The organism is Pseudomonas sp. TWRC1-2, assembly GCF_049896685.1.
In the GTDB taxonomy this organism is placed as follows: domain Bacteria; phylum Pseudomonadota; class Gammaproteobacteria; order Pseudomonadales; family Pseudomonadaceae; genus Aquipseudomonas.
Genome location: NZ_JAFCUU010000001.1, coordinates 627843 through 853267, shown reverse-complemented (window position 1 = coordinate 853267; position 225425 = coordinate 627843). Strand labels below are relative to the sequence as shown.

Annotated in this window: 206 protein-coding genes, 1 tRNA gene and 8 pseudogenes (2 of these 215 cut by a window edge); 96 read left to right on the top strand and 119 right to left on the bottom strand. The window is 60.9% G+C overall.

The window, feature by feature from the left end; genetic code table 11:
• A protein-coding gene (locus tag ACP7B3_RS03830) for a phosphoethanolamine transferase CptA (RefSeq protein ID WP_426177961.1) crosses the window boundary here: on the bottom strand, positions 1 to 1694 show its 5' portion. It extends 49 nt beyond the left edge of the window; only the first 1694 of its 1743 coding nucleotides appear in the window; the start codon lies at positions 1692 to 1694; its stop codon lies off the left edge, out of view.
• Between the two features lie 151 nt (positions 1695 to 1845).
• A complete protein-coding gene (locus tag ACP7B3_RS03825; RefSeq protein WP_404483104.1) occupies positions 1846 to 2022 on the bottom strand; it encodes a DUF6026 family protein in 177 nt (58 codons plus the stop codon).
• Between the two features lie 268 nt (positions 2023 to 2290).
• Between ACP7B3_RS03825 and gnd the strand changes: the two genes are divergently transcribed.
• Genes gnd through ACP7B3_RS03810 form a run of 3 tightly spaced genes read left to right on the top strand, consistent with a single transcriptional unit; the run spans position 2291 to position 5615 of the window.
• Positions 2291 to 3274, top strand: coding sequence for a phosphogluconate dehydrogenase (NAD(+)-dependent, decarboxylating) (gene gnd, locus ACP7B3_RS03820; protein WP_065906492.1), 984 nt, complete (start codon positions 2291 to 2293; stop codon positions 3272 to 3274).
• Entirely contained in the window at positions 3271 to 4794 is a 1524-nt protein-coding gene (zwf, locus tag ACP7B3_RS03815) for a glucose-6-phosphate dehydrogenase (RefSeq protein WP_369303290.1), read from the top strand. The genes gnd and zwf overlap by 4 nt, the downstream gene beginning before the upstream one ends.
• Entirely contained in the window at positions 4791 to 5615 is an 825-nt protein-coding gene (locus ACP7B3_RS03810; RefSeq protein ID WP_426177958.1) for an HAD family hydrolase, read from the top strand. The genes zwf and ACP7B3_RS03810 overlap by 4 nt, the downstream gene beginning before the upstream one ends.
• Before the next feature lie 85 nt (positions 5616 to 5700).
• Here ACP7B3_RS03810 and ACP7B3_RS03805 read toward each other — a convergent pair whose 3' ends face one another.
• Positions 5701 to 5961, bottom strand: coding sequence for a hypothetical protein (locus ACP7B3_RS03805; protein ID WP_106579746.1), 261 nt, complete (start codon positions 5959 to 5961; stop codon positions 5701 to 5703).
• 343 nt (positions 5962 to 6304) lie between these two features.
• Here ACP7B3_RS03805 and ACP7B3_RS03800 point away from each other — a divergent pair, with 343 nt between their 5' ends.
• Positions 6305 to 7630 (top strand): sigma 54-interacting transcriptional regulator, encoded by a 1326-nt coding sequence (locus tag ACP7B3_RS03800; protein ID WP_426177956.1) that lies wholly within the window; start codon positions 6305 to 6307, stop codon positions 7628 to 7630.
• 61 nt (positions 7631 to 7691) lie between these two features.
• Here ACP7B3_RS03800 and ACP7B3_RS03795 read toward each other — a convergent pair whose 3' ends face one another.
• The 7 genes from ACP7B3_RS03795 to ACP7B3_RS03765 all read right to left on the bottom strand — a co-directional run bounded on the left by ACP7B3_RS03795 (position 7692) and on the right by ACP7B3_RS03765 (position 13664).
• Entirely contained in the window at positions 7692 to 9002 is a 1311-nt protein-coding gene (locus tag ACP7B3_RS03795) for a transporter (protein ID WP_145165703.1), read from the bottom strand.
• 49 nt (positions 9003 to 9051) lie between these two features.
• Positions 9052 to 9801 carry a hypothetical protein gene (locus ACP7B3_RS03790; RefSeq protein WP_426177954.1) on the bottom strand — a complete coding sequence of 250 codons (750 nt, stop codon included), beginning with the start codon at positions 9799 to 9801 and terminating at the stop codon, positions 9052 to 9054.
• 37 nt (positions 9802 to 9838) lie between these two features.
• Positions 9839 to 10516, bottom strand: a complete 678-nt coding sequence (locus tag ACP7B3_RS03785; protein ID WP_426177952.1) for a C39 family peptidase — start codon at positions 10514 to 10516, stop codon at positions 9839 to 9841.
• Between the two features lie 62 nt (positions 10517 to 10578).
• Positions 10579 to 11274: a heme utilization protein gene (locus tag ACP7B3_RS03780; RefSeq protein WP_145165700.1), complete on the bottom strand. Its 696-nt coding sequence runs from the start codon at positions 11272 to 11274 to the stop codon at positions 10579 to 10581.
• Positions 11275 to 11340: 66 nt separating this feature from the next.
• On the bottom strand, positions 11341 to 11904 hold the full coding sequence (locus ACP7B3_RS03775; RefSeq protein ID WP_426177950.1) for an adhesin: 564 nt from the start codon (positions 11902 to 11904) through the stop codon (positions 11341 to 11343).
• Positions 11901 to 12353: a hypothetical protein gene (locus ACP7B3_RS03770; protein WP_145165698.1), complete on the bottom strand. Its 453-nt coding sequence runs from the start codon at positions 12351 to 12353 to the stop codon at positions 11901 to 11903. The genes ACP7B3_RS03775 and ACP7B3_RS03770 overlap by 4 nt, the downstream gene beginning before the upstream one ends.
• 315 nt (positions 12354 to 12668) lie before the next feature.
• A complete protein-coding gene (locus tag ACP7B3_RS03765) occupies positions 12669 to 13664 on the bottom strand; it encodes a FecR family protein (protein ID WP_426177948.1) in 996 nt (331 codons plus the stop codon).
• Positions 13665 to 13818: 154 nt separating this feature from the next.
• Between ACP7B3_RS03765 and ACP7B3_RS03760 the strand changes: the two genes are divergently transcribed.
• Entirely contained in the window at positions 13819 to 14088 is a 270-nt protein-coding gene (locus ACP7B3_RS03760) for a PepSY domain-containing protein (RefSeq protein WP_106579755.1), read from the top strand.
• A 19-nt stretch (positions 14089 to 14107) separates the two neighbouring features.
• Here ACP7B3_RS03760 and ACP7B3_RS03755 read toward each other — a convergent pair whose 3' ends face one another.
• Positions 14108 to 19264 (bottom strand): dermonecrotic toxin domain-containing protein, encoded by a 5157-nt coding sequence (locus ACP7B3_RS03755; RefSeq protein WP_426177946.1) that lies wholly within the window; start codon positions 19262 to 19264, stop codon positions 14108 to 14110.
• A 169-nt stretch (positions 19265 to 19433) separates the two neighbouring features.
• On the opposite strand from ACP7B3_RS03755, the gene ACP7B3_RS03750 reads away from it, so the two are divergent.
• Entirely contained in the window at positions 19434 to 20471 is a 1038-nt protein-coding gene (locus ACP7B3_RS03750; protein ID WP_426177944.1) for an Ldh family oxidoreductase, read from the top strand.
• Between the two features lie 50 nt (positions 20472 to 20521).
• On the opposite strand, the gene ACP7B3_RS03745 is transcribed toward ACP7B3_RS03750, so the two are convergent.
• Positions 20522 to 20842 carry a DUF883 family protein gene (locus ACP7B3_RS03745; RefSeq protein WP_106579758.1) on the bottom strand — a complete coding sequence of 107 codons (321 nt, stop codon included), beginning with the start codon at positions 20840 to 20842 and terminating at the stop codon, positions 20522 to 20524.
• 163 nt (positions 20843 to 21005) lie between these two features.
• Between ACP7B3_RS03745 and ACP7B3_RS03740 the strand changes: the two genes are divergently transcribed.
• Entirely contained in the window at positions 21006 to 21260 is a 255-nt protein-coding gene (locus ACP7B3_RS03740) for a hypothetical protein (RefSeq protein WP_003190904.1), read from the top strand.
• Here the strand turns inward: ACP7B3_RS03740 and ACP7B3_RS03735 are convergent.
• The gene (locus tag ACP7B3_RS03735) at positions 21232 to 22152 is read right to left on the bottom strand and encodes a LysR substrate-binding domain-containing protein (protein WP_426177941.1); all 921 of its coding nucleotides are present in this window, start codon (positions 22150 to 22152) and stop codon (positions 21232 to 21234) included. The two genes, ACP7B3_RS03740 and ACP7B3_RS03735, sit on opposite strands and share 29 nt — an antisense overlap.
• A 91-nt stretch (positions 22153 to 22243) precedes the next feature.
• Between ACP7B3_RS03735 and ACP7B3_RS03730 the strand changes: the two genes are divergently transcribed.
• Complete coding sequence (locus tag ACP7B3_RS03730; protein WP_262206099.1) at positions 22244 to 23170, top strand: carbon-nitrogen hydrolase family protein; 927 nt, start codon at positions 22244 to 22246, stop codon at positions 23168 to 23170.
• 36 nt (positions 23171 to 23206) lie between these two features.
• Here the strand turns inward: ACP7B3_RS03730 and ACP7B3_RS03725 are convergent, their stop codons facing one another.
• Genes ACP7B3_RS03725 through ACP7B3_RS03715 form a run of 3 tightly spaced genes read right to left on the bottom strand, consistent with a single transcriptional unit; the run spans position 23207 to position 25664 of the window.
• A complete protein-coding gene (locus tag ACP7B3_RS03725; protein WP_426177939.1) occupies positions 23207 to 23764 on the bottom strand; it encodes a GNAT family N-acetyltransferase in 558 nt (185 codons plus the stop codon).
• Positions 23764 to 24225: an LEA type 2 family protein gene (locus tag ACP7B3_RS03720; RefSeq protein ID WP_426177937.1), complete on the bottom strand. Its 462-nt coding sequence runs from the start codon at positions 24223 to 24225 to the stop codon at positions 23764 to 23766. Before ACP7B3_RS03720 ends, ACP7B3_RS03725 begins: the two co-directional genes overlap by 1 nt.
• A gap of 11 nt (positions 24226 to 24236) precedes the next feature.
• Positions 24237 to 25664, bottom strand: a complete 1428-nt coding sequence (locus tag ACP7B3_RS03715; protein WP_426177935.1) for a nucleobase:cation symporter-2 family protein — start codon at positions 25662 to 25664, stop codon at positions 24237 to 24239.
• Between the two features lie 232 nt (positions 25665 to 25896).
• Here ACP7B3_RS03715 and ACP7B3_RS03710 point away from each other — a divergent pair, with 232 nt between their 5' ends.
• A complete protein-coding gene (locus ACP7B3_RS03710; RefSeq protein WP_426177933.1) occupies positions 25897 to 27522 on the top strand; it encodes a methyl-accepting chemotaxis protein in 1626 nt (541 codons plus the stop codon).
• A 786-nt stretch (positions 27523 to 28308) separates the two neighbouring features.
• Here the strand turns inward: ACP7B3_RS03710 and ACP7B3_RS03705 are convergent.
• Complete coding sequence (locus ACP7B3_RS03705; RefSeq protein ID WP_426177931.1) at positions 28309 to 29424, bottom strand: Gfo/Idh/MocA family protein; 1116 nt, start codon at positions 29422 to 29424, stop codon at positions 28309 to 28311.
• 300 nt (positions 29425 to 29724) lie between these two features.
• On the opposite strand from ACP7B3_RS03705, the gene ACP7B3_RS03700 reads away from it, so the two are divergent.
• Together ACP7B3_RS03700 and ACP7B3_RS03695 are read left to right on the top strand one after the other, a co-directional pair.
• Complete coding sequence (locus tag ACP7B3_RS03700) at positions 29725 to 30756, top strand: WD40/YVTN/BNR-like repeat-containing protein (RefSeq protein WP_404488430.1); 1032 nt, start codon at positions 29725 to 29727, stop codon at positions 30754 to 30756.
• A gap of 18 nt (positions 30757 to 30774) precedes the next feature.
• The gene (locus tag ACP7B3_RS03695) at positions 30775 to 33150 is read left to right on the top strand and encodes an efflux RND transporter permease subunit (protein ID WP_426177929.1); all 2376 of its coding nucleotides are present in this window, start codon (positions 30775 to 30777) and stop codon (positions 33148 to 33150) included.
• A 102-nt stretch (positions 33151 to 33252) separates the two neighbouring features.
• Here ACP7B3_RS03695 and ACP7B3_RS03690 read toward each other — a convergent pair whose 3' ends face one another.
• The gene (locus ACP7B3_RS03690) at positions 33253 to 38163 is read right to left on the bottom strand and encodes a hypothetical protein (RefSeq protein WP_426177927.1); all 4911 of its coding nucleotides are present in this window, start codon (positions 38161 to 38163) and stop codon (positions 33253 to 33255) included.
• A gap of 141 nt (positions 38164 to 38304) precedes the next feature.
• Here ACP7B3_RS03690 and ACP7B3_RS03685 point away from each other — a divergent pair, with 141 nt between their 5' ends.
• The 3 genes from ACP7B3_RS03685 to ACP7B3_RS03675 all read left to right on the top strand — a co-directional run bounded on the left by ACP7B3_RS03685 (position 38305) and on the right by ACP7B3_RS03675 (position 40090).
• Positions 38305 to 38592: a DUF5629 family protein gene (locus tag ACP7B3_RS03685; RefSeq protein WP_119735885.1), complete on the top strand. Its 288-nt coding sequence runs from the start codon at positions 38305 to 38307 to the stop codon at positions 38590 to 38592.
• Positions 38579 to 39754, top strand: a complete 1176-nt coding sequence (locus ACP7B3_RS03680) for a lactonase family protein (protein WP_145166201.1) — start codon at positions 38579 to 38581, stop codon at positions 39752 to 39754. The genes ACP7B3_RS03685 and ACP7B3_RS03680 overlap by 14 nt, the downstream gene beginning before the upstream one ends.
• Positions 39755 to 39910: 156 nt before the next feature.
• A complete protein-coding gene (locus ACP7B3_RS03675; protein WP_145166200.1) occupies positions 39911 to 40090 on the top strand; it encodes a hypothetical protein in 180 nt (59 codons plus the stop codon).
• Positions 40091 to 40216: 126 nt separating this feature from the next.
• Here ACP7B3_RS03675 and ACP7B3_RS03670 read toward each other — a convergent pair whose 3' ends face one another.
• The 11 genes from ACP7B3_RS03670 to ACP7B3_RS03620 form a co-directional block, all read right to left on the bottom strand.
• Entirely contained in the window at positions 40217 to 40810 is a 594-nt protein-coding gene (locus ACP7B3_RS03670; protein ID WP_426177924.1) for a glutathione S-transferase, read from the bottom strand.
• Positions 40807 to 44445, bottom strand: a complete 3639-nt coding sequence (locus ACP7B3_RS03665) for an AAA family ATPase (RefSeq protein ID WP_426177922.1) — start codon at positions 44443 to 44445, stop codon at positions 40807 to 40809. Before ACP7B3_RS03665 ends, ACP7B3_RS03670 begins: the two co-directional genes overlap by 4 nt.
• A complete protein-coding gene (locus tag ACP7B3_RS03660) occupies positions 44442 to 45683 on the bottom strand; it encodes an exonuclease SbcCD subunit D C-terminal domain-containing protein (protein WP_426177920.1) in 1242 nt (413 codons plus the stop codon). The genes ACP7B3_RS03665 and ACP7B3_RS03660 overlap by 4 nt, the downstream gene beginning before the upstream one ends.
• Before the next feature lie 172 nt (positions 45684 to 45855).
• Positions 45856 to 46140: a DUF6124 family protein gene (locus ACP7B3_RS03655; RefSeq protein ID WP_178119768.1), complete on the bottom strand. Its 285-nt coding sequence runs from the start codon at positions 46138 to 46140 to the stop codon at positions 45856 to 45858.
• Between the two features lie 1413 nt (positions 46141 to 47553).
• Positions 47554 to 49194, bottom strand: coding sequence for a BatD family protein (locus tag ACP7B3_RS03650; RefSeq protein ID WP_426177918.1), 1641 nt, complete (start codon positions 49192 to 49194; stop codon positions 47554 to 47556).
• Positions 49191 to 50930, bottom strand: coding sequence for a tetratricopeptide repeat protein (locus ACP7B3_RS03645; protein ID WP_426177916.1), 1740 nt, complete (start codon positions 50928 to 50930; stop codon positions 49191 to 49193). The genes ACP7B3_RS03650 and ACP7B3_RS03645 overlap by 4 nt, the downstream gene beginning before the upstream one ends.
• Positions 50927 to 52015, bottom strand: coding sequence for a vWA domain-containing protein (locus ACP7B3_RS03640; RefSeq protein WP_242198297.1), 1089 nt, complete (start codon positions 52013 to 52015; stop codon positions 50927 to 50929). Before ACP7B3_RS03640 ends, ACP7B3_RS03645 begins: the two co-directional genes overlap by 4 nt.
• Positions 52008 to 52502, bottom strand: a complete 495-nt coding sequence (locus tag ACP7B3_RS03635; RefSeq protein ID WP_145166030.1) for a DUF4381 domain-containing protein — start codon at positions 52500 to 52502, stop codon at positions 52008 to 52010. Before ACP7B3_RS03635 ends, ACP7B3_RS03640 begins: the two co-directional genes overlap by 8 nt.
• On the bottom strand, positions 52499 to 53431 hold the full coding sequence (locus ACP7B3_RS03630; protein ID WP_094952755.1) for a DUF58 domain-containing protein: 933 nt from the start codon (positions 53429 to 53431) through the stop codon (positions 52499 to 52501). Before ACP7B3_RS03630 ends, ACP7B3_RS03635 begins: the two co-directional genes overlap by 4 nt.
• Positions 53432 to 53436: 5 nt before the next feature.
• Entirely contained in the window at positions 53437 to 54396 is a 960-nt protein-coding gene (locus ACP7B3_RS03625; protein WP_034106117.1) for an AAA family ATPase, read from the bottom strand.
• 258 nt (positions 54397 to 54654) lie between these two features.
• Positions 54655 to 55008 (bottom strand): hypothetical protein, encoded by a 354-nt coding sequence (locus tag ACP7B3_RS03620; protein WP_262207708.1) that lies wholly within the window; start codon positions 55006 to 55008, stop codon positions 54655 to 54657.
• Positions 55009 to 55488: 480 nt separating this feature from the next.
• On the opposite strand from ACP7B3_RS03620, the gene ACP7B3_RS03615 reads away from it, so the two are divergent.
• A complete protein-coding gene (locus ACP7B3_RS03615; protein WP_145166032.1) occupies positions 55489 to 60357 on the top strand; it encodes an NAD-glutamate dehydrogenase in 4869 nt (1622 codons plus the stop codon).
• 300 nt (positions 60358 to 60657) lie between these two features.
• Positions 60658 to 61236 carry a TIGR00730 family Rossman fold protein gene (locus ACP7B3_RS03610; protein WP_145166033.1) on the top strand — a complete coding sequence of 193 codons (579 nt, stop codon included), beginning with the start codon at positions 60658 to 60660 and terminating at the stop codon, positions 61234 to 61236.
• A 30-nt stretch (positions 61237 to 61266) separates the two neighbouring features.
• Here the strand turns inward: ACP7B3_RS03610 and ACP7B3_RS03605 are convergent, their stop codons facing one another.
• The 3 genes from ACP7B3_RS03605 to ACP7B3_RS03595 all read right to left on the bottom strand — a co-directional run bounded on the left by ACP7B3_RS03605 (position 61267) and on the right by ACP7B3_RS03595 (position 64141).
• A complete protein-coding gene (locus ACP7B3_RS03605; protein ID WP_145166034.1) occupies positions 61267 to 61953 on the bottom strand; it encodes a GntR family transcriptional regulator in 687 nt (228 codons plus the stop codon).
• 17 nt (positions 61954 to 61970) lie between these two features.
• Positions 61971 to 62672 carry a FadR/GntR family transcriptional regulator gene (locus tag ACP7B3_RS03600; protein WP_369303146.1) on the bottom strand — a complete coding sequence of 234 codons (702 nt, stop codon included), beginning with the start codon at positions 62670 to 62672 and terminating at the stop codon, positions 61971 to 61973.
• A gap of 143 nt (positions 62673 to 62815) precedes the next feature.
• Positions 62816 to 64141 (bottom strand): C4-dicarboxylate transporter DctA, encoded by a 1326-nt coding sequence (locus ACP7B3_RS03595; RefSeq protein WP_426178107.1) that lies wholly within the window; start codon positions 64139 to 64141, stop codon positions 62816 to 62818.
• A gap of 216 nt (positions 64142 to 64357) precedes the next feature.
• Between ACP7B3_RS03595 and ACP7B3_RS03590 the strand changes: the two genes are divergently transcribed.
• Positions 64358 to 64987, top strand: coding sequence for a DNA-3-methyladenine glycosylase I (locus tag ACP7B3_RS03590; RefSeq protein ID WP_426177911.1), 630 nt, complete (start codon positions 64358 to 64360; stop codon positions 64985 to 64987).
• Positions 64988 to 65125: 138 nt separating this feature from the next.
• Here the strand turns inward: ACP7B3_RS03590 and ACP7B3_RS03585 are convergent, their stop codons facing one another.
• Both ACP7B3_RS03585 and ACP7B3_RS03580 read right to left on the bottom strand, forming a co-directional pair.
• A complete protein-coding gene (locus ACP7B3_RS03585; protein WP_106580481.1) occupies positions 65126 to 65527 on the bottom strand; it encodes a cupin domain-containing protein in 402 nt (133 codons plus the stop codon).
• An 84-nt stretch (positions 65528 to 65611) separates the two neighbouring features.
• Positions 65612 to 67045 (bottom strand): PLP-dependent aminotransferase family protein, encoded by a 1434-nt coding sequence (locus tag ACP7B3_RS03580; protein ID WP_242198289.1) that lies wholly within the window; start codon positions 67043 to 67045, stop codon positions 65612 to 65614.
• Between the two features lie 153 nt (positions 67046 to 67198).
• Between ACP7B3_RS03580 and ACP7B3_RS03575 the strand changes: the two genes are divergently transcribed.
• A complete protein-coding gene (locus ACP7B3_RS03575) occupies positions 67199 to 67642 on the top strand; it encodes a carboxymuconolactone decarboxylase family protein (RefSeq protein WP_145166040.1) in 444 nt (147 codons plus the stop codon).
• Here ACP7B3_RS03575 and ACP7B3_RS03570 read toward each other — a convergent pair whose 3' ends face one another.
• From ACP7B3_RS03570 to ACP7B3_RS03545, 6 genes are all read right to left on the bottom strand, one after another.
• Positions 67643 to 68410, bottom strand: coding sequence for an SDR family oxidoreductase (locus ACP7B3_RS03570; protein ID WP_426177908.1), 768 nt, complete (start codon positions 68408 to 68410; stop codon positions 67643 to 67645).
• A gap of 22 nt (positions 68411 to 68432) precedes the next feature.
• On the bottom strand, positions 68433 to 69500 hold the full coding sequence (locus ACP7B3_RS03565; protein ID WP_426177906.1) for a phosphotransferase family protein: 1068 nt from the start codon (positions 69498 to 69500) through the stop codon (positions 68433 to 68435).
• 130 nt (positions 69501 to 69630) lie between these two features.
• Positions 69631 to 71523 carry a pilus assembly protein TadG-related protein gene (locus tag ACP7B3_RS03560; protein WP_426177904.1) on the bottom strand — a complete coding sequence of 631 codons (1893 nt, stop codon included), beginning with the start codon at positions 71521 to 71523 and terminating at the stop codon, positions 69631 to 69633.
• Positions 71524 to 71614: 91 nt separating this feature from the next.
• Positions 71615 to 72565, bottom strand: a complete 951-nt coding sequence (locus tag ACP7B3_RS03555; protein ID WP_242198283.1) for a 2-hydroxyacid dehydrogenase — start codon at positions 72563 to 72565, stop codon at positions 71615 to 71617.
• Between the two features lie 94 nt (positions 72566 to 72659).
• Positions 72660 to 73184, bottom strand: a complete 525-nt coding sequence (locus ACP7B3_RS03550; protein WP_426177902.1) for a cysteine hydrolase family protein — start codon at positions 73182 to 73184, stop codon at positions 72660 to 72662.
• A 182-nt stretch (positions 73185 to 73366) separates the two neighbouring features.
• The gene (locus ACP7B3_RS03545) at positions 73367 to 73981 is read right to left on the bottom strand and encodes a TetR/AcrR family transcriptional regulator (RefSeq protein ID WP_426177900.1); all 615 of its coding nucleotides are present in this window, start codon (positions 73979 to 73981) and stop codon (positions 73367 to 73369) included.
• 283 nt (positions 73982 to 74264) lie between these two features.
• Between ACP7B3_RS03545 and ACP7B3_RS03540 the strand changes: the two genes are divergently transcribed.
• Positions 74265 to 75542 (top strand): serine/threonine transporter, encoded by a 1278-nt coding sequence (locus tag ACP7B3_RS03540; protein ID WP_426177898.1) that lies wholly within the window; start codon positions 74265 to 74267, stop codon positions 75540 to 75542.
• A 157-nt stretch (positions 75543 to 75699) separates the two neighbouring features.
• Positions 75700 to 77323: pseudogene (locus ACP7B3_RS03535) on the top strand (SulP family inorganic anion transporter).
• 196 nt (positions 77324 to 77519) lie between these two features.
• Here ACP7B3_RS03535 and acnB read toward each other — a convergent pair.
• On the bottom strand, positions 77520 to 80129 hold the full coding sequence (gene acnB, locus ACP7B3_RS03530; protein ID WP_106580470.1) for a bifunctional aconitate hydratase 2/2-methylisocitrate dehydratase: 2610 nt from the start codon (positions 80127 to 80129) through the stop codon (positions 77520 to 77522).
• Positions 80130 to 80525: 396 nt separating this feature from the next.
• Here acnB and ACP7B3_RS03525 point away from each other — a divergent pair, with 396 nt between their 5' ends.
• Positions 80526 to 80996: a DUF1289 domain-containing protein gene (locus tag ACP7B3_RS03525; protein WP_262211026.1), complete on the top strand. Its 471-nt coding sequence runs from the start codon at positions 80526 to 80528 to the stop codon at positions 80994 to 80996.
• Between the two features lie 130 nt (positions 80997 to 81126).
• Here ACP7B3_RS03525 and ACP7B3_RS03520 read toward each other — a convergent pair whose 3' ends face one another.
• The gene (locus tag ACP7B3_RS03520) at positions 81127 to 81990 is read right to left on the bottom strand and encodes a universal stress protein (protein WP_426177896.1); all 864 of its coding nucleotides are present in this window, start codon (positions 81988 to 81990) and stop codon (positions 81127 to 81129) included.
• Between the two features lie 156 nt (positions 81991 to 82146).
• On the opposite strand from ACP7B3_RS03520, the gene ACP7B3_RS03515 reads away from it, so the two are divergent.
• Positions 82147 to 82749 (top strand): tRNA-(ms[2]io[6]A)-hydroxylase, encoded by a 603-nt coding sequence (locus tag ACP7B3_RS03515; RefSeq protein ID WP_106580467.1) that lies wholly within the window; start codon positions 82147 to 82149, stop codon positions 82747 to 82749.
• Here the strand turns inward: ACP7B3_RS03515 and ACP7B3_RS03510 are convergent.
• The gene (locus ACP7B3_RS03510) at positions 82705 to 83904 is read right to left on the bottom strand and encodes an MFS transporter (RefSeq protein ID WP_242198264.1); all 1200 of its coding nucleotides are present in this window, start codon (positions 83902 to 83904) and stop codon (positions 82705 to 82707) included. The genes ACP7B3_RS03515 and ACP7B3_RS03510 overlap by 45 nt on opposite strands.
• A 157-nt stretch (positions 83905 to 84061) precedes the next feature.
• On the opposite strand from ACP7B3_RS03510, the gene ACP7B3_RS03505 reads away from it, so the two are divergent.
• Together ACP7B3_RS03505 and ACP7B3_RS03500 are read left to right on the top strand one after the other, a co-directional pair.
• Entirely contained in the window at positions 84062 to 84769 is a 708-nt protein-coding gene (locus ACP7B3_RS03505; protein WP_145166052.1) for a winged helix-turn-helix domain-containing protein, read from the top strand.
• On the top strand, positions 84770 to 86047 hold the full coding sequence (locus ACP7B3_RS03500; RefSeq protein ID WP_426177892.1) for an ATP-binding protein: 1278 nt from the start codon (positions 84770 to 84772) through the stop codon (positions 86045 to 86047). It begins immediately after the preceding gene.
• Between the two features lie 419 nt (positions 86048 to 86466).
• Here ACP7B3_RS03500 and ACP7B3_RS03495 read toward each other — a convergent pair whose 3' ends face one another.
• Positions 86467 to 86955 (bottom strand): GFA family protein, encoded by a 489-nt coding sequence (locus ACP7B3_RS03495; RefSeq protein ID WP_145161198.1) that lies wholly within the window; start codon positions 86953 to 86955, stop codon positions 86467 to 86469.
• A gap of 32 nt (positions 86956 to 86987) precedes the next feature.
• Entirely contained in the window at positions 86988 to 87878 is an 891-nt protein-coding gene (locus ACP7B3_RS03490) for a LysR family transcriptional regulator (protein WP_145161196.1), read from the bottom strand.
• A gap of 195 nt (positions 87879 to 88073) precedes the next feature.
• Here ACP7B3_RS03490 and ACP7B3_RS03485 point away from each other — a divergent pair, with 195 nt between their 5' ends.
• The 8 genes from ACP7B3_RS03485 (at position 88074) to dctM (ending at position 96793) form a co-directional block, all read left to right on the top strand.
• Positions 88074 to 88892, top strand: coding sequence for an FAS1-like dehydratase domain-containing protein (locus tag ACP7B3_RS03485; RefSeq protein ID WP_426177890.1), 819 nt, complete (start codon positions 88074 to 88076; stop codon positions 88890 to 88892).
• Between the two features lie 28 nt (positions 88893 to 88920).
• Positions 88921 to 90084: an acyl-CoA dehydrogenase family protein gene (locus ACP7B3_RS03480; RefSeq protein WP_242198258.1), complete on the top strand. Its 1164-nt coding sequence runs from the start codon at positions 88921 to 88923 to the stop codon at positions 90082 to 90084.
• Between the two features lie 10 nt (positions 90085 to 90094).
• Positions 90095 to 91444: an MmgE/PrpD family protein gene (locus ACP7B3_RS03475; protein WP_426177887.1), complete on the top strand. Its 1350-nt coding sequence runs from the start codon at positions 90095 to 90097 to the stop codon at positions 91442 to 91444.
• A gap of 9 nt (positions 91445 to 91453) precedes the next feature.
• Positions 91454 to 92647, top strand: coding sequence for a CaiB/BaiF CoA transferase family protein (locus ACP7B3_RS03470; RefSeq protein WP_426177885.1), 1194 nt, complete (start codon positions 91454 to 91456; stop codon positions 92645 to 92647).
• Between the two features lie 15 nt (positions 92648 to 92662).
• On the top strand, positions 92663 to 93478 hold the full coding sequence (locus ACP7B3_RS03465) for an HpcH/HpaI aldolase/citrate lyase family protein (protein WP_426177883.1): 816 nt from the start codon (positions 92663 to 92665) through the stop codon (positions 93476 to 93478).
• Between the two features lie 241 nt (positions 93479 to 93719).
• Positions 93720 to 94703, top strand: coding sequence for a TRAP transporter substrate-binding protein (locus tag ACP7B3_RS03460; RefSeq protein WP_145161183.1), 984 nt, complete (start codon positions 93720 to 93722; stop codon positions 94701 to 94703).
• Between the two features lie 177 nt (positions 94704 to 94880).
• Positions 94881 to 95513: a TRAP transporter small permease gene (locus ACP7B3_RS03455; protein WP_242198250.1), complete on the top strand. Its 633-nt coding sequence runs from the start codon at positions 94881 to 94883 to the stop codon at positions 95511 to 95513.
• A complete protein-coding gene (gene dctM, locus ACP7B3_RS03450) occupies positions 95513 to 96793 on the top strand; it encodes a C4-dicarboxylate TRAP transporter large permease protein DctM (RefSeq protein WP_071487261.1) in 1281 nt (426 codons plus the stop codon). Before ACP7B3_RS03455 ends, dctM begins: the two co-directional genes overlap by 1 nt.
• Before the next feature lie 132 nt (positions 96794 to 96925).
• On the opposite strand, the gene ampC is transcribed toward dctM, so the two are convergent.
• A complete protein-coding gene (ampC, locus tag ACP7B3_RS03445) occupies positions 96926 to 98080 on the bottom strand; it encodes a class C beta-lactamase (RefSeq protein WP_426177880.1) in 1155 nt (384 codons plus the stop codon).
• Positions 98081 to 98207: 127 nt separating this feature from the next.
• Here ampC and ACP7B3_RS03440 point away from each other — a divergent pair, with 127 nt between their 5' ends.
• Positions 98208 to 99098, top strand: coding sequence for a LysR family transcriptional regulator (locus tag ACP7B3_RS03440; RefSeq protein WP_426177878.1), 891 nt, complete (start codon positions 98208 to 98210; stop codon positions 99096 to 99098).
• A 75-nt stretch (positions 99099 to 99173) separates the two neighbouring features.
• A complete protein-coding gene (locus ACP7B3_RS03435; protein WP_145161167.1) occupies positions 99174 to 100358 on the top strand; it encodes a DUF2252 domain-containing protein in 1185 nt (394 codons plus the stop codon).
• Between the two features lie 369 nt (positions 100359 to 100727).
• Here ACP7B3_RS03435 and yghX read toward each other — a convergent pair whose 3' ends face one another.
• Together yghX and ACP7B3_RS03425 are read right to left on the bottom strand one after the other, a co-directional pair.
• Positions 100728 to 101615, bottom strand: coding sequence for a YghX family hydrolase (gene yghX, locus ACP7B3_RS03430; RefSeq protein WP_426177875.1), 888 nt, complete (start codon positions 101613 to 101615; stop codon positions 100728 to 100730).
• 44 nt (positions 101616 to 101659) lie between these two features.
• The gene (locus ACP7B3_RS03425; RefSeq protein ID WP_426177873.1) at positions 101660 to 102154 is read right to left on the bottom strand and encodes a PaaI family thioesterase; all 495 of its coding nucleotides are present in this window, start codon (positions 102152 to 102154) and stop codon (positions 101660 to 101662) included.
• A 121-nt stretch (positions 102155 to 102275) separates the two neighbouring features.
• Here ACP7B3_RS03425 and ACP7B3_RS03420 point away from each other — a divergent pair, with 121 nt between their 5' ends.
• Positions 102276 to 102842, top strand: coding sequence for a YceI family protein (locus tag ACP7B3_RS03420; RefSeq protein ID WP_426177871.1), 567 nt, complete (start codon positions 102276 to 102278; stop codon positions 102840 to 102842).
• On the opposite strand, the gene ACP7B3_RS03415 is transcribed toward ACP7B3_RS03420, so the two are convergent.
• Positions 102839 to 103729, bottom strand: coding sequence for a DMT family transporter (locus ACP7B3_RS03415; RefSeq protein ID WP_426177869.1), 891 nt, complete (start codon positions 103727 to 103729; stop codon positions 102839 to 102841). The two genes, ACP7B3_RS03420 and ACP7B3_RS03415, sit on opposite strands and share 4 nt — an antisense overlap.
• Before the next feature lie 89 nt (positions 103730 to 103818).
• On the opposite strand from ACP7B3_RS03415, the gene ACP7B3_RS03410 reads away from it, so the two are divergent.
• Positions 103819 to 105144, top strand: a complete 1326-nt coding sequence (locus tag ACP7B3_RS03410; RefSeq protein WP_426177867.1) for a PLP-dependent aminotransferase family protein — start codon at positions 103819 to 103821, stop codon at positions 105142 to 105144.
• Positions 105145 to 105173: 29 nt separating this feature from the next.
• Here the strand turns inward: ACP7B3_RS03410 and ACP7B3_RS03405 are convergent, their stop codons facing one another.
• A complete protein-coding gene (locus ACP7B3_RS03405; RefSeq protein WP_426177865.1) occupies positions 105174 to 105605 on the bottom strand; it encodes a nuclear transport factor 2 family protein in 432 nt (143 codons plus the stop codon).
• A gap of 258 nt (positions 105606 to 105863) precedes the next feature.
• Between ACP7B3_RS03405 and ACP7B3_RS03400 the strand changes: the two genes are divergently transcribed.
• From ACP7B3_RS03400 to ACP7B3_RS03390, 3 genes are read left to right on the top strand one after another with little or no spacing between them, the layout of a single operon-like run.
• Positions 105864 to 106073 carry a DUF6434 domain-containing protein gene (locus tag ACP7B3_RS03400; RefSeq protein WP_145161156.1) on the top strand — a complete coding sequence of 70 codons (210 nt, stop codon included), beginning with the start codon at positions 105864 to 105866 and terminating at the stop codon, positions 106071 to 106073.
• A gap of 5 nt (positions 106074 to 106078) precedes the next feature.
• Positions 106079 to 106549 carry a RidA family protein gene (locus ACP7B3_RS03395; protein ID WP_426177863.1) on the top strand — a complete coding sequence of 157 codons (471 nt, stop codon included), beginning with the start codon at positions 106079 to 106081 and terminating at the stop codon, positions 106547 to 106549.
• A 7-nt stretch (positions 106550 to 106556) separates the two neighbouring features.
• Positions 106557 to 107294 carry a CPBP family glutamic-type intramembrane protease gene (locus ACP7B3_RS03390; RefSeq protein WP_426177862.1) on the top strand — a complete coding sequence of 246 codons (738 nt, stop codon included), beginning with the start codon at positions 106557 to 106559 and terminating at the stop codon, positions 107292 to 107294.
• A gap of 554 nt (positions 107295 to 107848) precedes the next feature.
• Here ACP7B3_RS03390 and ACP7B3_RS03385 read toward each other — a convergent pair.
• Positions 107849 to 109558: an amidase gene (locus ACP7B3_RS03385; protein WP_426178104.1), complete on the bottom strand. Its 1710-nt coding sequence runs from the start codon at positions 109556 to 109558 to the stop codon at positions 107849 to 107851.
• A gap of 55 nt (positions 109559 to 109613) precedes the next feature.
• Positions 109614 to 110402, bottom strand: a complete 789-nt coding sequence (locus ACP7B3_RS03380; protein ID WP_426177860.1) for a helix-turn-helix domain-containing protein — start codon at positions 110400 to 110402, stop codon at positions 109614 to 109616.
• 83 nt (positions 110403 to 110485) lie between these two features.
• Here ACP7B3_RS03380 and ACP7B3_RS03375 point away from each other — a divergent pair, with 83 nt between their 5' ends.
• The gene (locus ACP7B3_RS03375) at positions 110486 to 110803 is read left to right on the top strand and encodes a DUF2834 domain-containing protein (protein ID WP_242198232.1); all 318 of its coding nucleotides are present in this window, start codon (positions 110486 to 110488) and stop codon (positions 110801 to 110803) included.
• Between the two features lie 158 nt (positions 110804 to 110961).
• Here ACP7B3_RS03375 and ACP7B3_RS03370 read toward each other — a convergent pair whose 3' ends face one another.
• On the bottom strand, positions 110962 to 112128 hold the full coding sequence (locus ACP7B3_RS03370; RefSeq protein ID WP_145161146.1) for a GGDEF domain-containing protein: 1167 nt from the start codon (positions 112126 to 112128) through the stop codon (positions 110962 to 110964).
• Positions 112129 to 112239: 111 nt separating this feature from the next.
• Positions 112240 to 113451: an MFS transporter gene (locus tag ACP7B3_RS03365; protein WP_262210989.1), complete on the bottom strand. Its 1212-nt coding sequence runs from the start codon at positions 113449 to 113451 to the stop codon at positions 112240 to 112242.
• Positions 113452 to 113548: 97 nt separating this feature from the next.
• Between ACP7B3_RS03365 and ACP7B3_RS03360 the strand changes: the two genes are divergently transcribed.
• Positions 113549 to 114370, top strand: coding sequence for an AraC family transcriptional regulator (locus ACP7B3_RS03360; protein WP_426177857.1), 822 nt, complete (start codon positions 113549 to 113551; stop codon positions 114368 to 114370).
• Between the two features lie 117 nt (positions 114371 to 114487).
• A pseudogene (locus tag ACP7B3_RS03355) lies at positions 114488 to 114610 on the top strand (AraC family transcriptional regulator); the annotation flags it as partial.
• On the opposite strand, the gene ACP7B3_RS03350 reads toward ACP7B3_RS03355, so the two are convergent.
• The gene (locus ACP7B3_RS03350; RefSeq protein ID WP_145161140.1) at positions 114585 to 115091 is read right to left on the bottom strand and encodes a GAF domain-containing protein; all 507 of its coding nucleotides are present in this window, start codon (positions 115089 to 115091) and stop codon (positions 114585 to 114587) included. The pseudogene ACP7B3_RS03355 and the gene ACP7B3_RS03350 sit on opposite strands and share 26 nt — an antisense overlap.
• Before the next feature lie 52 nt (positions 115092 to 115143).
• The gene (gene proP / locus ACP7B3_RS03345) at positions 115144 to 116646 is read right to left on the bottom strand and encodes a glycine betaine/L-proline transporter ProP (RefSeq protein WP_242198223.1); all 1503 of its coding nucleotides are present in this window, start codon (positions 116644 to 116646) and stop codon (positions 115144 to 115146) included.
• A 153-nt stretch (positions 116647 to 116799) separates the two neighbouring features.
• Between proP and ACP7B3_RS03340 the strand changes: the two genes are divergently transcribed.
• Together ACP7B3_RS03340 and ACP7B3_RS03335 are read left to right on the top strand one after the other, a co-directional pair.
• Positions 116800 to 117330, top strand: coding sequence for a GNAT family N-acetyltransferase (locus tag ACP7B3_RS03340; protein WP_426177854.1), 531 nt, complete (start codon positions 116800 to 116802; stop codon positions 117328 to 117330).
• A 143-nt stretch (positions 117331 to 117473) separates the two neighbouring features.
• Positions 117474 to 118877, top strand: a complete 1404-nt coding sequence (locus ACP7B3_RS03335) for an MFS transporter (protein ID WP_426177852.1) — start codon at positions 117474 to 117476, stop codon at positions 118875 to 118877.
• 39 nt (positions 118878 to 118916) lie between these two features.
• On the opposite strand, the gene ACP7B3_RS03330 is transcribed toward ACP7B3_RS03335, so the two are convergent.
• A complete protein-coding gene (locus tag ACP7B3_RS03330; protein ID WP_426177850.1) occupies positions 118917 to 119834 on the bottom strand; it encodes a bifunctional helix-turn-helix transcriptional regulator/GNAT family N-acetyltransferase in 918 nt (305 codons plus the stop codon).
• Between the two features lie 119 nt (positions 119835 to 119953).
• The gene (locus ACP7B3_RS03325) at positions 119954 to 120976 is read right to left on the bottom strand and encodes a DMT family transporter (RefSeq protein ID WP_426177848.1); all 1023 of its coding nucleotides are present in this window, start codon (positions 120974 to 120976) and stop codon (positions 119954 to 119956) included.
• A gap of 92 nt (positions 120977 to 121068) precedes the next feature.
• Between ACP7B3_RS03325 and ACP7B3_RS03320 the strand changes: the two genes are divergently transcribed.
• Entirely contained in the window at positions 121069 to 121977 is a 909-nt protein-coding gene (locus ACP7B3_RS03320) for a LysR substrate-binding domain-containing protein (protein ID WP_426177846.1), read from the top strand.
• Between the two features lie 30 nt (positions 121978 to 122007).
• Here ACP7B3_RS03320 and ACP7B3_RS03315 read toward each other — a convergent pair whose 3' ends face one another.
• From ACP7B3_RS03315 to ACP7B3_RS03305, 3 genes are all read right to left on the bottom strand, one after another.
• Complete coding sequence (locus ACP7B3_RS03315) at positions 122008 to 123300, bottom strand: PQQ-dependent sugar dehydrogenase (protein ID WP_426177844.1); 1293 nt, start codon at positions 123298 to 123300, stop codon at positions 122008 to 122010.
• Positions 123297 to 123722, bottom strand: a complete 426-nt coding sequence (locus tag ACP7B3_RS03310; RefSeq protein WP_106579007.1) for a DUF2231 domain-containing protein — start codon at positions 123720 to 123722, stop codon at positions 123297 to 123299. Before ACP7B3_RS03310 ends, ACP7B3_RS03315 begins: the two co-directional genes overlap by 4 nt.
• 88 nt (positions 123723 to 123810) lie before the next feature.
• A complete protein-coding gene (locus tag ACP7B3_RS03305) occupies positions 123811 to 124134 on the bottom strand; it encodes a hypothetical protein (protein WP_262210982.1) in 324 nt (107 codons plus the stop codon).
• Between the two features lie 253 nt (positions 124135 to 124387).
• On the opposite strand from ACP7B3_RS03305, the gene uvsE reads away from it, so the two are divergent.
• From uvsE to ACP7B3_RS03285, 4 genes and pseudogenes are all read left to right on the top strand, one after another.
• Positions 124388 to 125416 carry a UV DNA damage repair endonuclease UvsE gene (gene uvsE / locus ACP7B3_RS03300; protein ID WP_426177841.1) on the top strand — a complete coding sequence of 343 codons (1029 nt, stop codon included), beginning with the start codon at positions 124388 to 124390 and terminating at the stop codon, positions 125414 to 125416.
• Positions 125417 to 125456: 40 nt separating this feature from the next.
• Positions 125457 to 125936 carry an AAA family ATPase gene (locus tag ACP7B3_RS03295; protein WP_426177839.1) on the top strand — a complete coding sequence of 160 codons (480 nt, stop codon included), beginning with the start codon at positions 125457 to 125459 and terminating at the stop codon, positions 125934 to 125936.
• On the top strand, positions 125933 to 126661 hold the full coding sequence (locus tag ACP7B3_RS03290) for a nucleotidyltransferase domain-containing protein (RefSeq protein WP_426177837.1): 729 nt from the start codon (positions 125933 to 125935) through the stop codon (positions 126659 to 126661). The genes ACP7B3_RS03295 and ACP7B3_RS03290 overlap by 4 nt, the downstream gene beginning before the upstream one ends.
• Before the next feature lie 125 nt (positions 126662 to 126786).
• Positions 126787 to 126897: pseudogene (locus ACP7B3_RS03285) on the top strand (alpha/beta fold hydrolase); the annotation flags it as partial.
• On the opposite strand, the gene ACP7B3_RS03280 reads toward ACP7B3_RS03285, so the two are convergent.
• Positions 126894 to 127661 carry a methyl-accepting chemotaxis protein gene (locus tag ACP7B3_RS03280; protein WP_426178102.1) on the bottom strand — a complete coding sequence of 256 codons (768 nt, stop codon included), beginning with the start codon at positions 127659 to 127661 and terminating at the stop codon, positions 126894 to 126896. The pseudogene ACP7B3_RS03285 and the gene ACP7B3_RS03280 sit on opposite strands and share 4 nt — an antisense overlap.
• A gap of 87 nt (positions 127662 to 127748) precedes the next feature.
• A pseudogene (locus tag ACP7B3_RS03275) lies at positions 127749 to 128753 on the bottom strand (cache domain-containing protein); the annotation flags it as partial.
• A gap of 304 nt (positions 128754 to 129057) precedes the next feature.
• On the opposite strand from ACP7B3_RS03275, the gene ACP7B3_RS03270 reads away from it, so the two are divergent.
• The gene (locus ACP7B3_RS03270; RefSeq protein ID WP_426177835.1) at positions 129058 to 129210 is read left to right on the top strand and encodes a hypothetical protein; all 153 of its coding nucleotides are present in this window, start codon (positions 129058 to 129060) and stop codon (positions 129208 to 129210) included.
• On the opposite strand, the gene ACP7B3_RS03265 is transcribed toward ACP7B3_RS03270, so the two are convergent.
• Positions 129202 to 129669 (bottom strand): MarR family winged helix-turn-helix transcriptional regulator, encoded by a 468-nt coding sequence (locus ACP7B3_RS03265; RefSeq protein ID WP_426177834.1) that lies wholly within the window; start codon positions 129667 to 129669, stop codon positions 129202 to 129204. The two genes, ACP7B3_RS03270 and ACP7B3_RS03265, sit on opposite strands and share 9 nt — an antisense overlap.
• A 79-nt stretch (positions 129670 to 129748) precedes the next feature.
• Between ACP7B3_RS03265 and ACP7B3_RS03260 the strand changes: the two genes are divergently transcribed.
• The 3 genes from ACP7B3_RS03260 (at position 129749) to ACP7B3_RS03250 (ending at position 132412) form a co-directional block, all read left to right on the top strand.
• Positions 129749 to 131251: an FAD-dependent oxidoreductase gene (locus ACP7B3_RS03260; protein WP_426177832.1), complete on the top strand. Its 1503-nt coding sequence runs from the start codon at positions 129749 to 129751 to the stop codon at positions 131249 to 131251.
• Between the two features lie 268 nt (positions 131252 to 131519).
• Complete coding sequence (locus ACP7B3_RS03255; protein WP_426177830.1) at positions 131520 to 131966, top strand: HIT family protein; 447 nt, start codon at positions 131520 to 131522, stop codon at positions 131964 to 131966.
• Positions 131966 to 132412, top strand: a complete 447-nt coding sequence (locus tag ACP7B3_RS03250) for a bleomycin resistance protein (RefSeq protein WP_426178100.1) — start codon at positions 131966 to 131968, stop codon at positions 132410 to 132412. Before ACP7B3_RS03255 ends, ACP7B3_RS03250 begins: the two co-directional genes overlap by 1 nt.
• Positions 132413 to 132420: 8 nt before the next feature.
• Here the strand turns inward: ACP7B3_RS03250 and ACP7B3_RS03245 are convergent, their stop codons facing one another.
• Positions 132421 to 133287 (bottom strand): aldo/keto reductase family oxidoreductase, encoded by an 867-nt coding sequence (locus ACP7B3_RS03245; RefSeq protein WP_426177828.1) that lies wholly within the window; start codon positions 133285 to 133287, stop codon positions 132421 to 132423.
• Between the two features lie 72 nt (positions 133288 to 133359).
• Here ACP7B3_RS03245 and ACP7B3_RS03240 point away from each other — a divergent pair, with 72 nt between their 5' ends.
• Both ACP7B3_RS03240 and ACP7B3_RS03235 read left to right on the top strand, forming a co-directional pair.
• The gene (locus tag ACP7B3_RS03240) at positions 133360 to 134004 is read left to right on the top strand and encodes a TetR/AcrR family transcriptional regulator (RefSeq protein WP_426177826.1); all 645 of its coding nucleotides are present in this window, start codon (positions 133360 to 133362) and stop codon (positions 134002 to 134004) included.
• Between the two features lie 5 nt (positions 134005 to 134009).
• On the top strand, positions 134010 to 134465 hold the full coding sequence (locus tag ACP7B3_RS03235) for an NUDIX hydrolase (protein WP_426177824.1): 456 nt from the start codon (positions 134010 to 134012) through the stop codon (positions 134463 to 134465).
• Here the strand turns inward: ACP7B3_RS03235 and ACP7B3_RS03230 are convergent.
• A complete protein-coding gene (locus ACP7B3_RS03230) occupies positions 134462 to 135022 on the bottom strand; it encodes a cysteine hydrolase family protein (protein WP_426177822.1) in 561 nt (186 codons plus the stop codon). The genes ACP7B3_RS03235 and ACP7B3_RS03230 overlap by 4 nt on opposite strands.
• Positions 135023 to 135148: 126 nt before the next feature.
• On the opposite strand from ACP7B3_RS03230, the gene ACP7B3_RS03225 reads away from it, so the two are divergent.
• Positions 135149 to 135394 carry a hypothetical protein gene (locus tag ACP7B3_RS03225; protein ID WP_426177820.1) on the top strand — a complete coding sequence of 82 codons (246 nt, stop codon included), beginning with the start codon at positions 135149 to 135151 and terminating at the stop codon, positions 135392 to 135394.
• 28 nt (positions 135395 to 135422) lie between these two features.
• Positions 135423 to 135944: a GNAT family N-acetyltransferase gene (locus ACP7B3_RS03220; RefSeq protein ID WP_426177818.1), complete on the top strand. Its 522-nt coding sequence runs from the start codon at positions 135423 to 135425 to the stop codon at positions 135942 to 135944.
• 106 nt (positions 135945 to 136050) lie between these two features.
• On the opposite strand, the gene ACP7B3_RS03215 is transcribed toward ACP7B3_RS03220, so the two are convergent.
• From ACP7B3_RS03215 to ACP7B3_RS03200, 4 genes are all read right to left on the bottom strand, one after another.
• Positions 136051 to 137364, bottom strand: a complete 1314-nt coding sequence (locus tag ACP7B3_RS03215) for an NAD(P)/FAD-dependent oxidoreductase (protein ID WP_426177816.1) — start codon at positions 137362 to 137364, stop codon at positions 136051 to 136053.
• A 48-nt stretch (positions 137365 to 137412) separates the two neighbouring features.
• Positions 137413 to 137568: a hypothetical protein gene (locus ACP7B3_RS03210; protein ID WP_178119684.1), complete on the bottom strand. Its 156-nt coding sequence runs from the start codon at positions 137566 to 137568 to the stop codon at positions 137413 to 137415.
• Between the two features lie 101 nt (positions 137569 to 137669).
• Complete coding sequence (locus tag ACP7B3_RS03205) at positions 137670 to 138485, bottom strand: suppressor of fused domain protein (RefSeq protein WP_426177814.1); 816 nt, start codon at positions 138483 to 138485, stop codon at positions 137670 to 137672.
• Positions 138486 to 138513: 28 nt separating this feature from the next.
• Positions 138514 to 139146 carry a TetR family transcriptional regulator gene (locus tag ACP7B3_RS03200; RefSeq protein WP_262210964.1) on the bottom strand — a complete coding sequence of 211 codons (633 nt, stop codon included), beginning with the start codon at positions 139144 to 139146 and terminating at the stop codon, positions 138514 to 138516.
• Positions 139147 to 139257: 111 nt separating this feature from the next.
• Between ACP7B3_RS03200 and ACP7B3_RS03195 the strand changes: the two genes are divergently transcribed.
• The 3 genes from ACP7B3_RS03195 to ACP7B3_RS03185 are packed head-to-tail and all read left to right on the top strand — an operon-like array spanning position 139258 to position 141979.
• A complete protein-coding gene (locus ACP7B3_RS03195) occupies positions 139258 to 139914 on the top strand; it encodes an O-methyltransferase (RefSeq protein ID WP_426177811.1) in 657 nt (218 codons plus the stop codon).
• A gap of 13 nt (positions 139915 to 139927) precedes the next feature.
• Positions 139928 to 140794 carry an SDR family oxidoreductase gene (locus ACP7B3_RS03190; protein ID WP_426177809.1) on the top strand — a complete coding sequence of 289 codons (867 nt, stop codon included), beginning with the start codon at positions 139928 to 139930 and terminating at the stop codon, positions 140792 to 140794.
• A gap of 12 nt (positions 140795 to 140806) precedes the next feature.
• Positions 140807 to 141979: an arabinose transporter gene (locus ACP7B3_RS03185; RefSeq protein ID WP_145161093.1), complete on the top strand. Its 1173-nt coding sequence runs from the start codon at positions 140807 to 140809 to the stop codon at positions 141977 to 141979.
• Here the strand turns inward: ACP7B3_RS03185 and ACP7B3_RS03180 are convergent.
• The gene (locus tag ACP7B3_RS03180) at positions 141966 to 142586 is read right to left on the bottom strand and encodes a LysE family translocator (protein ID WP_426177807.1); all 621 of its coding nucleotides are present in this window, start codon (positions 142584 to 142586) and stop codon (positions 141966 to 141968) included. The two genes, ACP7B3_RS03185 and ACP7B3_RS03180, sit on opposite strands and share 14 nt — an antisense overlap.
• 479 nt (positions 142587 to 143065) lie before the next feature.
• Between ACP7B3_RS03180 and ACP7B3_RS03175 the strand changes: the two genes are divergently transcribed.
• Positions 143066 to 146569 carry an AAA domain-containing protein gene (locus tag ACP7B3_RS03175; protein WP_426177805.1) on the top strand — a complete coding sequence of 1168 codons (3504 nt, stop codon included), beginning with the start codon at positions 143066 to 143068 and terminating at the stop codon, positions 146567 to 146569.
• Between the two features lie 155 nt (positions 146570 to 146724).
• Entirely contained in the window at positions 146725 to 148923 is a 2199-nt protein-coding gene (locus ACP7B3_RS03170) for an OsmC domain/YcaO domain-containing protein (protein WP_145161088.1), read from the top strand.
• 127 nt (positions 148924 to 149050) lie between these two features.
• On the opposite strand, the gene ACP7B3_RS03165 is transcribed toward ACP7B3_RS03170, so the two are convergent.
• From ACP7B3_RS03165 to ACP7B3_RS03110, 12 genes and pseudogenes are all read right to left on the bottom strand, one after another.
• Positions 149051 to 150217 (bottom strand): cystathionine gamma-synthase, encoded by a 1167-nt coding sequence (locus ACP7B3_RS03165; RefSeq protein ID WP_145161086.1) that lies wholly within the window; start codon positions 150215 to 150217, stop codon positions 149051 to 149053.
• Positions 150214 to 151590: a pyridoxal-phosphate dependent enzyme gene (locus ACP7B3_RS03160; protein ID WP_119740089.1), complete on the bottom strand. Its 1377-nt coding sequence runs from the start codon at positions 151588 to 151590 to the stop codon at positions 150214 to 150216. Before ACP7B3_RS03160 ends, ACP7B3_RS03165 begins: the two co-directional genes overlap by 4 nt.
• Positions 151591 to 151732: 142 nt before the next feature.
• Positions 151733 to 152596: a 4-hydroxy-tetrahydrodipicolinate synthase gene (gene dapA / locus ACP7B3_RS03155; RefSeq protein ID WP_426177802.1), complete on the bottom strand. Its 864-nt coding sequence runs from the start codon at positions 152594 to 152596 to the stop codon at positions 151733 to 151735.
• 282 nt (positions 152597 to 152878) lie between these two features.
• Complete coding sequence (locus ACP7B3_RS03150; protein WP_426177800.1) at positions 152879 to 153856, bottom strand: alpha/beta hydrolase; 978 nt, start codon at positions 153854 to 153856, stop codon at positions 152879 to 152881.
• Between the two features lie 224 nt (positions 153857 to 154080).
• Positions 154081 to 154542, bottom strand: coding sequence for a hypothetical protein (locus ACP7B3_RS03145; protein WP_426177798.1), 462 nt, complete (start codon positions 154540 to 154542; stop codon positions 154081 to 154083).
• A 110-nt stretch (positions 154543 to 154652) separates the two neighbouring features.
• Positions 154653 to 155690: a helix-turn-helix domain-containing protein gene (locus ACP7B3_RS03140; protein WP_426177796.1), complete on the bottom strand. Its 1038-nt coding sequence runs from the start codon at positions 155688 to 155690 to the stop codon at positions 154653 to 154655.
• A gap of 15 nt (positions 155691 to 155705) precedes the next feature.
• Positions 155706 to 156092, bottom strand: a complete 387-nt coding sequence (locus ACP7B3_RS03135) for an ester cyclase (protein ID WP_145161078.1) — start codon at positions 156090 to 156092, stop codon at positions 155706 to 155708.
• A 51-nt stretch (positions 156093 to 156143) separates the two neighbouring features.
• Complete coding sequence (locus ACP7B3_RS03130) at positions 156144 to 157265, bottom strand: SEL1-like repeat protein (protein WP_426177794.1); 1122 nt, start codon at positions 157263 to 157265, stop codon at positions 156144 to 156146.
• Between the two features lie 70 nt (positions 157266 to 157335).
• Positions 157336 to 157596, bottom strand: a pseudogene (locus tag ACP7B3_RS03125) (LysE family translocator); the annotation flags it as partial.
• Positions 157597 to 157703: 107 nt separating this feature from the next.
• Complete coding sequence (locus ACP7B3_RS03120; RefSeq protein ID WP_426177792.1) at positions 157704 to 158480, bottom strand: hypothetical protein; 777 nt, start codon at positions 158478 to 158480, stop codon at positions 157704 to 157706.
• Between the two features lie 197 nt (positions 158481 to 158677).
• Positions 158678 to 160114 carry an SEFIR domain-containing protein gene (locus tag ACP7B3_RS03115; RefSeq protein ID WP_426177790.1) on the bottom strand — a complete coding sequence of 479 codons (1437 nt, stop codon included), beginning with the start codon at positions 160112 to 160114 and terminating at the stop codon, positions 158678 to 158680.
• Positions 160115 to 160528: 414 nt separating this feature from the next.
• A pseudogene (locus ACP7B3_RS03110) lies at positions 160529 to 160897 on the bottom strand (LysE family translocator); the annotation flags it as partial.
• A 162-nt stretch (positions 160898 to 161059) separates the two neighbouring features.
• Between ACP7B3_RS03110 and ACP7B3_RS03105 the strand changes: the two are divergent.
• Positions 161060 to 161524, top strand: coding sequence for a hypothetical protein (locus ACP7B3_RS03105; RefSeq protein WP_426177788.1), 465 nt, complete (start codon positions 161060 to 161062; stop codon positions 161522 to 161524).
• Between the two features lie 189 nt (positions 161525 to 161713).
• Entirely contained in the window at positions 161714 to 162040 is a 327-nt protein-coding gene (locus ACP7B3_RS03100) for a helix-turn-helix domain-containing protein (RefSeq protein ID WP_242198143.1), read from the top strand.
• A 2-nt stretch (positions 162041 to 162042) separates the two neighbouring features.
• On the opposite strand, the gene ACP7B3_RS03095 is transcribed toward ACP7B3_RS03100, so the two are convergent.
• Entirely contained in the window at positions 162043 to 163536 is a 1494-nt protein-coding gene (locus tag ACP7B3_RS03095) for a methyl-accepting chemotaxis protein (RefSeq protein ID WP_426177785.1), read from the bottom strand.
• A gap of 184 nt (positions 163537 to 163720) precedes the next feature.
• Complete coding sequence (locus tag ACP7B3_RS03090; RefSeq protein WP_426177783.1) at positions 163721 to 165880, bottom strand: TonB-dependent siderophore receptor; 2160 nt, start codon at positions 165878 to 165880, stop codon at positions 163721 to 163723.
• 208 nt (positions 165881 to 166088) lie between these two features.
• Between ACP7B3_RS03090 and ACP7B3_RS03085 the strand changes: the two are divergent.
• Positions 166089 to 166340, top strand: a pseudogene (locus ACP7B3_RS03085) (TOBE domain-containing protein); the annotation flags it as partial.
• Between the two features lie 153 nt (positions 166341 to 166493).
• Here ACP7B3_RS03085 and ACP7B3_RS03080 read toward each other — a convergent pair.
• The 20 genes from ACP7B3_RS03080 to ACP7B3_RS02985 all read right to left on the bottom strand — a co-directional run bounded on the left by ACP7B3_RS03080 (position 166494) and on the right by ACP7B3_RS02985 (position 190866).
• The gene (locus ACP7B3_RS03080) at positions 166494 to 167525 is read right to left on the bottom strand and encodes an alpha/beta fold hydrolase (protein WP_426177781.1); all 1032 of its coding nucleotides are present in this window, start codon (positions 167523 to 167525) and stop codon (positions 166494 to 166496) included.
• A 140-nt stretch (positions 167526 to 167665) separates the two neighbouring features.
• Positions 167666 to 168427, bottom strand: coding sequence for a PIG-L deacetylase family protein (locus ACP7B3_RS03075; protein ID WP_426177779.1), 762 nt, complete (start codon positions 168425 to 168427; stop codon positions 167666 to 167668).
• Between the two features lie 178 nt (positions 168428 to 168605).
• Positions 168606 to 169265: a glycosyltransferase gene (locus ACP7B3_RS03070; protein WP_426177777.1), complete on the bottom strand. Its 660-nt coding sequence runs from the start codon at positions 169263 to 169265 to the stop codon at positions 168606 to 168608.
• Positions 169262 to 169861, bottom strand: a complete 600-nt coding sequence (locus ACP7B3_RS03065) for an SAM-dependent methyltransferase (RefSeq protein ID WP_426177776.1) — start codon at positions 169859 to 169861, stop codon at positions 169262 to 169264. Before ACP7B3_RS03065 ends, ACP7B3_RS03070 begins: the two co-directional genes overlap by 4 nt.
• Positions 169858 to 170616: a PIG-L deacetylase family protein gene (locus tag ACP7B3_RS03060; protein ID WP_426177774.1), complete on the bottom strand. Its 759-nt coding sequence runs from the start codon at positions 170614 to 170616 to the stop codon at positions 169858 to 169860. The genes ACP7B3_RS03065 and ACP7B3_RS03060 overlap by 4 nt, the downstream gene beginning before the upstream one ends.
• Complete coding sequence (locus ACP7B3_RS03055) at positions 170613 to 171611, bottom strand: acyl-CoA dehydrogenase family protein (RefSeq protein WP_145161050.1); 999 nt, start codon at positions 171609 to 171611, stop codon at positions 170613 to 170615. Before ACP7B3_RS03055 ends, ACP7B3_RS03060 begins: the two co-directional genes overlap by 4 nt.
• 1 nt (position 171612) lies before the next feature.
• A complete protein-coding gene (gene glgX / locus ACP7B3_RS03050; protein ID WP_145161049.1) occupies positions 171613 to 173769 on the bottom strand; it encodes a glycogen debranching protein GlgX in 2157 nt (718 codons plus the stop codon).
• 133 nt (positions 173770 to 173902) lie between these two features.
• Complete coding sequence (locus tag ACP7B3_RS03045) at positions 173903 to 174172, bottom strand: DUF2934 domain-containing protein (protein WP_106579064.1); 270 nt, start codon at positions 174170 to 174172, stop codon at positions 173903 to 173905.
• Positions 174173 to 174196: 24 nt separating this feature from the next.
• Positions 174197 to 176953, bottom strand: coding sequence for a malto-oligosyltrehalose synthase (locus ACP7B3_RS03040; RefSeq protein WP_426177771.1), 2757 nt, complete (start codon positions 176951 to 176953; stop codon positions 174197 to 174199).
• Positions 176950 to 179034, bottom strand: a complete 2085-nt coding sequence (gene malQ / locus ACP7B3_RS03035) for a 4-alpha-glucanotransferase (protein ID WP_426177769.1) — start codon at positions 179032 to 179034, stop codon at positions 176950 to 176952. Before malQ ends, ACP7B3_RS03040 begins: the two co-directional genes overlap by 4 nt.
• Entirely contained in the window at positions 179031 to 180776 is a 1746-nt protein-coding gene (gene treZ, locus ACP7B3_RS03030) for a malto-oligosyltrehalose trehalohydrolase (RefSeq protein ID WP_426177767.1), read from the bottom strand. Before treZ ends, malQ begins: the two co-directional genes overlap by 4 nt.
• 19 nt (positions 180777 to 180795) lie before the next feature.
• The gene (gene glgA / locus ACP7B3_RS03025; RefSeq protein ID WP_145161041.1) at positions 180796 to 182352 is read right to left on the bottom strand and encodes a glycogen synthase GlgA; all 1557 of its coding nucleotides are present in this window, start codon (positions 182350 to 182352) and stop codon (positions 180796 to 180798) included.
• Between the two features lie 508 nt (positions 182353 to 182860).
• Positions 182861 to 183814, bottom strand: a complete 954-nt coding sequence (locus ACP7B3_RS03020) for a D-2-hydroxyacid dehydrogenase family protein (RefSeq protein WP_369303074.1) — start codon at positions 183812 to 183814, stop codon at positions 182861 to 182863.
• Positions 183815 to 183840: 26 nt separating this feature from the next.
• Entirely contained in the window at positions 183841 to 184854 is a 1014-nt protein-coding gene (locus ACP7B3_RS03015) for an alpha/beta fold hydrolase (protein ID WP_426177764.1), read from the bottom strand.
• Positions 184855 to 184956: 102 nt separating this feature from the next.
• The gene (locus ACP7B3_RS03010) at positions 184957 to 185970 is read right to left on the bottom strand and encodes an alpha/beta fold hydrolase (RefSeq protein ID WP_426177762.1); all 1014 of its coding nucleotides are present in this window, start codon (positions 185968 to 185970) and stop codon (positions 184957 to 184959) included.
• A 214-nt stretch (positions 185971 to 186184) separates the two neighbouring features.
• On the bottom strand, positions 186185 to 186625 hold the full coding sequence (locus ACP7B3_RS03005) for a YqaA family protein (protein ID WP_404483016.1): 441 nt from the start codon (positions 186623 to 186625) through the stop codon (positions 186185 to 186187).
• Between the two features lie 3 nt (positions 186626 to 186628).
• On the bottom strand, positions 186629 to 187075 hold the full coding sequence (locus ACP7B3_RS03000; RefSeq protein ID WP_426177760.1) for a DUF411 domain-containing protein: 447 nt from the start codon (positions 187073 to 187075) through the stop codon (positions 186629 to 186631).
• 111 nt (positions 187076 to 187186) lie between these two features.
• Complete coding sequence (locus tag ACP7B3_RS02995; RefSeq protein WP_426177758.1) at positions 187187 to 187645, bottom strand: SRPBCC family protein; 459 nt, start codon at positions 187643 to 187645, stop codon at positions 187187 to 187189.
• Between the two features lie 90 nt (positions 187646 to 187735).
• Positions 187736 to 189727 carry a methyl-accepting chemotaxis protein gene (locus ACP7B3_RS02990; RefSeq protein WP_242198102.1) on the bottom strand — a complete coding sequence of 664 codons (1992 nt, stop codon included), beginning with the start codon at positions 189725 to 189727 and terminating at the stop codon, positions 187736 to 187738.
• Between the two features lie 143 nt (positions 189728 to 189870).
• Positions 189871 to 190866, bottom strand: coding sequence for an aldo/keto reductase (locus ACP7B3_RS02985; protein ID WP_426177756.1), 996 nt, complete (start codon positions 190864 to 190866; stop codon positions 189871 to 189873).
• A gap of 120 nt (positions 190867 to 190986) precedes the next feature.
• Here ACP7B3_RS02985 and ACP7B3_RS02980 point away from each other — a divergent pair.
• Positions 190987 to 191899, top strand: a pseudogene (locus ACP7B3_RS02980) (LysR family transcriptional regulator).
• On the opposite strand, the gene ACP7B3_RS02975 reads toward ACP7B3_RS02980, so the two are convergent.
• Positions 191890 to 192795, bottom strand: coding sequence for an AraC family transcriptional regulator (locus ACP7B3_RS02975; RefSeq protein WP_426177754.1), 906 nt, complete (start codon positions 192793 to 192795; stop codon positions 191890 to 191892). The pseudogene ACP7B3_RS02980 and the gene ACP7B3_RS02975 sit on opposite strands and share 10 nt — an antisense overlap.
• A gap of 102 nt (positions 192796 to 192897) precedes the next feature.
• Here ACP7B3_RS02975 and ACP7B3_RS02970 point away from each other — a divergent pair, with 102 nt between their 5' ends.
• Genes ACP7B3_RS02970 through ACP7B3_RS02950 form a run of 5 tightly spaced genes read left to right on the top strand, consistent with a single transcriptional unit; the run spans position 192898 to position 197315 of the window.
• Positions 192898 to 193458, top strand: coding sequence for a carboxymuconolactone decarboxylase family protein (locus tag ACP7B3_RS02970; RefSeq protein ID WP_242198095.1), 561 nt, complete (start codon positions 192898 to 192900; stop codon positions 193456 to 193458).
• Between the two features lie 51 nt (positions 193459 to 193509).
• A complete protein-coding gene (locus ACP7B3_RS02965; RefSeq protein ID WP_369303067.1) occupies positions 193510 to 194571 on the top strand; it encodes an acyl-CoA dehydrogenase family protein in 1062 nt (353 codons plus the stop codon).
• Positions 194568 to 195371, top strand: coding sequence for an ABC transporter ATP-binding protein (locus ACP7B3_RS02960; RefSeq protein WP_426177751.1), 804 nt, complete (start codon positions 194568 to 194570; stop codon positions 195369 to 195371). Before ACP7B3_RS02965 ends, ACP7B3_RS02960 begins: the two co-directional genes overlap by 4 nt.
• Positions 195358 to 196557: an ABC transporter substrate-binding protein gene (locus tag ACP7B3_RS02955; RefSeq protein WP_426177749.1), complete on the top strand. Its 1200-nt coding sequence runs from the start codon at positions 195358 to 195360 to the stop codon at positions 196555 to 196557. The genes ACP7B3_RS02960 and ACP7B3_RS02955 overlap by 14 nt, the downstream gene beginning before the upstream one ends.
• Before the next feature lie 11 nt (positions 196558 to 196568).
• Positions 196569 to 197315, top strand: coding sequence for an ABC transporter permease (locus tag ACP7B3_RS02950; RefSeq protein ID WP_426178098.1), 747 nt, complete (start codon positions 196569 to 196571; stop codon positions 197313 to 197315).
• 41 nt (positions 197316 to 197356) lie between these two features.
• Here ACP7B3_RS02950 and ACP7B3_RS02945 read toward each other — a convergent pair whose 3' ends face one another.
• Entirely contained in the window at positions 197357 to 197494 is a 138-nt protein-coding gene (locus tag ACP7B3_RS02945) for a hypothetical protein (RefSeq protein ID WP_164487942.1), read from the bottom strand.
• Positions 197495 to 197667: 173 nt separating this feature from the next.
• Between ACP7B3_RS02945 and ACP7B3_RS02940 the strand changes: the two genes are divergently transcribed.
• Positions 197668 to 197862 carry a hypothetical protein gene (locus tag ACP7B3_RS02940; RefSeq protein ID WP_053255884.1) on the top strand — a complete coding sequence of 65 codons (195 nt, stop codon included), beginning with the start codon at positions 197668 to 197670 and terminating at the stop codon, positions 197860 to 197862.
• Positions 197863 to 197871: 9 nt separating this feature from the next.
• Here the strand turns inward: ACP7B3_RS02940 and ACP7B3_RS02935 are convergent, their stop codons facing one another.
• Positions 197872 to 198255 (bottom strand): fe2+ zn2+ uptake regulation protein, encoded by a 384-nt coding sequence (locus ACP7B3_RS02935; RefSeq protein ID WP_119740169.1) that lies wholly within the window; start codon positions 198253 to 198255, stop codon positions 197872 to 197874.
• Between the two features lie 238 nt (positions 198256 to 198493).
• On the opposite strand from ACP7B3_RS02935, the gene ACP7B3_RS02930 reads away from it, so the two are divergent.
• The 3 genes from ACP7B3_RS02930 to ACP7B3_RS02920 all read left to right on the top strand — a co-directional run bounded on the left by ACP7B3_RS02930 (position 198494) and on the right by ACP7B3_RS02920 (position 203725).
• Positions 198494 to 200773, top strand: coding sequence for an acylase (locus tag ACP7B3_RS02930; RefSeq protein ID WP_426177746.1), 2280 nt, complete (start codon positions 198494 to 198496; stop codon positions 200771 to 200773).
• Positions 200774 to 200985: 212 nt separating this feature from the next.
• Positions 200986 to 201059 (top strand) — tRNA-Cys (locus ACP7B3_RS02925).
• 497 nt (positions 201060 to 201556) lie between these two features.
• Positions 201557 to 203725 (top strand): PAS domain-containing protein, encoded by a 2169-nt coding sequence (locus ACP7B3_RS02920; protein WP_426177744.1) that lies wholly within the window; start codon positions 201557 to 201559, stop codon positions 203723 to 203725.
• A 158-nt stretch (positions 203726 to 203883) separates the two neighbouring features.
• Here the strand turns inward: ACP7B3_RS02920 and ACP7B3_RS02915 are convergent, their stop codons facing one another.
• The 11 genes from ACP7B3_RS02915 to ACP7B3_RS02865 form a co-directional block, all read right to left on the bottom strand.
• Positions 203884 to 204948: a tyrosine-type recombinase/integrase gene (locus tag ACP7B3_RS02915; protein ID WP_426177742.1), complete on the bottom strand. Its 1065-nt coding sequence runs from the start codon at positions 204946 to 204948 to the stop codon at positions 203884 to 203886.
• A gap of 3 nt (positions 204949 to 204951) precedes the next feature.
• On the bottom strand, positions 204952 to 205188 hold the full coding sequence (locus ACP7B3_RS02910) for a DUF4224 domain-containing protein (RefSeq protein WP_124418880.1): 237 nt from the start codon (positions 205186 to 205188) through the stop codon (positions 204952 to 204954).
• A 2-nt stretch (positions 205189 to 205190) separates the two neighbouring features.
• Positions 205191 to 205535 carry a hypothetical protein gene (locus ACP7B3_RS02905; protein WP_426177740.1) on the bottom strand — a complete coding sequence of 115 codons (345 nt, stop codon included), beginning with the start codon at positions 205533 to 205535 and terminating at the stop codon, positions 205191 to 205193.
• A gap of 76 nt (positions 205536 to 205611) precedes the next feature.
• Positions 205612 to 206433, bottom strand: a complete 822-nt coding sequence (locus ACP7B3_RS02900) for a YfdQ family protein (RefSeq protein ID WP_426177738.1) — start codon at positions 206431 to 206433, stop codon at positions 205612 to 205614.
• 51 nt (positions 206434 to 206484) lie between these two features.
• Complete coding sequence (locus ACP7B3_RS02895) at positions 206485 to 206832, bottom strand: hypothetical protein (protein ID WP_426177736.1); 348 nt, start codon at positions 206830 to 206832, stop codon at positions 206485 to 206487.
• A gap of 54 nt (positions 206833 to 206886) precedes the next feature.
• Positions 206887 to 207129, bottom strand: coding sequence for a pyocin activator PrtN family protein (locus ACP7B3_RS02890; RefSeq protein WP_025856656.1), 243 nt, complete (start codon positions 207127 to 207129; stop codon positions 206887 to 206889).
• On the bottom strand, positions 207126 to 207503 hold the full coding sequence (locus tag ACP7B3_RS02885) for a hypothetical protein (RefSeq protein ID WP_124417594.1): 378 nt from the start codon (positions 207501 to 207503) through the stop codon (positions 207126 to 207128). The genes ACP7B3_RS02890 and ACP7B3_RS02885 overlap by 4 nt, the downstream gene beginning before the upstream one ends.
• Positions 207500 to 207775, bottom strand: coding sequence for a hypothetical protein (locus ACP7B3_RS02880; protein ID WP_426177733.1), 276 nt, complete (start codon positions 207773 to 207775; stop codon positions 207500 to 207502). Before ACP7B3_RS02880 ends, ACP7B3_RS02885 begins: the two co-directional genes overlap by 4 nt.
• Positions 207776 to 207785: 10 nt before the next feature.
• The gene (locus tag ACP7B3_RS02875) at positions 207786 to 208367 is read right to left on the bottom strand and encodes a deoxynucleotide monophosphate kinase (RefSeq protein ID WP_426177731.1); all 582 of its coding nucleotides are present in this window, start codon (positions 208365 to 208367) and stop codon (positions 207786 to 207788) included.
• A complete protein-coding gene (locus ACP7B3_RS02870) occupies positions 208364 to 208564 on the bottom strand; it encodes a hypothetical protein (RefSeq protein WP_426177729.1) in 201 nt (66 codons plus the stop codon). The genes ACP7B3_RS02875 and ACP7B3_RS02870 overlap by 4 nt, the downstream gene beginning before the upstream one ends.
• A 136-nt stretch (positions 208565 to 208700) precedes the next feature.
• On the bottom strand, positions 208701 to 209345 hold the full coding sequence (locus ACP7B3_RS02865) for a helix-turn-helix domain-containing protein (protein ID WP_426177727.1): 645 nt from the start codon (positions 209343 to 209345) through the stop codon (positions 208701 to 208703).
• A gap of 3 nt (positions 209346 to 209348) precedes the next feature.
• On the opposite strand from ACP7B3_RS02865, the gene ACP7B3_RS02860 reads away from it, so the two are divergent.
• The 21 genes from ACP7B3_RS02860 to ACP7B3_RS02760 all read left to right on the top strand — a co-directional run.
• Complete coding sequence (locus ACP7B3_RS02860) at positions 209349 to 209681, top strand: hypothetical protein (RefSeq protein ID WP_426177725.1); 333 nt, start codon at positions 209349 to 209351, stop codon at positions 209679 to 209681.
• A 139-nt stretch (positions 209682 to 209820) separates the two neighbouring features.
• Positions 209821 to 210309 carry a phage regulatory CII family protein gene (locus tag ACP7B3_RS02855; protein WP_069023708.1) on the top strand — a complete coding sequence of 163 codons (489 nt, stop codon included), beginning with the start codon at positions 209821 to 209823 and terminating at the stop codon, positions 210307 to 210309.
• Complete coding sequence (locus tag ACP7B3_RS02850) at positions 210239 to 210505, top strand: TraR/DksA C4-type zinc finger protein (protein WP_426177723.1); 267 nt, start codon at positions 210239 to 210241, stop codon at positions 210503 to 210505. Before ACP7B3_RS02855 ends, ACP7B3_RS02850 begins: the two co-directional genes overlap by 71 nt.
• Positions 210502 to 213192, top strand: coding sequence for a bifunctional DNA primase/polymerase (locus tag ACP7B3_RS02845; protein WP_426177721.1), 2691 nt, complete (start codon positions 210502 to 210504; stop codon positions 213190 to 213192). Before ACP7B3_RS02850 ends, ACP7B3_RS02845 begins: the two co-directional genes overlap by 4 nt.
• 328 nt (positions 213193 to 213520) lie before the next feature.
• The gene (locus tag ACP7B3_RS02840) at positions 213521 to 214009 is read left to right on the top strand and encodes a hypothetical protein (protein ID WP_426177719.1); all 489 of its coding nucleotides are present in this window, start codon (positions 213521 to 213523) and stop codon (positions 214007 to 214009) included.
• 259 nt (positions 214010 to 214268) lie between these two features.
• Complete coding sequence (locus ACP7B3_RS02835; RefSeq protein ID WP_047541828.1) at positions 214269 to 214613, top strand: phage holin family protein; 345 nt, start codon at positions 214269 to 214271, stop codon at positions 214611 to 214613.
• A 37-nt stretch (positions 214614 to 214650) separates the two neighbouring features.
• On the top strand, positions 214651 to 215151 hold the full coding sequence (locus ACP7B3_RS02830) for a hypothetical protein (protein WP_069023711.1): 501 nt from the start codon (positions 214651 to 214653) through the stop codon (positions 215149 to 215151).
• 245 nt (positions 215152 to 215396) lie between these two features.
• Positions 215397 to 216002: a terminase small subunit gene (locus ACP7B3_RS02825; RefSeq protein WP_426177717.1), complete on the top strand. Its 606-nt coding sequence runs from the start codon at positions 215397 to 215399 to the stop codon at positions 216000 to 216002.
• Positions 216003 to 216005: 3 nt separating this feature from the next.
• A complete protein-coding gene (locus ACP7B3_RS02820; protein ID WP_426177715.1) occupies positions 216006 to 218006 on the top strand; it encodes a phage terminase large subunit family protein in 2001 nt (666 codons plus the stop codon).
• A 1-nt stretch (position 218007) separates the two neighbouring features.
• Positions 218008 to 218214 carry a phage head-tail joining protein gene (locus ACP7B3_RS02815; protein WP_056783432.1) on the top strand — a complete coding sequence of 69 codons (207 nt, stop codon included), beginning with the start codon at positions 218008 to 218010 and terminating at the stop codon, positions 218212 to 218214.
• Positions 218214 to 219695 (top strand): phage portal protein, encoded by a 1482-nt coding sequence (locus ACP7B3_RS02810; RefSeq protein WP_426177712.1) that lies wholly within the window; start codon positions 218214 to 218216, stop codon positions 219693 to 219695. Before ACP7B3_RS02815 ends, ACP7B3_RS02810 begins: the two co-directional genes overlap by 1 nt.
• The gene (locus ACP7B3_RS02805; protein ID WP_426177710.1) at positions 219692 to 220834 is read left to right on the top strand and encodes a head maturation protease, ClpP-related; all 1143 of its coding nucleotides are present in this window, start codon (positions 219692 to 219694) and stop codon (positions 220832 to 220834) included. Before ACP7B3_RS02810 ends, ACP7B3_RS02805 begins: the two co-directional genes overlap by 4 nt.
• 11 nt (positions 220835 to 220845) lie before the next feature.
• A complete protein-coding gene (locus ACP7B3_RS02800; RefSeq protein WP_426178095.1) occupies positions 220846 to 221169 on the top strand; it encodes a head decoration protein in 324 nt (107 codons plus the stop codon).
• A 62-nt stretch (positions 221170 to 221231) separates the two neighbouring features.
• Positions 221232 to 222227, top strand: a complete 996-nt coding sequence (locus tag ACP7B3_RS02795; protein WP_426178093.1) for a major capsid protein — start codon at positions 221232 to 221234, stop codon at positions 222225 to 222227.
• A gap of 2 nt (positions 222228 to 222229) precedes the next feature.
• Positions 222230 to 222550: a head-tail joining protein gene (locus ACP7B3_RS02790; protein WP_124369982.1), complete on the top strand. Its 321-nt coding sequence runs from the start codon at positions 222230 to 222232 to the stop codon at positions 222548 to 222550.
• Positions 222547 to 223206 (top strand): hypothetical protein, encoded by a 660-nt coding sequence (locus tag ACP7B3_RS02785; RefSeq protein ID WP_426177708.1) that lies wholly within the window; start codon positions 222547 to 222549, stop codon positions 223204 to 223206. The genes ACP7B3_RS02790 and ACP7B3_RS02785 overlap by 4 nt, the downstream gene beginning before the upstream one ends.
• Positions 223206 to 223721 carry a hypothetical protein gene (locus ACP7B3_RS02780; protein ID WP_426177706.1) on the top strand — a complete coding sequence of 172 codons (516 nt, stop codon included), beginning with the start codon at positions 223206 to 223208 and terminating at the stop codon, positions 223719 to 223721. Before ACP7B3_RS02785 ends, ACP7B3_RS02780 begins: the two co-directional genes overlap by 1 nt.
• Positions 223718 to 224284: a phage baseplate assembly protein V gene (locus tag ACP7B3_RS02775; protein ID WP_426177704.1), complete on the top strand. Its 567-nt coding sequence runs from the start codon at positions 223718 to 223720 to the stop codon at positions 224282 to 224284. The genes ACP7B3_RS02780 and ACP7B3_RS02775 overlap by 4 nt, the downstream gene beginning before the upstream one ends.
• Positions 224285 to 224340: 56 nt before the next feature.
• Complete coding sequence (locus ACP7B3_RS02770; protein WP_426177702.1) at positions 224341 to 224619, top strand: hypothetical protein; 279 nt, start codon at positions 224341 to 224343, stop codon at positions 224617 to 224619.
• A 4-nt stretch (positions 224620 to 224623) separates the two neighbouring features.
• Complete coding sequence (locus ACP7B3_RS02765; RefSeq protein ID WP_426177700.1) at positions 224624 to 224950, top strand: GPW/gp25 family protein; 327 nt, start codon at positions 224624 to 224626, stop codon at positions 224948 to 224950.
• Positions 224947 to 225425 carry the 5' portion of a baseplate assembly protein gene (locus tag ACP7B3_RS02760; RefSeq protein ID WP_426177698.1) on the top strand. It continues 403 nt past the right edge of the window, so the window shows 479 of its 882 coding nt (coding positions 1-479); it begins with the start codon at positions 224947 to 224949; the stop codon falls past the right edge of the window. The genes ACP7B3_RS02765 and ACP7B3_RS02760 overlap by 4 nt, the downstream gene beginning before the upstream one ends.

Sequence of the window (225425 nt, the reverse complement as noted above, 5' to 3'; positions counted from 1 at the left end):
CTGAAATCGATAAGGCCTTTTTTCTGTCCTATATACGGGTCGCCAATCATCCGCGGGCGCGCCTTGAAGCTGTCATTGACCAGGCTTTTGCTGCGGTCCCATTCATCAAAGCTCAGCCCGGCCATGTCCGCCCAGGTGTGAATCAGTTGCGAGCTGCTGTAAGGGCGTTGCAGGTCGCTGGCGAAACTCCAGTCGTGGGTTTCGCGCCACTTCGGCGAGGCGTACGCCATGAACGGAATGGTGTACATCGGTGCCGTCGGCTTGCCTTCGTTGCGCCCCAGCGTGCCATGGCCGGCCGAGTCGAATACGTCTTCGCCGTGGTCCGACAGGTACAGCAGGAAGCCGTTGGGGTCGGTCTTGGCGTAGTCCTTGATCAGGCTCGACACCACGAAGTCGTTGTAAAGCACCGCGTTGTCGTAGCTGTTGTAAGTGGGCAACTGTTGGTCGCTGATGCCTAGCGGTACGCCCTGACGATCGGTGAATTTGTCAAAGGTCGGCGGATAACGGTACTGGTAGCTCATGTGGGTGCCCAGCAGGTGGACCACGATGAACTTACGCTCGGTGGGGTCGGCCAGGGCCTTGGCGAACGGTGCCAGCACGTCGCCGTCGTACTGGCGGGCGTTCTGGTTGCGGTTGTTATTGAGGTACACCTGCTCGTCGGCCTGTTCGGAAAAGGTCGTGAGCATGGTGTTGCGCTTGGTCATCGTCTGCTGGTTGGTGATCCAGTAGGTTTTGTAGCCAGCCTGTTTCATCACGCTGACAATCGACGGTGTCTTGAGGTACAGGTCAGGGTTTTCTTCGTCGGCAAAGGTTAGCACCTGTTGCAGCGCTTCAATCGTATAGGGGCGCGGCGTGATGACGTTATCGAAGACCGCCAGTTGGTCGCGCAGCTTGTCCAGTTCCGGCGTGGTATTGCGCGGGTAGCCGTAAAGGCTCATGCGCTGGCGGTTGGTGGACTCACCGATTACCAGGACCAGGGTCGACGGCTGGCCGGCCATGCTGTCCTTGAGGTTCTTCAAGGGCGGGATCTGACTGGCGCTCGTGAGCATGCCTTGCATGCTGTTCAGCTGCTCGGTGTAGCGTCGATAGGCGACGATCATCTGCCACGGCACAGCGGGCTCGACCCGCGACTCGAAGCCATCGATGGCCAGTTCCATGGTGGGGTTGGTTGCAATCTGTTTCACCAACGGATAACCGACCACCGCCAGGACAATCGCGGTGGCCGCGAGAATCGACTGACCGCGCGGCAGGTAAACCGGGCGCAGGCGGGTCCACAGGAAAATCGCCAGGGCAGTGTGGGCAATGAACGCCAGCACGATCCACCAGGCAAAGTATTGAGTGGCGTATTCGCCAGCTTCAGAGATGTTCGACTCGAACATGATGAAGATGACGCTTTGGGAAAATTCCTGCTGGTAAATGAAGAAATAACCCAGGCTGGCCATGGAGCAAGCCCACAGCACAACGCCGATCAAGGCGGCGAGCAGGCGCGTACGGCGCGGGAACAGCAGCATGGGCGCGAGCCAGAACGCACTCAGGAAGAAGGCTTGGCGAAAACCGCTGAAGCCGGAAGTGCCGGTCAGCTGGATCAGCAGTTGGGTAATACCCGAGAAATACCAGAAAAACAGAAACAACCAGCCAAGGCCGGCCCAATCAAAGCCTTTCGCAGACTTCGTGCTGCGTTTGAACATCGCCATCCAGCGCTCCAACCCGATAATTGCCAGTTGCCGCGCAGGAATACGCGCAGCAGAGGGCTACCGCATGTGGGTGGCCCTATTCGGCGGGAGTATCGGGAGGAGGATGTGAAAACTTCGTGAGTTATTCCTGAACGCTTCGTTCAGCCCACGTTCAGCAAAGTGCGGGCTGAGGCCCGGACGTTTGATTGATTTGCGCCTGAAGGTGTGAGCGCAGGCGCAGGACTTCCTGCTGCAGCTGATCGCGCTCGTCTTTCAACTGGCGCAGTTCGTCGCGACGGACGGTGACATAGAGGGTCTGTGGCGGGCGCATCGTCTGTGCTGTGCTCATTGCTTACCTCGCAAATAGCCGGTAGATCGCGGTGCCGGAACGCTTAATCGAGGTCCTCGGCAACAGTCGCAGCGATTCTGAATTCTTTTTTGAATCAATGGAACTTTTTTATTTTTGATGGTCGCTGTGACTTTTGCGGCCGTGATGCTGAAACGATGGCCTTTTTTTGTCATGAAACTACAAGGATCCGCTCTGGACTAACCCTCATTAGCCTCATTGCGCTATAAACTATGTCACACATTTATTTAGCAGTTAGGAGCATCAGCACATGCAACTGGGGATTATCGGACTAGGCCGCATGGGCGGTAACATTGCGCGGCGCCTGATGCTCAATGGGCATACCACCGTTGTATACGACCGTAACGAAGCATTCGTCAAAGGCTTGAGCGAGGAGGGCGCCACAGGCGTTGCCGACTTGAAGGCCTTGGTAGCCGGGCTGCAAAAGCCTCGCGCCATCTGGGTCATGCTGCCTGCAGGCGACCCGACCGAAAACACCATCAATGAACTCAGTGAGCTGCTTGAAGACGGTGACGTGATCATCGACGGCGGCAACACCAACTATAAAGACGACGTACGTCGCGCTAAAGCCCTGTCGGAAAAAGGCCTGCACTATGTCGACGTCGGCACCTCCGGCGGCGTCTGGGGCCTGGAGCGTGGCTACTGCATGATGATCGGTGGCGACGCCGAGACTGTACAGCGCCTCGACCCGATCTTCGCCAGCCTGGCCCCGGGCCTGGGCAATATCCCTCGCACCAAGGACCGTTCCGCCTCGGCTGACAGCCGTGCCGAGCATGGCTATATCCATGCGGGTCCAGCGGGCTCCGGGCACTTTGTGAAGATGATTCACAACGGCATCGAGTACGGAATGATGCAGGCCTTCGCCGAAGGCTTCGACATCCTCAAGACCAAAAACTCGGAAAACCTGCCGGAAGATCAGCGCTTTGATCTCAACGTTGCTGACATCGCCGAAGTCTGGCGCCGTGGCAGCGTGGTCTCGTCCTGGTTGCTGGACCTGACCGCCGACGCCCTGGCCACCGATCCAAAGCTGGACGGCTACTCAGGTTCCGTGGCCGACAGTGGCGAAGGCCGCTGGACCATCGAAGCGGCCATGGAGCAAGCGGTGCCGGTACCGGTGCTGTCCACCTCGCTGTTCGCTCGCTTCCGTTCCCGTCAGCAGAGCACCTACGGTGACAAAATGCTGTCTGCCATGCGCTTCGGCTTTGGCGGCCATGTGGAGACTTCCAAAAAATGACCGCCAACGGCAAGAAACCCAAGGCCGAACCTGCTCCGCCCACCACGCTCTTTCTGTTTGGCGCCCATGGCGACCTGGTCAAGCGCCTGCTCATGCCGGCGCTGTACAACCTGAGTCGTGACGGGCTGCTGGGCGAAGGCCTGCGCATTGTGGGCGTTGATCACAACGCCATCAGTGATGCCGACTTCGCCAAGAAACTCGAGGACTTCATCCGCACCGAGGCCGCAAGCAAGGTCAAGGGCAATGCCGAAAACGCCCTCGACCCAGAGTTGTGGGCTCAGTTGGCCAAGGGCATCAGCTACGTCGAGGGCGATTTCCTCGACGACAGCACCTACGCCGACATCGGCAAGAAGATCGCCGACAGCGGCACCGGTAATGCGGTGTTCTACCTGGCGACTGCGCCGCGCTTCTTCAGTGAAGTGGTGCAGCGCCTGGGCAGCGCCGGCTTGCTTAATGAAACCGACGACGGCTTCCGTCGTGTCGTGATCGAAAAACCCTTCGGTTCCGACCTCGCCACCGCCGAAGCGCTGAACGCGTGCCTGCTCAAGGTAATGAGCGAGAAGCAGATCTACCGCATCGACCATTACCTGGGCAAGGAAACGGTGCAGAACATTCTGATCAGCCGTTTCTCCAACGTGCTGTTTGAAGCGTTCTGGAACAACCATTACATCGACCACGTGCAAATCACCGCGGCCGAGACCGTCGGCGTAGAAACCCGCGGAAATTTCTTCGAAAAAACCGGCACCCTGCGCGACATGGTGCCCAACCACCTGTTCCAGTTGCTCGCAATGGTAGCCATGGAGCCGCCGGCGGCGTTTGGTGCCGATGCGGTGCGTGGTGAAAAAGCCAAGGTCGTCGGCGCCATCCGGCCCTGGTCGTTGGAAGACGCGCGGGCCAACTCGGTACGCGGTCAGTACACCGCTGGCGAGATCGCCGGCAAGGCGCTTCCCGGCTACCGCGAAGAAGCCAACGTCGCGCCCGACAGCAGCACCGAGACGTTCGTTGCCCTCAAGGTGATGATCGACAACTGGCGCTGGGTCGGCGTGCCGTTCTACTTGCGCACCGGCAAGCGCATGAGCATTCGCGACACCGAAATCGTGATCTGCTTCAAGCACGCGCCGTATGCGCAGTTCCGCGATACCGAAGTGGATGAGCTCAAGCCCACCTACCTTAAAATCCAGATCCAGCCCAATGAAGGCATGTGGTTCGACCTGCTGGCCAAAAAGCCTGGGCCAACCCTGGAGATGGCCAATATCGAATTGGGTTTTGACTACAAAGACTTTTTCGAGATGCAGCCGTCGACGGGTTACGAAACCCTGATCTACGACTGCATGACCGGTGACCAGACCCTGTTCCAGCGCGCTGACAACATCGAAAACGGCTGGCGTGCGGTGCAGCCGTTCCTTGACGCCTGGAAAGAGGACGATGGCATCCAGGCTTATAAGGCCGGTGAAGATGGTCCGGCAGCGGCCGATGCCTTGCTGGCCCGCGATGGCCGTACCTGGCATAGCCTGGGATGAATGATGCCGCGATCCATCCCATCCGATTTGTCCTGAGCGATATGGACGGGACGCTGTTGCGTCCCGACCACACGCCCAGTCAGCGCACCATTGATACAGTGCGCGCCATGCGCGACGCCGGCGTGTTCTTCAGCCTGGCCAGCGGGCGGCCGCCCAAGGCCATGATGCAGATGATCGAAACGTTCGGCATCGATGTGCCGGTGGCAGGCTTTAACGGCGGCACGTTGATCAACCCCGATGGCAGCGTGCTGCTGGCCCACCATCTGCCGGCGGAGGCGGCGCTGGTCACGTTGGCGCTGTTCTCCGGGCAGCCGGACGTCGAAGTCTGGCTGTTTGCCGATGGCGAATGGCTGCGGCGTGATCCGCCCGGGCCGATGGTAGCGGTTGAAGCCGCTGGCCTGGGGTATGGGCCACTGGTCGTGGAGAGTTTTGAGCCGTACCTGGATCGGGTCGACAAGATTGTCGCGGCCAGTCGCAATGCTGAGTTGCTGATAGAGCTGGAAGCGCAGTTGCAGCCCAAGGTTCAGGGGCTGGCCCATGTGTCGCGTTCGCAACCGATTTACCTGGACGTAACAGCGATGCAGGCCAACAAGGGTGATGCCTTGAAAGCCCTGGCTGCACACCTGGGTGTACCGCTTGAGCAGACAGCCGCCATTGGCGACGGCGGCAACGACCCGGCGATGTTTCACGTCGCCGGTTTGTCGATTGCCATGGGCCAGGCAGAAGAGGCCGTCAAACGTCAGGCCAGCGTCGTCACCGGCAGCAATGTCGAGGATGGTGCTGCACAAGCGTTAGAGCGGTTTATTCTGGCGGCGCGATAAGCGCCGTCACTGGCCAACGCAGATGCACTGAACTTCCGATCATTGTTTTTACATGAGGGCAATGATCGGAAGTTGCTGTGTTGTCTTACTTGGGCATTGCCCAGGACTGCAACTTATAACCATCTTTGTCGAGTTCGGCGCGAGCCTGTAACAACAAATCTTCCAACTGAGCCGGGTCGGTATAGGCGCTCGAGGACAGCTGTTTGCTGCCAATACGCGTGTTGGTGCGGTCGATGACGCTCAGGCTGAGGGCGCCATTGCCATCGTGCCAGGCCACGCACTGAAAGGGCTGAAAAGCACGGTCTGCGATCAAAAGAGCTTCGTTGATGCGGAGCGGGGCGTTCATGTGAGTCTTCTCTCTAATGCCCATTCAAGTGAGTGCCGTCGGTTGGGCGAGCCAGACGGCGAGTTACTTGTACTGATGCTCGACGGCGGGGTACGGGTCACATGCTAGAGCAAGAAATTTTAACTTTCCGTGATCAACGTCAGATAAGCGGCTGTTTTGAAAGCTGAATGAACGTCTCTGTGCGCGGCGATTTTTTACTTGGAAACCTTCAGCAGTGGCTTTCTGCCAACACTTATAGCGAAATGGTACAAGGCGCGCGTCAATACCTTGCTAGTGTTAGCGCCAGGCCTCACAAACCTTTGTTTCTAAATAACTTTAAGAATATTGGCGCCAAGGAATAGTCATGGTTGTTACACCTGTCCAGCGTCGTCTGCTTGTGGTCGATCCGTGTGATGACTGCCACGGACTGCTGCCCGGTCTGCGCACCGCCGGATGGGAAGTGGACAGCTGCGCCCTTGGAACCGTCGGCGATCGGTCTTGCGATGTTGGCCTGCTGCGCTTGCAGCCCTATCACCTTGAGCGCCCGGAAGCGGTCAAGGAGTTGATCAGCCGCAGCGGCACCGAGTGGATCGCGGTGCTTAGCCAGGACGTTTTGCGCCTGCAAAACGTCGGAGATTTCGTCTGCGAGTGGTTTTTCGACTTCCACACCTTGCCGTTTGACGTGGCGCGCGTGCAGGTCACGCTGGGGCGTGCGTTCGGCATGGCCCGCCTGCGTGGCAAGGGCCACACGCTGATAGATGAGCCCGGGCATGAATTGCTGGGTGACAGCCGGCCGATTCGTGAACTGCGCAAGCTTTTGGCCAAGCTGGCACCGACGGAATCGCCGGTGTTGATTCGCGGTGACAGCGGCACCGGTAAAGAGCTGGTGGCCAAGACCTTGCACCGCAAATCCCAGCGCCACGCCAAGCCGTTTGTGGCCATCAACTGCGGTGCAATTCCCGAACACCTGATTCAGTCCGAACTCTTCGGCCATGAAAAAGGTGCGTTTACCGGCGCGCATCAGCGCAAGGTCGGACGCATCGAGGCGGCTCACGGTGGCACGCTGTTTCTGGATGAAATCGGTGATTTGCCGATGGAACTGCAAGCCAACCTCTTGCGCTTTTTGCAAGAGAAGCAAATCGAACGTGTCGGCGGCAGCCAACCCATCCCCGTGGATGTAAGGGTATTGGCGGCAACCCACGTCGACCTGGAAACCGCGGTTGAGAAGGGCACCTTTCGTGAAGACCTGTATTACCGCCTGAATGTGCTGCAGGTGGTCACCGCGCCCTTGCGTGAGCGCCACGGCGATGTAGCGATGCTGGCCAACCACTTTTCACGCTTCTACAGTCAGGAAACCGGGCGCCGCCCGCGCAGCTTCAGCGAGGATGCACTGGTAGCCATGGGGCAACACCCATGGCCTGGCAACGTGCGCGAGTTGGCCAATCGCGTGCGCCGCGGCCTGGTGCTGGCCGAAGGGCGACAGATCGAAGCGGCGGACCTGGGTTTGCTGGGCGAGCAGGCAATTGCGCCACCGATGGCTACACTGGAAGATTACAAGCACCGCGCCGAACGCCAAGCGCTGTGCGATGTGCTCAATCGGCACAGCGACAACCTGAGTGTCGCAGCCCGTGTGCTGGGGATTTCCCGGCCGACGTTCTACCGATTGCTGCACAAGCACCAGATCCGCTAGGGCGGGTAAAACGAAAGCCCCGCAACGACCCTTATCGTTGCGGGGCTTTTCCTTGCGCGGCTTAAAAGTAGTACGGGAATTTCAAGCTGAACGTAAAGTCCGGCGCATCGTCCGTCATACCGATCGACAGGTTCGGCACGATGGTCAGGTTTTCTGAGGCGGCAATGGTCATGCCCACGTTGAAGTAACCGGCGTTGGCATCGCTGGACACCACCGACTGCCAGTCCTGGCCGTTTTGTTTGATCTTGCTCTTGCGCTGCACCAGGTCCGACACGGAAAATGACATGCTCATTTTCTCGTTGAGGGCGAAGGCGACCCCCAGGCCAAGTTGGAAGCTGTCGCCCAGGCTGATTTTGCCGGGGACTTTCTGGTTGACGTTAGGGCTGATATCGCCGAATGACTCTTCGAAGTTATGCGTATACGACAGCGAGCCGAACAGCACCGCCGGATCGAAGGTTTTCACCAGGGAAATGCCTGGCGTTACCGACCACACACCGTTGCCCGTCGGCAGGCTTTCCGGCACGGCAAGGTTATTGTTATTGGCTTGCTCGATCAGCTTGATGCCGTAGGGCTCCTGGCCGGTCGGGGCCTTGACGCGCACTGACACCACTGCATCCGGCAGGTTGGCGCTTTCATCCAGGAACTTGTAAGCAATGCCGAAGTTGACATCGCCGATGGTCGGGTCTCGGGTCACCGACGCTTCGGACGTGGCGTTGGAGTCGCCGTTGGCACCGCCCGACTGATAAGTCGACTCGCGGTACACCACCGGCACGTTCAAGTCGAACTGCCAGCGATTGTCCAGGTTGTAGCGCCCGGTCAGGTCCAGGGTCCAACTGTCGGATTTGATTCGGTCCAGGTTAATGTTGCCCAGGAAGATGGAGTCCAGGGCCAAAAAGCCGTTGAGGGAAAGCTGGCGAGCATCGTAGCGGGCATAGGTAAGGCCGGTTTCGAAGCTGAACTTGCCGTTACCGAAAAAGCCGCTGGCTTCGTTGTACAGGTTGCTCACGCTTTGTGCCGGGGCCGAGTCGTCCTTGAGGCTTTGCCCGTAGGAACTGCCGCCGCCGGCGCCACCCGAAGCTGCCGCCGCACCTGTGCCAGGCGTATGACCGGCCACGGTGGTGCCGCCTTTCTGGAAGTCGGCGGGGGATTTGGCCAAGCGTTTGGGGGCGGGAGTTGCGGGTTGGTCTTCTACCTGTCGTACGCGTTGTTCCAGTACGGCCAGTGCTTTTTGCTGCACTTCATAGCGTTGTTTGAGTTCCAGCAGTTCCTGCTTCAAGGTCTCAATGTCGGCATCCGGCGCGGCGTATAGCATTGATGCAGGCAAGAGCGTACTCAAGCAAACCACGGCACGTAACGATAACGATCGATGCATGAAATAAGCCGTCCCTTTCTAATGCGTAAGTGTCGTGGCTCAGCGTAGTTCAATATCCGGAGGGGCGTAGGCCTTTGAGTTGATCAAGATTAAGGTTTTGCGTGAGGTTGTTCAGACCGTTGTTGCCCAGCACCACATTGAGTTGGGTCATGTTGTTCACAAAGTTGCTGTTGCCTTGAATGACCGTGCCTTGCAGGACGTTGCCGCCGCCGATTTGCTGCACCGCATTGCCCTGGTTGTTACTGGCCTGAAGCGCCATTTGCAGCCCGCCGTTATTGGCCGTGACCGTCACCTGGCCGGCAGCGGTGCCGCCGGTGATCGGCTGGCCAGCCATCAGCGCTTGCCCTGATTGTACGTAGTTGGCAGGCGCCAGGCCGTTTTGGGTGACGTTGATGTCCACGCCGTTGCTGGCGGTGTTGCCGTCGCCCGCCGCGCGCACGCTTTGCGTCACGCCCTGGCCCGTGCCCAGGCCTGCGCCGCCGATGACCGTGCCAGTGCCTTGTGGTTGCTTGGTGACGCCGGTGCCATCATTGCCGGTCACCTGCACGTAAAACTGAGGGGTCACGGTGGCTGAGCTGACCTGCATATTGGCCGTGCCGGTAACGGTTGCACCGGCGGCATTGGTCCAGGTGCTGCTCATGACGATCCCGAAGCTGATAATCCGCCCCGGCATGACATAACGCCCACGCAGCTCGGCCATTTCCGAGTCCTTGAGTTCGATCGGCTTGAACGCCGAGGAAGCATAGGCAGGTACTGAGGCTGCCAGGCACATGACCGTCAGCCAGCTTCGAGTGTTCATCGTGTGCTCCTGGAGCATCCTGCTCCTTATTGCGCTTCTACAAGAAGTCGCTCTGGATAAAACCGAAGTCCATCAATTCACTGTCGCGTACGGGGCTGAATTCGTTCAGTTGGCTCTTGGCGGTCAGTGGGTTGGGCGGCGTGAGCAGGGCGTTGGCCTTGTCGTAGCCCTCGCCGATAACCGCGAACACAATGCCGTTCCAGCCTTTGACGAAATCGTCTTTGGCATAGCGCTTGTTACCCAGCACGGGGTCGCCGATGTACACCCAGTCGTTGTCCGCCCGTTGCAACACCACGAAATGCTTGTAGCCACGAATATCCAGCAACACCACCACCGGCACTTTCACGGTGATCAGTACTTGCGGGGTGATCCGGTAGCCCTTGGCGCGCATGTGGATGCTTTCCAGGTAGCGCTTCATGTCCAGCATCGAAAAGCCCTGGGTGCGCACCAGGTTCTGGTCGGCGTTGACCAGCATGCCCTTGATGACGTGGTCTTCATCCACGTCCATCCAATAGGCTTGGCGCAGGATGGTCGCCAGTGCGGCCGCGCCGCAGCTGAAGTCGGTTTTCTGTTCCACCAGGTTGGCGAACTTGCGCTCACGGATGCTCTCGACCTTCTTGTAGACCACCGCGCCGTTAGGCATGACCACGGCCATTTGCGCCGCCCAGGTCGGGCCGGTGAGTGCCAGCAGCAGAAGGAGGGCTCCAAAGCGCATGATCGTAGGACCTGTTGGACACTGGAAATAAAAAGGGCCTTGTTGCCAAGGCCCTGTCTGCATCAGAAGCGAGTGATTGCGACGTTGTTCTGACCTTGGTTGTTGCTGCCCGACAGAACGTTGGAGTTCGACACGCCGGAGCTGAAGTTCATCGAGTTGTTCACGCTGGCGTTGTTGACCACCGGTTTGCTGCTCCAGCCGTGGCCGCTGCTCAGGTTCTGGGTCAGGTTACCCGACACGTCCTGCACGCCGGCGACGGTTGCGGCGCCGCTGTCGCCATTACCCGAGGCGATTGCAACACTGCTGCTGCCCTGGTTGGAGGTGCCCGATGCGGCGTTCAGTTGAATCACGCCCGAAGCGTGGTTACCGCTGTCGTTGAGGGATGCGTTGTTTTTGGTGCCGCTGTTGATCACCAGGTTGCCGGTGTTCGACTGTGCGGTGCCGGTGCTGGCGAATACGAAGTCGGCGTCGCCGGATACGATGGCGACATCGTTTTTGCCTTGGTTGTTGTCGCCGCTCAGCACGTTGCCGTTGGCCACGCCGCTGATGTTGTTGTAGGAGTCATTTGCCGAAGCGTTGTTCTTGGTTTTGTCATTGAGCACCACGTTGCCGTGGTTGCTTTGACCGTCTTGGGTGGTCGCCGCTGCGGTCGTTGGCGCAGACTGTGGATGATGGTTGGGTTGACCCGCTTGAGCAGCAACAGCCATGAGCGCAGCGAGAGCGAAAGCCAGTGGTTTGAGGGCCATTGTAGTTTTCATGGTGTATCTCCTTGCTTCTATTAGTTGGTTAAGTGTTGGTACGTTCCAGCTAGCGACTCAGCTCCATCAGTTGAGTCGTAAATTCAGGGTGTTAGCCACTCGGTTCCCCACCCCGGCGCTCTGGTTGACCTGAACCACTCCACGGCTGCCGGTGAAGGCCTGGTCGCTGGTCACGACCTGGCGGCTGCCAGTGGTAGAGGTCAATCCTGAGTCGGTTGCAAGCGCAACGTTCTGTTGCGACATGACGCTGTCGTCGATGCTCTGCGGGCCAGCGCTGACGCTGATTCGCACGGCATTGATCATCTGGTTCTGGGCCCCGGCCGACTGATTGACGCTCAGTGCACCGTTGCCATTGCTGAAAGCGTTGCCCTGGATCGTCGTCCTGGCGTTCAGCGCGCGGTCGGCCGCAGCGCCGCTGATTTTTTGCGTGACGGTCACCGTTGACTGGGCGTTGTGGCCCACAGCGATCGCAACGTTGTTGCTCAACTGTTGTTGATCGCCCGCAGCCTGGTTGATCGAGACCACGCCGTTGTACTGCGTGCCCGAGCTATCGATGTTGGCGTTGTTGTTGCTGTCGGCCATCGCCGCTGTGCAACCGAGCGCCGCCAGTAGCATCCAGGTGCGATTCATTTCATCGCCCCCCCGACCATGCCGCTGATGTTGTTCAGCGGGGCGAGGCCGCTGGATATCGCACCGTTGACCGTGCCCGAAATGCCGCCGCCACTGTGGCCGGCCGCGCTGCTGGCGCCCAGGCCTGGACCGCTGCCAATCGTGTTCAAACCAGTGATGTCGCCGTTGGGCATGATGCTGCGAGTAATGCTTGAGCCGCTGCTGATGCGCCCAATGTCGTTGTCGCTGAGTTCATTGGTGGAGGCGCGCAGCACTTGCGCTGACGGGTTGGCATTGACGGTGTTGGGGTAGGGGTCGACGCCGCGTGAGCGGCCGATGACATACGGTTGAACCTGGCGCTCAATCACGATCACGCCATCACCTGCCGCGAGCACTGGAAGGCTTGCGCCGGCACTCAATACGCAGCTGATCAGCAGGAGGCTCAGTGAGCCTGAAGTGTGTGTGTCCACGGCAGTGTTCCTTATTCTTAGCGCTGACCCTAAACAGCGCTGTAAGGGAGAGAGCAGAACGCGTGCCGCTTTTGATTTGTTTTTGAAATTCAGAGGGTTGGGATCAAAGCAAGGCGAAGTGATGGCCGTGCTGTATCAGCGTTGAGACAGTGCCCCTGTGGCCGCGCATAGGCGGCCCCGCCTCAAGGCTGTCTCATGGCTGAAACAGTCGGTGTGACAGAACGATGAATCCGCTCAGCACGGGCGGTTCAGGGCACACATGTGTTTCAAAAATGGACACTCAGGGCGCAAGCGGTCCCGTTGATGCAAAGGGCATCAGCCTTTGGGGGCTTTACGTGGAATCGAATTGAGCACGGGGTTGCCGTCCTGGTTCTGGGTCAGGTAGACCGGCAAAACCTTGGGCAGGGAGGGGACGAGGTTATTGACCTCGTTGATGTTGTAGATGCCGCCGATGCGAATGGTCCCGGTGGTGGTGTCTGCCAGCATCACGGGTTTATTCAGGTAGCGGTTGATCAGTGGCAATGCATCGGCCAGCGCCAGGTTGTCGAGCACCAGTTTGCCCTGGCGCCAGGCAAGCGCGGCGTCATTGGGGCTGATCGCGGCGATTTGCGGCGTAGCATCGCCCGTGTGGTAGCTCGCCTGCATGCCCGGAGTCAGCGGCACGCTGCCATGCACGGCGTCGCTGGAAATCTGTACCGAGCCCTCAAGCAGCACTACCCGCACCTGGTCCTCGTATTTCCAGACGTTGAATTGCGTGCCCGTGACGCGCACCTGGCCGTCGCCAGCCCGCACGATGAAGGGGTGATGGCTGTCGTGAGCGACCTTGAAAAACGCTTCTCCCTTTTTCAAGGTCGCCCGACGCTCGTCCTTGTAATGGCTGTAGACCAACTCGGTGCCCAGGTTCAGCTCCACCTGGCTGCCATCGCCGAGGGTGATCTTGCGCAGGCCCTGGGTGGCTTCGAAGTGTTCATACGAGCTGGGCAACCAGCCCGCTTCCCAGCCCGTGAGGGCGGCAAGCGGCAAGGCCGCCAGGCACACGGCTGCGGCAACGGCGTAGGCGCGCAGCCGCCTGCGCGGCTTGAACGCCAGCACCGCCGGCGCCGGCTCGCTGCGTGGCAGGTGATCGGCCACGTCCCAGATTTCCAGCATGGCCGCGTATTCGAAGGCGTGCAGGGGATGGGCGTCGTGCCAATCTGCAAAAGCCTGACGTTCGCCCGCCGTGCAGTCATCGGCATGCAGGCGCATGCACCAATGCGCGGCGGCGTCGGTGATGGCGTCATATTCGGCTTCTGAAAGGGACTTTTCGCTCATTAACTCATCCTGATTTCGCACATTCTAACCTCCCGAGGCGGATGGCGAGAACAGCCATCATGGCGATTGCACATCAATTGGAACTTATTCTCGTTTGAAAACATCAGAAAACCAGAGGACATGAGTCCGTCATTCCCCCCAATGGAGTACGAAAATGCTGAAGAAAACCTTAGTCGCCCTGTGTGCAACCACCGCGCTGCTCAGCGCTGGCGCAGCCCTGGCGGATAAACCAGGCGCGGGCTGGATCACCATCGAGAAGGCCATTGAAACCGCCAAGGCCAAGGCCGGGTATGTCGAAGTCTACAGCGCCGAAGCCGATGACAAAGGCTACTGGGAAGTCAAAGGGCGCAAGTCCGATGGCGTCGTCTATGAAGCGCGTATTGATGGCGCTTCGGGCAATATCCTGCGTGACCAGAAAGACTGACGTCCTGCCGGGAGCCTGCTCAGGCTCCCGCATCCAGCGCTCGGCCCAGTTGGCAGATCAAGTAAGTCACCGAGTCGGCATTCGCCAGAATGGTGTCGATGCGTTTGTCCGGGTCGCTCATGAAGATCGCCCGGGCGTCGTTGAGCGTCCGCGCACCGGTGGTGTTCAACACTTTATTCTTCAAGGCTCGGGTCCAGGGACGGTCACCAAAATCCTCCCATTGCTCGCTGAACACATCCCAGGTCTTGAACAGCATCGTCGCCGGCGTCAAGGTTGACAGCGCCGTGTCGCGCAGGTGAGCAAGGTCCATCAACATCAACGGCGCGCCGCTGACGTGTACATTGATCAGGTCTGTAAACGGTCGCATGGTGTCCAGGTAGGCCAGGTCTTCGGTCGCGGAAATCAAGTGCGTTATCTCGTGAATCAACGTCGTCGCGCGTGCGTGCGCCGAAATGTCGAACGGGACGATCAAGCGGTTCTGATAGATGTCCATGCGTGGGTCGAAGAACCGGTCCAGCAGGTAGATCTTCTTTTCGGCGTCGTTGGGCAAGACGAAGGCGAAGGTGTCGTGTGGGCTGTACCGGTGGATACCGCTGACAAAACGCATCGAGTCGGGGGCGGTCAGGGTGGGATTGACCAGTTCATCGAGCACTTCGTCGACTCGCCGTTCAACCCTGTGCATTTGTTCAGCGGTCATCGTGATGACGCCGAACAACTCACTTAAAAAACGTCCGACCCGACTGTTCGGGGCTCTCAGCACGGCAAAATTGACGATGTTGCGCTTGCAGGTGACCGCATAGTAGGTCGCAACGTTGAGCGCTTCGTCGATACAGTGCGCCTTCCAGCTGGACAGCGCGGCGATTTCCCGCAAACCCACGGCCTCGATATTGATGGCTTCCCGCTCGGCTGCCCGGGTGGAAAGCTTGCCTGCGTAGCGGCTCAAGGTTTTTCCAAAGCGCGGGTGATGCCGGTCAAGGTCCAGCACCCACTCGCCCAGGGCGTTGCGCTGCAAATAAGGGCCTTGCTGTGCACCGTTGCTGATGCGCCAGTGCTCACCGGCTTTTTTCACGGGGTAGACTTTGCCCGCCAGCGGCACCAGGCTGAGGGCGCCGATGTCATCGTGGTACACGTGGCTGTAGGCGCTTTTTGTCAGGTCGGCCAGGGCAGTGTCGTGGTGTTCAAAGGTTTGCAGGTGCGTACGCAGCGGCGCTGTCAGGTCCTGCTCGGCCAGGCTGGTCGCGGTGGGGGCAGGGGCCTTGAGCCATTGCTCCAGCGTCGGTTGCTCCGCGGGGGTTGGCGCATCGGGCAAAACCCTCTCCAGGCTTTTGCGCAAGGTGGCCATTTCGGCCACGCCTAGCGCGAAAGTTTTCAAGGCGTGCGCCCAGCGGTGTTGCTGCAAGTCTTCGGCAGACAGTTTGAACAGTTTGTAGCTGCGCCACACCACCAGCGGGTACGTGAGTTTGCCCGCCATCAACTGCAGGGTCTTGGGGATTTTGCTGGTCAGCAGGCGGGTGATCGCCTCCCACTGTGTTTTGCCCGCAAGCGTGAACTGGCAGCTCAGCATCCGCTTCAGCATCTCGCTGTTGTCGGCAAACAGACGGTTGAGCAGGTTACCGCTGATGGGTGATGAGCCCAGACGAATCTCCGCGTTCTGCTGACGCCCATGCGGCTGCAGCAGATGGCGGTAAGTCGCCTGATGGGCCGTTTCCAGCTGACCCACGATCCACTCCTGCAAGGCCCCGGGCGTAGTGAATTCATCGAGCAGGGCGGCTTCATTCGCGTATTCCCTCAACACATGTTGGGGGCTGTAGGGCGCGTACAAAACCACAGGGCCGGAGGCGTCGGCGTGCGGGCCGATCAGGTAGCAACCCAAGGCCTTGACCAGGGCTGCACCCTCGGTGGCCATCAGTTCCAGCGGGCGAATGGTTGCCGTCACGCCGCGCACGGCGGCGCGAGCCACGGCGTCGGGCATATCCAACACCTGCCGGATAAAACTCCAGGCCGAGCCGGACAGCCGCCCATCCAGTTTTTGTTCATGGGCGTATTGCAGCAGTTGCCAGGGCAACTGCCGACAGAACAGGTGACGGCGCTGGCGTGTGTCTTCGGTTTGACCGCCCAAGTGACTGGTCAGCAATGCTTGGTAGAGGCTTTTCAAGTCCAGCTGTCGAACCAGTTGCACCACGGCATTACCGTCCAGCGTGGACGGCAGCGGCGTGGCAGTACGTGAGGTCGGGCGGATCTGCTCGGCGCGCAACGCGGGCAGGTGCCGCAGGGCGAAGTCCGTCAGCGTTTGAATGGTGCCTTCGCGTTCGATACGCGCAGGAATCAGTATGTTGTCCGGGTTGACCACCTGCCCGGGAAAGCGCGCATTGAGCAGGGTTGAAAGCGTGCTCATGACCTGTTCGCGCAAGGGCGTGATGCTGTGCAGATAGTCACGCTCGTCCGGCGCACTGAGGCGATATTGTTCAAGCAGTTCGGCATGCAGGATCTGCTCTGACGGCTGCGCCATGCCCAGCCATACCGGCAGCGCCTGCTGGTTGACCAGGGCGCGGGTAAGCGTGACAGCTCTTTGCAGGTTGGACGGCGGCGCCCGCCGGATCAGCGCGTCCATGCAGTCCTGAAAGCGTTGTACGCTCACTGGCATCGACAGCAGGTGATCAACCTCGCCCGACAGGAACTGGTTGTAGGACTGTTGACGGTTGTTGAGCAAATGATCGTCGATGCGTTGCATCGGGCCCAATTGAAGGCGTTGATGAGGCACACGCCTCGACGCCGGCAGGTTTTCGACAAGGGGCAGGCGCGCCTGCTCATCTTGCAAGCGTTGCCCCAATTCATCGCGCAAGGCCTGGATCGAATCAAACGCCTCATAGCCGCGACTCACCGTCCATAGCAGCGCCGCACCGGAATGAAGAACGTCCAGGCCGCCGCGTTCCGACAGCACAAAACAATTGGCCAGGGGCTGCAGCGCGGTCTGCGTACCGACCTTCAAGGTCAGGCCATAGGCATCCGGTATAAAGCCGTTCAGGCCGTGGCGCGTCAGCCTGTCCATGCTGTCGGCATTGAGCACGCTGCCCAGCAGCCCGAGATGAGCCGGCGGCAAAGTCTTGGACAAGCGCCTCAGCTCAGCTTCGCCACTGAGGCCCTGAAACATCGCCTGGCCAAGATGCACAGGGTGAGTGTCCACCAGCAGATGCGGCAGCGCGCGCAAGCCTTGCGTAAACGAGCTCAAGACCCGCTCGATGACCGCGTTGAACGTGGCCACGGTCAAACTCGGCACCTGGTAGGCGACGCCTTTGCGCCGCTGGTAAAACCCGCTCCGGCTGGAGCCGGTCAAGGCGTTGGCCTGCCGGGCGAGCCGCGCGATGAAGTGTTCAACCATGTTCAACGAGGTCTGCGGTGGGCGCTCTTCGCGCTCCAGTGCTGTGGTGGCGTAGGTGTTGATCTCAATAGCGTCGGCACTCAGGGCCAGGTGCCTGCTGGCCAACTCTGCCTCCAGGGCGTGGGCTGCCAGCGCGCGAAGGGGCCTGTGTTTGCTGCGTTCGAGCACCAGTGCCGCATCGACTGCGTGCAGCCGCTGCAAGTGCGCCTTGGCCTTTTCCGCGATGACCGTGCCGGGCTGGCCACTGCCCGTGGTGATGGGGTGGACGCTCCAGCGCCCTTCGGTTTCCTGCTCCATCAAACGGCTGTCGAGCAGGGTGCGCACGTCCAGCGCACTGTCGAGCAGAGCGGCCAGGTCGATACTGCCCGCGCCGCGCCGATACACGCCCAACGCATGTTCCAGGTTGTTGAACTGTTTGGCCGCGATGTCTTCGATCATCTCCTCGAAGACATTGCCGACCACAGGATGGCCCGTGACGTGCAACGGGTCCGTGCCGACAAACAGACTGCGCTCATCCAGCGAGACGAAGTTAAGCAGCTCATCTTCATGCCCGGCGGTCCTGAGCATGACCCGCAGCGTGTCGTTAAGGGCATTCATGTCCTTGAGTACCTGCAGACCGCGCGACTGAGTGTAGAGATAAGCGTGGGTGTAGCTGATCAGCAAGGTGCTGGCCAGTTCCACCGTCTGATGATAGGGCGCGTGAACGCGCACTTTTTCCACGCTCAGGCTACTGGCGTAGGTGGCGCGGGCAGCCTGGTCCGAGAGAAACAGGGCGCGCAGCGCCTGGCTTTCTTCAGTGCTCAGGATCGTATTCTGGTGTTTGAACAACAGGTCGGCGCGAAACTTGTCACTCATCACCCGGGCAAAAAACCGCAGGCGTGATTGCCCGCCGTCGAAGTCTTCGTTCCAGTAGGTCTGGAGCAGGCTGTGCAACAGGCTCGAAAGGAGGCTGCCGGTTTGTTCGACGAGGCTGTCCCAGCGTTGCTGGTCCTCGGCCAGTTGCGCCTCGGTAAACGCGCGGGTGTCATGGCCGATGTTGAAGAACGTGTGGGTCTGCCCCGAGGGCCAGGCCTGCTTGACGTAAAACTGCAGCAGCGCATCGCGCAGTGGCATCGAGGCGACCCAGCGACGGTCTGCTGCCGTCGAGGCCTGGCTGAAAAAATTAACCCGCGTATCGCTCTGGTTGAGGCCGGGAAAGCAGGTCCGCGCCATGATGGTGAGCAATGTGTCGAGCATCCAGTGCAGGCTGGGGAGCTTGCGCAACTGCTCGAGCATCGCGGCCACATTTTTTTGTTGGCCGGCCAGGATGGCCTGCTCCTGGTCTTCCATGACCGCGCCCGGGATGACGGCGGTGCTCAGCGTCAGGTGCAGATTGACCGGCAGTGCATCACGCTCGCCGATGGCCACAAACTGCAGCCACTCTTCGCGCTTGGCCGGATGTGCCAGGCGCTCCTGCACGTCAATGAGCAGGTCGGCGCGGCTGTCGAACAGCTCCAGGCCGCCATAGGGGCTGTAGAGCACGGCCTTACTGGCATCGGGTGTGGGGCTCATCATAAACGCCCCGGCCAGCACGATGGCGGGCTTGCCCTCAGCGGTGGCCAGCAGTCTTTCCACCTTCATCGGGTAGCCGTGCAGCGCCTCATTCTGGCGCGCTGCATCAGTGGCGTAGTAGAGCGTGTGCAGCCAATCGAGGTCCTTGACCGAAAACCCCAGCGCGCGCTCTCGCGCAGTCGGGGCTTTGCGTTTGACGGTCTGTAGGAACTCATCGAAAAAGTACGGCGGTGTCACGTGCGTCATGGTGTGCTCTCCTTCCACGCGGCGGTCATCAAGCGCCAAAGTAGGAGGTCGCACAGCACGCTTGGCGGTAGATAACGCAAGCGCCCGTTGACAGCAGGCACAGGAGGCGTTGTTTAATCGGCGGTCTGGATTCTTGTTGTCTCTTCCAATTATAAAATCGGAGCTACAGATGTCTGCCCAGTCCCCGCTCGTTGACAGTCCTGCAGCATTCATCGGTTTCAATGACCTGGTGGGATTGCTGCAGGCGATATTCGTCAAGCACGGCACCTCACCGCAGGTCGCCTCGATCCTGGCGCGCAATTGCGCCAGCGCCGAGCGCGACGGTGCGCACAGCCACGGCATTTTCCGCATTCCCGGTTACCTCAGCACGCTGGCCAGCGGGTGGGTCGACGGCAAGGCCACGCCCGTGGTCACGGATGTGGCGTCCGGCTTCGTGCGCGTGGATGCCGGCAACGGGTTCGCCCAGCCGGCCCTTGAAGCGGCGCGCGCGCTGTTGGTAGACAAAGCTCGCAGCGCCGGCATCGCACTGCTGGCGATTCACAACTCACATCACTTTGCCGCGCTGTGGCCGGATGTCGAGCCCTTTGCCGAAGAAGGGCTGGTGGCGTTGAGCGTGGTCAACAGCATGACCTGCGTGGTGCCCCACGGCGCCGACCGGCCGCTGTTCGGCACCAACCCCATCGCCTTCGCCGCACCGCGCGCCGACGGCTCGCCCATCGTCTTCGACCTGGCCACCAGCGCCATCGCCCACGGCGACGTGCAGATTGCCGCGCGCAAGGGCGAGCGCTTGCCGCCGGGCATGGGCGTCGACAGCCTCGGCCAGCCGACCCAGGACCCCAAAGCCGTGCTCGAAGGCGGCGCGCTGTTGCCCTTTGGCGGGCACAAGGGCTCGGCCTTGTCGATGATGGTCGAGTTGCTGGCGGCGGCGTTGACGGGAGGCAATTTCTCGTTTGAATTCAACTGGGCCGATCATCCGGGCGCGCGGACACCCTGGACCGGGCAATTGCTGATCGTCATCGACCCGAGCAAGACGGCCGGGCAAAACTTCGCCGAACGCAGCCAGGAACTGGTGCGGCAGATGCATGCGGCGGGGTTGCGGCGCTTACCGGGGGATCGACGTCACCGCACACGGGCGAAATCGCAGCAACAAGGTATTGAGCTGGAAGCCCAAGAGCTGGCGCGCTTGCAGACCTTGCTGGAGACGTAAAAAAGGGGCTGCGCCAACGGCGCAGCCCCCCATGCATCAGGTACGGTGTATCAGTTACGGCGACCCAGCAACAACCCCACCACCAGGCCGAAACCTGCGGAGATGGCCACGGTCTGCCATGGATGGCCACCGATGTAGGTTTCGGTCGCGTCGACCACCGGCTTGCTGCGCTCGCGCACGTTGGAGACCGACTCCAGCGCTTGCTTGAGTTTGATGGCGACCTGTTCGCGCAGGGTTTCGCCTTCTTCGCCTACCAGGGAGGCGCTGCTCTTGAGCAGTTTGTCCGACTCTTCGATCAACGCCGTCAGTTCACTGAAAGCTTGATCCTTGATTTGATCTTCGACAGCTTGGGCGGCAGATTTGCGGGCCATTGTGTGACTCCTTGCAGGTGAATGTGACAGTGAACAATGGAGTGTCGGGCGGCAGCAAAAGTTGCAGTTTTTTTGCCGGGGCCTGTTTTTGGGCAAAATCCGAATCAGGAAATTTCGACCTACAGTGTAAGATGTCGCCTATTTATGCAGCAGGTAATTCCACATGAGCTTCAATCTCGCCAATAAAACCCTCGCCGAACGCGCCGAGCTGGAAGATGAAAAGTCACGCCTCTATGACCTGTGGCAGACCAACCTGGGCAAGGCCAAGGGCGAAGCGGCGCGTTTGTTCGGCGAGCGCGCCAAGCGCAAGGGCAAGTGGGCTGAATGGGTGCGGGCAGAACTCGACGGCATGTCGCCGCCGGAGTTTTCCAACATGGTGCGCAGCGAAGTCAACAAGCTGATGGCCGCGGCGAAATAAAGCACGCCACAATCGCCTCGCGGACCTTGAGCAACAGCGGATCAAGCTGCGCCTGGGTGCGCCAGCCCAGTTCTACCGGGTAAAACGGCAGCGCCAACGGGCAGGGCAGTACCCGCAAGCCGGTCATGTGCGCAATGGCCTGGGCCGCATGCCCGGGTATCGTCGCCACCGCCGTGCTGCCCTTGAGCAGAAATGGCAGCGCGGCAAAGTGGCTGGTGGACGCGCACACCTGGCGGCTCAACCCTTGCGCCGCCAACCCTTCATCGGTGATCCCGATAAACCCGCCCGACGACACCAGCACATGTTCGCGCGCGACGAACTCATCCAGGCTGATAGTGTGCTGGCTGGGCGCCAGGCTGTCCGGGTCGACCAGGCAGCGATAATCCCCTTCGCCCACGACCTGTCGACTCAGCCTGCGCTCGGCAAACCCGCCCGCGGTGATCGCCAGGTCCAGGCTGCGGTCGAGCAGCGCCGCGGCGACGATCTGGCTGTGGGTCTGGCGGAAGATCACCCGCAGCTTGGGCGCACAGCCGGCGATGGCCTCCATCAGCCGGCGGGCGTAGGCAATCTCGAAGTCATCGGATAACCCTAGGACCACTGAACGCCCGTGATAGTCGTGATTGTCCGGGTGGACCATGGCCAGGCTTTGTCGGCAGCGGTCCAGCGCTTCGCTGATCACCGGTTTGAGCTGATTGGCGCGCAACGTCGGCGCCAGGCCGCGGCCGGTGCGCACAAACAATTGGTCGCCATACACGTCGCGCAAACGCCGCAGGCCTGCGCTGATCGCCGACTGGGTAACGCCCAGGCGCAAGGCGGCGCGGCTGGCACTGGACTCGTCGTGCAGGGCTTCGAAGGTTTTCAGCAGGTTCAAGTCAACCTGGGCGATATTCATTTGGCTCATATCATTCAGCACTGAAGTGGGCTTTATTCATGATCGCGGCTGCCCGGAGAATGGGCAACCCCCCTTATCTGGAGTGATCGTGATGCCCGTTTCTACCGTGGCTGCCTTGCAAATCGGTGCCTTGCCGGAAGGCAAAGCGCAAACCCTGGCGCAAATCCTGAGCTATGAACACGAGATTAAGCGCAGCGGTGCGCAATTGGTGGTGATGCCTGAAGCCTTGCTGGGCGGCTATCCCAAGGGCGAGAGCTTCGGCACGCAGCTGGGTTATCGCCTGCCGGAGGGGCGCGAAGCCTTTGCACGCTATTTTGCCAATGCGATCGACGTGCCGGGCGTCGAGACGCAAGCGCTGGCCGGGTTGTCTGCCCGCACCGGTGCCAGCCTGGTACTCGGCGTGATCGAGCGTAGTGGCAGCACGTTGTATTGCACGGTGCTGTATTTCGAGCCCAACGGCGGGCTGGTTGCCAAACACCGCAAGCTGATGCCCACCGGGACCGAGCGGTTGATCTGGGGCACAGGCGATGGTTCGACCTTGCCGGTGATCGACACCGCCGTAGGCCGCATCGGGGGTGCGGTGTGCTGGGAAAACATGATGCCGCTGCTGCGCACCGCGATGTATGCCAAGGGCGTGGAGGTATGGTGCGCGCCGACCGTGGATGAGCGCGAAATGTGGCAGGTGAGCATGCGCCATGTTGCCCATGAAGGGCGTTGCTTTGTGGTCAGCGCCTGCCAGGTGCAGGCCTCGCCTGCGGCGCTTGGCGTGCAGGTGGCCAATTGGCCGTCAGACCGTGCGTTGATCGCGGGCGGCAGTGTGATTATCGGGCCGATGGGCGATGTTCTGGCCGGGCCGTTGGTGGGAGAGGCCGGGTTATTGACCGCGCAGATCAATACCGATGACCTCGTCCGGGCACGTTATGACTATGACGTGGTGGGGCATTACGCACGCCCGGATGTGTTTGAGCTGGTCGTGGATGAGCGCGCCAAACCGGGCGTGCGCACCCTCACCGAGTGAAGCCGGCCAAGGCGAAGGTGTCGGCAAGACCGGCGCCTACCGCGTGGCAGGTAGCGTGTTGAGCCACTCTTCGCGGGTCATTTCCCAAATATCCCGCGCGAAAGTGCCTTCCACAAACCGACCTTCCTGCGACCTGATCAAGCGCATGCCGGTGCGCTCGGATATCCGCCGCGAGCCTATATTGGGCGCGGCCTTGGGCACACGCAGCACCGGGCGCTTGAGTACCTCGAACCAATACTCGGTCACCGCCGCGCTGGCTTCGGTCATCAAGCCCTGGCCTTGCCATTGCGGGCCCAGCCAGAAACCGCGGTTATCGTCCTCTTCGTCCATCAGGCTGATAGTGCCGATCAACTGGTCCGGCGCACTTTTGAGGCGGATTGACCAATGCCACTGTTCGCCCCGTGCCATCGCCGGCAAGGCGACCTGTTCCAGGTAGCAACGCGCGCCATCGGCCGGGTAGGGCCAAGGCACGTCGGCGTTGAGGTAGCGCACCACGTCCCAATGCGCGAACTGCTGCTGGATAGCCTCGGCATCCGCGAGCACCAGCGGGCGCAGGATCAGTCGTTGGGTAAACAGTACCGGTTGGCGGGTCATCACCAGGTCGCCGTGTTCGGCAGGTCCAGCGTGCCGCGCTCGACAAAACGCAGGGTGCCAAACAGGCCACCCGCCAGTTTGCCGCGCAGCACATAAGGCAGGTTGTTCAAGCTCTGGGTCTGGCTCAGGCCCAGGGTCTGGCGCAACACGGAAAACGCCGAAACGCTCACCGGCACCATCAGCACGGTTTCAGAAAACCGTGGGATCGAGCCCGACTGGTCACTGACCCCCGACGCCAACGGCCGGCCATTGACGTCCAGGTCCAGGGCTATGCCGCTGTAGTCGATCGCCGCGTCATTGGGGTTTTGCACGCGCAGTTTCACGGCGAATCGTACTTCCAGGTCCTGGCTTTGCAGCGGCTCGATGCCGACCACGCTGATGTTGACCGGGTCGCGATTGGGGAACAGCGCGCAGGCGCTCAAGGTCAGCAGCAGTAACGATAGAACCATGAGCTTGCGCATAAAAGGTGCTCCTATTTCGTGACGTCCGGGTCCTGCATGACCTTGAGGGTAGAGGACTCCGGATCAAATTCATCTTCTTCCAGCTCTATGAACTCTTCGGGCAGGAAAATGTTCAGCAGGATTGCACAGAACGCGCCCACCGTGATCGGCGACTCGAAGATGTTGTGCAGCGCCTTGGGCAGGTCGCGCAGCACTTCCGGTACGGCGGCCACGCCCAGGCCCATGCCCAGGGAAATCGCCACGATCAGCACATTGCGTCGGTGCAGCCCGGCTTCGGCCAGAATCTTGATCCCGGCCACGGCCACCGTGCCGAACATGATCAGCGTGGCGCCGCCGAGCACCGGCTTGGGCATCAATTGCAGCACTGCGCCGATCATCGGGAACAACCCCAGCAGCACCAGCAGGCCGGCGATGAAGTACGCCACATAGCGGCTGGCCACGCCGGTCAACTGGATCACCCCGTTATTCTGCGCGAAGGTCACCATCGGCAGGCTGTTGAACGTGGCGGCCATGGCCGAGTTGAGGCCGTCGGCCAGCAGGCCCGACTTGATGCGTTTGATATACAGCGGGCCTTTGACCGGTTGTTGCGAAATCATCGAGTTGGCAGTCAAGTCGCCAGCGGCTTCCAAAGGCGAAATCAGGAAGATCACCGCCACCGGGATAAACGCCACCCAATCAAACGAGAACCCATACTTGAACGGCACCGGCACGCTGATCAGCGGCACGTGAGGCAGTGCTGACAGATCGACACGGCCCATGCACCAGGCCACTACAAAACCCAGCGTCAGGCCGATCACGATTGAACCCAGGCGCAGGAACGGGTTGCTGAAGCGGTTGAGGACCACAATGGTCAGCAGCACCAGCGCCGCCAGGCCCATGTTGCCGGCCGCGCCCAAATCGCTGGCGCCATAACCGCCGGCCATATCGGTGACCGCCACTTTGATCAGCGACAAGCCCATCAAGGTAATGATGGTGCCGGTCACCACCGGTGTGATCAGCTTGCGCAGCTTGCCGATGAACTGGCTCAGCACCACTTCGATAAAGGCTGCGAAAAAGCAGATACCAAAGAGCGTCGAGAGAATTTCATCGGTGCCGCCGCCCCGGGCCTTGACCATAAAACCGGCGCTGAGAATCACGCTGATAAACGAAAAGCTGGTGCCCTGCAGGCACAACAGACCCGAACCGACCGGGCCGAATGTGCGCGCCTGCACAAACGTGCCGAGCCCGGACACGAACAGCGCCATGCTCACCAGGTACGGCACTTCGCTTTCAAGGCCCAGCACGCCGCCGACGATCAAGGTGGGGGTGATGATGCCGACGAAACTGGCGAGCACATGCTGCAGTGCGGCAAAAATTGCCGCGGTTAAGTGCGGGCGATCTTCCAGGCCGTAGATCAGGTCGGATTTATAGCGGGGGCGAGGGGGTTGAGCGTCAGACACAATACAGGCCCGGTAGGGAAAGGGGGGCGCAGGATGCCAGAAAGTGCCGGCCGTCAGAAGTGTGTAAAAATTTTTCGAAACACCCTGCATTAGATCCCGGCACCTGCCGATACCGTATTCAAGCCCACACAACTCTTACAACAGTGGTGCCCAAAGATCAGAGCGGTGCGTTGACGCCCACTGATCGTGTCGCGGCAGGGACGCTCGCCCACTCTTTCTCGAGAGCAGCCCTATGTCCCTACGTAATCTGAATATTGCCCCGCGCGCGTTCCTCGGTTTTGCGTTCATTGCGTTGCTGGTCGTGATCCTCGGCGTATTTGCCGTTAACCGCATGACACAGATTCGCCAGTCTTCCCTGGACATGGGGACCATCCAATTACCCAGCATGAAATTTCTCGGCAACATGACGGAAAACGTCCTGCGCTTGCGCATCCTGTCGTTCCGGATATTGATCAACCGTGAGCCTGCGGCCCTTGAGGAGGCCAAGACCCGCGTAGCGGTGTTGGTCGACAAGGTCAAGCAGGCCCAGCGTGCTTACGCGGTCATGCCGGCAGGCCCGGAAGAGGCAGCCCTTTACAAAGCCTTCGCCGCGACCCTCGACAATTACTTCGCGGCGCAGGCCGAGATGATGTCGCTGTCGCAGCAGAACAAAGTCGAGGAAATGCGTAGCCTCATCAATACGCGGATCAAGGACGGTACGGATCTGATGGGCGAGCAGTTGAACAAACTGATCGCCATCAACAGCGCCGATGCCGACCAGGCCGGCCGGGACGCTGAAGGCAGCTACCAACAGGCCGTCAGCGGCATCATCATCGTTTCGGTGGTGGCGGCGTTGATGACGGTGTTACTCGCCTGGCTGCTGACCCGCAGCATCGTTGCGCCGCTGCGCAAAGCGGTGCAAGTGGCCGAAACCATCGCCAGCGGTAACCTGACCACGCTCGTCGAAGATGCTGGCAAGGATGAACCGGCCCGCCTGCTTGGCGCTTTGTCCGCGATGCAGACCAACCTGCGCCAGACCATCCAGCACATTGCCGGTTCGGCTACGCAACTGGCCTCTGCTGCCGAAGAATTGAGCGCCGTTACCGAGGAAGCCTCCAGAGGCCTGCAACAACAAAATAACGAAATCGACCAGGCCGCTACCGCCGTCAACGAAATGACCGCCGCCGTGGAGGAGGTGGCGCGCAATGCGGTGTCCACCTCTGAAGCGTCCAGCCAGTCCAACCAGGCGGCGCGCGAAGGCCGTGACCGTGTGGTGGAGACGGTCGGCGCGATTCAGACCATGACCCAGGACGTACAAACCACCTCGGTGATGATCGAAGGCCTGGCGACGCAGGGCCGTGACATCGGCAAGGTGCTGGACGTGATCCGCGCGATTGCCGAACAGACCAACCTGCTGGCGCTCAACGCAGCGATTGAGGCGGCACGCGCCGGTGAAGCCGGGCGTGGCTTTGCGGTGGTGGCCGATGAAGTGCGGGCGCTGGCGCATCGCACCGCGCAGTCGACTCAGGAAATCGAGAAAATGGTCGCCGGCATTCAGACGGGTACCGGCGAAGCGGTGCAGTCGATGCAACAAAGCAATCAGCGCACCCAAAGCACCCTGGAAATGGCCCGAGCCGCCGGTGTGGCGCTGGAGCAGATTACGCAGTCGATCAGTTTGATCAACGAGCGCAACCTGGTCATCGCCAGTGCTTCTGAAGAGCAGGCCCAAGTGTCCCGCGAGGTGGACCGCAACCTGATCAACATCCGCGACCTGGCGACTCAGTCGGCAGCCGGCGCCAACCAGACCAGCGCCGCCAGCCACGAACTATCGCGCCTGGCAGTGGATTTGAACGCGATGGTGGCGCGGTTCGTGATCTGATGATCGAGGCATGTTGGGTGTGCGTTGCTCCCTGTTTTCGCTCAGTTTTTGCCAATGCCCAGTAGCCGACTTGAGGGGGGCAAGCACAAGCAGAGCGGCTTTACAGTGGGAGCTGGCTTGCCTGCGATGCAGGCACCTAGGTCTATCAGGTACACCGGGTTGATGCTATCGCAGGCAAGCCAGCTCCCACCTTTGACCGAGTACACACGCCACCCCTCTACCTGATGCACAGAGATCCAACTGTGGGAGCGGGCTTGCCCGCGAAGGCGGTGGTTCAGTCAGCTCATGTATCACTGGCCCACCGCTTTCGCGAGCAAGCCCGCTCCCACAAGTTGACCGAGTGCAACTGCCAGCACCGCAGTGCTTTGCTTTTCTGTGGGAGCTGGCCGGGTACACACACCACCCCTCTACCTGACGCACAGAGATCCAACTGTGGGAGCGGGCTTGCCCGCGAAGGCGGTAGGTCAGTCAGCTCATGTATCACTGGCCGACCGCCTTCGCGAGCAAGCCCGCTCCCACAAGTTGACCGAGTGCAACTGCCAGCACCGCAGTGCTTTGCTTTTCTGTGGGAGCTGGCTTGCCTGCGATGCAGGCACCTCGGTGTATCAGGCACAACCAGTTGATGCCATCGCAGGCAAGCCAGCTCCCACCTTTGATTGAGTTCAGCCTTCAAGGTCAGGCCGCCTCGGCTTTGCTTTTGCTTCTACCACTCAGGTCGGCTACTAGGCCGCCGTGCTCTGCTTTTGATCTTGATATACACCCCCCGGCCAAACCAAGCCCCCGCGCTCACACCTCACCCACCACAACCCAACGCTCTTCACGGGCCGCCACACGAATCGCCGTTGCCAACTGCTCAACCGCCCATGCCGCTTCAAAGTCAGTGCCCGCCGCGCCTTGCCCCGCCAGCGCCATGATCAATTCGTGCACTTCCAGCGTCTTCAACTCGTTGTACCCCAGTTGATGCCCGGCCGCCGGGCTGAACGCGGCATAGCCGGGCAGGGCAGGGCCGGCCAGCAACCGTTGGAATCCGTCCTGGCCGAGCCGACACACCCGCAGTTCATTCAAGCGCTCCTGATCGAACGCCAGCGTGCCTCGCGTACCGCTGATTTCAAAACTCAGGTGGTTCTTGTAGCCGTGCTTGAGCCAGCTGCTGCTCACCGTGCCGCGCGCGCCATTGGCAAAGCGCAAGAGTGCGTGTACCTGGTCGTCCACCGCGATGGGTTTACAGTCGCTGCTGCCGTGGACGACCGGGCGTTGGGCATGGACGGTCTGGGTGTCGGCGCACACGCTGTGCACCTCACCCACCAGATAGCGCGCCATCGACAGCAAATGACTGCCCAAATCCGCCAGGGCGCCGCCGGCATGGGCCACGTCACAGCGCCACGACCACGGTGAGGCCGGGTCGGCCATGAAATCTTCGCTGAACTCGCCCTGGAAACTGATGATTTTGCCCAGTTCGCCATCGGCAATCATCTGCCGCGCCAGGCTGATCATCGGGTTGTGCTGGTAGTTGTAGCCCACCCGCGTGACCACGCCGGCCGCACTCGCGGCGCGGCGCATGGCCTCGGCCTGCGGCAGGCTGACGGCCAGCGGTTTTTCGCAATACACCGCCTTGCCCGCTGCAATCGCCGCCATGGCCATGGGGTAATGCAAGTGATTGGGCGTGGTGATGGCCACGACATCGACCTTGGGGTCATTGATCAGCGCCTGCCAGTCGCCGTGGGCCTGGGCAAACCCCCAGGCGGTCGCGCAACGCTGTGCGCGTTCGGTGTCGGCATCGGCCAGGGCGGCCAGGTTGAGGTGTACCGGCAGCTCGAATACCGCGCGGGCATTGTTGAACGCCAAGGCATGGGCGCGCCCCATGAAGCCCGTGCCGATCAGGCCGATTCCGAGTTCACGCATAGCGGTGGTCCTTTGGATTATTGTTTTCAGGACGTGTATTAATGGAATAAACATTCTCTAAATTCAATAGATGGAATAAATATTCATTAATCAGCCTGGCTAATGCACTCATATTCAGCCCATCGTCATCGCCCGCCAGTTAACAAAAGATAACGTAGCACCGATTGTCAGACGATTCGAAAGCCCGATAGGATGGCCCCTGCTTCCTTCAGGCGCTCTAGATTGCAGGTTTCAGAGGCCGGCAAGGCGAGACGACCTAACAATAATAAATCGGGAGAAAGGTCTATGAGTGAGCCTGTCATGGGTTGGGTTGTTTGCCGCCCGCGCGTCGCCCGCAAGGTTGCGATGCTGGCTACAGCGCTCTCGCTGCTGGGGGTGTTGTCGACACCCGTGCTGGCAGCCGATGAAACCGGCGCACCGCCGGCATTTGCGATTCAATCCCCCAAGGCCGCCAAAGGCCTGATGATCGACGTCGTGCACGCCGGCTCCCGCCTGGTGGCGGTCGGTGATCGCGGGCACATCCTCTATTCCGATGACCAGGGCAGCACCTGGACCCAAGCCCAAGTGCCGACTCGGCAACTGCTCACGGCGGTGTTTTTCATCGATGAAAAACACGGCTGGGCTGTCGGCCACGACGCACAGATTCTTGCAAGCGCCGATGGCGGCGCCACCTGGACCCAGCAATACCAAGACCTCAAACGCGAAGCCCCCTTGCTCGACATCTGGTTCAAGGATGCCGAGCACGGCCTGGCCGTGGGCGCCTACGGTGCGTTGATCGAAACCACCGACGGCGGCAAAACCTGGGAAGACGTCAGCGACCGCCTCGACAACGAAGACCAGTTCCACCTCAACGCCATCGCCTCTATCAAGGACGCCGGGCTGTTTATCGTCGGCGAGCAGGGCAGCATGTTCCGCTCCAGTGACGACGGCCAGACCTGGGAAAAGCTCGAAGGCCCGTATCAGGGCTCGCTGTTTGGCGTGATCAGTACCGCTCAACCCCACACCCTGTTGGCCTATGGCCTGCGCGGCAATCTCTACCGTTCCACGGATTTTGGCAGCACCTGGGAACAGGTTGAGCTGAACGCGGCACGGGGTGCCCTGGAATTCGGCTTGTCCGGCGCCACGTTGCTCGACGACGGTTCGCTGGTGGTGGTCGGCAACGGTGGCAGCGTGGTGATCAGCCATGACGACGGGCAGACCTTCAGCGTGTTCAACCGCCCGGACCGCATTTCACTCTCGGCGGTCACCGCGGCGGGCAACGGCAACTTGATTCTGGTCGGGCAGGGTGGCGTGCGTGTGGCCTCCGCCGCCGGTGCAGAGCTCTCAAAATAATAAGAAGGCGGGGTTTCAATGAGCAGTCATCACAACGATAAAGCGACCTTTCTTGAGCGCCTGATCTTCAACAATCGCCCGGCAGTGATCGTCATCTGCCTGCTGGTGAGCATTTTTCTGTTCTGGCAGGCGACGTTGATTCGCCCGTCCACCAGTTTTGAAAAGATGATCCCGCTCAAACACCCCTTCATCGAAAAGATGATGGAGCACCGCAACGACCTGGCCAACCTGGGCAACACGGTGCGCATCTCCGTGGAGGCCAAGGACGGTGACATCTTCACCAAGGAGTACATGGAGACCCTGCGCCAGATCAATGACGAGGTGTTCTACATCTCCGGCGTTGACCGCTCGGGCCTCAAGTCGCTGTGGAGCCCCAGCGTGCGCTGGACCGAGGTCACCGAGGAAGGTTTTGCCGGCGGCGAAGTCATCCCGCAGAGCTACAACGGCTCGCCGGAAAGCCTCGACCAGTTGCGCAACAACGTGCTCAAGTCCGGCCAGGTGGGGCGCCTGGTGGCCAACGACTTCAAGTCGAGCATTGTCGACATTCCGCTGCTGGAGTCCTACCCGGACCCGCAGGACCAGGGCAAGTTGCTGGCCCTGGACTACCGCAAGTTTTCCCACGAACTTGAAGACAAGATCCGCGACAAGTTCGAAGCACAAAACCCCAACGTCAAGATTCACATCGTCGGGTTTGCCAAGAAGGTCGGCGACCTGATCGACGGCCTGGTCATGGTGGTGATGTTCTTCGGCATCGCATTCGTCATCACCCTGATTCTGCTGCTGTGGTTCACCAACTGCCTGCGCAGCACCGTCGCGGTGTTGAGCACCACGCTGGTGGCGGTGGTGTGGCAGCTCGGCCTGATGCACTTCTTCGGTTTCGGCCTCGACCCGTATTCGATGCTGGTGCCGTTCCTGATCTTCGCCATCGGTATTTCCCACGGCGTGCAGAAGATCAACGGCATTGCCTTGCAATCCAGTGAGGCGGACAACGCGCTGACCGCCGCCCGACGCACGTTCCGGCAATTGTTTTTGCCGGGCATGATCGCGATTCTCGCCGACGCGGTGGGCTTTATCACCTTGCTGATCATCGACATCGGCGTGATCCGCGAGCTGGCCATCGGCGCCTCCATCGGCGTGGCGGTGATCGTGTTCACCAACCTGATCCTGCTGCCGGTGGCGATCTCCTACGTTGGCATCAGCAAACGCGCCATCGCCAAGAGCAAAAAGGACGCGCACCGCGAACACCCGTTCTGGCGCCTGCTGTCCAAATTCGCCAGCGCCAAAGTCGCGCCAGTGTCCATCGTGCTGGCGCTGATCGCCTTCGGTGGCGGCCTCTGGTACAGCCAGAACCTGAAAATCGGCGACCTCGACCAGGGCGCACCGGAACTGCGCCCGGACTCGCGCTACAACAAGGACAACAACTTCATCATCAACAACTACTCCACCAGCTCCGACGTGCTGGTGGTAATGGTCAAGACCCGTGCCGAAGGCTGCTCGCGCTATGAAGCCATGGCGCCCATCGACCAATTGATGTGGAAGATGCAGAACACCGAAGGCGTGCAATCAGCGATCTCGTTGGTGACCGTGTCCAAGCAGATGATCAAGGGCATGAACGAGGGCAACCTGAAATGGGAAACCCTGTCGCGCAACCCCGACGTGCTGAACAACTCCATCGCCCGCGCCGACGGCCTGTACAACAACAATTGCTCGCTCGCGCCGGTGCTGGTGTTCCTTAACGACCACAAGGCCGAAACCCTCGACCGCGCGGTGCATGCGGTGCAGGACTTCGCCAAGGAAAACAACAAGGACGGCCTGGAATTCATCCTCGCCGCCGGCAACGCCGGGATCGAAGCGGCGACCAACGAGGTGATCAAAGAGTCGGAACTGACCATCCTCATCCTGGTGTACCTGTGCGTGGCGACCATGTGCATGATCACCTTCCGCTCGTGGGCCGCCACCCTGTGCATCGTGCTGCCGCTGGTGCTGACCTCGGTGCTGGGCAACGCGTTGATGGCGTTCATGGGTATCGGCGTCAAGGTCGCGACCCTGCCGGTGGTGGCGCTGGGCGTGGGCATCGGCGTGGACTACGGCATTTACATCTACAGCCGTCTGGAAAGCTTCCTGCGCGCCGGCCTGCCACTGCAAGAGGCCTACTACCAAACCCTCAAGTCGACCGGCAAAGCCGTGCTGTTCACCGGCTTGTGCCTGGCTATCGGGGTGTGCACCTGGATTTTCTCGGCCATCAAGTTCCAGGCCGACATGGGCCTGATGCTGACCTTCATGCTGCTGTGGAACATGTTCGGTGCGTTGTGGCTGCTGCCGGCGCTGGCACGGTTCCTGATCAAGCCTGAAAAACTCGCGGGGCAGAAGGGCAACTCGCTGTTTGCACACTGAGCCCGACACCGTCGTGCAGTGCCGTATGGCAAGGGTGCAATGCCCTTGCCACACGGCATCTCAGGTTGTGAAGTCGCCCAGCGCAATGCTCAGGGCACGGCGTCAGCGAAGGGCCCGTGGCATTGGCGCGATTGCCAGGAACAACTGATCCACGGGCGGCGTAATCAGCACATACAGAATGTGGGTCAGCGGTTCGCCGCCGGGTTCCGTGCGGGTATGAAGGTCGGCCTGGACATGTTGCTTGAGCAGGTCCTTCTGTGTGTACTTGCGCTGTTCCGGCAGCTTCAGGTGGGCCCGCGTGTAGTCGGCGGGCAGGGCGTCGGCATTGGCGTAATGAAAGTGCGCATACCACAGCACCACCGGCGGTTTTTTGGCCTTGTCGTACACCGCGTACTCAGTGAAGAAGTCGCCGCTGAGGGTCGGGCACTGCGGGTCGGCCAAGCTGGTCAGGTTGATGTCGATCTGTTTATGTTCCCACAGGTAATTGAGGCCCTCCTGGGTCGGCCATTGCCGTTTGTACGCCTCACTGCACACGCGCTGCGCCAGCCGGCCGATGTCCCGGGCGTGTGCCCGGTATTCATCGATCAGGCGTTGCACCGCGGTCTTTTGCGCCAAATGGTCGCGTGCCAACTCATCGGCCAAGGCCGTGAGCTTTCCGGCGTGGCCCATCAGCAATTCATTCCAGCCACTCGGGTCGACATGTTGACGGGTCAGCGGCGCGTCGAGTTTTTGCTGCTCGGCCGTGATCAGCTGTTCAATGCCTTTGCGTTGTTCGATCAGCGCTTGGGCCAGGCCTTTGAGGGTTGCCAGTGAGCGACCTTGGGCTGTGCCTGCCGGGGCAGCCGCCGGGTCCTTGGCGGTGTTGGCCCACCCGTCTTCGTGCCGGCTGAACGAGGCAATGGTTTCGCCGGTCAAGGCGTCGGTGAGGGTGAGTTGCTCCTGGCTGTTCTGGGCATCGGCAGGCTTGAGCTCACCGATGAAGTACGCCTTTTTGCGGGTTTTGAACACGCGCTTGGCCGGGTTTTTGGGACGCAGGGTTTTCGATAAGGGCAGCTCGACGTCCAGCTCTTCCTGTTTGCGTACCACCGCTTCAAGTTCGCTTTGCGCAAGCGCCTGGGCAAATTCAAGGCCAGTCAGCAGGCGTTCGGCCTCCGGGCGCAGGCGCCCAGGGTTGAGGGCTTTGAGGGCGCGAATCGCATCCTCATGACGGCGGTACCGGTAAAGGACCGTCTCATACACATTACGTTGCTCGGCCAGCGGGTACTCGGCACCGCTGCGCACTTCCACATGAGACTGCAGGGCTTGGGCCAGGTCGCTCTGTTCGAGGCGGTTGAGGTAAAACTCCTCCAGGGGTGGCAGTCGTCGGTCGGCCGTCGCCAGGGTGGCGGCGGCGAGGTAATTGAGCGCACTGAGCCTCAGGTTGTTGGCGAAAAAATTCTGCGGGTATTGGATCAGCGTCAGGCATTCCTGGCGGATCACACGGCCCGCCACCGAGTCATCTTCCAGTTGTTCGAGCGTATGCTCCATGGCCGCCGCGACCTCGGCCATGTGCTCGCGAATATTGGCCGATTCAACCGTGTTGCGGATGTATTCGTCGTAGACGGCGGTGTTTCCCAGCAGGTTGTCGACAAACATCCTGCGCGCCATCTGCCCCATGGGCTCGCCCGCGCTGGAAAAACGCATGGCGTTCAACCGGTCCACCAACAACGTCTGGATGGCCGACTGCTGGTTCCAAATGGTCCCCAGGATTTTTGCCCGATCAAGCACGTGCACGCCGGCGCCGCCGACCTTTTCCAGTTCCTGGCCCACCTTGACCATTTCCAGGCGTGGGGGCAGGGACTGGGCAAATTGGTCTTCGAGGTTCTGCAGCAGAATCTGAAACTCGGTGCGTCGTTGCTGGTGGTTCAGGGTCTCCTGCTGATGCCGCACCGCCAGGGCGGGCCGCTGCTCGGGCGTCGCTTTTTGCAGAAGATTCCAGACCAATTGCACGGTTTTGCGTTGGTTTTTCAAGGCGGTGGCGGCGGACCACATGCGCTCCATCGATGCCAGGAAGGGCGCCATCAAGGGGGTTATTTGCGTATCGAGTGCCTGCGCGCGTGCGAGCAGCTCGTTTTTTCTACGCTGGTTTTCCTCGCGCAAGGCCGCCATCCGCTTGGGGCCACCGCCCACCAGCTTAAGGCCGCGGTCCAGTGTCCAATGGCCCTTTCCATCGGTGCGAAGCTTGATGCCGGGGTGGTCGGTTTTTTCGGGATGCACGATATACACGTCGCCAAAACCGGGAACGATGCTGGCCCTGAACAGCAAACCACCGACCGAGGCATGCCAGACCCCGTTGAGGTTGTACAAACCCAGGTGACGCCCGAGGCGGACCTGTGCAGGTGCGGGCTGTGGCCAGGGCACGCTGAATGCCCGCAGTTTTTCCAGCAGCGCTGCCGATGCAGCGTCGCTGGCCAGCGAATGATCGAAATCCAGCAGCGTGCGGCCACCGCCGGGCGGTTCGGAAGGCAGGCCGACCGTGCCACGTTCAATGATCGCCGGCGGGCTGCTTGCCGGGCCGAAAACTGCTCGCCGCAACGCCGGCTGCGTGGGCAAGGCTTCCTCACGTGCAGCGTGCACCGGCGCTGCCGTGGGCGAGCCCTGATGCACCAGCAGCAGGGCGATGTTTTGCAGCAAATCAACCCACGCCAGCGCCCGCGTCTGAGGGTCGTCACTTTCCAGCGCTGGCACATCGTGCGTGAGGCCCTGCACCAGTTGCATCAGCCAGCCGATTGCCGCCAGTGGTCCGCGCACGGCCATGAGCAGGGTGTTGAAGCCCAGCTGCATACCTTCCAGGATCAACGCCCAGCGGCTCTCGCTATTGGACGTGGACTCGCGCTCAGCCTGCGCCAGCAGTTGCTGAGTTTCGCAGCCAAACAGGTACTCCATGAGGCTGCCATTGTTCAGGGCCTGGAGGATTTCGTCGCTGCTCTGGTCGCCCGCGGCGGCCAACTGCGCCGGTTCAGGCACGCGTGGCAGCGGGTCGAATTCCGAGCCCAGGCCGACCCGCACGTAGTGGGGCTGGGTAAACCCACCGTTGCTGTAGATGGCCCTGGCCGAGTCCGGCAACCAGGTCAAGACGCTGTCCTGCAACGCGCCGGGCCGTACGAGGGCGGCCAGCAGGCTGTCGCGACTGGCAAACTCCAGCAGCGAGTCGCGATAGGCGGGCCGATACAGCAGATGCGGGCCTCGTTGCGTATCAAGGGGCTCGATGATGAACATGTTTTGCACCACGTCCGCCGTGGCGCCGGGCTTGCGCACCAAGGCCAGCACCCGCATGACGAGGCTTTCGCCGCCAACCTGGCGCCCCGTGGGGGCTGGGTTCAGCACGGCCTCCACCCACTGAACGCCGCGCGATGTCAGGCCTGCTTCGCCTTTTAGCTTGTGCTCCAGCGCTTGGGTTTTCAGCTGCACCGGCCGTTGCTGTTCGAACAGTCGTGTGCGTTTTTGTGCGGCCTCGGTATCGCTGAGCAGCGCCTGGCGCAGGTAATGAGGGTAATTGTTGCCGATGTCGACACGCTGGACCAGTTGGCGAAGGCCGTCGGCTGTCAGCCAGGGTTCAATTACCCGGCCGGTGCGGTGGCTGAGTGTCATGCGGCCTTTGGGCGCGCCCGAGAGGTTTTTAAGGGCCAGATCGACCAGGCTCAGGGTCACCGGTTCGACATAACCGCCGGCCAGAGTGCCCACCGCCACGTGAAAGGTCAGTTGCAAATCGTCGGCGTGGTAGCCGCTCGACCGAGCGGCATCGTCGCAGGCGCGTTGGCCACCCAGGGCGACGCTGCGATCCAGGCACAGTTGCTGATTCAAATGTTCGGTTGCATAGCTGCGCAGGGTTTCCAGGCTGTCGACGTCTGAATCGCCAAGGGTCAAGCGGCGGATTGCGGCCTGTTCAAGCAGGCACTGACGGTAGGCAAGGCGCTCGGCCGCGCCGGCGTGCTGCAGCCAGGCGGGCAGGGCTGCGCGGATCGAATTCAGGGTCGCCAGCGGTGTGGTAGTCGAGGAGCTGAAGACCTGCGCCGGGTTTGTAGCGCCAGCAAACCGCAGCTCCAGGGCCTGCACGCTGGACCCGGCCGGGAGCTCAATGGCCGCGAGAGTGTCCAGTTGCCCCTCGAGTATGAGCGCGGCTTGTACCTCGAAAATATTGCCGTCGGGCTCGTACTGCTTCCAGGTCATCCGCTGCGCGCGAAAACGCTGCTGCAGGTGCATTCCCCAGGCCTGGCCGAAGGCATCGAGGTCAGCGTACGCCTCGATCTGCCCCGATACGCGGCACAGCAACACCTGCGCAGGGGCGACCACCAGCACATCGCAGGCTTGCAGGGTAAGTCGGCTGCCTGCCTGCTCCAGAACGGTTTCCAGGGTATAGGCACGCACGGCCTTCTGCGGCCAAGGGCGCTGGGCGCGCGTACGGCGGTCGGGGTAACGGGCCAGTGTGACGAGGGTATCGAGCTGTCGTGCCAGGTTCCCCGGTTGGCGAATGGCCGAGTCGAGCAGCGCGCCTTGCAGCACGTGGGCCAGCCACTGCCAGCGGCTGCCGCCGGCATCCGTGTCCTGGCTCCAGTAGGCAGCCAGGGCGTCTTGAAAGGCGATGCTCAGAATCAGCGGCAATTCTCTGATAACGGCTTCGATCACTGCCAGATCGTAGTCGTGCCGGCCATTGGCCTCAAAGGTCAGCCGGGTACCCGTGGCGTCGCCCAGGTAACAGTCCAGGTCGTAGCGCATGGACACATCGGGAAAGCTGCCATCGGCCAGGTGACTGAGCGCCACCTCCAGCAGCGGGAACAGGCTGCGTCCGCCGCCGTCACGGGGTATGGCCAGGCGCAGGTCCGCAAGCGGATAGCTCAGCGGCGGGTATTTTTCCTTCAAGTGGTCGGCCAGCAACTGCGCGGTGACGGAGCGCAGTGTCGGGCGAGTGAGAAACCGGGCTTCAACCGCTTGTCGGGCCGGGTGTGCAGCAGGGGCGGTGTTCGGGTCTGTCATGGGTATTCCTTTACAGGGGATCAAAACGCGCCCTTGCAAAGTAATGCGCTGCGTCGCCCGGCGGCGGTAGCCCGTTATGGCTTTAGGTGCGGGCAGCAAACTGGCCTATCATTAGCGCTTTGAACCTGATGAAAGACTGTGATGACCGATAATTTGCCTGCCGTCCTGAAGACTTCCGACATGCTTGAAATCGACGGGCTGCATGCCTTTGATTTCACCTTTGATGAACAGGCCTTGCTGATCACCGCCATGGACGGCCGTGCTGAAAAACGCTGGCGTTTCAGCCTGGAGCAGGTACAGGCCGCCACCTTCGATGACACCTTGCAAAGCTGGACCCTTACCGGTGATTCGGGCGAGCACCGCCTGATCTGCATGAGCGCGTTCACCGGCAACAATAACGACGAGGATGAAGCGGATGATGATGCGTAAATTCTGGCCCCTGCTGATGGCGGGCAGTGTCGGTGCCATGTCGGTGCAAGCCGCACCGGCAGACACCTATGAACTGCTGGTGGGCAGCTATACCGCCGGTACCAGCGAGGGTATCTACCGCCTGCAGTTTGACAGCCGTACCGGCCAATTCAGCGGCAAGCCGGTACTGGCCGCGAAGGCAGCCAACCCGTCGTGGCTGACGATCTCCAAAGACCAGAAGCATTTGTTCGTGGTCAACGAGAACGGCCCGGGCCAGAAAGACCCGGTCGGCCGCGTCAGCAGCTACAGCATTGACCCGCAGAACCATCAGTTGACCCTGATCAACCAGGTGCAGAGCCTGGGCAATGAACCCACCCATTCCAGCCTCGCCGCTGATGGACGTTACCTGTTCGTTGCCAACTATTCGGTACTCGAAGATCCGGGTGGCAGCCTCGCGGTGCTGCCGGTTGACGCCGCTGGCAAGCTGTCGGCGCCGGTGCAACTGAGCGGGCATCCCTCCAGCCGGGTGAACCCGGAGCGCCAGGCCTCCAACCATGTGCATTCGGTGGTGTCATCGCCGGACGGCAAATACGTGTTTGTTCAGGACCTGGGGGCCGACAAGGTGTTTGCCTACCACTACGACCCCAAGGCCAACCCTGAACTGCCGCTGACCCCGGCCAACCCTGCCGCCGTGCCAATGCCACCGGGCAGCGGCCCGCGTCACTTGCTGTTCAGCGCGGATGGCAAGCATGCCTGGCTGACCACCGAGATGAGCGCCCAGGTTGCCGTGTTCGATTACAACGACGGCAAGCTCAGCCAGACTCAACTGGTGGACTTTGCTGGCGGGCAGCCGGTGGCCGACAAGGCCGGCGCGGCGCTGCACGCCTCCAGCGACGGCAAATTCCTGTACGTGAGCAACCGCGGCACCGCCAACCAGATGCTGGTGTTCAGCATCGACCCGGCCACCGCGCACCTCAAGGAACTGCAGCGCCGCTCCGTGGAAGGCGACCACCCGCGCGAGTTCAGCCTGGACCCGAGCGGCAAGTTTTTGCTGATCGCCAACCAGAAAAGCAACGAAATCGTGGTCGTCGAACGCGACCCCAAGACCGGCCTGCTGGGTAAAACCGTGCAGAAATTGCCGATCGATGCGCCCAGTGACCTGAAGTTCCTGGTGCGTCAATAAGCCACAGGCCCCGCCATGCGGGGCCTGACTCGGTGTATTAATTCTATTAATAGCGGCTACTGTTTCAAAACATTACCAAGGTTCAGCCCTCGGGCGTAAGTTGGGTTCCAAGGCCTCTACCGGCCACCTAAACCAACGAACACAAGGGTTACCGACATGAACTTGAACCTCTTCTCCATCATCGCCGCTTCCGCTGTTTCCGCCACCGTGGCATTGCCTGCCGCCGCCAGCGTGGAAGTTTCCGGCAAAAAATCCAGCACCAGCGCCTACACCCAGAAATACCTGCAGCAAAGCGCCAACTTCTACGCCGCACTGGATCACAAGACCCAGCACTGAGCGTGAGCTGAGCGACGGTCACCTGTGGGCGCTGGCTTGCCTGCGATGAAAGCAACTCGGTGTGTCAGTTGCACCGAGTTGTCGGTATCGCAGGCAAGCCAGCGCCCACATGTGATTGTGTTGGGTTCAGGGTTTTGCCATTACCGCTGCAAACAGCGGTGATTCCAGAAAACGCTGTAGCCAGGCCTGCAACCGGTGATACTCCGTGCCGGCAAACCACTCGCGATCCACGTGCGCGAACTGACGCACAAACGGCGCCAGCGCCACATCGGCCAGGCTCAAATGGTCGGCCAACAAGTATTCATTCCCCGCCAGCAAACCTTCCAGCTTGTGCAAAAACACTTCACCCTCGGCCCGATAATGTTCCATCGGCTGCTCCGGATAGCGCTCGGCGTACTTGTATCGATTCAAGTGATGTTTGAAAGCCTGGTCGTTCTCGGCGATCAGGTCCAGCACCCGCGGGTCGCCCTTGAGCAACCAGTCATCAGGGTCGTGCCGCGCCAGGGCCCAGTGCATGATCTCCAGGCTTTCCTCAATCACCCGACCGTCCACGCTCAATACCGGCACCGTGCCCTTGGGCGACAGCGCGAGCATGTCGGCCGGCTTGGCTTTCAGGCTCACCTCGACGATCTGCACGGGCACGCCCGCGTAGTGCAACGCCATGCGCGCGCGCATCGCATACGGGCAGCGCCGGAACGAATACAGCAGCGCCTCGCTCACTTGACCTCCAGCGTGCTCAAGCCATTGCCCTGACGCTTGACCTGGATCTGCACCGGGATGCGCTCGTGCATTTCCTGTACATGGGAAATCACCGCCACCTTGCGGCCCTGGGCCTGCAGACCGTCCAGGGCGTCCATCGCCAATTGCAGCGACTCTGGATCAAGGCTGCCAAAACCTTCGTCGATAAACAGCGACTCGATCTTCAACGTGCTGGACGCCATCGACGCCAGGCCCAATGCCAGCGCCAGCGACACCAGGAAGGTTTCGCCCCCGGACAACGAGTGCACCGAGCGCAGTTCATCGCCCATTTCCGTGTCCATCACCAACAGCCCGAGCATGCTGCCACCGCGTTTGAGGCGGTAGCGGCGCACCAGTTGACGCAATTGCACGTTGGCGTGATGCACGAGCAAGTCCAGGTTGTAGGCCTGGGCGATCTTGCGGAACGTGTCGCCGGTGGCCGAACCGATCAGCGCATTCAGGCGCGCCCAGCGTTGCCATTCTTCATAAGCCTGGGTGATCTGTTCGGCCAGCGCGTGGTTGGCGTCCTGGCGGCGCTGGTCTTCGGCCTGGCGCGCGCGCAACTCGGCGCAGTGTTTTTCGCCCTCGGCCAATTGCTGGTTGAGCGTGGCCAGGCTGCCATCGAGTTGCTCGGCGTCCAGGTTGCCGTTGTGCAAGGCCTGATGCTCGGCGAGGCGTTGCTCGCGTTCGTGCAGCAGCACCTTGGCTTGTCCGACGGCTTTTTCGCTGTGTTGCACCTGCTGGCGCAGCGCGCTGATCTGGCTGTCATCAAAGGCCAGCAAGCGCGCGAGCCCGGCGTCATCCAGCTCGGGGTGCAGCGCCCGCCATTCGCCCAGGCGCTCGTCGAGGCTGTGCTGCTCAGCAGTCAGTGCCTGTTGGCGTTCCTGCTGCGCCTTGAGGTCGGCAGCCAGTTGAATAAGCGCATTACGCAGGTCTTGCAGCTGTTGATTGGCGTCGGTTTCGCGCTGACGTGCCTGCGCCACCGCCTGGTCCAGTTGCTGCTGCCACTGTTCAGCGCTGGCGTGATCGCCCAGCAGCGCCGTGAGTTGTTCCTGCGCGGCCTGTCGCTGCGTAGACAACTCGGTGACGTGCTGATGCAAGACGTCCAGTTGCTGCTGGCGATGCTGCTGATGGGTCTGTTCTTTCTCGATGGCCTGTTGACGTTCCTGCTGCTCGGCCAGTTCATCGCGCTGATGGCCCAGCTGCTCCAGACGCTGGCTGACCTGCTGGTCGAGCTGCATAAAGGTCGCGGCCGGTTCGCGGCGCAAGCCTTCGAGGGTTTCGGCGGGCAGCAGGCTGGCGAAGGCATGCAGCTCTTCGTCGAGACGTTCGCGGTCGTTGGAGAGCTCGCGTTGCTGGTCCACCAGCAACTGCCGGGCTTGTTGGCTCGCATCCTGGGCGGCTTGCAACTGCTGCTGCAAACGCCCGGCATTTTGTTGCAGGTTGAGCAGGGCGCCCTGGCGTTGTTCGTCCTGGGTGATGCTTTGCGTCAGCTGCGCCAGTTGCTGGGCCAGCCAGGTGCTGCGCTTGGCGGCGTCCTGGTTGAACAGCGAGGCCGACAGCGGGTGTGCATCCAGGCTGGGTTTGAGCGCCTGTTGCTGCGTCGCCATGTGCTCCTGCTGTTGCAGGAACTCCTTTTGTTGCGCGATCAAACCGCCCACTTCGCCGCGCAGCTCGGTGAGTTTTTCCTTGAGCACGTCGACGGCTTTCTGCGCCGTGGCTTCTTCGTTCTCATCATGCCGGCCGAGGCTTTGCAGCAAGGCTTCAGGCTGGTGATAGGGATGCTCATGGCTGCCGCACACCGGGCAGGGCTGGTCGTCCTGCAACTGCTCGCGCAATTCCTCGACGCTGGCGCTGCGGGCCAGGCGTTGACGTTCGAGCAGTTGCTTGGTCACCGTCAAGGTTTGTTCGGCGACGGCCAGCTCGGCCTTGGTTTGCAGACCGGTCTGGTTCAGTTGTTCGCGCCGTTGCTGCGCGTCCGCAAGTTTCTGCGTCAGGCTGGCGGCCTGTTGATCCAGCTGCTGCTGGTTGTCCCACAGGCGCGTCAGGTCTTCAAAGGCGCGTTGCTGTTTGCGGTTGTCTTGCAGGAGGCTCGCCAGTAGCTGGATCTGCTCGGCGACCGCGTGTGGCTCGGCGCCGGCTTCCTGATACAACAGGTCCAACGCGTCACGCTGCTGAGCGAACTTTTCGGCGGCGGTGGTGGCGCGTTGTTCCAGCTGCGGCAGTTCGCTCTGGCCTTTGTTCAAGCGATTGCCGATCAGCATCAGCTGTTGCAGACGGTCGCGGTAAGCGCTCCAGGCATCGCTCAGCGGCGCCAGGGCGGCGCTGCGCTCCAGCTCGGCAGCCAGGCGTTGCAGGCGTTCGGCAACGTGGGTGTGCTTGTCCTGCAAGCCCTTCAACAATGTCTGGCCTTGGGTGCAGGCGACTTCGTGTTGCTGTTGGTCCTCGGTGCGTTTGGCCAGGTCCTTGGTCAAGTGGGCGAGGGTGCTTTGTGCTTCAAAGGCCTGGCGCAACAAGGGCACGGCGTCGGCCTGGTGCTTCAGCGCCTCAGCCAGTGCCGCCTGGGCCGCCGCTTGCTGGGCTTGCGCCTGCTCCTGACGCATGTGCAGTGCGGTTTGCTGCTCGCTGTGTTGCTGAATCTGCGCGGCGAGCGGCGTCAGCAACGCGCCGAGTTCAGCCTGTCGAGCAAACTGATGGCGTTGTGGCGCCAAGTGCTCCAGGCGGCTCAGGTCCTGGCGTTGCTGGCCTTGGCCCTCCCAATCGGCCTGCGCGCGTTGCAGTTGCTCAGTCGCGCTTTGTTGGCGCTCCTGCCATTCGCGCAACTCCTTGAGCCAGGTGTGCTGCAACTCCAACTGCTTGAGCTGGGCCTGCTGGGTCTTGAGCTGCTGCTGCGCCGTGGCGAGCTGTTGATCCAGTTCGGCGCGGGCCTCGGCGGCCAATGGCACCACGCCGGTGGCCTGGTCTTGCAGCTGTTTGTGCGCGTCCTTGGCGTCCTTGGCCTTGTCGAAGGCGCGGCGGCCAAGCTGGGTGTAGAGCGCGGTGTCGGTGAGCTTTTCCAGCAGTTCGCTGCGCTCATTGTCGTTGGCCTTGAGGAACGCGCTGAATTCACTTTGCGCCAGCAACACCGCGCGGGTGAACTGCTCGAAATTCAGGCCCAGGGCCAGTTCCAGCTGGGTCTTGTATTCGGTCTTCTGGCTGGCCAGCAGTTGGTCGCTGTCCAGGTCGATCAGGCTTTGCCGGCTGTTCTGCAACTTGCCGCTGGCCTTGTCGCGGGCGCGGTTGGCTTCCCAGCGCGCACGGTAGCGACGGCCGCTGACGCCGACAAAGTCCACCTCGGCGTAACCGCCGCCGGTGCCGCGGCGCAGCAGGGTGCGTGGGTCGCCGATGGAAATGTCGCTGTCGGCATCCGGCATCTTGGCCTGGCCGGTATCGCCCAGGCGTGGCACCGCGCCAAACAGCGCCAGGCACAAGGCATCGAGCAAGGTACTTTTGCCCGCGCCGGTCGGCCCGGTGATGGCAAACAACCCGGCGCTGGCCAGGGGCTCGGCGGTAAAGTCGATTTCAAACGGGCCGGCCAGTGAGGCAAGGTTTTTCAGGCGGATGGCAAGGATCTTCATGGCTGTTCACCCGCCTGTTGCACTTCCTGGAGCAGCACGGCGAAATCCTTCAAGGTCTGTTCATCCACTTCACTGCCGTAGTTGTCCTGCCAGGCGCGGCTGAACAGCTCCTGGGGCGTGAGCTGGTCAAGTTCGACCAGGCGCTCGTCGTCGGTGGCGTCGCTGCCGCGCTTGCCGGCATATTCGGCGGCGATGCGCACCAGGCGCACGGCCTTGCCTTGCAGGGCGGTTTCGATTTGCTGGCGCAGGTCTGGTTGCGGCTCGTCCAGGCGCACCCGCACTTCCAGCCACGGGTGGCGTTGAGTCTCGGCGAGCAGGTCGATGTCGGGCAGATCCGCCAGTTGCTTGAGGATCTCCGCCAGCGGCGCAGCGTCCAGGCGTTGCAGGTTGACCGAACGCGGAATCAGGCGCGGCTCGACGCTGACCAGGCGTTGGCCCTGGAAGATCACGTCGAGAATCTGATGCTTGTAGCCGATTTCGGAAAACGACAGGGGAATTGGCGAGCCGCTGTAGCGAATGCGTTCTTCGCCGTTCACCTTTTGCGGCTTGTGCAAATGGCCCAGGGCCACATAGCTCACGCTGGCATCGAACAGGCTGGCGGGCAGTGCCTCGGCATTGCCGATGATCAGGCTGCGCTCGGAGTCTTCCGACACCGAACCACCGGCCATATGCGCATGGCTGATGGCAATCAGCGCCTGGCCTTTTTTGCGTTTGGCATTGGCGGCGGCAATCAGCCATTTATGCACCTGGCCGATGCCGCGCAGGTAGTCGTCGCCCAAGTGCGCGCCGGTGACTTCCGCCGGGCGCAAAAACGGCAGCGCCAGGCACCAGGCGGCGATCTTGCCTTTGGCGTCAGGCAGCGGAATCAGCAGGCGCTCGGCATCCAGCTGGCCGTCATCCAGCCACAGCACGCGGCCCAAGGCATGCGTGCGCAGGCGGCGCATCAACGGCGCGGGCAATTCGATGCGCGAGCCGGAGTCGTGGTTGCCGGCGATCATCACAATCGTGAGTTTCGGGTTGTGTTCGTGGGCGCTGATGATGAAGTCGTACAGCCGCTCCTGGGCCTTGAGCGGCGGGTTGACCGTGTCGAAGATATCGCCGGCGATCAGCAGCGCATCGGGCTGCTCGGCTTTTAATTGGCCCAGCAGCCACTCGAGGAAACAGGCGTGTTCGAAGTCGCGTTCCTGGCCATGCAGGTTTTGGCCGAGGTGCCAGTCGGAGGTGTGGAACAGACGCAAGGCGAACTCCGGGGAGAAGATGAAAAGGAGGGGAGTTTACCTGTAAAAGCAGGTTCGGTGCCCGCGGCTGGCCCAGATCAACTGTGGGAGCTGGCTTGCCTGCGATGGTATCGCCTCGGTTGACTGAAAGACCGAGGTGCCTGTATCGCAGGCACGCCAGCGCCCACAGGGGTTATGCGGCGTGCAGGCAGTTCAGCGCGCGGTCGGCCAAGGTTTTGGCGTTGTTGATCAGGTGTTCGGTGGCGCTCGCCATGTCGCGTTCATGGCCGAGCAGCGTTTGCGTGGTGCCGGCCGCGGTGGCGGCGGCGCAGCGCAGCAGGTCGCAGATTTGGGCCAGGGCGTCTTCGAAGCTGAGGTCGTGATGCGCGACGAAGGACGGCAGTGAGTCGGGTTGCAAGTAATGGCGCAGGGCGCGCTCAAAAATTTCGCGGGGTGGGTCGGGGACGATTTTGTTCATGAATGAAACTCCTAGAAGGTTGGGAGCCATTCTTTTGCAGATCTCACTCGACAAAAGGTGGCAGCTATGTGCGGGGTGAGATAACCGGTAGGAGCACCCGGCCAGACCGAAGTCTGCCCGCACACAGCCGCCATAGAGCATATCGCTCGCGGTTGTGACACTTGGCGCCTACACAGGATCTCACCCCTGATCGCTGATATGCAGCGACGGAGCGAAGGCTAGCCAGTGGGGTGGGCAGGCGCAAGGCCGAAGGATTGTCTAGGAAACTTCCCGCAAATTAAAGGGATGTGGATTGCTGGCCTTTAACAATGCGTGTCGATCAGGCGGCACTGATCTACCGTGGGGGCGGGGGTGGGGGAGTACATATCCGTTGCTGCGGTCACGGCGGCTGGCGGTTCCGCTCTTACAGCGGGTCACTTTTGGCAAACGCCCCAAAAGTAACCAAAAGGTCTTTGCCCCACCACTCGGTGCCTCGCCTAGGCTCGGCATGCCCTCACTCCGGCTTGAATCCGTGGGCCGCCGCGATGGGCCATCCATGGCCCAACACGGCTAACCCGGCGTCCTGCCGGGTTACCCACGGATTCAAGCCTGCGTTCGGCCAGCGTGGTTGACGGGGCCAGTCAGATCAAAATCAAAAGCAAAAGCACGGCGGCCTAGTAGCCGACCTGAGTGGTAGAAGCAAAAGCAGGGCAATAGCACAGCAACACATCTCTATCTGATGCACTGAGCTCCAAATGTGGGAGCGGGCTTGCTCGCGAATGCGGTGTGTCAGTCAGCTCATGTGTAACTGACCCACCGCCTTCGCGAGCAAGCCCGCTCCCACAATTTGACCGAGTTCAGCCTCCAGCACCGCACTGCTTTGCTTTTCTGTGGGAGCTGGCTTGCCTGCGATGCAGGCACCTCGGTGTATCAGGCATAACCAGTTGATGCCATCGCAGGCAAGCCAGCTCCCACATTAAATTGAGTTCAGTTTCAAGGATCAGGTCGGCTGTCAGGCCGCCTCGCTTTGCTTTTGATCTAACCACTCAGGTCGGCTACTAGGCCGCCGTGCTCTGCTTTTGATCTTGATCTGCTTTTGACGTTGATCTTAGGCGCCCCGTTAAACCACGCTGGCCTCACGCAGGCTTGAATCCGAGGGTAACCCGGCAGGACGCCGGGTTAGCCGCGTTGGGCCATGGATGGCCCGTCGCGGCGGCCCACGGATTCAAGTCTGCGTGAGGGCACACCGAGCCTAGGCGAGGTGCCGAGTGGTGGGGCAAGAGCCTTTTGGTTACTTTTGGGCTCTTTTCAAAAGTGACCCGCTGTAAGAGCGGAACCGATATCAGCCATCACCCAAATAACGGATATACACCCAGCGACCCCGCGCCAACCACCGTCCAAACAGTATGGGTAAATACACCGCACACCCAGGGCCTACTTGGGATACAACGGCGGCAAGCTGGTGCTATCCGTCGCCGGGTCTTGCTCTCGCTCAGCAACCGGGATGGCCTTGACCGCACGCCAAAGGTCTTCACCCAACCAGAAATGACCACTTTCGCTGTAGAGCGCACCATTCAACCCGTCCAGCGCATCCGACAACGGCACAAACCGCGCCGCCATGTCGGCCAAGGTCTCCGGCTGTTGCCGTGCCCAGGCATCCAGCGCCTGACGCGTGGCCTGCGGGTCGTTGGCCTGGGTAGCGCGCTTGAGGTCGTCGAGCAGTGAACGCGGGCTCGGACCAGTCTGAGCGGCCCGTTGCACGGCCGGTTGCCGACGCGCACGCCACCACAGGCCGAAGCCCAGCAGCGTGGTGCAGGCAAAGATCAACGTGCTGAGCTGCCACAGCCACAGGCGGTCATCGTCTGGTGCGGTGATCACGGTCGGCGTGGCGGGCGTGTCGACCACCAGGCTCGGGTTGGTCGCCACCTGCAGCGTGCGGGCAGGCAGGCTGGTGCGTTCGAGGTGGTCTTCGTGGGTGTTCCACCACACCACCTCGACGGCAGGCAGTTCGATGGCGCCGGCGCGGGTCGGCACCAGGGCTTCGCGGTCTTCGCGGCTGCCGGTCAGGCCGTGGTCGTTGTTCTGATTGCCCAGTACCGGCTGGTCGGGGTAGCGGCGCAGGCCATTGATGTCGGTACTGGGCAGGGCCGGCAGCTGTGCGCTGGACAACCCTTCGGCCTTGACCGTGAGGCTGCGCGTCAGCGAGTCACCGACTTGCACGTGCTCAGGCTCTGGGTTCCAGGCTTGCGTCAGGCTGAGGCTGCGGGCCGGTATCCACGGCGCGTCGGCCGGGTACAGCGCCGGCTTGGGTTTGACCGTCAGCGCAATTTCGGCTGAGCTGACGTGAATCAGCTTGCCCGGCTTGGTGCCCTGCAGCGTGTTTTCCTGCGGCGGGCGCGATTCCACCAGCGTGGCGCTGAAGGTCTGCCCTGGAATCACCAGGGCGCCGCTGTGTTGCGGGTAGATCGCATAGCGGGTTTCGATCACGCCATGGCGAATGCTGTTGATGACTTTTTCATAGGTGCGCGACTCGCCCAATTGCTCGATGCGCGCATCGGGAATCTGCAACGGCGTGAGGCTGCTGTCGTCGTACAGCGACACCGAGTGGTACACGCGCACGGTCAGCAGCGCCTGGGCCTGGACGTACACGCTGCTCTGGTCGAGGTTGGCCTCGATGAACACCGGGGCCAGTTCGGCGCTGGTGTTCTGGCTCGCGGTTTCGACCACTTGCAGGCTGATCGGCTGGGTCTTGAGTTCGCCCACTTGCAGCGGCGGAATCACCACGGTGCCGTTTTCCTTGGGCAGCAGGGTGATGATCCAGCGCGTGGTGGCGTGATTGTCGCCGCCCAGGGTGGTCAGTTGGTTGATCTGGCGGGTGCCGCTGACTTCAAACTGCGCATCCAGCGGCGCCAGGTCCGGCTTGCCGAATTGGGTAACGTCGCTGGACTCGACCGTCAGCTCCACCGTTTCCCCGGAATTGAGGCGGCTGCGGTCGACGCTGGCGACCAGGTTTGCCGCCTGGGCGTGGCCTGCCGTAAACGCGAGCAGGAGCAGAAGGGTGGTGCGGCGGCTCATCGAGTCTTGTCCTGATGTTGTTGCTGTTCGTACCAGAATTTGCGCCGCAGCAGTTCGCCGGGGTTGTCCGGGATCTCCCGCAGCCATTGCTCCAGGGCCTGGCGATGCTCACCGTCGATGTTGGCATCGGCGGGGCGCAGCGGCGGGGTGGTGGTGTGTTCGTCACCCAGTTCGCTGCCCGGTACGTCGTTGCCGCCAGCTTTGGGCGTGCCGCCGGTCTGGGTATCGCCGGTGCCTGCCTCGCCCTGGCCTTGGGGCGATTGTTCGCCACCCGTGGCACTTTGCCCGCTGGTGCCCGGTTGTGCAGTTTGGCCGGGTTGGGTGGTTTCGTCATCTTCCTTTTTTGCCGGCTTGGCGGGCTCGGGCTGGGCCTTTTCCTGAATCAGGGTTTCGACCAGCGCTTTGTTTTTCAACGCCGGTTGCAGGTCAGGTTGGGCTTCCAACGCCTGTTCGTAGGCATCAATCGCGGCTTCCAGTTCGCCGGACTTGGCCAGGGCATTGCCGCGGTTGTAGTGGGAATAGGCGTCATTGCTCAGCGCAAAACGCTTGATCGCCTCGGCGTAATTACCCGCCTCGTACAAGGCAACGCCCTGCCATTGCGGGTTTTCGAAGTGTTCGGCGGCTTCGGCCGGGCGTTTTTTCTTCAGCAGGTACTGGCCCTGTTGGTCGGGACGCAGCCACAGGTCCTGGAAATCGAAGGCATAGCTGGGCTGCGGCGCGCCCATTAACAGCAACGGCAGGCAGAACAGCCAGCCGCGGCGGCCGGCGCAGGCCGCGAGCAGCAACAGTGGCAGCAGCAGCCAATAACCCTGGTCGGCCCAGGCATCGAGGTGCAGCAGTTGGCCGTCGTTGCGCAGGTTCTGCGGGCCATCGAGCAGGTTGAGTTGGCGCAGGTCCTTGTCGTCCAGGCGCGCGGCGCGGTAGCGGCCGCCCATTTCGCTGGCAAACGCCTTGAGGGTCGGGCTGTCGAGGCGCGGCACCAGAATCGCGCCCTGGTCGTCCTTGAGGAACTCGCCGCTTTCCTGGGTCACCGGCGTGCCTTCACGGCTGCCGATGCCGAGGATCGACAAGCTCGGCGCCTGGGCCCCTTGCAGTTGCAGCCGAATGCCTTGGCGCTCCTGCTTGGACAGCGATGAGCCCACCAACAACAGGCGCCCTTGGCCCAGACCGCCTTGCTTGAGCAAGCCCTGGGCCTTCTCCACGGCGAGGTCGGCGCGATGGCCGGGCTCGGGCATGATCGAGGGGCGCAGGGCTTCGAGCAGGTTGCGGCTGGTGGCCAAGTCATCCGACAGCGGCACCAGCGTGTGGGCGCTGCCGGCATACACGACGATGGCAGTCGGTGCATCGGCGCGTACTTGCAGCAAGTCATACAGCTTGCGTCGAGCTTGTTCGAGGCGATTGGGCGGGCTGTCGGTGGCGAGCATTTCCGGGGTCAATTCCAGCAGCACCACCAGCGGGTCGGCGGGTTTCTGGCTGGACTGTTCAACCCGTTGCCAGCTGGGGCCGAGCAACGCCAATACGGCCAGCAGCCAGGCGATGCCCAGCACCACCCACGGCGATTTGCTCTCGCGGCCATTGCCGCCACTGAGCAGCACCGCATGAAACGCCGGCGGCAAAATGATCTGCCAGCGCCCGGCGCGCTTTTGCCGATGCCACAGCTGCCACAGCAGCCAGCCGAGCAACGGCAACAGCACTACACACCAAGGGCGGAACCAGTGCGGCCAGAGGTCGATCATCGACGCCTCCGCAATCGCAGGCGTTTGAGGCGCTGGCGCCATTCTGGGTGCTGTTGCAGGAAATTGCCCTTGGTCGAGAGTTTATGCCAGGCGCGTTGCAGCGCGTTGTTGGGCCAGCGTTCCTGGATCACCAGCAACAGGCTCAGAACCAGCGCAAGGGCCAACGGCGCGCTGTACAGCGCCAGGGCCGGACGCGCCTGGGTCGGTTGCTGGGCAACCGGCTCAAGCTGGTCGAGGGTTTGCTTGATCTTGAGCAACTCGTCGCCGTCGCGGGCGCGGAAATAGCGGCCACCGGTGGCGTCGGCGATGGCCTTCAACGCGGGCTCGTCGAGGTCCAGGCTCGGGTTGACGCCCAGAATGCCCAGGGAACCGGTTTGCGCCGGATCGGCGCCGATGCCGATCGGGTAAATCTTCACGCCTTCTTCAGCGGCCAGGCGCGCGGCGGTCAGCGGGTCGATCTGCCCGGCGTTATTGGCGCCGTCGGTGACCAGAATCAGCACGCGGCTTTGCGCCGGGCGCTGGCGCAGGCGTTTCAGGGCCAGACCGATCGCGTCGCCGATGGCGGTGTTCTTGCCGGCGATGCCGATGCGCGCTTCGTCGAGCCAGGCGCGCACGGTACGCCGGTCAAAGGTCAGCGGCGCTTGCAGGTAGGCCTGGCTGCCAAACAGGATCAGGCCGACGCGGTCGCCTTCACGGCTTTCAAGGAAGTCGCCGAGCAAGTGTTGCACCAGGCTCAAGCGGCTGACGTCCTCGTCCTGCCAGTGCATGTCGGGGAAGTCCATCGAGCCGGACACGTCCACCGCCACCAGCAGGTCGCGGCCGCTGGCGGCAATCGGCAGCGGCTCGCCGAGCCATTCCGGGCGCGCGGCGGCGGTCAACAGCAGCAACCACATCACCACAAACGGCGCCTGTTGGCGCCAGCCGGGCAGGTTGACGCGTGCGCGGCGGCGGGCCAGGCCTTCGAGGTCGGCGAGGTAGCTGACCTTTAACGCCGGCTCACCGCTGTCGGCCACCGGCAAGACCAGCCGCATCAACCAGGGCAATGGCAACAGGGCGAAGATCCACGGCCAGGCGAACTCAAACATGTTTTCGAATCCAGGTGTCGACGGCTTGGGTCAGGCCGGCGATGGCCTTGTCGTCGAGTTTGCATTCGGGTTTGTAAGCGCCTTCCACCAGTACCATCCAGCGCGTGAGGCCGGCAGCCGGGCAGCGGTTGTCGAGGAACGCCAGCCATTTGCGGCCATTGAGGGTGTGGCTCTGGCTGTAGGGGTAATCGTTGCGGCACAGGCGCTTGAGCAGGCCGTTGAGTTGCTGCAGCCAGGCACCGGCGGGCGCGCCGTCGTAGGGTTTGGGCATCAACGCCAGCTCAGCGAGGGCGGCGATGCGCAGTGGGTCCAGCGGTTGTTCGGCGCGGGCCACCGGGCGGCGCTTGGGCAGCAAACGGCGCAGCGACCACAGCCCCCAGCCGAGCAGCGGAATCACCAGCAGCAACAGCCACCACCCTGGCGCAGGCGGCCAGAAACCGATCGCCGGCGGGGCGATCAAGGGTTGCAGTTGGTCGAGGCTGCTCATTGCTTTTTAACCGGGCGTTGCGGGTTGAGGTATTCGCGCAGTTGCTCGACCATTTCGCTTTGTGTGCTCAATGGCATCAGCAGGATTCGCAGCTTTTGCGCCAGCAACTCCCAACGTGCGATGCGGGCTTCGGCCTGTGCTTTGTAAGCCTGGCGCAAGTCGAAGTTCAGCGTGTCGAGTTCCAGTTGTGCGCCTCGCTCGGCAAAACGTAAGAGCCCGGCGGCGGGCAGGGCGTGGTCCAGCGGGTCTGAAATCGGCAACAGCAGCAGGTCGCAGTGCCGAGACAGCAGGCTGAGTTGTTGCTCTGCGCCTTCGGTCAGCGCGCGCTCGTCGCAGATCACAATCACCAAGCTGCCTGGGCGCAGCACTTCGCGGCCACGGCGCAGCGCCATGCCCAGCGCGTCGGCTTCGGGGCGGCTCTCGGTGTTCAGGCTCTGGTTGACGCGCACCAGGCGGTTGAGCAGTTGCAGCAGGCTTTGTTTGCTGCGCCGGGGTTTGATTTCGTAGTGTTCGTTGTCGCCAAACACCAGCCCGCCGACGCGGTCGTTATGCCCCAGCGCTGCCCAGCCAATCAGGCTGGCGGCTTGCGCGGCGAGCACTGACTTGAACATCTGGCCAGAGCCGAAAAACAGCCGGCAACTTTGCTCAACCATGATGAAAATCGGGCGTTCGCGCTCTTCGTGGAACAGTTTGGTGTGCGGCTCCTGGGTGCGCGCCGTGACGCGCCAGTCGATGGTGCGCACGTCGTCGCCGGCCTGGTACACGCGCACCTGGTCGAAGTCGACGCCACGCCCACGCAGCTTGGAATGGTGCAGGCCGATCAGCGGGCTGCGCTGGCTCGGCGTGGAAAACAGCTGCACTTCGCGCACGCGGTGGCGCATCTCAATCAATTCGCTGAGTGTGACGCGGATGCCATCGCTTGCATTCATGGAGTTCAAGCGACGGCAACGACGTCGAGAATGCGTTGCACCACACGGTCCTGGTCGATGCCGGCCGCTTCCGCTTCGAACGACAGGATGATGCGATGGCGCAGCACGTCGAACAGCACCGCCTGGATGTCTTCCGGGCTGACAAAGTCGCGCCCGGCCAGCCAGGCGTGGGCACGCGCGCAGCGGTCCAGGGCGATGGAGCCACGCGGGCTGGCGCCGTAGGCGATCCACTCGGCCATCTCCGCGTCGAACTTGGCCGGGGTGCGGGTGGCCATGACCAGCTGCACCAGGTATTCCTCCACCGCGTCGGCCATGTACAGGCCGAGGATTTCCTTGCGCGCCGCGAAGATTGCCTGTTGGCTGACGCGGCGCTCGGGCTTGGTTTCACCGTTGAGGGCTTCGCCGCGGGCTTGTTGCAGGATGCGCCGTTCGACGGCAGCGTCCGGGAAGCCGATCTTGACGTGCATCAGGAAACGGTCGAGCTGGGCTTCGGGCAGCGGGTAGGTGCCTTCCTGCTCGATGGGGTTTTGCGTGGCCATTACCAGAAACAGCGGCGACAGGTCGTACGTGCTGCGGCCCACGCTGACCTGGCGCTCGGCCATGGCTTCGAGCAATGCCGACTGCACCTTGGCCGGCGCGCGGTTGATTTCGTCGGCCAGCACCAGGTTGTGGAAAATCGGCCCCTGCTGGAACACGAAACTGCCGGTTTCCGGGCGATAGATCTCGGTGCCCGTGATGTCGGCGGGCAGCAGGTCGGGGGTGAACTGGATACGATGGAACTGCGCTTCGATGCCTTCAGCCAACTCTTTGATGGCCTTGGTCTTGGCCAGGCCCGGTGCGCCTTCGACCAGCATGTGGCCGTCGGCCAGCAGGGCGATCAGCAGGCGATCGATGAGTTTTTCCTGGCCGAGAATCTGCGTAGAAAGAAAAGTTCGCAGCGCGAGCAGCGCTTCACGATGTTCCATCGATGACGGTTCCTGGAGAGATTGACCGGGCGTTGATAACAAGCGCCGGGCCTGGGGCGCTTACTTTAATGCATCGAGGGGGGTGGCGACTAACGGCGTGACGGGTATTTTTGGCAAATCTTGTAGGAAATTTGTATGGGAACAGGGTCAATGTGGGAGGGGGCTTGCCCCCGATAGCGGTGGATCAGTTTTCACATCTGCGACTGAGCGACTGCTATCGGGGGCGAGCCGCCTCCCACATTTGATCGTTGGTGCAGCTTAGATTCGGGTGAACGTACCAGTGCCCTTAAGAATGTTCTGCAAGGTTTCCTCAACTTCAGCCAGATCCGACGCGGCAGTGGCGTGGGTAATTTCCAGCTGATCCTTGCCCCCCAGCGCATCGGCATCGCCGGCGGCCAGCTCAATCAGCAACGTCGTGTCGCTCAAGGTGACTTTCAGGCCATCCAGGGTCGACGGCTCGTAATCCCAGGTCAGTTCGACTTCCTCTTCATCCGGGTACCGGGTGAGCATGAACATCTCGCCGTTTTTGCCGTGGCAGCAGAGCATGGCCATGTTGTCTTCTTCGTCGTCGCACGGGGTGGCCATCAGTGCGTCAGTGTTCAGTTGCAGCATGGGAAATCCTGTCTGGGGGAGGGCGCAGCGCGCCAATTGTGCCATTGCGGCGAATTTTGTGCTGCATCGTGTGTCAGACGCAGTGCATGACCTGACGGGCAATACCAGTCACTTTCGGTACTCGCGAGCTTGAAAACAGGAGGTTTTTCCTCGGAAAAATCCGGGTTGCTCAAGTCGCAACCCCAAGCCTGCGTACCGATGACCGAATATGTCGCAGCGTCGCAAGCAGCTGTCTTCCTACACTCGTTAAGCTGCGCAACGGATGTGCCCTGTGCCGGGAGTCTGACCTGCCCGTCGTACCGTCGCCCTGCACGGTGTACATCTTATGGAAGTTGTATGTGACCTCATTGTCTTGTCCAGCTTCACCCACCTGTCACTCTGAATTCGTTACTGTAGACCGCGAACAGAGCTGACGGTCTCCCCGCAAGGGGATAACACGCGACGCTTCCATCAATAACAAGCCCAAGCGGAGTACCACAGATGGCGTTCTTCACCGCAGCCAGCAAGGCCGACTTCCAGCATCAACTGCAAGCGGCACTGGCGCAGCACATCAGTGAACAGGCACTGCCACAAGTGGCGCTGTTTGCTGAACAATTTTTCGGCATCATTTCCCTGGACGAACTGACCCAACGTCGCCTTTCCGACCTGGCCGGTTGCACCTTGTCTGCCTGGCGCCTGCTTGAGCGCTTTGATCACACCCAACCGCAGGTGCGGGTCTACAACCCCGATTACGAACGTCATGGCTGGCAATCGACGCACACCGCGGTCGAAGTGCTGCACCATGACTTGCCCTTCCTGGTCGACTCGGTGCGTACCGAGCTGAACCGTCGTGGCTACAGCATCCACACCCTGCAAACCACCGTGCTCAGCGTGCGCCGTGGCAACAAGGGCGAGTTGCTGGAAATCCTGCCTAAAGGCACCCAGGGCGAAGGCATTCAGCAAGAATCGCTGATGTACCTGGAAATCGACCGCTGCGCCAATGCCGCCGAACTCAACGTGCTGAGCAAAGAGCTTGAGCAGGTGCTGGGCGAAGTGCGCGTGGCCGTGGCTGATTTCGAACCGATGAAAGCCAAGGTTCAGGACCTGCTGGCCGGTATCGACGCCAGCCAGTTCAGCATCGACGGCGAAGAAAAAGCCGAGATCAAGAACTTCCTCGAATGGCTGGTGGGCAACCACTTCACCTTCCTGGGCTATGAAGAGTTTGTGGTACGTGACGAGGCGGACGGCGGGCATATTGAATATGACGCCAATTCCTTCCTCGGTCTGACCAAGCTGCTGCGCGCCGGCCTCACCGCCGAAGACCTGCGCATCGAAGACTACGCCGTGGCTTACCTGCGTGAGCCGACCGTGCTGTCGTTCGCCAAGGCCGCGCACCCAAGCCGCGTGCATCGCCCGGCTTACCCGGACTACGTGTCGATCCGCGAGATCGACGCTGACGGCAAGGTCATCAAGGAACACCGCTTCATGGGCCTCTACACCTCCTCGGTGTACGGCGAAAGCGTGCGAGTGATTCCGTACATTCGCCGCAAGGTCGCGGAAATCGAACGCCGTTCGGGTTTCCAACCCAAGGCTCACCTGGGCAAAGAGCTTGCTCAAGTGGTTGAAGTGCTGCCGCGTGACGACCTGTTCCAGACCCCGGTCGACGAGCTGTTCAGCACCGTGATGTCGATCGTGCAGATCCAGGAACGCAACAAGATCCGCGTGTTCCTGCGCAAAGACCCGTACGGTCGTTTCTGCTACTGCCTGGCCTACGTGCCGCGCGACATCTATTCCACCGAAGTGCGCCAGAAGATCCAGCAAGTGCTGATGGATCGCTTGAAAGCCTCGGACTGCGAATTCTGGACCTTCTTCTCTGAATCGGTGTTGGCCCGTGTTCAGCTGATTCTGCGGGTTGACCCCAAGAACCGCCTGGACATCGACCCGCTGCAACTGGAAAAAGAAGTGGTGCAGGCCTGCCGCAGCTGGCAGGACGACTACTCCAGCCTCGTGGTCGAAAGCTTCGGCGAAGCCCAGGGCACCAACGTGCTGGCGGACTTCCCGAAAGGCTTCCCGGCCGGCTACCGCGAGCGTTTTGCCGCGCATTCGGCCGTGGTCGACATGCAGCACCTGAACAGCCTGACCGAAGCCAACCCGCTGGTGATGAGCTTCTACCAGCCGCTGGGCCAGGTTTCCGGCCAGCGCGAGCTGCATTGCAAGCTCTACCACGCGGATACGCCGCTGGCACTGTCCGACGTGCTGCCGATCCTGGAAAACCTCGGCCTGCGCGTGCTGGGTGAATTCCCGTACCGCCTGCGTCACGCCAATGGCCGCGAGTTCTGGATTCACGATTTCGCCTTCATCGCCGCCGAAGGCGTGAACCTCGATATCCAGCAGCTCAACGACACCCTGCAGGACGCGTTTGTGCACATCGTGCATGGCGATGCCGAAAACGATGCGTTCAACCGCCTGGTACTGACTGCCGGCCTGCCATGGCGCGACGTGGCGCTGCTGCGTGCCTATGCGCGTTACTTGAAGCAGATCCGCCTGGGCTTTGACCTGGGTTACATCGCCAGCACCCTGAACAACCACACCGACATTGCCCGCGAGTTGACCCGGTTGTTCAAGACGCGCTTCTACCTGGCGCGCAAGCTCACCGCCGATGACTTGGAAGACAAGCAGCAACGCCTGGAACAAGCGATCCTCACCGCCCTGGACGACGTTCAGGTGCTCAACGAAGACCGCATCCTGCGTCGCTACCTGGACCTGATCAAGGCCACCCTGCGGACCAACTTCTACCAGACCGACGCCAACGGCCACAACAAGTCGTACTTCAGCTTCAAGTTCGACCCGCGCGCGATTCCTGAGCTGCCCAAGCCGGTGCCGAAGTTTGAAATCTTCGTCTACTCGCCGCGTGTTGAAGGCGTGCACCTGCGCTTTGGCAACGTGGCACGTGGAGGCCTGCGCTGGTCCGACCGTGAAGAAGACTTCCGTACCGAAGTGCTCGGCCTGGTAAAAGCCCAGCAAGTGAAAAACTCGGTGATCGTGCCCGTGGGCGCGAAGGGCGGCTTCCTGCCGCGTCGCCTGCCATTGGGCGGCACCCGCGACGAAATCGCGGCCGAGGGCATCGCCTGCTACCGCATCTTCATCTCGGGTCTGTTGGACATCACCGACAACCTCAAAGACGGCGCCCTGGTGCCGCCGGCCAACGTCGTGCGTCATGACGACGATGACCCGTACCTGGTCGTGGCAGCGGACAAAGGCACTGCAACCTTCTCCGACATCGCCAACGGCATCGCCATCGACTACGGCTTCTGGCTGGGCGACGCGTTCGCTTCCGGTGGTTCGGCCGGTTACGACCACAAGAAAATGGGCATCACCGCCAAGGGCGCGTGGGTGGGTGTGCAGCGTCACTTCCGTGAGCGCGGCATCAACGTGCAGGAAGACAGCATCACGGTGGTCGGCGTCGGCGACATGGCCGGTGACGTGTTCGGTAACGGCTTGCTGATGTCCGACACGCTGCAACTGGTCGCGGCCTTCAACCACCTGCACATCTTCATCGATCCCAACCCGAACCCGGCGACCAGCTTCGTCGAGCGCAAGCGTTTGTTCGAGCTGCCGCGTTCTGCCTGGACCGACTACGACACCAGCATCATGTCCGAAGGCGGCGGTATCTTCTCGCGCAGCGCGAAAAGCATTGCCATCTCGCCACAGATGAAAGAGCGCTTCGACATCCAGGCCGACAAGCTGACCCCGACCGAGCTGCTGAACGCCTTGCTCAAGGCGCCGGTAGACCTGCTGTGGAACGGCGGCATCGGTACGTACGTCAAGGCCAGCACCGAAAGCCATGCCGACGTGGGCGACAAGGCCAACGACGCGTTGCGTGTCAACGGCAACGAGCTGCGCTGCAAGGTGGTGGGCGAGGGCGGTAACCTCGGCATGACCCAATTGGGTCGCGTGGAATTCGGCCTCAATGGCGGCGGTTCCAACACCGACTTCATCGACAACGCCGGTGGCGTGGACTGCTCCGACCACGAAGTGAACATCAAGATCCTGCTCAACGAAGTGGTGCAGGCCGGTGACATGACCGACAAGCAGCGCAACCAGCTGCTGGCGAGCATGACCGACGAAGTCGGCAACCTGGTGTTGGGCAACAACTACAAGCAGACCCAAGCCCTGTCCCTGGCTGCGCGCCGTGCCTACGAGCGTGCCGCCGAGTACAAACGTCTGATGAGCGACCTGGAAGGCCGTGGCAAGCTGGACCGCGCCATCGAGTACCTGCCAACCGAGGAGCAGCTCACCGAGCGCGCCTCCAGCGGTAAGGGCCTGACCCGTCCGGAGCTGTCGGTGTTGATCTCCTACAGCAAGATCGACCTCAAGGAAGCCCTGCTCAAGTCGCTGGTACCGGATGACGACTACCTGACCCGTGACATGGAGACCGCGTTCCCACCGAGCCTGGTCGCCAAGTTCGGCGAAGCCATGCGTCGCCATCGCCTCAAGCGCGAGATCGTCAGCACCCAGATCGCCAACGACCTGGTCAACCACATGGGCATCACCTTCGTGCAGCGACTCAAAGAGTCGACCGGCATGAGCCCGGCGAACGTGGCCGGCGCCTACGTGATCGTGCGTGACATTTTCCATCTCCCGCACTGGTTCCGTCAGATCGAAGCCCTGGACCACCAGGTTTCCGCTGACGTGCAACTGGAGCTGATGGACGAGCTGATGCGTCTGGGCCGCCGTGCCACGCGCTGGTTCCTGCGCAGCCGTCGTAACGAGCAGGATGCTGGCCGTGACACCGCGCACTTCGGTCCGCACCTGGCAGCGCTGGGCCTCAAGCTCGACGAACTGCTGGAAGGCCCGACCCGCGAAGGCTGGCAGAACCGCTACCAGGCCTACACCGAAGCGGGTGTGCCAGAGTTGTTGGCGCGCATGGTTGCAGGCACGACTCACCTGTACACCCTGCTGCCAATCATCGAAGCCGCCGACGTGACCGGGCATGACGCCGCCGAAGTGGCCAAGGCCTACTTCGCCGTCGGCAGCGCCCTGGACTTGCCATGGTACTTGCAGCAGATCAGCGATCTGCCGGTGGCCAACAACTGGCAGGCCGCGGCCCGCGAAGCCTTCCGCGATGACGTGGACTGGCAGCAGCGCGCGATCACCATCTCTGTTCTGCAAATGGCCGACGCGCCACACGACATGGAAGCCCGTGTGGCCCTGTGGCTTGAGCAGCATCAGGACATGGCTGATCGCTGGCGCGCCATGATGGTCGAAATCCGTGCTGCGGTCGGCACGGACTACGCCATGTATGCAGTCGCCAACCGTGAACTGCTGGACCTGGCGTTGAGCGGTCAGTCGGTGCTGCAACCGGCTTGATCCTGCGGTAAAACAAAAGCCCCCGTATCGTGAGATGCGGGGGCTTTTTGTTTCGCCACGATTGACCAGACACCCTTGGCCACGTGTAGGAGCTGGCTTGCCTGCGATGGCGGTCTTTGAGTGAAAGATGTGCGAACCGACCCACCGCGATCGCAGGCAAGCCAGCTCCCACAATTGGATCTTTGTACGATCGATCTACGAAGTAATGCTTAAAGGTGGCCGGTAGGCTAATTCTGCTCGTTGGACCTGGCATGGTTAAATGGGGGCTGTGCTCAACACAATCAGATCAAGCGAGGGTGTATGCGACTTTGTATTTTCTCGGGTTCAAGCGCGGGCCGATTGCCGGTGTATGCGCAAATGGCGGCTCAATTGGGTGAGGCGCTGGCCAAGGCGGGTATCGGCCTGGTCTACGGTGGCGCCTCGGTCGGCTTGATGGGGGCGGTGGCTGACGCCGCGCTGGCCCATGGCGGTGAAGTGATCGGGGTAATGCCAGAGTTTCTGGCCGAAAAAGAACTGGCGCACACCGGCCTCAAAGACTTGCGCATCGTCAGCTCCATGCACGAGCGCAAAGCGCTGATGGCCGAGCTTTCCGACGGCTTTATCGCGTTGCCCGGCGGCCTCGGTACGTTTGAAGAGTTGTTTGAGGTGTGGACCTGGGCGCAACTCGGCCAGCACGCAAAACCTTGCGCTCTGCTGAACATCAACGGCTTTTACGACGGCCTGGCCACGTTTCTCGACTCGGTTGTCAGTGAGGCGTTTCTAAAACCCGTGCACCGCAACATGCTGATCGTGGAACCGAACGTCGAGCGTTTGCTGGCTGCCGTGTTGAGTTATCAGGCGCCCAACGTGCCCAAGTGGATCACGCGAGAAGACACCTGATGCCGCAGGCAACCGACGCGGTGGCGAGCGTCAGTTGAGCGTGAGCAATTTCGCCTCCAGATGATCCAGGTGCTGGGTCATCAGGCCGATCGCGCGGTTCACATCGCGTTGTTCCAGCGCATCCACAATCGCCACATGCTCCTGCCACGCGCAGTACGTGCAGGCGTGTGCCTCGTATTGGGCAATGATCAATGAGGTCAACGGCACCAGGCTGTTGAGGAACTGCGCCAGGGGCGCGTTGTGTGCCATCGCGGCCAATTGCAGGTGGAACTCCCCGGACAGGCGAATCGCCGTGGCGCGCTGGTCGCGGTCAATGCAGTCACGTTCACCGGCGATCAACTCACGTAACTGCCGAATGTGCGCGGGCGTGGCCTGGGCACAGGCCAGCTGCACCACGGTCACTTCCGTCATTCGCCGGGCTTCCAGAATCTGCCGCGTCTGCTGGGCGTCCGGCGCAGCCACTTGGGCACGCTGGTTGGGACGCAGGATGATCACTTGCTGATGGGACAGTTTGGCCAGTACGCGTCGAATCACGCTGCGGCTTACACCAAAGGTTTCGCCCAGACCTTCTTCGGTAAACCGGCTGGCGGGGGCGATGCGTTGTTCGAGGATGGCATCGAACAAGCGCGGGTAGATGTCGTCCACCGAGGGCTTTTTACCGGCCACAAGGCGCAGGGCCGGGAGAATGGGATCGCGTTGCAGCGCGTGGGCGGTCATGGCCGGTCTCCAAAAATTCAGCTGCCCAGATGGTCGTCCGGGATGTTCAAGCGAATGCCCATGCGCAGACCTTCCTGGAGGATGTGCCGACGCATCTCGGCACTGGCCAGTGCACTGTTCTTGTTGCGGATGGCGCGCACCACGGCTTCGTTCTCTTGCAGACGCTCGGCAAGATGTTCCGGCGAATTGCGCAAGACTTGCGCGCTTAGCTTGAGGGCGTTGCTGGTTTGCTGCACCACGTTCTGGAAGATCGGGTTGGACGTCAGCGCGAACAGTTCTTCGTGAAAGCCGATGTAGGCGTTCATCCCGGCTTCGGCGTCACCGGCATCCAGGGCTTCGCGCATGTCCATCAAGGTCAGGCGCAGCTGGCCGACCTCCTTGCTGCTGATGGATTGGGCGACCAGGCCGACGATGAAGGGCTCGAGGGTGTAGCGCAGTTGCAGGATATCTTCGAGGCTGGCGTCGGCCACGGCGTCGCTGGCCTGCGGTTCGCTGACGCTGTTTTCCAATACCACCACGCCCTTGCCGGGCATCGAGCGCACCAGGCCAAGGGTCTCCAGCACGATGACCGCTTCGCGCAGGCTCGGGCGGCTGATGCCCATCTGTTCGGCCAGTTCACGCTGGCCGGGCAGCATTTCTCCACGCCGCCACTGGCCACGCTTGAGTGCGGCGCGCAGTTTTTCTACGACTGAATTGACGACGGTTGAGGTGCTGATCACGTCTACGTCTCCTTGGATGTTTCCAATAGGGTCACGATTCCAGTGGGAGCTGGCTTGCCTGCGATGACTGACTGTCAGTCACATCTTTATGGCTGACCCACCGCTATCGCAGGCAAGCCAGCTCCCACAGTTGGATCGCGTTGCTAGAACTCCTGATGCGCCGGCAGCACCGGCTTCTTGGCCTGGAAGGCATAGCCTTGCTGACCGTCGAGCACCTTGTTGGCGCGTTGGATATCGATGTCTTTTTCCCAGCGGGCAATGGCCACCGTGGCGACGCAGTTGCCGATCAGGTTGGTCAATGCACGCCCAATGCCCATGAACCAGTCGACCGCCAACACCAGCACCAGCCCGACCACTGGGATCGCCGGAATAGCGGTGAGGGTCGCCGCCAGAATCACCAGTGCCGAGCCCGGAATCCCATGGGCGCCCTTGGAGGTGATCAGCGACACCAGCAGGATGGTCAGCAAGTCGGTCATCGACAGCGGCGTGCCGGTGGCGTTGGCGATAAACACGATGGCCAGGGTCAGGTAGATCGAGAAGCCGTCGAGGTTGAACGAATAGCCCGTCGGAATCACCAGGCCTACAGTCGAGCTGCCAATACCCAGGTGCTCGAGTTTGCGCATGATCTGCGGCAGTACCGCATCGGAGGAGGCGGTGCCCATCACGATCAGCAGTTCTTCGCGCAGGTACTTGAGCAGCGGCAACATGCGCAGGCCGGACACACGCATCACCAGGCCAAGCACCACCGCGACAAAGACAAAGCAGGTCAGGTAGAACAACCCTACCAGGCTGCCCAGGTGTTGCAGCGAATCCAGGCCATAGGTGCTGGTGGTGAACGCAATGGCGCCGAACACGCCGATCGGCGCCAGGCGCACGATCATGCCCATGATGCGGAATATCACGTGGCTCAGCTCGTTGATCAACCGCGAAATGCCCGAGGCGGCTTCGCCCACCAGGTTCAGCGCGCTGCCGAACAGCACCGAGAACAGCAACACTTGCAGCACGTTGTTGTCGGCGAAGGCGCCGATCACCGAGTTGGGAATCAGGTCCATCAGGAACTGGCTGGTGCCGCGGATGTGCTGGCCTTTGTCGGCCAGCTCATTCAGGCCGGCGGAGGACAGCTGCTCAAGGTGAATATTGGCGCCGGTGCCGATGCCGGTGCTGAACGCCATGATCAGGCCGATCACCAGTGCGACGGTGGTCAGCACTTCAAAATAGATCACTGACTTGAGGCCGATGCGCCCGACCTTCTTCAAGTCGCCGGCACCGGAAATACCGCTGACCACCACGCAGAATACGATCAGGCCAATCAGCATTTTGATCAGCTTGATAAAGCCGTCACCCAGGGGTTTGAGTTGCGAGGAGAATTCGGGAAGGGCCAGGCCGCAGACAATGCCCAGCATCAGGCCAATCACGACTTGCAGGAAAATCGAACGCGAGCACCATCTGAGCATGGGAGGGATCTCTATTCGGTGCCCTGGTGGTTCCAGGGCTTAATTTTTGTGGTCTTACCGGTAAGTCCAGTGCGCGGCCAGTCTACGCCGGGTTTTTTTGAAATCACAAGTAAATAATCGGCGGTTGACAGTTCCCGGTCTGACCAGTTGGTCGGCAAGCGTGATGCTTGAGCGGTTGGCGGGCTGGAAAAAAATTCGCTTATCATCGCGGCTTGATTCGCGAGGTGATTGATGGACGCACCAGGACTGACCACGGACGCCACAGGGCAGACCCATTGCACCTGGCGCACGGCGGCGCCGGAATACCCGCGCTATCACGACCACGAGTGGGGCGTGCCGGTGGCGGATGATATTCAACTGTACGAGAAGATTTGCCTGGAAGGCTTTCAGGCCGGCATGGCGTGGATCACCATCCTGCGCAAGCGCGAGCAGTTTCGGGCAGCTTTCGATGGCTTTGATTTTCGCCGCGTGGCGCAGTACGGCGAGGCGGATATCGACCGCCTGATGAATGACCCCGGCATCGTGCGCAATCGGGCCAAGATCGTCTCCACCCTCAACAACGCGCGCAGGGCGTGCGAACTGGTGGATGAAACCGGCTCGTTGGCCCATTGGATATGGGCGTTCGAGCCAGCCGAGGAGGAGCGCCCGGCCGTGGTGGACATGGCTTACTGGACCGGCAACCCAACGTCGCCGGCGTCGGTGCGCTTATCCAAAGCCTTGAAAAAACGCGGCTGGACCTTTGTCGGCCCCACCACCATGTATGCGTTGATGCAGGCGATGGGCATGGTCAATGATCACCTGGAAGGCTGCGCTTGCCGACCGCAGATCGAAGACCTTCGCCGACAATTCAAACGCCCCTGAATCCTCGGATCAAACACCCTTCAAACTGTGGGAGCTGGCTTGCCTGCGATGGCGTTGAGTCAGCCAACACATCTGTTTCTGATGTACCGCTATCGCAGGCAAGCCAGCTCCCACAATTCAGTTTTGTGGTGTGGCTGGTTACTGCGGCAGCGGCGTCAGCACCTCAGCCTTGTCATCCAGCACCATCACCACCAGCAGCTTGGCCGGCTGGGTCTGGCTGGCGTTGCTTGATTCAAAGTGTCGCGAGCCGGCCGCTTCATAGAACGACTCACCGACCTTGTAGGTAATCGCCTTTTCATCGTTGACCCGCGAGGTGATCTCACCCTCCAGCACATACGCCACGGCAGTGCCGGTGTGGCTGTGCGGCACGGTGGCCTGGCCGGGTGCGTAATCGACGGTGAGCATGATGGTTTTCTTGCCGGGCACATTGGTCAAGGCGTGTTCCTGCAGCACCTTGATGGATTCCTGGTTGTAAACCGGCTCGTGGGCGAGGGCGCTGAGCGAGGCGAGCATCAGGGTGGCAGCGAGCAGTCGTTTCATGATGAGGTTTCCGAGAAGTTCGAGACCTCTTCACCCTACGCCGCCGAGTGCACCGGACCAATGACCAATGCGCGGGAAAACCCGCTAGCCAATCTGCTGCAGAATATCGCGCAGCCGGTCCAGCGCCGGGTCGATGTCGAGCAATTCGATGGCGCCGAAGCCGATGATCAACCCTTGGCGCACGGGGGCGTCATGGAAGAACACATCCACCGGGTACACGCCCACTTCCACGCGCCGCGCCAGCTCCATCAGCAACGGGATATCCACCGGCACCTTGCACAGCGCCGCCATGTGAAACCCCGCCACGCTGGGCACCGCTTCAAACCAGGGCGCCAAGTCACCTGCCAGGCGCTGCAGGATGCGTTCGCGGCGCCCGGCGTACACCGTGTGGCAGCGGCGAATATGCTTGAGCAAGTAGCCTTCGCTGATGAACTTGGCCAGTGCCCATTGCGGCAGGGTAGAACTGTGCTGGTCGGTCAGTTGCTTGGCCTTGAGCACCGCGCCGTAAATGGCCGGCGGCAGCACCGCATAGCCCAGGCGCAACTCCGGCAGCAGGGTTTTCGAGAAGGTCCCGACGTACGTGACCACGCCACGGCTGTCCATGCTTTGCAGGGAATCGGTGGGGCGGCCTTCGTAGCGAAATTCGCTGTCGTAGTCGTCTTCAATGATGATCGCGCCCAGCTCGAACGCGCGCGCCAGCAAGGCTTCGCGGCGCGCCAGGCTCATGGGCATGCCCAAAGGGAATTGGTGGGACGGGGTCACGTAGATCAGCCGTGTGCCGTCCGGGATCAGGTCGACCTGAATGCCTTGCGCGTCGACCGGCACGCCGGCAACGTGGGCGCCCATGGCCATGAACAGCTGGCGCGCGGGGCTGTAGCCGGGGTCTTCCATGGCGACCGTGGTGCCCGGTTCGAGGACGACGCGGGCGATCAGGTCCAGCGCCTGCTGCGCGCCATTGGTGACCACAATGTCGTCGGCGCGGCATTTCACCCCGCGCGAAAACGCGACGTGCCCGGCGATGGCCTCACGCAGCGCGGGCAAACCTTCCGGTTGACTGTAAAAGCCGCTGTCTCGGGCGATACGCCGCAGCGCATCCTGGGTACAGCGCCGCCATTCATCCTGGGGGAACTGATTGCGGGTGGTGGCGCCTCCGATAAATTCATAGCGCAGGGTGCTGTCGCGCGTGGGATGGCGCATGGGCGAGGGCAGCGCCGCCCATTTGCCCAGGTTGGCGGCACAAGCCAGGTCGGCGGCGGTTTGCACGCGCTCGGTTTGCACCGTATGGGCGTTGACGAAAGTGCCGCGGCCGGTCTTGCCCACCAGCAGGCCTTCGTATGTCAGGGTGGCGTAGGTGTCGGACACGGTTTTGCGCGACACGCCGATTTGCTCGGCCAACAAGCGGCTGGGCGGCAGTTGCGCGCCGACCGCCAGGCGTCCGGACGCAATGGCTTCACGCAACTGCCGGTACAGCTGTTCGGCCAGGTCTTTGCGGCCGTTGATCACCACGTGCAGTTCCATGTTTCATCCCAAGGCATTCACTCTGGGCCAAGACTACTCGCTCGCGCAGCGCGCTCAAAATGGTCTGCGCATAAACCGCCCGATTGGCTATAGGGCTTATGGAACGCGGGCTCTAGGCTAGCGCACACTGACTTGCCCGCCCGAGAACCGCCCATGGAACGCCGTCTGGATTACTACACCGCCTCACCGCAAGCGCTTAAAGGTATGTTGATGCTGGAGGCGGCGACCTTTGAACTGTCCATCGAAAAACCGCTGCTGGAGTTGATCAAGATCCGCGTCTCGCAGCTCAACCACTGCGGGTTTTGCACCGACATGCATTCGATGGCAGCGCGCCTGCGAGGTGAGAGTGAGCGACGCCTGTTTGCACTGTGCGTATGGCGTGATTCGCCGTTTTTCAGCGCGCGGGAAAAGGCCGCGTTGGCCTGGAGCGAGTCGGTGGCGACGCTGCCGACATCAAGTGTCTCGGATGAACTCTACACGGCAGTGCGCGTGGAGTTCAGCGAGCAGGAATTGGTGGACCTGACCATGGCGGTGTCCAGCATCAGTGGCTGGAACCGCCTGGCGGTGAGCTTTCGCCAGCAACCGCCGAATGCATGATCAGGACAGGAAACCGCCGTCCACGTTCAGTGACACGCCGGTGGTGTAGCTGGAGGCGTCGCTGGCCAGAAACAGCACCGCGCCGGCCATTTCGCTCGGGTCGGCCACGCGTTTGAGCGGGATCTGCGCCAGCGCCATTTTCAGGATCGAATCGTTCTTCACCAGCGCCGAGGCGAACTTGGTGTCGGTCAGGCCCGGCAGCAGGGCGTTGCAACGAATGCCGAACGCTGCGCATTCCTTGGCGAACACCTTGGTCATGTTGATCACAGCGGCCTTGGTCACCGAGTAGATGCCCTGGAACACGCCAGGGGAAATGCCGTTGATCGACGCCACGTTGATGATGCTGCCGCCACCGTTCTCGCGCATCAGCTTGCCGGCTTCCACCGACATGAAGAAGTAGCCGCGAATGTTTACGTCCACAGTCTTCTGGAAGGCGCCGAGGTCGGTGTCCAGCACGTTGCAGAACTGCGGGTTGGTGGCGGCGTTGTTGACCAGAATATCCAGGCGGCCGAACTGTTCACGGATACCGGCAAACACCTGGGTGATCTGCTCCATTTCACCAATGTGGCAGGCCACGGCGGTGGCTTTGCCGCCGTCGGCGATGATTGCATCTGCCACGTGCTGGCAGCCTTCCGGCTTGCGGCTGGAGACGATCACGTGGGCGCCTTGCTGGGCCAGCAGCTTGGCGATGGCTTCACCGATACCGCGGCTGGCGCCGGACACAAAAGCAATCTTGCCGTCGAGGTCGAACAGGTGGGTCTTGGACATGAAGGGTTCCTTGTTCTTGCAGTCAGAGGGCTGATTTGGCGATGACGTTCAGGCTCATTTGCTCCAGCAGCGTGTTCATGTGGATGAACTGCGCAAAGCGTTTGTCCTGGGTCTGGCCGTGGAAGAAGCGGTAGTAGATCTGTTGCACGATGCCGGCCAGGCGGAACAGGCCATAGGTGTAGTAGAAGTCGAAATTGTCGATCTGTAGGCCCGAGCGCTCGGCGTAATAATCGACGAACTGGCGGCGGGTCAGCATGCCGGGGGCGTTGCTTGGCTGGCGACGCATCAGTTGCACCGGTGCCGGGTCGGCGGCTTCGATCCAGTAGGCGAGGGTGTTGCCCAAGTCCATCAGCGGGTCGCCCAGGGTGGTGAGTTCCCAGTCCAGCACGCCAATGATCTGCATCGGGTTTTGCGGGTCGAGGATCACGTTGTCGAAGCGGTAGTCGTTGTGCACGATGCTGGAGGTCGGGTGGTCGGCCGGCATCTTGTCGTTGAGCCAGGCGCGCACTTTCTCCCAGCTCGGGGCATCTGGGGTCAGGGCTTTCTCGTAGCGATCACTCCAGCCGCGAATCTGACGCTCTACATACCCTTCAGGCTTGCCCAGATCGGCCAGGCCGCAGGCCGCGTAATCCACCTGGTGCAGTTCGACGAACTTGTCGATAAAGCTTTTGCACAGCGCCTCGGTCTTGGTGGCGTCCAAGCCCAGTTCGGACGGCAGGTCGGAGCGCAGGATGATGCCGTTGACGCGCTCCATCACATAGAACTCGGCGCCGATCACCGACTCATCGGTGCAATGCACATAGGCCTTGGGGCAGTACGGGAAGCCATCTTTCAACTGGTTGAGAATGCGGTATTCGCGGCCCATGTCGTGGGCGGACTTGGCCTTGTGGCCAAAGGGCGGGCGGCGCAGCACGAATTCCCGGTCCGGGTATTCGAGCAAGTAAGTCAGGTTGGACGCGCCACCGGGGAACTGGCTGATCTTGACCGCGCCGTGCAGGCCCGCAATATGCGCCTTGAGGTAGGGATCGATGAGGCTGGCATCAAGTTCTTCGCCTGGGCGAATCTGGGTCGATTGGTCGTTAAGCGCCATGCTTATCCCTTCTGCTTATTCTAAAGGCCTTGGACTATTGGCTAATCTAATGCGCACCGCCGTCCAGCGACAAGGTTGGGGCGGCTTAATAGGTTAGCGTGTTGGATGATGATCAGCGGGCCTGATGCGCTCAAATCACCAGCATTGCCCGGCCACCGGGGTTGCAGGACAGGTTGGCACCGATTTCGACTTTTGCCAGGTCAATGCCAAGGCCGGCGAGCAGGTTGTTGACGATGGGATCGAGAAGCGGGCCGAGTACCCCGCCAATCACGCCCCCAAGCAATGAAAGCAAGCCATTGAGCAGGCCCGTGACCAGGCCCAGCACAGCGCCCAACAGGCTGGCGATTTTTGGCGGGTGGTTGATCAGTTGGATGCCGGTGAGTGTTTCCTTGAGGCTGCTGACGACGTTCGAGGCGGCGAATTGATAATACGTCGGGGGCAGATTGACCGCCGGCGGGTTGGTGTAGGTGTGCGCGCGTTCGGTCCGGGCCACATCGCTGTCGACGCGCACGCCCAGCCCGCCTGCCGCGAAGGCTTGCCGGTCGCCACAGACGCCGGTGCCGCGCTTGCAGGTCTTGGTACCGATATCCACCACCGGGTACTCGTCGACGTGCAGCGTTTGGGTGGATGAAAACAGGTTTTTGGGGTCAACCTGCCCAATCATCGCGTGCAGGGCCGAGGTTTCGCCAAGCACCGACAATGATTTTTTGCCACTGTCGCAACTGTAATCCGTAACCTTGGCGCTGCCACCGGCGGCCTCCAGGGCAATGTCGAGTGTGTCGCCGATCTCAAGGCTGGTGACCAGGCAACAATTGGGGTCAAGCAGCCCCAGCAAGCCGCTCAGTACTTCATTGAGCGCCTGCACCACGCCCCCCAGCGCGTTATTGACCAGCGTGACGATCGGCAGCTTGACCGAAATCAAGGTGCGCACTTGCGCGGTTCGCACATAGATGGGCTGCGTGGCGATGTTCTTCGGGTCGCCGATGCTTGAGAGTTGCCCAGGCTCGATCACTTTGGTCGAGACGGTGACGCCGAGCAGCCCCAGCACATCCACCGGCAGCTCCACGGCAACGGCGCTGGCCTTGTTCGACAACTGCACAAGGCCCTGGATCAGGTTGAACAGCTGCAGTTTCACATCCAGCGCACTTTTTTCCGTGCCGTTCTGGATATTGATCAGGTCGCCCAAGTGCAGGATTTGCGTGCCCGGCGCAATCAGCTTGATGGCTTCGAGGTTGTTGATGACGAGCGTGACCGCATCGCCACCGAGCTTGAGCACGTCGATGGCGGCCTGGACCAGTTGGCCGACGGTGGCGTCGGTCTTGAGCAACTGATCGTAATTGCCGGCGCTGACGTTCAAGCGGATCGCCAGGGCATCCAGGTACTTGAGCAAACTGATATCGGTGTTGATCAAACCGTTCCAGCCCACCGCGTCGAGCTGCAACTTGCCGCCCAGCAAACCGCCGATCAAGGCGTTGAGGGCCAAGGATTTGGTGCTGTCGACGGTCAACAAGGTGCTGCGCACGGTGAGTGACGCCACTGTCGGGGCTGGCGCGGCAGCGACCGCCGTGGCGCTCAAGAGCGTCATCATGTTGAGGGGTTGAGCCGAGAACAGCGTGAGTAATCCATGGGCGAGGCTGGTGTGCACACGGTGGGTGGCGATGACCCGGATAGCATCGGTTTTGGCCGGGTCGGCGCTGAAGGTGCGCATGAAGTCAGCACCCGTGGCCAGGGTGCCGCAGGCAACTGCCAGGGTGCGATTGTCGTCAATGTTGAAGTGGTTGCGCGCGGCGCTTTGAGTCGCAAACAGGGCCGCATTGTTATTGGGCGCCGCGCACGTGCCGCTGCGGCTGACCGCTTCGAGCGCTGCTGTGTCGACCACACGCTGTAACTTGCGCTTCTCCAGGTACAAGCGACCGCTGTCGACCACCAGCAATAGAAACAACAGCGCAACCCCAAGGGTCACCGCGCCGATCAAGCCGATGGCGCCGCGCTGGCGGGCCGGGCCGAGTCCGTGGCCAAACATTCTGCGTTCCTTCGCCGGTCATGCACCGACGTCCTGAGCATCCCCGCAAAGCAGTGTAGTCAGGTTTCACGTCGGCGCTGGCTATTCGCTACTAGTTGCGCGGCGGCAGCGTCACCGGGGTAAGCACCGGGCGGCCGGCAAAGTACTCCACCAGGTTATCGGCCACGCGCTGCACCGTATCGTGGGCGGCTTCGGGAGATAGGCCGGCCACGTGGGAGGTGAGTACGGTATTGCTCAGGCGCTTGAGGGCGTCCGGCACTTTGGGTTCGTCGTCGAACACATCCAGTGCCGCGCCGCCGATTCGCCGTTGCTCGAGGGCCGCCACCAGGTCCGCCGTGACTACCACGCTGCCGCGTCCGATGTTCACCAGGTAGCCGTTCGGCCCCAGCGCATCCAGGGCGTGGCGATCAATCAGGTGACGGGTGCTTGCACCGCCGGGCGTGGCCAGAATTAGGAAATCCGAGGTGCGCGCCAGCTCAACGGCGGTGGCGCAATAGGTGTAGTCCACGTCATCGCGGGGCTGGCGGTTGTGATAACTCACCTCCATGCCGAACCCGAGCGCCGCGCGCCTGGCGATCTCCATGCCAACGGCGCCGAGCCCGAGAATCCCCAGCTGCTTGCCGCCCAGGGACGGACGCATCACCTTCGGCCATTCGCCGCGCCGCACGGCCGCGTCGGTCTGGGGGACGCCGCGCACCAGCGACAGCAGCAACGCCATGGCGTGGTCGGCCACCGACGGCGCATTCACCCCGGCGCCGTTGGTGACGACAATCCCGCGATTGCTCGCCGCCTGCAGGTCCACATGCTCGTAACCGGCACCGATCACGCAGATGATCTCGAGCAAGGGCAATGCGGCGATTTCCTCGGCATACAGCCCCAGCGGGCCACGGGTCAGCACGGCCTTGATCTGCCCGCCATGCGCCTTGATCGCCTGGGCGCGTTCGGCCGGCGTCGGCGCCAGAATCACGTGAAAGTCGTTGCTCTCGATGATTTGCAGGTATTCGTTGATGGTTTCAACCAGGACCAGAACAGTGGTGGACATCGGAAGGCGCTTCCTGAAGGGTTTGAAGAGTGAGTATGCGGGATTTGTAAGACAGAACGTTTTGTTCCGCCAGAAAAATCCCGCATAGACGCCGTTAGAACGCGATGCTGTGCGCTTTCACCCGCTTCACAAACGCCCCGGCCAGGGTTTCGTTGTGATGCTCGATGATCGCCTCGGCAGGCAACGCGTTGGTGTTCATGCAGGTATGGCCGTCCTCGGGCAATGTCACCGAAAACCCAAGTTCGACTGCGACTCGGCAGGTAGTGTCGATGCAGAACTGGGTTTTCATCCCCACAATCACCAGTTCATCGACCTGCGCCGCCGCCAGTTGCTGCGCCAGATCAGTTCCCAGGAAACAGCTGGGGCGGGTCTTGTTGAAGACATGGTCGCGAGCGGCGTCGACCTGCAGGTCCGGCCACAACTGCCACAACGGGCTGCCGGCTTCAATCGCAGAGCCTGTGGGGCCGGTGTGTTGGGCCACGAAGATCGGCACGTGGGCGCTGCGCGCGCGTTGAATGAGTTGATTGATGGTGCCCAGCACGCGTTCGCGCTCGAAGGGTTTGTCGGGCCCGTTGTACAAGCCGGTTTGCATATCGATGATCAGCAGGGCGTTTGCCATGGTCTTGCTCCTTGCAGTGGCCAGATGGCGGGGCAATAAAAAGGCCCCGTCCATTGCTGGCGGGGCCTTGGGTTGAATCCGGGGTGTTTTAGTTCAAGCACCCACAGCCACCGCACGACCCGCCATAAGCGGTCGTGGTGGTGGTGCGGGTGAGGTGCAGCTCAATAGGCTTCATGGCCCGATCATGCTGGGACGGGCGCTGGGCTGTCAACGGGCGCGTCCGATTTCGCCTCGGGTAGCAGCGTATTTCGTGCAGCCTCCAGGAATTCGTCTGACAGGCTACTGCCGCGTGTCGCACGAGCAAGCGTGACGGCGCCGATCATCATCGCGTAGTTGGCCAGCATGGCCTGACGGTCTTGGGCCTGCAACTGCGCAAAAATCTCCAGCGACCGTTCAACACCGGCGACGAAGGTGCGCTGTAATTCCGTTTTGGCGGGCTCATGGCACATGTCCGGAGTAAAGGCCGATATCGGGCAGCCGTCGCCGGGATTGTCGCGGTGGGTGGCCGAAAAGTAGTGGCGCAAGATGGTCTCGCATGCCGATTGCGGGTCTTCACTGCGCTCGATTTTTTCCTGCCAGCCCTGGTTCGAATGCTCAAAGGCCTGCTGGCAAGCCTCGGTGGCCAGGGCTTCCTTGGACGCAAAGTGCCCGTAGAAACCACCATGGGTCAGGCCGGCGGCGGCCATCACGTCCGCCAGGCTGATGCCATGCAGCCCGCGCTCACGAAACAGGTGCGTGGCGGCCTCCACGATGATTTCACGGTTGAGTTCGGCTTGTTTGCGGGACACGCGAGGCATGACAGGGCTCTCAGAATAAAGGCGGGCATTGCCTGAAAAGTACAGCAAAGCCCGCGATTCCAAAATAGATTTGTTTGGGCATGTATTACTTCGACGCTGCTGCAGCCCTCTGGAACCGCTGCCTGCAGCGACCCCGACTGATCTGCACCGGGGCACCGTTCCTCAGCTAAGTCTTTGCTTATTCAGGAGAATCCCGGACAATCGCGCGCTTGTTATGGTCGGGGCGCTGCCTGTCAGGTTTTTCTGACTCGTCCCGGCTGTGGAAATGCGGAGATCCGACCGGATGAATGATCAGGCCAATAGCGTCGACGAACGCTATGCAACGACACCTGCAACCCTCACAGGCTGGAGCCGCCAGGACACCACCTGGATGCTCGGGCTGTTCGGCACCGCCATCGGCGCCGGTACTTTGTTTTTGCCCATCAACGCAGGTCTTGGTGGCTTCTGGCCGCTGGTGATCCTGGCACTGCTGGCATTCCCGATGACGTTCTTTGCCCACCGTGGCCTGACCCGTTTTGTCCTGTCCGGCCGTGAAGGTTCTGACATTACCGACGTGGTCGAAGAGCATTTCGGTCTCAAGGCCGGCGCACTGATCACTTTGCTGTACTTCTTCGCGATCTTCCCGATCCTGCTGATCTACAGCGTGGCCCTGACCAACACGGTCAGCAGCTTCATGGAGCACCAGCTGCACATCATGCCGCCGCCGCGCGCGATCCTGGCGTTTGTGCTGATCCTCGGCCTGTTGGCCGTGGTGCGCTGCGGCGAGCAGGTGATCGTCAAGGCCATGAGCCTGATGGTGTATCCGTTTATCGTCGCGTTGCTGTTTCTGGCCGTGTACCTGATCCCGCACTGGACCGGCGGCATTCTCAGCACCGCCCGTGAAGTCCCGGCGCCGTCGGCGTTGCTCAACACGCTGTGGCTGGCGATTCCGGTGATGGTGTTCTCGTTCAACCATTCGCCGATCATCTCGGCCTTTGCGGTGGACCAGAAGCGCCAGTACGGCGCCAACGCGGATGAGCGCAGCTCGCAGATCCTGTGCCGCGCGCACCTGTTGATGGTGGTGATGGTGCTGTTCTTCGTGTTCAGCTGTGTGCTGACCCTGACGCCGGCGCAACTGGCCGAAGCGAAAGCGCAGAACCTGTCGATCCTGTCGTACCTGGCCAACCACTTCGACAACCCGACCATCGCCTTCGCCGCGCCGTTGATTGCGTTCGTGGCGATTGCCAAGTCGTTCCTGGGCCACTACATCGGCGCCAGCGAAGGCCTCAAGGGCCTGGTGCTCAAGACCGGTCGCCGCCCGGCGCCCAAGTCCCTGGACCGCATGACCGCCGCCTTCATGCTGGTGGTGTGCTGGCTCGTCGCCACGCTGAACCCGAGCATTCTCGGCATGATCGAGACGCTGGGCGGCCCGATCATCGCGTCGATCCTGTTCCTGATGCCGATGTATGCGATCCGCAAGGTACCGGCCATGGCCAAGTACCGCGGGCAGGCGTCCAATGTGTTTGTTACCGCAGTTGGTCTGGTCGCGATTACCGCGCTGATCTACTCGCTGCTGTCCTGACACCGAGCTGTACACCCAAGGCCGATTCGCGCATTGCGTGAATCGGCTTTTTTTGTGCCTGGAAACCCTGTCCTGGCTCAACCGCTGACGGGCAATGGAGGCTAAGCTGACGCAGGTTTTATTTGCCAGGATGGGCTGATTGAAAATTGCAATTGATGTGACGTCGTCCAGTCGTACCCAGGACCTACTCGCCGGGTTATCCATTGCCGGATTGCTGCTGCCGGAGGCTGTGGCCTATTCCAGCATCGCCGCGCTGCCGCCCCAGGCCGGGGTGATTGCGCTGTTTGCCGGGCTGGTGTGTTACGGCCTGTTCGGCACCAGCCGCTTTGCGATCGTCTCGGCCACCTCGTCTTCGGCAGCAGTACTGGCCGCCGCCACCGCCAGCCAGCCTGGCGGGCGGTGACTCGGCGCTGAGGCTGGCGCTGGCGTTCGGGTTGGTGTTGATCACCGGGGTGTTGTTCCTGCTGGCCGGGCTGTTCAAGCTTGGCGGTGTTACTTCGTTTATCGCTAAACCGGTGTTGCGCGGGTTTGCCTTGGGCCTGGCGCTGACCATCATTCTCAAGCAGCTGGCCAACGTGGTCGGTGTGCACTTGACCGACAACAACTTGATCCGTTTCCTGCCGCAACTGATGGAGCAGCTGCCCCGGTGGAACTGGCCGGCTGCGCTGGTCGCGGCGATTGCGTTGGGGGTGCTTTGGTTGTGCGCGCGGATTCCGCGCCTGCCGGGCGGGCTGCTGGTGGTGATCCTGGGCATTGTTGCCGGGCAGTACCTGGATTTACAGGCCCATGGTGTTGCGTTGATCGGTCTGATCGACTTGCGCTTGGAGTTCGGGCATTTGCCGGTGCTACCATTCGCCGATTGGCTGCGCCTGGGTGAGCTGGCGTTTGCCTTGGTCATGATCCTGTATGCGGAGTCCTATGGCTCTATCAGCTCGTTCGCGCTTAAACACGGCGACCGCGTGACATCCAACCGCGACTTGCTTGCGCTGGGTGCGGCCAACCTGATCTCCGGGCTGTTTCACGGCATGCCGGCCGGTGCCGGCTATTCCGCAACCTCGGCCAATGAGGCCGCCGGTGCCGGTTCACGCCTGGCCGGAATCGTTGCCGCGCTGGTGGTGCTGTTGATCGTGCTGACCGTGCTGCCCTATGTCGCGCTAACCCCGGAACCGGTGCTTGCCGCCATCGTCATCTACGCACTGGGCCGTGGTTTGAGCCTGCAGCCGCTGGGGCGTTACTTTCTCTGGCGGCGCGATCGTCTGCTGGTGATCTGTGCCGTGGCGGCGGTGCTGGTGCTAGGCGTGCTGGATGGCTTGCTGGTGTCGGTAGCGATCAGCGTGGTGCTGATGCTGCGCCAGATGTCATCGGCTGATATCCAGGTGCTGGGGCGCTTGGGTGACAGCCATGATTTTGTCGATCGTCAACACCACGCCGATGCGGTGGAAGTGCCGGGCCTGTTGATCGTACGGCCCAGCGAGGCGCTGTTTTTTGCCAATGCCGAACGCATTCTTGGCGCGGCGTTGCGCCTGATGCGCCAATCGCCGGTTGAGGCGGTGGTGCTGAGCCTGGAAGAATCTCCGGATCTGGATGGCACCAGTATCGAGGCGCTGGCGGCGTTTTTCGCGCAGGTGCGCGGGGAGGGCAAGCGCTTGGTGCTGGCGCGCGTGCGGCATGAGGCGTTGGACGTGCTGCAAGCCTTGCCGGAGGCGCTTGCGCCACAGGTCTTGCTCAGTGGCTTGAGCGTTGACGGTGCGGTGCAGTTGGCGCTGCGGCACCAGTCCTGAGTGTGTAACACGTCAACTGTGGGAGCTGGCTTGCCTGCGATAGCGGTAGATCAGCCAAAGATGCATCAACTGACGGACAGCTATCGCAGGCAAGCCAGCTCCCACAGGTATTTTGTGGTGATGTCGAGGTTGTATTCCAGGCATAAAAAAACGCCGCGTACCTTGCGATACGCGGCGTCCTTTATGTCAACACACCTTAGGCTTGAATCACCGGGATGTTGGCGCTTGCTGCGATTTTGCGGAACTCGGCGATCTGGTCGAAGTTCAGGTAGCGGTAGACGTCACTGGCCATGGTGTCCAGTTTGGCCGCGTAGCCCATGTACTCTTCGACGGTCGGCAGGCGACCCAGCGTGGAGGCCACTGCCGCCAGCTCAGCCGAGGCCAGGTAGACGTTGGCACCATCACCCAGACGGTTCGGGAAGTTACGGGTCGAGGTCGACACAACGGTCGAGTTCGGTTCTACGCGTGCCTGGTTACCCATGCACAGCGAGCAGCCCGGCATTTCCATGCGCGCGCCAGCCTTGCCGTAGATGCCGTAGTAGCCTTCTTCGGTCAGTTGGTGAGCGTCCATCTTGGTCGGCGGCGACAGCCACAGACGGGTTGGCAGCTGACCCTTGACCTGTTCCAGCAACTTACCGGCAGCGCGGAAGTGACCGATGTTGGTCATGCACGAACCGATGAACACTTCGTCGATCTTCTCGCCGGCAACGCTGGACAACAGACGGGCATCGTCCGGGTCGTTGGGTGCGCAGAGGATCGGCTCGTTGATTTCAGCCAGGTCGATTTCGATGATTTCGGCGTATTCCGCGTCGGCATCGGCTTCCATCAGCTCAGGGTTGGCAACCCAGGCTTCCATCGCTTGGGCGCGACGTTCCAGGGTACGTGCATCGCCGTAGCCTTCGCCGATCATCCAGCGCAGCAGGGTGATGTTGGAGTTCAGGTACTCGGTGACGGAGTCTTTCGACAGCTTGATGGTGCAACCGGCAGCCGAACGTTCGGCCGAGGCGTCGGACAGCTCGAAAGCCTGTTCCAGCGTCAGGTCGTTCAGGCCTTCGATCTCCAGGATGCGGCCGGAGAAGGCGTTCTTCTTGCCTTTCTTCTCTACGGTCAACAGGCCAGCCTGGATCGCGTAGTAAGGAATGGCGTGAACCAGGTCACGCAGGGTGATGCCCGGTTGCATTTTGCCTTTGAAGCGCACCAGGATCGATTCCGGCATGTCCAGCGGCATGACACCAGTGGCTGCGGCGAACGCGACCAGACCGGAACCGGCCGGGAACGAGATGCCCATCGGGAAACGGGTGTGGGAGTCGCCACCGGTGCCGACGGTGTCCGGCAGCAGCATGCGGTTCAGCCAGCTGTGGATGATGCCGTCGCCAGGACGCAGCGATACACCGCCACGGGTCATGATGAAGTCAGGCAGGGTGTGGTGGGTGGTCACGTCGATCGGCTTGGGGTAAGCCGCGGTGTGGCAGAACGACTGCATCACCAGATCGGTCGAGAAGCCCAGGCACGCCAGGTCTTTGAGTTCGTCACGGGTCATGGGACCGGTGGTGTCCTGGGAACCCACGGTGGTCATCTTCGGTTCGCAGTAGGTGCCAGGACGAACGCCTTTGCCTTCTGCCAGACCGCAGGCGCGACCGACCATTTTTTGCGCCAGGGTGAAGCCCTTGTCGCTTTCAGCCGGCGCTTCCGGCAGTTTGAACAGGGTCGAAGGCGGCAGGCCGAGTTCGGCGCGTGCCTTCTCGGTCAGGCCACGGCCGATGATCAGCGGGATACGGCCGCCGGCACGGACTTCATCCAACAGCACCGGGGTCTTCATTTCGAAGGTGGTCAGGACTTCATCGGTGCCGTGTTTGCAGACTTTGCCAGCATGCGGGTACAGGTCGATCACGTCGCCCATGTTCATGTTGGTGACGTCGAATTCGATTGGCAGTGCGCCGGCATCTTCCATGGTGTTGTAGAAGATGGGAGCGATCTTGCTGCCGAAGCAGAAGCCGCCAGCGCGCTTGTTCGGCACGTAAGGAACGTCGTCGCCGAAGAACCACAGTACGGAGTTGGTCGCCGATTTACGCGATGAACCGGTACCGACTACGTCACCGACGTAGGCGATCGGGAAGCCTTGGCCACGCATCTCTTCGATCTGCTTCATCGGGCCGGTCTTGCCTTGCTCGTCCGGCACGATGCCTTCGCGAGCCATTTTCAGCATGGCCAGGGCGTGCAGCGGGATGTCAGGGCGGGACCAGGCGTCCGGGGCAGGGGACAGGTCGTCGGTGTTGGTTTCGCCGGTGACCTTGAACACGCGCAGGCTGATCTTGTCGGCCAGGGTAGGGCGGTTCTTGAACCACTCGCCATCAGCCCAGGATTGCAGCACGGCTTTGGCGTGCTCGTTGCCGTTCTTGGCTTTTTCAGCCACGTCGTGGAACGCATCGAACATCAGCAGGGTGTGCTTGAGCTGGGCGGCAGCGACAGGCGCCAACTCGGCGTCGTCCAGCAGCTCGACCAACGTCACGATGTTGTAGCCGCCTTGCATGGTGCCAAGCAGTTCAACAGCGCGTTTTTTGTCGATCAGGGGAGAAGTGGCTTCGCCCTTGGCCAGGGCAGACAGGAAACCGGCCTTGACGTAGGCAGCTTCGTCAACGCCTGGTGGAATGCGGTTGGTGATCAGGTCAACGAGGAATTCTTCTTCGCCAGCCGGGGGATTTTTCAGCAGCTCGACCAGGCCTGCGGTTTGTTCGGCGTTAAGCGGCTGGGGAACGATACCCAGTGCTGCACGCTCTTCGATATGTTTGCGGTAGGCTTCAAGCACAGTTATTACCCTCATCAGTGGTCCCACGGGACGCTCATCCAGAAATGAACGGCACGCATGCGCTCGGGGGCTTTTTGGGCCGCAAAGCCAGCGCTGCCGGCATTCCTCACAGAAGCTGCTTTCAAAGTTTTACGCCTGCAGAACGGAGCTGATGAGGGTTGGCGCTGGCATTTACCTACCGGGTAATAACCATCGCCAACACCGTTCTGAAGGAACGACTGTGCTCGTGACGCTTTGAAAACAGCTTCCAGCGGATTATTGGCGCCTTACAAGGCCGGATGATTCTACGGCAAAAAAAATCTAAAGGTAAGTTGCCTAACCAAGTTTGCTGGGTGATCAACCTTAGACAAAGGGCTAACATGCGGCATTGTTTCGCGGATTTGTGTGTCGTTGCCTATGCCCAACCAAACCATCAAGACCCCCTGCGTCGGCCTGTGCTCCACGGTTTACGGCGACCTCGTGTGCCGTGGCTGCAAGCGCTTCCACCACGAAGTGATCCTGTGGAATGGCTATAACGAGGAAGAAAAACGCGCGGTATGGCTGCGGCTCGAGCAACTGCTGGTGCAGGTGATGGCCGGTAAACTTGAAGTGTTCGACCCCAAGATGCTGCGCGGGCAGTTGGAGCAGCGCAAGATTCGCTTTGTGCCGCACCAGTCCGAGTATTGCTGGGCCTACCAATTGATCGCCCGTGGCGCGCGGGTGATTTCCAACCTGGAAGCCTATGGCATGGTGCTGCTGCCAGAGTTTCGCGACTGGGCGTTGCCGGAGCTGCGCGATGCGATTGATCGGGAGTTTTTTATCCTCTCGGAGGCGCACTACCAGCGCTATATCGCCCCGGGTTTCCTGAAAGACGCGTTGGGGCACTGACGGTAGCGGGCAATGTGGGAGCTGGCTTGCCTGCGATGGCGACCTGTCAGTCGATACACCGTTGTCTGATCTACCGCTATCGCAGGCAAGCCAGCTCCCACCATGATCTTGGTCGCCTGAAGGGTTTGGGTCAGGCCTTGGTCGCCAGTTCTTCCAGGTGATCCATCAGTTCCTGCGGCTTGAGCACCAGCACATCGCTTTCCACCGCATCCAGCACCACTTCCGCCGTATTGCCAATAAGCGCCCCGGAAATCCCGGTGCGCGCCACGGTGCCGATAATCGTCACCGCCGCCTGCCACTTATGCGCCGCATGGGGAATCAGCACATCCGCCGGGCCTTCTTCGATGTGCAGATGGGTGTCGTCGATATCGAACTCGGCCTGGAACGCCTTGCACTGCTCGCGATAGCGCGCCTCGATGGTTTCCTTGAGCTGAAACGTCGGGTCACTGGCCGACAGCATCGGCGAGGGATGGGCGCTGATGACGTGCAATTGCGCGTTGGCCAGGCTCGCAATTTCGAAGCCGTGATCAATGATGGTGTTGTGCAGCGCCTGATGTTCACTGTCGTGGTTGCCCACATCGATTGCCGCCAGCACCACCTTGTCGGCCCACGGCGTCGAGGTTTTCACCAGCAGCACAGGCGTTGGGCAATAGCGCAGCAGCTTCCAGTCGGCCGGCGTCAACAAGGCCTTTTTCAGCGGGCTGTCGGCGAAGTGCTGCTTGATCACCAGCCCACAGCCCTCGGCTTGCTGCACATCGATGATGGTTTCATGCAGGCTCTCATTCCACGCCTGCTCGGTGGTCACGCTGTAGCCGTCTTCATGCAGGCCGGACTTGAGCAGGCTCAGCAGCGCCGAATGCTCATGTTTCTTGTCGCAGACCAGCAAATGCAGGTGCGCGCCGGTGACCCCGGCGATCAGCTTGGCGCGCTTGAGCGCCAGGCTTTCCGAGTGCTCGGGCTCGATGACCACCAGGATGCTGCGGATAGCTTGCATGGACGGATCTCCAGAGACGCAAAAAAGGGGCCTTGCACAACTATAGTTGCTGCCCGCCAGACGTCATGTTGATGCACATCAAAGCCAGTGGCTGGTGGTCTGCGGCGGGGTCGGTATAATCGGCGCCCTTTTGTGATCCTTTTGCCCGTGAGCCCGATGAACCTGCCCGAAATCCACGAATTCCTCGGCTGCCGCACCCCCGACGCCTGGGTCCAGGCTGCCTTGGCCGATCAGGCAACCCTGCTGATCGACCACAAGAACTGCGAATTCAAAGCCGCCAGCACCGCCTTGAGCCTGATTGCCAAGTACCACGCGCATGTTGACCTGATCAATATGATGTCGCGCTTGGCGCGCGAAGAGCTGGTGCACCACGAGCAAGTCATGCGCCTGATCAAAAAGCGCAAAGTCGAGCTGCGCCAACTGCACGCCGGCCGTTATGCCTCGGGTTTGCGCAAAGTGGTGCGCAGCCATGAACCGGTCAAACTGGTGGACACCCTGGTGGTCGGCGCCTTCATTGAAGCGCGCAGTTGCGAGCGTTTCGAAGCGCTGGTGCCGCATTTGGACGAAGAACTCGGCAAGTTCTATTTCGGTCTGCTCAAAAGCGAGGCGCGGCACTTCCAGGGTTACTTGAAACTGGCCTACCAGTATGGCGACGCCAAAGACATCGCCCAGGTGATCGAGCGGGTCAGGGCGACCGAGCAGGAACTGATCGAATCACCCGACATCGAGTTCCGCTTTCACAGTGGCGTGCCAGCCTGAGGCGACGGCCACGCCCAGCAGTGCGGTGATCCCGGTCAGCAGCAGGATCACCGTTTGTGTGCCCAGCGGCGCCGCCAGCACGCCAATCAACAAACCCGCCAACGGCTGCGACAGGTTGTTGAGCAGCGTGATCACGCCCACGGTTTTGCCAAAATCCTGTACCGGAATCACGCGCTGACGGGTGCTGCGCAGGTACAGGTTAAACATCTTGTCGAAGCCGGTGATCAGCAGGAACCCGAAGGTGTAGGCCCACACGTTGGGGCTGATGGCCGTGATCAGCGCACCCACGCCGATCATCGAATACGACAGGCCGCCCAGTACCTTCAACGGCAAGGTTGCGCGCGCCAGGTAAAACAGAATCCCGATCGTCACCACCGCGCCCGCAGCTTGCAGCAGGGCGTACGTATCCTTGCCGGCGCCATAGTGGCCGGTGACCATCGCCGCCGACGTGGCCAGCGTCACGCCAATAATCAGGTTCACGCCCACCGCCAGGGTGATGATCCGCTTCAATTCGGCGAGCGTGCGGATATGCCCGAAGGCAATGCGCAGCGGTTGCAGCCAGATGTCCCGGTGCTGCTCGAAGGTTGGCAGGCTCACCGCGCTGGTGCGCTGCCACAGCAGCATGGCCAGGTCCGCCAGCACAAACAGCCCGGCAACCCCCAGCACCACCCAATGCCAGGCCCACACTTCAAGCATCAGCGCCGCCAGCAGCGGGCCGAGCACCAGGCCACTCTGGTCGGCGATTTGTGAATAGGAAAGGGTCTTGGCGTAGGTGTACTGCTTGAAAATATGCGGCATCAACACTTCACGCGCCATGATGCCCTGGGTGGTCAGCACGCCGCACAGCGCCGAGAGCATGACGATCCAGTAAATGCCGTCGAACACGCCGTACAAGGCCACGGCCACCACGCAGGCCAGCGCCCGGTAAACCTGGCTGATATGCAGGATGCGCACTGGTGAAATTTTGTCGCACACCGCGCCACACACCGGGAAGGCCAGGTAACGCGGCAGTGACTCGACAAAAAACGCCAGGCCGGCCCAGGACACACTCTGGGTGGTCTGGAACACGATCAGTGGCACGATAAACAACAGAATCTGGTCCGCCAGCCGCGACAGAAACAGCGAAACAAAGAACGCCAGGTAATCCTTGCGCATACAACTCCCTGTGAATGGCGTTAAAGATTGCAGGCTATTTGTTAAAAACTCTTAAAAGCATGAAGCTTGGTCGGCCACTGATGGCCAGCGGCTTCTGTTGAGCAGCTTGCCACCTATAATGCCCGCACTTCAATCCGCGCAGCCACACTGAGAATTTATGGAAAACCTGGGTCTGGGCAAGGTCTTGCTCGTTGAGGACGATGAAAAGCTGGCAGGGCTGATCGCGCACTTCCTGTCGCAACACGGTTTCGAGGTGCGGGTGGTGCACCGCGGTGACGAAGCCCTGGCGGCGTTTCTCGACTTCAAGCCGAAAATCGTCGTGCTCGACCTGATGCTGCCCGGCCAGAGCGGCCTGCACGTGTGTCGCGGGATTCGTAACCTGTCCGACACGCCCATCGTGATCCTGACCGCCAAGGAAGACGACCTGGACCATATCCTCGGCCTTGAGTCCGGTGCCGACGACTACGTCATCAAACCCATAAAACCTCCGGTGCTGCTGGCGCGATTGCGTGCGCTGCAACGTCGCCAGGTGCCCGAACCCACCGTGCGCGGCTCGCTGGAGTTTGGCCGGCTGGCGATTGACCGCAGTTGCCGGGTGGTCAGCCTGGGCGGTGAGAAGATCGACCTCACCACCATGGAATTCGAACTGCTCTGGCTGCTGGCCAGCAGCGCGGGCAAGATCCTCTCGCGCGACGACATTCTCAACCGCATGCGCGGCATTGCCTTCGATGGCCTGAACCGCAGCGTCGACGTGTACATCAGCAAACTGCGCAGCAAACTCAATGACAACCCGCGTGAGCCGGTGTGCATCAAGACCATCTGGGGCAAGGGCTATCTGTTCAATCCATTTGCGTGGGAGGTTTAGATGCTGCGGCTGTTTCTGCGCCTGTATGTGATCCTGGCGCTGGGGTTGGCGGGCGCGATCTGGCTGGTCAACTACACCTTCGACGAGTTACTGCCCGAGGCCAACGAAACCTATAACCGCGAGGCGCTGCGCGGTCCGGCCTATGGCTTGGTGGAGCAGTTGCGGCCCTTGCAAGGCGAGGCCCGGCAGGCGCGCCTGGCCCAACTGCAGCCTCATTATGGTTTGCGCCTCAAGCTGGTGCAGAGCGACACCCAGGCGCTGACCGAGCGCGAACAGCAGCTGTTGGCCGACGGCTTGCTGGTGGTGCGCGGGGATTTCATGGAGTTCCTGACCAATATCGACGGCGGGCCGCAACTGCTGGAAATCAAACTGCCGGAAGAGCCCAAGTGGCTGTACCTGTGGGCCTATGGTTTTCTCGGCTTGTGCCTGGCCATCGTCCTGTATTTCTGGGTTCGCCCGCACTGGCGCGACCTGGAGCATATCCGGCTGGCCGCGCAACGCTTTGGCGACAACGACCTGGCGTCGCGCATCCTGCTGCCGCGCCGTTCCACCGTGCGTGAGCTGGCCGGGCACTTCAACCAGATGGCCGAGCGCATCGAAAGCCTGATCGCCAACCAGCGCGAACTGACCAACGCCGTTTCCCACGAACTGCGCACACCGATTGCGCGCTTGTCGTTCGAGCTTGATCAACTCAGGCAGCAGGCCGACCCGCGCCAGAGCCGTGAACTGATCGCCGACATGTACGCCGACCTGGGCGAACTGGAGGAAATGGTTTCCGAACTGTTGACCTACGCCAGCCTGGAGCGCGGCGCCACCCAGGTTACCCGTGAAAACATCGAGGCCCACAGTTGGCTCGACAGCGTGATCGGCAGCGTGGCCCTGGAGGCTGAAGCGGCGGGTGTGCAGCTGTCGCTGCGTACCTGTGAGGTCGACTTTATCCAAATCGAACCGCGCTTTATGGCGCGCGCCGTGATCAATCTGCTGCGCAACGCCATTCGCTACGCCGAGCGCCGTGTTGAAGTGTCGTTGATCAGTTTTGGCAGCGGTTACGAAGTGCGCGTCAATGACGACGGCCCCGGTGTGCCGATGGAAGGGCGGGCAAAGATCTTCGAACCCTTCCTGCGCCTCGACGCCAGCCGCGACCGCCGCACAGGCGGCTTCGGCCTGGGCCTGGCCTTGGTAAAACGGGTCAGCCAGTGGCATGGCGGACACGTGGAAGTGCTGGATTCGGAGTGGGGCGGAGCGTCGTTTCGAATGACCTGGGCGTATGCCGAGTAAGGCTTGGCGTGGATTCAGCAATGCCCATGTGGGAAAGGCCTTGCCAGCTCCCACATTTGACCGAGTACAAACGAACAGCACACCCATCTACCTGATGCACAGAGATCCAACTGTGGGAGCGGGCTTGCTCGCGAAGGCGGTGGTTCAGTCAGCTCATGTGTCACTGACATACCGCTTTCGCGAGCAAGCCCGCTCCCACAATTTGACCGAGTTCAGTTGCCAGCACCGCACGGCTTTGCTTTTGTGTGGGAGCTGGCTTGCCTGCGATGCAGGCAACTCGGCGTACCAGTGAAACCGAGTCGATGCCATCGCAGGCAAGCCAGCTCCCACCTTTGACCATCTACCTGATGCACTTCGAATGCTAGGGCTGCGCGGGCCAACAATCTTTGGGCGCTTTGTCGGAAAACGGTCAAAGACTGTTAACGGGTCAACCCGAGGCGTTCATGCCATTGGGCGATGGATTCTTCGGGGTATTCGTCGAACTGCAGGTCGCCTTTGCGCACGCTGACTTCAACCCAGGGCGCCCTGGAGCCGAGCATCAAGTGCGTGTGTTCCGGCGGCACCGGCAATGGCGTGTCGATGGCTGAGGCGAACGGATGAATCAGCTCCGGCCACTGCGGGCTGAACAGCCACAATGCGCTGCCGCATTGCGAGCAGAAATGCCGTTCGGCGGTGCTCGCATGTGCACGGCTGGCGCCCTCGGGCTTGAGCCTGGCGTGGTAGATCGAAATCTGTTTGCGCCCCTGAACCTTCAGGCTTTGCGTATCACCGGCAAGGTTGATCGCATAACCGCCGCCGCCTTGGGTTTTGCGGCAGATCGAGCAGTAGCAGCGCTGGTAGGGGTACGGGTGCTGGCTGGTCAGACTGAACGTTACGGCGCCGCAATGGCAGGATCCTTCGAGTTGCATGGCAGTCTCCTCTGGCAAGGTGACTGTTCAGCTTAGGCGCTTTGCGGCATCAGGGTAGCAATCAGCGCCCGAATGGTGCCCGGCAGTGCTTCCAGTTCGCGCACCAGAATACTGCGCTCGCGAATGGCCCAGGGTTCATCCAGTTTGACCGCCACCAACTGCATGGTCCGGCTGTGCCGCACGGCCGCAGACTCGGGAATGATGCCGATGCCCACGCCAGCCTCGACCATCCGGCAGATCGCCTCAAAGCTCGACACCTGGATACGCAGCGACAAATGCTTGCCAAGCCGTTCCACGTGCTCGCGCAAAAAGGTTAACAGCGTGCTGCCTTCGTGCAGGCCGATATGTTGGTAGGCAAGGGTTTGTTCCAGCGTCACCGACGGCTGGTCGGCCAAGGGGTGGCCGACGGGCACCATCAGCACCAGTTCATCGGTGCTGAAATGCAGCACCTGCAAACCTGCCGCTTCAACCGGCCCGGCGATGATGCCCATGTCGCTGGTGCCATCGAGCACACCGCGCACGATATCGCGGGACAGCCGCTCTTGCAGGTCGACGGTCACGCCAGGGCGCTGGGACAGGAAGCCCGCCAGCACCTCCGGCAAAAACTCAGTGACCGCCGTGGTGTTGGCGAAGATGCGGATATGCCCGGCCGAATCCACGCCGTATTGGGTGAACTCGCTCTTGAGGTAATCCACCTGGCGCATGATCAGCCGCGCATGGTGCAGCAAGCGTTCGCCCGCCGGGGTGATCTCCACGCCCCGACTGTCGCGGTACAGCAGGCGCGTGTCGAGCTGGCCTTCCAGCGCCTTGATCCGCGCACTGGCGGCAGCGGGCGAGAGAAACGCGCGTTTCGCGCCTTGGGTCAGGCTGGGGGATTCGGCGATATGGATAAACAGGCGCAGGTCGGCGAGATCGAAGTGCATGCAAAACACCTATTCGGCAACGGTGAAGATCAATTGTGGGCGCAGGCAAGCCAGCTCCCACAGGGATAGGGGTGTGCATCAAATTGTCGGCGTTCAGCATAACCGAACGCTGGTTTATTGAAATGCAAATTCTCAGAACGGGCACGCGCTTGCATGATCCGGGGCAGACCACCACTGCCAGAGGATGTGTACCCGATGAGCGCCACCGATTGGATCGGCCGAAGTGAAACCGCCCACGACCACCTGAGCCATAACCTGCTCAAGCGTATTGCCGCGACCTTCGGCGAAGCGGTGCCCCAGGATGGCGAGGCCGTTCCACCGTTGTGGCAGTGGTGTTTTTTTCAAGACCCGCTGCCCGAACCGGCCCTGGGCACCGACGGCCACCCGGCGCGTGGCGGCTTCCTGCCACCGGCGGACAACCGCAATCGCATGTGGGCCGGTGGGCGCATCGAGTTCCTGCACGCCTTGCGCGCCGGTGAGGCGGCCACCCGCGAATCGACCATCACTCAGGTCGAAGAAAAGACCGGCCGCACCGGTTCGCTGCTGTTTGTCACCGTGCGCCATGACTATTCCCAAGGCGGTCGCCTGGCGATTCGCGAAGAACAGGACATTGTCTACCGCGAACCCACGCCACCCAAGCAGGGCAGCGGCGAGGCACTGGCCCAGGGTGAATGGCAGGAGACGGTCGACCCCACGCCAACCCTGCTGTTTCGCTACAGCGCCGTGACCTTCAACGGCCACCGCATCCATTACGACTACCCCTACGTCACCGGCACCGAAGGCTACTCGGGCCTGGTGGTGCATGGGCCGTTGATCGCCACCTTGAGCCTGCGCGCGTTTTGCCGCGCCCATCCGCAAGCCAGCCTGCGCCGGTTTGCCTATCGCGGCGTGCGCCCGTTGATCGCGCCGCAGCCGTTTGCGCTGAGCGGGCGCGTGACGGCACCCGGCGTGGCGCAGTTGTGGGCCGGCAATGCCGAGGGCGTGGCGCAAACAGCCGAACTGCATTTCGAATAACACCAGAACAACAGGCGGAGAGCCGTTAATGAACCCCAATGACAACGAAGAACTCAATGCCATCCGCGAAGGCGTGCGCGCCCTGTGCGCCGAATTCGATGCCGCTTACTGGCGCAGGATCGACGAACAAAAAGGCTTCCCCGAAGCCTTCGTCAAAGCGCTGACCGACGCCGGCTGGCTGTCGGCGATGATCCCGGAAGAATACGGCGGCTCCGGCCTGGGCCTGGCCGAAGCCTCGGTGATTCTTGAAGAAGTGAACCGCTGCGGCGGCAATTCCGGCACCGTTCACGGCCAGATGTACAACATGTTCACCTTGCTGCGCCATGGCAGCGACGCGCAGAAAAGCTTCTACCTGCCCAAGCTCGCCAGCGGCGAACTGCGTCTGCAATCGATGGGTGTCACCGAGCCCACCACCGGCACCGACACCACCAAGATCAAGACCACCGCGATTCAGCGTGGCGACAAATACGTGATCAATGGCCAGAAAGTCTGGATCTCGCGCGTACAGCATTCCGACCTGATGATTCTGCTGGCGCGCACCACGCCACTGGCCGAGGTGAAGAAAAAGTCCGAGGGCATGTCGATCTTCCTGGTGGACCTGCGCGAAGCCATCGGCAACGGCCTGACCGTGCAGCCCATCGCCAACATGGTCAACCACGAAACCAACGAGCTGTTCTTCGACAACCTGGAGCTGCCCAAGGGCAGCCTGATCGGCGAGGAGGGCAAGGGCTTCAAATACATCCTCGACGGCCTGAATGCCGAGCGCACGCTGATAGCCGCCGAATGCATTGGCGACGGCCGCTGGTTTATCGAAAAGGCCAGCGCTTATGCCCGCGACCGCGTGGTATTTGGCCGACCTATCGGGCAGAACCAGGGCGTGCAGTTCCCGATTGCCGAAGCGCACATCGAGATTGAGGCAGCGGACCTGATGCGCTGGCGCGCATGCGCGGAGTACGACAGCGGCCAGAATGCCGGGGCCAGCGCCAACATGGCCAAGTACCTGGCAGCCAAGGCATCGTGGGAAGCGGCCAACGCGTGCCTGCAAACCCACGGCGGTTTCGGGTTTGCCTGCGAGTACGACGTGGAGCGCAAATTCCGCGAAACCCGCCTGTACCAGGTGGCGCCGATCTCCACCAACCTGATCCTGTCCTACGTGGCCGAGCATTTGCTCGAACTGCCACGCAGCTTCTGAGGGCCTGACCATGAGCCATACCCAAGCCCTGTGTCGGTTCCTCGCCGAGTTGAACTACGAACACTTGCCCGAAAACGTGCTGGCGCGCACCGAAGACCTGTATCTGGATTGGCTCGCCTCTGCATTGGCGAGCAAAGGCGCGCACCCGATTCCTTTGTTCGAGCGCTATGCGCACAAGATGGGCCCGAGCAGCGGCCCGGCGCAGATCATCGTCAGTGGCGCCAGCAGCAGCGCGTATTTCGCCGCGCTGGTCAACGGCGCCGCGTCCCATCTGGTGGAGCAGGATGACCTGCACAACAGCTCCGTGCTGCACCCGGCCACGGTGGTGTTTCCGGCTGCCTTGGCCGCCGCGCAAGACCTCGGCAAATCCGGCCGCGAGTTGCTGCTGGCGTCGGTGGCGGGCTATGAGGCCGGGATTCGCATCGGCGAATTCATGGGGCGTTCTCACTACCGTATCTTCCACACCACGGCGACTGTCGGCACCCTGGCCGCGGCCGTTGCGGTGGGCAAGCTGCTGGATTTCAACGAAGAACAATTCATCAACCTGCTCGGCAGCGCCGGCACCCAGGCCGCCGGCCTTTGGGAGTTCCTGCGCGATGCCGCCGACTCCAAGCAACTGCACACCGCCAAGGCTGCCGCCGATGGCTTGCTCGCCGCGTACCTGACCGCAGACGGCCTGACCGGCGCGCGCAATATTCTTGAAGGCGACCAAGGGTTGGCGGCGGGCATGTCCAGTGACGCGCAGCCGAGCAAATTGTCGGCCGACCTGGGCACGCGCTGGGCGCTGCTGGAAACCTCGTTCAAGTTTCACGCCTCGTGCCGCCATACCCATCCTGCCGCCGATGCGCTGTTGGATTTGATGCAGCGCGAAGGGCTGGGCGCTGAGCAGATCGCCCGCGTGCAAACCCGTGTGCACCAGGGCGCCATCGATGTTCTGGGCCGCGTGGCAGTGCCCGCGACCGTGCACCAGGCCAAGTTTTCCATGGGTACGGTGCTCGGCCTGATCGCCGTGCATGGCAAGGCCGGGCTCACCGAGTTTCACCAACTGGCGCTGACCGATCCTGCCGTTGCGAGCTTTCGCGACAAGGTCAGCATGACGCTGGACCCTGAAGTGGACGACGCCTACCCGCAACGCTGGATGGGCCGCGTCACCGTCACCACCACCGACGGGCGCACGCTGCACGGCGCCATCGATGAGCCCAAGGGCGACCCGGGCAACACCTTGAGCCGTGAGGCGCTGGCGGACAAGTTCCAGCGCCTGACCCACTTCAGCGGCGCCCGCTCACCGGCCCAGGCGGATGCACTGATCGACAAGGCCTGGAACCTGCGTAACGCCGCGTCCATGGCCCACTGGCTTTGAGGATTTGTGATGAATAATCAACGACCGCTGGACGGCATCACTGTCGTCAGCTTGGAACACGCGATTGCCGCGCCATTCTGCACGCGTCAATTGGCCGATTTGGGCGCCCGCGTCATCAAGATCGAACGCCCTGGCGCCGGTGATTTTGCCCGCGGCTACGACGAGCGCGTGCGCGGCCTGGCCTCGCATTTCGTGTGGACCAACCGCTCCAAGGAAAGCCTGACCCTGGACCTCAAGCAGGACGAGGCGGGCGCCATCCTCGACACCCTGCTGGCCGACGCCGATGTACTGGTGCAGAACCTCGCACCCGGCGCGGCGGCGCGCATGGGCTTGTCGTTTGAAGCGCTGCACGCGCGTTTCCCACGGCTGATCGTCTGCGATATTTCCGGCTATGGCGAAGGCGGGCCTTACGAGAAGAAAAAGGCCTATGACTTGCTGATCCAGAGCGAGGGCGGCTTTCTGTCGGTGACCGGCGGCCCCGGTGACGACCAGATGGCCAAGGCCGGTTGCTCCATCGCCGATATCTCTGCGGGCATGTACGCCTACAGCGGCATCCTCTCGGCGCTGCTGCTGCGCGGCAAAACGGGCAAGGGCAGCCGCATCGATGTGAGCATGCTCGAAAGCCTGGTGGAGTGGATGGGCTACCCGATGTATTACGCGTTCGACGGCGCGCCGCAACCCCCGCGCGCCGGGGCGGCGCACTCGACGATTTACCCGTATGGGCCGTTTCCCACCGGCGACGGCGGCACGGTGATGCTTGGTTTGCAGAACGAACGCGAGTGGGCGGCGTTCTGCGACAAGGTGCTGCTCACGCCGCGATTGGCCACCGATGAGCGTTTCTCGGCCAACTTCAAGCGTTCGGCCAACCGTGAAGTGCTGCGCCAGATCATTGTCGATAGCTTTGCGCAGCTGGACGCCGAGGCGGTGATCGAGCGTTTGGAAGACGCGCAGATTGCCAGTGCGCGTGTCAACGACATGCAGGGCGTGTGGGACCACCCGCAGCTCAAGGCGCGCGACAGCTGGCGTGAAGTCCAGAGCCCGGCCGGGCCGTTGCCGTCGCTGCTGCCACCGGCGCGCAATGCCGCGTTTACCCCACGGATGGATGCAGTGCCGGCACTCGGGCAGCACAGCCAGAGCATCCTTGATCAGCTCGGCTATTCGGGTGAAGCCATCGACACTCTGCGTGCACGCGGCGTTATCTAATAAGGAATTCAAGTGATGCCAAAGCCTTTGGTTCGTTCGGCCTTGTTTGTGCCCGGCAGTCGCCCGGAGCGGTTTGCCAAAGCGTTGGCCAGTGGCGCCGATGCGGTGATTGTCGATTTTGAAGACGCGGTCGAAGAGCCGCTCAAACGCCAGGCGCGGGATAACCTCGGGGCGTTTCTGCAAGGCCATCCCGAGGCCCAGGTGTGGGTGCGTATCAACGCGCCGGAGCATGCCGAGCATTTTGAAGACGTGGCGTTCTGCAAAGCCCATGCAAATGTGGCAGGCGTGCTGTTGCCCAAAGTCGAGAGCGCGGCGCAGGTCGCCGTGGTGGCGACCACCGGCAAAATGATCTGGCCGATTATCGAAAGTGCGCGGGGTTTGTTGGCAGTGGCTGAAATCGCTCGGGCGCCGCAGGTGGAGCGCCTGTCGTTCGGGGGCCTGGACCTGGCGCTGGACTTGAACCTGAGCAGCCATTCCGCGGCCGCGCAGTTCGCCCTAGACCAGGCACGCATGGCGTTGATCGTGCATTCGCGTGCGGCAGGGCTGGTCGCGCCGCTGGATGGCGTGCACCCGGCTATCGATGACCCTGAAGGTTTACGGCGTTCGATCCGGCACGCCTACGAGATGGGCTTTGCCGGCGCGCTGTGTATTCATCCCAGGCAGGTGGCGGTGATCCACGAGGCCCTGGCGCCGAGCGCCGATGATTTGGCCTGGGCCAAACGCGTGGTGGATGCCGGCGCACACGGGGCAGGGGCCTATCAGATTGATGGGCAGATGGTGGATGCGCCGGTGCTGCTGCGCGCGCAGAGGTTGCTGGCGGCCAAGATATAGCTGACGAAACCGAATCAAAAACTGTGGGAGCTGGCTTGCCTGCGATTGCGGTGGTTCAGCTAACAAATCTACTGCCTGACACACCGCTATCGCAGGCAAGCCAGCTCCCACACTTGATCTTTATTGTTCTGAAGATTGGCGTTCGTCCTAGCCGAACGCAGGTATCTAAAATTCGAAATTCACTACACACGTGACATCAGGCACCTTGCCCTACAACACAACAATAAGAAGGTGATTGTCCATGCTCAAGCTTTCTCGGGCGCTGCTGTGCGCCGCCACGTTGTTTGCCGCGGGCCTGGCCCAGGCGGCGGACCCGATTGTGATCAAGTTCGCCCACGTGGTCGCCGAAAACACCCCCAAAGGTCAGGGCGCGCTGCTGTTCAAGAAGCTCGCCGAAGAGCGCCTGCCGGGCCGCGTCAAGGTTGAGGTGTACCCCAACTCGTCGCTGTTCGGCGACGGCAAGGAGATGGAAGCGCTGCTGCTGGGCGATGTGCAGATGCTGGCGCCGTCGCTGGCCAAGTTCGAGCAGTACACCAAGCAAGTGCAGATTTACGACCTGCCGTTTTTGTTCAACGACCTGGCCGCCGTCGACCGCTTCCAGGCCGCTCAGGGCAAAGCCCTGCTGACCTCGATGCAAGACAAAAACATCCTCGGCCTGGCCTATTGGCACAACGGCCTCAAGCAACTTTCCTCCAACAAAGCCCTGCACGAACCCAAGGACGCTCGTGGCCTGAAGTTCCGTGTGCAAGCCTCCAGCGTGCTTGAGGAGCAGTTCAAGGCGATCCGCGCCAACCCGCGCAAGATGAGCTTTGCCGAGGTCTACCAAGGCCTGCAGACCGGCACCGTGAATGGCACCGAGAACACCTGGTCGAACTATGAAAGCCAGAAGGTCAACGAGGTGCAGAAGTACTTCACCGAGTCCAACCACGGCCTGATCGACTACATGGTGATCACCAACGCCACGTTCTGGAACGGCCTGCCGCCGGACATCCGCACCACCCTGGACCAGATCATGCTCGAGGTCACTGTGGAGGTGAACAAGCAGGCCGAGGCGCTGAACCAGTCGGCCAAGCAGAAGATCATCGACGCCAAGACCAGTGAAATCATCGAACTGACCCCCGAGCAACGCCAGCTCTGGCGCGAAGCCATGCGCCCGGTGTGGCAGAAATTCGAAGGCGAGATTGGCGCCGACCTGATCAAGGCGGCGGACGCGTCCAACCAGTAATTGGGCGAGCACCCAAACCTGCTTTGGAAACGGCTTTAGGTGGGCGCTGGCTTGCCTGCGATGCAGGCAACTCGGTGTATCTGCAGAACCGAGCTGCTCCCATCGCGGGCAAGCCCGGCTCCCACAGGTTGAGCCGATTTCCACCCCGACATCATTCCCGCTTCGCGAGGTTTTGCCATGCAAACGCTAAGGCGCGTCTGGGAGCACCTGGAGGAAGGTTTTATCGCCTTCCTGCTGGCCGCCATGACCCTGGTGACATTTGTCTACGTCATGCTCAACAACATCTACACGCTGTTCTTTTCCCTGGCGGACAAGTGGGCGTGGAGCAGCAACTTCTTCAACGCCCTGGGCGACCACACCATGACCTGGGCCCAGGACATGACCTGGAGCGTGGCGCTGACCAAGGCCATGTTCGGCTGGCTGATTTTCTTCGGCATCTCCTACGGTGTGCGCACCGCCGGCCACCTTGGCGTGGACGCGCTGGTCAAGCTGACCAGGCGGCCGGTGCAACGCTTGCTCGGCATGCTCGCGTGCCTGTGCTGCCTGGCCTACGCGGGGCTGTTCATGGTCGCCAGCTACAAGTGGGTGAGCGCGGTAATGACCGCGCATATTGGCGCCGAAGACCTCGACCAATACGGCGTGGACGTCGGCGACATCGTGATCATCGTACCCATCGGTTTTGCCCTGGTGTTCATCCGCTACCTGGAAATTTTCTACCGCATCTTTACCCACCGTCAGGTCGGGTTGGGCCTGGCCGACGAAGCCGGCGAGGCCAGCAAGTTGGCCGGCAGCCATGAGGAGCGTCACTGATGGCCGTGCTCTGTCTGTTTTTGCTGCTGTTCGTGTTCATGTTCCTCGGCGTGCCGATTGCGATTTCCCTCGGACTGTCCGGCGCGGTGTCGATCCTGATGTTCAGCCAGGACTCGGTGAGTTCGCTGGCGATCAAACTGTTTGAAACCTCTGACGCCTACACCTTTCTGGCGATTCCGTTCTTCCTGTTGTCCGGTGCGTTCATGACCACCGGCGGCGTGGCGCAGCGTTTGATCGACTTCGCCAACGCCTGTGTCGGCCACATCCGTGGCGGCCTGGCGATTGCGGCGGTGTTGGCGTGCATGCTGTTTGCCGCGCTGTCGGGCTCATCGCCGGCGACGGTGGCAGCGGTGGGTTCGATTGCCGTGGCGGGCATGGTGCGCTCCGGTTACCCGAAGGAATTCGGCGCGGGGATCATCTGTAACGCCGGGACCCTGGGCATTCTGATTCCGCCCTCGATTGTGATGGTGGTGTACTCGGCGGCCACCGAAACCTCGGTGGGCAAGCTGTTTATGGCCGGTGTGATTCCGGGCTTGCTGCTGGGCTTGATGTTGATGGTCGCGATCTACATCGTTGCGCGCATCAAAAAACTGCCGGCTCAACCGCGTGCGACCTTTCGTGAATGGCTGACCTGTGCGCGTCGGGCGTTCTGGGGCTTGCTGTTGCTGGTGATCATCCTCGGCGGCATCTACAGCGGCATGTTCACCCCGACCGAAGCAGCAGCGGTGGCGGCGGTGTACTCGGCGTTCGTGGCGTTGTTCATCTACAAGGACATGAAATTTCGCGACTGCCCCAAGGTGTTGCTGGAGTCCGGGCGCCTGGCGATCATGCTGATGTTTATCATCGCCAACGCCATGCTGTTCGCCCACGTGCTGACCACCGAGCAGATCCCGCAGGAAATCACCGCCTGGGTGATCTCTGAAGGCCTCACGCCGATCGGCTTTCTGATCATGGTCAATATCGTGTTGCTGGTGGCGGGCAGCTTTATGGAGCCCTCGGCCATCGTGTTGATCCTGGCGCCGATCTTCTTCCCGATTGCCATGAAGTTGGGCATCGACCCGATTCACCTGGGGATCGTGATGGTGGTGAATATGGAAATCGGCCTGGTGCACCCGCCGGTGGGGTTGAACCTGTTCGTGACCTCGGCGGTGACCGGCCTGACCCTGGGGCAGACCATCCGCGCGGCGTTGCCGTGGCTGATGATCCTGCTGGTGTTCCTGATTATGGTGACTTACTTGCCGTTTATTTCGCTGGCGTTGCCGCACTGGCTGGGGATGTAACACTCAACAACGCAGTAATACTTTGTGGGAGCCGGGCTTGCCCGCGATGAGGGCGTGCCAGACGCTGCATATGGCGACTGACACACCGCTATCGCGGGCAAGCCCGCTCCCACAGTTGATGTGTGCGAGGCTTTAGTGATCTATCGCGCTCAAGATCGCGTGTGCCACCTTGACCCGTTCAGCGTTGGGGTAATTCTTGTTCGCCAGCATCACCACGCCCATGTCCTTGCTCGGCACGTACACCACGTACGCCCCGAAACCGCCGGTCGAGCCGGTTTTGTTGTACAGCACATTGGCCGGTTGCGGCTGTGCGGGCGTCAGCCAGTTGACCTTGTGCGGCTCCATTGCCATAGGCGTGGAGTTGCCCTCCAGCAAGGCTTGCAGCGTGACCGGGTAAGGGTAGCGCTCCCAGCCCAGGCCCTGGGTCATGCCGTTCACGGTGTAATAGCCCGCGTGGGTGGTGGCAATCGCCTGTTGCAGCGGCTTTTCCAGGGTTTGCGGGTGCATGTTCACCATCACGTAGTGAGCCAGGTCCTGGGCGCTGGTCTTGATGCCGTAGGCTTCGCTGTCCAGCGCGCCGGGGCTGACGCGTACGGGCTTCTGGTTGTTGTCGTAGCCTTGGGCGTACAGCGCGGATTTGTCCGCGGGCACGCTGACGTGGGTGTTGGTCAAGCCCAGCTTGGGCAGCAGGGTTTTTTCCATGGCCACGTTGAACGGCTGGCCCAGGCTTTGCGCCGCCAGATAGCCGAACAGCCCGATGCTCGGGTTGGAATACAGGCGTTGTGCGCCCGGTGCGTAAGCCGGTTTCCAGTGCAGGAAGTAGCCGAGCATGGTCTCGGCACTGTCGGCAGCGTCGGGAAATTGCAGGGGCAGGCCGCCGGCGGTGTAGGTTGCCAGCTGCAGCAGGCTGATCTTGTCGAAGGCGCTGCCGGCCAATGCGGGCAAGTGCTGGCTGGCGGTGTCGGAGAGCTTGAGCTTGCCGGTCGCCTGGGCGTAACCGCCGAGGGTGGCGGTAAAGGTTTTACTCACCGAGCCGACTTCAAACAGGGTGTTTTCGCTGACCGGCTGCTGGGTCTCTTTTGAGGCCGTGCCGTAGTTAAAGTATTGCACCTTGCCGTTCTGGACCACGGCGACCGCCAGGCCCGGAATGGCCTGTTGTTGCATCAACGGTTTTACGCGGGCGTCTACCACGGCCTGCAGATCAGTTGCCGCCACGCAGTTGCCGGCAGCGATGAATACGGCCAGGGCGGTTAAATTACGCACTCCAAACAGAGAAAGTTGGGGCATGATGTCGCTTCCATGAGGTGATCGATTAAATAGAAAGCCTGCGCAGGCGGGGCAAATGTAGGCAGTTTGCCGGCCGCGATCAAACGATCATATCTCGCACCAGCCATTAGAAAATCTGGGGTCAAGCATGCTGCGTTCCCATCTGCCGCTCAATGCCTTGCGCGCCTTCGAGGCGTCGGCCCGCCACTTGAGTTTTACCCGGGCCGCCATTGAGCTGTGTGTGACCCAGGCGGCGGTCAGCCATCAGGTGAAAAGCCTTGAAGTTCAACTCAATGTCACCTTGTTCAAGCGCCTGCCACGCGGCTTGATGCTCACCCGTGAGGGCGAGACCTTGCTGCCAGTGGTGCGCGAATCGTTTGACCGCATTGCCCAGACGCTCAGCCAGTTCGAAGGCGGGCATTACCGCGAAGTGCTCACCGTAGGCGCGGTGGGCACCTTTACCGTGGGTTGGCTGCTGCCACGCCTGCCGGACTTTCAGGCGCGCTACCCGTTTATCGACCTGCGCCTGTCCACCCACAACAACCGTGTCGACGTGGCCGCCGAAGGCCTGGATTACGCGATCCGCTTCGGCGCTGGCGCCTGGCACGGCACCGACGCCTGTGAATTGCTGGCGGCGCCGTTGACCGTGCTGTGTACGCCCAGCATTGCCGAGCAGTTGCGCACGCCCGTGGATTTGTTGAAACACACCTTACTGCGCTCCTACCGCGCCGATGAATGGAGCCTGTGGCTCCAGGCCGTCGGTTTGCCCGCCGATACCCTGATACCGCGCAGCATTGTGTTCGACTCTTCACTGGCAATGATGGAGGCGGCGCTGCAAGGCATCGGCGTTGCGCTGGCGCCGGCGATGATGTTTTCGCGGCAACTGGAAAGCGATGTGATCCGCCAGCCGTTCGACATCGGCATCACCACCGGCAGTTATTGGCTGACGCGCTTGCAGTCGCGGGCCGAAACCTCGGCGATGCTGGCGTTCAAGGCGTGGCTGCAGGACGTGTGTGCACAGCCGGGAAAACTGTCTTAATGCCACTATCTTGATACAAAATGAAACATCTCTTGGCGGCGAAGCTCTACTGTATCTCCCGTACTGAGTTCATCCATGAAAACCCCGCGCCCCGCCGACCGCATGCCCCACCTCACGCAACTGCGCAACTTGAAGATGGCGCGCTCCGCCCACGCCTATGTGCGCGGCAGCACGGTGCAGTTTTACGAATGGCTGCACAGCCAGCCAGGCCGCCGCTTGCCGCACGGCCCGGCGATCTGGATCTGCGGCGATTGCCACGCCGGCAACCTGGGCCCGACCGGCGATATCAAGGGCCGTATCGACATGCACATCCGCGACCTTGACCAGACCGTGATCGGCAACCCGGCCCACGATCTGGTGCGCCTGGCCTTGTCGTTGGCCACCGCCGCACGCGGCTCGGACCTGCCCGGAGTGACCACCGCGCGCATGCTTGAAGAGATGATCGGCGGCTACGAACAAGCCTTCAAAGACAAGCCCGACGAAGTGCCGCCACGCCCATCCCAGGTCAAGGCCGGCATGCGCAGCGCGGTGGAGCGCACCTGGAAAAACCTGGCGCGTGAACGCATTGAAAACGTGCGGCCGACGATTCCACTGGGCAAGCACTTCTGGGCATTGTCGCGGGCAGAAAAGGGCGCCCTGCAAACCCTCTGCGCCTCGGATGAAATCCACCAGTTGGTCACCTCGCTCAAAGGCCGGCCCAAAGACGCCAAGGTTGAACTGCTGGACTCAGCCTATTGGGTCAAGGGCTGCAGTTCCCTCGGCTTGCTGCGCTATGCGGCACTGCTGGGCGTGGGCGACAAGGATGATCAGGAATATTGCCTGATCGATATCAAGGAAGCCGTCGGCGCCGCTGCACCGCGTACACCGCGCGCGAAGATGCCCCGCGACAATGGGCGACGGGTGGTGGAAGGCGCGCGCCAGCTGTCACCGGGCTTGGGTGAGCGCATGCTGGCGACGCGCTTTTTGGATCACGGATTCTTCATCCGCGAGCTGCTGCCCCAGGACATGAAGCTGGAGCTGGATGAACTCAGCGAAACCGACGCCATGCACGCCGCCGGCTACCTGGCCCGCGTGGTCGGCATCGCCCATGCCCGGCAAATGGACCGCGACACGCGCAAGCAGTGGATGGCGGTGCTGCAGGAAAACCGCTCGAAACAGCTGGATGCGCCGTCGTGGTTATGGACCAGTGTGGTGCAGTTAGTGGGGAGCCATGAGCAGGGTTATCTCAACCATTGTCGGCGGTATGCGTTGGAGCATTGATCTGGAAATCAGCGAAGAGCCAATGTGGGAGCTGGCTTGCTTGCGATAACGGTGGGTCAGCCAGCCTATTGGTTACTGACAGACCACCATCGCAGGCAAGCCAGCTCCCACAGTTTTTTACTGTAAAAATTGAAAATCGGGGTCAGACCACGGTTTTGGATTAAGCGTGGTCTGCCCCTTATTTCTAAGCTGAGAGCCGGCTTGTTGTGGTGAGCGGGCTTGCCCCGCGTTGGGCTGCGCAGCAGCCCCAGAAGCGTCAACGCGGTTTTCCAGATGTATCGCGTCGTCAGGTTTCAGGGCCGCTTCGCGCCCCAACGCGGGGCAAGCCCGCTCGCCACGGCAAGACAGCTTCCACATTTTAGAGTGGGGTCAGGCCAGGTATTTGTGGAACCAGCCGAGGGTTCTTTCCCACGCCAGATTCGCCGCCGCCTCGTCATACCTGGGTGTTGAGTCATTGTGAAACCCGTGGTTGGCGCCCTTGTAGATGTACGCCTCGTACGTCGTGCCCGCCGACTTCAAGGCCTTCTCATACGCCGGCCAACCTTCGTTGATCCGCGTATCCAGCTCGCCGTAGTGCAGCATGATCGGCGCCTTGATGCGCGGCACATCTTTTGCCTCCGGCTGCTTGCCGTAAAACGATACCGCCGCGCCCAATTCGGGGTAAGCCACCGCCGCGGCATTGGTCACGCCGCCGCCATAGCAGAAGCCGGTAATCCCGACTTTGCCGGTGCTGTTGTCGTGGTGCATCAGCCATTCGATGGCGGCGAAGAAGTCGTTCATGAGTTTTTCCGGGTCGACTTTCTGTTGCAGTTCCACGCCTTTTTCATCGTTGCCGGGGTAGCCGCCCATGGAGGTGAGGCCGTCCGGCGCCAGGGCGATGAAGCCGGCTTTGGCCAGGCGGCGGGCGACGTCTTCGATGTAGGGGTTCAGGCCACGGTTTTCGTGAACCACCACCACGGCCGGCACCTTGCCGTTGGCCTTGGCCGGGCGTACCAGGTAGCCGCGCACCGTGCCGTTGCCTTTGGGCGAGGGGTAGGTGATGTAGTCGGCGATGATCTCCGGGTCGGTGAACTTGACCTGTTCGGCCAGCGCATAGTTGGGGCTCAGGGCCGTCAGCAGCGCAGAGGCGGTGAGGCCGCCGAAGGTGAACAGCGCGGCGCGGTCGAGAAATTCGCGGCGGTTGAGCTTGCCGTGGGCGTAGCCGTCGTAGAGTTCCAGCAGTTCGGGGGCAAAGTCTTTCGCGGTGAGACGAGTCATCGGTGCATTCCTCGATTAGCGGTGGCAATCAATGTAGACCAGGATCAGTCCGCGCGACCATGCGCGGCAGCGGCCAGTTGCCCAGTGTCGACGCGCACGAACACCGAGTCACCGATGGCAGTGAGCACGTCACCTGCGTACACCTCGCAGACCACGCGGCTTTTGCGTCCCACCTCGCCCTCAACCCGCGCGCGCAGGCTCAGCGTGACGCCCATGGGCGTGGGTTTGATGAATTTGATGCCGAGGTTGCCGGTGACGCAATCGATGCGCGGCAAGCTGCCGGGTGCACGTTGCTCGGCGCGGTAGTGATAAGCCATGGCCGTCCAGTTGGAGTGGCAGTCCACCAGCATGGCGATCAGGCCGCCGTAGACCAGGTCGGGCCAGCCGCTGTATTTGGCCTCGGGTTGATGCTCGGCGATGACATGGATGCCATCGGCGTCCCAACGGCTTTTGATGTGCAGGCCATGCGGGTTGCTGCCGCCACAGCCGTAGCAGATGCCTTCGGGGGCGGTGATGTCCTGCAGAGAAGGGGTGGGCATGAAAAGTCCTTATTGTTTTTCGCGACTACTCTGTTTAGCAGGACGCGCGCCCGATGGGAATAAATCCATGCCATGGCGTGTTAGCTCAGCACGTGTGTCCTTTTTTCTCGCGGAGCGTTTCATGAAGCGTCGAATGTCCAAGGTGTTTTTGCTGGCCCTCGTCTTCGGTTGGTTTTCCAGCGCGCAGGCCGTGGAATACAAAGACGTCAACCGCACCGCCAGCCAGATCAGCTTTACTTTCCAGCAGTTCGGGCAGCGGGTGTATGGCACCTTCAGCGACTTTGAAGGCACCCTGACGTTCGATACGCAAAAGCCCGAGGCGGCGCATGCGTTGCTCAAGATCCAGCTCGCCAGCATCGACGCCGGCAGCCCGGACGCCAATACCCAGTTGCAACAACCGGCGTGGTTCGACACCACGGCCTATCCGGTCGGCGTGTATGAATCCAGCGGTGCCACCGCGCTGGGCGACAACCGCTACACGATCACCGGCAACCTGACGATCAAGGGCACCACGCGGCCGGTGGACATCACTGTGCAGCTAAAGGAGCAAAGCGGCATCGGCGTGTTCGACGGTGAGTTCGTGCTCAAGCGCGACGACTTCAAGATTGGCGAAGGTGAGTGGGCGGGCAACAGCGTGGTGTCCAACGACATCACCATCAAGTTCAAGATGGTTGCGCCGCAGCGTTAGCGCGCGAAGCGCTTCGCGCCGGCCACGCAGCCGATCACCGCAACCGTCACCAGCACCATGCCGAGGCTGACCTGCTCATGCAGCAGGCCCGCCGCCAGCGCTAGGCCGAAGAAGGGTTGCAGCAACTGCAACTGGCCGACGGCGGCGATGCCCCCCTGGGCCAGGCCGCGGTACCAGAACACAAAGCCGATGAGCATGCTGAACAACGCCACATAGCCCAGGCTCAGCCAGGCCGGCAGGCTGATGCCGCTCAAGGTCGCGGGGGCGAGGATCAGACTCAGCGGCGCCACCACTGGCAGCGACACCACCAGCGCCCAGCAGATCACCTGCCACCCGCCCAAGGTGCGCGACAATGTGGCGCCCTCGGCATAGCCCAAACCGCATGCCAGCACTGCCAACAGCATCAGTACGTCACCCACGGGCGCGGCGCTCAAGCCTTGGGCGACGGCGTAGCCCATCACCAACAGGCTGCCGAGCATCGAAAACAGCCAGAACACCGGGCGCGGCCGCTCGCCGCCACGCAGCACGCCGAATACCGCCGTGGCCAGCGGCAGCAGGCCGATGAAGACAATGGAGTGCGCCGAGGTCACGTATTGCAACGCCAGTGCCGTCAGCAGCGGGAAGCCAATCACCACACCGAGCGCGACGACTGCCAGCGGCATCCACTGCGCGCGTGTGGGGCGTGTCTCCTTGAACACACCGAGCAGGCACAGCCCCAGCGCGGCGGCGAGGGTGGCGCGGATCATGGTCAGAAATACCGGGTCGAACTCCATCACCGCCAGGCGCGTCGCCGGCAGTGAGCCGCTGAAAATGAGCACGCCAATAAAGCCGTTGATCCAACCTTGAGTGCTGCTGTCGAGGCTGTTGAGGCGAAGGGTGCGTTCCATGAGGGCGTGCCTGAAAAGGTTAGGTTGCGTTCGGCCATCCTAGGATCGAAGATTAAGACAATCAAAAAATTGTCATGGATACATCACCTATGCCACGTGCTCGCTACAAGTCGCTGGTCGATGCTTTTGCCGCGGATATCCGCAGCGGTGCGCTGCCACCCGGCACGCGTCTGCCCACCCACCGGCAATTGGCCGCCGACCATGGCCTGGCGCTGGTCACGGCCAGCCGGGTGTACAGCGAGCTTGAGGCGATGGGCCTGGTCAGTGGCGAAACCGGGCGCGGCACTTTCGTGCGCGAGATTTCATTGCCGCCGGGGCAGGGCAGTGGGCAGATGACGGTGGCGACGGGCATGCTCGACCTCAATTTCAACTACCCGTCGCTGCCAGGCCAGGCCGATTTGCTGCGCACGGCGTTGCGCCAACTGGCGCTGTCGGGCGACCTGGAGGCGCTGCTGCGCTACCAGCCCCATGCCGGCCGCCTGCACGAGCGCGCGGCCGTGGCGCGGCACCTGTTGAGCCGAGGGCTGGTGGTGGAGGCCGAGCAAGTACTGGTGGTCAGCGGTGCCCAGCACGGCTTGGCGGTGACGATGATGGCATTGCTCAAACCGGGGGATGTGATTGCCGTCGATGCCCTGACGTATTCAGGCTTTAAAGTGCTGGCCGAAACCCTGCACCTGGAAATCGTCGCGATCCCGGTCACTGCCAGTGGCCCGGATCTGGACGCCCTGCAACGCCTGTGCAGCAAACGCCCGGTGCGCGCGGTGTACAGCATTCCGACCTTGCATAACCCGTTGGGTTGGGTGATGAGCCTGGAACAGCGTGAGGAATTAGTCGGCATTGCCCGACAACACAACCTGATGATCATCGAGGACGCGGCCTACGCGTTTCTGGCAGCAGAAGCGCCGCCACCATTGGCAACCCTGGCGCCTGAGCGCACGGTGTACGTCGGCGGGTTTTCCAAGAGCGTCGCGACCGGGTTGCGGGTCGGCTTTATTGCCGCGCCACCGGCCTGGGTAAAGAAACTGGAACGCACCATCATGGCCACCACCTGGAACGTGCCCGGTGTCATGAGTGCGATGGCCGTGGCCTGGATCGAGGACGGCACGGTCGACCAGCTGGAAGCGCAAAAGCGCCAGGATGCCAGCGCGCGACAGGCCTTGGCGGCGCACGTGCTCAAGGGCGTGCATTACATCAGCCACCCGTCATCGTATTTTCTGTGGCTGCCGCTGGGTGAAGAGGCCAGGGCCGATCAGATCGCCATGGCCTTGCAGCGCGAGGGTATTTCGGTGTCGACCGCCGAGCCGTTTGCGGTCTCGGCAACCGTGCCCCACGCGCTGCGTTTGGCGTTGGGCTCGGTGAGCATGTCGGCGCTGCGCGAGGCGCTGGCGAAGGTTCGCGAGGTGGTGCAATGGTGAGCTGAGGCGCGCCAGCTCACCGCCAGCCATCAGTATTTGTAAGCCTGACGCCCGATCAGCAGCCATTTGCCTTTTTGCTTCTGCCAGACCTGGAAGTTGTCGATGTCGGTTGGCGTGTCTACGCCGCTGTTCACCGCCAGTGCGTGAAAGTGATTGCGCACCAGGGCGGTGTCGCCGTCGAGGGTAATGGTCTGGTTCTGCATTTCGAGGGTCTTAAACGCGCTGGTGTGGGTTTCCAGATCAGCAATGAATTGCTCTTTGTTCTGCACCTTGCCGCTGGAGTGGCCGTAGGTGAGTTTGTCGGAGGTCAGCGCATGAAGCTGCTTGAGGTCCAGGTGCAACATGGCTTGGGTCAGTTGGTCGACCGCTTGGGCCACATCCTTTTCGGCGGGGGCAGGCGCAGCTGCGACGTAGCCGGTGAACAGGCACAGAAAACCGATCAGCACTTTGACGTTTTGCATGGGTGTTTCCTTATTGTTGTTGGGGGCGGGCACGATGATTTAAGTCGTCGTACAACCATGCAATATTTGTGATGGGGAAGGAAAGTGAAATTTCGAAATATCTTGAAAGGGTTAGTCTTCGTCTCGTTATGAACGCAGCGAGGTCTTGTACGACATCCCAACACAAGAGCTGGTGGTGCGAGTTTTGCCTTGCCGCTTCCTGCTCAAGTAGCACATCGCTATGCTACTGCCGACACACCATAAGCGCCCGAGGGGAAAATGGATTTTAACTGGCACAGCGACGTCATTACTCGCGCTACCCCCGTCACCCCCCACTACAAAAACACCCAGAACGTTCGCCGTTTCATGCTTGAACACTGCGGTCCGGGGTTCAAGTTCGACCGGCCTTTCATGGCCTGGATTCGCAGCGACATCCCCAAGACCCTGGGCGATGTGGTGGATGAGTGGCAACGTCGCAACGAGGTTTGACGAGCATGACAGCAGACGAAAAATACCAGGCGGCCCAGCAGCGTCTCGGCTATCAACTGAATGAGTTCAAAATCGGCGGCAACTACACACCCTTGGTGCGCGATGGTCACCACCTGTACATCAGCGGCCAGATCCCGCGGGTTGGCGACACGATCGTGCTGCCCGGCAAAGTCGGCGAAAGCCTGACCCTGGCCCAGGCACAAATCGCCGCCGGCATCAGCGCGCTGCGTTGCCTGGGCTTGCTCAAGCAGGCATTGGGCTCGCTGGATCAAGTCAAGGCCATCGCACGTATCACCGTGTACGTGCGCAGCGCCGAAGACTTTGATCAGCAAAGCGAGGTGGCCAACGGTGCGTCGGACCTGCTACATGAAATTCTCGGCAGCGCCGGCACGCACACCCGCACCTCGGTGGGGGTGATGCAGTTGCCGAAATCGGCAGCGGTCGAGATCGACATGATTGCCGTCGCCCAGGGTTGAAGCCGGCATGATCAGCCAAGGCATGGGCGTACTGATCAACTACGGCATTCACCTGGCGCCGGGGCTGGTGCTGTTTGGGCTGTGGTTTGCGCTGACGCCCAGGGCAATGCAGGCGATGCGCATCCTGATCCTGCTGACGGCATTTGTGTTGATGCGTGACGCGATGACGCCGCTGGGGATGTGGTCGCTCAGCAGCGAGGTGCAGATTGCGTTCAGCGCGAATGCCTTTGTGTTGGCGGCGCTGGGCGGGGTGTCAGTGCTGCTGATCATGTTGCTTGCACGCACGGCGCCGCAGTTATGGCAGCTGATGCGCTGGACCATCGGCAATCCTGCGCTGGGCCTGGCCGTGGGGCTTGTGGTGGGCTGTTTGCTCGGTGTGCCGCTGCGGGTTTACCAGGGCATCGAGGCGTTCAAGATTCACGGCTACTGGGTCTGGCTGCCGGGTATGGTGGTCCTGGCTTATGGCGCGAATGCGTTGGAAGAGGTGCTGTTTCGCGGGTTTTTGCAGGGCTACCTCGAACAGCAAGTGACGCCATGGCGCGCGGCATTGATCAGCGGCGTAGCCTTTGCGGCCTGCCATGCGTTCCTGGCCTTGAGTGTCACCCAGCTGGGCTGGCCGGTATTGCTGTTCACCCTGATCGAAGGGCTGGCCTGCGCACTGGTGCGCATGCGCTACGGCGTGTTGCCGGCGACCGTGGCCCATGGCACGGCCATCCTGCTGATTGCCGTGCCCTACCTGGCTTGATGTGAAATACAGTAAAACTTGTGGGAGCGGGCTTGCCCGCGAAGGCGGCCTTTCAGTGACAAATAGGCTGGCTGATCCACCGCTATCGCAGGCAAGCCAGCTCCCACAATTGGAGCGTGTGTAGGCGGTTGCTGATCGGCGCGGCCTGAAATGCAGTCAAAAACTGTGGGAGCGGGCTTGCCCGCGATAACGGCCTGTCAGTGACAAATGGGCAGGCTGATCCACCGCTATCGCAGGCCAGCCAGTTCCCACAGGTTGAACGTGTTTAGGCTGCTGCTGATCGGCGTGGCCTGAAATGCAGTTAAAACTGTGGGAGCGGGCTTGCCCGCGAAGGCGGTCTGTCAGTGGCAAATAGGCTGGCTGATCCACCGTTATCGCAGGCAAGCCAGCTCCCACAGGTTGACCGTGTTTAGGCTGCTGCTGATTGGCGTGGCCTGAAATGCAGTCAAAAACTGTGGGAGCGGGCTTGCCCGCGAAGGCGGTCTTTCAGTGACAAATGGGCTGGCTGACCCACCGCTATCGCAGGCAAGCCAGCTCCCACAATCGGACCGTGTTTAGCCAGCTGCCAGCGGCGGCGTACGCGGCGGGATCAGGCGTTTGCTGCCGGTGGCTTCATACGCCGAAGCAAAGCGCAGCAGCGCCGAATCGTCATAGGCACGCCCGGCGAAGGTCAACCCCACTGGCATGCCGATGTCCGCCATCACGCCCATCGGCACGGTGACGGTCGGCACGCCCAGGTGGCGGATCGCGAGGTTGCCGTTAGCCACCCAGACGCCGTTGCTCCAGGCGATATCCGCCGAGGCTTCGTTTACGTCGGCATCGGCCGGGCCGACATCGGCCACGGTCGGGAACAACACCGCGTCCAGACCCCGTGCGTCCATCCAGTCTTCCAGGTCGATGCGCCGGGTCTGTTCCAGCCCGCGCAGGCCATCCGGCACGGTGCTGATTTCGTTCCACGGTGTGATGCCGCGCTCGGCCATGCGCACGTATTCGTCCATGCCGGCGGCCAAATCGTCTTCACGGTTGGGCAGGGTGCCAGGGTCGTGCGGGAAGATTTTCGGCCCGTCGACATCCGCCAGGCGGTTGAGTGCCGGGTCGTCGTTGGCGCGCAGGAAATCATCGAACGCCCAGGCCGACAGCTCCCACAATTCGTCGTGCAAAAACTCCTTGGAGACCAAGCCACGGGTAAACACCGTCGGCGCGCCAGGGCGGTCGCCTTCACAGTTGGAGACCAGTGGGAAGTCGACTTCAATCACTTCGGCGCCAGCCGCTTCCAACGCCTGGCGCGCGGCGTGCCACAGGTCGATCACGCTGGCGCGGGTGTTGATCTTTTGCCCGGTCGGCCCGCCGATCCCGGGTTTCTCGCTGGTGCCGGCCTCGGGGTCGGCATTGATGTACATGCGCGGCACGCCGAAACGCTTGCCGGCCAGGGATTCGCTGCCCACAGCCAGGTCAGCGTAAGAGGCCGGGCGCACCGACGCCACGCTCGGAATCGGCACCCACGGTTGCAGGCGCCAGAGGTCGCCGCGCGTGTCGGTGTCTTCGGCGACCACGACGTCGAGCACTTCGAGCAGGTCGGCCATGGTGCGTGCGTACGGCACCACCACGTCCATGGTTGGCGTCAGCGGCCAGTTGCCGCGTACGGAAATAATCCCGCGCGACGGCGTGTAGGCACACAAGCCATTGTTGGACGCCGGGCCGCGCCCGCTCGACCAGGTTTCCTCGGCCAACCCGAAGGCGGCGAAGCTGGCTGCCGTTGCGGTGCCCGCGCCGTTGGACGAGCCGGAGGCAAACGGCGCCGTCAGGTAGTCAGCGTTGTACGGGCTTTCTGCACGGCCATAAACGCCGCGCTGCATCCCGCCATTGGCCATCGGCGGCATGTTGGTCTTGCCCAGGCAGATAGCGCCGCCGGCGCGCAGGCGCTCGATGGTGAAGGCGTCGCGCTGCGCCACCAGCGTGGCGAAGGCCGGGCTGCCGGAGGCTGCCGTCAGGCCTTTGACCAGGTAGCTGTCCTTGGCGGTGTAGGGAATGCCGTCCAATGGCCCCAAGGTTTCGCCCTTGGCCCGGCGCGCATCGGCGGCCTGGGCTTCTTCAAGCGCTTGCGGGTTGCGCACCACCACGGCGTTCAACTGGGTCGCGGTCTGCGGGCCGTCATAGGCCTCGATGCGTGCCAGGTAAGCCTTAACCAGTTCAACGGCAGTGGTCTGGCCGCTTTCAAGCGCAGCGCGCAATTGGGCAATGGAGACTTCGGTAACTTGCATCAGGTTTTTTTCGCCGCCTTCAGGTGGGGGGTATGGCGGCAGTCTACGTACAGATATTTCACAAAACCAGCGCCGCATATTCCGCGTAAGCGGCGCGCATCACTTGCCACGTGGGCGCGTCAGCAGGAATCAGATGTTCGATGCGCAGTGACGTGAGGGTGATGTCCTGGGGCATGCCGAAGGTGGTGAAGGTCGACAGGAAATTCAGTTCACCGCGATGTGAGCGGATGCGCGTGAACACCAGCGGCGGCATTTCATTGGGCAACTCGGTGCTGCTCGGCACCGGCAAACGGGCCAGTAACCCCGCCAATGCAGGATTCCCCAGCGCTTCGCGGGTTGCGCGTTGCCAGGCGACGGTGCGGATTTCTTCGGCGTTGATCAGGTGATCGCCCAGGCCGCCGGTTTGCAACAGCGTGGTCAGCAGGTTCAGCCCATCGGCGGCATTCGGCTCAATCCCGACCAGCTCAAACAACAGGCCGGTGCTGGCGTTGGCGGCGAGCACTTGCCACTCGCTGCCCAGCAGAATCGCCGGGGCGGGGTTGTTGGCGTGCAGCACATGGCTGACGGCTTCACGGACGGCGGCCATGGCGGGTGCGGCGAGTGGGGTGGCGGTGTAACGCGGCGCGTAGCCGGCGGCGAGGAACACCTGGTTGCACTGCTCCAGCGGGGCCTCCAGCGCCGTCAGCAGAGTATGCAAAGTAACCGGGCCTGGCTTGGCGCGGCCGGTTTCGATGCAACTGAGGTGGCGCTGGGAAACGCCCGTGATCAAGGCCAGGTCCAGCTGGCTGAGCTTGGCGTGTCGACGCAATTGGCGCAGGTGCTGGCCGGCAGTTGAAGGGGTGTCCATGGCCTGATCATGACCTCCGAGGTCATTGCGAGAGGCGCAACCTTATCACTATGTTGAGCCTCGATCCTTTCAAGGAAGGCACCATGCGCAGACCTTATTTCGCCCTGGCCGGTTTGCTGGGTTTTTCGTTGTATACCTTGGCTACGATGCTCACGGCCGAGCAATCACTGTTGGCATTTGGGCGGGAATTGATGTCGCGGCCGGACACCGCGCAGGTAGTGATTGACCTGTACCTGATGGCGCTGCTTGCGTGCGCGTGGATGTACCGGGATGCGCGCGGGCGAGGGCGCTCGCTGGCTTCGCTGGTGCCGTATTTTTTGCTGACGGCGGTGTTTGTGTCGGTGGGGCCGTTGCTTTACATCGTCGTGAATGGGTTTGCACACCGTCACCACCAAACCTGAGGCAAGCGGATTTGATGTGGCGAGCGGGCTTGCCCCGCGTTGGGTTGCGCAGCAGCCCCAAAAAACTGCCGACGCGGTGTCCCTGAAACAATGCGGCGTCCTTTATGAGGCTGCTGCGCAGCCCAACGCGGGGCAAGCCCGCTCGCCACAACAAGCCATTAACCGTACGAACCGGTTCCCGTTCGGTCCACCAGCCGAATGCTGTCACGCCCGCCGCGTTTGCTTTCATAGAGCGTGGTGTCGCCTTGTTCGATCAGCGCCGTCAGACTCGGCGGTGGCTGGTCGAACAGGTTGGCGCCGATGCTCAGGGTGACCGGTGCCGGGGTGGTGAAGGTGTGTGCGGCCAACTGCCGGAACTGCTCACGCAAGCGGCTGCCCAGCTCGACAATCTGGGCGGTCGAGGCCTTGGTCAACAGGATCACAAACTCATCCCCGCCCAGGCGAGCCGCCAGCGCGCCTTCGGGCACCACGGTGCGGATCATTTCGCTCAAGGCAATCAGCAAACGGTCGCCGGCGGTATGCCCGTAGAGGTCGTTGACCAGTTTGAAGTTGTCGATATCGATCAACAGCAACGCGCCCGGCTGTTGCGGCGATACCTGCGCTAACAGCTGCGGCGCACGCACATCCAGGGCGCGGCGGTTGTACAGCGCCGTCAGCGGGTCGCGGGCCGCCAGCCGGGCAATCTGCTGTTCGCGCCGATAGCGCTCGGAGCCGGTCATCGACAACGCGATCAACATGATCGCCATTGCGCCCTCCACCAACGAAACCTGGATGATTTCGCCCTTGAACGCGGCAAGATCGATCAGCGTGCCGGGGATGATTACCGACAGCGCCTTGGCCACATAAAAGGTGCCGTGAAGCAGCAATACATAGCGCAATTGCACCGCGCCGATGCTCAGGGATTTACCGTGGGGGCGCAGCAGGAAACTGGCGCGCAAGGTCGGCAACGCGACCAGCAATGAGTTGACCATCAGCATGGCTTTGGACCACGCCTGGTCGCCGGGCAACAGCAGCATGCCGAGCCAGGCGACCAGCATCAGCAGCCAGGCGCGCGACAGGCGCACGTGGGTAAAGCGGGCCACGCCGAGCAAAAACAGCCAGTGCGCGCTCACCAGCAAGCCGTTGGCAAACCAGATACCGATCATCAACAGGCCGCTGCTGCGCAGCAGGGCCAGGGTGGAGCCGACGCTGATGATCGCGAAACCTGCCGCCCAGAACAGCAGCGACGGCTCGCGCACGCTGCGCCATTCCACCGCCAGATACAGGGCGGCAGCGGCGGCCAGCGCGATGGTCAATATCAGAATCGTAGGAGGGTCGAGCGTCATGTCGTGCCGGGTCTGCCTGGGTGTGCGCTTGAATATCCGGATTGTAAGCGCACACGCAGGTTTTTCAGAGCACTCCGTGTAATAGCATACGGCCAGCCGATGATTGGCCGGTCAGACGCCCTTGGTTGAAGGCAGCAGGATCGTCAGGATGCCCGCCAGTGGCAGGAACGAACAGATTTTGTAGACGTACTCAATGCCATGGTTGTCGGCGAGCAAGCCCAGCAGCGCGGCGCCAATCCCGCTGAAGCCGAACATCAGGCCGAAGAAGATCCCGGCGATCATCCCGACGTTGCCGGGCACCAGTTCCTGGGCGAAGACCACGATGGCCGAGAAGGCCGAGGCGATGATGAAGCCGATCACCACGCTGAGCACGGCCGTCCAGAACAGGTCGACGTAGGGCAAGGCCAGGGTGAAGGGCGCGGCGCCGAGGATCGAGAACCAGATGACTTTCTTGCGGCCGATCTTGTCGCCAATCGGGCCACCGGCAAAGGTGCCGACGGCCACAGCGCCGAGGAACAGGAACAGGTACATCTGCGAGCTGGCCACCGACAGGTGGAATTTCTCGATCAGGTAAAAGGTGAAGTAGCTGGTCAGGCTGGTCATGTAGAAGTATTTGGAGAACACCAGCAGCGCCAGTACCACCAGGGCAAACGTCACGCGGCCCTTGGACAAACCGTGGGTGGCCTTGCCGCCTTGCTTGAGCTTGAACAGGTTGAGGTGGTGGCGGTACCAGCGGCTCAAGCCATACAGCACCATGATCGCGAACACGGCGAACAGCCCGAACCAGGCGATATGGGTTTGGCCGTAGGGAATGATGATCGCCGCCGCCAGCAACGGGCCAAACGCGCTGCCGGTGTTGCCGCCAACCTGGAAGGTCGATTGTGCCAGGCCATAGCGCCCGCCCGAGGCAAGGCGTGCCACGCGTGAGGTTTCCGGGTGGAAGGTCGACGACCCGACCCCGACCAGCGCCGCCGCCAACAGGATCAACGGGAAGGTGCCGACAAACGCCAGCATCAGGATGCCGATCAGCGTGCACACCATGCCCGCCGGCAGCAGCCAGGGCTTGGGATGGCGGTCGGTGTGGTAGCCGATCCAGGGTTGCAGCAAGGACGCGGTCAACTGGAAGGTAAGGGTGATCAGGCCGACCTGGGTAAAGCTCAGCCCGTAGTTGGCCTTGAGCATCGGGTAGATCGACGGCAGCACGGCCTGAATCAGGTCGTTGATCATGTGCGCCAGGGCACAGGCGCCCAGGACACGCATGACCAAGGGGCTTATTTGCGGCGTAGCGGTTGCAGTGGCGGGTGGCGCGGTCAGGCTCGACATGCAGGCATTCCATACAAGGCAGCGAACAGGGGCAGTGCGTACTTTAGCGCGCTGCCCGTTTCTAAATGTTGCGACGTTTATGCTAGATTCGCTGAAAATGCCTGTCTCGCGTAATTCGGGCGCCAACCATCGCAAAAAGGGCGAAATCATCAAACCACTGGATGTATTTCTGCGGGAGATCGACGAGGGCGACTGGGCTGTCATCAGTTCTGCGACCGATTACCCCGAAAACTGGGTGATCCCCGACCACAGTCACGAAAAGCATCAACTGTTGTACGCCGTCGAAGGCGTGATGGTGGTGTATTCGGCGTTGAACCAATGGACGGTGCCGCCCAATCGCGGGTTCTGGATGCCCAGCGGGCAAGTGCATTCGCTGCGTTGCGTGGGCACGTTGAAGATGCGCAGCGTGTTTGTGCGCCCGGACTGTTTCCCCAACCTGCCGAGCGAGCCCAAGACCGTCAGTGTGTCGCCGTTGTTGAGCGAGCTGATCAAAGCCTCGGTGAGTTTGAAGCCGCCGTACGCCGAGGACTCGCGCGAGGCGAGGATCATGCACCTGATCCTCGACGAACTCGCGATCCTGCCGGCCTTGCCGCTGTCACTGCCCCAGCCGGCCGACCTGCGCATCAACCGTATCTGCCAGGCGCTGCAGCAGGAACCGGGTGATGCCTCGACGGTCGCCGATTGGGGTGATCGCCTGGACCTGGACCAGAAAACCATCCAGCGCCTGTTCCGCAAGGAAACCGGCCTGACCTTCGGCCAATGGCGCCAGCAGGCGCGGTTGCTGCTGGCGCTGGAGCGCATTGCGGTGGGGGAGAAGATCATCGATGTGGCCATCGAGCTGGGCTATGAAAGCCCAAGCGCGTTCACCAGCATGTTCAAGAAACAGTTTGGCAAAACCCCGAGTCAGTTTTTCAGGTAGCGCTGGGGGTACGTAGGTCGCTGTGGCACGCCGCGAGGTCAGGTAAGCCAAGAGGCTGGCGATACCCAGGGTGGCACACGAGGCGATTGCCAAATGAAAAGCCAAATCCACCAGCCTGCGGGCGCTGTGGGCTATGAAAGCACTTCACAGTTCAGCCGATTGTTTGGCATGCCGCCAAAGCGCGAGAGTGCTGCACGGCGGGGCAGGGCGGTGGTTACTGATCAGCTGTTGTCAGGTTAGCGAAGAAAATACAGCCAATCAGCCGCGCAAACAGGCTCAGGGTTTCCGGCAGGTTGGGGTCGTCAAACAGCATCGCCCGTGAGTCCAGTGCACACAGCGCGCCGAACAGGCGGCCATCGGGCAGAAAGATCGGCGCACCGGCGTAACTTTCGATGGCGTACTGCTTGACCACCGGGCGGGTGGCAAAGCGGCCATTCTGGCTGATTTGCGGAATGAACAGAGCCTGCGGGTCGACGCAGAATTCACTGCACAAGGTAGTTTCCAGGTCGAGTACGTCGTCGACATGAATCCCCATGTGCAGCGGGTCATAGGCCGAGCACACCACCCATTTCAGGTCAGTGAATTTGGCAATGCCGGCAAAGCGCATGCCGGTCAGGCGGGTTACCAGTTGCAGGATGCTGGTAGTGGCTTCGATTTCGGCGATGGCGGCGCGTTCGTCCGCGCTGAGTAACGAGTGGGCTGCGGTGACGCTTGGAACCATGCTTGGGCACTCCAGTGGCGTGGCGGCGGGGGCCAGCACGCATGGTCAGGTATCAGTTGATTCGCGGATGCTGTTGCACCAGGTTCTGGCGCTTGGCTTCCAGGGCGGCAATTTCGGCATCGATGTCTTCGATCTTCTGCTCGATATTGTCATGGTGCTCTTGCAGTATTTCCTTGGCTTCTTCCATATCGGACGCTGCTGGCGCCGCGCCGCGCAACGGCTTGTTCGCGGTTTCCTTCATGGTCAGGCCGGTAATCAGGCCGACCACCGCAAACACCATCAGGTAGTAAGCGGGCATGTACAGGTCGTTGGTGCTTTCCACCAGCCAGGCCACCGCGGTGGGTGTGAGGCCGGCGATCAGTACCGAGACGTTGAACGCGCTGGCCAACGCACTATAGCGAATGTGGGTCGGGAACATAGCCGGCAGCGTCGAGGCCATCACGCCGATGAAGAAGTTCAGCACCACGGCCAGAATCAACAGACCGGCGAAAATCAGGCCGATTTTACCGCTGGTAATCAACATAAACGCCGGGATAGACAGCAACAGCAGCCCGACGCTGCCGGCGATGATGAAGGGTTTACGGCCAATCTTGTCGCTGACAAAACCGATGAACGGCTGCACGAACAGCATGCCGACCATGATCGCGATGATGATCAGCACGCCGCTGTTTTCTTTGTAATGCAGGTTGTGCGACAGGTAGCTCGGCATATAGGTGAGCAACATGTAGTACGTCACGTTGGTGGCCGCGACGATACCGATGCAGGTCAGCAGGCTGCGCCAATGCTGGGTAGCCACCTCTTTGAACGACACCTTGGGACCGTGGGTCAGGCCCTGGCGGTCGCCTTGTTCAAGTTTGTCCATGTGCTGCTGGAACGCCGGGGTTTCTTCCAGCGCGTGACGCAGGTACAAACCGATGATGCCCAAAGGCAGGGCGAGGAAGAACGGCAGACGCCAGCCCCACGCCTCGAAATCGGCCTCACCGAGGATCGTCGAAATCAGCACCACCACACCGGCGCCGAGCACGAAACCGGCAATCGAACCAAAATCCAGCCAGCTGCCGAGGAACCCGCGTTTACGGTCCGGGGCGTACTCGGCGACGAAGATCGAGGCGCCGGTGTACTCACCGCCTACCGAGAACCCTTGGGCCATTTTGCACAGCAACAGCAGGATCGGTGCCCAGATGCCAATCGAGGCATACCCGGGAATCAGGCCGATGGCAAAGGTGCTCAAGGACATGATGACGATGGTTGCGGCGAGGACTTTCTGCCGTCCGTATTTGTCGCCCAGCGCACCGAAGAACAGGCCACCCAGCGGGCGAATCAGGAAGGGCACCGAGAAGGTGGCCAAGGCGGCAATCATTTGCACGCTCGGTGAGGCATCCGGGAAGAACACCTTGCCGAGCACATAGGCGACGAAACCGTAGACACCAAAGTCGAACCACTCCATGGCGTTACCCAGGGCGGCGGCGGTAATCGCCTTGCGCACCTTGGCATCGTCGACGATGGTGATGTCTTTCAATCCGATGGGTTTGACGCTTTTCTTACGTAATTTCATGCGGGCCACTCTAAAACAGAACAGGGGAGGTGCCATCGTTGCGATGGCACCGCTCTGTCAGTTCAGATACAAGCGGACATGAAATAATTCACCGCTATTTACCTTTTTTTGCAGATGAATTGAACTTCACGACCTGACCAGGGAATTATCAGAATGCCCGTCACCGCCTCACGCCTGATCTATCGCACGCCAGAGCCCAGCGATGTGCACCGATTGTTCGCGATCTTCGGCGACCCGCAGACAAACCTGTTCAACCCGAGTGGCCCAATGGCCAGCCTCGACGACGCACAGCGCCTGCTCAACCACTGGCTCGAACAATGGGCCAGCCAGGGCTACGGCTGGTGGACCATTGCCCGTCGCGAGGCGCCCGATCACCTGATCGGCTTTGGCGGCGTGGCGCCGCTCAATTACCTGACCGAGCGGCGCATCAACCTGGGCTATCGCTTCGCGGTCGATGCCTGGGGGCAGGGCTATGCCACCGAGCTTGGCCTCGACGCGCTGACGATGGCGTTTCAAACGCTGGGATTGCCTCAGGTATTCGGGCTGGTGCGACCGGATCACGCCGCGTCGATCCGTGTGCTGGAGAAGCTCGGCATGCAGCCCTTCGGCCTGCTTGATGATGTGCCCGGCAAAGCACCCAGTCGGGTATTCAGGATTTGTCATCCTACAACTGCGCGTAGTTAAGCATTTTCAGATCTGCGTAATCCCTGGTTAAAAGGCAATTTTGGAGATTGACACCGGTTAGGCGGCCCGATATAAAAGTCAAAGTTGTACGACGACATATGACGTTACATATGTCTTATCTAACAAAAATAAAAAGTGATGCCATGAATTTGAATGAGCCCATCAACGCCCATCGCGTCGGCACGGCCGTCGGCAACTATCGCTGGACCATCTGCGCGATGTTGTTCTTTGCCACTACCGTCAACTACCTAGACCGCCAAGTCCTCAGCCTTCTGGCGCCGCAGTTGTCGACGCAATTTGGCTGGAGCAACACGGACTACGCCAACATCGCGGCGGTGTTCCAGTTTGTCTACGCGATTTCCATGCTGTTTGCCGGACGCTTTGTCGACAAGATCGGCACCAAGGCCGCCTACGTGGTGGCGATTGGCATTTGGTCCACCGGCGCCATCATGCATGCGTTCTCGGTGCCGATGGGTGAGGGCATCGCTGCGATGAGCGGCGCTATCGGCCTGGCGGTGATTCCGGTGTCGATTGCCGGTTTCATGCTGTCGCGCGCCGTGCTGGCGATTGGCGAGGCGGGCAACTTCCCCATCGCGATCAAGGCCACTGCCGAATACTTCCCGAAAAAAGAACGCTCGCTGGCCACCGGTATCTTCAACTCCGGGGCTAACGTGGGGGCTATCCTGGCACCGATTTGTGTGCCCTTGATTGCCGGCATCTGGGGCTGGGAAGCGGCCTTTATGGTCATCGGCATGTTGGGCTTTATCTGGGTGGCGGTGTGGGCGGCGGTTTACGAAAAACCGGAGCAGCAAAAACGCTTGTCGGCCGAAGAGTTGGCTTACATTCGCAGCGACCAGACGGTGCAGCCGTTCACGCCAGAACCTGCGGGTGCTGTTGCGAAAAAAGTCTCGTGGTTCAAACTGCTGACCTACCGCCAGACCTGGGCATTTGCCTTCGGCAAGTTCATGACTGACGGCGTGTGGTGGTTCTTCCTGTTCTGGCTGCCCACTTACCTGTCGGCGCAATACGGCATGAAAGGCGCGGACATCGTGATGCCGCTGGCCGTGCTGTACAGCATGACCATGGTCGGCAGTATCGGCGGCGGCTGGTTTCCCAGCTACTTCATGGCCCGTGGCGATGCTCCCTACGACGGGCGCATGAAAGCCATGCTGGTGATCGCGCTGTTCCCGCTGGTGGTGTTGCTGGCGCAGCCTTTCGGCTACCTGAGCTTCTGGGTGCCGGTGCTGCTGATCGGTGTGGGCGCCTCGGCGCACCAGGCGTGGTCGTGCAACATCTTTACTACGGTGTCCGATATGTTCCCGCAAAAAACCGTGGCCTCGGTGGTTGGCATCGGCGGTATGGCCGGGGGCTTGGGCGGTGTGGTGATGACCAAGATCGGTGGCTGGGTATTTGACTACTACAAGTCCATCAACGACATCCACACCGGTTACATGATCATGTTTGCGATCTGTGCCCTGGCCTACCTGGTGGCGTGGAGCGTGATGAAGGCGCTGGTACCGCGCCATAAGGAAATCACTGACCTGTAATCGCGCAGGCGCCCGCGCTGGCGACAGCGCGGGAACGCCTTACAGCTCGCGGGCCCAGGTTTCACTGATCAACGATTTGCCGAAGCTCACCGTGGCTTCTTGGTCTACCAGGCGGAACCCTGCTTTCTGATACAGCTTGCGCGCATCGGTCAGCGCGTCGACCGTCCACAACAGCATGCTTTTGTAACCGGCATTGCGCGCAAAACGCAGGCATTCTTCCACCAGCCGCTGACCGATGCCCATGCCCCGTGCACTGGCGTCCACGTAGAGCATGCGCAGCTTGGCGGTGGTTTCGTCATGGCGCACCACGAAGATTGACCCCACCACTTCACCGTCCTTTTCGGCGATCCAGCAGCGCTCGGCGCTCGGGTCGAATTCGCGCAAATACTTGGCGACAATCTCCGCCACCAACGCTTCAAACTCCCAATTCCAGTGGTACTCACGCGCATACAGCGCCGATTGCTGTTGCACCACCCGGCCCATGTCGCCGGGCTGCGGATCGCGAAGCAGGTAACTTGGCGTGCCGCCTTGCAACAGTGTCTGGATACGCTGCATCGACGCCGTGAGTTGCTGCTGTTGCTGCTCGGGCAAGGCTTCGAGCAAGGCGATGACTTCCTGTTGGGTCTGGTTTTCCAGCGGCGCCAGCACTGATCGACCGAGGCCGCTGAGGTGCAGTTGCACCGCCCGCGCATCGGTGACGGAGCGAACTTTCTGGACCAGACCTTTCTTTTCGAAGCCGCTGATCAGCCGGCTCAGGTAGCCCGCATCAAGGCCGAGCATCTGGCACAGGTCGGCGCTGGTCAGGTCGCCACGGGAGGAGAGTTCGTACATCACGCGGATTTCGGTCAGCGAGAAATCGCTTTGCAGCAAGTGTTCCTGCAGCACGCCGATCTGATGGGTGTAAAAACGGTTGAAACCGCAAATGATCGCGGCGCGTTCGACAAGGGTCGTGGTCATGGCAGTGCTCGGTTGGTTGCCTCAAGCAAATATATAGTTGCCTAAGGCAATCAAGTCAACCGTTTTAACGCCCGACGATCGCTCTTCGCTGCTTTCACCAGATAGCCAGGCCGTGACACTCAAAGGTCTCGGTGGGTGCAAGTGAGCCGATGCTGTGGGTCATCCTCGGCGCTCCCGTCAGTGTCGCGCGTTGCGGCAGGCTTTGTGCCTGTCAGGATAATACGCACCGCCATGACCACGCCGATCAGCACCGCCGCGAGGCCAGTGGCTTCCATCCACGAAGGGCCGCGACCGTGAAACCACAGGCCGAGCAGGGTCGCAAAGAGTGATTCGAGGGCAATCAATTGGCCGCTGAGCACCATCGGCAGTCGTCGGGTGGCAGCATTCCAGGCCCAAGCACCGACCACCGTGGACATCAGCGCGATGATCAGGCTCCAGGCATACAGCGCACCCGCCTGGGCGAGGCCAAATCCCAGGGTTGGCAGGCGCAGCAGGTTGAATACACAGAGCAATGGCAGCAGGCAAAGCGCAGTGCCGCCGGCCCCCACCAGCATCAACGCGGTCCAGAGGCCGGTGGCGGTTGCCGGAAGGGTTGTCAGGTGTTTTTGATTGATCACGCTGAATCCCAGCCACAAGGCAACGGCGCTGAACGAAAAAAACACACCGGCCAGCCACGAAACGGTACTCAACGCCGGTTGGTGCAGACTGCTGATGTTCGACAGCAAAAGCCCCAGCGTCAGGCACGCTAAAGGCGCCGCCAGCCGGCCCCACGCCATGGTCTTGTTCCGGGCATTGCCAACCAGGGCCAGTAGCACTGGCACCATGCCGACACAGGCGGGCGTCAATACCGGGCCGCCCAACATCACGCCTGCGCCGATGCACACGCCGTACGCCAGGCAACCTGCCGCGCCAAGCGCTGCGGCCAGCCAGCATTGCCTTGGGCTGAGCCATTTCAGTTGGGCCCGGCTCAGGATCACTCCGCCCACGCCAAGCACGCCGCCCCCCAGAAACCGTACCGCCATCAGGTCATAGAGGCTGTAGTCACCAGTGACATAAGGGGCGATGAAGTTCAGCGCCCAGCCCAATGTGGCGACACACGCGAGCAGCACGCCAACAAAAAAAGAGGTTCGTAGTGAGGTCATCCGAGGCATCCGTGAAGTCATGGATGAATGGTGCACACCCGCCGGGCTGTGCTACAAACGAGTTCTCGGCCCCGGATGCATAACCTCAGATTATGAATACGCTTGGTAAAAACCTGCCGCCGCTCGCCAGCCTGCTACCGTTTGAGGCCGCCGCCCGCCTGGAGAGTTTCTCCAGGGCGGCGGATGAGCTGCACATCACCCAGGCGGCGGTCAGCCGGCAAATTCGTGGGCTGGAAGACAACCTCGGGGTGAAGCTGTTTTATCGACGTAATCGTGCGGTTTTCCTGACACAGGAAGGGCGTGAATTGGGCCAGGTGGTCAGCCGGGCGCTGCACAGCATCAGTGACGGCGCTGCGGGTTTGCGCGCGTCCACGGCCCAGCGTCGTGTGGTGCTGCTCTGCCAGCTCTGCGAGGCGTTTTATTGGCTGATGCCACGTCTGTCGACGTTTCACCAGCAATACCCGCACATCGAAATCCAGGTGGTGACCTCGACTCGGCCCCTCACGGAGTTCAAGGACCACTTCGACGTGGCCCTGCAAAGTACCCGACGCCCCAGTGGCGCCCATCCGTTGATGCTCACCGCCTCTGACGAGGTATTTCCGGTCTGCAGTCCTGCATACCTGAACGCTGAACACCCCTTGCCACTCACCGAATTGCACGCCCATACGTTTTTGCACCACAGCGCCGCGCCACCGCATTTGATGGAGTGGGACGAGTGGTTGCAGGCATTTGGTCAGGTATTGGCCGCGGATGCGCGTGGCGCCACCTTCGATAGCTACCCGTTGATGTTGCAGGCCGCTGTGGAAGGGCACGGTATCGCCATGGGCTGGCGTCGCACCGCCAGCCGTTTGATTGAAAGTGGGGCGCTGGTAAGACCCTGCGCCGAGAGTGTGCAGCTACCCGAGGCGATTTCGGTCTACAGGCACCAAGGCGCAGGCCCGCGCAGCGAAGTTGCGGCGCTGCTGGCCTGGCTTGAAATGCAATTGCACGGTGAGGGCTGACAGGGGCGAATCGCCCCTGTCATACACGGGCTAGCGATTACGTGTTACGCGCCAAATGGTATTGGCCAGGTCGTCGGCGATGATCAGCGCACCTTTGGGGTCCACCGTCACACCCACTGGGCGCCCACGTGTCTTGCCGTCATCGCCACGAAAGCCGGTGGCAAAATCAATCGGTTCACCCGCCGGCTTGCCATTGCTGAAGGGCACGAAGATCACTTTGTAGCCCACCGGGTTATCGCGGTTCCAGCTGCCGTGCTCGCCGACAAACGCACCGTCGGCGAATTTCTCACCCATCGCAGGGATGGAAAAGTCCACACCCAACGCTGCAACGTGGGAGCCCAGGCTGTAATCAGGCTTGATGGCGGCGGCGACTTTCGCCGGGTTCTGCGGTTGCGCGCGTGGGTCGACGTCCTGGCCCCAGTAGCTGTAGGGCCAGCCATAGAAGGCGCCTTCACGCACCGAGGTCAGGTAGTCGGGCACCAAGTCCGGGCCGAGTTCATCGCGCTCGTTGGCCACCGCCCACAATTGCCCGGAGCCGGGTTGAATCGTGAGCGCGGTCGGGTTGCGAATGCCAGTGGCGTAGGGTTTGTGTGCGCCGGTGGCGGCATCGATTTGCCAGACCATCGCCCGGTCGATTTCCACTTCCATGCCGCGCTCGGTGATGTTGCTGTTGGAGCCGATGCCCACGTACAGCTGGCGCCCGTCCTCACTCACGGCCAGCGACTTGGTCCAGTGATGGTTGATCTGCGCCGGCAGGTCGGTGACCGTCGTCGGCGGGCCACTGGCTTTGGTCTGGCCGTCGGCGTAGTCAAAGCGCACCAGCGCGTCCTGGTTGGCGACGTAGAGTTTGCCGTCTGCGTAGGCCAGGCCATAAGGCGCATTGAGGTTGTCGGCAAATATCGTTTTCAGTTCATAGGTGCCGTCACCGTCCGCGTCGCGCAGCAGTGTCAGGCGGTTGCCGCCCTTGACCTTGGTGTTGCCCTCGGCCTTGATCACGCTGGCGATCACGTCCTTGGGCTTGAGCTTGGCCGCGCTGCCGCCACGGCCTTCGGCGACGAGGATGTCGCCGTTGGGCAATACCAGGGTTTGGCGCGGGATAGCCAGGTCGGTGGCGATGGCGGTAACGCTGTAGCCTTCGGGCACCTTGGGTTTCTGCTCGCCCCAGGGCGCGGGCTCGGCAATTTTCATGCTCGGCAACAGGCTGCTTTGTTGCTCGGGCAATTTCGGGTCGGGGCCGCGGGCCTGGGTTTTGTCGCCTTCGCCACCACAGGCGGTCAGCAACAGGGCGGCGCTCAATACGCTCAGGGTGTGGAATGGTTTCATTGGGCAACTCCCGAGCGCAGGTTAGTCAGGCCGATCCACGTTGCGGCGATGGCCAGCACCGTGACGATCACCGACAGGATCAGGCCGCCAGGCATCATCGCGTAGGCGTCCTTGGCGTGCTGAAAGGCGTTGACCAGCCCCAGCACCCACGTCGCCAGCAGCAGCAGGAAATAAGCCGCGGGGCGCCCGGCCTTGCGTTCGGCGCGCAGCAGGTTGACCAGCGCAAACAACAGCGCAAAGCCACTGAACACCAGCGCGCCGGCGATCAGCCAGGATGCAAAGTTGGCCCACTGGATCTGGTAGGTCTGGCCGTAGGCAATGTCACTGAGCAAGGCACCCAAAAACAATGGCACGGCGCCGGCCAGCAAGATCGAGTGCAGCGGGCCAGGTCTGACGGTGGGATAGGCGGGGAGGGTAGTCATGTCGGTGGCGGCTCCTTATCGTTCAGCACCCTGGGATCAGGGCACGGTGACTTCGCATAGGAAAGGAGCCTGGCATTTGTAAGAAAGTTCAGTGGGGCTTCGTGTCGAGATGTTTTTCAAACCACGCCGCATACGGCGTATTGGCCACCCGGTAACGGTTGTAGTCCGGGCTGCCATCACGCCACCACACCGGGCCACGCTCACCGAGTGCGACCTTGGCCTGCTGCACCTGCTGGCGCGCCGCGCGCAATTGGCTGGCGTCGCCGCTGGCCTTGGCCGACTTGACGGCGCGGCGTGCGTCCATCAAAGCGTTGACCCAGCGCTGTCGCGTGGCTTCATCCAGCTCGGGGTTGGTGCAACGCCACAGCTGACCCTTGACCACAAAGTAGCGCCCGTCGGGGGTGCTAAGCATGGTGCCAGCGCAGGACGCGCAACAGGCCCCACGTCATGGAAAACACAATTGCCATCCAGCCGGCAAACAGGCTGCAGAGTGTCATTGCAAGGTTCATCATCACCTCCATCGCGTTATCGTTCCTTATAGGTGACCGCCAGGCGAAACCGGGATTCAACTTGATTCACGCAGGACGCGGGTTGAATGAACCCCTGGCGGCGCCATGCGCCTAACATTCTGTTGTCCTCACGCTCACTCATTACCTGGCCTTTCCATGAACCATCCTCGCATCGGCTTTGCCTGCCAGTACAAGCACCCTGAACGCCTGCCGTCAGCCAGTGCGCTCAAGTTAATCGAAGGCCCCTACAACCCGCGTACCACCACTTTGCGCTGGATGGAGAGCGTCGAACCTCAGGTCGCGCGCAGCAAATTGGTCGAGGTGGTGACCCACAACCTCGCAGCGCAATTGCGCCTGCTGACGTATGTCGCCGAGCTGCCTGCGACGCTGCGCATGCTGCGCTTGAGCAGTGACCTGCTGCCGTTCTACAGCCACCCGAAAGTGGCGGATGTCTACAAAGACCCGGCCCTTGTGCGTCAGTTGAGCGAAGGGTTCGCCGCCATCGGCGACCTGGCTCGCGCCTCGGATATCCGGTTGTCCTTTCACCCTGGGCAATATTGCGTGCTGGGCTCGGACAACCCCGGCGTGGTGGAAAACAGCGTGGCCGAGTTCGAATACCACGCCGACATGATCCGCATGATGGGCTACGGCCGCCGCTTTCAGGACCTCAAGTGCAACGTCCACATCGCCGGCCGCTTGGGCGTTGAAGGCACCCGCGCGGTGTGGTCACGCTTGTCCGAGGTGGCGCGTAACTGCATCACCTTTGAAAACGACGAAAAAACCTACGGCCTGGACCACTGTCTGCAAGTCGCCGACCTGGCACCGGTGGTGCTGGACATTCATCACTGCTGGATCAACGAGGACGAATACATCGACCCCGATTCGCCACGGGTTGCCCGCGTCATCGAAAGCTGGCGCGGCGTACGCCCGACGATGCATTACTCCCAGCCCCAGGAAAGCCTGCAAGCGCTGGGGTTTGACGCCGAGCACAAGCTGGAAATGGACGCGCTCCTGAAGGTGGTGGCCAAGCGCGACCTGTACGCCCACAGCGCGCAAATGTGGAACCGCTGGACCAATGACTACGCGCTGCAGTTTCTCGAGCGCTTCGACATCATGCTGGAGGCCAAAGACAAGAACGTCGCGGCGCTGGCATTTTATGAGTATTGGCAACGTCGTTCGGCGTGAAAAATGGCATGCTGCGTGGCCCGACATAAGGAACCGTTCCATGCCAACCCTGCATCTGTTGTGCGGCAAGATTGCCTCCGGCAAATCCACCCTGGCTCAAACCCTGGCCGCCGAGCACGCCGCCCTTGTGCTCAGCGAAGACCAGTGGCTGGCGCAGCTCTATCCGGGTGAGATTCTGTCGATTGCCGATTACCTGCGCTGCGCCCAGCGTGTTCGCGCGGTGGTGGGGCCGTTGGTGATCAATCTGTTGAAATCAGGCATCAATGTGGTGCTTGATTTCCCGGCGAACACACTGGCCAACCGTGAATGGTTGCTGGGTTTGGCAAAAGCAGCTCAAGCGCCGCACCGCCTGCATTACCTGGAACTGGACGACGCCACCTGCCGCGCCCGCTTGCATGCGCGCAATGCTCAGGGCGAGCATGATTTTGCCGCCACGGACGCCGAGTTCGACCTGATCACGCGCCATTTCTGTGTGCCCAGTAAGTCGGAAGGCTTGGTGATTGAGGTGCATCGCCCATGAGCGCGCCTCCAGGTATCGATGCCAATGGCTGTGTGCTGACCATTGCCAATGCGCCCATTCAAACTCAATTCCAACCGCTGCTGGCCGACGTGTGCGAGTCTCTGGCAGGCGCAGGGCTGGGCTTGCACAGCCTTTACCTCTACGGCAGTGTCGCGAGGGGCGATGCCAGCCCAGGCGAGTCCGACCTTGATGTGACGCTGGTGCTGACTGATCCGCCGGATGCGCACGTACTCGAGGCGTTGGAGCAGCTGCGCCAGGCCCTGGAGCAACGGCACGAGGTGGTGAGCAAGATCGACTTCGACCGCTGGGGTTTCTGGCTCAAGCACCATTGCCGTTGCGTGTGGGGCGATGATCTGTCGCTGCGCTTCGAGCCGTTTCGGCCCTCACGTGACATCGCCTTGGCGCTCAATGGTGACTTCGAGCCGGAGTTGAGCGGCTACCTCACACGCATCGAACACGCCAGCTCGCCACCCGAGCGACTTCGCCTGCAACGCGAAGCGGCGCGCAAGTTGATTCGGGCGACGCACACGTTGCGCACGGCAGACACGTCAGGCTGGCCGCAAACCCTGGAAGAGCACGTGGCTTTGTTCGTGCAGCATTACCCGTCGATGCGTGTCCAGATCGCCTACTTCCTGTTTGAGGCGCGTAACCCGAGTGCCGAATGCGCGGCGTTTTCCACGCGCCTGCGGGCCTTTGTCAGCTGGATGGTTTCACCGCAGGCTTAGATAGGTGTATGGCGCTCAACCTCACTTTGCATACGCCGAGCCTATGATCAACTTTCGCCTGATTCGCCACCTCCGGCTGTTCCTTGCCGTTGCCGAAGAACAGCATTTCGGCCGCGCCGCCAAGCGCCCATGGCGTGCGGCCGGCGCTGATTGCCCAGTGCGGGCACTTCCCGATGTATTCCAACCCGGCGGCGATGTGGCACCAGATTGCGGACTTCCAGCGCCGCACGCTTTAGGACTTGAAGCGTCCCACCAAGGCGTTCAACTCATCCGACAAACCTGCCAATCGCCCCGAATCATCCTGGGCTGAGTTGGCCAGGCTTTCGACCAATCGCGCCTCGTCGTAAATCTGCTGGATGTGCCGGTTGATCTCTTCGGCGACGCTGTGTTGCTCCTCGGCGGCGGCGGAAATCTGCAGGTTCTGGTCGCGGATTTCATTCACCGACAGCTGAATGCCCTCAAAGCTGTCTCGCGCGTTTTCAATCGACGACACGCTGGCGCGTGACAGGTCCAGGCAACTGCTCATCTTCTGCGTGACTTCCTCGGTCTTGCTGCCCAGGGTGCCGAGCAGTTGCTCGATCTCGCCAGTGGAGTCCGAAGTGCGCTTGGCCAACGCGCGTACCTCATCGGCCACCACGGCAAACCCACGGCCTTGATCACCGGCGCAGGCCGCTTCGATCGCCGCGTTGAGCGCCAGCAGGTTGGTCTGTTCGGCGATGGCGCGAATGGTGCCGAGGATCTGGTTGATGCTGCGGCTACCGGCTTCCAGCTCGACCATCGCTTGGGACGACTCGGTCAGGCGGCGGCCCAGGCGATTGACGTTATCGGTGGTGACTTCGATCTGTTGCTTGCCCTCGGCCACGCGGCGATGGCCGTTCTCGGCAGACTCGGCAGCGCCACTGCAGGAGCGCGCGACCTCGTTGGCGGTGGCGACCATTTCGTTGAACGCGGTGGACACCAGTTCCACTGCCTCACGCTGGCGTCCAGCGGCGTCGTTCATGTTGTGCGCCACCTGGCTGTTGACCCGTGACGCGTCCTGCAAGTTGGTCGAGGCCGCGCCGATATGCTGGATCAGCTGACGGATAGCGGCGAGAAACTTATTGAACCAGCCAGCCAGTTCGGCGGTTTCATCCTTGCCCTGCACCTGCAATTCATGGCGCAGATCGCCTTCACCTTGGGCAATGGATTGCAAACCGGTGCTGACCTGGCCGATCGGCTTGACGATCACCTTGGAAAACGCCGCTGCAATCAGCCCGAAGATCAACACCAGCACCGCCACAATGGCTGCGGTCAGGTACGTCATGCGCGTGGCAGCCGCCATCACCTCGTTGTATTCGATCAGCCCGACGTAACGCCAGCCGAGGCCGGGCGAGGTCCAGACGTTGGCCATGTAGCGCACGCCGTCGATGACCACCTCGGTGGAACCCTGGGCCGTTTCGGCCAGATGCGCGTAAGGCGCGCCGAGCGCTTTGAGCGGCTTGAAGTTGTGCGCGGCATCGCGCGGGTCGACCAGCACCACGCCGTCTTCGATCAGCATCACGTAGCCGCTTTCACCCAGCTTGATGCTCTTGAGCAATTCGGTGAGGTTCTTCAGCGACACACTCACCACGAACACGCCCTTGGCCTTGCCGGTGGTGTCCAGCAGCGCGCGTGCGGTGCCCACCAGGGCCACGTCATCCTTGTCGTAATAGTAAGCGGGGGTGCGCACGGTTTTGTTGGGGCTGGCCATCGCGGCCTTGTACCAGGGGCGGGTACGCGGGTCGTACTGGGACAGTTGCGGGTCATCGGGCCATTTGGCGTAGGTGCCGTCTTCCAGGCCGATGGACAAAATGGCCGCCGAAGGGTGGGTGGCGCCGAAGCGCGCGAATTGGTCGATGACCTGCTGAGCCTGGGCCGGCAGCGGTTGGCTGGCCGCATTGGCAGGCCGGTAATCCTTGAGCGTGTTCAGCGAAGTGTATACAGGATCAGCGGACATCTGATCGACGTTCTGCAAGGTGCCATCGAAGAATTGCCGGATGTTGCCATCGATCTGGCGTATTTCACGGGTGCTGCCGTCGATGAATTGCTCCACCGCCTGGGTTCGTGTGTTCATCACGCAGATCAGCGCGACCAGGCTGACCGGGATAAAGGCCACGGAGACGAACGCGAGTACCAGCTTATTTTTTATCTTCATCGAGACGACCATCGGCAGGGAGGGCGACCAAATCATCGTCTCTATCAGCGAGACGGCGATTTGCTATCACTGCTTGTTTCGGCTCGGAGGCAGTAAATCTTTAGAAATATTTTGTGTACAACAAAAATAGCTTTTGTTCTGGGATTGCGAGCGGCAGCGCCCGCTCACTCGATTGATGGCGTGTAGCTATCTGCTGGCCGCGCCCGGAGGGGTGCGCACGCAAATGGGCGGCCCCGGCGCGCGGCTCGAAATCGGCGAAAGCAGCCCGCTGGTGGTGGACATCGTGGAAGCACGCCGGTGTGCCGGGCCTGACGTTCACGAATCGGCACGGCGTGACATTGCCCTGGTGACCCTTGCCCGTGGGGTGTCAGCGTAGACCTTTGGTGGCCCGTATCGAATCGTTCTTGATGTCCTCGGCGAATTTACGCATCAGGCGTACCAGGTTTTCGAAATCGCCTTCCTCCCAGGTCGAGAAGATCGACACGCCCATGCGCTCGCGGGCGTCATCCACGCGGTCGGTCATGGCCCTGCCTTTTTCGGTGATGACTGACTCGCGTACACGCCGGTCCACGGCGCTTTCCTGGCGCAGGATCAGGCCAAGGCTTTCCAGTTTCGCCACTTGGCGGCTCACGGTGGTGTAGTCGCGGCCCACGCGGTCGGCCAGTTCGACCACGCCAATCGGGCCCAACCGTTCAACCAGCACCAGCAGCGGAAACAGCGCGCGGTCCAGGGAAATCCCGGCCTCGCGCACCATTGCTTCGTCACGCTGGGGGCGGTTCATCACCCCAACGATCTCCACGAGCGAGCCGTGCAAGTCACGCAGTTGTGCGCTCATATGTGCGTTTTGCACGCTTTTTGTTGACACTGTGTTTCTCCGTCATAATATGTGCGTATTGCACATATAGGTGATCCGTATGAACAAGCGATGCGCTGTCGATGTAGTGATTTGCGGTGCCGGTGCGGCCGGCCTGACCCTGGCGATCGACTTGGCGCGACGGGGTATCACGTTCCGCCTGGTCGAGAAAAACGCCAAGCCTTTTCACGGCTCACGTGGCAAGGGCATTCAGCCGCGGTCACAGGAAATTTTCGAAGACCTCGGGATTCTAGATCGCCTGTTCGCTGTGGGTGGAGTCTATCCGACTGAGCGGCGCTACCGCGACGATGGCAGCTACACCGATGCCGATTCCATCGAGCGCAACGCCTCGACGGCGGCCGAGCCGTATCAACAACCGTTGATGGTGCCGCAATTTCTGACCGAACGCGTGATGCGCGAACGCTTGCTCGAGCTAGGGCACCGGCTGGAGTTTGGTTGCGAACTGGTGGGATTCGAGCAGGATGACGAGGGCGTCAGCGTACAGCTGGCCAGCGCGGCAGGTACGCAATCGGTGCGCGCGCGCTGGCTGGTGGGCGCCGATGGCGGCCGCAGTTTTGTGCGTCACGCCCTTGAAATCGGCTTTCCGGGTAAGACGCTGGGCGCGCGTGCGCTGGTCGCCGATGTGCAGTTGTCAGGGCTTACGCGCGACTGCTGGCACCGCTTCGGCGAAGGCGACCTGCTCCGGCAGGTCGCCGTGTGCCCTCTGGCGGGCACCGAGCTGTTCCAGATTCAGGCGCCGATTGCGCTCCAGGCTCAGGTCGACCTCAGCGCACAAGGGCTGACGGCATTCATCGCAAAGCGTACCGGGCGCGATGACATCCAGGTGCACGCCGTGTCTTGGGCGTCGGCCTACAGCATGAATGCCCGCTTGGCCGATCACTACCGCGTCGGGCAGGTGTTTTTGGTCGGCGACGCTGCGCACATTCATCCACCCACCGGCGGCCAGGGGCTCAATACCAGCGTGCAGGATGCCTACAACCTGGGCTGGAAACTGGCGGCTGTGGCCAACGGTGCACCTGAAACGTTGCTCGACACTTATGAACAAGAGCGGCGCCCGATAGCCGCTGCGGTGCTGGGCTTGTCGACCCAGTTGCTCCAGGGCATGCAACGCGGCGACATGCGCCGGGGCAGGGAAGTGCATCAACTCGACCTGGGCTACCCGCAATCGTCACTCGCGCTGGGGCACGCCGAACGCGTCGGCAACCGTGCGCCGGATGCGGGGCTTCGCGGCGCCGGTGGGCAATCACTGCGCCTGTTTGATATGTTCAAGGGGCCGCATTGGACGCTGCTGGGATACGGCGTTGCACCCGCCTTGGTGTCGCCTCGGGCCGGGCTGCATATCCACCTCATCGGCGCACACGGTGAGCTAATCGATGACCAAGGGCAGTTTCAAGACGCTTACGAACTGGCGCCTGGGGAGTGGGTGCTGGTGCGTCCGGATGGCTATATCGGCGCGATTGTTTCGTCAGGCAGTATCGAATCCTTGGAGGCGTACTTGTTGCAGGTCGGGCTTTCGCCGGTGCTGCTGGACAAGGCCTGCTAACCGCCGCGGGTTATCGACGCTTGAGGATGGTTTGCAGGGCGGCGCTCAGGACGGCGATATTGCCGCCTGCTGAACCGCCGCAAAGGCCAGTGCTTGGTCAGTTCGTAGAATGGCTGCGCTGCAATGTCCATCGGAGTCACTCCTCAGTCGGCATGCCGTGCGCCCGTTCGGTTGCTGGGCTGACAGGGTTAGCCCGGCCAATGTTTGCATGGATACGTCTGGTTCACATAGCCTGCTGCTTTCTTCCCCGCGTCATTAAGGACAATGCATGCCGCTGATTTCACACCGCGTAGAACTGGCCCGCAAGGGTGCCAACGACAAGGTTATCTGCCGCATGGCCTCGGGTTGGGCAGTCATGGGCGACGTACAGTTTTTGCCAGGTTACTGCCTGCTGCTGCCCGATCCCGTGGTCGCCAGCCTCAATGACCTGGACGCCAACGCCCGCGCTACCTACCTGCTCGACATGGCGCGCATCGGCGATGCCCTGTTGGCCGCCACCGATGCGTTGCGCATTAATTACGAGATTCTGGGAAACTCGGAACCGCAGTTGCACAGCCATATTTTCCCTCGCTACGCCACGGAGCCGGACGACAAACGCACGATGCCCGTATGGTTCTACGACTGGAAAACGGCACCGCCTTACGCTGAAGAGCAGCACGATGACCTGCGCAAGAAGCTCGCGCAGTTGCTGACCTCCACACTGGACGCAGGATGATGATGCAAAGAAATAAGCTGGTCCCGGAATTGATGGTCACTGACCTGAATGCCAGCCTCGAATTCTGGGTGTCATGGGTAGGCTTTAACGTGGCTTACCAACGTTTGGACGAAGGGTTTGCCTACCTTGACCTCAACGGCGCGCAGGTGATGCTCGAGCAAATCGACCCGCGCGCCAATCAATGGCAAACGGCGGCATTGGACCTGCCGTTGGGGCGCGGTATGAATCTGCAGATTGATGTCGCGGCGGTAGGTCCGGTGATTGAGCGGCTGGATGCTGCGGCGTATCCCATGTTCCAGCCCTGCAAGGATGTTTGGTACAGGGCCGGTGAGGTCGAGGTCGGGCAGCGTGAGTTTCTTGTGCAGGACCCGGACGGCTATTTGGTCAGGCTCGTCGAAAGACTTGGTGAAAGGGCACGCCGGCTCGATGACGGGGTGCCCACATAGCGCGTGGTTCAGTGCGCGATGGCATTCAGCTCAACGACAGTCTCATCGGTCAATTTAAGTTCGCCCACCGCCAGGTTTTCATGCAAGTGCGCCACTGACGAAGTGCCGGGAATCAGCAGAATGTTCGGTGAGCGGCGCAGCAGCCACGCCAGCGCCAGCTGCTTGGGCGTCACGCCCAGTCGCTCTGCAACACGCGTCAGTGTCGATGACTGCACCGGCGTAAAACCACCCAGTGGGAAGAACGGCACGTAGGCAATGCCTTGCTGTGCCAGCTCGTCGATCAGGGCGTTATCGTGCTGGTGCGCGATGTTGTACAGGTTCTGCACGCACACGAACTTGATGATGTTGCGCGCCTCGGCCACCTGCGTCGGCGTCACGTTGCTGATGCCGATATGGCGCACCAGGCCTTGCTGTTGCAGTTCTGCCAGCGCGGTCAGTGGCGCTTCGTTCGAGCCTTCGCCGGGGCCCATCAGGTTGTGGGACGCGCGGAAATTGACCACGTCCAGTACATCCAGGCCCAGGTTGCGCAGGTTGTCATGCACGGCCTGTATCAGCGCTTCCCTGGAAGGCGCGGCGTGCCAGCCACCTTCGCTGTCACGGCGGGCGCCGATCTTGGTGACGAGGGTGAGGTCATCGCGGTAAGGGTGCAGCGCCTCGCGAATCAGCTGATTGGTGATATGCGGCCCGTAGAAGTCGCTGGTGTCGATGTGGTTCACGCCGGCTTCGACGGCCTCGCGCAGTACAGCCAGCGCGGCCGCTCGGTCCTTGGGCGGGCCGAATACGCCCGGGCCTGCCAATTGCATCGCGCCGTAACCGATGCGGTTCACCTGGCGGTCGCCCAATGTGAATGTGCCGCTGTTTGCCAAGCCCGTCATAGCCGTCACCCTTGCTTCATCTGAGTAAGGCTCTAATATGAAGGATCCTTCAGATTTTGGAATTCGCATTCCATGAGCGCCGTCAAAGCCACCTTAAAGCCAAGAAAATCAGCGGTTCAGGCGCGCTCAGTCGCCACCGTCGAGGCACTGCACACCGCAACGCTTCAGGTTTTGACCCAGCAGGGCCTGATCCGCTGCACCACCACCCGAGTGGCTGAGCGCGCCGGCATGTCGGTGGGCAGCCTCTACCAGTACTACCCCAACCGCGACGCGCTGCTTGCCGCCGTACTGCAAAAACACCTCGAGTGGGTGGCCGAGGCGGTCGAGTTGGCGTGCGGCCGGCACCAGGGCAGGCCGGTGGCGGAAATGGCGTGCGGCCTGGTCAGCGCGCTGGTCACCGCCAAGTTGCGCGACCAGGGCATTTCCAAGGCGTTGTATGCCATTGCGGGCGAGCGGGGCGGTGCCGAATTGGTCGCCCGCATCAATAAGCGCATGGTAGCGGTGATCGCCGCCATGCTGGAGACGGCGCCGGATGCGCATTTCGAAGACCCGATCCTGACCGCCGGGATTTCCCTGAGCGCTATCGTCGGCCCGGTACGGACCCTGCTCGAAGGCAACGCATCGCCCGCGTTCGAAGCCGGACTTGAGCAGCAGACCACGCTGCTGTTGCGGGGCTATCTGCAAGCCCATCAGCACCCGGTTTCAAACAAGGAATAAAGCGAATGCGCGAGCGCAAGGCATCACGATTGTTGGTGATAAACCCGGCGGGCGAAGTCCTGCTGTTCAGGTTTGTGCATAAAGACGGCGCCCTGGCCGGCCGGGATTACTGGGCCACGCCCGGCGGCGGCGTCGAGGCGGGCGAAACCTTCCACGCGGCAGCCATCCGTGAACTGCGCGAGGAGACGGGCATTGTGGTCAGCGATGTTCAAGCGCCTGTGGCACAACGCAGCTTTGAGTTGATGCTGCCCAGCGGTGAAACGGTATTGGCGATTGAGCACTACTTTATCGTTCACGTCGCGAGCGAGGCGCTGTCCAGGGCAGAATGGACGCCGCAAGAGACGCAGGTGATGGCCGACCATCACTGGTGGTCCGCTCAGGCGTTGCGATCAACCGAGGACAGGGTATGGCCCCAGGGACTGGTTGAAATGCTGGTGAACGCGGGCATTTTTGCCGCTTAAGCAGCGGCAAGAATATCGAGTGTTTGCATGACCCTGGCGTAGTCCATCGCCAGGTTACTCAGCGAAAGCGCATGCACATCCTCGGCAGGCCAGAGCCGCCCAGACAAGTCGGTTTGATCGAATGTATAGCAAGCGTCTGCAGCCACGATCACGTCAAAACCCAGGTTGCCGGCGGACCGCGCCGTAGACTCGACGGAATTGTTGGTGATCACGCCGACGATCACCAACTGCCTGATCGCGCGCATCTGCAGCCAGCGCTCCAGGCCGGTGACCGCGAAAGCATCCGGCACGTTTTTCTCCAGCACCTGCTCATGCGCGAGCGGCGCCAGCGCTTCCTGGAATTCACAGCCTGGCTGGCCTGGCCAAAAGACCGAGCCGGGTGTGCGCGACATATGCCGGACATGCACGACCGGACGTTTCGACTGCCGCCAGGCGCCCAGAAGCTGCTGCATGTGCAACTCGGCCTCTGGGTTGTTGCGGCGCCCAAGCTTGGGATGGTGCATGCCCTGTTGCATGTCGATGATTACCAATGCTGCGTTTGTGGCTAACGGTTCCATGGCCCATCCTTTTGCTGATCTGGAGCGAACATATCAGCGATTGCCGGCATGCCAACAGGGATTTGTTCGAACCCGGCGCTGTTTGCCCTTACACTGCGGCCCCCAATTTCAGCAAGGATGCTCTGGATGCGCGCGCTACTGGCAGAAATCACCCTCACCCTCAAAGACACCGCGAGCGCAAAAGAGACCGCGACGGCGCACTATACGGTGCCGATGGAAACCGAAAACCTGATCATCGTGCGCGAGCCGCTGGCGTCGCAGCGCGTTGGTCCGTACCACATCCAACGGGTGAAAAACTTCGCGGTGATCGAACATAACTCGGCGCCGGACAGCCCCGACTACTTCACGGGCATGTACCGCAAACAGCCCTGATTCACCTGCCAACCACGGACCTGCGAGCATGCCTGTAAACATTCGCCCGGCGCTTGCCGAAGACGCGCCGCTATTGCCCAGCGTTGAGCTGAGCGCGGCTCAAGTATTCCGTCATATCGATGGCTTGAGCTGGCTGGCGGACACCACGACGATGAGCGTTGAACGCCATCGCCAACTGATCGGGCTATCGACCTGTTGGGTGGTCGTCGATGCTGACGCCCAGCCTCAGGGTTTCCTCAGCGCAGAACGCCAGGGCGATGCTTTGCATATCCATGAAGTGTCCGTCGCGCAAGTCATCCAAGGCCAGGGATGGGGGCGCAAACTGGTGGAAACGGCGATGGACTGCGCGCGTTCAAATCTACTGCGTGCGGTGACGCTGACGACGTTCAAGCATGTGCCGTGGAATGCGCCGTTTTACAGCCGCCTGGGTTTCCTGCCGGAAGCGGACAAGCGCCTGGCGGAGATCCTGGCCGACGAGTACGCCCACGGCTTTGAACCTGGCAGTCGGTGTGCAATGACGTGGTGGGTGCCATCCAGCAAAGGCGCTTGAACCGGCCCGCCTATAGCGCTTGCCCAAACCGAGTGTTTGCGGCGCATCGAGCGCATCCACTATTGCCCCCCAATCTCAGCAAGCAACCCGCTCAACCCTGAGTGGGTCAGCGCAGCTTCTCGAGCATCTGGTAGTACCACATGCCCACCGCCAGCATCGGGTTGCCGAACACATCGCCCAGCGGCACCTTGATGTGTTTGCAGCCGGCAAAGGTGTCGTACTTTTCCAGCGTGCCGGTCAGCGCTTCGGCCATGATCTCGCCCATGATGTGGCTGGTGGCGATGCCATGCCCCGAGTAACCCTGGCAGTACCAGACGTTGTCCGACAGCTTGCCTAGCTGCGGGATGCGATTGATCACAATGCCCATCGCACAACTCCACTGGAACTCGATGTCTACCCCCCTCAATGCGGGAAACGTACGCTCGATGCATGGGCGCAGTTCCGCGGCAATGTCGCGTGAGTCGCGCCCGGAATAGTTCGCGCCGCCACCGAACAGCAAGCGCCCATCACCCGTCAGGCGGTAGTAATCGAGCACGAACCGGCAGTCGTACACCGCCAGGTCCTGTGGGTTGATCTGCTGCGCCAGCGCGCCCAGCGGCGCGGTTGTGACAATGCCGCCCATGGCCGGGAAGATTTTGCCCTTGAGCTGTTTTGGTTCGAGCCTGTGGTAAACGTCGCCGGCCAGCAGCACCTGGCGCGCGTCGATGCGGCCAAGGGCGGTGATCACGGCAGGCCGGTCGCCATGCACGATTTCCAGCACTTCGGAATTCTCAAAAATCAACGCGCCCAGGTTGTGCGCCGCGCGGGCTTCGCCCAGGCATAGGTTCAGTGAATGCACGTGCAGATTGCGCGTGTTTTTCAGCGCACCGAGGTACAGCGGGCTGTCCAGATGCTCACGCATGGCGGCCTGATCGAGCAGACTGACCTGATCGCCCATGCCGCGCCGTTGTGCTTCATCGTGGAAAGCACGCAGTTCGCTCAGGTGCGAGGGCTTCATCGCCGCATGCAAGTGGCCGTGCTTGAGGTCGCAGTCGATTGCGTACCTGTTCACGCGTTGCTCGATGATCTCGTGGCCACGCCAGCGCAGGTGCCAGATGAAGTCGTCGACCTGCGTGCCCAGGCGGCTGCGCATTTGCTCGCGCATGGCCTCGTCGCCCGACAGGCTGCCGGTGACTTGCCCGCCATTGCGCCCACTGGCGCCCCAGCCGATCCGGTTAGTTTCGACAATCGCGACCTTGAGCCCGCGTTCAGCCAGCTCGACGGCACTGGCAACGCCGGTGAAGCCGCCGCCGATAATCACCACGTCAACGCTGACCTGGCCTTGCAGGGTCGGGTACTGGGTAGCGTCGTTGAGGCTGGCGGTGTAATACGAAGCGCTGCGCTGGGCAGCACCGATGACAGGGCGCATGGCTGCGGTCATGGAATGATCCTTCTGAAAAATGAATGCCGGTTAGGCGTTTCAACTTGATCAGAGGCGTGCATCGGGCGGACGCGCATGACGGCAATGCCACAGCGCCCAGAAGGCCAGGATGATATTGAACAGCGGGTTTTCGCAGGGACGCGCCTGCGCCTTCGGGAAGCAAGGTTGCAGGTGGCGAGAGAACACACGCAATAGCGAAATCATGGTTGCCGATGCTCCCACCACGCGCAGGTGCGTTAAATCGCCGTTTGTGTACCTTCAGTTATGGCTTCGTTAAACAATCGTCACGGCGGCGCAACGCCCCCTCATACCACGCTTTCGCGATACAAGGCGCTGGTATGCCCTACGCCAGCCGCGTTCAAACGCGCCACCAGGTCCTCTCGCGCCGCACGCCCACCTGTACGCACATACTCAAGCTCCGACGCGGTAATCAACACCACCGGCACCAGTCGCACTGGCGACAGCGGCATGTCTTCAAGGCGGGTAGGGAAGTCTGGTTGCGGCCCACCGAGCAGCACCCCGGTGGCGTCGTCTTCGGTGACGAACAGCTTGGGCACTTGATCGCTCATTTGATGTGACAGGCTGAATCCAGGCAGTTCCAAAGACAGTACGCCGTGAGTGTCCAGCTGGTGGGTAATGCCGCCCGCGTTGGCCACGGTCTTGGCGACGTGTTCGAGCAGTTCGAACGCCCAACTGCGGCGCAAAGGGTCGACATCACCCGGCTCGCCACGGGCGTCGTCGGGAATATCCGGCGTTTCCAGGAACAATTCCATCTCAAACCCATTGCCCAGGCCTTCTGCATCGTCGAAGGGATCGGACAGGCCTTCGGTGGCGAGGACGATGGATTCATCACGGCGCACCACACGGTACGCCTGGCGGGTGGAGGGCCAATGAGGACCGCCGGTAAAGCTTGGGCTGATCATGTACGTCAGCACGTCCTGCTCCACACGACCCACGGCATGCCAGTGACGGTCCAGGCATTCACCGCTGGCAAAGCGCGCTGCGATATTGGCTGCATCTGCTGCAGTTTCAACCGGTTCAACAGGTTCAGTCGGCGCGGACAGGGCCGCTTCGGCGTCGGTTTTTTTGGCGGTACCGAACAACTTCTTGAAGAAGTTCATGGGCATTCCTTTGCTGGAGATGACTGCTTTACAGCTGATTGAGTGCGTTTACATAGGCGCGAAACATATCAGCCATTCCATCGGCGTAAACAGATATTTCTGCCGCCGTACGTGGGCTGCCGGAAAAATCCTTACCCACCGAACTGAGCGTGGTCAGGATCAAATCGCAGGCCAGTGCACGGCGTTCAGCAGGCACGTCGGGTAGCAATTCAAGCATGAACGTCTCAAAGGCGCGCTGACCTGCCGCGCGCACTTCCACGGCTTCGGGCGCGTCGCGGTACAGCGGCGCGGCGTCGCTCAGGGCGACGCGCATCTGCGCTTCTTCGCATTCGGAATGGATAAACGCATGCACCAGGGTACGCAGGCGCTCAAGCGGCGCAACGTCGGTTTTATCCAGAATGTCGCGCAGCATCTGCGTGGTCTGCTGCCACTCATCGCTCTGCAGTCGGAACAGGATGGCCGCCTTGTTGGGGAAGTACTGGTACACCGAACCGACACTCACACCGGCCTTTTCCGCCACCCGCGCGGTGGTGAAACGCGTGGCGCCTTCCTTTGCCAAAACCTGAATAGCCGCTTCCAGGATCGCCGCCACCAGCTCGGTGGAACGCGCTTGTTGTGGCTGTTTGCGTGAGGAAATACGGGCGGTCTGGCGGGTTGTCATCTGGGGCTCCAGCAGCGGGGCTAACGCGAATAGCGAATGCGACGAATCACTCGCATACTTTTAATGCGACGAATTAGTCGCATCTTAGTCCCAACCTCACGGAAATCAATCATGTCGACCCTGACCACCGCGCCAATGGCGCCCCTGATCGAACGCCTCTACGCACAAGCCAACGCGGCCACCAGCCCTCTCATCAACAACGTATCGCGTGAAGAACGCGACCGTCTGATGCACAGCAAAACCGACTACCTTGCGCTCTACACGATGCTCAAAGACTTGTGGCTGCCGGTCTCCCGCGACACCGGCACCTTGCTGTACCTGTTGGCGCGCAGCACTAAGGCGCAGGCTATCGTGGAGTTTGGGACGTCGTTTGGCCTGTCCACCTTGTTCCTGGCCGCCGCGTTGCGCGACAACGGTGGCGGCGTGTTGATTGGCAGCGAGTTCGAGCCCTCGAAGATCGCCCTGGCACGCGAGCATTTCATTCAAGGCGGCGTGAGTGACCTGATTGAAATCCGCGAGGGCGATGCCTTGGTGACGTTGGCCACGGGCCTACCGGAAGCGGTCGACCTGCTGCTGCTTGATGGCGCCAAGAGCCTGTATGGCGACGTGCTGAACCTGGTGGAAAAACACCTGCGGCCCGGCGCGCTGGTGATAGCCGACAATACCGACTATTGCCCGCATTACCTGGCGCACGTACGCGAGCCTGCGAACGGCTACCTGTCTGTACCCTTTGCCGATGACATCGAACTCTCGATCCGCTTGCGCTAACAGGAGTCACCTCATGCATGTATTTGTCACGGGAGCCACCGGCTGGGTGGGCTCCGAAGTGGTCAAGGACCTGATCGGCGCCGGCTACCTGGTCACCGGTTTGGCCCGCAGCGATGAAAAGGCCCAGGCACTGGCGGCCACCGGCGCGAAAGTGCTGCGCGGCTCGCTGGATGACCTTGATGTTTTGCGCCGTGCGGCGTGGGGCGCGGACGCGGTCATCCATACCGCGTTCAACCATGACTTCACACGGTTCATCGAAAACTGCGCGCAGGATCGTCGCGTGATCGAGGCGCTGGAAAGTGTGCTCAAAGGTTCGGACACGCCGCTGATCGTGACCTCAGGCTTGTCGGGCCTGGCGCGCGGCGCGCTGGAGAGTGACTTGCCGAACGCCGGCGCCCCACGCCAATCCGAACCCGCCGCGCGGCTGTTGGCTGAGCGTGGCATACGGGCGGCAACCGTGCGGCTGGCGCCGTCGGTGCATGGGGTGGGCGACCATGGTTTTCTGCCGATTTTGATTCGGCTGGCGCGGCAGACGGGCGTGTCGGCCTATATTGGCGACGGCGAGAATTGCTGGTCTGGCGTATACCGCACCGACGCGGCGCGGGTCTACCGCCTGGCGCTGGAGGAGGGCGTCAGCCAAGCCGTGTACCACGCGGTGGCGGACGAGGCCGTGCCGTTCAAAGCCATCGCCGACGTCATCGGGCGCCGCCTGGGCGTGCCGGTGCAATCCCGGCCGCGTGAGCATTTCGGCTGGTTCGCGATGATGGCCGGGGCTGATATGGCCGTTTCCAGCGCGCATACCCGCGACCTGCTGGGCTGGGTGCCCAGCGGCCCGGACTTGCTCACAGACCTTGATCACGCCGACTACTTCACCCGCTGACGGAAGGTTTTCATGACTCAATATGTCTTGCTGAAAATGCTGCCGATCACCCTGGCGGTGTTCGTCGGTTTCCTGATCATCGGCCTGCAGTTGCCGGTGCTGCCGTTGCACCTGAACCACACGCTGGGCATGAGCACCTTGGTGGTCGGCATGGTGGTCGGTGCGCAGTTCGCCGCGGCGTTGCTGTCACGGGCCTGGGCCGGCAATTTTGCCGACATGCGTGGGCCCAAGCGCGCAATGTTGATTGGCATGCTGGTGGCGGCCAGTTCCGGCGTGCTGTACCTGGCGTCGCTGGCGTTTGTCGACACACCGGCGCTGTCAGTCTGGGTGCTGCTCGCCGGGCGCGTGGTGCTGGCCTTGGGTGAAAGCCTGATCATCACCGGCTCGATGGGCTGGGGCATGGGCCTGGTCGGGCCGCAAAACGCCGGCAAGGTCATGGCCTGGATCGGCATTGCGATCTATGCCGCATTTGCGCTCGGGGCACCGTTGGGGGTGGCGATCAATAGCCAGTGGGGGTTCAGTGGAATCAGTATCGCGACCCTGCTGTTGCCGCTGTGCGCCTTTGCCATCGTTGCGGGGGCCAAGGGCGTTGCGCCCACCAGCCAGCGGCGCACCTCGTTTTACAAAGTGCTGGGCACAGTGTGGTTGCCGGGCCTGGGGCTGGCGTTTTCCAGCATCGGTTTTGGGCTGATCACAGCGTTTATTGCGCTGCTGTTTGCGTCCAAGAACTGGGGCAACGCGTCGTTCGCTTTCACCGCGTTTGGCCTGGCATTTATTGGCGCGCGAATCTTCTTCGGGCACCTGCCGGACAAGCTCGGTGGCGCAGTCGTCGCGTTGGTTTGTGTGCTGATCGAAGCGGCGGGGCAGTTGTTGATCTGGGGCGCAGGCTCACCGCTGATGGCGTACCTGGGTGCAGCGCTGACCGGCTTCGGTTATTCGTTGGCGTTCCCGGGGTTTGGTGTCGAGGCGATCAAGCGTGCGCCCCCGCAAACGCGTGGGCTGGCCATGGGTGCCTATGTAGCCTTCCTCGATATTGCGTTAGGGATCAGCAGCCCGTTGGCCGGCGCTTTGGCCGGCGCCGCCGGGGTAGGGTCGGTGTACCTGGCCGGCGCCGTGGCGGTGGCGATGTCGGTGGTGGTGGCGTGGGTGTTGTTGGCTAAACAGCCGGCACTCAGCGCTTGCTGAACGCCAGGCGCGCGGCAAATACAACAAAGATCAAGCCAGTGGTGCGGTCCATCCACTGGATGACCTTTTCTCGGCGCAGGAAGCCAGACAGTGGCCGGGTGGCGCCAATCAACGCCAACGACCATGCCAGCCCCAATACCACGTGAATGCTCACCAGGCCGAAAGTCCAGGCAATCAACGAATGGCCTTGGGGAATGAACTGCGGCAGGAACGACACGTAGAAAATCCCCACCTTGGGGTTCAGCACATTGCCCAGCATGCCCTTGAAAAACCAGTTGCCGCCAGGCCTGGCGTCAGCGTTGGCCGACGACAGTGAACGGCGCGGGCGCAGCAGCATGTTCACGCCCAACCAGGCCAGGTAAGCGGCGCCGCAGTACTTGAGCAGGTTGAACGCCAGCTCCGACACTGCAATCAACGCGCCCAGCCCAAAAGCCACGGCCGCGCCCCACACCAGGCAGCCCGCGTTGATGCCGAAGGCGGCGTGCAGCGCCTGGCGCTTGCCTTCTACCGTGGCGGTGCGCAGCACCAAAGCGGTGTCGAGCCCCGGCGTGAGCGTCAGCACAGTGGCGGCGAAGGTGAAGGCGAGGAGGTTGTCAGTGATGGACATGGGCTTTTCCGTTCAAGTAAGGCGTCAGATCCAATCCGGCCAGATATTCAAGGAGGCCAACGCTGACCTCGATTACCGCGTCGCAAAACTCTTTATTGCCGCGCCAGCGTAATGTGGGTCGGGGTCCAGCATAGCTTCGAATCAGCGCCAATACCGGATTTGCCCAAGGCGCTGGTCTAGGACTGCGCGTTGTCGACAAAGGCGCAACACTCGAAAGCGGCGTAAGTGGTTAGCCTTTAACGCCGGATTTCAGTTGGGCCAGCGCCGTCGCAACGGCGTGGTATGGACCGCTTGGCCAAGGATGAGCACTGATGATGAGGTGGATGGCATAATCCTTATCCTCGATGCCCAGGCACCGTGGACTTTCTTATCTCAACACCTGTGGTGATTAGTCATCCGCGTGTCGAAACGCTACTCTCGGCGCCCATTACCCATCCACCGACCGTCACAGTGAGTGACGGCCTTCATGAATCAGGACGATGAACGACTATTCTTCCAAGCTCGCAAATTATTGGCGTAATTCACTGGCCGATGCCGAAAACGGCAATGGCGCCTTATCGCCGAGCCAAGTCAAAACCTATACTGCTTTGCCCATTGACGCGTTAGCCAAGGGCTGTGTACCTGATGAGCAGCTCAGCTTGTTGTTTGCGGGCGAGCCTGCCCAACAGCTGCACGTTGAAGTCACCCTGCGCCCCTTTGTGTACAAGTCGCGCCTGGAACACCGTCAGGCGCGCAATGGTTTACCCGCGTGGATCACTCCAGTTCTGTGCCGCGTATCAGTGACCCGCGATGGGCGTATTTATCCGACTGCACAGGCGCTGGTGCCTCGCGACATCCTTGATCCATTGGATCGCGATAATTTCACCATCGGTGCTCAGTTCGACCTCGACACGTTTCTGTCAGCAGAACAAGCGCCACAGCTGGATCTGCCTGCGGCCGGTAGCGAGCTTAGTGCCGATCAATATCAAGAAAAGTGGATCAGCTATCTACGGTTCTGCAAGAAGATGTTCCACACGGTTTCCGACGGTTGGAATGGGGTCGATGATGGTTTTGATCCGGTCAATTATTGTTTTATTTTCAAGGAACAAAAGGCAGAAGGTTTTAGCCGCAATATCGTCGCGCTCTATGATCATCTGCGAGAGGCAAAACCCACGGCGCCCTTGTTTGATCGTTTCGCTCAACGTGAACCCACACCAGACGAACCCTGTTTACCCACCAATAGCCTGTTCGCCAGGCGGCTAGGGCATGCCGGTGACGAATACGCGTTAGCACCCGCCCAACGCGATAGCCTGGCGCACCTGCTTTGCGGCGAGAGCGGTGATGTGTTGGCCGTTAACGGGCCTCCTGGAACCGGTAAAACCACATTGCTCTTGTCCGTTGTTGCCTCGCTCTGGGCCAAGGCTGCGGTAGACGGTGATGAGCCGCCAGTGATTGTCGCCAGTTCTACGAACAACCAGGCTGTCACCAACATCATCAAGGCGTTCGGTAAAGATTTCTCAGAGGGCACCGGCCCCTTTGCGGGACGCTGGCTACCCGACATCAAGAGCTTCGGAGCGTACTTCCCCAAGTCCTCGGCAGAAGCGGAAATGGCCCGCACCTATCAAACCAAAAGCTTTTTCCAGGAACTTGAGTCGCAGGCCTATCTTGATAAAGCGCAGCAAGCTTATCTTGGCAAAGCCGCCATCGCATTTGCAGGTGAGCCGGTTCCTACCGTCAAGAATACAGTGAGTAAACTTCAGGCAGAGATACGAACGCGTCAGCACCAGCTCGCCGAGATTGAGAAAGGGTGGGCAACATTGGTGGCTGTCCGCAACGCTGTTCAACGGCTGCTGGGGAATGATCCACAGGCGGGGATCGCACGTCTTGAAGCCCAACTCACGAACCACGCCGAACAGCTTGCCAAAGCGCAAGCCCGCCTCAAGGATTTCAAGCATTACCTGGCTCATGAACCATTGATCTACTCGCTGTTTAGCTGGTTCGGTCCAGTCGCGGCTAAACGTCTTCGACTGGCGAAGTTGCGAGTTGATGAAGCTGATACCGCGCTGCAGGCAGCCGCCGATGTCAGCTCGATCGAACGTCAGTTGACCGCCGTTGTTGCTCTGGCCGCCCAGGCGTTGAAACCACTTGAAACGCAACTGGCGCAGGTCCGCGAGTTGATGCAGAGCGTGCAACGTGAGGTGTCGAATTGGCAGACGGTCATCGCGGTATTACCGAAGGCTGCTGGCAAAGCGGCCGCACAGGTGACATTTGATGATTGCGACAGTTGGGCGGATACCTCTTTGCGTTTCGAGATCTTCTTGCTCACTACGCATTACTGGGAAGGACGTTGGTTGATGGAAGTCGCTGACGAATTGCCAGACATTCTTAAAAGCCGTGGCAAAAAGGGTCGCAAGACCTTGGAGAAGAACTGGCGGCGCTGGATGAAGCTGACACCGTGCGTCGTGGCTACGTTTTTCAGGCTACCAGCAGAACTGCATTGCAAGCGCCACGATGGCAACGGTTTTGTTGATGATTACGCATTGAATTTTGTCGATTTGCTGATCGTCGACGAGGCTGGTCAGGTCTTGCCTGAGGTCGCAGCGCCATCATTCGCATTGGCCAAGCAGGCGTTGATCATTGGTGATACTCAGCAAATTGAACCTATTTGGTCTATTCCCGCTGCTGTCGACATCGGCAACCTGATCAGCGCGGGCCTGTTGTCTCGGGACAAGGTGGATGATGACTACGCTGCCTTCTGCGACAGCGGACGCAGTGCCGCCAACGGCAGTGTCATGTCAATTGCGCAGTCGACCAGCCGTTACCATTACGATCGCGACCTCGCCCGGGGTATGTACTTGTATGAACACCGTCGTTGCTATGACTCGATCATCGATTACTGCAATGCCCTTTGCTACAAAGGCAAGTTAGAACCGCGCCGGGGTGCAAAACCGCACGGTGGCTTGCCTGGGCTCGGCTATCTGCACATCGATGGCAGGTGCCAGCAGAAACAGGGCGGTAGCCGTCACAACCTGCTCGAAGCGCAGACGATTGCCGCGTGGATTAAGGCTAATGAACAGGAACTCACACAACGCTACAAGAAGGAACTGTGGGAGATTCTGGGTGTGATAACCCCCTTCGGCGCACAGACTCAGTCGATCATCGAGGCGTGCTCAGCGTTGGGTATCCGTACCGGCAAAGGCGACGGTGAAGTCACCATCGGCACTGTTCACTCCTTTCAGGGGGCAGAACGGCCAGTGGTGATTTTTTCGGCGGTTTACTCCAAACATGCCGATGGTCCTTTCATAGACCGCAGGGACAGCATGCTGAACGTTGCTGTTTCGCGGGCTAAAGATAGCTTCCTGGTGTTCGGTGATATGGACTTGTTCACCCAGGTGTCCGCCAGCAAACCGCGCGGACGCTTGGCCCTCTACCTGCTCAGTGACGCGGCGAATGAGCTGAAGTTTGATTTCCAGCCTAGGGTCGATTTGCTCACTACGCGCACCGGATTGAGCCATTTGCATGAGTTTGCCGAACATGATCGGTTCCTGTTGCGTACCTTGGAGATGGCCCGCCACCAGGTTCAGATAGTGACGCCGTGGGTTAAGTTACACAGGATGCATGAAAGCGGTGCTTTGGACGTCATGGGCGGGACGGTGAAGCGTGGTGTCGAAGTAACGGTCTATACCGACTTGCGCTTCAATACTGATATCAAGCGCGGTAAGCCCGATGGTGATACAGGCAAAGTAGCAGAATTCAAGGAGGCCATAGCTGCTTTGAAATCCCGTGATGTGCAGGTTCGTGTGGTCAACAAGGTGCATAGCAAGATTGTCATGGCCGATGAAGAATTGCTGTGTGTCGGGTCGTTCAATTGGCTGAGCGCGGATCGTTCGGGTGATTACATACACCATGAGACGTCCATGGTTTATAGAGGGCCCGATGTGCGAGACGAACTCATCGTTAACCGAACGAGCCTTGCGCAGCGCCTGAGTCCGCGAGCGTTATAGCCTGATGCATCGCTACGTCAGCTGAGGGCTGCAAGCAGCTGACGCAGCGATGCAAAGAGGCACCGATCGGCAGCCAATTCGGAAAACCCTGAGACTTCCCGGCGAAAATCTTCATAATGGCGGCCAATTTGTTTAGCTCGTTCTGGTGTGCCCGCATGGAAATTAAGGTCAACTTTCTCGACAACCTTCGGCTTGAAGCCAAGTTCGATGACTTCACGGTGATTGCCGACCAGCCTATTCGCTATAAAGGCGATGGTTCGGCCCCGGGTCCGTTCGATTACTTCCTGGCTTCGTCGGCGTTGTGTGCGGCGTACTTTGTGAAGCTGTACTGCGAAACGCGCAATATTCCCACCGAAAATATTCGCCTGTCGCAGAACAACATCGTTGATCCGGAAAACCGCTACAACCAGATCTTCAAGATCCAGGTCGAGTTGCCGGCGGATATCTCCGACAAGGACCGCCAGGGCATCCTGCGCTCCATCGACCGTTGCACCGTGAAGAAAGTCGTGCAGGCCGGGCCCGAGTTCGTGATTGAAGAGGTGGACAACCTCGACGCCGATGCCCAGGCGTTGCTGATGCCTGGTGCTAGTTCTGAGGCGGGCACCTACATTGCTGGCAAAGACCTGCCGCTGGAGCAGACCATCGCCAACATGTCCGGCATTCTCGCGGGCCTGGGCATGAAGATTGAAATCGCCTCGTGGCGCAATATCGTGCCCAACGTCTGGTCGCTGCATATCCGCGACGCCCACTCGCCGATGTGCTTCACAAACGGCAAGGGCGCGACCAAAGAGGGCGCACTGGCGTCGGCGTTGGGCGAGTTTATCGAGCGGCTTAACTGCAACTTTTTCTACAACGACCAGTTCTGGGGTGAGGAACTGGCCAACGCGCCGTTCGTGCATTACCCGGATGAGCGCTGGTTCCAGCCGGGCCGCAAAGACGAGTTGCCGCCTGAAATCCTCGACGCCTACTGCCTGAAAATCTACAACCGCGATGGCGAGCTGCGTGGCTCGCACCTGTTTGACACCAATTCGGGCAATGAAGAGCGCGGTATTGTTTCGCTGCCGTTCGTGCGTCAGTCCGATGGCGAGGTGGTGTACTTCCCGTCCAACCTGATCGAAAACCTTTACCTCAGCAACGGCATGAGCGCGGGCAATACCCTGGCCGAAGCGCAGGTGCAGTGCCTGTCGGAGATTTTCGAGCGCGCGGTCAAGCGCGAAATCATCGAAGGCGAATTCGCCCTGCCGGACGTACCGGCTGAAGTGCTCGCCAAGTACCCGGGAATTCTTGCCGGTATTCAAGGGCTGGAAGCCCAGGGTTTCCCGGTGCTGGTCAAGGACGCGTCCCTGGGCGGTGAATTCCCGGTGATGTGCGTGACCTTGATGAACCCGCGCACCGGCGGTGTCTTTGCCTCGTTCGGCGCCCACCCGAGCCTGGAAGTGGCGCTGGAACGCAGCCTCACCGAATTGCTTCAGGGCCGCAGCTTCGAAGGCTTGAACGACCTGCCGCAGCCGACCTTTGAAGGCCACGCGGTCACCGAACCGAACAACTTCGTCGAGCACTTTATCGACTCCAGCGGCGTGGTTTCGTGGCGCTTCTTCAGCGCCCAGTCGGACTACGAGTTCGTTGAATGGGATTTCTCGGGCCAGGGCGAAGACTCGAATGCTCAGGAAGCCGCGACCCTGTTCGGCATTCTCGAAGGCATGGGCAAAGAGTCCTACATGGCGGTGTACGAACACCTCGGCGCAACCGCCTGCCGCATCCTGGTGCCGGACTACTCGGAAATTTACCCGGTGGACGACCTGATCTGGGACAACACCAACAAGGCGCTGTTTTTCCGGGCCGACATCCTCAACCTGCACAGCCTCAGCGATGACGAGCTCAAAGCACTGGCTGAGCGCCTGGTGGAAAGCGAGCTGGACGATTACACCGACATCACCACCTTGATCGGCATCGAGTTCGACGACAACACCGCGTGGGGCCAACTGACCATTCTGGAGTTGAAGCTGCTGATCTACCTCGCCTTGCAGCAGTATGAGGAGGCGAAAGAGTGCGTGGAGATGTTCCTGCAGTACAACGACAACACCGTTGATCGCGGCCTGTTCTATCAGGCGGTGAATGCGGTGTTGGAGATGCACTTGGACGAGGACCTGGAACTCGCGGATTACGAGGCCAACTTCCGCCGCATGTTCGGCAATGAGCGCATGGACGCGGTGATCGGCTCGGTCAACGGCACGCTGCGTTTTTATGGCCTGACGCCGACCAGCATGAAGCTGGAAGGGCTGGATCGGCATTTGCGCTTGATCGACAGCTACAAAAAGCTGCACGCGGCGCGTGCGAATATCACCTCAGCCTGACGCGTAAACCCTGTGGGAGCGGGCTTGCCCGCGATGCAGACACCTCGGTGCTTCAGATGTACCGAGGTGATGCTATCGCAGGCAAGCCAGCTCCCACAGGTGGGGCTTTATTATTTGGGTGATTGGGTCAGATCAGAGCCAATGCCTGCGCCAGGTCGGCCCGCAGGTCTTCGACGTCCTCAACGCCCACCGACAAGCGCACCAAACCATCGCCAATGCCCAGCTGCGCCCGCGTTGCTGCCGGGATGCTGGCGTGGGTCATGATCGCCGGGTGTTCGATCAGGCTTTCGACGCCGCCCAGGCTTTCGGCCAAGGCAAAGATCTTCACGTTTTCCAGAAAGCGTGTGGCGCCGGCCAGGTCACTGTTCAAATCCACCGAAATCATCCCGCCAAACCCGCGCATCTGCTTGCGTGCCAGTGCGTGCTGGGGATGCGAGGCCAGGCCTGGGTAATAAACCCGTGAAACTTGCGGCTGTTGTTCCAGCCAGGTGGCCAACTCCAGGGCATTGCTGCAATGGCGCTCCATGCGCAGCGCCAGGGTTTTCACGCCGCGCAGCGTCAGGAATGCATCGAACGGGCCGGCAATCGCGCCGACCGAGTTCTGCAGGAAACCCAGGCGCTCGGCGAGCTCCGGGTTGTGGCCGACAATGGCGATGCCGCCGATCACGTCGGAGTGGCCGTTGAGGTATTTGGTGGTGGAGTGCACCACGATGTCGAAACCCAGCTCCAGCGGGCGCTGGATCCATGGGCTGGCAAAGGTGTTGTCGGCCACGCAGATGATGCCGCGGTCGCGGCAGATTCGCGCGATGGCACTCAGGTCAGTGAGGCTGAGCAGCGGGTTGCTCGGGGTCTCGACCCAGACCATGCGTGTGTCGTCTTGCAACGACGCTTCAAACGCTTGCAAGTCGCTCAAGTCGACAAAGCTGAAACGGTGGCCGGCGCTGCGCTGACGCACCTTGTCGAACAGGCGGAAGGTGCCGCCGTACAGGTCGTTGCCGGAGACGATATGCGCACCCGCATCGAGCAGTTCCAGCACGGTGGAAATCGCCGCCAGCCCGGAGGCAAAGGCAAACGCCTGGCTGCCGCCTTCAAGGTCGGCCACGCAGCGTTCCAGGGCAAAGCGCGTGGGGTTGTGGGAACGACCATAGTCAAAGCCCTTGTGCACACCGGGGCTGTCTTGCAGATAAGTGGAGTTGGCATAGATCGGCGGCATCAGCGCTCCCGTGGTCGGGTCGGGTGATTGCCCGGCGTGGATCACGCGGGTGGCAAAGGCGCTTTTATCGGGCTGACTCATGCAAGGGATCTCCGTAGGTGATTAAGCAGGTCGACGCGGGTGATCAGGCCATAAAACCCTGAGGCGTCAGCAATGATGGCAACCAGGCCGCGATCAAGTTCCGCCTGCAGTTCGGCCAGGCTGGCACTCGGGGCCAGGGTTTGCAAAGTGTCGGTCATGGCGCTGGCAACGATCATGGAGAAGTCGGCGGCGTCATGGTGCAACCCCAGCAGGATGTCGGACTCGTCGATCACGCCAACCAGTTCGCGGCCTTCGACCAGCACCGGCAGTTGCGAGACATCGGCCAGGCGCATGCGCTGGAAGGCTGTGAGCAGGGTATCGTCGGGGCTCACGCTGATCACGCGGCCGTCTTCGAAGCGGCGGGCGATCAGGTCGCGCAGGTCGCCGTAGTGTTTGTACTGGAGCAGGCCCGCGTCGTTCATCCATTGATCGTTGTAGACCTTGGACAGGTACCGCGTGCCCGTGTCGCAGACGAAGGTGACCACGCGTTTGGGCTCGGTCTGCTCGCGGCAATAACGCAGCGCTGCAGCGAGCAGGGTGCCGGTTGACGAACCGCCGAGAATACCTTCGGCTTTGAGCAGTTGGCGGGCGTGGTCGAAGCTTTCTTCATCGCTGATGGAATAGGCGTGGCGCACGCTGGAGAGGTCGGCGATCGAGGGGATGAAGTCTTCGCCGATGCCTTCCACGGCCCACGACCCCGGCGTTTCCATCCTGCCGCTGCGGCTGTATTCAGCCATCACCGAACCCACCGGATCGGCCAGCACCATGGCCAGTTCCGGCTGTACGCGTTTGAAGAAGCGGGTCAGGCCGGTGAGGGTGCCGGCCGAGCCGACGCCCACCACGATCGCGTCCACGTCATGCTGGGTTTGCGCCCAGATTTCCGGCGCGGTACTGGTTTCGTGAGCCAGCGGGTTGGCCGGGTTGTTGAACTGGTCGGCAAAAAATGAACCGGGAATGTCCTTGGCCAGGCGCGCAGCCACGTCCTGGTAATACTCGGGATGGCCCTTGCCGACGTCGGAGCGGGTGATATGCACCTCGGCGCCCATGGCCTTCAAGTGCAGGACTTTTTCGGTGGACATCTTGTCGGGCACCACCAGCACCACGCGGTAGCCCTTGGCCCGGCCGACCAGCGCAAGCCCCAGGCCGGTGTTGCCGGCGGTGGCTTCGATGATGGTACCGCCGGGGCGCAGGCGGCCGTCGCGTTCGGCGGCGTCGATCATTGCCAGGCCGATGCGGTCCTTGATGGAACCACCGGGGTTTTGGCATTCAAGCTTGAGGAACAGCGTGCACAGGCCGGTATCAAATCGGCTGACCTTGACCAGCGGCGTGTTGCCGATCAATTCGAGTACGGCGGGGCGGGAAAGCGTGGGCATGTCGTCACCTGGTACGGAAGAGGCGTAGGGGAGGGACAGCAAAAATGTAAAGCATGGCTTGGAACATAGGCCGGGATCGCGCCGGTCGCAACCGGGCGGTCCGTTGGATGTCTTTTTTTGGCGCATGAGCGCGTGTTGACGTTTAAACGCCGCGCATCAAAACCTGCTGCAACCGCTCTATAACGCCAGTGCTGGCGGTTTGCATCGGTGCGCGCAGCTCACTGGCGATCAAGCCTTGCATCGCCAGCGCAGCCTTTACCGGCGCGGGATTGGGCTCCATGAACAGGGTGTTGATCAGGGGCATTAACCTGAAAAAAGTCGCCCTGGCCTCGGTGAGCTGGTTGTCGCGTACCTGCTGGTACAGCGCCACGAAGTCTTCGGTGTGCACATGGGCCGAGGCTGCAATCGCACCACTGGCGCCCTGGCACAGCGCGTTGAAGATTTGAAGATCCTCGCCACACAACACCTCCACGTCGCCACTGGCGAGCAGCGCCAAGGTAGTCGCCAGGTTGCCGCCGCAGTCTTTGATCGCGACGATTCGCGTGTGCTTGACGATGTTCAGCAAAGTGGCCTGTTCGAAGGTCACGCCGGTGCGGTAGGGAATGTCATAGAGAATGATCGGCACACTGGAGGCGTCGGCCACCGTGCGGAAAAACGCTTCAAGGCCGGCCTGGGAGGGGCGGATATAGCTGGGCGCCGGCACCAGCAAGCCGGCCACCGGGCGTTTGAGGATTTCGCTCTGGAACTGCAGCAGTTCACGCTGGTTGTTGCCCGCCAGGCCCATCACCACGCGCTGCGCCGGCACGAGTTGCAGCACCGCATCCAGCACGGCCAGTTGTTCCTGGCGGCTCAGTGACGCGGCTTCCCCGGTGGTGGTGCAGACCATGATGCCGGCCACGTGCTTTTCCAGCAGGTGGCTGACCAGCCGGCGCAGGCCGATGAAGTCGATGGCGCCGTCATGAAACGGCGTGACCACGGGAACCCAGATACCTTGAAACGATGACATGCACTTTCTCCTGATGGTTGACCGCTGGAGTCACCGTCAGAAGGGCAGAGGGATTGTGCAAGGGAGGGAGGTCCGTCGCGCTCAATGTCCTGTCAGCTCATCTGACGGGACAGCGCGCCCCGGTCACATGAGCGACTGTTTCTTCGATTTGAGGGCGTGCGCCACGCAACCTTGCGCCTTAGCAATCAAGCCAATGGCACAAAGGTTAACGAAAGACGATGTAGACATGCGCTGACACACCCTGAATAAGGCCTCCATCTTCAGCGGACGTGACGGAATGTGTCAACCCCGCTTCAGCTGCTCACGCACAAATGCTGCGACCTCGGCGGCCAGCTCCGCATCTTCCGGTGCGCCCATGAAACCGCCGTGGGGCATGGCTTCGAACACATGCAGCTGCGCCGTTACCCGTGCCTGGCGCAAGGCGCGGTGCAGGCGCACGGTGTTGGACAGAAACAGATCACGGGTGCCGCTCTGCAGAAAAGTTGGCGGGAAACCCTGGGTGAAATCGCCAAACAGCGGTGACAGGTACGGGTGAGACAAATCCGCACCGTTGGCATACAACAGATTGACGTTCATCAGCGGATTGGGCAGCACCACGTCGACGGTGCGGTTGACCTGGAAGCTGTCGCCGGACTCGGTGAGGTCGACTTCCGGCGACAGCAACACCAGCGCGGCTGGCAATGGCAAACCTTCGTCACGCGCACGCAACACCATGGCGGCCGCAAGGTTGCCGCCCGCTGAGCGGCCACCGATCACGATCTGTTGCGGCGCGTGTTGCTTGAGAACGTGCCGATAGACAGCCAGGCAGTCATCCAGCGCTGCGGGGTAGGGATGATCGGGCGGCATGCGGTAGTCCACGCCATAGCAGATCACGTCGTGCAGGTCGGCTTGTCTGCCGGCCGCGAGGCGGCAGTTTTCGCCGCCGCCGAACACCAGCGCGCCGCCGTGCAGGTCAATGTAGGCAAAGGGCGTGGCAGACGCCGGTGTGGCGACATGCACGCTGGCGTTTTCAACCCTGATGGTGTGCAGGCTGGCCCGCAGCGACGCCGCTTGCCCCGCGTTGGTGCTGGCGTAGTTCTGGGCCACGGCGGCCTGCAGACGGCGCCAGCCGTCATGGTCCTCGGGCGTGGGCATCGCGTGCAGTGCATTGAGGGGCACACCGTCAGCCCCGACCAGGCGTTGCAGTGTGGCCTGCGCTTGAGGGCTGATGGACTGCGGGACGGGCAGTGTACGGGGTTCAAGTTTGACGCCGTGGCTCATGGGCTTGCTGCTCGCGTTCGACGACTTTGGAAGCGTCAGGATGCCAGAACGTGGGCCGGTGTGGCGAGCGGGCTTGCCCCGCGTTGGAGTGCGAAGCGCTCCCAATGAGGCCGCCTCGGTACCACCGGCATACCCCATTGGCAGGTTGCGGGGCTGCTGCGCAGCCCAACGCGGGGCTAGCCCGCTCGCCACTACGAGCCTGCGCTCACCGCTGGGCGGTGCTGTTACAGAATGCTGTAGTCCCTGACCACGCCATTGTTGAGGTGGATGTTCAGGCGGCGGCTCTGTTGCTGCGGTGCAAGGTTGTCGATGGCGGTGCGCCGGGTGTCGAGGGCATTGTCGTAGGTATTGCCGGGGATACGGTTGGAGACCAGCCCGAGCAAGTGGCGCATGGACGCGTTCTGGGTGGTGGAGGGCGCGTAGTTCCAGGTTTCGGTGCCGTCGGATGAAATCGACTGGTCCTGCGGTTCGCCATACAGGGCTTTGAGCTGTTGGGAGGTGGTCTTGCCAGAAATGATGTGCGTCCTGACATACGTGGTGTCGAACAGCGAAATATCCGGCCCGGCTTTGCCCTGAATACCCGGCAATGACAGGTTGTTCAAGCTGCTGAGTCCGTTGACGCCATTGGCGCAACCCGTCAGCAAGAGGGCGGTGGCAAACGTTGCGATAACAGTACGACGGGCCATGATTTTCTCCGTTTAGTCAGGGCTCTGGAACGTCGGCCAATGATAAAACGGTGAAAAACACGCGGAAAAAATGTTCCTGTCTGCGCGTCTCAATGACTTGCCTGGGTGTCTCAGACCGCGTTCATCTGCCCCAGGATGTTGCGTAACGAGAACCCGGTGTGGCGGCTCACGCGCTCCGGCGCCTGGGCAGCGGCGCTTAACTCCCGGGCCTCGCGCGGCGAATAGCCAAAGGCTTGCTTGAAGGTGCGGCTGAAGTGCGCATCACTCTTGAAGCCGAACTGGAAGGCCAGCCCCGACACCCGCTGCCGCGCGCCGGTATCACTCTGGATAATCACCCGCGCGCGGTTCAACCGGCGCTGCTGGATATACGCCGCCACGCCGGATTCCTGGCTGAACACCCGATACAGTTGCGCCCGCGAAATACCCAAGTGTTTGCACAGGAAAACCGGGGACAATTCCGGGCTGCGCAGGTGCTGTTCAATCAAGCGCCGGGCGCGGTTGAACAGGGTGTGGTCGATCGCTTGCTCGGCGGTTTGCAGGTTGACCACTGTCGGCGCCAAAGCTGCCGATACCATGGCCAGCGTCGCCTGTTGGGCGTGCGGAATTTCATCGGGTGTCAGGCGCGGCAGGCGCTGTTGCAACGCGCGCATATGGTCTGCGAGCAGCTCGCTCAAGCCGCCCTGCAGCACCTGGCCATGCACGTCTTTGTAGCCGAGGCTTTGCGCCAGCAAGTCGCGAGGAATGGTGAGGATCACGGTATCGCCAGCCGTGATCAGGCAATCGAGTTCACGGGCCAGGTCCAGCATGTAAATCTGCGCGTTACCCGCCGCCAGCGTGGTGCGGCCTGCTGTGCCATTAATCGTGTGAGTCAGGCCCAGGCAGAGGTAGTAGTGGTCGAGGCTGTCACGGCGAATCATTTGTGTGGAACGCTTGACCCGATACGGCACAGGCTCCCCGGCACCGTCCCAGGCACCGCAGCCCATCAATAACGAACCCAGGTAACCGGTGGCCAGGCGGTAATTGAAGGCGGCGGATTCAGGCTCGCTGATGGTGATATCGAAGATCGCATTCACTTCCTCACGCCACACTTCAAAGCGTTGGCGCGGTGGGTAGGGTTGGGTGGTAAAGGTGAAAAGCGGGTTCTCCACAAGCGGCTCCATCCATTAAAGCTGTTGTTTGATCGCCGCCTTATCGATCACGGACCACACGTGCGCGATCTTCCCGTCGACGAATTCGTAGAATACGTTCTCATCGAAGGTCACCGTCTTGCCGTTGATCGGCAAGCCGAAAAATTCACCTTTGGGCGTGACGTGGAAGTTCAACCGGCTGGCGACGGTGGGCGGATCCGCGACCAGCAGTTGGATGCGGAACACCAGGTCGGGGATCTCGCGAAAGTCCCGCTCCAGCATCGCGCGGTAGCCGGCAAGGCCGACGGGGGTGGCGTTGTAGGTCACCTGCGGGTGCACGAAATCGCCGAGGCGCTCCCAGCCCTGGCGGTTGAGGCAGTCGATATACCCTCGGTAAAGGTCGGCGAGCTGGTTTCGGGTCATGGCGTGTTCTCCTTTTTGAAAAGCACTCATCGACTTTGCCCTTGTGTGTGCCTACGGCGTGCTGGTTATATCACCCAGCAATTGCCCAAGCCCTTGCGGGGTTGAATAGAGGGCTTCCAGCGCCGCGACGTCGGCCAGTTGTTCTGCGGACAAGGCTTTTTCCTCACGCTCAAGCTGGCCGCGTAAATAGTCCTCGTACTCGGACAGCTTTTGATTCAGCGCCACGCGCACGAGGCCGCATGCCTTGAGCTTGTTAGGTTCAAAGCCCTTTCCCATATCCACATGCATGGCGAGGGTCGCCGTCGCGACAGCGTACCCTTGTGTCGCGGCCTTGAGCAGCCATCGGTTCGCCGTTGAATAGTCTGCCGGCACTGCACCGCTGCTGCTGTACAGATAACCAAGCATGTACTGCGCTTTGGCCCGGCCCGCGTCGCCAGCGCGGGTATACCACCCAATGGCGGCGGGTACGTCTTTGGGGGTGCCGATGCCATTCAGGTTGGCCATCCCGAGCCATTCGTATGCTTCGCTATTGCCTGAGTGGGCGGCCTGGGTCAGCAGCTGGATGCCTTGCTGAGGGTTTTTCGGCGTGCCTACGCCCGTGAAATAAAAGGTCGCCAACAGCGTTTGGCCCTCAGCATCGCCTCGCGCACTGGCTTTGCGCGCCCAGAAGAATGCCTTGCGGTCGCTTTGCTCAACGCCAATGCCTCTGAAATAGGCGTCAGCAAGCCGTTGCTGGGCGCGGGCATGACCTTGCTGCGCAGCCTTGCGATACCACACCGCGGCTTGAGCGCTATCGCGCGGCATTTCCACGCCGCCATAGTTTGCATCCCCCAAAAAAAACTGGGCTTCAGAGTTGCCTTTCTCGGCTGATAGCGTGATCCACTCCAGGCCCTTGCGGTGATCAACGGCCACACCGCGCCCGAAAAAGTAAAAAAAGCCGGTTTTGAACTGTGCGAAGGTCTCGCCTTTTTCCGCCGCGCGCAAATACCAGTCTGCGGCCTTGACCGGGTTTTTATCGACGATGATGCCTTCGTCGTAGAAGGCGCCAATCAACAGTGTGGGGCTGTGGGGGCTGCGCCACAGACTGATCGCCAAGGCGACCAAGCAATAGGCCAGCAGGCCAAAGCACAGTAAAGCGAGGGGTAGGGCGAAGCGGCGCAATGTCGAATCCATTCGTGAGGTGCAGGTGGGCAGTGTAGCGGCGCTTGCGAGCGATGGCATCACTCGCTGTTTCGCAGCGACCTCAAGCGCGACGCGCCATCAACAGCACCGTTGCCGCTGCCGACAACAACCCCGCGCAGCATCGATTGAAAATTCGTTTACCGCGCGGCTCGGCAAACCAGCGACGCATGTGCAGGCCCATGTAGGCATAGGCGCTGATGGCGATCCATTCCAGCACCAGGAACATCGCGCCCAGCAGCGCAAATTGTGGCGTGATCGGCTGGCCTGGCACCACGAACTGCGGCAGGAAGGCTGTGAAGATCAAGATAGCCTTTGGGTTGCTGTGGCCTAGCTTGAATTCACGGCAGGCTCGGTTTTGCGGCTAAGCCAGCCGTTCAAACCCTGTTAATCCGAGCCTCCAAACGAATATTAGGTTGTAAGAATTCAGCCCTAGGACTTTAGTGGCAATGGAATTTCTTTGGATAACGACGAGGCAACGCCGGACGCGGGCTTAAGCGGCATCGTACCTATGGTCTCCATCTGAGGCCTATTGGAGGTTAGGATTTCGCGTATCAGCCTATCAGGGTCCGCGATATCGCGTTTTAGGCGCTGCCATTCTTCCTTGAGGATGATCTTGGTGTATGCCGCAGCGCAGTCCAGAGTCAGCGCTATGGAGTCGAACAGTTTCTGATTCGAGTAAGATCCCCTGAGTGCAGCCGTCGCTAGGTCGCTCATGTGAGTGCGCAGCTCATCTAGCGTGGTTATTAGCCTCTGATGCGCTGCTTCATAGTTGTTCAGACGCAAAATGATGCGCATATAGAGTTGGTGGTGCTCGCTATCACGCGTTGCGTTCTCACTGAGGAATTTTATGCGTAGCGATTCGCAAACCTTGAGGACGTTCTGAGGATCATGATCCCAATGCTCTTCGTATTCGTTCCCACACACCCAGTAGAGCTGCTTCCAAGCCTCTGAAGTCTCCAACGACAACGACAGATATTTGGAAGCGTCAGTGCGCAGATCATCTATCCATTTCTGGCGCTTGTCGGCGATGAAGGTGGAGGCCGACCGCGCATTTGTCAGGCGCTGCACGTCTAGCGATCTCCGGGTGTTCCAGATGCTCACGATCGCGGCGATAAGAGCTGTTGCCAGTCCGCCAATCACGGTCCATCCGAGAACTGCCGGCAGCCTCGCGATGAATTCCCATGCAGTTGTGAAGAAATCAGTCATTGTTCAATTCCTAGGCGCGAAAGTGTTCACTTGGCATTACCGCAAAGGTTTATATTGGCAATCATTAGGATTGCTGCTGGCCAGCTTGATCCTCAGTCGCGGAATGGTCGCTTTCGACCCGTTGCCGTTCGAGTAAAAAACTAACGGCCAGAAGCAGCCTCTTAAATGAGTTTACGAAACTCGTTGCGATTCAAACTTTAGCTTCGTGTGCAGAGCATCTCATATCCAACCAGTAACTCTGGGTTGAAGGTGTCGAATTGCCAACGTGGCAGCTGGGATTGTGGACCCTTGAAGTTCAACAGCAGTTTCCCAACCTCCTCTTTATTAGCTACGCCAATAAGCGCTTTTATAGAGTCAAAGTATTTTTGGGACATTGATCGCGCAAAAATTTCGAAAGCCGTATATGAGTGGCTCGCGTACAGTAGGGTCTCTGGAAACCAACGCTCTCCACTCTGCGTTCCTCTCAAGAAGAGTACAAAGTCAGCTTGCATGAGCTGGTTGAAATCTAAGCCTGAAGTTTTCGACCGGTCTTTTAATAGATCTGCTGTAAGTGAAAGTCTACCTAAGCTTAAACGTTGGTTTCGGTGATCAAGTACCCTTGCGTAGTTTCGAAATACTGCATATCCAAAAGCGCCGCTCTGCGGGTAAGATATTCTTCCATGAACGTAATAAGGGGTGGAGAGTAGTGCTTGTGTCGTGTCAAATCGTTCACTCTTCAAGAAGATTGCCACGGCGTAAAGAAAAAGCTCATGAACTATGAATCTGAAATTATCGAAATCAGTTTCTCGGTAGTGCGTTAAATGTTGGGGGCGATCCATGTACGGCAATAATGACTCAAGAAATCGATGAGTTTTCAAGTCGATGTCGGGTAGGGAGCCATACTGCGCAATGGCAGTTAAAAGCTGAATGATTTCATTTCGACATGGTAGGAAAGCTTCAATATTCTCAAAAACCTGTTCATCATATTCTTTCTCAAGATCTATTTTAATCCTGAATTTTTCAAAGCCTTCAGATACAGCTTGGAAGTATTCATCAACTGCTCCTGCAGCGAAAGGTTTGCCTTGCTTTACCGCATCCAAGGCACGTCGATGTCTAGAGCTGGTGCCAAGCGAAACTGCAGAAGAGTTGGTCAAAAAAGCTGGTCGCTTACCTATCTCTGGCTTTAAATATAAAGGTTGATCATAGATCCATCGGAGCAGTTGTTCAAAATTTTGTGCATAGTTTTCAGATTCGCTGAGATCAATATAAATACGTTTTCCATAGAATGTAGGTAGCCAAGCCTTGCCATCCTCTTTCTCGGGAACTACGGCTACAAACTTTTCTTGCTTGGAAGTCTCATAGACTTTACTGGAAATAATTTGGCTTTCTGTACCTACCCCGCCCGCACGTCCGTCGGCTTTGGTTGCGTAGGTCTTATCTGAGACAATAATTACCTTGGTGACGCTTTCATCAGTCACCATTGACTCCATGAAACGTATGGAGTCGTGTCCTTCTTTAAGGTCCCATTTGTCAAGTATCACATCAACACCCGACTCTCTCAGCTCACTTGCTAGTGTCATCACCCACTGCTGATGGTCGTGGGAAGACCAGCTATAAGAAATAAAGAGTCTAGGCGGGTGATCGTTTTTGCTCATAAAATATTCCTAGTGATGGTGGCAGATTAGCTTGATTTCGTGATGAGCCGGATATCCGAATCTATCAGATAACTCTGAAAAATTGGGAGTTAATGCATCTCTTTTAATTCCTTGTCGGTAACATTGCGGCTGGCTGGCAAGGATAACTCTCACTTGTATTGGAGATCTGCCGTCGTTCCTCCTCAGCGAGTACAACGCGGTGTATGAACCTCGTTCTAATTAACACTGAAAAATGTACCTCGTTTGGCGCTGGATCGGTGTTACAGGATGGCTCTCCTTAACGCCTCAACCTCACTACAACCCAGCCCCGTAATGATGCGGGGACCTATTTAATTACCCCTAGATGGAGAAACCTTTGAGTAGCAGTTTCTGGCCGATAGCGGCTCGTAAAAAAACTTTATATTGCCCATCATAGGGCTTGCCCGCCGCCACCAGAAACTCCTGACGCGCCAACGCCCATAACCCCACCTTTTCCGTCGCCGATTCAGCCTCTGTCTGCGGATTAGCCCGCCACAACTGAAACGCCAGATAAAACAGATACGCCGCGCCCAGAATCTTGATCGCGTAAAACAACAACTCCGAGGTTTGCAGCACCACCGCCAGGCCCGCCGAGGCGAGGGCGATCATGCCGGCGAAGGCCAGTAAGCGGCCAACACCGGCGAGGCAAGACGTGCGATAGCCGTAGCGGGTGGCGTTGCTGACCGACAGCAAGTTGTTCGGGCCTGGCGCCATGTTCAGGGCGAAGCAGGCGGGGAGGAAGAGGGCGAGCGTGGCAAGGTCCATGGCGGCTCCGGGTTGGGCGGGGAGCGTTGAGGATAAGGGCAGTTGAGGCGGCTGGACAATCCGCGCGTTGCAGTGAAGGGCACAAGCGGACCGGCCTATGCCAGTAGCGGGCATTCCAATCCTAGTTCCTAGTGGTTGTCCCGGCAGGGCGCACACGTCACGGTGGCTGAAAGGGCACCGGCTTTTCGCGATGGCGGGCAGACTATCGACGTGCGGGGTGCGGGCCGTGTTGTCGTGCAGCGCATGGGCCTGGAGGAACCGATTCGGGCGAATACAACCCACGAACAAGGCATCGCCTTCGTTGACCGCCACGACCGGACAAAAGCTTTCATCGGCGTGAACGGCTTTGACGGCGCAGGGCCGATCGCTGAACTGGAGATGCTGCGTGGCGAACTCGCCAAGCTGTTGATCCAGCACAGCGAGGACCGGGTCACATGCCGGTTTGGCGACAGCGTTGAAACCCTGCACGACGATGGCCAGCAGGTGCATGTGCGCTTTGCACAAGGTACCGAGCAGGTTTTCGACCTGCCGCGTGAGCCAAGCGATGGCCATATCATGCGCTGGTACAACAGGCTCAAGCGCAAGGCGTGCCCCGGTTGGCGTCTGCTCACTCACGCGTTGCAATAGCGCTCGGCCACGCCGTGTTGCGGCTGGCGACAGCGTCTGGTTTTAAAAAGCGGCTCGGCAGGTTTCTTTCCCCCAACGCTGACGCCATTGACCTGTCGGACTATGCCCTGAAAGGTCAACTCAAATGAGTGACCTTCTTTGAGGTGTATAGGCGTATGGTGGTTTATACCCTCATGGCAGGCATTCAACATGGACAGCAGTTTAGGCGGGCGCTTAAAGGAAGAGCGCAAAAGGCTTTTACTCTCCCAGCACGATTTTGGTGTGATAGGGGGTGTGGCCGAAAACGCACAGGGCCACTATGAACGGGGCGAGAGGCTGCCCAAATCGGACTATCTGATGGCGATCCGTCGCAGAGGGGTCGATGTGCTGTATGTGCTGAGCGGCGAGCGTTCGCACATGAGCGCGGATGACCTCACGGTGGAAGAAACCGAAGTCGTCAATCAGTACCGCACGCTGCACGAGGCGGATCAGGGGGCGATTGCTCAGATCACCTCCTCATTGTCCCGAGACTCATGACTTCATTGATGAAACCTGCGCCCCAGGGCATCCAGGCGTACCGCAATCGGCGGTAACCGTTCACTGCTGCGGGCCAGCGTCTCCACATCATCCGCGGTGCTTTGCGCAATGCTCTGCACCGCTTGCAAGCGCCCGACAATCTCCAGGTTGGCCGTGGACTGCTCGCGCGTGGTGCTCACAATTCGCCCATTCAGTGCGTCGATGCGCGCGATATCGGCGCCTACCGCTTGCAGCATCTGTACCGCCAACTGGCTGTCTTGTACGCAACGCTCTACGCCTTGCTGGCTGTCATGCATTGCCTCAACGGCCTGACGGCTGCCGTGTTGCAAGCCTTCGATGATCTGTTTGATTTCCTGGGTGGACACCGCCGTGCGCTGAGCCAGGCTGCGTACTTCATCGGCGACCACGGCAAACCCTCGGCCTTGCTCGCCAGCGCGCGCAGCTTCGATGGCGGCGTTGAGCGCGAGCAGGTTGGTCTGGTTGGCGATGCTGCTGATCACTTCGAGCACCGAGCCGATCTGCTCGGCTTGCGCCGCGAGGTCTTGCACGGTGGAGTGGGTGCCGTGAATGCGTGAAGCCAGTTGGGTGATCTCATGCTGGGCGCGGCCGACGCTTTCCTGGCCGCGCACGATTTGTTGGCTGGCTTGGCCGGCGTGCTCGACAGCCTGTTCAACGTGCACGGTGATGTGGCCCATGGCGTCTTCCATGCGCTGCATCGAGCCGGTCATCTGGGTGATTTCTGCCAACTGATGGCGTGCGCCTTTTTCCAGGGTGCCGCTGGCACTGGCCAGTTCCTGGCCGAGTTGGCCAAGGCCCTGGGAGTCGCGGGTCACTCCGTCGATCAGGTGGGTGATTTGCTGCAGGAAGTGGTCGAAGCGCTTGGCCAGGGAAACGTGCACTTTGCCTTCACCTTGGGCGGTTTCGACGGTGAGCTGGGTGGTCACGGCGAGCATTTTCTCGAGCATTTCCTGGCTTTCGACCGCCTCACGCTGGCTGTGAATGGCCAGGTAGAGCAGGGCGACGGTCTCCATCACCACGTAAAAGGCGTGGACGAACACCATGCTCCAGCCGCCGTGGTGTTCCATCACAAACACCGGGAAGCCTTGATGTTGCAAGGCGTGGAAGACCACGTGATGCACGGCGATCGTTGCCGCCGCGACCAGGATCGGCAGCCAGTCGCGGTAGAACGTCAGCACCGCCAGCAACGCGAAAATGCCGAAGTGTGATTCGATCACGCCTTGCGCCTGGTTGATGTGCAGGGCGGCCATTACCATCAAGCCGGCGCCCAGCAGGCAGCGCATCAAACGTGTCCCGCCGAGGGCGCGATAGAGCACCGTCAGCACCACACTGGTGCCTGCGCCCACGGTCAATGCCTGAAGCCAGGTGTCGTGCCAGAACGCCAGCCCGAGTGAGAACAGAAACATCAGCCAGACCAACGCCAGCATGATGCGATCGGCCTTGCGGTAGTGCTCTAGAAAACGCGGGCGGGTGGGCATTCACTCTTACTCCATGTGTTCGGCGGGTAATAGGCAAGCATGCGGCGTGCCACGACGGGCCGCCGGTGGAGTGAAGCAGGTATTCGTGTGCTTTTTGATTCAGGGATGCCAGAACGTTATCGGCATCCTTGAACGGGACTTTAAGAACGGCTACCCGAACGGATAGCCGAGGCTGCGATGATGATCAGAAGGTGTACTTGGCGGTCAGCATCATGTTGCGTGGGTTGCCGTACGCGTCACCGCCGTAGCTCACCGAGTTGGCGATGGTCGAGTAGTAGCGACGGTCGAAGATGTTGTTGGCGTTGAGCTGCAGGTCCAGGTGCTGGTTGACCTGGTAGCCGGCCATCAGGTCGGTGACCGCATAGCTGCCCTGTTTGAGCCGGTATTTACTGCCGTCCGCGAGGGCAAGGTCGTTGTACATGCGGCTCTGCCAGGAGACGTTGCCGCCCACGCGGAATTTTTCCAGCGGGCCCTGAAGGTTGTAGCGCGTGGTCAGTTTGAACAGCTGTTCTGGCGTGTCGGTGTCGTACTGCTTGTTGACCTTCTGCGGGTTGGCCTCGTCCTTGATGGTGTGCGTACGGGCGTAGGTGTAGCCACCGCCAACCTGCCAATTCTCGGTTAACGCGCCTTGCAGTTCGACGTCGATACCCTCGCTGCGAATTTCGCCGGAGGCTTCGTTGCAGGAGGCCTGCGGGCAGTTTGGCACGAACACTTGCACCGCCCGGTTTTCCTGGTCGACGCGGAACAGCGCCAGGCTCGCATTCAGCGCGCCGCCCAGGTATTCGCCCTTGATGCCGACCTCGTAGTTCTTGCCGACAATCGGCTTGACCGGCTTACCGGACGTGTCCTTTTCACTTTGCGGCGTGAAGATGTCGCTGTAGCTGACGTAGACCGAGTGATGGTCGTCCAGCTCATAGATCAAACCTGCGTAGCGGGTGAGGTTGCGGGTGACATGATAGTCACCGTCGCCGTCACGGTTGTCGTAGTCATACCAGTCAAGGCGCCCGCCGAGGATCAGCTTTAACGGGTCGGCCAGGCTCAGGCGCGTGGTGACGTAGACGCCATCCTGAGTGGTGACTTCGCGCTGGTTGTCGGTGTGCACAAAGTCCGGCTTGCCGGCGGTGAGTGGCCAGTTGGTGTCGTACGGGCTGTAGCTGTGGGTGGTCAGGTCGTAGATGCGCTTGCTGGCGCCCACCACCAGTTCATGGGTACGCCCGAACGCCTGGAAAGGGCCGCTGGCAAAGGCGTCGATGCCGGCCTGGTTTTCATCGTAGGCCGCCTGGTAGACCGTGCGGGCTGGGGTGTTGTTGACCCAGCGCGACTGGTAAGAGCCTGAAAACAACGCGTTCTGTTCGGCGTAGTTGGCGTTGACTTGAAGGCTCCAGTCGTTGGCCAGGCGCTGACGCAGCTCGGCGAACACCGTGTTGATTTCCTGGTCCTTGTTCTCCCAGCGGGTGCCGGGGTTGTAGGAGCGCGGCAGGTCCAGGTGATGGCCGTCCTGACCGACCATCGCCGATCCCCAGAAGTAGTTGGTCTTGTCCTTCTGGTTGGAGAAACCCAGGGTCAGGGTGGTGTCTTCGCTCAAATCCGCTTCGGTGACGGCGTAGAACAGGCCGTGATCTTCCTGGACTTTATCGATGAAACTGTTGGCATCACCGTAAGAAGTGACCACCCGGCCGCGCAATGTGCCGCTGTCGTTGAGCGGGCTGGAAGCGTCCAGCTCGCCACGGTAATTGTCCCAGCTGCCGGCGGCGCCGGTGAGGGTGACTTTCTGCTCGTCCAGCGGTCGCTTGCGGATCAGGTTGATGGCGGCTGAAGGGTTGCCGGCACCGGTGACCAGACCTGTTGCGCCGCGCACTACCTCGACGCGGTCGAACATGGCCAGGTTCGGCTGGGCGCCGACCGTGACCCCGTTGTAGCCGCTGGGAATACCGTCATACATCAGGTTGTCGATGTCGAAACCGCGCGAGGTGTACGACTGCCGGCCAGGGCCGTTGGAGAAATTCAGGAACAACCCGGGCGTGGCCTTGACCACGTCGTTGATGCTGGTCATCGCCTGGTCATCCATACGCTGTCGCGTGATGACGGTGACGGCCTGTGGGGTTTCGCGCATCGTCAGTGGAAGTTTGGTTGCCGTGGCCATCGAGCCGGTGGTGTAGGACGGGCTGCCTTCGGTGGTCGCGCCGAGTTGCTGCTCGGTGTTGATCTGCGTTGCACCCAACTCGACGACGTCGGCTGGCGGCTGCGTGTCGGCGGCGAAGGCCGCTTGTGAGCTGGCAATACAGATGGCCATCGCGATCAAATTGGGTGAAAAACCTTTACCGCCGTGTTGTTGCACAGACATGAAACCGACTCTCCCGAAAGTGCCGTCCCTAGCGAATAACAAAGATGATGATAATTATTCGCATCAGTGTGTCAGATTGGATCCGAGCAAAAAAGCCTTTGACGTTAAATGCTTAACAAATTTTTCACATTGTCGATTCAGGCTTGTCGCCAGCTCGGGCGACAACAGGTAGCCAATACAGGTGCACAACGCCGGCAGACGGGACACTGGAGTTGTTGCCGTGGCACTGATCAAGGCGCCGTGGGTCATGTTGATGACTGGCGCGCAACTGCCTGGAAGGCACGGTACTGAGCGTCAACGACGGTGCGGTGAACGCCGAAGTGGTGCTCGAATTGGCCGGTGGTTCGAAGGTTTACGCCATCGTCACCCGCGACGCGGTGGGGAGTTGGGTTTGGCGCCAGGCGTCATCGCGACAGCGGTGATCAAGGCCTCGCACGCCATTCTCGGCGTGCCGGCCTGATCAACACACGGTGGCCCGAGTCCATTCGGACCACCGTGTTCAATTGGCAACACTGTTCAAGCCAGAGAGTGCCTTTCCCCTACAGCCGCGCGCTGAGCAGCAAAAACACGCCCCGCCCAAGGTCGGTACCCGCGCCAGGTCGTCGCAATAAGGTCACAGGTGATCGGCGTCGAACACGGCCTTGGCGAACGCTGCCGGGGCTTCCTGCGGCAGGTTGTGGCCGATTCCGCCATTGATCAGGCGAAATTCGTACTTGCCGGTGAAGCGCTTGGCGTAGTCCTCGGGTTGCGTGTGCGGTGCGCCGTTGGCGTCGCCTTCGAGGGTGATGGTCGGCACGCCGATGGTGGGCGACTGGGCCAGTCGCTGTTCCAGCGCGTCGTATTGCGCCTCGCCTTGCACCAAACCCAGGCGCCAACGGTAGTTGAAAACGGTAATAGCGACGTGATCAGGGTTATCCAGGCCTTTGGCGCTGCGTGCGAACGTGGCCTCGTCAAAGGTCCACTTCGGCGAAGCGGTTTGCCAGATCAGCCTGGCAAATTCGTGGGTGTTTTTCTGGTAGCCGGCGGCGCCGCGCTCGGTGGCGAAGTAGAACTGGTACCACCACTGCAATTCCGCCTTGGGCGGCAGCGGTTGCTGGCCGGCAGCCTGGTTGCCGATCAGGTAGCCGCTGACAGACACCAATGCCTTGACCCGCTCCGGCCACAGCGCCGAGACGATATCCGCCGAGCGCGCGCCCCAGTCGTACCCACCGAGTACCGCCTGCTTGATCTTCAGCGCGTCCATGAAGTCGATCACGTCCTGTGCCAACGCCGCCGGTTCACCGTTGCGCAGGGTTTTATCCGACACGAAACGCGTGGCGCCATAGCCGCGGGCATACGGGATCAACACGCGGTAGCCTTTGGCCGCCAGCCGCGGCGCGACGTTGGCGTAACTGTCGATGTCGTAGGGCCAGCCGTGCAGCAGGATCACCACCTGACCGTTGCCCGGGCCAATGTCGGCGTAGGCCACATCGAGCACCCCGGCCTTGACGTGCTTGAGCGCGCCGAAGGCGGACTGGTCATGGCTGGCCGGCGTTGACGGCTCGGGCATTTCAGCGTGCGCCACGCCCAGGGCGCCGAATGGCAACAAGGCCAATGCCAGAAAAAGCGGACGGTGTTTGGAGCGACGGGTCAACAGAGTGTGCAAGGCGAGCCTCCTGCGGCTGATGGGTGCCTGACACTCAGTTGACCGCTGCGCTGTATCGCGCATATTTCAGGAACGGTCTCGGGTTAAACGCTGTGTATCGCCACGCCTGCTGTACACACTGCGATACATATCCGCCCGCGCTACGCGAACACGATCTCATACGGCTCGCGCATGCGCTCCAGCAGTTCCTGGGCGAGCATCGGCGCGAGCCCGATGGCCGGGTCGCCGACCAATTGGCTGGCGTAGGCATGAGCGGCGTGAAGTTTGCGCGCGACGCTCCAGCTGTCCAGACGCACCTTATGCGCCCGCTGCCAAGGCATCATCGCCGCTTCACGCGCCGGACTGTGCCAGGCCCAGATGGGCAGTTCATAAAGCCGCGCTCCGATCAGGCTGCAGGCCTTGGCGCTGGCACGGCCGACGGCGTCGTGGTCGTCATTGCCGTCGTTGCGCCACGTGGTGAAGACCACGTCGCCCGGCTGCAGGTAACGCGCAATGAACTGGCTCATCGGCTGTTCACTGCTCGCCAGGGCGTCGTCACGAAAACCGCCGCGAATCCACTTCAAGCTGTGCAGCGGCATGCCCAACCGGCGCAACGCCTCGGCGCTTTCCTGGGGGCGAATCACACTCAGGCGGCTCGCCGGCCATGCGTGAGATCCCGGATGGCTGGCGCTGCCATCGGTGATCGAGATCAGCAGCAGCGGGTGCTCCAGAGTACTGAACAGTTGCAGCAGCCCTCCACACGCCAGCACTTCATCGCCAGGGTGCGGAGCAATCACCACCACGCGTGCACCGGGCGGCACCAGCGAAGAAGGAGAGATAGCGGGAATTTGCGCCAACTGTGGCGCGCTGTTCCAGATTTGCGCGGGACCGCGGCGGCCCTCGCTTAAGGAGGCAGGCTTCATGGGTGTCACATCCTTGTCGATTGATGCTGGGCCGTACCCCGTTGACGGGACGACGCTCTTTTTGTTCGCCGCAGACTCCGCTGCGGTGATGCGCGGTACTCCAACCCTGGAATACCGGCAAGGCGCTATCAGCATAGTCAAGGATTCATGGGTTTTACATCGTGAAATGTTGATTTTTTCAGCTGGTCTGCATGAGGCTCTTCAAATAGTCACCAAACCCGCCTTGGGCGCGGCAGTCGAGCCGGCCACTGGTAATCACCTGTGGCGTGTGACTCCAGGCGATTGACGCGCCGCAACGCTCCAGATTGCGCACCAGTTGCACATCTTCGTGGCACGCCAGGGGTTCGAACCCGCCGGCCTGCACATAGGCGCCAGCACTCACGCCCAGATTGGCGCCGTGAACATGGCGATGGCCGTCTCGGGCCTGGTAGGCCTGGGTGTAGCGAATTTTCGCCGCGGGGTCGAAGCCTTCACTCCAGGCGTCCACGGTCACGGTGCCGCACACCGCGTCGACACCCAGCGCCAATTGCGCCACCAGCCAGTCAGGGGCGACGCGGCTGTCGGCGTCCGTGCACGAAATCCAGCGTGCACCTTGATTCAGCAAGTGCCGCGCACCCACACCGCGCACTTGCCCGACATTGCGCGCCTGCACGTGCAGGCTGTGCACCGCATAGGCTTGCACGATTGCCGCACTGCCATCGTTGCAGCTGTCGAGCACGGTGAGGATCTGAACCGCTTCGCCGAGCAGCCCCGGATGGCGGGCAGCAACCAAGGCGGCCTTCAGGCATTCGCCCAGCAGCGCTTCTTCGTTATGCACCGGGATCAGAACGCCGATCATCGCAGCCCCTCCAGAGTCGCGACCGAGGTGCCGTCGCGGCTCCACAGGTCGAGCAGGAAATCACTTTCGTGATGCTGCACCACCGGCGGCATACCCAGCCGTTGCTGCAGCAGGGCATGCACCTGTTCAGCGGTCTGCGGGCAACCTTCAATGCGGGGGCGCCAGTGACAGGCAAGCAGTTGCCCATCTTCGGTCAAGGCGCCAAGGGCGCAGTCAACCAGGCGGTGCAAATCATCGGCATCCAGGTAGTAGCACAGCTCGCTCAACACGATCAGTTCGAACGAGCCGGTCGGCCACTGTTCCGGCAAACGACTTTGCTGCACCTCGGCATGGGGGAACCCCAGCAACCGGGTTTTCGCCAATGCCACTGCGGCACTGGCCGTGTCACAACACACCAGGCGGTCACAGCGCGGCGCCAGTTCGGCGCTCAGCTCGCCGTTGGCGCAACCGGGTTCGAATATCGACGCATAACGCGGGCGGGTCAGTGCCGCCAGGGTCAGCGCGCGTTTGCGCTGCTCGTACCAGCGTTGGCGAAATGCCCAAGGGTCGTCATTGCCGGCGAACAGTTGGTCGAAATACGGCGTGGCCACGCTCATACAAACACCACTTCAAAAGGCTGCAGCAGGCGTTCCACCACATAAGGCGCAAGCACAGGCGGCAGGCCGATCTGCGGGTCGCCCTCCAGCTGGCTGGCAAACGCGTGGATGGCATGACGCTTACGCGCCACCGTTTCGGGCGTCAGCAGGATTTTGCGCGCGCGGTGCCAGGGCACCTGGCTGTCTTCGGGGGTTGCCCAGTGCCAGGTCCATACCGGCAATTCATACAGGGTCGCGCCGACCGCATGCGCGGCCTTTGCACTGGCGCGGCCGACGGCCTCATGGTCGCAATGCCCATCTTCGCGCCACGTAGTGAAGACCACGTCCGTGGGTTTGAGGTAGCGTTGAATGAACGCGCTCAGCTGTGCTTCCTGCGCCGCCACCTGACTGTCGCTGAACCCTGCGCGCAGCCATTTGAGGCTGTGCAACGGCAAACCCAGGCGGTGCAATGCTTGGGCTGATTCCTGCGGGCGCACCACACTCAGGCGCTCCACCGGCCAGCGCTGAGAGCCCGGATGGCTGGCGCTGCCATCGGTCACCGAAATCAGCTGAATTGGCCGGCCGATGGCCGCCAGGCCTTGCAGCAGGCCACCGCAACCGAGCACTTCATCGTCCGGATGCGGGGCAATAATGACTGCCCGATGCCCTTCGGGTACCAACTGTTCGACGCTGATGTGCGGCAGTTCGGCCATGTGCGACGAGGCTTGCCACTGATGCAGTGGCGTGCCCTGGCCTACGATTGGGTTGGGTTTCATAACTGCCACCTCCCTGTGGGCTGCTCAGCCACCTGTTCGCCCAACGCCGCCAGGTCGCGTTCCGCATGGCTCTGGCGCACGTACACCGGCAGGTCGGCCATCAACTGGGCAAAGTGCGGGTCTTTGCAATAAGGCCCGGCACCTGCCGCACGGCCCACATGGTGGATGACCTGCTCGACGGTATCTTCGATGCAGGCGCGCACCTGCTGCGCCAGCAGCCGTGCATCCGCCCGTGGCGCGCGGTCAACCTGTTCTGCACTGTCACGCAACACACAGGCCGCACTGTTGAGCACGCTGTCCACTGCGCCCAGGTGGGCGAGGGCATGGGGCTCGGGGCGCTTGCTGCATTGCTCGCGCAACACCTCGGCCAGGCGTTGCGCGCCGCCGTACCAGCAGGCGGCAATACCAATCCCGCCTTGCCAGAAGCCAGGGCGGGACAGGTAATCACCCGGCCCGCCGACGGCAATACCCTTGGCCCCGTCGAACACAATCTCGACGCTGCCAGTGGCGGCCATGCCCACGGCGTTCCAGCCTTCATTGGTGACGGTAATGCCGGGCTGATCCATGTCCACGGCAACCAGTTGCTGACGGTCTTCGTCGTCCCAGGCGGTCAGCAAGCCATGACTGACCACCGCCGCCCCGGAACACCAGGCCTTGCGCCCCTCGACGATCAACCGATGGCCATCACGGTGCACGCGCACCTTGGCTGTCGGCGGTTCGGCCGCCCACATGCCCCACAAGCTGCCCAAAGGCGGCAGGGGGCTGTCGAGTTCGGCGATGATCGCCAGGGCGTCGGTGTGGCCTTCGAACAATTTGCACAGGCGCAGATCGTGGCCCGCCACCTGGGCCAGACGACTGAATCGCTCCAGCGTCTGGCCACTGCCGGGTAACGGCAGCTGGTCCAGGCCTTCTTCCTGAAGTGCCTTCAGGGCTTGGCCCAAAGCGTGCGTGTCCGCATAGCCCCGGTAGCTTTGAAGGAATCCATGCAACGCCATTTCACACCTCGTCGTGCTGCAGTTCAAACAGCAACAGCGAGCGGCCGGTGACCGCGTACTCGTGCTCGAAATCAAAGCGCTCCTGGCCGCGCACCGCCGGCTCATTGGTGTCGAGCATGCAGGTCCAGAATTCGCCTTCCGGCACCGGTGGCAGGCGGAAATTGACCATGTCGTGGTGGGCGTTGACCACCAGCAGCAAGGTCGCATCGCCACCCGGGCGGCGAATCCCGGTTTCCTGGGCGCGGCCATCCATCAGCATGCCCAGGCAGCGGCCATGGCTGTCTTGCCACTGTTCGGTGGTCATTTCGTTGCCATCCGGCGCCAGCCAGGTGACATCCTTCACCCCGATGTCTTCGTTGTAGTCACCCACCAGGAAGCGTCCACGGCGCAGGATCGGATACGCCAGGCGCAGCTTGATCAGGCGTTTTACAAACTTGAGCAGCGCCTTGCCGTCGTCGTCCAGCTCCCAGTTGACCCAGCCGATCTCGCTGTCCTGGCAGTAGGCATTGTTGTTGCCGTGCTGGGTGCGAGCGAATTCGTCACCGGCCACCAGCATCGGTGTGCCTTGGGCCAAGAGCAGGGTGGCAAAAAAGTTGCGCATCTGGCGCAGGCGCAGCGCGTTGATTTCCGGGTCTTCGGTAGGCCCTTCGACGCCATGGTTCCAGGACAGGTTGTTGTTGCTGCCGTCCTGGTTATTTTCGTCGTTGGCTTCGTTGTGCTTGTCGTTGTACGACACCAGGTCGTGCAAGGTGAAGCCGTCGTGGGCGGTGATGAAGTTCACCGAGCTGTACGGGCGTCGACCACGCTGGTTGAACATCTCGCCGGACGCCGTCATGCGTGCAGCGAAGTCTGCCAACTGGCCGTCGTCGCCTTTCCAGAACGCGCGCACGGTGTCGCGGAAACGGTCGTTCCATTCCACCCAGCCCGGTGGGAATTTGCCCACTTGGTAGCCACCGGGGCCGCAGTCCCAAGGTTCGGCGATCATTTTCACCTGGCGCAGCACCGGGTCCTGGCGGCAGGCCACGAGGAAGCTGTGGCGTTCGTCGAAGCCATCGCGGTAACGGCCCAGAATGGTCGCCAGGTCAAAGCGGAAACCGTCCACATGCATCTCGGTGGCCCAGTAACGCAAGGAGTCGGTGACCATTTGCAGCACGCACGGGTGGCTCAGGTCCAAGGTGTTGCCGGTGCCGGAATCGTTGATGTAGAAGCGCTTGTCGTCAGGCATCAGGCGATAGTAGGAGGCGTTGTCGATGCCGCGCATGGACAGGGTCGGGCCACGCTCGTTGCCTTCGGCGGTGTGGTTGTAGACCACATCGAGGATCACTTCCAGCTTGGCTTCGTGCAGGTGCGCGACCATTTCCTTGAATTCGGCGATCTTGCCGCTGGCCAAGTAGCGCGGGTCCGGGGCGAAGAAGGCGATGCTGTTGTAGCCCCAATAGTTGGTCATGCCTTTTTGCAGCAAGTGCTGGTCGTTGACGAATGCGTGCACGGGCAGCAATTCCACCGACGACACACCCAGCTGGCGGATGTGCTTGAGCACATCATCTTCCATCAGCCCGGCGCAGGTGCCGCGCACCGACTCGCCAACCGAAGGATGGCGCATGCTGATGCCGCGCAGGTGGGTTTCATAAATGATCGTGCGGTCCCATGGCACCCGCACCGGCTGGTCGTTGCCCCAGGTGTGCGCCGGGTCGATGACCTTGCACTTGGGCACGAAGGGCGCGCTGTCGCGTTCGTCGAAACTGAGGTCGTCGTCGGGGTGGCCGATGGTGTAGCCGAACAACGCCTCGGACCATTTGAGTTCGCCCACCAGCTGTTTGGCATAGGGGTCGATCAGCAATTTGTTGTGGTTGAAGCGGTGACCATTGGCCGGGTCATATGCACCGTATACGCGGTAGCCGTAAATCAGCCCAGGGTGGGCGTCGGGCAGGTAACCGTGGAAGGTTTCGTCGGTGTATTCGGGCAGTTCGATACGTTCCAGCTCAACTTCGCCGGTGTCGTCAAACAGGCACAGTTCAACTTTGGTGGCGTTGGCCGAGAACAGCGCAAAGTTGACGCCCAGGCCGTCCCAGGTGGCGCCGAGGGGGAAGGGCAAACCTTCACGAATCCGCGACGGCTCGTTTTCCGGCGTCGGTTGGTTTTTATCTGGTTTGCTCATTGAGTTGCTCCTGCAAGGGTCTTTTTTCGGGCCGAGCGCGACCGTGCTGGCGATCGTTCAGCTGACGCAGTGGATATTCAAAAGGGAACCTCCTGCCGGCAGCGCCGGGAGGAGGCCCGTAAGGTCGTGACGCTTAAGGCTTGGGTTTTTTCGGCGCTGCGGGCTTTTTCGCCGCAGGCGGCGCCGGTTTGCTCGCCGCCGGTGCTGGTGGCTTGGCTTTGGGCGCAGGCTTGGGCGCGGTTTTCGGCTTGGCAGCGGCCTTGGGCTTACTCGGCGTCAGCGCTTCGGCTTCGGCCAGCTTGCGCGCCATCTCCCAGTGGCGGGTGTCCTCTCCGTGGGGCTTGCCCTCGGATTCCCAGATCTGATGCGCCAACTCGCGAATACGTTTGTCTTCAGTACTCATCACAATGCTCCTCACAGAAAAGTTTCAGCTTTCTTGATCATCAGGATTGATAAAGACATTGACCGGGAAATCCCCCAGGGCAGCGCTGATCAACAGCTCCTTGTTTGGTGTGACTGCGCCTGTATGAAAAAGTCCCTTCCAGTTTTGCGTTGTCGCGGCGAACGGTAATTTCACCCGCGTATCGCCCCAAACCTGCGCGTTGATGTGGGGCCGCTCACCGTTTTCCAGCAGGCGATGAGGCCAGCGCGGCACCACCACCAGCAGGCGTTTGCCTTCATGTTCGCGACAGAATGCGACCACGTGTTCTGCGTGCGTGCCGGTGACCTCCAGCGGTGTGTAGCGGCCGCTGCGGAAGATCTCGGGGTGCGCCTTGCGCAACGCCAGCACTTGGGCAATCAGCGCTTGCTTGACGCGCCCGTCGCGCCAGTTGGACAACAGTTCAGGGATGTCCGGCGGTGTGTTCAGCGCTTGTTGCCGTGCGCTGAAGTCCACCGGACGACGGTTGTCCGGGTCCACCAGGCTGAAGTCCCAGAACTCATCGCCCTGATACAAGTCCGGCACACCCGGCACGGTGATCCGAAGCAAGGATTGCGCCAGGCTGTTGATTGCGCCCGCCGCGGCAATCGCGTGAGCGGCATTGCCCAGGGCGGTGCGCAACGCGCTGCCGGCCTCGCTGAGCAACAAGCGCGAGAGAAACGCCTCGACGCCTTGTTCATAGGCCTCGTTCGGCGCGCTCCAGCTGCTTTGCAACTTGGCTTCGCGCAGGGCCTTTTGCTGCCATTGCCAGAGGCGCTGCTGGTAGTTTTCGACGTCGAGGTGCAGGTCCAGCGGCCAACTGCCCAGCAATACTTGATACAGGATCAGCTCATCGCCGGCCGACGGGCTATTGGCATCCTCGCGCAAGGGGGCGGCGAGGGTGCGCCAGTGCTCGACCTGTTCGACGTACCACGGCGCGCATTCACTCAATACCGCCAGGCGTGCGCGGGTATCTTCGCCGCGCTTGTGGTCGTGGGTGGCGGTGGCCAGCAGGTTGTCGGGAAAGGTCTGCAAGCGCTGTTGGTTGACGGTATGAAACGCCGCCACCGGCGCACTGAACTGCTCGGTGCTGAAACCCACGTCATTGCGCGACAGCAGTACTGCCGAGCGATAGAACGCGGTGTCTTCCACGGCCTTGGCCGCGGCCGGAGAGGTCAGTTGCTGGAAGCGCACACAGGCATGCTTGAGTATCTTGCGCTCACGCCCGATCGGGCGATGGCGCCACGGCTGGCCGCCCAGCCATTTTTCCAGGTGGTCGAGCACCGGCCAGTCGCCTTCGCTCAAGGTGCTGCGGGCACCGGCCAGGGCTTGCAGGAAAAACACGTCATCGTTTTCGCTGCGGCCACGGGCGCTGATGTAAGTGCGGTACACCGGGAAGTGCACGATCAGTTCCTGCAAGGCGCGGCGGATCGCGCCCAGGGTCAGGTCGCGGGTCATCACATCGTCACGGGCCACTTGCAGCAGGGCCTGGGCCACGCTTTCGAAGTCACCGGCCAGCGAGCCATTCAGGATCTGCTGGCGCGCCAGCCAGGCTTCTTCGATAAACGCCGCTGGCCGTCCGCTGTGGCGGGTCCACAACTCGGCAAGCGGCTCGAAGCCTTGAGGATCGTGCTGCAGCAACGACAGCTGGTTCATGAATTCGTAGCCGGTGGTGCCGTCCACGTTCCAGTCTTCGCGCAGGGTTTCGCCTTCACCGAGGATTTTTTCCACGAAGATCGGCAAGTGCCGTTCGGGCGCCAGTGAATCAACCCGACGCCGCAGCTTACGGCAGTAACCGCGTGGGTCGGCCAGGCCGTCGATATGGTCGATGCGCAAGCCATCGATCAGGCCTTCGCTGATCAGCTCGAAGATCTTGCCGTGGGTGGCCTCGAACACCGCCTTGCGTTCGACGCGCAAGCCGCCCAACTCGTTGACATCAAAGAAGCGCCGCCAGTTGATATCGTCCGCCGCCGTGCGCCAGCTGGCGAGCCGGTAGACTTGTTCTTCGAGCAATTGATGCAGACGATTGAAACCCTCGGGCTGGCGCGCGTCGAACTCGCCCAGACGTTGCTCGATGGCCTGGCGCACGTCGCTTTCGGTCGCGCGTTCGGCCAGCGCCTGCTTGAGCCAGGCGGCTTCGTGGTAGGCATCATCCTGACAGGCCAGCGCGCTGAAACGCTCGGCCAGCGGCCGGAGCGGCTCGTCGGCGCCGAGGATCAATGCGTAGTCGCGCGGGCAGATCGGGAAGCGGTGTTCGTAATGCTCGACGTAAAAGGCCCCATGCTCGGCGTCGAAATGCAGCGTCAGCGTGCCGGTTTGCAGGGCCTCGCCGTAGTCGCTGCCCAAGAACGGCATCAGCAGTTGGCCTTTGAGCAACGGGTCTGGCGAGTGCCACTGAATATCGAAGAATTCGCTGTAGGGGCTCAGGCGTCCCCATTCGAGCAGGTCCAGCCACCACGGGTTGTCCGCGCCACCCACGGCCATATGGTTGGAGACGATATCGAGGATCAGACCCATCTGGTGTTCACGCAGCGCAGCAACCAGGCGGCGCAAGGCCGGCTCGCCGCCCAGTTCGGGGTTGACGGTCGTCGGGTCGACCACGTCGTAGCCGTGCATGGAGCCGGCGCGGGCACTGAGTATCGGTGAGGCGTACAAATGGCTGATGCCTAGCTGGGCGAAGTACGGCACCAGAGGCACCGCGTCGTCCAGGGTAAAACCTTTATGGAATTGCAGGCGCTGGGTAGCGCGCAGGGGCAGTGCTTTCATCGGTCACGCTCATAGGCTTGGTTACGCGCAACGGCCAGCAGTTCGAGGCGGCGGGCAGCGCCGGCGTTGTCGAGCAGACTGGCGGCTTCGCCCGGCAGGCGACGGCGCCAATTGGGATGGGTGTCGGTGGTGCCGGGCAAGTTGGCTTGTTCTTCGATGCCCAGCGCGTCTTCCAGCGGCAGCAATACCAGGGGCGCACGGGTATGGCCGAGGTAGCGCACGCTGGCGTCGATCATGTGGTCGGTGTCGTTGCGAATTTCATCGACAAAGTTCTGCGGGTCCTGGCTCAAGGCCTGGCGCAGTGCTTGACGTTCGTGCAGGCGGTGTTCGCTCCATTGCTCCACCGTCGGGGCGTCGATCAGGCCGAGCTGGATATTCCACTCGATGTCGCGGCTGTGCCACCAGCCGTTGAGGGTCGGCAAGTCGTGAGTGCTGGTGGTTGCCAAGGCGTTGTCCGGCCAGTCGAGGATCGGCCTGAACTGGCCATCGTGATTTTGTTCGAACAGCAGCACGCGCATGCCCAGAATCGAACGCGCGCTGAGTTTTTCGCGCAGGCCGTCGGGCACGGTGCCGAGGTCTTCACCCAGCACAATCGCCTTGTGGCGTTGGGATTCCAGCGCCAGCAGCCGCAGCAGGTCGTCCACCGGGTAATACAGGTACGCACCCTCGCGCGCGGAGGCATCCATGGGGATCACCCACAGGCGTTGCAGGCCCATCACATGGTCGATGCGCAGGCCGCCGGCATGGGCGAAGTTGGCTCGCAGCATCTCGATAAAGGCGCGGAAGCCATTGCGTTTGAGGCCCTCGGGGGAAAACGCCGAGATGCCCCAACCTTGACCGGCGCGGTTGAGAATATCGGGCGGCGCGCCCACGGTGAGGTTCGCCAGCAATTCATCCTGGCGGCTCCAGGCCTGGCTGCCGCCGCCGTCGGCGCCGACGGCCAGGTCGGCGATCAGGCCGACGCCCATGCCGCTGCCACGCGCCGCTTGCTGCGCACGCTCCAGGCAACGCGCGATCAGCCATTGGCTGAACGCGTAGAAGCCGATTTCGTCACGGTGCTCAGCGGCGAACTTAACCAGCTCAGGGCTTTGCGGCGTGCGCCAGGCTTCGGGCCAGTGCCGCCAGTCGAGGTCCTCACCCGCGGCGGCGCGAACGGCCTGCACGGCTTCGAAACGGCAATGGTTCTCCAGGGCTTCACCGCCATTCTGGCGAAAGCTCAGGAAATCGGCATGCTGCGGGTGTCCGCCGTGGCGGAAGTCTTCATAGAGGGCGCGCAACAGGCGCTGCTTGGCCTTGGCGGCGGCGGGCCAGTCGATCAGGGTGTGCTGTTCCAGCGTGTGCAGTTCTTCGGTCAAACCGCAGGCGTCGATGGCATTGCGCACTTCGCGCTCGCCCAGAATGCAGGCAGGCGAGGCGTACAGGCTGTTCAGAAACAGGCGGCTGGACGGCGAGTAGGGGCTGTAGCGCTCGGTGTCGGCGCTGAACATCGCGTGCATCGGGCTGATCGCCAAGGCATCGGCGCCGCGTTCGGCGGCGGCGCGGACCATGTGCTCTAACGCCTGCGTGTCGCCAAAACCGCCGTCGCCGAGGCGACGCAGCGCATACAGCTGGGCGCTCAGGCCCCAGGCGCGCGCGGGTTGGGCGTCAACCGCTTCGGCCACGCTGTAGCAATTGGCGGGCGCCACGGCCAGGGTGAAGGTCTGGTCGTCGATGTGCACCTGGTGATAGCCCAGCGCGATGACGCCTGGCAGCACGGCATCACCGTCGAGGCGCAGCTCCAGGGTTTCGCCGGTTTCCAGGCTGACGCGGCAGGGCGTGTCTGCGGCAAAGTAGCGTGCCAGGTCGAGGCCTTCGCCGCTGTCGACGGTCATCAACGGCGGCAGGTGCTTGTCTTGCTGCACCTGTTCGAGTTCGAGCAGGCTGGCGTTGATTTCGGCATCGGTATCGGCCGGGTGGCCCAGACCTTTGAGAACGGCGCGCAAGGCGCCGGGTTTTACATGTTGCGGGCGGCCGTTTGCGTCGATCCAATCGACGGCCAGGCCCGCTCGGCTGGCGAGTATTTCCAGGTTCGCTTCGCTCAAAGGTGCTCTCCAACAGGGGATAGGGCAACGCGTGCGCTGAAGGGTGCCAATTGCGCCCCTTCACCGGCAGGCGTTTCAAATAGCAGGTGCGGCGGCGCGGGGTGATCCAGCGGTTCTGCGCCCAGGTTCAAGTCGATCTGCAACACACTGCCGTTGCCCAGGCGCCAGCGCGCGCTGACGGCGCCTTGCCCCAGTACTTGCGCACCCAAGGCCACGCTGCCGGGCAAGTGAGGCACGATCCGCTGGTGGCGCAAGCTCAACAGTTGGCGGTAGAACTGAGCGTGCTGGTTTTCGGTGAAGGCGGGCGCTGATTGCACAAAGGTGGGCAGGGCGTTCGGGTCGGGAATGTGTTCGCGCCTTTGCGGGTCCTTGAATGCGGCAAAATCGGCAAACTCGTTGCGCCGGCCTTCGCGCACAGCTTCGGCAAGCTCGCCATGGTGATCGGTGAAAAACAGGAACGGTTCCTCGGCGTTCACTTCATCACCCATGAAGAGCAACGGAATCATCGGCGACAGCAGCAATAACGTCGTGGCTGCCTTGAGCGCCTGCGGCGAGCACAGCTGATGCAGGCGTTCGCCCAGTGCGCGGTTACCGATCTGGTCATGGTTCTGCAAAAACGCCACGAAGGCGCTGGGCGGCAAGTCCCCACTGGGTTCGCCGCGCTCATGGCCGTGGCGGGTGGTGTGGCCCTGATAGATGAACCCCTCACCCAGGCAGCGCGCCAGCTTTTCGGTAGGGTTTTTGGCAAAGTCGCTGTAATAGGCGTCGGTTTCGCCGGTGAGCAATACGTGCAGCACGTTGTGGAAATCATCGTTCCACTGCGCGTCGAAATCGTTTTTCAACAGGCTGGCCTGGTTCAGCTCGTTTTCCAGCACCAGCCAAACGTGCCGGCCTGTGTCTACCTGTTGGCGAACACGGTGGGCCAGCTCCTTGAGAAAATCGGGATTGTCGATCGCGTGCACCGCGTCCAGGCGCAGGCCGTCAAAGCGGTATTCGAGCAACCACATCAACGCGTTGTCGAGGAAGAAGTCGCGTACTTCGCGACGATCAAAATCAATGCCAGCGCCCCAGGGCGTGTGCACGTCTTCTTGAAAGAAGCCTTTGGCGTATTGGCCCAGGTAGTTGCCGTCCGGGCCGAAGTGGTTGTAAACCACATCGAGCATCACCGCCAGGCCGTGTTCGTGGGCGCTGTCGATCAATTGCTTGAGCTGTTCCGGCGAGCCATAAGAGGAGTGTGGCGCGTAGGGCAGAACCCCGTCGTAACCCCAATTGCGTTCGCCGGGAAATTGCGCCAACGGCATCAATTCAATCGCAGTGACGCCCAGTTCAGCCAGGCGTGGCAGTTGCGCTTGTACGGCGGCGTAGCCACCCAGCGCACCCACGTGCAGCTCGTAGATCACCGCTTCGTGCCATGGGCGGCCTTGCCATTGGCTGTGGCGCCACTGATAGGCGAGTGGATCGACAACCACGCTCCAACCATGAACATCCTGGGCTTGCGCCCTGGATGCCGGGTCGGGTACATCGTTTTCGCCGTCGATGTTGTAACGGTAGCGAGTGCCCGCCGGGCACTTTATCTCTACCTCAAACCAGCCATCTGCCTGAGGCAACATGGCGATGGACTTGCCGTCTTCCAATTCAACGCTGACATAAAACGCGTCTGGCGCCCACAGGGCAAAACGCGTGTGTTGCGCGTCCAGCATAATTGCGCCGTGGGGCCAGGTTTCCAGATTCCGTGACGGCATCTATGAAGCCCTCCCTTGATTATTTGTTCGATTTCCCCAGTGCTTTAGCCACAAGCTGTTCATACAGTTCGGCGTAGGGTTCCACTGCCTGGGACCAGTTGAACGGTTGTGTCATGGCGCGGCTGCGCATCGCATTGAGCAGGCCGGTATTGGCAAATACCCTGAAGGCGCGGCTCAGCGCTTCCTTGTAGCTGTCTACCGTGGACTCATTGAACAGGAACCCGGTGACGCCATTTTCAATGGTGTCGGCCAGGCCGCCGGTATTGCGTGCCACCGGCAGCGAGCCGAAGCGCTGGGCGTACATCTGGCTCAGGCCGCAGGGCTCATAGCGCGATGGCATCAACAGGAAGTCACTGCCGGCGAACATGCGGCGGGCGTCGGTTTCGTTGAAGCCGATGCGCACGCCCACCTGGCCCGGGAAGCGCAGGGCCAGCTCGCGCATGGCGTGCTCTTCTTCAGGTTCACCTCGGCCGATGATGGCAATCTGGCCACCGTTCTCGACGATAAAGCTGCTGACCGCCTCGGTGAGGTCCAGGCCTTTTTGGTAAACCAGGCGCGACACCACCGCAAACAGCGGGCCGGTGGAGTCGTGCAGGCCGAACAACTCGCGCACATGGGCGGCGTTGATGGCTTTGCCTTCCCAGTCACCAATGTTGAAGTTGTGGGTCAGGTGCGTGTCGGTGGAGGTCTCCCAGCTTTCATCGATACCGTTGGGGATACCACTGAGCAGGCCCTGTTGAGTCTTGCTCGCCAGGAAGCCATCAAGGCCGCAACCGAATTCCGGCGTGGTGATTTCCTGGGCGTACGTGGCGCTCACGGTGGTGATATGGCTGGAATACGCCATGCCGGCCTTGAGGAACGACATCTTGCCGTAGAACTCCATGCCTTCCTGTTGCAGGGCATGCGGCGGGATCCCCAGCTCAGGGGTGGAGGCCAGGCTGACCACGCCTTGGTAGGCGAGGTTATGAATGGTGAACAGCGTTGGCGTACGCGAACCACGCCAGTGCATATAAGCCGGAGCCAGGCCAGCGGGCCAGTCATGGGCGTGCACCAGGTCCGGGCACCAGTGGATCTGTGCGAGGTTGGCAGCCATGTCGGCGGCGGCCAGGCCCAGGCGTGCGAAGCGAATGTGGTTGTCCGGCCAGTCACGGCCATTGTTGGCGCCGTACGGCGTGCCTTCGCGCTCATACAGCTCGGGGCAGATCAGCACATAGATGACCAGGCCATCCTTGAGATCCATGCGCCCGATCTTGCACGGCGGCAGCGCTGCGTGGCCACCCAGTTCGCCGATGATATGGATCGGGTTGTCGCTTTCCATCACTTGCGGATAACCCGGAATCAGCACACGCACGTCGTGCAGATGCGCCATGGCGCGGGGCAGGGCGGCGGACACGTCGCCCAGGCCGCCGGTTTTCACCAGGTCGGCGAATTCGGAGGTGACAAACAGGACTTTCTTTCTATTAGGGTTCTGACTCACGATCGGCCGCACAGTGTTGGGCAGGTCGGTCAACGATGTTGGCCCCCCTACCGGCTGACTAAAACGCTCTCCCTGAGTTTCTACTGCAGCACTGATCATAGTTCTCTCCGACATATCTGGTTGGCTAATGGCCCGCTGCCATCGGCTCCGAAGACCGCATCCTGCGGCCAGGCGCACAAGCACTGTACAAACTGGCAAGGCGTATGCCAGTTGCACTCATTGCTAAAAAAGAGTGGATGGACGGGCATTTGGCGTGAACCGCGTGCACTCGCCTCCCTTAAAAACTGGACCTATGGCAGAGTTGGAAAGTTTCGATTTTTTGCGGGGTTTTTGTTTTGGAACGGACCCATCGGTCATGAGTCTAGGCCAGATCCCAGAGCCTGTATGGTTTATGCGGGAATTTTGTAGGACAAAAAACTTTTAACGATATGCAAGGTTGAAAGCTTGCGCTGATCGTCGGGGTTGTCGGGGAATGCGTGGCCTCAAGACGTGCTCGCGTTGAGCCGCACACTGCCCGGGGTTCTGCAGTCAAGCGCAGGGTCGCTTCGCGCGCCCCAGTGGGTGCACGCACCTCGCCAGAGCAGTGCGTACGCCCCTGATTGGTGCGCTACCCGAGCACTCGAATGGGCGTGCCGCCGGCCCAGGCCTGGATATCCTCGATCATCTGCTGGTAGAACTGCCGGTAATTCTGCTCGCTCACGTAACCCACATGCGGCGTGGCCAATACATTGGGCAAGCGCCGGAACGGGTGCTCCGCGGGTAGTGGCTCTTGGCTATACACGTCCAACGCCGCCCCGGCCAGGCGTCCGGTGGACAAGGCCTGCACCAGCGCCTGTTCGTCTACGATCGGCCCGCGTGCCGTATTCACCAGCCGTGCGGTTGGCTTCATCCAGCCCAGCGCCTGGGCATCCACCAGGCCGCGGCTGCGATCACTGAGTACCAGATGCACCGTCAGGATATCGGCCTGTTCAAACAGCTCGCGCTTGCTGACCCAGGTCACTCCCGACTCGGCCGCACGTTCTGGTGTGAGGTTTTCACTCCAGGCGATAACACGCATGCCGAACACCTGGGCAAATTGCGCGACCTTCTGACCAATGCTGCCCAGCCCCAGGATCCCCAGGGTCTTGCCGTACAGATCACCGCCCAGGCCAACCTGCCAGCCGCCGTCGCGCAACGCATTGGCCTCGACCAGCAGGTTGCGGGTCGAGGCCATGATCAGTGCCCAGGTCAATTCCGGCGCCGCCTGCTTATAGCTGTCGGTGCCACACACCTGGATTCCCAAGGCCTTGGCCGCCGCGATGTCGATGGCCGCGTTGCGCATGCCACCGGTCACCAGCAATTTCAACCTGGGCAGGCCCTGCAACAGCGCCTTGTCGAAGGTCGAGCGTTCGCGCATCACGCAAATCACTTCAAACCCCTTCAAGCGCTCAATCATCAACGCGGTGTCCGCCGGGTAGTCGTGCAGGAAATGCACCTGGCCCACCGACTGCAGCACCGACCAATCCACCACGCCACTGGCTACATCCTGCCAATCATCAATGACTGCGATCTGTACCGACATTCACGAGTGCCTCGAAAAAGGTTGGATTAAAGGGCGTTCAACCCCTGCAACAGCGTCTGATTAAACTTCACCGGCTCTTCCATCTGCGGCGCGTGCCCAAGGCCCGGGAATTCCACCAGGGTTGCGCGGGGAATCAACTTGGCCACTTGCTTGCCGAGCACGTCGTAATGACCGAGCCTGGCCTTGATCGCTGGCGGCGCGATATCGCTGCCGATGGCGGTGGTATCGGACGTGCCGATCAGCAGCAGCGTGGGCATCTGCAAATCCTTGAACTCGTAGTACACCGGCTGGGTGAAGATCATGTCGTAAATCAACGCCGAGTTCCATGCCACCTGGGTGTGCCCCGGGCCTTTGTTCAACCCGGCGAGCATGTCGACCCAACGGTCGTACTCAGGCTTCCAGCGCCCGACGTAGTAAGTGTTGAGTTCATACTGGCGAATGCCGTCGGCGCTCAGTTTCAGCTCGCGTGCATACCATTGGTCAACGCTGCGATAGGGCACGCCCAGCGCTTTCCAGTCTTCCAGGCCGATCGGGTTGACCAGCGCCAGCTGCTCGGTTTGCGCCGGGTACAGCAGCGCATAGCGGGTGGCAAGCATGCCGCCGGTGGAATGGCCGACGATGGTGGCCTTTTGAATGCCGAGTTTTTCCAGCAGTTGGTGAGTATTGAGCGCCAGTTGCTGGAAACTGTATTGGTAGTGGTCGGGCTTGCTGGACGTGCAGAAGCCGATCTGGTCGGGCGCGATCACCCGGTAACCGGCGCCGCTCAAGGCTTTAATCGATTCATCCCAGGTGGCGCCGCAAAAGTTCTTGCCATGCATCAGTACCACGCTGCGCCCGTTGGCCTTGCCTTGGGCGGGCACGTCCATATAACCCATCTGCAGGCTTTTGCCTTGCGACTGAAAGTTGAAATGCTCGACGGGATAGGGGTACTTGAAGCCTTGCAACTCGGGGCCATAGGCGGGGCCTTCAGTGGCGGCGAAGGCGGGGACGGCAGTGCTCAGCAACAGGCTGGCAGCGCACAGTGAGCGGATCAACGTCATGGGGCAGGCTCCGAAAACAGTGTCTCGGATGCTGTGGCGACGGGATTAAGCGAGGATTAACGGAGCGCTGCGTGACCAACCAGCGCCCCAGCGGTGATCGCTTCAAGGCGCGCTCAAACCCTGCAGCAGCGCTGCGTTGAACCGTTCAGGGTCTTCCACTTGCGGCGAGTGGCCCAGGCCGTCGAATTCCACCAGCGTGGCACGAGGGATCAACTGGGCGACTTGCTTGCCCAGCACCTTGTAGTTGCCGATTTTCGCCTGCACTTGTGGCGACGCCAGGTCACTGTTGAGGGCCGTGGTGTCCTCGGTGCCAATCAGCAGCAGCGTCGGCACCTGCAGGTTTTTGAACTCGTAGTACACCGGCTGGGTGAAGAGCATGTCGTACAGCGCCGCGGAATTGCGCACGACCTCTGTGTGGCCGGAGCCATTGGTGAGGCCGACCAGCATGTCCACCCAACGGTCGAAGGCCGGTTCCCAGCGCCCCGCGTAGTAATGGCGCTGTTGATAGGCGCGCACGCTTTGGTAGGTCAGCCGGCTCTCCGATTGAGCCCACTGGTCGACGGTACGGTAGGGCACGCCGAGGGCTTTCCAGTCCTCCAGCCCGATGGGGTTGACCATCACCAGTTGCTCGGTTTGCTGTGGGTAGAGCAAGGCGTAGCGGGTGGCGAGCATGCCGCCGGCGGAATGGCCGAGGACCGTGGCTTTTTGAATGCCGAGCTTTTGCAGCAATTGATGGGTGTTGATCGCCAGTTGCTGGAAGCTGTATTGGTAGTGATCAGGCTTGCTGGAGGTACAAAAACCGATCTGGTCCGGCACCACCACTCGGTAACCGGCTTCGCTGAGCGGTTTGATCGAGCCCTCCCAGGTGGCGGCGCAGAAGTTCTTGCCGTGCATCAGCACAATGCTGCGGCCATTGGGCGTGCCTTTGGGGGCGACGTCCATGTAGCCCATTTGCACGGTTTGGCCTTGGGACACGAATTTGAACCGTGCCACCGGGTAGGGGTATTTGAACCCCTGCAGTTCGGGACCGTAGGTGTCGTGTTTGCCGGTGGCGCAGCCAGTCAGGGTTGCGGTGAGTAACAGGCCGGTGAGATAGAACATACGCTTGGCGTGCATGGTGGGCTCCGCAGTGAAAATCGGATGCTGTCGGCAAGCGATTAATCGAGGATTAACCCCTTGGACCGGCCGATGGGCACAGCTCAACGGCGCGGATAAACAGAAGATTCTTACGGGGAATGTCCGCATAACCGTGCGTATACGTAGGAAATTAAGGGCCGACCGGGCTCGCGTCTAGCTGTCAGATTTGACAGTGTCGACCAATGGTCCCGCGTTACCGGTGCGTGAGCTGGCTCAGCGTCACGAGCGCCAGCACCGCGTATCGCGCGCCCTTGGCCACGCTGACCAGCAGCAGAAAGCGCCAGAACGGTTCACGCATGACGCCAGCCACCAGGGTCAGCGGGTCGCCGATAATCGGCACCCAACTGAGCAACAACGACCAATGCCCCCAGCGTTGGTAGTGTGCGCGCGCCTTTTCCAGGTGCCGCGGGCTGACCGGAAACCAGCGCCGCGCCCTGAAACGCTCGACCGAGCGCCCCAGCCACCAATTCACCACCGAGCCCAGTACGTTGCCAACGGTGGCGAGCGCGAGCAGCCACCACAGGCTGTAATGGCCGCTGATCAACAGGCCCACCAGCACCGCCTCCGATTGCATCGGCAACAGCGTGGCGGCACCGAAGGCGGCGAAGAAGAGGCCCAGGTAACCGGTGAGCATGACTCAATGGGCCGGGTAGTCGGCCACCACCACGTCTTTGCCTTCGCGGGTCAGGCCGATGACCTGATAGGCGTCGCGTTTGCCGTCCATCTCCATCCCCGGTGACCCCATGGGCATGCCCGGCGCCGCGATGCCGAGCAAGTCGTCGCGTTTGCGCAAGGCCAGCACTTGTTCGGCGGGCACATGGCCTTCGACGAACTTGCCTTCGATCACGGCGGTGTGGCACGACCCCAGGCGCGGTGCCACGCCCAGGCGCTGCTTGACGGCACTCATGTCGGCTTCGACATGGTCGTTGACCTTGAACCCGTTGCTTTGCAGGTGACTGATCCACTTTTTGCAGCAACCGCAGTTGGCGTCGCGGTGCACGTCGATAGGGATCAGCTCGGCAGCCTGGGCCAGGCTGGAGGTGAGCAGGGCTGAAAGCAGGGCCAGTCGCAATGGGTTTTTCATGCGGGTCTCGTGAGCAAGAGGACGTCGTCGGGAATGGGGGCGATCATGACGACGTCATCGCAGGCAAGCCAGCGTCTACAGGTCGGAGGAGGTGCCAGTAATGTTTCCAAATTATACGAAGGGCGCGTTTTCCAGCCGATGCTTGAGCTGGTCCAGGGCAACGTCGGACAGCTCGACCATGCGCTCATGCAAGGTGGCCAGTTGCAGCTCGGTTTCGTAGGTCAATACGCGCTTGAACAGCGTGCCACCGTGATGGGGCTGCAAGAAATAGTGAATGGCGCCGTCCACGGCCAGGGAAGTGAACACGGTCTTGAACTCAGTCGGATGGCGGGCGATTTGCACGCGATAGCTCATGGGCACACGCACACCCAGCAGGTCGATGACTTCGGTAAAGCGGGTGCCGGCCGGGAGTGAGCCGGTGGTGCCGGTGTCGGCACTGAGGGAAGTGGGGTGCCACTCGTGCCAGCGGTCAGGCTGGGTCACGTAGTCGTAAACGACGTCAATGGGGGCTTGGATAAACCGTTCCTGAATGATCCGCTCCAAGCGGCTCGAATGCTCGACAGCGTGCATGACACACCTCCTGTGTGGCGAGACTTTGCACTAGGAGCTGTCAGGATAGTCCCACTCCCGTGTTTTGCACGGGAGTGTTTCATGCATTTATCAGCGCACCTTGAAGCGACTCATCAACGCAATCACTCGGCCATTGGCATCCAGCAGGCTCTGCGTATTGGTTTCAGTGGCGTGGCCACTTTCCACCAGTTCTTCGACCATATGTCGGATCTGCACCATGCTGCGGTTGATCTCCTCGGTCACCGCGCTTTGCTGCTCGGCGGCGGTGGCGATCTGAGTGCTGAGGTTGTTGATATGGCTGACCGAGCCAGCCATCTCGTCCAGGCCCGTGTTGACCCGCGCGGTAGCATCCGCGGCCGACTGACAACTGGCCTGGGTGTTTTCCATGGCGGTCACCGACGAACTGACCCCGGTGGTCAGGCGTGCGAGCATTTCGTTGATCTGCGAGGTGCTGGCCTGGGTGCGTGCCGCCAGCGCCCGAACTTCGTCGGCCACCACCGCAAAACCACGGCCTTGCTCACCGGCCCGCGCCGCTTCAATCGCGGCGTTCAACGCCAGAAGGTTGGTCTGGCCGGCAATTGCGCCGATCACACCGAGGGTTTCGGTGATGCGAGCAGCGTCCTGGCGCATGTTTTCCACGGTGTGGGTGGCGCTTGCCACTTCGCCGATCAACGCGCTGACGCTGGTGGAGGCTTCTCCGACCACCACCCGTGAGCGGTCCGCGTGTTCGTTGGCGCGCTGGGTGAAGGAGGCGGTTTCAGCGGCGTTCTGCGCCACGGTGTCGGCGGTGGAGCTCATTTCGGTGATGGCCGTGACCGTTTGATCGGTCTCCGACGCATGCCGCACCAGAATCCGGTTGGTGTGCGCCGAGGTCTGCTGCAATTGCTCAAGCCCCGTCGACATCGCGCCCGTGGCCTGGGTCACTTCGCCGATCATGTTTTGCAGGTAGATGATGAAGTGGTTCACCGAGTGGCCGATGGCGCCCATTTCATCTTCGGCACGGATGGTGATGCGGCGCGTCAGGTCGGCATCGCCGGCAGACAGCGCGTCGATATTGATGCTCAGCGACTTCATGCGCTGCACCAGTTGGCGGATGGCATAGAACGCCAGCAGCACCAGCAGCAACACCATGGGAATTTGCAACAGGGCCAGGCTGCCGAGCACATCATCACGCTGTGCGGTGATCAGCGAAGTCGGCAGGGCGGTGGCGAGGAACCAGGGCGTGCCCTCGATTGGGCGCATGTAGAAGGTGCTGGCCACGCCCTGGTTGTCGAATTCGGCGCGCTGGGCCTGGTCGCGGTGGGCGAGGGCCTTGCTGACCTGAGCGGCAAACGCCGAGGTGCCAGCCAATTCGCTGATGTTTTTCAACACCACCGGGCCGCTGAGGCGCGTGCTGTTGCTGATGATCTTGCCGTCGCCTTCGACGATCAGCATCTGCCCGCCGATGTCTTTCTCTTTGCTGGCGACCAGGTCATTGAAGAAACCCAGGGTTACGTCAATGGTGGCAACACCGTAGGCAGCACCGTCGCGCTGGATGGCCATGGCGCAGTTGGTGCGTGGCTCCTGGCTGGCGTCGTCTTTGTAAGCCGCCGCCCAGGCGCACTGGCCACGCGGTGAGGCGAGACCGCCTTTGTACCAGCTCTGATCGTAGTAATTGGGCGCCGCGTCGCTGTTCCAGAAGGTATTGACCGCCAGCTTGCCCGACGCATCGCGGTGCCAGAACGTGCTGTGCTTGTTGCGCCCCGGCGTGCGCTGATTCGGCAGTGGCCAGATGCCACCGCCGAAGACTTTCAGCTCGCCGTACTGGTCCACCAGGCCGGGCAGGACTTTGTCGATGGCATCGCTGTCGAGCAGGGGAATGGTCTGGGTGATGCTGCGTTGCTGGGCCTGAACCTTGTTCAGTTCGCCCTGAATCTGTTCGGCTACTTCCGCGATGCGGTTGAGCACCACCTGTTCTTCAGTGTGCCGCAGCTGGGGCGCGACCAACTGGCCGATCCCCACAACCGTCAACACAGATAACACCAGGACGAACAGCACCAGAAACAGGGTATAGCGGGTTTGGATGGAGCGCAGTGGGGGCATGAGGTCGTCCTTACGAAGCGTTTATTATTGACGCGGCTGTGTTAGAGCTTCATCGGGCTATCGGCTTGGCAAGGAGGAGCTTGAGGTACCATCGTGCAAGAAAAGTCAGGGCGCACCGTAAGCCGGTGCACCCACCACATGGGCTATTTATTCACCAGGCCCATTGATGCCTCGGTGTAGCGCAAACCCGCAGTAGCGCCCGACGGGAAGATCGACGTCAGCGCCGCCAATTCGGCAGGGCTCAAGCTGATATCCAGGGCCGCCACGTTTTCTTCCAGGTATTTGCGCTGCTTGGTGCCTGGAATCGGGATCAGGTAATCACCCTGCGCCAGCACCCAGGCCAGCGCCAGTTGCCCGGCTGTCACGCCTTTTTGCGCAGCCAGCGCTTTCACTTGCTCCACCAGCAGCAGGTTTTTGGCAAAGTTCTCACCTTGAAAGCGCGGGCTGGAGCGGCGGTAGTCGTCGGCGGCGAAGTCCTCCGGACTGTTCAGCGCGCCGGTGAGAAACCCGCGCCCCAGCGGGCTGTAAGGCACAAAGGCGATGCCCAGGCGCTGGCAGGCCGCCAGGCACCCATTGTCTTCCTGGTCGCGGCTCCACAGTGAATATTCACTTTGCAGGGCGCTGATCGGGTGCACCTTGTGCGCGCGCTCCAGGCTGGCCGCGGAGGCTTCACTCAGGCCCAGGTAACGCACCTTGCCTTGCTTGACCAGCTCGGCCATCGCGCCGACGCTTTCTTCGATTGCCACGTCGGGGTCAACGCGGTGCTGGTAGTAGAGGTCCAGCGTTTCGATGCCCAGACGTTTCAAGGTGCCGTCAATGGCCTCGCGAATGTACTCGGGGCGGCCATTCACACCGCGCGCCGACGGGTTGGCCGGGTCACGCACAAAGCCAAATTTGCTCGCCAGAAACACCTGGTCGCGTTTGCCGGCGATGGCGTTGCCGATCAGCGCCTCATTGGTGTGAGGGCCATACATGTCGGCGGTGTCGAGCAAGGTGACGCCCAACTCCAGGGCGCGGTGCAAGGTTGCAATCGCTTCCTGGGTATCGGTGCCGGTGGTGTAGAAATCAGTCATGCCCATGCAGCCCAGGCCGATGGCGCTGACGTGAGGGCCGTTTTTGCCGAGTTGACGAGTATGCATCGGGGCAGCTCCTTGGAGGGGAAAGGCCCCCATTGTTCTCCTCGACAACTGAGGGATAAAGCGGCTAAAACCGCTATCACTATTAGGATTTTCTAAACAATGCCCCGGGAGAACCTGGCTTTGGACCGATTTAACGCCATGCGCGTGTACCCGGATCGTCGAACTGGGTGGCTTTGCCAAGGCCGCCGACAGCCTGCAACTGCCACGCGCCTCGGTGACTATCCTGATCAAGCAACTGGAAGCGCACCTGGGCGTGCAGTTGTTGCAGCGCACCACCCGGCAAGTCAGCCCGACGCTGGATGGCGCCGCGTACTACCAGCGCTGCGTCAGCTTGCTGGCAGACCTTGAAGAGACCGAAGCGGTGTTCGCTACCCGAAGCAGCCCGCGTGGCACATTACGCATCGATATGCCCTCGGGCATCGGCCGATTTTTGGTCATACCCGCACTGCCGGAATTTTCCGCTTGCTACCCGAACATCGACCTGGAAATCGGCCTCAACGACCGCCCGGTCGACCTGATTCGCGAAGGTGTGGACTGCGTGCTGCGCGGTGGCCTGGCGCTGGACGACTCGCTGGTGGCGCGTCCGCTGGCAATGATGGATCAGGTGACCTGTGCCAGCCCCGCGTACCTGCAGCGTTTCGGCGTGCCCGCCAACCTTGAAGAGCTGGCCGGCCACCAGGTGGTGAAATACTTCTCCAGCAGCAGTGGCAAGCGCTATGGCCTGGAGTTTCAAGTAGGGCAGGCGCTGCGCCTGGTGGACCTGCCCAAGCAGGTTGCCGTCAACAGTGCCGATGGTTACCTCGCTGCCTGCGAAGCGGGCTATGGCCTGGTGCAGACGCCTTATTACCACGTCATGCAGCAACTGCGGGCGGGCAGCCTGGTGGAGGTATTGGCCGCGATCAAGCCGCCGCAACTACCGCTGACGGCGCTGTACCCGCCGCATCGCCAGCTGTCACCCCGGGTGCGGGTATTGGTCGATTGGCTGGTGGAGCTGTGCGCGCGGCCGGGCAACGGGTTGCAACGTCAGACTTGAGCCTTGCGGTAGGCGCCGGGTTGCTGCCCGGTGACTTTGTAAAACGCTCGGGTAAACGCCGCCACCGATTGATAACCCACGGCCAGTGCCACATCCGCCACGGTCTGGTCTTCCTTGAACAGCTGGCAGGCGTGGCGCATGCGCATCATCAACAGCACCTGCCCCGGCGACTGCCCGCACAACTCGTTAAACCGCTTGAAAAACGCCGAACGCGACAGCCCGGTGCAGGCGGCCATGCTTTCCAGCGTCCAGGCATCGGCGGGGTGTGCGATCAATTGTTCCAGCAGGTTGGCGAACGCCGGTTGCCGGCCCAGTGCGGCGAGGCCGCCCAATTCGGTGTTGTCGATGACCTGTTGACGCAGCACATACAGAAACAGCAGGTGGCAAAGACGTTCAAGCAAGGCCGAAGAGGGCGCCGGCGTACGCTCGCACTCTTGCAGGATCAGTTCGAACAGGTTGCGTGCGGCGATCAGGGACGGGTCGCCGGCACGCAGGATGATCCAGGCGGGCAGGGTGTCGACGATCATCGCCGACAAGCCCGAATGAAAATGAAAGAACCCGCAGACCAGGCCCACGCCATCGCTGGCCAGGCTGTCCAGTGGCAGCATCGGCCGGCGCGGGCACTCGCGCGCGCCGGCGGCCGTGGCCTCGCCCGACAGGCGATAGGCCAAATCGCGCAACAGAAACACCGCGTCGCCATTGTTCAGCAGCAGGGGGGTGGATTCGTCATCGATATGCAGCCAGCATTGGCCCTGAACGATCAGGTGAAAGCTCGCCCTCGCCAGCCCATGCGTGCTCGCATGCCAGTCACCGCAATAGCGGCCGACATGGAACAAACTGGTGTTGAGTTCGAGGCTGTCTAATAACCAATCGACAAGTGCACTGGACGAATTCATCTAACGGAAAGACTCAAGAGCAAGTAATCGCTACTTTAGCCTATTGAGGCGATTTTTTATAACCAACAGACTGGATACACGAATCCATCAGGAGACCACTCCATGTCCCGTGTACCGTTGCTCACCCCCGAAACCGCGCCGCAAGCCGCCAAACCTTTTCTCGAAAATGCCCTGAAGGCCTCGGGTTTCATCCCTAATCTGCTCGCCGTATTGGCCAACGCACCGGCTGCGCTGGAAACCTACATCACGGTTTCGGGCCTCAACGCCAAGGCAGAATTGAGCCTGGCCGACCGCGAAGTGGTGCAACTGATTGCCGCCACCACCCACGGGTGTGATTTTTGCGTTGCCGGCCACACTGCCGTGGCGCGCAACAAGGCCAAGCTGCCTGAAGACGTGATTGATGCCCTGCGCCAGCGCGGCGAACTGCCCAATGCCCGCTATGAGACACTCGCCGCCTTCACGCGCGAAGTGATCGCCACGCGCGGTGACGTCAGCGATGCAGGCTTCGAGGCGTTCCGTGCTGCCGGTTATTCCGAAGGCCAGGCCCTGGAAGTTATTTTGGGCGTGAGCCTGGCAACCCTGTGCAACTTCGCTAACGTGTTTGCCCGCACGCCGCTGAACCCGGAGCTGGCGCAATACCGTTGGGAAAAACCGGCAAGCTGAAGCGCGCATGCATCGGCGATGGTCCACCTGCTGTAACAAGGAGAAACATGAATGCTTGACCCAATCTTGAGCCGTTGGCTCGATGTTCAAGCGCAGGCCCTGGATGTGGGCAGTTGCGATCCACAGGAAGTGCTGCCAAGGCTGGCAGAGTCCAATGTCTTGCGTATCGGCGTGCCCAAAGCGCTGGGTGGCCTGGGCGGCGATGTCACCGGCGCGGTTGACGCCATCGCCAATGTCGCCAGCCATTCCCTGGCGGCGGCATTTGTCTGCTGGGGCCAGCGTTCCTTTATCGAATATTTGCTGCAAAGCCCCAACGAGCGGCTGCGCGAGCACCTGTTGCCGGACTTGCTCAGCGGCAAGCTGGCCGGGGCTACCGGCCTGTCGAATGCGATGAAGTTTTTGTCGGGCATCGAGACCCTGCAAATCAGCGCCGAGCCGACCGAAGACGGCTGGACCCTCAACGGCCGCCTGCATTGGGTGACCAATTTACGCAAGAACGGCTTTGTCGCGGCCGCCGCCATCGAGCATGCCGCCGGCGGTGCGCCGTTTATCCTGGCGATTCCCGATTCGGTTGCCGGCTTGCAACGCTCGCGCGACCTGGAACTGATGGGGTTGCAGTCGAGCAATACCGCAGCACTGGGGCTCGAAGGCGTCGAGCTGAGCCGTGAGTGGTTGTTGCATGAAGATGCGCGCAAGTTCCTGCCGGCCGTGCGCCCGGCGTTTCTGGGCTTGCAATGCGGCATGTCCATTGGCCTGGCCCGTCGTTCGCTGGCGGAGGTGGCCAACCACCTGGGGTCGAGTCGCACGGTGTTGCGCGATGAGTTGGAAGCGTTGCGGGTAACCCTGGATCACTTGGTCAACGACCTGAAAAAGGGCCTGCTCGCCGGGCGCTTTGCGGCCGAGCCCGTGCCGCTGTTCAAGCTGCGGATTGCCCTCGCAGAAACCGCCGCCAGTGCCGTGCAGCTTGAACTGCAAGCCAGCGGCGGCAAGGCCTACCTCACCGCCCACGGCAGCGGTTTTGCACGGCGTTGGCGTGAATCGGCCTTTGTGCCGATCGTGACGCCAAGCCTGGTGCAGTTGCGCACCGAGTTGCATCGCCAGGCCACTCTATGAACCAGGCGGTATTGACGGCCGAGGGCATTTGCCTTGGGTATGCCAGCGGCCCGGTGTTGCAAGGGTTTGATTTGCAGCTGCAACCAGGCGAGGTGGTATCGATCCTGGGCCCCAGCGGCGTCGGCAAATCCAGCCTGTTGCGTGTGCTTGCCGGTTTGCAGGCGCCCCAGGGCGGTAGCGTGCGCGTGCTGAGCGAGCCCTTGAATGGCCCGCATCCACGCGTTGCAGTGGCGTTTCAAGACCCCAGCCTGTTGCCCTGGCTGAGCCTGGAAAAGAACGTCGCATTTGGCCTGGATTTCGCCCGCCAGCCGCACTTGAGCACCGAGGAGCGGCGCCGTCGCGTTGACCACGCCATTGCTGCGGTGGGGCTGGAACACGCCCGCCAACAGTTTCCGGCGCAATTGTCCGGCGGCATGGCCCAGCGCACCGCGTTGGCCCGCTGCCTGGCACGCCAGCCACAGGTGCTGTTGCTGGATGAGCCGTTCGGCGCGTTGGATGAAGTCACCCGCGCCGATATGCAACACCTGCTGCTCAAGGTCAACCGCGAGCAAGGTTCGGCGGCGGTGCTGATCACCCACGACATCGATGAGGCGCTGCTGCTGTCCGACCGTATCCTGCTTCTGGGCAACCGCCCGGCGCGCACTTTGGGCGAGTGGCAGATTGACCTGCCACAGCCGCGTGAAGAACAGGTCGAGGCCATCGGCACGCTGCGTATCGACATTCTGAAAACCTTACGGCAGGCGAGCCGCCCTCAACCCAACCCTCTTGAACTGCTGGAGCCCAACCATGTGTCTGGATGACCTCACTCACTCGCGCCGTGACTTTCTCAAACTCTCGGCGGTGCTCAGTGCCGCCGGTGCCATGCCGTTGCTGAGCAGTTTGCAGGCGCGCGCCGCCAGCGAGCCGGACGCGCCGGTACGCATCGGTTACTTGCCGATCACCGACGCCACGCCGCTGTTGGTCGCACACAACAACGGCCTGTTCGAAGCCGAAGGCATCAAGGCCGAGCGCCCGGTGCTGCTGCGCAGTTGGGCCCAGGTGATCGAGGCGTTCATTTCGGGACAGGTCAACGTGATTCACCTGTTGTCGCCGATGACGGTGTGGGCGCGCTATGGCAGCAAGGTGCCTGCCAAGGTTGTGGCCTGGAACCACGTCGGCGGTTCCGGTCTGACCGTGTCGCCGGGCATTACCGACGTCAAGCAACTGGGCGGCAAGTCGGTGGCGATTCCATTCTGGTACTCGATCCACAACGTAGTCGTGCAGCAGTTGTTTCGTGATAACGGCTTGACGCCCGTGGCGCGCGCTGCCGGCAGCGCGATTGCCGCCAACGAGGTCAACCTCATCGTGTTGCCGCCTTCCGACATGCCGCCGGCCCTGGCCAGCAAACGCATCGACGGCTATATCGTCGCCGAGCCGTTCAACGCCCTGGCAGAAAACCTCAAGGTCGGCCGGGTGCAGCGCTTTACCGGCGACGTGTGGCGCAACCATGCGTGTTGCGTGGTGTTCATGCATGAACATGACCTGACCAACCGCCCCGAATGGTCGCAAAAGGTCGTGAATGCGATCGTCAAGGCCCAGGTCTGGACGCGCGACAACCGTGAAGAGGCGGTGAAGCTGCTGTCCAAAGACGGCCCGAATCGCTACACGCCACACGCTGAGCCGGTCTTGAGCAAAGTCCTCGCGCCGGCTGCCGCCGACCGTGCTGCCTATTTGGCCGACGGTGCGATCCAGCATGCCAATTGGGACGAACACCGCATCGACTTTCAGCCCTACCCATTCCCCAGCTACACCGAGGAACTGGTGCGGCGCTTGAAGGGCACGCTGATTGAAGGCGACAAAAAATTCCTCGCCGACCTCGATCCGGCGTTCGTTGCCAAAGACTTGGTCGACGACCGTTTTGTGCGTAACGCCATCGAATCGGTGGGCGGCATGAAGACCTTCGGTTTGCCGGATGGCTACGAACGGCACGAGGAGATTGGCGCTTGAGTAAAGGCAGAATCCCGGGCTGGTTGCTGGGGCTGAGTGGCTTGGCAGGCTTGCTGTTTTTGTGGTGGCTGGGCTTCAAGGTATTGGGCGACGCCGACGGGTTGTCGACGCGCTTTTCAGTGGCGGCGACCTTCAGCAGCTTGTGGGAACTGCTCGGGCGCAGCGAGCTTTACCTGCACATCGCGGTCAGCCTGAAGCGTATTTTCGTCGGCCTGTTTCTCGCGTTGTGGGTAGGCGTGCCACTGGGCCTGCTGGTGGGCAGCTCGCGCAATCTGGAGGCGGCTACCACGCCGGCCTTCCAGTTTCTGCGGATGATTTCACCGCTGTCGTGGATGCCTATCGTGGTGATGTTGATGGGCGTGGGCGACCAGCCGATCTATTTTCTGCTGGCCTTCGCGGCTGTGTGGCCGATCATGCTCAACACCGCTGCCGGCGTGCGTCAGCTGGACCCGCGTTGGCTGCAGTTGAGTAAGAGTTTGAGCGCTACGCGCTGGGAAACCTTGCGGCGGGTGATCATCCCCGGCGTGGTGGGGCATGTGCTGACCGGCGTGCGCCTGGCCATCGGTATCTTGTGGATCGTGCTGGTGCCGTGCGAAATGCTTGGGGTCAGTGCGGGGCTGGGGTACTACATCCTCGACACTCGGGACCGTCTGGCCTATTCGGAACTGATGGCCATGGTGCTGCTGATCGGGCTACTGGGGTTTGCCCTGGATGCGTTCGCGCGTTGGTTGCATCAGCGCTGGGTGCACGCTGGCTGAGCGCCCCGTTTTCCGGGCTGGAAAACGGGGCGCAGGCGCGATCAGCGGTGCTCGTAGCCTGGGCCGCCGTCGTAGCGATGATCGTGCCAGCCGCCACCGCCGCCGTGTGGGAAAAAGAAGCAGCCGCTCATGCTCAGCATGATCAGCAATGGAATCAGCAGTGTGATTCGACGTAACATTTGAAAATCCTCTAGGGTGCTCACAAGGTCAATCAGGCGTGGGACAAGCCAAACTTTTTCATCGCCTGTAACATACGACCCTGCCGACCCTCATCCATCCCCGTCACTGGGTATGTGCTTGGCATGTTAGGCGATACAAAGTGGATACATTTATCAGGTTCAGGAACCCCGTCATGACCCAAAAGCAACGTTTGAAATATTCGATTCTGATTTCCCTTGTGGTGCTGGGGACGATGTTCGGCCTGTCCTACCTGCAGAACACTGGGGTCATCAGCGAGAAAACGTTCCAGTACATCGCCATTGCCGTGGCGGTGACCGTGGTAGTGATCAACGGCATCATGCGCCGCAAGGTCAAGCCCAACTTCTGATCGCGCCAGTCAGGCGCGACCATCGAGCACTTTGGCAGCCTCTTCGTGGAGGCTGTAGCTTTTATCGGCATTGAGGGTGATCACGCCCTCGCTGCACAGGCGCTTGAGCACCTCACGCACGCTGAGAAACGACAACGGAATGCCCAGCTCCAGCAAATGGCTGTGCACGCCGCGCACCCCGAGGGTGCGCTGGTTGTCGGCAGCGGTGAGGAGGGCGTCGATGACTTTCAGCCGAATCAGGCTGGTGCGCAAACCGAAGCACTTGAGCAAATGGCGAATACGCTGGTTGCCTTGCTGTTCGGGCGCTTTGCCGAACGCGTGTGCGCCGCCGCTGCCGTAATTGGCGTCGGCGGCCGGTGAATGTCCGTCCGTGGGCAGTTGCGAGTTGTACATGCAGAAAACTCCTTATCAGAGCCTGATCAGGAAAATGATGGCGCTCTTACCTAATAAGACGAACGAGCGACAGAAATCATGAAGTGCTGGATGTAGAAATTTTGTCGGTATCGACTTTGTCACAGCGCGCACGCCTTAAATAAACGCGTCCGGCGGCTAAATTATTCCCGGTTCATTGCGTCCTTACGGTGGGGTAGCTGCCCCTTGTGAGGGTGTTCAATTTGACTGTGGAGCTTGCGTGATTATTTCCAACCGGTTATCCAGGGTGTGCGTGGCAGGGCTGTTGCTGGGGGCCAGTGTTGCCGCGTCGGCGCGCGAGCAAGTGACGCAGGCGTCGGCGGACATTCGCCGCACCACGTTTGGTGTGCCGCACATTCGCGCCAACGACGAACGCGGCCTGGGCTACGGCATCGGCTACGCGTATGCCCAGGACAACCTGTGCTTGCTGGCCAACGAAGTGGTCACGGTGAGCGGCGAGCGCGCCAAGTATTTCGGGCCCGAACAGGCGACCCTGGAAGAGCGCAACAACCTTGCCAGCGATGTGTTTTTCACCTGGCTGAATACACCCCAAGCGGTGAGCGCCTTCTGGAACGCCCAGACGCCACAGATACAGCAGCGGATTGAAGGCTACGTCGCGGGCTACAACCGCTACCTGAAAGAGCAGGGCGCGCCGGCACAATGCCAGGCGGCGTGGGTTCGACCGATGGTGGCGCAAGACGTGGTCAAGCTGACGCGCAGGCTGCTGGTGGAAGGCGGTGTCGGTCAATTCGCCGAAGCCCTGGTTGGCGCTACACCGCCTCAAGTCACTGCCAGTGTGAAGCCCGGTTTGAAAGCCTTTGAACAGGCGTCTGCCAACCAGCAACGTTTCAGCCTCGACCGCGGCAGTAACGCCGTCGCCGTAGGCCGTGATCGTTCGTTCAATGGCCGTGGCATGCTGTTGGCCAACCCGCATTTTCCGTGGGTGGGCGGCATGCGCTTTTATGAGATGCACCTGACTATCCCCGGCCAACTGGACGTGATGGGCGCCGCGCTGCCAGGCTTGCCGCTGATCAATATCGGCTTCAACCAGCATGTGGCCTGGACCCACACGGTCGACACGTCCAAGCATTTCACCCTCTACCGCCTGACGCTTGATCCCAAGGATTCGACGCGCTACCTGCTCGACGGTCAATCCATTCCCCTGGAGAAAACCTCCGTCACCGTGCAGGTCAAGCAGGCCGATGGCAGCCTGAGGCCGCAGGCGCATACCTTGTACAGCTCGCAATTCGGCCCGGTGGTGCAATGGCCCGGCAAGCTGGATTGGGACAGCCACTACGCCTTCAGCCTGCGCGACGCCAACCTGGGCAACGACCGCGTCCTGCAGCAGTGGGACGCCATGAACCGCGCTACCAGCCTCAAGGCGCTGCAAACCTCGGTGCACACCCTGCAAGGCATCCCGTGGGTCAACACCCTGGCCGCCGATGACCAGGGCCAGAGCCTGTACATGAACCTGTCAGTGGTGCCCAACGTCAGCGTGGCCAAACTTGCGCAATGCAGCGACCCGCGCGCCGGCCTGCAACTGATCGTGCTCGACGGATCCCGCAGCGCCTGCGCCTGGGACATCAACCCGCGTGCCGCCCAACCCGGCATCTTCGCCGCCGCCGACCTGCCGCAGCTGGAACGTACCGACTACGTGCAACACGCCAATGATTCGGCGTGGATGGCCAACCCCAAGGCGCCATTGACCGGGTTTTCGCCGGTGATCAGCCAGGATCACATCGGCCTTGGCCCACGCGCCCGATTCGCCCTGCAGCGCCTGCAATCGCTGGCCAAACAACCGATCAAGGTGACCGACCTGCAAAACATGGTCATGGACAACGAGGTCTACCTCGCCAGCCAAGTCATGCCCGACCTGCTCGCGTTCTGCGCCAACCACCTCGGCGCGGATGCGGCGACATTGCAGCCACTTTGCACCAGCCTTAAAAACTGGGACCAACACGCCAACCTCGACAGCGGCGTCGGCCTGGTGCACTTCATCAATCTGTTCGAACACCTGCAGGCACTCCCCGACGCCTGGCGCGTCGCCTTCGACCCGGCGCACCCCCTGACCACTCCGCGTGGGCTGGCCACCGAGCGCGAACCCGTGGCCAACGCCCTGCGCGAAGCCATGCTGGCCTCGACGGCAGCGGTGAGCCAGCTTGGGTCGACCCGCTGGGGCGACATCCAGGTCTCCGGCCAAACCCCGATGCACGGCGGCCCGCAGCAGTTGGGCATCTACAACGCCATGCAAACCGTGCCGCGCGCCGATGGCAAACGCGAAGTCGTCAGCGGCACCAGCTATTTGCAAATCGTCACCTTCGACGACCAAGGCCCGCAGGCCCTGGGCGTATTGGCATTCTCCGAATCCAGCAACCCCGCCTCCCAGTATTCGAAGGACCAGACCCGCGCCTTCTCCGAGAAAAAACTGCGCTCGCTGCCCTTCACCGACGCCCAGATCCAGGCTGACCCGCAGTATCAGCAACAGCTCATCAAGGAGTAGGGCAGGTGCGCAACCCCTTGATGCCAATACGAAATATTTTTGAAATCAAGGGGTTGCAGGTAAAAGCAAATGAGTACATAATGGCGCCCATCGAACGCAACGAAGCATTAAAAACTTCAATGTATTCAATAAGTTAGAGTAGAGGCAGGGTTCTATAGCCCACTCAAGTTTTTATGCGGTAAATGTCAGCGGTCAGGGCATTTGTCGTTTGAGGCCGAGTAGCAAAATGGTTATGCAGCGGATTGCAAATCCGCCTACGCCGGTTCGATTCCGACCTCGGCCTCCACTCTTAGAAGCCCCGTAGATTAACGTCTACGGGGTTTTTTATTTGCTGCGATATGCCTACCACTTCCGCATCTTTTCGAATCACTTCCGCAACAACCTGCACGGCATTGATGAATTTGGGCGTTTAGGGTACGGCTCAAGCGTTCAATTATTCTGCGGCTAGGCTTTCATAAATGGCTCAAAATTGAAGGAAATGAGCTTTTTCGCAAAAGAATGGATGACTTACTAGACGGTAATGAGTTGTCCTTTTAAGGCGCAACTGCTCAACTGTCAGCCGCATTTAATACTCAATCAGCCTGACTACTCTTGACACGGAAACATGCGTGCTACCTAGCTAGCCGGCATTAGAATGGAATTTTGGCCACGACAGGATTGCATTGGTCAGTGATGAGGGGGTTGCCCTCTATTTTCACTCGCAGTAGTGTGAACCTTCTGCGGTAAGACAAATCTCAATGACGGCTTAATCTCTCCACCTGCAGGGCGACGCAGTGAACTCTAATGACTAGTGAGTTTAGTGAAACCGATTATCTGAGATCTGAGAACGAGGCGCTTCGCTCGAGATTAGCTGCGGCCGATGCACAAATGGAACGTGACGCGCGCGCTCGTCAGGACTTAGAGCATCTGAGTGTCGCCTTAACGGCTGGTGGAGTTATTGGGACCTGGAATTGGATCCCAAAGCGAGACTGTTTCACCGGAGACGCAGGATTCGCCAAAGCGTTTGGACTTGATCTAGCCCTGGTCAACGTTGAAATCCCCCTCGGAAGAGTTCTTGAACACGTTCATCCTGAAGATAGGCCGAGCTTGGACGCTGCAATTGAAAGGGCCATCGTCCTAGGTGGTGCTTATTCTCATCAATATCGAGTGATGCGCTCAGACGGCAAATATTATTGGCTGCTCGCGAGCGGACGAGTTGATTACGATGAGCAAGGAGAACCCATAAGTTTCCCAGGATTTGTAATCGATGTAACAGAGCGACGGACAGCAGAGGAGCGTCTTCGCATTAGCGAAGCCCTTGCGCAAGAGAACGTGCAGAGGGTGCAGCTTGCATTAGATGCAGGTGCAATAATAGGAACGTGGAGCTGGGACCTGCAAACGGACCTTTTCAATGTTGACCAAGCGTTCGCTAGCGCATTTGGGCTTGACCCAGCACTTGGACGAGTGGGCATCCCTTTCGCTCAAATTGTGGCCACTGTTCATCCGGATGATCAGCAAGGTTTGGCATCTGCCATTCACGACGCCAGAACGCGTGGAGGCGCGTACGCACATCAGTATCGCGTGAAGCGTGATGACGGACGTTATTACTGGCTAGAGGCCAATGGTTTCGTGGAGCACTCGCCTGATGGTATACCTCTTCGTTTCCCAGGAGTTCTCATAGACGTTGAGAGTAGGCGGGCCATCGAAGCGGAACGTGATCGTGCAATAACGGAGCTGCGGGCTTTGAATGATACTCTCGAGCAGCGCGTCGCGGAGCGCACTGCTGAATTGATCAAGGCACAAGAGAGATTGCGCCAATCTCAAAAAATGGAGGCCGTTGGACAGCTGACTGGTGGCTTAGCACACGACTTTAATAACCTGCTAGCTGGCATTTCGGGCGCGTTGGAAATCATGCTGATACGACTACGCCAGGAGCGCTTTAACGATATAGGGCGTTATATAGCAATAGCTCAGGATGCATCAAAGCGTGCCGCCGCTTTAACCCATCGGCTACTTGCCTTTTCCCGTCGCCAGACACTCGACCCTAGACCAACAAATATCGGCCGGCTCGTTGATGGAATGCAGGACCTGATCCAGCGAACAGTTGGCCCTAGTATCACAGTGGAAGTCATCAGTGCGCCGGGGCTTTGGGTTACCTTGGTGGATCCCTCACAGTTAGAAAATGCACTTTTAAATCTTTGTATTAATGCACGTGATGCGATGCCTAGTGGTGGTCGAATAACCATTGAAACGGCTAATCAGTTCATTGAAGGGCAAGATTCACATCTACACCAGGTCTCGACTGGAGACTACCTTTCACTCCGTGTTATTGACACGGGTGTAGGCATGTCGCCTGAAGTAATATCCCGGGCCTTTGAGCCTTTCTTCACCACCAAGCCTCTCGGCGAAGGTACTGGTCTTGGGCTGTCCATGATTTATGGATTTGCTCAGCAATCAGGAGGGCAGGTTCGTATCAGTTCAGAGGAAGGGCATGGCACAGCGGTGGATATTTACCTTCCCCGTTATGATGACGAAACAGTAGTTGAAGCGCATACACCCGAGTCTCCCGGATTGCATCTCCAGGAGCTGATAAAGGGAGGGACGGTATTAGTTGTTGACGACGAGCCCTCTGTTCGTATGCTGGTTTCAGATATTCTGGACGATCTTGGCTACGTCTCGATCGAGGCAGTAGACAGCGTTGCTGGCCTTAAACTGCTGCAGTCTAACTTACGAATCGATCTGCTTATCACAGATGTTGGCTTGCCTGGCGGGCTAAATGGACGTCAGATGGCCGACGCTGCTCGCGTGTTTCGTTCGGATCTCAAGGTTTTGTTTATCACGGGCTATGCTGAGAGCTCGATAATAGGGAGCGAACAACTGCCTCTAGGGATGTCTGTGCTCACCAAGCCTTTTCAAGTCGATAACATGGTTTCGCATATCCTTTCACTTGTCGAAGGTCGCCCCGTTGAGTGAGTTAATGTTATTGGGCATCTTTAACAAGCGGTTACTTTAGCCAGATCAAAATGGATCGTGCGCGTTCATAGGTTTATTGTGTGCGATATCAGACTATTGTTTTTATTACTTTGAGTGATTTCTAGACAAACCTGAATTTACCTTTACTAAGTTCAAAATTATCTTGTTGGCTTAACTACCTCACCCACTCGCCTATAAACTCTCTTTGTTATCTCTTCAGTTGAGTGGCCCAGCAGACGGCTAGCATGAGCTAACTCGATTTCGCTAGCGGCTTTCGGCCTGATATCCTTGAACTGGAACTGCCTAATGCTAGTAGCCAGCGCGGGATCACCATCAGTGGCGGCTTTTATCGCAGCTTTCTCTCTTGCGTCGTCCCACCTGTTGCGCAACATCTGCTGGCTCATTCGAAGTCCAGACGCATTTGTTATCAAAGTTGACGTGCGGATTCCATTGACGGCTCTGCGTTCTTGCAGGTCGTCGATAAAGGTACTCAGGCCGGATTGAATACCGTCATCTTCCAAGCGCAGACGGAGACGTTTTTCGGTCTTGCCCTGACCAATCAGCAAAAAGCCATTGCTCAAGTCGGTGGCTGCAACCTTGAGCACATCAGCGGGACGTTGGCCGGTCAGGTAGGCCAGATCCATCGCGTCCTTGAGTTCCTGTACTGCTTCCGCGTATACCGCGTTCCATACGGTTTCACCGGCATAATAGTCACGTGGCTTTTCCTTGTTGCGGCGAACGCCAAAGCAAGGGTTTGCTTTGTCAGTCAGCCCCCATTCTCGTGCAATGGTAAATGCATGGGAGAGCAGGGCGATCTCACGATTGGCCCTCACCTTGGCTGTCCTAGCGTCACGATACTGCGCTACTACCTGAGGCGTGATCGACTCAATAGGGGCGCCCTCAAATGCTCTTCTTAGCTGCTTGAGTTCCTTGCGGTTGTCGGATTGGGTGCGTATCGACTTGCCTGGGATGATTTCCTTTTCGTAGCGATCAAATACATAGCTCATCAGATGGGTAGGCTTAGGCGGTGTTTTGCGCTCCAGTCTTGCCCATTCCACTTTGGCCTGATCGAGGTCTGTTCCGAGTGGTATTTCCTTCCGCTTCCCGTCGGTAGTTCTCCCGTCGTAGTAATACGATGTCCAAGTCTTTCCACTCTTACCCTTACGGGTGCGCCGTATCATCCGTGGTGGCAGGTCTCTATTGGCTTTACTTCTCTGGCGCATCAGTCAGCCCACCTTTGCAAGGTCGAGCGACCATGTTTCAGCCACGGTATTAACAGCGGATGGTTTGACTCCTGACAGTTTCATTCGGGCATAAATCCGGCCAACTATTGGGCGGCGAGCGCCTGTCAGAACAAATTCCCAGTGGTTTTCGGTCAACCACTGGATCTGCTTGGAGGGGATCTGATAGCCGGTGATGGTCGCCAGTTCTTCATCGGCAAGGGTTTCGCTTTGGACTTCCATCATCATGCCTCCGCATCCAGTTGCGCAGGGTAGGCCGCCAGCCACATCTTCGCCGCAAAGGCGCTAAGCTGCATGCGCTGTTTGTTCACCCTGCCGACCATGATTTCTGTGCCTTGGAACGCTTGCCAAGTTTCGACAGCGAGTCGCAGTGACGTTGTGACATTCGTCATCAGTTCGTGGTCTTCAAGGGTGCAGGCTGACGATGCGGCATTCTGCTCGCGGGCCAGGTTGGCGCCACGATCAAAGCCGCGCGCGAAGGCTTTCTTGCTTGCTTTAATAAGGAAAAACGCGGTCGCAATCCAACCTACGAGCAGGCCGGCGACGATGATGTAAGTTTCGATTTGCATGTGCTGTTGCCTCATTAGAGCCCGCCGCCGGACAGTTTTGGTGAGAGGACGGCGACGGGGTGTTGCATGGAGTTAGTTAGAACGTGGCTTCATAGAGCGGCACGTTGATGATGTCGCCTTCGATCTTGGCGCGCACGGTGTTGTAGGCTTCTTCGAGCACCTTGTCGGCGCGCACCAGTTCGTACCACATGACCAAGCGGCCTTCCTGAATGCGGTAGCGGAAGCGGGCGGGCACGCAGAAGGTATCGCCGCCGAGGAACGGCTTGAGCGCAATGAAGAACTCTTCGGGGATACGCAACTGGCCAGCTTCGCCTGCGCGCCCGTCGATCTCTTCGTTGTAGGTCAATTGCACCTGGCCGTTGTCAAGGCGAGTGCCTTGTCGGAACGTGATGTTCTTCTTGGCTTCCAGGGTGCGGCTGATTTCTAGCATGTCGGCAGCGCTTGGGGTGTTCTCATGCTCGGGGTGGTGAGTGATGTCTTTCACGTTGTCTTCGATGAATTCGGCGAAGGTAGCCTGGTCCATGCGCTTGCGATCCTTTTCCTTCCAGTTGCCCCATTCAACGGTAGTCGGGCAGCGATACGTCGCTTCATGATCGCGCCACGCGGGTGTGGCCGGATCGTGGTAGTCGATGACTGCCGTGAAAGTCCGGCCTTCGGGGCCGTTGCAAAACACTGCCGTGGCCTGAGTGGAAAAGCGATTCACGTAGCTGATGAACGACTCGGCATCGAGCACGGTGAGCTTCTGCTTGATGCGTGAAGGTGCGGGCAGCAGGTGTTCCAGGCTTTCGATGCTGACCCCGTTCGGTACGAGTGCCAGCGGCGCAGGTATGCCCGGGACCTCCATTGGTTTGCCGAGGGACTGAGCCAGGGTGACCAGGTGCTGTAGGGCTTGTTGCATTGGATGTGCTCCAGTGCGCGAAAATTTGGTGAGAGGTTGGTGGGGCGGGTGTTACTGACTGGCCTGGCGCAAAGCGCCAGGCCCGGGCTCCTCCACGACACTGCGCAGCGGGATTTCCTGCTGGCGTGGGTCGCGGCGGGTGATGTTGCCTTCGGGCGTAAGGAAGAACAGGGATGTGCCGCGAGCCAGAACGGGCTCTTTGGTCTTAACGTCGGCCTTCACGGTCATCTGGCCGCAGCCATCAGGCTTGTAGGTGAGCTTGATGGTTAGATCGCCGCCCTTGCCGGTCATACGGATGGCGTCGATCAGGCTGTGCTGGGCTTCGGTGAGTTCGTCCAGTAGGCCACCGGCCTCAATGTCGCGGAGGGTGTCCATAAAGGGACGTGCTTTGGTGTTCATGTGCTGTGCCTCATTGGTTGTGTCGCCCCTGATCGGCAGGGGCTACCGTTTGAATCAGGCCGCTTGCTTCGTTGCTTGGGCGTCGAGGTAATCGGCCAGGTCGTGGAGGTAAACAACTGGCTTGGCGCGGGCCGAGCAGTGCAGCCGCTTAACCACCAGCGCGATCCGACCGGCCTTGATTTCGCTCAGTAGGTAACGGTCGGTACGTATATGCGTGAAGTACTGTTCACGCACGGCGGTCAAGCTTGGGCACGGCGTGGCGAACTGGCGCCGGAGTTGTTCCAGAGTGGTTGTCACGCGGAATCCTCCCCTTGCCCCTCCTTTTGGGGCACCAACTTGAGGCGGATCAGTTCGGCGAGACCTTCTTTGCTTTTGCCCTTGGCCGCTGCCAGGACGTTGCCTTCGACGTCCGCAACGACGGCGCCGTAGGGATATTCCGGGCACTTCACCGGCGTCACATAAGCGACCTGGCCTTCGGAGATCACTGCATCGACACAGCGGAAAACTTCGGCCAGCTCGACCGACACGCAGGGCAATGCCTCCAGCAGTTCAACGGCTTCGGCTGAGGCGCCGATCAACGTGGCGCGGCTGATTACCGTTGGGTGGTTGAGGTACATCGGCACCAATTTCAGGGCGCCTACAGCGGAGTTGATGGCGTTCGGCGTCTTCATGCTGCTGCGTCCTTGTTGGTGATAGTGATGTCCAGCTTCTTGGCGATCCACTCAACTCCGGCTTCCTTGACCATCACTACGGCGTAATGCGCGGGCTTGCCGATCGTTGGATTCCAGCGCACGCGAGCGTCCGAAAACAGGTAGCCGCGCTCGCGGTGGGCGCTGGCCAGGTCGCCTGATGAGTTGATCACGCCAAGTTCCCGCAACCTGGTGCGGAAGGCGCGGGGCTTGAGCCCGAGCAAAGCTGCGGTTTGATCCAGGGTGCGGTTCATGGATGCGGCCTCAGGCTGTGAGATGTTCGGAGTGTTGCTGGATGCGGCGAACCATCAGGAACACCTCATCCAGCGAGCGCAGGAACTCCTCGACCGTGCCGTAGTTAGTCAGCGTTAGATCATCCTTATGAGCAGCTACCCCGGCCTCGCTGACGTGAGGGTTCACGGCTGGTGCATCGGCCCGAAAAATATGAATGACCGTGCCGCCGCGGCGACGAATGAGGTCCGCTTCGTTTTCAAAGCGCACGTCGCTGATGACGAAGCCCAGCACCTCGCCCAGCGCCTTCGTCATGTAATCGAGGTTTTGTTCAGCGAGCTTTACCCATACATCTGGGTGCACGGTGTTGCGTGCCCACTCAGTGCCCATCGACTGCATCAGCTGACGTGGCGAGCGGTCGAGCCAAGCCAGTGGCTGCTCCTTGCGATCGCCTTCGAAGTCGGTAGGGTCGAGGTTGAAGATCGCCATCAAGCCATCGCGGAGCGGATCAGCGAATGCGTAGTGCTCCAGAAGGTAAGTGCCAACCAGGTGTTCGGCGGCTGTCGACTTGCCGGAGCGGGCGCGGCCAGTGAGGCCAATCAGAATAGGCCTCATGCTGCGTCGCCTCCCCATGGGCCCAGGTCATCGCTGGCGGTGGCGGTGGGGGCGGGAGCAATCGTGGCGCGACCCAGATTGACGATGACCAGAAGGCCGGTGTTGCGCTGGATGCGTTCTACGGCGGCGGGGCTGGTTGCCGCCGCCGGGTGAAGGTAGACCGGGCAGCGGGTGTTGCTGTGCTGTGTCGTTTGCATGGTTCGTACTCTTTGGTGAGAGGTAACTATGCAAACGATACAAATACGTATTGATTCAGTCAATGCGTATTTGAATTGATTTTAGGCTGGGCATAAAAAAGGCACTCATCAAGCGTGCCTTCGTGCTGATAGCTACTTAAAAAATTTCGAGCTTGGAGAATACAACCCCGCAAATCGTGGCGTCTTGGCCCAGCTCAATAATTGGCTCCGGCCACGCAGGATTCAATGGTTTTAAAAAGCGTCTGCTTCCCTCCATTACCAGCTGCTTGAAGGTCGCTTCCTGGCTTTCGACTAGTTTTGCGATAACAAGCGATCCATTTTCAGCCTCCTTCGCCGGGTCGACGAAAATTATATCGCCGTCACGGAAAGAGCGGCGCTCGTGTTGGTTGAACATAGATAGCCCCCTCACACGCAAAGCGTAGCTTTGGTTACTGTGAGAGGCGGCGCAGGGAAGCCAGAGCTCTGCATCATCGAGCGTTTTAACGTCCGTGATTTCGCACCATGCCCCAGCTTGAACCCACGATATCAATGGTACATATCCCTTGATGGTTGGGCCCGGCTCAACATTATGCTCCTCGGCTGCGGCGCCATTAATTTGTTTGGCCCCCTGGTCTGATTGATCGCCCCCCTTCCACAGCCAGTTGCTGCTGACCTTGAGAGCCTTTGCAATCTTTTCGACGTTTTGGTGGCGTGGGCTGGCAACTGCGTTGGTCACAATCCTATGTATCGTCGGTTGGGGAACGCCAGAGCGCCGGCCAAGTTCGCCTTCGGACAAATTCATCTCATGCATACGCTGAGCAATGCGATCGCCAATCACTTTTTTCCTGCCTTGATTCAGAAACGTATCGTCAAGTGTATTGAATCGATCAATACGTTTGTGTATTGTGGCGGTCAATGCGAAAGCGCATCGGTGATTGATATGACTATTCAGCAAATGCTCGCGGAGTTACTGAGCACTGGTTTATCCCAGCGCGTCATTGCAGAGCGTGTGGGTACGACACAGCCAACAATTAATCGGGCAGCCAAGGGGGCGGATGTTCGGTATGTAACGGGAAAAGCTATTGAGAGCCTTTATTCCCAAGAAAAAGAAGCGGCTGGCTTGAAATTGGCAGCTTGAAAGGGTGCCGGACTGGGGCCTCTCACCAAAGATCCCCCAGCCCGGCTACGACGACACACAGCACATGCATATCGGTCGTGGTCGTAGGATAGGGCGTGCCCGTTTCTATGGCTAGACCGTAAAAGAGGTATTTACGGTTATGAGTCGAACAGATCAATCACCGGCCACTGGGCCGGTTCTTTCTCTGCGCAAAGCGATCTACCGCGCGGCCCATGATTACCGGGGCGGCGTGACTGCTTTGGCGCTGGACATGGTGCTCGATTACGACAGCCTGCAGAAGAAGGTCAAGCACGACGAAGAGCGGCGCTGGCTGGATCCTGACGAAATGGAAGAGGTGATCAGGCTGACCGCCGATCCTTGCCTGTTAGATGCCCTGGTAAGGCCGGCGGGTGCCGTTTGGTACAAGCCAATTCCGGTACCGGCAACTGCCGATGCGTTGAAGGCCGTCGGCAAGATGCTTGAGGAGTCAGGCCAGTTCGTGGCCTGCATGCACGACGGCGCCGCCGACAACATCTGGGAACCCCACGAAGTCCTCCTGCTGGAACAGCGCGGCATGGATGTTATCCGCGAGGTGCTGGGCATCATGGCTGGTGCGCGCAAGGCTATGGAGGGCACTGACAATGTCTGATGATATCGATATCGCCAACAATGCTGCTGAGCATTTCCGACAGCTCGCACTGGCGAGCCGTCCACGCCCAACGTGCTCCCTCAGCGCGCAATTCTGTGAGGATTGCGACGAGCCTATCCCGTTACTTCGTCAGCAGACGATCCAGGGTTGTGCTACCTGCGTCAGTTGCCAGGGGTTGCGGGAGCGGCGGCGATGAGCGAGCAATCCACCAGCACAGCGATATCGTCCTGGGCTCGCCGCTACATCGAAACCTTTAGCCTTGCCCTGGTCCCAATTGACCCTGGCGAAAAAGCGCCGAAGGGCATGGGCTGGAACAAGCCGGGCGGTTACATCACCGACCCGGTTGCCGCCGAAACATTCTGGCAGCGCAATCCAAATCACAACATGGGCGTAGTGCTCGGGCCTAGCCGTGTCTGCTCGTTGGACGTGGACGATGTGCAGTGGGCGCGGTTTGTATTGTTCGACCAGATGGGCCTCGATCTAGATGCCATGGCAGTTGTTTATCCGACCATCGTGGGCAACCCTTTGCGGTTCCGCGTGCTGTTTAAAATGCCGGATGACATTGAGCTGACGCGCCACTCGCTTTCTTGGCCCAATGAGAAAGACCCCGATGGGTCGATTCACAAGGGGTTGATGGCTCGCGCGAAAGCGGCAAAAGAGCAGGGGAATGCTGCAGGCGACGCTGCTGCGAAAGCCGAGGCTGAGGAATACAAACGCTTCACGGTGTTTGAACTTCGTGCGGGCCTGGTGCAGGACGTGTTCCCGCCATCGATTCACCCGGGCACTGGCAAGCCGTACACCTGGCGCACGCCGCCGAATGCTGCAGATGGTCTGCCGGTGCTTACCAACGAGTTGCTGAACATTTGGCAAAATTGGGATGTGTTCAAACGCAGCGCCGAGGCCGCGTGCCCTTGGGCACCGAAACCGAAGAAGCCCGCCGCGAAACCTATCAAGCGTGCTCCACCTGCTGACGGCAAACCCTCGGTGATTGATGAATTCAACCGATGCCACGATGTGGAAGAGCTGTTGCGTGCCCACGATTACATCAAGCGCGGTAACAAATGGCTGTATCCACACAGCAGCACCGGGCTACCTGGTGTGACGGTCACTGACCGCAAGGTCTATTCGCACCATGGCGCGGATCCGTTGGCCAACGGTCACCAGAATGACGCGTTTGAGGTGTTTTGCCTGCTGGATCACGATGGCGATCAGTCGAAGGCGGTGAAGGAAGCCGCCCGGATGTTGGGTATGCAGCATGCGTCGCGCCCAGCCACACAAGATGTTCCCCTGGCCCCATCGGCGGATGCCAGCGAGCAGGACTCCAGTGCGACGGCAAGTAAGGCAGCTCCTGCTGCTGATGGGGGGGCGGGGGAGGTGCTGACCTATGAACAAGTACTGCGGCGTTACGTGCTGGTCGAAGGCACCACGCAAGTGTGGGATCTCGACAAGGCGCGGGTGATGAAGAAAACCGCTTTTGAGGCTCGCGTCGGCAAGCCATTGGCGAAACAGTGGGTCGACGATACCAGCAAAAAGCTGATCTCGGATGACAAGGTCAAGGAGATCGAGCAAGCCCGCAAGATGGCTGGCAAGAAGGGTGGTGTACTGAACCTGGAGCCGATTGAACGGTACGTGTACATCGATGGTACCAAGGACGTTTGGGACCGGGAAAAGAAGCGGCGGGTTGCTGAAGGCGCGGTCAAGATGGCCCTCGGCGATATGTACGGTATGTGGTTGAACAGCCCGGAGCGGCGCGTGGTCGATGTGGAAAACATCGTGTTCGACCCGACGATGACCAAGGATCCAAACATTTACATCAACACGTTCGACGGTCTGCCAATGGAGCCGGCGCGCGATGATGCCGCGTGCGAGAACCTGCGGTGGTTGATTTCATTCCTGTGCAACCACGACCAGTCGTCACGAGATTGGCTGGTGAAGTGGTTGGCGTACCCGTTGCAGCACTTGGGCGCGAAGATGGATACGGCGGTGCTGGCGCACTCGACGATGGAGGGCTCGGGCAAAAGCCTGCTGTTCGCCGATGCCTTCGGATTGCTCTATGGGCAGTACGCGGCTACGGTCGGACAGACTCAGCTCGAAAGCAACTTCAACGCCTGGCAAAGCCGCAAGTTGTGGGCGGTGTTCGAAGAGGTCGTGAGCCGTGATCAGCGTTATAACCAGGTGGGCAAGATCAAGCACCTAGTGACCGGCAAGACGGTGCGCATGGAATCGAAGTTCATCAACGGTTGGGAGGAAGCCAACCACATGAACGCCGCGTTCCTCAGCAACGAGATTATGCCCTGGCCGATCGCGCCCAGTGACCGGCGAATGTTGGTGCTTTGGCCGATGAAAACACTTCCGGTTGAGCGCCAGAAGGCAGTAGGACGAGAGCTGGAGAATGGCGGCGTCGCGGCGCTGTACGCGTGGTTGTTGTCAGTTGACCTGGGCGGCTTCGACCAGCGCACCAGGCCGCCAAGCACTGATGCGCGTGAGCGGTTGGTGGCACTGAGTCGGGCCAGTTGGCAGACTTTCCTGTTCCTCTGGCAATACGGCGAGCTTGGGCGTGATATGTGGGGCGCCTGTTTGTCTACTGACCTTTACGCAATGTTCCTAGAGTGGTGCCACCGCAACAAAGAGCATGTGATGAGTCAGACGAAGTTCTCGTTGTTCATCAGCTCGGAGGTGGACAAGACCCGCGCCATCCCCTGGACGGATGGCAGTAATCGCAAGTTCGCGGCGTTCTTCTTTCCCCGCGATGAGCAGGCTTCCCTGCCCCCATCACTCAGCTCGGCCGACCTGGGCAAAGCGGTGGTTGCTTGGCGGGCTGCGGCGCGCCTGGCGGGATGGAGCGTCGACAACTGGGACCACATTAAGGCGGCTGCAGCATGAGTCCTTCTAAAAGTGTGTTGGGTGTGTCGGGTATGTGTTGGGTTGGTTTTAGATGCCCAACACAATTTCGTCCCTTCTATTTCGCGGCTTTCAGGTTTGTGTGCTGGGTGTGTTGGGTTTGGCGTCGCGCATGCGCATGGGCGACGTTATTTGAACAAACGGCAGCAATATTTTTTTCTTATGCGAGAACCCTTAAACCCAACACACCCAACACACTCGACACATTTGATTTAAGGCTATTGATTTCAAAGGGTTTTAGTTGTGTTGGGTTTGTGTGGGGTATAGCGTTTTTTGTGTCGGGTTCGGTTTTGGGTAGGGGAGCGGTGTGATGATCGAAGAAATTGAAGAGCTCATGCAGCATTGGGGTAACCAGTTCAACCAAGTAGGTGATGGCGTTGGACTGGGCAGCCCCATGGCGACGATCATGGAGTGGGGCGGCTCTGCTCCTCGCGGAACCCCGGGATCTCGCGATCTTATGATGGCCTCCGGTGGTGGGATGGACCACGCTGCAATGGAGGTCGCGGCTGCCCTCGCGGAGCTGGAGCGGCAGTCCGAAAAAGGGGCGTTGCTCGCTAAACTGGCGCGTAATCGCTATTTGCCTCGGCCTGCGTGGTCGGTACGCTCTCAGTTGCCATTGTTGGGCTTGGGAGATGACGCGGATCGGACGTATAGGAACTGGGTCCACGCTTTGCATCAGCAGGTACAGGTGATCTTAACCGTGCGTAGTGCGCCAGGTCGTGCACGGAATATGCGCGTTAAATCGCCGGAAACTGATCTGACTCGAGCGTCAACAGTTGTCCGCATGAGATCTTGCTGACTGCCGCTCGTCTGGAGGGATTGCCTCAAAGCTGCGTCAAAGTGAGTCAAAGGTGCGTCGAGCGTATCAACCGAAAAACACCACTTTTCGTTTTTTCCGGAGCAGGGTAAAAAGCCCCCACGATATGGAATTTGCGCCTTGGCGCTCCCCGAGCACGTGCTGTGCACTCCGTCCTGGCGTTTGTCATGACACTGAAACCCTGCCCCCCGGCGGGGTTTTCTTTTTTGTTTTCGGCACACTCCTTCACTTGAGGCACAACATGACAAATGAGCAGCAAGCGCTGGCAGAGATGCCGATCTGGTTAGTAATCGTTCTGGCCCTGGTCGGCGGTGTTTCGGGGGAGATGTGGCGAGCCGATAAGGACGGGGCGCGGGGCTGGGCATTGTTACGCCGCCTCGCGTTGCGATCCGGTGCCTGTATTGCCTGCGGTGTGACCGCGATGATGTTGATGATTGCCGCCGGCATGTCGATCTGGACGGCAGGCGCTTTGGGTTGCCTGACCGCGATGGCCGGCGCCGATGTCGCCATCGGCCTTTACGAACGCTGGGTCGCCAAGCGGCTGGGCGTCAGTGAAGTGTCCGCCGAATCGAATCGCTCTGAATAGCTCCCACCCCAGCCATTTATTAACCAGGTGTCCAGAAATGAATGTATCCAGGCAGCAGCAGATGCTTGCAGGGCAATCTTCTATTGCTCAAAAAATCTTTGGTTATGTACCGATCCAAACGAGCTGGAGCGTTCCCGCTATCCACGCCGCCGTTCAGGCAGCAAAAGCCACTGGTGCCACAGCCCCTGCAATACGCCGTGCTCTTGGCGAGCTCAAAGACGCCGGTCTTATCCGCGAGCCAGTAGCCGGAAAGTTTCAGCGTGATGCCGCCACCCCAAAACCAAAGAAGGAGCAAGTCGTGACTCAGGTAGCCAAGCAGACCATTGTTTCGATCAAGAAGCCTGAGGGCGCATTGGATGTGCTGGCGGCACTGTCTGGTGAGGTGGTGAGTCTTTCGGAAGAGTTCAGCAAGCGCATGAAGGCGTTGGCTGGCCGTATTGAAGAGGTAGCTCTATCGGTTGAGGCTGAGCGCGAAAGTAATGCTGAAGCCATCGTCAAAGCCAGACGCCTGCAAGAGGCACTCCGGGAATTTGCGTAAGCACTCGGTTTTGTGAACCCCGGACCTTCACGCGTGCTGGTGTCGACGAAGCGCCCCCCCTGTGGCGAGCAGGGATGATGCACCGTTTCGGGGCGCCGAAAATCGCCGGGGACCCTGGAGGCATCCGAGGGACACGGGGCATGAAACCCGCGGGAAAGCGTTAGCGGCAGGCCCGCCAGCTTACTGAAATTCAATCCATTGAAATTGAAAGGTTTCCATTGAAAAGCCGTTGAAAAGGAGGGCTTATGACAGATCCACTGTTCCTGTCTAAAAGCGCTTTCGCGGTTCGCATCGGCAGGACGCCGAGCTACATCACCTGGCTGAAAGACAACAACCGCTTGGTGCTGTCGCCGGATAGCAAGAAGGTCGACGTGCTGGCAACAGAAGCGCTGATCCTCGAAACCGCCGACCCCAGCAAGGCCGCAGTCGCGGCTCGACACCAGCAAGACCGGCTCCAGCGTGACGTTTACAGCCAATTGTCCCCCATGGTCGAGCCGACTAACACGGCTGCGCCGCCGCAGCCTGCTGGCGCGAAGAGCGGGCAGCCTGACTTCCAGAAGGCCCGCGCACACCGCGAGTACTACCTAGCCCAACTGGCCGAAGCCGAGTTTCACAAGGTGCAGGGTTCGCTGGTGGAGATGAAAGCAGTCACCACCGGGGCTTACAACGCCGGACGCATGCTGCGCGATCAGTTGCTCAGCATGCCCCCGCAACTAGCGCCCGAACTGGCGGCGATGTCCGACCCTTGGGAGATTGAGCAGCACCTGACCAAGGCGCTGCGGCTGTCCCTAGAAGAGGCCGAGCGCATGTCTTCGGCTGACCTTGAACGCGATCTGATCACTACGAGTTAACCCATGCAAACGGAAAAACCTGACGGCGCTGAGGTGTATCGTGAGGCGTATTTCCGTGGGCTGCGTCCAGACCCCAGCCTCTGGGTGGACGAGTGGGCCGACGAGTACATGCGCATTCCGCGTGATACAGGCGCCGCCGAGCCTGGTAAATACCGCACCGGGCGAACGCCCTACGCACGCGAGCCGATGCGCTGCCTGTCACCGGCTCACCCGTGCAAGCGCGTGGTTACCATGGTCGCCTCGCAGTTGATGAAAACCCAGATCGCCTTGAACTGGATCGGCGCGCTGATCCACATGGTGCCGTCGAACATTCTCACACTGCTGCCCAGCCTGGGCTTGGCAAAGCGGGTGTCGTCGCGGATCGGCAAGACCATCAAGGCCACCCCGGTGCTGCGCGAACGTGTGGCGGCGAGCCGCTCGCGGGATTCGCGCAATACCATGGACACCAAGGAGTTCGAGGGCGGCTCGCTGTACGTCACCACAGCCGGCTCTGCGGCCAACTTGGCCGAGCTGTCGGCGCGCTACGTGTACGGCGATGAGATTGACCGCTGGGAAGTCGACGTAGGCGAAGAGGGCGACCCCATCGAACTGGCGGAAACGCGGGGCAGTACCTTCGGGCGTAATGCCAAGTTCTACTTCTCCAGTTCGCCGACGATCAAAGGCGCCTCGCGCATCGACGATCTGTTCGAGGGTAGTGACCAGCGTTACTACTACGTGCCGTGCCCAACGTGCGGGCACATGCAAACCCTGGAGTGGGAGCGGTTGCATTACTCCCAGGACTTCAGCGTCGTGCATTATGAGTGCGCCGGGCCTGACTGCGACGTGCTTATCGAGGAGCATCACAAGGGCGACATGCTCGCCCGTGGTGAGTGGCGTGCCCACGCCAAGGGCGATGGAGAGACGGTCGGCTTCCACCTCAACGCACTGTATTCACCGTTGGGTTGGACAGGCTGGAAGTCGCTGGCGAAGCAATTCGAGAAGGCGAAAAAGGCACAGGCCAAGGGCGACCTTGAGCCCATGCAGGTGTTCTACAACACCCGTCTGGCTAAGGTGTGGGACAGCGCGCAAGAGCAAACCAAGGCATCGGTGCTGATCGAGCGGGCGCGCCGGGAAGGCTTCTCCCTCGGTGCGATGCCCGCAGCCGTGATGATGATCACGGGCGCTGTTGACGTGCAGGCTGATCGCTTGGAGTTCATGGCAATGGGCTGGGGCGTCGGCATGGAGCGCTGGGTCATCGATCACCGTGTGATCGCGGGCGACCCCTCGGACGAACGCACCTGGGCGGTGCTGGATGAGCTACTGAAAGAGCGGTACCGGCATCCGTGCGGTGTCGCCTTGGGCATTCTCGCGGTTGCGGTCGACTCCGGTGGTCATCACACCGACGAGGTCTACCAGTTCTGCCGCGTGCGGCGCTGGCGCAACATCTTCGCCATTAAGGGCGCGAGCAAGCCCGGTAAGCCGGTAATCGCTCAGCGGCCGTCCATGGTCGATGTGACCTGGAAGGGCCAGACCGAACGCGGCGGCGCCGAGCTGTGGTTTGTCGGTACCGACACTGCAAAGGATTGGATCTACAACCGCTACCCGTTTGAATCCGGACCCGGCGCACTGCACTTTGCCAACGATCTGCCGGACGAGTTTTTCGCCCAGTGCGTGGCCGAGCGCAAGGTCGCCAAGTACGTGCGGGGTCACAAGCGCATCGAGTGGATCAAGGGCAAGGCCGAGCGCAACGAAGCCCTCGATTTGATGGTGTATTGCCTGGCTATGGCGCATTACCTCGGAATCAACCGGTATCAGGAACACGACTGGGACCGGGTACGTAACTCGTTGGCCCAGGCCGGTTTGTTCGATGAAAAGGTGGTCGCCGCGGAACGTATCACGGTTGCTGAGCAGGCTCCCGCGACACCGCAAGTGACGCCGCAACCCGTTGCCCCTGTCGCCCAACCCCGACCCGCTGCACCCCCACAACGCCGCAGCTCCACCAGCGGTTACCTGAAGAGACGCTGATATGTCATTTACTCCCAAGCACCTCGAAGCCATCGAGCGCGCCATCGCACGCGGTGAAAAAACCGTGCGTTACAGCGACCGTACGGTGGAATACCGATCCATCGACGAACTGCTCAAGGCCCGCGACGAGATCCGCACGTCACTGACCAACGCTGCCGGACCTCGCTCTCGTGTGGTTCGCCTCATGCATGGAGGCAAAGGACTCTAATGGCACGACACTATCCGACGCTGACCCGTAATGGATTCTTGCTGCCGTCGAACATCAAGGCCAGTTACGAAGGCGCGGGTGAGGGCCGACGCTCGGCCAGTTGGGAAGCCACCGACAACGGCATCAACAGCATCAACACTCCGGCCCTGCGTAACTTGCGGGCGCGTTCACGGGCGGCGGTGCGCAATGACCCGTACGCCTTCAATGTCATCGACAAGCGCGTCAGCAACCTGATCGGCACCGGCATCACGCCCAGGCCGACCACGGATGACGCTGCACTGCGCAAACTCCAGCAGCAGTTGTGGGACGACTGGGTTGACGAAGCGGACGCCGATGAGCTGACCGACTTCTACGGCATGCAGGCCCTGGTAGCGCGCACCGTTGAAACGGCCGGTGAGTGCTTCGTGCGGTTGCGGCCGCGCAGCCTCAGTGAGGGCTTAGCGGTGCCGCTGCAGCTGCAGGCGCTGGCACCTGAGTTTGTCCCGCACGACAAGTTCGAAACAGCCAAAAACGGCAACGTGATTCGCGCCGGGATCGAGTTCAATCCGGGCGGCAAGCGTGTGGCGTACTGGATGTATTTGTCGCACCCACGTGATTCATCGTCGTTAAACGTCGGTTACAACCAGTTGGTGCGGGTACCGGCGGCGCAGGTGCTGCATATCTTCGAACCGATGGAGCCAGGGCAACTGCGCGGTGTACCGCGCTTGTCCCCGGTGTTGAAACGCCTGCGAAGTCTGGATAACTACGATGACGCGGTGTTGTTCCGCCAGGAAGTAGCAAACCTCTTTGCCGGCTTCATCAAGCGTCCTGCACCTGAGGCCGGACCGCAAGCGCGCAACCCGGTGACCGGAGAGCTGCTGGTCACAGACCGCGACGGCTTCACCCCAATGGTCGCGCTGGAGCCTGGCACCATGCAGGAGCTGGGACCAGGTGAAGAGGTGGAATTCTCCAAGCCACCGGACGCCGGCAACAACTACCCGGACTTCATGCGGCAGCAACTGATGGCGGCGGCGGCGGGTTCGGGCACGCCCTACGAGATCCTTACCGGTGATATGCGCGAGGTCAACGACCGGGCACTGCGGGTGGTGCTCAACGAGTTCCGGCGACGCCTGGAGCAGCTGCAATTCGGCGTTTACGTGCATCAGCTCTGTCGCCCGGTGCGTGCCGCCTGGATGGACATGGCAGTGCTGTCCGGCGCGCTGGTGCTGGAGGACTACGCGCAACGTCGGCGGGAATACCTGCGTACACGTTGGGTGCCTCAAGGCTGGGCCTACATTCAGCCGGTGCAGGACGTACAGGCGCGGCAGATGGAGGTACGAGCGGGCTTTGCCTCGCGTAGCGAGATGGTGCTGCGTACCGGCTACGACGCGGAAACGGTCGACACGGAAAACGCCGCTGATCTCGCCAGGGCCACGGACCTTGGACTCAACTATTCGACTCTTGAAGCCATCGAGGTCATCGATGACAAGGAACAACCATGAGCAAAAAAACGAAACCCCGCGTTTATGACAAGGCCGGTAAGCAGGTCAAGGTCGCCGATAAGAGCTGGTATACCTTCCAGGCCAGCGGAGAGGCTGAGCAACGCAGCATCGAGATCTTTGTTTACGGCGAGATCGGCGCCTGGGGCGTTACCGCCAATCAGTTCGTGCAGGATCTGCGCGCCATGGATGACGGGGTGTCGCCTGTGACCGTTGCGTTCAACAGCATCGGCGGCGATCTGTTCGACGGCTTGGCGATCCATAACGCATTGTCGCGACTGGGCGAGCGCTGTACCGGGCGCATTGATGCCCTGGCGGCGAGCGCGGCCAGTGTCGCAGTGTGCGGCGCTCACCGAGTGGTGATCGCAGCCAATGCCATGTTGATGATCCACAACCCCTACACCTTTACCGGTGGTGATGCCGAGGACTTCCGGCGTGTCGCCGACGTGCTGGACCAGACCCTGGAAGCGATCATCGCGGCCTACAAGGCCAAGGCGCCGGACATCGACGAAGCCGAGCTGCGGCGCATGGTCAATGCTGAAACCTGGCTCACGGCCAACGAAGCGGTGGCACTGGGCCTGGCTGATGAAGTCGGCGATGGCCTCAAGGTTAGCGCCTGTCTTGGACAGGGCAGTGTGTTGCAGCGCTACCAGAATGCCCCGGCTGAATTGCTGGCCCAGTTGGACGAAGAGCCGGATGTTGAGCCGACTGATCCTGTAAACCTTCCGGATCCAGAACCCGTACTGGACGCGGCCGGATTGGCGTTGATGGTCACCAAGGGTTGTGCGGCGGCAGGCATCAGCAACCTGGTGGACCCGATACTCGCTTCGACGAAGCTGGAAAGCGAAGCGGTAGTCACGGCGGCGCTGACCAAAGCGAAAGCACTGCACGGCCTCTGTGTCGCGGCACGATTGCCGGAACTGACCGGCGAGTTCCTGGCCGCTGGCCTGGATGAAGCTGCAGTCAGAGCGCGCCTGTTTGACAAGCTGGTAGGCAGCGGTGGCGGTTTTGAAATCAACAACAGCCTGCCGCTGGACAATGATCCTGCACCCACTGTAAAGGCCAAACAGGTCGACAGTAATTCAATCTGGGCAAGCCGGCAGGCAGCGCAGAACGGAACCTCGAAAGGAGTAAGAACGTGAAAATCGAATCGATGCACGCGGGCGAGTTCCTGCTTTCCGAAGGCCCCGGCACCATCTCACGCGAAGCGATCAACGTCGCCGCCGGGCCGGCGTTGGAGCCGGGCCAGATCCTTGGGCGGGTGACCGCTACGGGCGAGTTTGCACCCTATCAGCCGACAGCTGAGGACGGATCTGAAAACGCCATCGCGATCCTCTACGGCCCGCTGGGGCAGTCTGATGTGGTTCGTCGCGGCCGCGCCATCGTGCGTCAGGCCGAAGTCAGCGAAGTCCATTTGACCGGCCTCGACCCCGCAGCCGAAAAGGCCTTGGCCGCCCATTTCGTGATCGTCCGTTAAGACGTTCACCTCATTTATCCATCCCGCCGAGTGCGGGATTTTTCGTTTCTGGAGAGTACCCCATTGCCGATATCGCCATTTTTGAAGACGATGCATTCAGCGTCTCCTCGCTGACCGCTGCAATCAATGAGCAGGAATACCTGCCGGGCCGCATCAGCAGTCTTGGCCTGTTCCGCGAAGAGGGCATCAGCACGCTGACCGTGCAGATCGAGAAAGATGGCGACACCCTTGCGCTGGTGCCAGCCGGCGAGCGTGGTACCTCGGGCCTGGTAGTGGCTGGATCCAAGCGTCACATGATCCCGTTTAACACCGTGCACTTGCCACAGCGCTTCACTATCAAGGCCGACGAGATTCAAGGTATTCGCGCCTTCGGTACCCGAAGTGAACTGCAGGCGGTGCAAGATGTGGTCAACAAGCGCCTGGCAAAAGCACGCCGCCAGTTAGACGCCACTCACGAATTTCAACGCATGGGCGCTCTGAACGGTCAGGTGCTTGATGCAGACGGTAAGACTGTTCTGCTGGATATCTACAAGACGTTTGGCGTCACCCGCAAAAGGCTGTCGATGGGGTTGAACGATCCTAAGACAGAGCTGCGAGTCCGTGCCGGAGAGGCTCTCGATCTGCAGGAAGACGCGCTGGGTAGTATCACCAGTTCCGGCTCCCGTGCGCTCTGCGGGAAAAACTTCTGGAACTCGCTGGTCTCCCACGAATCGGTAAAATTAACGTACCTCAACACCATTCAAGCCGCTTCTCTGCGCGGCGATGCCCGTGAAAGCTTCGAGTTCGGCGGGATTGTCTGGGAGCGATATCGCGGCAAGGTGGCCGGTGTTTCTTTCATCCACGATGACAAGGCATTGTTGATTCCCGAAGGCGTGCCAGATCTGTACATCTCGACGTTCGCGCCGGCCGACTACATGGAAACGGTCAACACCGAAGGCATTCCGTACTACAGCAAGATCGAGCCGCTGCCCTTCAACAAGGGGGTAGCTGGGGAAGCGCAGTCCAACCCGTTGCATATTTGCACGCGGCCGTTGGCGCAGATTCTGCTGGAAATGTGACCGTGGCCTTCCGCGATCTGATTGACGACATCGACGAGGTGGTCTTCGAAACACTGGGCGATAGCGCACGGATTGAGGGCCGCGAAGAGCCGGTGCTTGGTATGTTTGCCGCGCCTTGGTTGCAGCCGAAGCTCGGCAAGCTCAACACCGGCTTGCGTGAGCCTCGGTTTGAGATCCGCGTCAGCGATTCGGAAGGCTTGAAACGCGGGCTGCTGGTCAGCGTCGACTTGCCCGCCTTGGACGGCGGCGGCGATTACGACTTGCTGCAGCTGGAACCGAGCGGCGACGGCCTGGTTGCCTTGATCTTGAGGTTACGCCCATGAGTATCGGTAGCTACTTAAAACCCTCGTCTGGTGGCGGGATGATCTCCATCCAGTCATCGGCCGCCGATCTGCAAGCGTTTCAGGACTTCGCCAAGGTGGTGCCGAAGGCGGCGGCCACAGCGCAACGTCGAGCAATCAACAAGACCCTCGGTTGGCTGCGCACGCACATCGCCCGGGCGGTCAGTCGTCAGGAGCGCATTGCCGTCGCGGCGGTGCGTCAGCGGTTGCGTAGTTACCCGGTGTCCGGTGGGGCTGCAAGCGGCAAGCTGTGGTTCGGTTTGAATGCCATCGAATCCAGCCGGATCGGCCGCGCAAGGCAGACCGGTACCGGCGTTTCGGTCGCCGGCCGGCGTTACCAGGGCGCCTTCTTGAAAAAGGTCTACGGCGACAAAGCCGACATCTGGATTCGTACCGCGAGCAAGCATTTCAACGCGGATGACTATCCCGATAGCACGGTGTCACCCGGTCGCGGTGCGAGTTCGGGATGGGTCGCCGAACATGGCAGCCGCTTTCCGTTGGCCAAGGCAAAAGTGTCATTGGAGCAAGCCCGTCCCCACTTTGAAAGTTGGGTACAAAAGGCCGATGAACGCTTACTGGAGATACTGAGACAGGAACTCAACTTTGAGATACAAAAATACCTCAAGAGGAGCGGGTAATGGCTGACGAACCTTTTAGCCTGAGCCACTTGTACCAAGCGGTCGAGCAACACCTGGCTACCCATTTGGCCGGGGTTCAGGCTGTAAGCGTCTGGCCGAATATTCAAGACCGGGTCTCGTTGCCAGCGGTGTTCCTAGAGCTGGCTGAGATTGAGCCAGGTGCAGATATCGGCACTGGCGAAACCACTTTGGTGTGCAAGTTTGAGGCACGCATCATTGTTGACCCGATCAGTCCTCGTCATCAGCAGCAAGCGGTGCATCTGGCAACCCAGCTCGCCGTTCTACTGCGGGCGCAGACCTGGGGGCTAGAAGTCGAACCGGCCGAGTTCGTCCAGGCCGTGCAAGATTGGACTCAGCCCATGCTGGATGGTTACACGGTCTGGCTGGTGGAGTGGACGCAGCAGGTGTACCTCGGCCCCGAGGAATGGCCTTGGCCTGATCAGCCCCCGGGTTCGCTGTTGTTCGGGTTTAACGACGATTTCAAAGAGGACTTTGTGCCGGCGGCGGCCATATGAGTAGCTATGCCAGCGCCCAGCATGACCGCATGCTCGCGGGAGTGGTCAAAGATTGTTTTGTGGTGGCGGTCGACTTGACTGCATCTCCGCCGGTATGTCGGGTTTCCGACGGCGAATGGACTAGCGCCTGGGTGCGTTGGCACAGCATCGCTGCCGGCAAGGCCAGGCATTGGAGGGCTCCGTCTCTGGGCGAGCAGGGGACATTGGTCAGTGCCAGCGGTGATGTGTCACAGGGCACGTTCATTTCGGGCTTGTACGGCAATGCCGGCCCTCCGCCGGATAACCGCGATCATGTGGAAGTCTGGCGGTTTGATGATGGCGGTTCGCTGATCTACGACTGGCAAGCCAAGAGCTACAGCATCAATCTGCCCACCGGCACGGTAACCATAAAAGTCGCCAGCACCGAGGCGGTCATCACGGACAGCGCCGTGAACGTGACCACCGGCAACATCAACCTCAAAGCGGCGGTGACCATCGACGGTGCGTTACACGTTACGAAGGGCATCACCAGTGCCGGCGCGATTATCGACGCGGGTGGCAACAGCAACCACCACACGCATTAATCTCAACTTACAAGAGCCCACCCAGTGTGGGCTTTTTCATATCTGGAGTTTGCCTTATGAGTAAGTCAAGGGTTGACGGCGAATCTGCGGCCGTCAGCGAAGTTGTTGTAGTGCCGGAATTGAAAGCAGCGCCGGTGGCTCTTCCTGTTCCTGCTGGCTCGGTTGAATCCATTGGCCCCGCGCGCGTTTTTCGCGACAAGGTTTTCACCTCGCGCACCTTGATCATGCCAAGCGGCATTCAGCTGCCTGTCGTTGCCAGTCGTGTTACCGCTTGCGGCGATGATCAATATGCGTTTTTGAAAGCGCATCCAGAGCTTGAGCAATTGCAGGAGTAATTCAATGATCGGAATGGACCGCCATACCGGCCAACCCATTTCCGGCATCGCGCATTTGCGCCAAAGCGTACCCGATATTTTGGGCACGCCATTGGGCAGTCGCCGGCATCGGCCGGACTACGGCAGCCATCTCCGGCGGTTCGTTGACTTGCCCGTTAATGAAGGCTGGAAAAGCGCTGTACAGGCCGAGGTCGCCCGCGCCTTGGGGCGCTGGGAGCCGCGCATGAAACTGGATCAGGTACGAGTCATTTCCGTTGTCGGCGGGCAAATCAACCTGAAAGTCGTCGGGCAGTACCTGGGCGATGGCGTCACGCTGGAGGTGGCCGCATGAGTATCGTGGATCTGTCGTCGTTGCCGGCGCCGACCGTGTTGGAGCCGCTGGACTTCGAAGAGGTTTATCAGGAAGGGCTGGCGGTGTTTCGCGGTTATATGGGCGGCAACTGGACTGCCGCGCTTGAAAGCGATCCGGTGGTCAAGGTGCTGGAGGTTGGCGCATACATCAAGGTTGGCAACCGTGCCCGGGTTAATGACGCTGGCAAAGCGGTGTTGCTGGCACATGCCATACGCGGCGACCTCGATCACCTGGGGGCCAACGTCAATGTAAAGCGCCTGGTCATTCAGGCCGAGGATCTGCTGGCGGTGCCACCGGTGCCTGAGGTCATGGAGGATGACGACCCGTTTCGTGAGCGCATCCAGTTGGCCTATGAGGGGCTGACCACGGCCGGCCCGCGAAACAGCTACATCCTGCATGCGCGTAACGCCTCGGGGTTGGTCGCGGACGCCACGGCCGAAAGTCCGGCGCCTTG

What these genes read in the sequence shown, in the direction of transcription:
- ACP7B3_RS03825 (WP_404483104.1), bottom strand. Translation starts at nt 2,022, where the DNA reads ATGAGCACAGCACAGACGATGCGCCCGCCACAGACCCTCTATGTCACC.
- gnd (WP_065906492.1), top strand. Translation starts at nt 2,291, where the DNA reads ATGCAACTGGGGATTATCGGACTAGGCCGCATGGGCGGTAACATTGCG.
- zwf (WP_369303290.1), top strand. Translation starts at nt 3,271, where the DNA reads ATGACCGCCAACGGCAAGAAACCCAAGGCCGAACCTGCTCCGCCCACC.
- ACP7B3_RS03810 (WP_426177958.1), top strand. Translation starts at nt 4,791, where the DNA reads ATGAATGATGCCGCGATCCATCCCATCCGATTTGTCCTGAGCGATATG.
- ACP7B3_RS03805 (WP_106579746.1), bottom strand. Translation starts at nt 5,961, where the DNA reads ATGAACGCCCCGCTCCGCATCAACGAAGCTCTTTTGATCGCAGACCGT.
- ACP7B3_RS03800 (WP_426177956.1), top strand. Translation starts at nt 6,305, where the DNA reads ATGGTTGTTACACCTGTCCAGCGTCGTCTGCTTGTGGTCGATCCGTGT.
- ACP7B3_RS03795 (WP_145165703.1), bottom strand. Translation starts at nt 9,002, where the DNA reads ATGCATCGATCGTTATCGTTACGTGCCGTGGTTTGCTTGAGTACGCTC.
- ACP7B3_RS03790 (WP_426177954.1), bottom strand. Translation starts at nt 9,801, where the DNA reads ATGAACACTCGAAGCTGGCTGACGGTCATGTGCCTGGCAGCCTCAGTA.
- ACP7B3_RS03785 (WP_426177952.1), bottom strand. Translation starts at nt 10,516, where the DNA reads ATGCGCTTTGGAGCCCTCCTTCTGCTGCTGGCACTCACCGGCCCGACC.
- ACP7B3_RS03780 (WP_145165700.1), bottom strand. Translation starts at nt 11,274, where the DNA reads ATGAAAACTACAATGGCCCTCAAACCACTGGCTTTCGCTCTCGCTGCG.
- ACP7B3_RS03775 (WP_426177950.1), bottom strand. Translation starts at nt 11,904, where the DNA reads ATGAATCGCACCTGGATGCTACTGGCGGCGCTCGGTTGCACAGCGGCG.
- ACP7B3_RS03765 (WP_426177948.1), bottom strand. Translation starts at nt 13,664, where the DNA reads ATGAGCGAAAAGTCCCTTTCAGAAGCCGAATATGACGCCATCACCGAC.
- ACP7B3_RS03760 (WP_106579755.1), top strand. Translation starts at nt 13,819, where the DNA reads ATGCTGAAGAAAACCTTAGTCGCCCTGTGTGCAACCACCGCGCTGCTC.
- ACP7B3_RS03755 (WP_426177946.1), bottom strand. Translation starts at nt 19,264, where the DNA reads ATGACGCACGTGACACCGCCGTACTTTTTCGATGAGTTCCTACAGACC.
- ACP7B3_RS03750 (WP_426177944.1), top strand. Translation starts at nt 19,434, where the DNA reads ATGTCTGCCCAGTCCCCGCTCGTTGACAGTCCTGCAGCATTCATCGGT.
- ACP7B3_RS03745 (WP_106579758.1), bottom strand. Translation starts at nt 20,842, where the DNA reads ATGGCCCGCAAATCTGCCGCCCAAGCTGTCGAAGATCAAATCAAGGAT.
- ACP7B3_RS03740 (WP_003190904.1), top strand. Translation starts at nt 21,006, where the DNA reads ATGAGCTTCAATCTCGCCAATAAAACCCTCGCCGAACGCGCCGAGCTG.
- ACP7B3_RS03735 (WP_426177941.1), bottom strand. Translation starts at nt 22,152, where the DNA reads ATGAATATCGCCCAGGTTGACTTGAACCTGCTGAAAACCTTCGAAGCC.
- ACP7B3_RS03730 (WP_262206099.1), top strand. Translation starts at nt 22,244, where the DNA reads ATGCCCGTTTCTACCGTGGCTGCCTTGCAAATCGGTGCCTTGCCGGAA.
- ACP7B3_RS03725 (WP_426177939.1), bottom strand. Translation starts at nt 23,764, where the DNA reads ATGACCCGCCAACCGGTACTGTTTACCCAACGACTGATCCTGCGCCCG.
- ACP7B3_RS03720 (WP_426177937.1), bottom strand. Translation starts at nt 24,225, where the DNA reads ATGCGCAAGCTCATGGTTCTATCGTTACTGCTGCTGACCTTGAGCGCC.
- ACP7B3_RS03710 (WP_426177933.1), top strand. Translation starts at nt 25,897, where the DNA reads ATGTCCCTACGTAATCTGAATATTGCCCCGCGCGCGTTCCTCGGTTTT.
- ACP7B3_RS03705 (WP_426177931.1), bottom strand. Translation starts at nt 29,424, where the DNA reads ATGCGTGAACTCGGAATCGGCCTGATCGGCACGGGCTTCATGGGGCGC.
- ACP7B3_RS03700 (WP_404488430.1), top strand. Translation starts at nt 29,725, where the DNA reads ATGGGTTGGGTTGTTTGCCGCCCGCGCGTCGCCCGCAAGGTTGCGATG.
- ACP7B3_RS03695 (WP_426177929.1), top strand. Translation starts at nt 30,775, where the DNA reads ATGAGCAGTCATCACAACGATAAAGCGACCTTTCTTGAGCGCCTGATC.
- ACP7B3_RS03690 (WP_426177927.1), bottom strand. Translation starts at nt 38,163, where the DNA reads ATGACAGACCCGAACACCGCCCCTGCTGCACACCCGGCCCGACAAGCG.
- ACP7B3_RS03685 (WP_119735885.1), top strand. Translation starts at nt 38,305, where the DNA reads ATGACCGATAATTTGCCTGCCGTCCTGAAGACTTCCGACATGCTTGAA.
- ACP7B3_RS03680 (WP_145166201.1), top strand. Translation starts at nt 38,579, where the DNA reads ATGATGATGCGTAAATTCTGGCCCCTGCTGATGGCGGGCAGTGTCGGT.
- ACP7B3_RS03675 (WP_145166200.1), top strand. Translation starts at nt 39,911, where the DNA reads ATGAACTTGAACCTCTTCTCCATCATCGCCGCTTCCGCTGTTTCCGCC.
- ACP7B3_RS03665 (WP_426177922.1), bottom strand. Translation starts at nt 44,445, where the DNA reads ATGAAGATCCTTGCCATCCGCCTGAAAAACCTTGCCTCACTGGCCGGC.
- ACP7B3_RS03655 (WP_178119768.1), bottom strand. Translation starts at nt 46,140, where the DNA reads ATGAACAAAATCGTCCCCGACCCACCCCGCGAAATTTTTGAGCGCGCC.
- ACP7B3_RS03650 (WP_426177918.1), bottom strand. Translation starts at nt 49,194, where the DNA reads ATGAGCCGCCGCACCACCCTTCTGCTCCTGCTCGCGTTTACGGCAGGC.
- ACP7B3_RS03645 (WP_426177916.1), bottom strand. Translation starts at nt 50,930, where the DNA reads ATGATCGACCTCTGGCCGCACTGGTTCCGCCCTTGGTGTGTAGTGCTG.
- ACP7B3_RS03640 (WP_242198297.1), bottom strand. Translation starts at nt 52,015, where the DNA reads ATGTTTGAGTTCGCCTGGCCGTGGATCTTCGCCCTGTTGCCATTGCCC.
- ACP7B3_RS03635 (WP_145166030.1), bottom strand. Translation starts at nt 52,502, where the DNA reads ATGAGCAGCCTCGACCAACTGCAACCCTTGATCGCCCCGCCGGCGATC.
- ACP7B3_RS03630 (WP_094952755.1), bottom strand. Translation starts at nt 53,431, where the DNA reads ATGAATGCAAGCGATGGCATCCGCGTCACACTCAGCGAATTGATTGAG.
- ACP7B3_RS03625 (WP_034106117.1), bottom strand. Translation starts at nt 54,396, where the DNA reads ATGGAACATCGTGAAGCGCTGCTCGCGCTGCGAACTTTTCTTTCTACG.
- ACP7B3_RS03620 (WP_262207708.1), bottom strand. Translation starts at nt 55,008, where the DNA reads ATGCTGCAACTGAACACTGACGCACTGATGGCCACCCCGTGCGACGAC.
- ACP7B3_RS03615 (WP_145166032.1), top strand. Translation starts at nt 55,489, where the DNA reads ATGGCGTTCTTCACCGCAGCCAGCAAGGCCGACTTCCAGCATCAACTG.
- ACP7B3_RS03610 (WP_145166033.1), top strand. Translation starts at nt 60,658, where the DNA reads ATGCGACTTTGTATTTTCTCGGGTTCAAGCGCGGGCCGATTGCCGGTG.
- ACP7B3_RS03605 (WP_145166034.1), bottom strand. Translation starts at nt 61,953, where the DNA reads ATGACCGCCCACGCGCTGCAACGCGATCCCATTCTCCCGGCCCTGCGC.
- ACP7B3_RS03590 (WP_426177911.1), top strand. Translation starts at nt 64,358, where the DNA reads ATGGACGCACCAGGACTGACCACGGACGCCACAGGGCAGACCCATTGC.
- ACP7B3_RS03585 (WP_106580481.1), bottom strand. Translation starts at nt 65,527, where the DNA reads ATGAAACGACTGCTCGCTGCCACCCTGATGCTCGCCTCGCTCAGCGCC.
- ACP7B3_RS03580 (WP_242198289.1), bottom strand. Translation starts at nt 67,045, where the DNA reads ATGGAACTGCACGTGGTGATCAACGGCCGCAAAGACCTGGCCGAACAG.
- ACP7B3_RS03575 (WP_145166040.1), top strand. Translation starts at nt 67,199, where the DNA reads ATGGAACGCCGTCTGGATTACTACACCGCCTCACCGCAAGCGCTTAAA.
- ACP7B3_RS03570 (WP_426177908.1), bottom strand. Translation starts at nt 68,410, where the DNA reads ATGTCCAAGACCCACCTGTTCGACCTCGACGGCAAGATTGCTTTTGTG.
- ACP7B3_RS03565 (WP_426177906.1), bottom strand. Translation starts at nt 69,500, where the DNA reads ATGGCGCTTAACGACCAATCGACCCAGATTCGCCCAGGCGAAGAACTT.
- ACP7B3_RS03560 (WP_426177904.1), bottom strand. Translation starts at nt 71,523, where the DNA reads ATGTTTGGCCACGGACTCGGCCCGGCCCGCCAGCGCGGCGCCATCGGC.
- ACP7B3_RS03555 (WP_242198283.1), bottom strand. Translation starts at nt 72,565, where the DNA reads ATGTCCACCACTGTTCTGGTCCTGGTTGAAACCATCAACGAATACCTG.
- ACP7B3_RS03550 (WP_426177902.1), bottom strand. Translation starts at nt 73,184, where the DNA reads ATGGCAAACGCCCTGCTGATCATCGATATGCAAACCGGCTTGTACAAC.
- ACP7B3_RS03545 (WP_426177900.1), bottom strand. Translation starts at nt 73,981, where the DNA reads ATGCCTCGCGTGTCCCGCAAACAAGCCGAACTCAACCGTGAAATCATC.
- ACP7B3_RS03540 (WP_426177898.1), top strand. Translation starts at nt 74,265, where the DNA reads ATGAATGATCAGGCCAATAGCGTCGACGAACGCTATGCAACGACACCT.
- ACP7B3_RS03525 (WP_262211026.1), top strand. Translation starts at nt 80,526, where the DNA reads ATGCCCAACCAAACCATCAAGACCCCCTGCGTCGGCCTGTGCTCCACG.
- ACP7B3_RS03520 (WP_426177896.1), bottom strand. Translation starts at nt 81,990, where the DNA reads ATGCAAGCTATCCGCAGCATCCTGGTGGTCATCGAGCCCGAGCACTCG.
- ACP7B3_RS03515 (WP_106580467.1), top strand. Translation starts at nt 82,147, where the DNA reads ATGAACCTGCCCGAAATCCACGAATTCCTCGGCTGCCGCACCCCCGAC.
- ACP7B3_RS03510 (WP_242198264.1), bottom strand. Translation starts at nt 83,904, where the DNA reads ATGCGCAAGGATTACCTGGCGTTCTTTGTTTCGCTGTTTCTGTCGCGG.
- ACP7B3_RS03505 (WP_145166052.1), top strand. Translation starts at nt 84,062, where the DNA reads ATGGAAAACCTGGGTCTGGGCAAGGTCTTGCTCGTTGAGGACGATGAA.
- ACP7B3_RS03500 (WP_426177892.1), top strand. Translation starts at nt 84,770, where the DNA reads ATGCTGCGGCTGTTTCTGCGCCTGTATGTGATCCTGGCGCTGGGGTTG.
- ACP7B3_RS03495 (WP_145161198.1), bottom strand. Translation starts at nt 86,955, where the DNA reads ATGCAACTCGAAGGATCCTGCCATTGCGGCGCCGTAACGTTCAGTCTG.
- ACP7B3_RS03490 (WP_145161196.1), bottom strand. Translation starts at nt 87,878, where the DNA reads ATGCACTTCGATCTCGCCGACCTGCGCCTGTTTATCCATATCGCCGAA.
- ACP7B3_RS03485 (WP_426177890.1), top strand. Translation starts at nt 88,074, where the DNA reads ATGAGCGCCACCGATTGGATCGGCCGAAGTGAAACCGCCCACGACCAC.
- ACP7B3_RS03480 (WP_242198258.1), top strand. Translation starts at nt 88,921, where the DNA reads ATGAACCCCAATGACAACGAAGAACTCAATGCCATCCGCGAAGGCGTG.
- ACP7B3_RS03475 (WP_426177887.1), top strand. Translation starts at nt 90,095, where the DNA reads ATGAGCCATACCCAAGCCCTGTGTCGGTTCCTCGCCGAGTTGAACTAC.
- ACP7B3_RS03470 (WP_426177885.1), top strand. Translation starts at nt 91,454, where the DNA reads ATGAATAATCAACGACCGCTGGACGGCATCACTGTCGTCAGCTTGGAA.
- ACP7B3_RS03465 (WP_426177883.1), top strand. Translation starts at nt 92,663, where the DNA reads ATGCCAAAGCCTTTGGTTCGTTCGGCCTTGTTTGTGCCCGGCAGTCGC.
- ACP7B3_RS03460 (WP_145161183.1), top strand. Translation starts at nt 93,720, where the DNA reads ATGCTCAAGCTTTCTCGGGCGCTGCTGTGCGCCGCCACGTTGTTTGCC.
- ACP7B3_RS03455 (WP_242198250.1), top strand. Translation starts at nt 94,881, where the DNA reads ATGCAAACGCTAAGGCGCGTCTGGGAGCACCTGGAGGAAGGTTTTATC.
- dctM (WP_071487261.1), top strand. Translation starts at nt 95,513, where the DNA reads ATGGCCGTGCTCTGTCTGTTTTTGCTGCTGTTCGTGTTCATGTTCCTC.
- ampC (WP_426177880.1), bottom strand. Translation starts at nt 98,080, where the DNA reads ATGCCCCAACTTTCTCTGTTTGGAGTGCGTAATTTAACCGCCCTGGCC.
- ACP7B3_RS03440 (WP_426177878.1), top strand. Translation starts at nt 98,208, where the DNA reads ATGCTGCGTTCCCATCTGCCGCTCAATGCCTTGCGCGCCTTCGAGGCG.
- ACP7B3_RS03435 (WP_145161167.1), top strand. Translation starts at nt 99,174, where the DNA reads ATGAAAACCCCGCGCCCCGCCGACCGCATGCCCCACCTCACGCAACTG.
- yghX (WP_426177875.1), bottom strand. Translation starts at nt 101,615, where the DNA reads ATGACTCGTCTCACCGCGAAAGACTTTGCCCCCGAACTGCTGGAACTC.
- ACP7B3_RS03425 (WP_426177873.1), bottom strand. Translation starts at nt 102,154, where the DNA reads ATGCCCACCCCTTCTCTGCAGGACATCACCGCCCCCGAAGGCATCTGC.
- ACP7B3_RS03420 (WP_426177871.1), top strand. Translation starts at nt 102,276, where the DNA reads ATGAAGCGTCGAATGTCCAAGGTGTTTTTGCTGGCCCTCGTCTTCGGT.
- ACP7B3_RS03415 (WP_426177869.1), bottom strand. Translation starts at nt 103,729, where the DNA reads ATGGAACGCACCCTTCGCCTCAACAGCCTCGACAGCAGCACTCAAGGT.
- ACP7B3_RS03410 (WP_426177867.1), top strand. Translation starts at nt 103,819, where the DNA reads ATGCCACGTGCTCGCTACAAGTCGCTGGTCGATGCTTTTGCCGCGGAT.
- ACP7B3_RS03405 (WP_426177865.1), bottom strand. Translation starts at nt 105,605, where the DNA reads ATGCAAAACGTCAAAGTGCTGATCGGTTTTCTGTGCCTGTTCACCGGC.
- ACP7B3_RS03400 (WP_145161156.1), top strand. Translation starts at nt 105,864, where the DNA reads ATGGATTTTAACTGGCACAGCGACGTCATTACTCGCGCTACCCCCGTC.
- ACP7B3_RS03395 (WP_426177863.1), top strand. Translation starts at nt 106,079, where the DNA reads ATGACAGCAGACGAAAAATACCAGGCGGCCCAGCAGCGTCTCGGCTAT.
- ACP7B3_RS03390 (WP_426177862.1), top strand. Translation starts at nt 106,557, where the DNA reads ATGATCAGCCAAGGCATGGGCGTACTGATCAACTACGGCATTCACCTG.
- ACP7B3_RS03380 (WP_426177860.1), bottom strand. Translation starts at nt 110,402, where the DNA reads ATGGACACCCCTTCAACTGCCGGCCAGCACCTGCGCCAATTGCGTCGA.
- ACP7B3_RS03375 (WP_242198232.1), top strand. Translation starts at nt 110,486, where the DNA reads ATGCGCAGACCTTATTTCGCCCTGGCCGGTTTGCTGGGTTTTTCGTTG.
- ACP7B3_RS03370 (WP_145161146.1), bottom strand. Translation starts at nt 112,128, where the DNA reads ATGACGCTCGACCCTCCTACGATTCTGATATTGACCATCGCGCTGGCC.
- ACP7B3_RS03365 (WP_262210989.1), bottom strand. Translation starts at nt 113,451, where the DNA reads ATGTCGAGCCTGACCGCGCCACCCGCCACTGCAACCGCTACGCCGCAA.
- ACP7B3_RS03360 (WP_426177857.1), top strand. Translation starts at nt 113,549, where the DNA reads ATGCCTGTCTCGCGTAATTCGGGCGCCAACCATCGCAAAAAGGGCGAA.
- ACP7B3_RS03350 (WP_145161140.1), bottom strand. Translation starts at nt 115,091, where the DNA reads ATGGTTCCAAGCGTCACCGCAGCCCACTCGTTACTCAGCGCGGACGAA.
- proP (WP_242198223.1), bottom strand. Translation starts at nt 116,646, where the DNA reads ATGAAATTACGTAAGAAAAGCGTCAAACCCATCGGATTGAAAGACATC.
- ACP7B3_RS03340 (WP_426177854.1), top strand. Translation starts at nt 116,800, where the DNA reads ATGCCCGTCACCGCCTCACGCCTGATCTATCGCACGCCAGAGCCCAGC.
- ACP7B3_RS03335 (WP_426177852.1), top strand. Translation starts at nt 117,474, where the DNA reads ATGAATTTGAATGAGCCCATCAACGCCCATCGCGTCGGCACGGCCGTC.
- ACP7B3_RS03330 (WP_426177850.1), bottom strand. Translation starts at nt 119,834, where the DNA reads ATGACCACGACCCTTGTCGAACGCGCCGCGATCATTTGCGGTTTCAAC.
- ACP7B3_RS03325 (WP_426177848.1), bottom strand. Translation starts at nt 120,976, where the DNA reads ATGACCTCACTACGAACCTCTTTTTTTGTTGGCGTGCTGCTCGCGTGT.
- ACP7B3_RS03320 (WP_426177846.1), top strand. Translation starts at nt 121,069, where the DNA reads ATGAATACGCTTGGTAAAAACCTGCCGCCGCTCGCCAGCCTGCTACCG.
- ACP7B3_RS03315 (WP_426177844.1), bottom strand. Translation starts at nt 123,300, where the DNA reads ATGAAACCATTCCACACCCTGAGCGTATTGAGCGCCGCCCTGTTGCTG.
- ACP7B3_RS03310 (WP_106579007.1), bottom strand. Translation starts at nt 123,722, where the DNA reads ATGACTACCCTCCCCGCCTATCCCACCGTCAGACCTGGCCCGCTGCAC.
- ACP7B3_RS03305 (WP_262210982.1), bottom strand. Translation starts at nt 124,134, where the DNA reads ATGCTTAGCACCCCCGACGGGCGCTACTTTGTGGTCAAGGGTCAGCTG.
- uvsE (WP_426177841.1), top strand. Translation starts at nt 124,388, where the DNA reads ATGAACCATCCTCGCATCGGCTTTGCCTGCCAGTACAAGCACCCTGAA.
- ACP7B3_RS03295 (WP_426177839.1), top strand. Translation starts at nt 125,457, where the DNA reads ATGCCAACCCTGCATCTGTTGTGCGGCAAGATTGCCTCCGGCAAATCC.
- ACP7B3_RS03290 (WP_426177837.1), top strand. Translation starts at nt 125,933, where the DNA reads ATGAGCGCGCCTCCAGGTATCGATGCCAATGGCTGTGTGCTGACCATT.
- ACP7B3_RS03280 (WP_426178102.1), bottom strand. Translation starts at nt 127,661, where the DNA reads ATGAACGACGCCGCTGGACGCCAGCGTGAGGCAGTGGAACTGGTGTCC.
- ACP7B3_RS03270 (WP_426177835.1), top strand. Translation starts at nt 129,058, where the DNA reads ATGGGCGGCCCCGGCGCGCGGCTCGAAATCGGCGAAAGCAGCCCGCTG.
- ACP7B3_RS03265 (WP_426177834.1), bottom strand. Translation starts at nt 129,669, where the DNA reads ATGAGCGCACAACTGCGTGACTTGCACGGCTCGCTCGTGGAGATCGTT.
- ACP7B3_RS03260 (WP_426177832.1), top strand. Translation starts at nt 129,749, where the DNA reads ATGAACAAGCGATGCGCTGTCGATGTAGTGATTTGCGGTGCCGGTGCG.
- ACP7B3_RS03255 (WP_426177830.1), top strand. Translation starts at nt 131,520, where the DNA reads ATGCCGCTGATTTCACACCGCGTAGAACTGGCCCGCAAGGGTGCCAAC.
- ACP7B3_RS03250 (WP_426178100.1), top strand. Translation starts at nt 131,966, where the DNA reads ATGATGCAAAGAAATAAGCTGGTCCCGGAATTGATGGTCACTGACCTG.
- ACP7B3_RS03245 (WP_426177828.1), bottom strand. Translation starts at nt 133,287, where the DNA reads ATGACGGGCTTGGCAAACAGCGGCACATTCACATTGGGCGACCGCCAG.
- ACP7B3_RS03240 (WP_426177826.1), top strand. Translation starts at nt 133,360, where the DNA reads ATGAGCGCCGTCAAAGCCACCTTAAAGCCAAGAAAATCAGCGGTTCAG.
- ACP7B3_RS03235 (WP_426177824.1), top strand. Translation starts at nt 134,010, where the DNA reads ATGCGCGAGCGCAAGGCATCACGATTGTTGGTGATAAACCCGGCGGGC.
- ACP7B3_RS03230 (WP_426177822.1), bottom strand. Translation starts at nt 135,022, where the DNA reads ATGGAACCGTTAGCCACAAACGCAGCATTGGTAATCATCGACATGCAA.
- ACP7B3_RS03225 (WP_426177820.1), top strand. Translation starts at nt 135,149, where the DNA reads ATGCGCGCGCTACTGGCAGAAATCACCCTCACCCTCAAAGACACCGCG.
- ACP7B3_RS03220 (WP_426177818.1), top strand. Translation starts at nt 135,423, where the DNA reads ATGCCTGTAAACATTCGCCCGGCGCTTGCCGAAGACGCGCCGCTATTG.
- ACP7B3_RS03215 (WP_426177816.1), bottom strand. Translation starts at nt 137,364, where the DNA reads ATGACCGCAGCCATGCGCCCTGTCATCGGTGCTGCCCAGCGCAGCGCT.
- ACP7B3_RS03210 (WP_178119684.1), bottom strand. Translation starts at nt 137,568, where the DNA reads ATGATTTCGCTATTGCGTGTGTTCTCTCGCCACCTGCAACCTTGCTTC.
- ACP7B3_RS03205 (WP_426177814.1), bottom strand. Translation starts at nt 138,485, where the DNA reads ATGAACTTCTTCAAGAAGTTGTTCGGTACCGCCAAAAAAACCGACGCC.
- ACP7B3_RS03200 (WP_262210964.1), bottom strand. Translation starts at nt 139,146, where the DNA reads ATGACAACCCGCCAGACCGCCCGTATTTCCTCACGCAAACAGCCACAA.
- ACP7B3_RS03195 (WP_426177811.1), top strand. Translation starts at nt 139,258, where the DNA reads ATGTCGACCCTGACCACCGCGCCAATGGCGCCCCTGATCGAACGCCTC.
- ACP7B3_RS03190 (WP_426177809.1), top strand. Translation starts at nt 139,928, where the DNA reads ATGCATGTATTTGTCACGGGAGCCACCGGCTGGGTGGGCTCCGAAGTG.
- ACP7B3_RS03185 (WP_145161093.1), top strand. Translation starts at nt 140,807, where the DNA reads ATGACTCAATATGTCTTGCTGAAAATGCTGCCGATCACCCTGGCGGTG.
- ACP7B3_RS03180 (WP_426177807.1), bottom strand. Translation starts at nt 142,586, where the DNA reads ATGTCCATCACTGACAACCTCCTCGCCTTCACCTTCGCCGCCACTGTG.
- ACP7B3_RS03175 (WP_426177805.1), top strand. Translation starts at nt 143,066, where the DNA reads ATGAACGACTATTCTTCCAAGCTCGCAAATTATTGGCGTAATTCACTG.
- ACP7B3_RS03170 (WP_145161088.1), top strand. Translation starts at nt 146,725, where the DNA reads ATGGAAATTAAGGTCAACTTTCTCGACAACCTTCGGCTTGAAGCCAAG.
- ACP7B3_RS03165 (WP_145161086.1), bottom strand. Translation starts at nt 150,217, where the DNA reads ATGAGTCAGCCCGATAAAAGCGCCTTTGCCACCCGCGTGATCCACGCC.
- ACP7B3_RS03160 (WP_119740089.1), bottom strand. Translation starts at nt 151,590, where the DNA reads ATGCCCACGCTTTCCCGCCCCGCCGTACTCGAATTGATCGGCAACACG.
- dapA (WP_426177802.1), bottom strand. Translation starts at nt 152,596, where the DNA reads ATGTCATCGTTTCAAGGTATCTGGGTTCCCGTGGTCACGCCGTTTCAT.
- ACP7B3_RS03150 (WP_426177800.1), bottom strand. Translation starts at nt 153,856, where the DNA reads ATGAGCCACGGCGTCAAACTTGAACCCCGTACACTGCCCGTCCCGCAG.
- ACP7B3_RS03145 (WP_426177798.1), bottom strand. Translation starts at nt 154,542, where the DNA reads ATGGCCCGTCGTACTGTTATCGCAACGTTTGCCACCGCCCTCTTGCTG.
- ACP7B3_RS03135 (WP_145161078.1), bottom strand. Translation starts at nt 156,092, where the DNA reads ATGACCCGAAACCAGCTCGCCGACCTTTACCGAGGGTATATCGACTGC.
- ACP7B3_RS03130 (WP_426177794.1), bottom strand. Translation starts at nt 157,265, where the DNA reads ATGGATTCGACATTGCGCCGCTTCGCCCTACCCCTCGCTTTACTGTGC.
- ACP7B3_RS03120 (WP_426177792.1), bottom strand. Translation starts at nt 158,480, where the DNA reads ATGACTGATTTCTTCACAACTGCATGGGAATTCATCGCGAGGCTGCCG.
- ACP7B3_RS03115 (WP_426177790.1), bottom strand. Translation starts at nt 160,114, where the DNA reads ATGAGCAAAAACGATCACCCGCCTAGACTCTTTATTTCTTATAGCTGG.
- ACP7B3_RS03100 (WP_242198143.1), top strand. Translation starts at nt 161,714, where the DNA reads ATGGACAGCAGTTTAGGCGGGCGCTTAAAGGAAGAGCGCAAAAGGCTT.
- ACP7B3_RS03095 (WP_426177785.1), bottom strand. Translation starts at nt 163,536, where the DNA reads ATGCCCACCCGCCCGCGTTTTCTAGAGCACTACCGCAAGGCCGATCGC.
- ACP7B3_RS03090 (WP_426177783.1), bottom strand. Translation starts at nt 165,880, where the DNA reads ATGTCTGTGCAACAACACGGCGGTAAAGGTTTTTCACCCAATTTGATC.
- ACP7B3_RS03075 (WP_426177779.1), bottom strand. Translation starts at nt 168,427, where the DNA reads ATGAAGCCTGCCTCCTTAAGCGAGGGCCGCCGCGGTCCCGCGCAAATC.
- ACP7B3_RS03070 (WP_426177777.1), bottom strand. Translation starts at nt 169,265, where the DNA reads ATGATCGGCGTTCTGATCCCGGTGCATAACGAAGAAGCGCTGCTGGGC.
- ACP7B3_RS03065 (WP_426177776.1), bottom strand. Translation starts at nt 169,861, where the DNA reads ATGAGCGTGGCCACGCCGTATTTCGACCAACTGTTCGCCGGCAATGAC.
- ACP7B3_RS03060 (WP_426177774.1), bottom strand. Translation starts at nt 170,616, where the DNA reads ATGAAACCCAACCCAATCGTAGGCCAGGGCACGCCACTGCATCAGTGG.
- ACP7B3_RS03055 (WP_145161050.1), bottom strand. Translation starts at nt 171,611, where the DNA reads ATGGCGTTGCATGGATTCCTTCAAAGCTACCGGGGCTATGCGGACACG.
- glgX (WP_145161049.1), bottom strand. Translation starts at nt 173,769, where the DNA reads ATGAGCAAACCAGATAAAAACCAACCGACGCCGGAAAACGAGCCGTCG.
- ACP7B3_RS03045 (WP_106579064.1), bottom strand. Translation starts at nt 174,172, where the DNA reads ATGAGTACTGAAGACAAACGTATTCGCGAGTTGGCGCATCAGATCTGG.
- ACP7B3_RS03040 (WP_426177771.1), bottom strand. Translation starts at nt 176,953, where the DNA reads ATGAAAGCACTGCCCCTGCGCGCTACCCAGCGCCTGCAATTCCATAAA.
- treZ (WP_426177767.1), bottom strand. Translation starts at nt 180,776, where the DNA reads ATGCCGTCACGGAATCTGGAAACCTGGCCCCACGGCGCAATTATGCTG.
- glgA (WP_145161041.1), bottom strand. Translation starts at nt 182,352, where the DNA reads ATGATCAGTGCTGCAGTAGAAACTCAGGGAGAGCGTTTTAGTCAGCCG.
- ACP7B3_RS03020 (WP_369303074.1), bottom strand. Translation starts at nt 183,814, where the DNA reads ATGTCGGTACAGATCGCAGTCATTGATGATTGGCAGGATGTAGCCAGT.
- ACP7B3_RS03015 (WP_426177764.1), bottom strand. Translation starts at nt 184,854, where the DNA reads ATGACGTTGATCCGCTCACTGTGCGCTGCCAGCCTGTTGCTGAGCACT.
- ACP7B3_RS03010 (WP_426177762.1), bottom strand. Translation starts at nt 185,970, where the DNA reads ATGCACGCCAAGCGTATGTTCTATCTCACCGGCCTGTTACTCACCGCA.
- ACP7B3_RS03005 (WP_404483016.1), bottom strand. Translation starts at nt 186,625, where the DNA reads ATGCTCACCGGTTACCTGGGCCTCTTCTTCGCCGCCTTCGGTGCCGCC.
- ACP7B3_RS03000 (WP_426177760.1), bottom strand. Translation starts at nt 187,075, where the DNA reads ATGAAAAACCCATTGCGACTGGCCCTGCTTTCAGCCCTGCTCACCTCC.
- ACP7B3_RS02995 (WP_426177758.1), bottom strand. Translation starts at nt 187,645, where the DNA reads ATGCACGCTGTCGAGCATTCGAGCCGCTTGGAGCGGATCATTCAGGAA.
- ACP7B3_RS02990 (WP_242198102.1), bottom strand. Translation starts at nt 189,727, where the DNA reads ATGCCCCCACTGCGCTCCATCCAAACCCGCTATACCCTGTTTCTGGTG.
- ACP7B3_RS02985 (WP_426177756.1), bottom strand. Translation starts at nt 190,866, where the DNA reads ATGCATACTCGTCAACTCGGCAAAAACGGCCCTCACGTCAGCGCCATC.
- ACP7B3_RS02975 (WP_426177754.1), bottom strand. Translation starts at nt 192,795, where the DNA reads ATGAATTCGTCCAGTGCACTTGTCGATTGGTTATTAGACAGCCTCGAA.
- ACP7B3_RS02970 (WP_242198095.1), top strand. Translation starts at nt 192,898, where the DNA reads ATGTCCCGTGTACCGTTGCTCACCCCCGAAACCGCGCCGCAAGCCGCC.
- ACP7B3_RS02965 (WP_369303067.1), top strand. Translation starts at nt 193,510, where the DNA reads ATGCTTGACCCAATCTTGAGCCGTTGGCTCGATGTTCAAGCGCAGGCC.
- ACP7B3_RS02960 (WP_426177751.1), top strand. Translation starts at nt 194,568, where the DNA reads ATGAACCAGGCGGTATTGACGGCCGAGGGCATTTGCCTTGGGTATGCC.
- ACP7B3_RS02955 (WP_426177749.1), top strand. Translation starts at nt 195,358, where the DNA reads ATGTGTCTGGATGACCTCACTCACTCGCGCCGTGACTTTCTCAAACTC.
- ACP7B3_RS02945 (WP_164487942.1), bottom strand. Translation starts at nt 197,494, where the DNA reads ATGTTACGTCGAATCACACTGCTGATTCCATTGCTGATCATGCTGAGC.
- ACP7B3_RS02940 (WP_053255884.1), top strand. Translation starts at nt 197,668, where the DNA reads ATGACCCAAAAGCAACGTTTGAAATATTCGATTCTGATTTCCCTTGTG.
- ACP7B3_RS02935 (WP_119740169.1), bottom strand. Translation starts at nt 198,255, where the DNA reads ATGTACAACTCGCAACTGCCCACGGACGGACATTCACCGGCCGCCGAC.
- ACP7B3_RS02920 (WP_426177744.1), top strand. Translation starts at nt 201,557, where the DNA reads ATGACTAGTGAGTTTAGTGAAACCGATTATCTGAGATCTGAGAACGAG.
- ACP7B3_RS02915 (WP_426177742.1), bottom strand. Translation starts at nt 204,948, where the DNA reads ATGCGCCAGAGAAGTAAAGCCAATAGAGACCTGCCACCACGGATGATA.
- ACP7B3_RS02910 (WP_124418880.1), bottom strand. Translation starts at nt 205,188, where the DNA reads ATGGAAGTCCAAAGCGAAACCCTTGCCGATGAAGAACTGGCGACCATC.
- ACP7B3_RS02905 (WP_426177740.1), bottom strand. Translation starts at nt 205,535, where the DNA reads ATGCAAATCGAAACTTACATCATCGTCGCCGGCCTGCTCGTAGGTTGG.
- ACP7B3_RS02900 (WP_426177738.1), bottom strand. Translation starts at nt 206,433, where the DNA reads ATGCAACAAGCCCTACAGCACCTGGTCACCCTGGCTCAGTCCCTCGGC.
- ACP7B3_RS02895 (WP_426177736.1), bottom strand. Translation starts at nt 206,832, where the DNA reads ATGAACACCAAAGCACGTCCCTTTATGGACACCCTCCGCGACATTGAG.
- ACP7B3_RS02885 (WP_124417594.1), bottom strand. Translation starts at nt 207,503, where the DNA reads ATGAAGACGCCGAACGCCATCAACTCCGCTGTAGGCGCCCTGAAATTG.
- ACP7B3_RS02880 (WP_426177733.1), bottom strand. Translation starts at nt 207,775, where the DNA reads ATGAACCGCACCCTGGATCAAACCGCAGCTTTGCTCGGGCTCAAGCCC.
- ACP7B3_RS02875 (WP_426177731.1), bottom strand. Translation starts at nt 208,367, where the DNA reads ATGAGGCCTATTCTGATTGGCCTCACTGGCCGCGCCCGCTCCGGCAAG.
- ACP7B3_RS02870 (WP_426177729.1), bottom strand. Translation starts at nt 208,564, where the DNA reads ATGCAAACGACACAGCACAGCAACACCCGCTGCCCGGTCTACCTTCAC.
- ACP7B3_RS02865 (WP_426177727.1), bottom strand. Translation starts at nt 209,345, where the DNA reads ATGAATTTGTCCGAAGGCGAACTTGGCCGGCGCTCTGGCGTTCCCCAA.
- ACP7B3_RS02860 (WP_426177725.1), top strand. Translation starts at nt 209,349, where the DNA reads ATGCATACGCTGAGCAATGCGATCGCCAATCACTTTTTTCCTGCCTTG.
- ACP7B3_RS02855 (WP_069023708.1), top strand. Translation starts at nt 209,821, where the DNA reads ATGAGTCGAACAGATCAATCACCGGCCACTGGGCCGGTTCTTTCTCTG.
- ACP7B3_RS02850 (WP_426177723.1), top strand. Translation starts at nt 210,239, where the DNA reads ATGTTATCCGCGAGGTGCTGGGCATCATGGCTGGTGCGCGCAAGGCTA.
- ACP7B3_RS02845 (WP_426177721.1), top strand. Translation starts at nt 210,502, where the DNA reads ATGAGCGAGCAATCCACCAGCACAGCGATATCGTCCTGGGCTCGCCGC.
- ACP7B3_RS02840 (WP_426177719.1), top strand. Translation starts at nt 213,521, where the DNA reads ATGATCGAAGAAATTGAAGAGCTCATGCAGCATTGGGGTAACCAGTTC.
- ACP7B3_RS02835 (WP_047541828.1), top strand. Translation starts at nt 214,269, where the DNA reads ATGACAAATGAGCAGCAAGCGCTGGCAGAGATGCCGATCTGGTTAGTA.
- ACP7B3_RS02830 (WP_069023711.1), top strand. Translation starts at nt 214,651, where the DNA reads ATGAATGTATCCAGGCAGCAGCAGATGCTTGCAGGGCAATCTTCTATT.
- ACP7B3_RS02825 (WP_426177717.1), top strand. Translation starts at nt 215,397, where the DNA reads ATGACAGATCCACTGTTCCTGTCTAAAAGCGCTTTCGCGGTTCGCATC.
- ACP7B3_RS02820 (WP_426177715.1), top strand. Translation starts at nt 216,006, where the DNA reads ATGCAAACGGAAAAACCTGACGGCGCTGAGGTGTATCGTGAGGCGTAT.
- ACP7B3_RS02815 (WP_056783432.1), top strand. Translation starts at nt 218,008, where the DNA reads ATGTCATTTACTCCCAAGCACCTCGAAGCCATCGAGCGCGCCATCGCA.
- ACP7B3_RS02810 (WP_426177712.1), top strand. Translation starts at nt 218,214, where the DNA reads ATGGCACGACACTATCCGACGCTGACCCGTAATGGATTCTTGCTGCCG.
- ACP7B3_RS02805 (WP_426177710.1), top strand. Translation starts at nt 219,692, where the DNA reads ATGAGCAAAAAAACGAAACCCCGCGTTTATGACAAGGCCGGTAAGCAG.
- ACP7B3_RS02800 (WP_426178095.1), top strand. Translation starts at nt 220,846, where the DNA reads ATGCACGCGGGCGAGTTCCTGCTTTCCGAAGGCCCCGGCACCATCTCA.
- ACP7B3_RS02785 (WP_426177708.1), top strand. Translation starts at nt 222,547, where the DNA reads ATGAGTATCGGTAGCTACTTAAAACCCTCGTCTGGTGGCGGGATGATC.
- ACP7B3_RS02780 (WP_426177706.1), top strand. Translation starts at nt 223,206, where the DNA reads ATGGCTGACGAACCTTTTAGCCTGAGCCACTTGTACCAAGCGGTCGAG.
- ACP7B3_RS02775 (WP_426177704.1), top strand. Translation starts at nt 223,718, where the DNA reads ATGAGTAGCTATGCCAGCGCCCAGCATGACCGCATGCTCGCGGGAGTG.
- ACP7B3_RS02770 (WP_426177702.1), top strand. Translation starts at nt 224,341, where the DNA reads ATGAGTAAGTCAAGGGTTGACGGCGAATCTGCGGCCGTCAGCGAAGTT.
- ACP7B3_RS02765 (WP_426177700.1), top strand. Translation starts at nt 224,624, where the DNA reads ATGATCGGAATGGACCGCCATACCGGCCAACCCATTTCCGGCATCGCG.